General features: G+C 71.2%; 212 protein-coding genes, 4 pseudogenes and 1 riboswitch (1 of these 217 cut by a window edge). Of the genes and pseudogenes, 121 read left to right on the top strand and 95 right to left on the bottom strand.

The window, feature by feature from the left end; all coding sequences use genetic code 11:
* Positions 1-75 carry the 5' end (the start) of a pseudouridine-5'-phosphate glycosidase gene (locus tag ACFY9S_RS13980; protein ID WP_391127158.1) on the bottom strand. The gene continues 834 nt to the left of window position 1, outside the view, so the window shows 75 of its 909 coding nt (coding positions 1-75); its start codon is at positions 73-75; the stop codon falls past the left edge of the window.
* A gap of 109 nt (positions 76-184) precedes the next feature.
* On the opposite strand from ACFY9S_RS13980, the gene ACFY9S_RS13975 reads away from it, so the two are divergent.
* The gene (locus ACFY9S_RS13975) at positions 185-613 is read left to right on the top strand and encodes a VOC family protein (RefSeq protein ID WP_391127155.1); all 429 of its coding nucleotides are present in this window, start codon (positions 185-187) and stop codon (positions 611-613) included.
* A 90-nt stretch (positions 614-703) separates the two neighbouring features.
* Here the strand turns inward: ACFY9S_RS13975 and ACFY9S_RS13970 are convergent, their stop codons facing one another.
* A complete protein-coding gene (locus ACFY9S_RS13970; RefSeq protein ID WP_391127152.1) occupies positions 704-1,258 on the bottom strand; it encodes a methylated-DNA--[protein]-cysteine S-methyltransferase in 555 nt (184 codons plus the stop codon).
* A 53-nt stretch (positions 1,259-1,311) separates the two neighbouring features.
* Positions 1,312-2,184: a glycerophosphodiester phosphodiesterase family protein gene (locus tag ACFY9S_RS13965; protein WP_391127149.1), complete on the bottom strand. Its 873-nt coding sequence runs from the start codon at positions 2,182-2,184 to the stop codon at positions 1,312-1,314.
* Between the two features lie 289 nt (positions 2,185-2,473).
* Here ACFY9S_RS13965 and ACFY9S_RS13960 point away from each other — a divergent pair, with 289 nt between their 5' ends.
* The 7 genes from ACFY9S_RS13960 (at position 2,474) to ACFY9S_RS13930 (ending at position 11,256) form a co-directional block, all read left to right on the top strand.
* Positions 2,474-3,340 (top strand): MHYT domain-containing protein, encoded by an 867-nt coding sequence (locus ACFY9S_RS13960; RefSeq protein ID WP_391127146.1) that lies wholly within the window; start codon positions 2,474-2,476, stop codon positions 3,338-3,340.
* 40 nt (positions 3,341-3,380) lie between these two features.
* On the top strand, positions 3,381-5,516 hold the full coding sequence (gene uvrB / locus ACFY9S_RS13955) for an excinuclease ABC subunit UvrB (RefSeq protein ID WP_391127144.1): 2,136 nt from the start codon (positions 3,381-3,383) through the stop codon (positions 5,514-5,516).
* Positions 5,517-5,655: 139 nt separating this feature from the next.
* The gene (locus ACFY9S_RS13950; protein ID WP_102913714.1) at positions 5,656-6,234 is read left to right on the top strand and encodes a TerD family protein; all 579 of its coding nucleotides are present in this window, start codon (positions 5,656-5,658) and stop codon (positions 6,232-6,234) included.
* A 167-nt stretch (positions 6,235-6,401) separates the two neighbouring features.
* Complete coding sequence (locus ACFY9S_RS13945; protein WP_391127140.1) at positions 6,402-8,417, top strand: TerD family protein; 2,016 nt, start codon at positions 6,402-6,404, stop codon at positions 8,415-8,417.
* Positions 8,418-8,640: 223 nt separating this feature from the next.
* The gene (locus ACFY9S_RS13940; RefSeq protein ID WP_391127137.1) at positions 8,641-9,642 is read left to right on the top strand and encodes a TerC/Alx family metal homeostasis membrane protein; all 1,002 of its coding nucleotides are present in this window, start codon (positions 8,641-8,643) and stop codon (positions 9,640-9,642) included.
* Positions 9,643-9,780: 138 nt separating this feature from the next.
* The gene (locus tag ACFY9S_RS13935; RefSeq protein WP_391127134.1) at positions 9,781-10,083 is read left to right on the top strand and encodes a hypothetical protein; all 303 of its coding nucleotides are present in this window, start codon (positions 9,781-9,783) and stop codon (positions 10,081-10,083) included.
* A gap of 72 nt (positions 10,084-10,155) precedes the next feature.
* On the top strand, positions 10,156-11,256 hold the full coding sequence (locus tag ACFY9S_RS13930; protein WP_102907454.1) for a calcium:proton antiporter: 1,101 nt from the start codon (positions 10,156-10,158) through the stop codon (positions 11,254-11,256).
* A gap of 138 nt (positions 11,257-11,394) precedes the next feature.
* On the opposite strand, the pseudogene ACFY9S_RS13925 reads toward ACFY9S_RS13930, so the two are convergent.
* Positions 11,395-11,836, bottom strand: a pseudogene (locus tag ACFY9S_RS13925) (LD-carboxypeptidase); the annotation flags it as partial.
* A 171-nt stretch (positions 11,837-12,007) separates the two neighbouring features.
* Here ACFY9S_RS13925 and aroQ point away from each other — a divergent pair.
* Positions 12,008-12,481 carry a type II 3-dehydroquinate dehydratase gene (gene aroQ, locus ACFY9S_RS13920; protein WP_391127131.1) on the top strand — a complete coding sequence of 158 codons (474 nt, stop codon included), beginning with the start codon at positions 12,008-12,010 and terminating at the stop codon, positions 12,479-12,481.
* A 420-nt stretch (positions 12,482-12,901) separates the two neighbouring features.
* Here aroQ and ACFY9S_RS13915 read toward each other — a convergent pair.
* Positions 12,902-13,105, bottom strand: a pseudogene (locus tag ACFY9S_RS13915) (MBL fold metallo-hydrolase); the annotation flags it as partial.
* 363 nt (positions 13,106-13,468) lie between these two features.
* On the opposite strand from ACFY9S_RS13915, the gene ACFY9S_RS13910 reads away from it, so the two are divergent.
* From ACFY9S_RS13910 to ACFY9S_RS13895, 4 genes are all read left to right on the top strand, one after another.
* Positions 13,469-14,062 carry a sigma-70 family RNA polymerase sigma factor gene (locus ACFY9S_RS13910; RefSeq protein ID WP_391127128.1) on the top strand — a complete coding sequence of 198 codons (594 nt, stop codon included), beginning with the start codon at positions 13,469-13,471 and terminating at the stop codon, positions 14,060-14,062.
* A gap of 1 nt (position 14,063) precedes the next feature.
* Positions 14,064-15,011, top strand: a complete 948-nt coding sequence (locus ACFY9S_RS13905) for a CU044_5270 family protein (RefSeq protein WP_391127125.1) — start codon at positions 14,064-14,066, stop codon at positions 15,009-15,011.
* A gap of 536 nt (positions 15,012-15,547) precedes the next feature.
* A complete protein-coding gene (locus ACFY9S_RS13900; RefSeq protein ID WP_391127665.1) occupies positions 15,548-16,090 on the top strand; it encodes an EamA family transporter in 543 nt (180 codons plus the stop codon).
* A gap of 188 nt (positions 16,091-16,278) precedes the next feature.
* Entirely contained in the window at positions 16,279-16,524 is a 246-nt protein-coding gene (locus ACFY9S_RS13895) for a hypothetical protein (RefSeq protein WP_030967227.1), read from the top strand.
* A gap of 196 nt (positions 16,525-16,720) precedes the next feature.
* On the opposite strand, the gene ACFY9S_RS13890 is transcribed toward ACFY9S_RS13895, so the two are convergent.
* Both ACFY9S_RS13890 and ACFY9S_RS13885 read right to left on the bottom strand, forming a co-directional pair.
* Entirely contained in the window at positions 16,721-17,374 is a 654-nt protein-coding gene (locus tag ACFY9S_RS13890; RefSeq protein ID WP_391127122.1) for an MBL fold metallo-hydrolase, read from the bottom strand.
* Positions 17,375-17,384: 10 nt separating this feature from the next.
* Positions 17,385-18,077 carry a maleylpyruvate isomerase family mycothiol-dependent enzyme gene (locus tag ACFY9S_RS13885; RefSeq protein WP_391127119.1) on the bottom strand — a complete coding sequence of 231 codons (693 nt, stop codon included), beginning with the start codon at positions 18,075-18,077 and terminating at the stop codon, positions 17,385-17,387.
* 222 nt (positions 18,078-18,299) lie between these two features.
* On the opposite strand from ACFY9S_RS13885, the gene uvrA reads away from it, so the two are divergent.
* Positions 18,300-21,326: an excinuclease ABC subunit UvrA gene (gene uvrA / locus ACFY9S_RS13880; protein WP_391127116.1), complete on the top strand. Its 3,027-nt coding sequence runs from the start codon at positions 18,300-18,302 to the stop codon at positions 21,324-21,326.
* 66 nt (positions 21,327-21,392) lie between these two features.
* Here uvrA and ACFY9S_RS13875 read toward each other — a convergent pair whose 3' ends face one another.
* On the bottom strand, positions 21,393-21,944 hold the full coding sequence (locus tag ACFY9S_RS13875) for a YceI family protein (RefSeq protein WP_391127113.1): 552 nt from the start codon (positions 21,942-21,944) through the stop codon (positions 21,393-21,395).
* A 101-nt stretch (positions 21,945-22,045) separates the two neighbouring features.
* Here ACFY9S_RS13875 and ACFY9S_RS13870 point away from each other — a divergent pair, with 101 nt between their 5' ends.
* The gene (locus tag ACFY9S_RS13870) at positions 22,046-22,915 is read left to right on the top strand and encodes a helix-turn-helix domain-containing protein (protein ID WP_391127110.1); all 870 of its coding nucleotides are present in this window, start codon (positions 22,046-22,048) and stop codon (positions 22,913-22,915) included.
* A gap of 46 nt (positions 22,916-22,961) precedes the next feature.
* On the opposite strand, the gene ACFY9S_RS13865 is transcribed toward ACFY9S_RS13870, so the two are convergent.
* The 4 genes from ACFY9S_RS13865 to ACFY9S_RS13850 all read right to left on the bottom strand — a co-directional run bounded on the left by ACFY9S_RS13865 (position 22,962) and on the right by ACFY9S_RS13850 (position 26,407).
* A complete protein-coding gene (locus ACFY9S_RS13865) occupies positions 22,962-23,864 on the bottom strand; it encodes a PfkB family carbohydrate kinase (RefSeq protein WP_391127107.1) in 903 nt (300 codons plus the stop codon).
* A complete protein-coding gene (locus ACFY9S_RS13860) occupies positions 23,861-24,904 on the bottom strand; it encodes a substrate-binding domain-containing protein (protein WP_391127104.1) in 1,044 nt (347 codons plus the stop codon). The genes ACFY9S_RS13865 and ACFY9S_RS13860 overlap by 4 nt, the downstream gene beginning before the upstream one ends.
* A gap of 133 nt (positions 24,905-25,037) precedes the next feature.
* Entirely contained in the window at positions 25,038-25,985 is a 948-nt protein-coding gene (locus tag ACFY9S_RS13855; protein WP_391127101.1) for a hypothetical protein, read from the bottom strand.
* A 260-nt stretch (positions 25,986-26,245) separates the two neighbouring features.
* A complete protein-coding gene (locus tag ACFY9S_RS13850) occupies positions 26,246-26,407 on the bottom strand; it encodes a hypothetical protein (RefSeq protein ID WP_391127099.1) in 162 nt (53 codons plus the stop codon).
* Between the two features lie 252 nt (positions 26,408-26,659).
* Here ACFY9S_RS13850 and uvrC point away from each other — a divergent pair, with 252 nt between their 5' ends.
* The 13 genes from uvrC (at position 26,660) to ACFY9S_RS13785 (ending at position 43,421) form a co-directional block, all read left to right on the top strand.
* Positions 26,660-28,729 carry an excinuclease ABC subunit UvrC gene (uvrC, locus tag ACFY9S_RS13845; protein WP_391127096.1) on the top strand — a complete coding sequence of 690 codons (2,070 nt, stop codon included), beginning with the start codon at positions 26,660-26,662 and terminating at the stop codon, positions 28,727-28,729.
* On the top strand, positions 28,726-29,685 hold the full coding sequence (rapZ, locus tag ACFY9S_RS13840) for an RNase adapter RapZ (RefSeq protein WP_391127093.1): 960 nt from the start codon (positions 28,726-28,728) through the stop codon (positions 29,683-29,685). The genes uvrC and rapZ overlap by 4 nt, the downstream gene beginning before the upstream one ends.
* On the top strand, positions 29,682-30,758 hold the full coding sequence (gene yvcK / locus ACFY9S_RS13835; RefSeq protein ID WP_391127090.1) for a uridine diphosphate-N-acetylglucosamine-binding protein YvcK: 1,077 nt from the start codon (positions 29,682-29,684) through the stop codon (positions 30,756-30,758). Before rapZ ends, yvcK begins: the two co-directional genes overlap by 4 nt.
* Positions 30,749-31,738 (top strand): DNA-binding protein WhiA, encoded by a 990-nt coding sequence (gene whiA, locus ACFY9S_RS13830; protein WP_031143855.1) that lies wholly within the window; start codon positions 30,749-30,751, stop codon positions 31,736-31,738. The genes yvcK and whiA overlap by 10 nt, the downstream gene beginning before the upstream one ends.
* Positions 31,739-31,889: 151 nt before the next feature.
* Entirely contained in the window at positions 31,890-34,844 is a 2,955-nt protein-coding gene (locus ACFY9S_RS13825; RefSeq protein ID WP_391127086.1) for a M14 family zinc carboxypeptidase, read from the top strand.
* 227 nt (positions 34,845-35,071) lie between these two features.
* Positions 35,072-36,079 carry a type I glyceraldehyde-3-phosphate dehydrogenase gene (gene gap, locus ACFY9S_RS13820; RefSeq protein WP_102907466.1) on the top strand — a complete coding sequence of 336 codons (1,008 nt, stop codon included), beginning with the start codon at positions 35,072-35,074 and terminating at the stop codon, positions 36,077-36,079.
* A 142-nt stretch (positions 36,080-36,221) separates the two neighbouring features.
* Positions 36,222-37,433: a phosphoglycerate kinase gene (locus ACFY9S_RS13815; protein WP_391127081.1), complete on the top strand. Its 1,212-nt coding sequence runs from the start codon at positions 36,222-36,224 to the stop codon at positions 37,431-37,433.
* A 6-nt stretch (positions 37,434-37,439) separates the two neighbouring features.
* Complete coding sequence (gene tpiA / locus ACFY9S_RS13810) at positions 37,440-38,216, top strand: triose-phosphate isomerase (RefSeq protein WP_102907468.1); 777 nt, start codon at positions 37,440-37,442, stop codon at positions 38,214-38,216.
* A 217-nt stretch (positions 38,217-38,433) separates the two neighbouring features.
* On the top strand, positions 38,434-38,664 hold the full coding sequence (gene secG / locus ACFY9S_RS13805; protein ID WP_102907469.1) for a preprotein translocase subunit SecG: 231 nt from the start codon (positions 38,434-38,436) through the stop codon (positions 38,662-38,664).
* Between the two features lie 208 nt (positions 38,665-38,872).
* A complete protein-coding gene (locus ACFY9S_RS13800) occupies positions 38,873-39,208 on the top strand; it encodes an RNA polymerase-binding protein RbpA (RefSeq protein WP_003957010.1) in 336 nt (111 codons plus the stop codon).
* Between the two features lie 172 nt (positions 39,209-39,380).
* Positions 39,381-40,649, top strand: coding sequence for an MFS transporter (locus tag ACFY9S_RS13795; RefSeq protein WP_391127077.1), 1,269 nt, complete (start codon positions 39,381-39,383; stop codon positions 40,647-40,649).
* A 69-nt stretch (positions 40,650-40,718) separates the two neighbouring features.
* Positions 40,719-42,371 (top strand): glucose-6-phosphate isomerase, encoded by a 1,653-nt coding sequence (gene pgi, locus ACFY9S_RS13790; RefSeq protein ID WP_391127073.1) that lies wholly within the window; start codon positions 40,719-40,721, stop codon positions 42,369-42,371.
* A gap of 93 nt (positions 42,372-42,464) precedes the next feature.
* Entirely contained in the window at positions 42,465-43,421 is a 957-nt protein-coding gene (locus tag ACFY9S_RS13785; RefSeq protein ID WP_391127070.1) for a DUF3824 domain-containing protein, read from the top strand.
* 12 nt (positions 43,422-43,433) lie between these two features.
* On the opposite strand, the gene ACFY9S_RS13780 is transcribed toward ACFY9S_RS13785, so the two are convergent.
* The 3 genes from ACFY9S_RS13780 to ACFY9S_RS13770 form a co-directional block, all read right to left on the bottom strand.
* Positions 43,434-45,716 (bottom strand): FtsX-like permease family protein, encoded by a 2,283-nt coding sequence (locus ACFY9S_RS13780; protein WP_391127067.1) that lies wholly within the window; start codon positions 45,714-45,716, stop codon positions 43,434-43,436.
* A 78-nt stretch (positions 45,717-45,794) separates the two neighbouring features.
* Positions 45,795-46,553, bottom strand: a complete 759-nt coding sequence (locus ACFY9S_RS13775; protein WP_391127065.1) for an ATP-binding cassette domain-containing protein — start codon at positions 46,551-46,553, stop codon at positions 45,795-45,797.
* Positions 46,550-47,065 carry a PadR family transcriptional regulator gene (locus ACFY9S_RS13770; protein WP_102907475.1) on the bottom strand — a complete coding sequence of 172 codons (516 nt, stop codon included), beginning with the start codon at positions 47,063-47,065 and terminating at the stop codon, positions 46,550-46,552. Before ACFY9S_RS13770 ends, ACFY9S_RS13775 begins: the two co-directional genes overlap by 4 nt.
* A 122-nt stretch (positions 47,066-47,187) precedes the next feature.
* Between ACFY9S_RS13770 and ACFY9S_RS13765 the strand changes: the two genes are divergently transcribed.
* The 5 genes from ACFY9S_RS13765 (at position 47,188) to ACFY9S_RS13745 (ending at position 53,838) form a co-directional block, all read left to right on the top strand.
* Positions 47,188-48,459 (top strand): extracellular solute-binding protein, encoded by a 1,272-nt coding sequence (locus ACFY9S_RS13765; protein WP_391127061.1) that lies wholly within the window; start codon positions 47,188-47,190, stop codon positions 48,457-48,459.
* 153 nt (positions 48,460-48,612) lie between these two features.
* Positions 48,613-50,271, top strand: coding sequence for an alpha-amylase family glycosyl hydrolase (locus ACFY9S_RS13760; RefSeq protein WP_391127059.1), 1,659 nt, complete (start codon positions 48,613-48,615; stop codon positions 50,269-50,271).
* A gap of 37 nt (positions 50,272-50,308) precedes the next feature.
* Entirely contained in the window at positions 50,309-51,634 is a 1,326-nt protein-coding gene (locus tag ACFY9S_RS13755) for an extracellular solute-binding protein (RefSeq protein WP_391127056.1), read from the top strand.
* 6 nt (positions 51,635-51,640) lie between these two features.
* Positions 51,641-53,002, top strand: a complete 1,362-nt coding sequence (locus ACFY9S_RS13750) for an ABC transporter permease subunit (RefSeq protein WP_391127053.1) — start codon at positions 51,641-51,643, stop codon at positions 53,000-53,002.
* Positions 52,999-53,838, top strand: a complete 840-nt coding sequence (locus tag ACFY9S_RS13745) for an ABC transporter permease subunit (protein ID WP_391127050.1) — start codon at positions 52,999-53,001, stop codon at positions 53,836-53,838. Before ACFY9S_RS13750 ends, ACFY9S_RS13745 begins: the two co-directional genes overlap by 4 nt.
* A 51-nt stretch (positions 53,839-53,889) precedes the next feature.
* On the opposite strand, the gene pgl is transcribed toward ACFY9S_RS13745, so the two are convergent.
* The 5 genes from pgl to tkt are packed head-to-tail and all read right to left on the bottom strand — an operon-like array spanning position 53,890 to position 60,572.
* The gene (gene pgl, locus ACFY9S_RS13740; RefSeq protein ID WP_391127048.1) at positions 53,890-54,675 is read right to left on the bottom strand and encodes a 6-phosphogluconolactonase; all 786 of its coding nucleotides are present in this window, start codon (positions 54,673-54,675) and stop codon (positions 53,890-53,892) included.
* A gap of 13 nt (positions 54,676-54,688) precedes the next feature.
* Positions 54,689-55,807 carry a glucose-6-phosphate dehydrogenase assembly protein OpcA gene (gene opcA / locus ACFY9S_RS13735; RefSeq protein WP_391127045.1) on the bottom strand — a complete coding sequence of 373 codons (1,119 nt, stop codon included), beginning with the start codon at positions 55,805-55,807 and terminating at the stop codon, positions 54,689-54,691.
* Positions 55,804-57,327, bottom strand: coding sequence for a glucose-6-phosphate dehydrogenase (gene zwf / locus ACFY9S_RS13730; RefSeq protein WP_391127043.1), 1,524 nt, complete (start codon positions 57,325-57,327; stop codon positions 55,804-55,806). Before zwf ends, opcA begins: the two co-directional genes overlap by 4 nt.
* Before the next feature lie 4 nt (positions 57,328-57,331).
* The gene (tal, locus tag ACFY9S_RS13725; protein ID WP_391127040.1) at positions 57,332-58,450 is read right to left on the bottom strand and encodes a transaldolase; all 1,119 of its coding nucleotides are present in this window, start codon (positions 58,448-58,450) and stop codon (positions 57,332-57,334) included.
* Positions 58,451-58,484: 34 nt separating this feature from the next.
* The gene (gene tkt / locus ACFY9S_RS13720) at positions 58,485-60,572 is read right to left on the bottom strand and encodes a transketolase (protein WP_391127037.1); all 2,088 of its coding nucleotides are present in this window, start codon (positions 60,570-60,572) and stop codon (positions 58,485-58,487) included.
* Positions 60,573-60,955: 383 nt separating this feature from the next.
* On the opposite strand from tkt, the gene ACFY9S_RS13715 reads away from it, so the two are divergent.
* The 3 genes from ACFY9S_RS13715 (at position 60,956) to ACFY9S_RS13705 (ending at position 63,502) form a co-directional block, all read left to right on the top strand.
* A complete protein-coding gene (locus tag ACFY9S_RS13715; RefSeq protein WP_180989379.1) occupies positions 60,956-61,873 on the top strand; it encodes a heme o synthase in 918 nt (305 codons plus the stop codon).
* 58 nt (positions 61,874-61,931) lie between these two features.
* Positions 61,932-62,264: a hypothetical protein gene (locus tag ACFY9S_RS13710; RefSeq protein WP_102907488.1), complete on the top strand. Its 333-nt coding sequence runs from the start codon at positions 61,932-61,934 to the stop codon at positions 62,262-62,264.
* Positions 62,265-62,395: 131 nt separating this feature from the next.
* Positions 62,396-63,502, top strand: coding sequence for an amidohydrolase family protein (locus ACFY9S_RS13705; RefSeq protein ID WP_391127034.1), 1,107 nt, complete (start codon positions 62,396-62,398; stop codon positions 63,500-63,502).
* On the opposite strand, the gene ACFY9S_RS13700 is transcribed toward ACFY9S_RS13705, so the two are convergent.
* The 4 genes from ACFY9S_RS13700 to ACFY9S_RS13685 are packed head-to-tail and all read right to left on the bottom strand — an operon-like array spanning position 63,499 to position 67,101.
* Positions 63,499-64,506: a COX15/CtaA family protein gene (locus tag ACFY9S_RS13700; RefSeq protein WP_391127031.1), complete on the bottom strand. Its 1,008-nt coding sequence runs from the start codon at positions 64,504-64,506 to the stop codon at positions 63,499-63,501. The genes ACFY9S_RS13705 and ACFY9S_RS13700 overlap by 4 nt on opposite strands.
* 54 nt (positions 64,507-64,560) lie before the next feature.
* Positions 64,561-65,337, bottom strand: coding sequence for an ABC transporter permease (locus ACFY9S_RS13695; RefSeq protein ID WP_391127028.1), 777 nt, complete (start codon positions 65,335-65,337; stop codon positions 64,561-64,563).
* Entirely contained in the window at positions 65,334-66,257 is a 924-nt protein-coding gene (locus tag ACFY9S_RS13690) for an ABC transporter ATP-binding protein (RefSeq protein ID WP_102911757.1), read from the bottom strand. The genes ACFY9S_RS13695 and ACFY9S_RS13690 overlap by 4 nt, the downstream gene beginning before the upstream one ends.
* A 49-nt stretch (positions 66,258-66,306) precedes the next feature.
* Positions 66,307-67,101 carry an AAC(3) family N-acetyltransferase gene (locus tag ACFY9S_RS13685; RefSeq protein WP_391127024.1) on the bottom strand — a complete coding sequence of 265 codons (795 nt, stop codon included), beginning with the start codon at positions 67,099-67,101 and terminating at the stop codon, positions 66,307-66,309.
* A 160-nt stretch (positions 67,102-67,261) separates the two neighbouring features.
* Here ACFY9S_RS13685 and ACFY9S_RS13680 point away from each other — a divergent pair, with 160 nt between their 5' ends.
* From ACFY9S_RS13680 to ACFY9S_RS13645, 8 genes are read left to right on the top strand one after another with little or no spacing between them, the layout of a single operon-like run.
* Positions 67,262-67,984: a metalloregulator ArsR/SmtB family transcription factor gene (locus tag ACFY9S_RS13680; protein WP_102911755.1), complete on the top strand. Its 723-nt coding sequence runs from the start codon at positions 67,262-67,264 to the stop codon at positions 67,982-67,984.
* Positions 67,981-69,402 carry a Fe-S cluster assembly protein SufB gene (sufB, locus tag ACFY9S_RS13675; RefSeq protein ID WP_062926168.1) on the top strand — a complete coding sequence of 474 codons (1,422 nt, stop codon included), beginning with the start codon at positions 67,981-67,983 and terminating at the stop codon, positions 69,400-69,402. Before ACFY9S_RS13680 ends, sufB begins: the two co-directional genes overlap by 4 nt.
* Positions 69,403-69,455: 53 nt before the next feature.
* Positions 69,456-70,676 carry a Fe-S cluster assembly protein SufD gene (gene sufD, locus ACFY9S_RS13670; protein WP_391127020.1) on the top strand — a complete coding sequence of 407 codons (1,221 nt, stop codon included), beginning with the start codon at positions 69,456-69,458 and terminating at the stop codon, positions 70,674-70,676.
* On the top strand, positions 70,673-70,990 hold the full coding sequence (locus tag ACFY9S_RS13665) for a non-heme iron oxygenase ferredoxin subunit (protein WP_033310791.1): 318 nt from the start codon (positions 70,673-70,675) through the stop codon (positions 70,988-70,990). Before sufD ends, ACFY9S_RS13665 begins: the two co-directional genes overlap by 4 nt.
* 7 nt (positions 70,991-70,997) lie before the next feature.
* Positions 70,998-71,783, top strand: a complete 786-nt coding sequence (sufC, locus tag ACFY9S_RS13660) for a Fe-S cluster assembly ATPase SufC (protein ID WP_391127018.1) — start codon at positions 70,998-71,000, stop codon at positions 71,781-71,783.
* Complete coding sequence (locus ACFY9S_RS13655) at positions 71,780-73,036, top strand: SufS family cysteine desulfurase (protein WP_391127015.1); 1,257 nt, start codon at positions 71,780-71,782, stop codon at positions 73,034-73,036. The genes sufC and ACFY9S_RS13655 overlap by 4 nt, the downstream gene beginning before the upstream one ends.
* Before the next feature lie 15 nt (positions 73,037-73,051).
* Positions 73,052-73,522 carry a Fe-S cluster assembly sulfur transfer protein SufU gene (gene sufU, locus ACFY9S_RS13650; RefSeq protein WP_030852662.1) on the top strand — a complete coding sequence of 157 codons (471 nt, stop codon included), beginning with the start codon at positions 73,052-73,054 and terminating at the stop codon, positions 73,520-73,522.
* Positions 73,519-73,851 carry a metal-sulfur cluster assembly factor gene (locus ACFY9S_RS13645; RefSeq protein WP_102911749.1) on the top strand — a complete coding sequence of 111 codons (333 nt, stop codon included), beginning with the start codon at positions 73,519-73,521 and terminating at the stop codon, positions 73,849-73,851. The genes sufU and ACFY9S_RS13645 overlap by 4 nt, the downstream gene beginning before the upstream one ends.
* Before the next feature lie 57 nt (positions 73,852-73,908).
* Here the strand turns inward: ACFY9S_RS13645 and ACFY9S_RS13640 are convergent, their stop codons facing one another.
* Positions 73,909-74,742 (bottom strand): AbfB domain-containing protein, encoded by an 834-nt coding sequence (locus ACFY9S_RS13640; RefSeq protein ID WP_391127011.1) that lies wholly within the window; start codon positions 74,740-74,742, stop codon positions 73,909-73,911.
* A gap of 181 nt (positions 74,743-74,923) precedes the next feature.
* On the opposite strand from ACFY9S_RS13640, the gene ACFY9S_RS13635 reads away from it, so the two are divergent.
* From ACFY9S_RS13635 to ACFY9S_RS13610, 6 genes are all read left to right on the top strand, one after another.
* Positions 74,924-75,244: a multidrug efflux SMR transporter gene (locus ACFY9S_RS13635; protein WP_102913486.1), complete on the top strand. Its 321-nt coding sequence runs from the start codon at positions 74,924-74,926 to the stop codon at positions 75,242-75,244.
* Positions 75,244-75,792: a TetR family transcriptional regulator gene (locus ACFY9S_RS13630; RefSeq protein ID WP_391127008.1), complete on the top strand. Its 549-nt coding sequence runs from the start codon at positions 75,244-75,246 to the stop codon at positions 75,790-75,792. The genes ACFY9S_RS13635 and ACFY9S_RS13630 overlap by 1 nt, the downstream gene beginning before the upstream one ends.
* Before the next feature lie 262 nt (positions 75,793-76,054).
* A complete protein-coding gene (gene dapD / locus ACFY9S_RS13625) occupies positions 76,055-77,044 on the top strand; it encodes a 2,3,4,5-tetrahydropyridine-2,6-dicarboxylate N-succinyltransferase (RefSeq protein WP_391127005.1) in 990 nt (329 codons plus the stop codon).
* 117 nt (positions 77,045-77,161) lie between these two features.
* A complete protein-coding gene (locus tag ACFY9S_RS13620) occupies positions 77,162-77,392 on the top strand; it encodes a hypothetical protein (protein ID WP_391127004.1) in 231 nt (76 codons plus the stop codon).
* Between the two features lie 159 nt (positions 77,393-77,551).
* Entirely contained in the window at positions 77,552-78,109 is a 558-nt protein-coding gene (locus tag ACFY9S_RS13615) for a SigE family RNA polymerase sigma factor (protein WP_391127002.1), read from the top strand.
* Entirely contained in the window at positions 78,106-79,317 is a 1,212-nt protein-coding gene (locus tag ACFY9S_RS13610; protein ID WP_391127000.1) for a WD40 repeat domain-containing protein, read from the top strand. The genes ACFY9S_RS13615 and ACFY9S_RS13610 overlap by 4 nt, the downstream gene beginning before the upstream one ends.
* Here ACFY9S_RS13610 and dapA read toward each other — a convergent pair whose 3' ends face one another.
* On the bottom strand, positions 79,318-80,202 hold the full coding sequence (dapA, locus tag ACFY9S_RS13605) for a 4-hydroxy-tetrahydrodipicolinate synthase (RefSeq protein ID WP_391126998.1): 885 nt from the start codon (positions 80,200-80,202) through the stop codon (positions 79,318-79,320).
* Between the two features lie 329 nt (positions 80,203-80,531).
* Between dapA and ACFY9S_RS13600 the strand changes: the two genes are divergently transcribed.
* From ACFY9S_RS13600 to ACFY9S_RS13590, 3 genes are all read left to right on the top strand, one after another.
* On the top strand, positions 80,532-80,939 hold the full coding sequence (locus tag ACFY9S_RS13600; RefSeq protein WP_391127660.1) for a phage holin family protein: 408 nt from the start codon (positions 80,532-80,534) through the stop codon (positions 80,937-80,939).
* Positions 80,936-81,301: a DUF3618 domain-containing protein gene (locus ACFY9S_RS13595; RefSeq protein ID WP_391126996.1), complete on the top strand. Its 366-nt coding sequence runs from the start codon at positions 80,936-80,938 to the stop codon at positions 81,299-81,301. Before ACFY9S_RS13600 ends, ACFY9S_RS13595 begins: the two co-directional genes overlap by 4 nt.
* 145 nt (positions 81,302-81,446) lie before the next feature.
* Positions 81,447-82,151 carry an antibiotic biosynthesis monooxygenase gene (locus ACFY9S_RS13590; RefSeq protein WP_391126993.1) on the top strand — a complete coding sequence of 235 codons (705 nt, stop codon included), beginning with the start codon at positions 81,447-81,449 and terminating at the stop codon, positions 82,149-82,151.
* 60 nt (positions 82,152-82,211) lie between these two features.
* Here ACFY9S_RS13590 and ACFY9S_RS13585 read toward each other — a convergent pair whose 3' ends face one another.
* On the bottom strand, positions 82,212-84,041 hold the full coding sequence (locus tag ACFY9S_RS13585) for an endonuclease/exonuclease/phosphatase family protein (protein ID WP_391126990.1): 1,830 nt from the start codon (positions 84,039-84,041) through the stop codon (positions 82,212-82,214).
* 534 nt (positions 84,042-84,575) lie between these two features.
* On the opposite strand from ACFY9S_RS13585, the gene ACFY9S_RS13580 reads away from it, so the two are divergent.
* The 11 genes and pseudogenes from ACFY9S_RS13580 (at position 84,576) to ACFY9S_RS13530 (ending at position 96,174) form a co-directional block, all read left to right on the top strand.
* Positions 84,576-85,991 carry a hypothetical protein gene (locus tag ACFY9S_RS13580; RefSeq protein WP_391126988.1) on the top strand — a complete coding sequence of 472 codons (1,416 nt, stop codon included), beginning with the start codon at positions 84,576-84,578 and terminating at the stop codon, positions 85,989-85,991.
* A 66-nt stretch (positions 85,992-86,057) separates the two neighbouring features.
* Positions 86,058-86,302 (top strand): annotated as a pseudogene (locus tag ACFY9S_RS13575) (alkaline phosphatase PhoX); the annotation flags it as partial.
* Between the two features lie 344 nt (positions 86,303-86,646).
* Positions 86,647-88,230, top strand: coding sequence for a TROVE domain-containing protein (locus ACFY9S_RS13570; RefSeq protein WP_391126985.1), 1,584 nt, complete (start codon positions 86,647-86,649; stop codon positions 88,228-88,230).
* A gap of 122 nt (positions 88,231-88,352) precedes the next feature.
* Positions 88,353-88,994 carry an FCD domain-containing protein gene (locus ACFY9S_RS13565; RefSeq protein WP_391126982.1) on the top strand — a complete coding sequence of 214 codons (642 nt, stop codon included), beginning with the start codon at positions 88,353-88,355 and terminating at the stop codon, positions 88,992-88,994.
* A 49-nt stretch (positions 88,995-89,043) separates the two neighbouring features.
* Positions 89,044-90,060, top strand: a complete 1,017-nt coding sequence (locus tag ACFY9S_RS13560) for a 1-aminocyclopropane-1-carboxylate deaminase (RefSeq protein WP_391126979.1) — start codon at positions 89,044-89,046, stop codon at positions 90,058-90,060.
* An 80-nt stretch (positions 90,061-90,140) separates the two neighbouring features.
* Positions 90,141-90,545 carry a VOC family protein gene (locus ACFY9S_RS13555; RefSeq protein ID WP_391126976.1) on the top strand — a complete coding sequence of 135 codons (405 nt, stop codon included), beginning with the start codon at positions 90,141-90,143 and terminating at the stop codon, positions 90,543-90,545.
* A 408-nt stretch (positions 90,546-90,953) separates the two neighbouring features.
* Positions 90,954-91,991 carry a substrate-binding domain-containing protein gene (locus ACFY9S_RS13550; RefSeq protein WP_391126973.1) on the top strand — a complete coding sequence of 346 codons (1,038 nt, stop codon included), beginning with the start codon at positions 90,954-90,956 and terminating at the stop codon, positions 91,989-91,991.
* A gap of 322 nt (positions 91,992-92,313) precedes the next feature.
* The gene (locus ACFY9S_RS13545; RefSeq protein WP_391126969.1) at positions 92,314-93,618 is read left to right on the top strand and encodes an extracellular solute-binding protein; all 1,305 of its coding nucleotides are present in this window, start codon (positions 92,314-92,316) and stop codon (positions 93,616-93,618) included.
* 1 nt (position 93,619) lies between these two features.
* A complete protein-coding gene (locus tag ACFY9S_RS13540) occupies positions 93,620-94,642 on the top strand; it encodes an ABC transporter permease subunit (protein WP_391126966.1) in 1,023 nt (340 codons plus the stop codon).
* The gene (locus tag ACFY9S_RS13535; protein WP_391126963.1) at positions 94,632-95,504 is read left to right on the top strand and encodes an ABC transporter permease subunit; all 873 of its coding nucleotides are present in this window, start codon (positions 94,632-94,634) and stop codon (positions 95,502-95,504) included. The genes ACFY9S_RS13540 and ACFY9S_RS13535 overlap by 11 nt, the downstream gene beginning before the upstream one ends.
* Positions 95,505-95,571: 67 nt before the next feature.
* The gene (locus ACFY9S_RS13530) at positions 95,572-96,174 is read left to right on the top strand and encodes a TetR family transcriptional regulator (RefSeq protein WP_391126960.1); all 603 of its coding nucleotides are present in this window, start codon (positions 95,572-95,574) and stop codon (positions 96,172-96,174) included.
* Positions 96,175-96,204: 30 nt separating this feature from the next.
* Here the strand turns inward: ACFY9S_RS13530 and ACFY9S_RS13525 are convergent, their stop codons facing one another.
* From ACFY9S_RS13525 to ACFY9S_RS13490, 8 genes are all read right to left on the bottom strand, one after another.
* On the bottom strand, positions 96,205-97,407 hold the full coding sequence (locus ACFY9S_RS13525; protein WP_391127657.1) for a TerD family protein: 1,203 nt from the start codon (positions 97,405-97,407) through the stop codon (positions 96,205-96,207).
* An 87-nt stretch (positions 97,408-97,494) separates the two neighbouring features.
* Entirely contained in the window at positions 97,495-97,716 is a 222-nt protein-coding gene (locus tag ACFY9S_RS13520; protein WP_391126957.1) for a hypothetical protein, read from the bottom strand.
* Between the two features lie 74 nt (positions 97,717-97,790).
* On the bottom strand, positions 97,791-98,780 hold the full coding sequence (locus ACFY9S_RS13515; protein WP_391126954.1) for an alcohol dehydrogenase catalytic domain-containing protein: 990 nt from the start codon (positions 98,778-98,780) through the stop codon (positions 97,791-97,793).
* Positions 98,777-99,628: a carbohydrate ABC transporter permease gene (locus tag ACFY9S_RS13510; RefSeq protein WP_102908479.1), complete on the bottom strand. Its 852-nt coding sequence runs from the start codon at positions 99,626-99,628 to the stop codon at positions 98,777-98,779. Before ACFY9S_RS13510 ends, ACFY9S_RS13515 begins: the two co-directional genes overlap by 4 nt.
* Positions 99,625-100,566 (bottom strand): ABC transporter permease subunit, encoded by a 942-nt coding sequence (locus ACFY9S_RS13505; RefSeq protein ID WP_391126950.1) that lies wholly within the window; start codon positions 100,564-100,566, stop codon positions 99,625-99,627. The genes ACFY9S_RS13510 and ACFY9S_RS13505 overlap by 4 nt, the downstream gene beginning before the upstream one ends.
* A complete protein-coding gene (locus ACFY9S_RS13500) occupies positions 100,563-101,936 on the bottom strand; it encodes an extracellular solute-binding protein (protein ID WP_391126947.1) in 1,374 nt (457 codons plus the stop codon). Before ACFY9S_RS13500 ends, ACFY9S_RS13505 begins: the two co-directional genes overlap by 4 nt.
* A gap of 132 nt (positions 101,937-102,068) precedes the next feature.
* Positions 102,069-102,836 carry a DeoR/GlpR family DNA-binding transcription regulator gene (locus ACFY9S_RS13495; protein WP_102908476.1) on the bottom strand — a complete coding sequence of 256 codons (768 nt, stop codon included), beginning with the start codon at positions 102,834-102,836 and terminating at the stop codon, positions 102,069-102,071.
* A 311-nt stretch (positions 102,837-103,147) separates the two neighbouring features.
* Positions 103,148-103,957 (bottom strand): NAD-dependent epimerase/dehydratase family protein, encoded by an 810-nt coding sequence (locus tag ACFY9S_RS13490; protein ID WP_391126944.1) that lies wholly within the window; start codon positions 103,955-103,957, stop codon positions 103,148-103,150.
* Between the two features lie 222 nt (positions 103,958-104,179).
* On the opposite strand from ACFY9S_RS13490, the gene ACFY9S_RS13485 reads away from it, so the two are divergent.
* A complete protein-coding gene (locus ACFY9S_RS13485) occupies positions 104,180-105,121 on the top strand; it encodes a 5-dehydro-4-deoxyglucarate dehydratase (protein WP_391126941.1) in 942 nt (313 codons plus the stop codon).
* On the top strand, positions 105,118-106,281 hold the full coding sequence (locus ACFY9S_RS13480; protein WP_391126938.1) for a hypothetical protein: 1,164 nt from the start codon (positions 105,118-105,120) through the stop codon (positions 106,279-106,281). The genes ACFY9S_RS13485 and ACFY9S_RS13480 overlap by 4 nt, the downstream gene beginning before the upstream one ends.
* A 26-nt stretch (positions 106,282-106,307) precedes the next feature.
* Here ACFY9S_RS13480 and ACFY9S_RS13475 read toward each other — a convergent pair whose 3' ends face one another.
* The gene (locus ACFY9S_RS13475) at positions 106,308-107,513 is read right to left on the bottom strand and encodes an MFS transporter (protein WP_391126935.1); all 1,206 of its coding nucleotides are present in this window, start codon (positions 107,511-107,513) and stop codon (positions 106,308-106,310) included.
* A gap of 90 nt (positions 107,514-107,603) precedes the next feature.
* A complete protein-coding gene (locus ACFY9S_RS13470) occupies positions 107,604-107,921 on the bottom strand; it encodes a hypothetical protein (RefSeq protein WP_391126932.1) in 318 nt (105 codons plus the stop codon).
* Between the two features lie 2 nt (positions 107,922-107,923).
* Between ACFY9S_RS13470 and ACFY9S_RS13465 the strand changes: the two genes are divergently transcribed.
* The 18 genes from ACFY9S_RS13465 (at position 107,924) to ACFY9S_RS13380 (ending at position 127,946) form a co-directional block, all read left to right on the top strand.
* Positions 107,924-108,268 carry a hypothetical protein gene (locus ACFY9S_RS13465; protein ID WP_391126929.1) on the top strand — a complete coding sequence of 115 codons (345 nt, stop codon included), beginning with the start codon at positions 107,924-107,926 and terminating at the stop codon, positions 108,266-108,268.
* A gap of 262 nt (positions 108,269-108,530) precedes the next feature.
* A complete protein-coding gene (locus tag ACFY9S_RS13460; RefSeq protein ID WP_391126926.1) occupies positions 108,531-109,136 on the top strand; it encodes a TIGR03086 family metal-binding protein in 606 nt (201 codons plus the stop codon).
* A gap of 149 nt (positions 109,137-109,285) precedes the next feature.
* Positions 109,286-109,945, top strand: a complete 660-nt coding sequence (locus ACFY9S_RS13455; protein WP_102908468.1) for a GntR family transcriptional regulator — start codon at positions 109,286-109,288, stop codon at positions 109,943-109,945.
* On the top strand, positions 109,942-110,853 hold the full coding sequence (locus ACFY9S_RS13450; RefSeq protein WP_391126923.1) for a dihydrodipicolinate synthase family protein: 912 nt from the start codon (positions 109,942-109,944) through the stop codon (positions 110,851-110,853). Before ACFY9S_RS13455 ends, ACFY9S_RS13450 begins: the two co-directional genes overlap by 4 nt.
* Entirely contained in the window at positions 110,850-112,580 is a 1,731-nt protein-coding gene (gene araD / locus ACFY9S_RS13445) for an L-arabinonate dehydratase (RefSeq protein WP_391126920.1), read from the top strand. The genes ACFY9S_RS13450 and araD overlap by 4 nt, the downstream gene beginning before the upstream one ends.
* 157 nt (positions 112,581-112,737) lie before the next feature.
* Positions 112,738-113,673, top strand: a complete 936-nt coding sequence (locus ACFY9S_RS13440) for an ABC transporter permease subunit (RefSeq protein ID WP_391126917.1) — start codon at positions 112,738-112,740, stop codon at positions 113,671-113,673.
* On the top strand, positions 113,670-114,569 hold the full coding sequence (locus ACFY9S_RS13435) for an ABC transporter permease subunit (RefSeq protein WP_391126914.1): 900 nt from the start codon (positions 113,670-113,672) through the stop codon (positions 114,567-114,569). Before ACFY9S_RS13440 ends, ACFY9S_RS13435 begins: the two co-directional genes overlap by 4 nt.
* The gene (locus tag ACFY9S_RS13430) at positions 114,566-115,864 is read left to right on the top strand and encodes a polysaccharide lyase family 1 protein (RefSeq protein WP_391126911.1); all 1,299 of its coding nucleotides are present in this window, start codon (positions 114,566-114,568) and stop codon (positions 115,862-115,864) included. Before ACFY9S_RS13435 ends, ACFY9S_RS13430 begins: the two co-directional genes overlap by 4 nt.
* Positions 115,861-117,015, top strand: a complete 1,155-nt coding sequence (locus ACFY9S_RS13425; RefSeq protein ID WP_391126908.1) for a Gfo/Idh/MocA family oxidoreductase — start codon at positions 115,861-115,863, stop codon at positions 117,013-117,015. The genes ACFY9S_RS13430 and ACFY9S_RS13425 overlap by 4 nt, the downstream gene beginning before the upstream one ends.
* Positions 117,015-117,860, top strand: coding sequence for a DUF6807 family protein (locus ACFY9S_RS13420; RefSeq protein ID WP_391126905.1), 846 nt, complete (start codon positions 117,015-117,017; stop codon positions 117,858-117,860). Before ACFY9S_RS13425 ends, ACFY9S_RS13420 begins: the two co-directional genes overlap by 1 nt.
* Complete coding sequence (locus ACFY9S_RS13415) at positions 117,857-119,365, top strand: family 43 glycosylhydrolase (RefSeq protein WP_391126902.1); 1,509 nt, start codon at positions 117,857-117,859, stop codon at positions 119,363-119,365. Before ACFY9S_RS13420 ends, ACFY9S_RS13415 begins: the two co-directional genes overlap by 4 nt.
* A 78-nt stretch (positions 119,366-119,443) precedes the next feature.
* The gene (locus ACFY9S_RS13410; protein ID WP_391126899.1) at positions 119,444-121,399 is read left to right on the top strand and encodes a pectinesterase family protein; all 1,956 of its coding nucleotides are present in this window, start codon (positions 119,444-119,446) and stop codon (positions 121,397-121,399) included.
* A gap of 67 nt (positions 121,400-121,466) precedes the next feature.
* The gene (locus tag ACFY9S_RS13405; protein ID WP_391126896.1) at positions 121,467-122,822 is read left to right on the top strand and encodes an extracellular solute-binding protein; all 1,356 of its coding nucleotides are present in this window, start codon (positions 121,467-121,469) and stop codon (positions 122,820-122,822) included.
* Positions 122,823-123,007: 185 nt separating this feature from the next.
* Positions 123,008-123,823: a GDSL-type esterase/lipase family protein gene (locus ACFY9S_RS13400; RefSeq protein ID WP_391126893.1), complete on the top strand. Its 816-nt coding sequence runs from the start codon at positions 123,008-123,010 to the stop codon at positions 123,821-123,823.
* A 34-nt stretch (positions 123,824-123,857) separates the two neighbouring features.
* Entirely contained in the window at positions 123,858-125,168 is a 1,311-nt protein-coding gene (locus ACFY9S_RS13395) for a polysaccharide lyase family 1 protein (protein WP_391126890.1), read from the top strand.
* A 124-nt stretch (positions 125,169-125,292) separates the two neighbouring features.
* Positions 125,293-126,426, top strand: coding sequence for a pectinesterase family protein (locus tag ACFY9S_RS13390; RefSeq protein ID WP_391126887.1), 1,134 nt, complete (start codon positions 125,293-125,295; stop codon positions 126,424-126,426).
* A gap of 1 nt (position 126,427) precedes the next feature.
* Positions 126,428-126,802, top strand: a complete 375-nt coding sequence (locus ACFY9S_RS13385; RefSeq protein WP_391126884.1) for a hypothetical protein — start codon at positions 126,428-126,430, stop codon at positions 126,800-126,802.
* Positions 126,789-127,946 carry a dienelactone hydrolase family protein gene (locus tag ACFY9S_RS13380; protein WP_391126881.1) on the top strand — a complete coding sequence of 386 codons (1,158 nt, stop codon included), beginning with the start codon at positions 126,789-126,791 and terminating at the stop codon, positions 127,944-127,946. The genes ACFY9S_RS13385 and ACFY9S_RS13380 overlap by 14 nt, the downstream gene beginning before the upstream one ends.
* A gap of 3 nt (positions 127,947-127,949) precedes the next feature.
* On the opposite strand, the gene ACFY9S_RS13375 is transcribed toward ACFY9S_RS13380, so the two are convergent.
* Positions 127,950-130,166: a family 43 glycosylhydrolase gene (locus ACFY9S_RS13375; protein WP_391126878.1), complete on the bottom strand. Its 2,217-nt coding sequence runs from the start codon at positions 130,164-130,166 to the stop codon at positions 127,950-127,952.
* A gap of 246 nt (positions 130,167-130,412) precedes the next feature.
* Between ACFY9S_RS13375 and ACFY9S_RS13370 the strand changes: the two genes are divergently transcribed.
* Positions 130,413-131,567 carry a right-handed parallel beta-helix repeat-containing protein gene (locus ACFY9S_RS13370; protein WP_391126875.1) on the top strand — a complete coding sequence of 385 codons (1,155 nt, stop codon included), beginning with the start codon at positions 130,413-130,415 and terminating at the stop codon, positions 131,565-131,567.
* Between the two features lie 210 nt (positions 131,568-131,777).
* Here the strand turns inward: ACFY9S_RS13370 and ACFY9S_RS13365 are convergent, their stop codons facing one another.
* The 3 genes from ACFY9S_RS13365 to ACFY9S_RS13355 form a co-directional block, all read right to left on the bottom strand.
* The gene (locus ACFY9S_RS13365) at positions 131,778-132,611 is read right to left on the bottom strand and encodes a pectate lyase (protein ID WP_391126872.1); all 834 of its coding nucleotides are present in this window, start codon (positions 132,609-132,611) and stop codon (positions 131,778-131,780) included.
* An 84-nt stretch (positions 132,612-132,695) separates the two neighbouring features.
* Positions 132,696-133,541 (bottom strand): hypothetical protein, encoded by an 846-nt coding sequence (locus tag ACFY9S_RS13360; RefSeq protein WP_391126869.1) that lies wholly within the window; start codon positions 133,539-133,541, stop codon positions 132,696-132,698.
* Entirely contained in the window at positions 133,538-134,137 is a 600-nt protein-coding gene (locus ACFY9S_RS13355) for a SigE family RNA polymerase sigma factor (RefSeq protein ID WP_391126866.1), read from the bottom strand. Before ACFY9S_RS13355 ends, ACFY9S_RS13360 begins: the two co-directional genes overlap by 4 nt.
* Positions 134,138-134,406: 269 nt before the next feature.
* Here ACFY9S_RS13355 and ACFY9S_RS13350 point away from each other — a divergent pair, with 269 nt between their 5' ends.
* Complete coding sequence (locus tag ACFY9S_RS13350; RefSeq protein ID WP_391126863.1) at positions 134,407-135,864, top strand: solute carrier family 23 protein; 1,458 nt, start codon at positions 134,407-134,409, stop codon at positions 135,862-135,864.
* A 93-nt stretch (positions 135,865-135,957) separates the two neighbouring features.
* On the opposite strand, the gene ACFY9S_RS13345 is transcribed toward ACFY9S_RS13350, so the two are convergent.
* The 6 genes from ACFY9S_RS13345 to ACFY9S_RS13320 form a co-directional block, all read right to left on the bottom strand.
* A complete protein-coding gene (locus ACFY9S_RS13345) occupies positions 135,958-137,415 on the bottom strand; it encodes a penicillin-binding transpeptidase domain-containing protein (protein ID WP_391126860.1) in 1,458 nt (485 codons plus the stop codon).
* Between the two features lie 76 nt (positions 137,416-137,491).
* Positions 137,492-138,154 carry a response regulator gene (locus ACFY9S_RS13340; protein WP_391126857.1) on the bottom strand — a complete coding sequence of 221 codons (663 nt, stop codon included), beginning with the start codon at positions 138,152-138,154 and terminating at the stop codon, positions 137,492-137,494.
* A gap of 23 nt (positions 138,155-138,177) precedes the next feature.
* Entirely contained in the window at positions 138,178-139,431 is a 1,254-nt protein-coding gene (locus ACFY9S_RS13335; RefSeq protein WP_391126854.1) for a histidine kinase, read from the bottom strand.
* Positions 139,428-140,429 (bottom strand): hypothetical protein, encoded by a 1,002-nt coding sequence (locus ACFY9S_RS13330; protein WP_391126851.1) that lies wholly within the window; start codon positions 140,427-140,429, stop codon positions 139,428-139,430. The genes ACFY9S_RS13335 and ACFY9S_RS13330 overlap by 4 nt, the downstream gene beginning before the upstream one ends.
* Before the next feature lie 88 nt (positions 140,430-140,517).
* Complete coding sequence (locus ACFY9S_RS13325) at positions 140,518-140,991, bottom strand: GNAT family N-acetyltransferase (RefSeq protein ID WP_391126848.1); 474 nt, start codon at positions 140,989-140,991, stop codon at positions 140,518-140,520.
* A 3-nt stretch (positions 140,992-140,994) separates the two neighbouring features.
* On the bottom strand, positions 140,995-141,768 hold the full coding sequence (locus tag ACFY9S_RS13320; RefSeq protein ID WP_031109054.1) for an IclR family transcriptional regulator: 774 nt from the start codon (positions 141,766-141,768) through the stop codon (positions 140,995-140,997).
* Between the two features lie 132 nt (positions 141,769-141,900).
* Between ACFY9S_RS13320 and ACFY9S_RS13315 the strand changes: the two genes are divergently transcribed.
* From ACFY9S_RS13315 to ACFY9S_RS13300, 4 genes are all read left to right on the top strand, one after another.
* On the top strand, positions 141,901-143,430 hold the full coding sequence (locus ACFY9S_RS13315; RefSeq protein WP_391126846.1) for an aldehyde dehydrogenase family protein: 1,530 nt from the start codon (positions 141,901-141,903) through the stop codon (positions 143,428-143,430).
* 99 nt (positions 143,431-143,529) lie between these two features.
* Positions 143,530-144,138, top strand: a complete 609-nt coding sequence (locus ACFY9S_RS13310; RefSeq protein WP_391126843.1) for a DUF1349 domain-containing protein — start codon at positions 143,530-143,532, stop codon at positions 144,136-144,138.
* Positions 144,139-144,264: 126 nt separating this feature from the next.
* Entirely contained in the window at positions 144,265-144,981 is a 717-nt protein-coding gene (locus ACFY9S_RS13305) for a DsbA family protein (protein WP_391126840.1), read from the top strand.
* A gap of 96 nt (positions 144,982-145,077) precedes the next feature.
* Positions 145,078-146,130, top strand: coding sequence for an aminotransferase class V-fold PLP-dependent enzyme (locus ACFY9S_RS13300; RefSeq protein ID WP_391126837.1), 1,053 nt, complete (start codon positions 145,078-145,080; stop codon positions 146,128-146,130).
* An 85-nt stretch (positions 146,131-146,215) separates the two neighbouring features.
* Here ACFY9S_RS13300 and thpD read toward each other — a convergent pair whose 3' ends face one another.
* The 6 genes from thpD to ACFY9S_RS13270 all read right to left on the bottom strand — a co-directional run bounded on the left by thpD (position 146,216) and on the right by ACFY9S_RS13270 (position 151,497).
* On the bottom strand, positions 146,216-147,124 hold the full coding sequence (gene thpD / locus ACFY9S_RS13295) for an ectoine hydroxylase (RefSeq protein WP_391126834.1): 909 nt from the start codon (positions 147,122-147,124) through the stop codon (positions 146,216-146,218).
* A gap of 7 nt (positions 147,125-147,131) precedes the next feature.
* Positions 147,132-147,530, bottom strand: a complete 399-nt coding sequence (locus ACFY9S_RS13290) for an ectoine synthase (protein ID WP_033310882.1) — start codon at positions 147,528-147,530, stop codon at positions 147,132-147,134.
* 44 nt (positions 147,531-147,574) lie between these two features.
* On the bottom strand, positions 147,575-148,846 hold the full coding sequence (ectB, locus tag ACFY9S_RS13285) for a diaminobutyrate--2-oxoglutarate transaminase (protein ID WP_391126831.1): 1,272 nt from the start codon (positions 148,844-148,846) through the stop codon (positions 147,575-147,577).
* Between the two features lie 59 nt (positions 148,847-148,905).
* Positions 148,906-149,412 carry a diaminobutyrate acetyltransferase gene (gene ectA / locus ACFY9S_RS13280; protein WP_391126827.1) on the bottom strand — a complete coding sequence of 169 codons (507 nt, stop codon included), beginning with the start codon at positions 149,410-149,412 and terminating at the stop codon, positions 148,906-148,908.
* Between the two features lie 339 nt (positions 149,413-149,751).
* Positions 149,752-150,288, bottom strand: a complete 537-nt coding sequence (locus tag ACFY9S_RS13275; protein WP_391126824.1) for a DUF664 domain-containing protein — start codon at positions 150,286-150,288, stop codon at positions 149,752-149,754.
* An 87-nt stretch (positions 150,289-150,375) separates the two neighbouring features.
* On the bottom strand, positions 150,376-151,497 hold the full coding sequence (locus ACFY9S_RS13270) for an aminotransferase class V-fold PLP-dependent enzyme (protein WP_391126821.1): 1,122 nt from the start codon (positions 151,495-151,497) through the stop codon (positions 150,376-150,378).
* Positions 151,498-151,607: 110 nt separating this feature from the next.
* Here ACFY9S_RS13270 and ACFY9S_RS13265 point away from each other — a divergent pair, with 110 nt between their 5' ends.
* A complete protein-coding gene (locus tag ACFY9S_RS13265; RefSeq protein WP_391126818.1) occupies positions 151,608-152,699 on the top strand; it encodes an amidohydrolase family protein in 1,092 nt (363 codons plus the stop codon).
* Positions 152,700-152,855: 156 nt separating this feature from the next.
* On the opposite strand, the gene cobC is transcribed toward ACFY9S_RS13265, so the two are convergent.
* The 15 genes from cobC to ACFY9S_RS13190 form a co-directional block, all read right to left on the bottom strand.
* The gene (gene cobC, locus ACFY9S_RS13260) at positions 152,856-153,911 is read right to left on the bottom strand and encodes an Rv2231c family pyridoxal phosphate-dependent protein CobC (protein ID WP_391126815.1); all 1,056 of its coding nucleotides are present in this window, start codon (positions 153,909-153,911) and stop codon (positions 152,856-152,858) included.
* Positions 153,901-154,833, bottom strand: coding sequence for a CbiX/SirB N-terminal domain-containing protein (locus ACFY9S_RS13255; protein WP_391126812.1), 933 nt, complete (start codon positions 154,831-154,833; stop codon positions 153,901-153,903). The genes cobC and ACFY9S_RS13255 overlap by 11 nt, the downstream gene beginning before the upstream one ends.
* Entirely contained in the window at positions 154,830-155,417 is a 588-nt protein-coding gene (locus tag ACFY9S_RS13250) for a precorrin-8X methylmutase (protein ID WP_391126809.1), read from the bottom strand. The genes ACFY9S_RS13255 and ACFY9S_RS13250 overlap by 4 nt, the downstream gene beginning before the upstream one ends.
* Positions 155,414-157,105 carry a precorrin-3B C(17)-methyltransferase gene (gene cobJ, locus ACFY9S_RS13245; RefSeq protein ID WP_391126806.1) on the bottom strand — a complete coding sequence of 564 codons (1,692 nt, stop codon included), beginning with the start codon at positions 157,103-157,105 and terminating at the stop codon, positions 155,414-155,416. Before cobJ ends, ACFY9S_RS13250 begins: the two co-directional genes overlap by 4 nt.
* Positions 157,102-158,340 carry a precorrin-6y C5,15-methyltransferase (decarboxylating) subunit CbiE gene (cbiE, locus tag ACFY9S_RS13240; protein ID WP_391126803.1) on the bottom strand — a complete coding sequence of 413 codons (1,239 nt, stop codon included), beginning with the start codon at positions 158,338-158,340 and terminating at the stop codon, positions 157,102-157,104. Before cbiE ends, cobJ begins: the two co-directional genes overlap by 4 nt.
* Positions 158,337-159,155 carry a precorrin-4 C(11)-methyltransferase gene (cobM, locus tag ACFY9S_RS13235; protein WP_391126800.1) on the bottom strand — a complete coding sequence of 273 codons (819 nt, stop codon included), beginning with the start codon at positions 159,153-159,155 and terminating at the stop codon, positions 158,337-158,339. Before cobM ends, cbiE begins: the two co-directional genes overlap by 4 nt.
* A gap of 56 nt (positions 159,156-159,211) precedes the next feature.
* Entirely contained in the window at positions 159,212-159,943 is a 732-nt protein-coding gene (gene cobI, locus ACFY9S_RS13230; RefSeq protein ID WP_391126797.1) for a precorrin-2 C(20)-methyltransferase, read from the bottom strand.
* Entirely contained in the window at positions 159,940-161,337 is a 1,398-nt protein-coding gene (locus ACFY9S_RS13225) for a cobyrinate a,c-diamide synthase (protein ID WP_391126794.1), read from the bottom strand. The genes cobI and ACFY9S_RS13225 overlap by 4 nt, the downstream gene beginning before the upstream one ends.
* The gene (gene cobO / locus ACFY9S_RS13220; RefSeq protein WP_391126791.1) at positions 161,334-161,933 is read right to left on the bottom strand and encodes a cob(I)yrinic acid a,c-diamide adenosyltransferase; all 600 of its coding nucleotides are present in this window, start codon (positions 161,931-161,933) and stop codon (positions 161,334-161,336) included. The genes ACFY9S_RS13225 and cobO overlap by 4 nt, the downstream gene beginning before the upstream one ends.
* Positions 161,933-163,954 (bottom strand): putative cobaltochelatase, encoded by a 2,022-nt coding sequence (locus tag ACFY9S_RS13215; protein ID WP_391126788.1) that lies wholly within the window; start codon positions 163,952-163,954, stop codon positions 161,933-161,935. The genes cobO and ACFY9S_RS13215 overlap by 1 nt, the downstream gene beginning before the upstream one ends.
* Positions 163,951-167,607 (bottom strand): cobaltochelatase subunit CobN, encoded by a 3,657-nt coding sequence (cobN, locus tag ACFY9S_RS13210; protein WP_391126785.1) that lies wholly within the window; start codon positions 167,605-167,607, stop codon positions 163,951-163,953. Before cobN ends, ACFY9S_RS13215 begins: the two co-directional genes overlap by 4 nt.
* Positions 167,604-169,136 carry a cobyric acid synthase gene (locus ACFY9S_RS13205; RefSeq protein WP_391126782.1) on the bottom strand — a complete coding sequence of 511 codons (1,533 nt, stop codon included), beginning with the start codon at positions 169,134-169,136 and terminating at the stop codon, positions 167,604-167,606. The genes cobN and ACFY9S_RS13205 overlap by 4 nt, the downstream gene beginning before the upstream one ends.
* Before the next feature lies 1 nt (position 169,137).
* Positions 169,138-170,109, bottom strand: coding sequence for a cobalamin biosynthesis protein (locus ACFY9S_RS13200; protein ID WP_391126779.1), 972 nt, complete (start codon positions 170,107-170,109; stop codon positions 169,138-169,140).
* 122 nt (positions 170,110-170,231) lie between these two features.
* Positions 170,232-170,305, bottom strand: a riboswitch (cobalamin riboswitch).
* Between the two features lie 177 nt (positions 170,306-170,482).
* The gene (locus ACFY9S_RS13195) at positions 170,483-170,704 is read right to left on the bottom strand and encodes a hypothetical protein (RefSeq protein ID WP_102913495.1); all 222 of its coding nucleotides are present in this window, start codon (positions 170,702-170,704) and stop codon (positions 170,483-170,485) included.
* A 34-nt stretch (positions 170,705-170,738) separates the two neighbouring features.
* Positions 170,739-171,983: an inorganic phosphate transporter gene (locus tag ACFY9S_RS13190; protein ID WP_391126776.1), complete on the bottom strand. Its 1,245-nt coding sequence runs from the start codon at positions 171,981-171,983 to the stop codon at positions 170,739-170,741.
* A 271-nt stretch (positions 171,984-172,254) separates the two neighbouring features.
* Between ACFY9S_RS13190 and ACFY9S_RS13185 the strand changes: the two genes are divergently transcribed.
* The gene (locus tag ACFY9S_RS13185; RefSeq protein ID WP_391126773.1) at positions 172,255-172,986 is read left to right on the top strand and encodes a class II aldolase/adducin family protein; all 732 of its coding nucleotides are present in this window, start codon (positions 172,255-172,257) and stop codon (positions 172,984-172,986) included.
* 80 nt (positions 172,987-173,066) lie between these two features.
* The gene (locus tag ACFY9S_RS13180) at positions 173,067-174,194 is read left to right on the top strand and encodes an alpha/beta fold hydrolase (RefSeq protein WP_391126770.1); all 1,128 of its coding nucleotides are present in this window, start codon (positions 173,067-173,069) and stop codon (positions 174,192-174,194) included.
* Between the two features lie 57 nt (positions 174,195-174,251).
* On the opposite strand, the pseudogene ACFY9S_RS13175 reads toward ACFY9S_RS13180, so the two are convergent.
* Positions 174,252-174,941: pseudogene (locus ACFY9S_RS13175) on the bottom strand (hypothetical protein); the annotation flags it as partial.
* Positions 174,942-175,448: 507 nt separating this feature from the next.
* Here ACFY9S_RS13175 and ACFY9S_RS13170 point away from each other — a divergent pair.
* Positions 175,449-176,699 (top strand): hypothetical protein, encoded by a 1,251-nt coding sequence (locus tag ACFY9S_RS13170; protein WP_391126767.1) that lies wholly within the window; start codon positions 175,449-175,451, stop codon positions 176,697-176,699.
* A 193-nt stretch (positions 176,700-176,892) separates the two neighbouring features.
* Here the strand turns inward: ACFY9S_RS13170 and ACFY9S_RS13165 are convergent, their stop codons facing one another.
* Positions 176,893-177,306, bottom strand: coding sequence for a VOC family protein (locus ACFY9S_RS13165; RefSeq protein WP_102908167.1), 414 nt, complete (start codon positions 177,304-177,306; stop codon positions 176,893-176,895).
* Between the two features lie 264 nt (positions 177,307-177,570).
* On the opposite strand from ACFY9S_RS13165, the gene ACFY9S_RS13160 reads away from it, so the two are divergent.
* The 3 genes from ACFY9S_RS13160 to ACFY9S_RS13150 all read left to right on the top strand — a co-directional run bounded on the left by ACFY9S_RS13160 (position 177,571) and on the right by ACFY9S_RS13150 (position 180,694).
* A complete protein-coding gene (locus ACFY9S_RS13160) occupies positions 177,571-179,169 on the top strand; it encodes an ATP-binding cassette domain-containing protein (RefSeq protein ID WP_391126764.1) in 1,599 nt (532 codons plus the stop codon).
* A 352-nt stretch (positions 179,170-179,521) separates the two neighbouring features.
* Complete coding sequence (locus ACFY9S_RS13155; RefSeq protein WP_010037790.1) at positions 179,522-179,740, top strand: helix-turn-helix domain-containing protein; 219 nt, start codon at positions 179,522-179,524, stop codon at positions 179,738-179,740.
* 150 nt (positions 179,741-179,890) lie between these two features.
* On the top strand, positions 179,891-180,694 hold the full coding sequence (locus ACFY9S_RS13150) for an enoyl-CoA hydratase-related protein (protein ID WP_391126761.1): 804 nt from the start codon (positions 179,891-179,893) through the stop codon (positions 180,692-180,694).
* 27 nt (positions 180,695-180,721) lie between these two features.
* Here ACFY9S_RS13150 and ACFY9S_RS13145 read toward each other — a convergent pair whose 3' ends face one another.
* Positions 180,722-181,444 carry a nucleopolyhedrovirus P10 family protein gene (locus tag ACFY9S_RS13145; RefSeq protein ID WP_391126758.1) on the bottom strand — a complete coding sequence of 241 codons (723 nt, stop codon included), beginning with the start codon at positions 181,442-181,444 and terminating at the stop codon, positions 180,722-180,724.
* A gap of 87 nt (positions 181,445-181,531) precedes the next feature.
* Between ACFY9S_RS13145 and ACFY9S_RS13140 the strand changes: the two genes are divergently transcribed.
* The 5 genes from ACFY9S_RS13140 to amaP are packed head-to-tail and all read left to right on the top strand — an operon-like array spanning position 181,532 to position 183,938.
* Positions 181,532-182,005: an Asp23/Gls24 family envelope stress response protein gene (locus ACFY9S_RS13140; protein WP_391126755.1), complete on the top strand. Its 474-nt coding sequence runs from the start codon at positions 181,532-181,534 to the stop codon at positions 182,003-182,005.
* A gap of 46 nt (positions 182,006-182,051) precedes the next feature.
* Complete coding sequence (locus ACFY9S_RS13135; RefSeq protein ID WP_031142734.1) at positions 182,052-182,240, top strand: hypothetical protein; 189 nt, start codon at positions 182,052-182,054, stop codon at positions 182,238-182,240.
* The gene (locus ACFY9S_RS13130) at positions 182,237-182,620 is read left to right on the top strand and encodes a hypothetical protein (protein ID WP_391126752.1); all 384 of its coding nucleotides are present in this window, start codon (positions 182,237-182,239) and stop codon (positions 182,618-182,620) included. Before ACFY9S_RS13135 ends, ACFY9S_RS13130 begins: the two co-directional genes overlap by 4 nt.
* The gene (locus ACFY9S_RS13125) at positions 182,617-183,354 is read left to right on the top strand and encodes a DUF6286 domain-containing protein (RefSeq protein WP_391126749.1); all 738 of its coding nucleotides are present in this window, start codon (positions 182,617-182,619) and stop codon (positions 183,352-183,354) included. Before ACFY9S_RS13130 ends, ACFY9S_RS13125 begins: the two co-directional genes overlap by 4 nt.
* A complete protein-coding gene (gene amaP, locus ACFY9S_RS13120) occupies positions 183,351-183,938 on the top strand; it encodes an alkaline shock response membrane anchor protein AmaP (RefSeq protein ID WP_391126746.1) in 588 nt (195 codons plus the stop codon). Before ACFY9S_RS13125 ends, amaP begins: the two co-directional genes overlap by 4 nt.
* 36 nt (positions 183,939-183,974) lie before the next feature.
* Here amaP and ACFY9S_RS13115 read toward each other — a convergent pair whose 3' ends face one another.
* From ACFY9S_RS13115 to ACFY9S_RS13075, 9 genes are all read right to left on the bottom strand, one after another.
* Complete coding sequence (locus ACFY9S_RS13115; protein ID WP_391126743.1) at positions 183,975-184,730, bottom strand: SDR family oxidoreductase; 756 nt, start codon at positions 184,728-184,730, stop codon at positions 183,975-183,977.
* A 5-nt stretch (positions 184,731-184,735) separates the two neighbouring features.
* The gene (locus ACFY9S_RS13110) at positions 184,736-186,520 is read right to left on the bottom strand and encodes a glycoside hydrolase family 15 protein (RefSeq protein WP_391126740.1); all 1,785 of its coding nucleotides are present in this window, start codon (positions 186,518-186,520) and stop codon (positions 184,736-184,738) included.
* A 183-nt stretch (positions 186,521-186,703) separates the two neighbouring features.
* Positions 186,704-187,501, bottom strand: a complete 798-nt coding sequence (locus ACFY9S_RS13105; protein ID WP_391126737.1) for an SURF1 family cytochrome oxidase biogenesis protein — start codon at positions 187,499-187,501, stop codon at positions 186,704-186,706.
* Between the two features lie 49 nt (positions 187,502-187,550).
* Entirely contained in the window at positions 187,551-187,784 is a 234-nt protein-coding gene (locus tag ACFY9S_RS13100; protein ID WP_078615365.1) for a hypothetical protein, read from the bottom strand.
* A gap of 136 nt (positions 187,785-187,920) precedes the next feature.
* Entirely contained in the window at positions 187,921-188,922 is a 1,002-nt protein-coding gene (locus tag ACFY9S_RS13095) for a DEDDh family exonuclease (RefSeq protein WP_391126734.1), read from the bottom strand.
* Between the two features lie 190 nt (positions 188,923-189,112).
* Positions 189,113-190,096, bottom strand: a complete 984-nt coding sequence (locus ACFY9S_RS13090; RefSeq protein ID WP_391126731.1) for a CopD family protein — start codon at positions 190,094-190,096, stop codon at positions 189,113-189,115.
* 74 nt (positions 190,097-190,170) lie between these two features.
* Positions 190,171-190,701, bottom strand: coding sequence for a hypothetical protein (locus ACFY9S_RS13085; RefSeq protein ID WP_391126727.1), 531 nt, complete (start codon positions 190,699-190,701; stop codon positions 190,171-190,173).
* Between the two features lie 77 nt (positions 190,702-190,778).
* Positions 190,779-192,305 (bottom strand): S8 family serine peptidase, encoded by a 1,527-nt coding sequence (locus tag ACFY9S_RS13080; protein ID WP_391126724.1) that lies wholly within the window; start codon positions 192,303-192,305, stop codon positions 190,779-190,781.
* Positions 192,306-192,367: 62 nt separating this feature from the next.
* Positions 192,368-193,897, bottom strand: a complete 1,530-nt coding sequence (locus tag ACFY9S_RS13075; protein ID WP_391126720.1) for a S8 family serine peptidase — start codon at positions 193,895-193,897, stop codon at positions 192,368-192,370.
* Between the two features lie 254 nt (positions 193,898-194,151).
* Here ACFY9S_RS13075 and ACFY9S_RS13070 point away from each other — a divergent pair, with 254 nt between their 5' ends.
* From ACFY9S_RS13070 to moaA, 3 genes are all read left to right on the top strand, one after another.
* Positions 194,152-194,508, top strand: coding sequence for a DUF485 domain-containing protein (locus ACFY9S_RS13070; RefSeq protein ID WP_391126717.1), 357 nt, complete (start codon positions 194,152-194,154; stop codon positions 194,506-194,508).
* A complete protein-coding gene (locus ACFY9S_RS13065) occupies positions 194,505-196,130 on the top strand; it encodes a cation acetate symporter (RefSeq protein ID WP_391126714.1) in 1,626 nt (541 codons plus the stop codon). Before ACFY9S_RS13070 ends, ACFY9S_RS13065 begins: the two co-directional genes overlap by 4 nt.
* A gap of 171 nt (positions 196,131-196,301) precedes the next feature.
* On the top strand, positions 196,302-197,291 hold the full coding sequence (moaA, locus tag ACFY9S_RS13060) for a GTP 3',8-cyclase MoaA (RefSeq protein ID WP_219728326.1): 990 nt from the start codon (positions 196,302-196,304) through the stop codon (positions 197,289-197,291).
* Between the two features lie 4 nt (positions 197,292-197,295).
* Here the strand turns inward: moaA and ACFY9S_RS13055 are convergent, their stop codons facing one another.
* Positions 197,296-197,508, bottom strand: a complete 213-nt coding sequence (locus tag ACFY9S_RS13055) for a hypothetical protein (protein ID WP_391126711.1) — start codon at positions 197,506-197,508, stop codon at positions 197,296-197,298.
* Positions 197,509-197,724: 216 nt separating this feature from the next.
* Entirely contained in the window at positions 197,725-198,120 is a 396-nt protein-coding gene (locus tag ACFY9S_RS13050) for a DUF3099 domain-containing protein (protein WP_391126708.1), read from the bottom strand.
* A gap of 244 nt (positions 198,121-198,364) precedes the next feature.
* Between ACFY9S_RS13050 and ACFY9S_RS13045 the strand changes: the two genes are divergently transcribed.
* Complete coding sequence (locus tag ACFY9S_RS13045; RefSeq protein ID WP_391126705.1) at positions 198,365-198,640, top strand: GlsB/YeaQ/YmgE family stress response membrane protein; 276 nt, start codon at positions 198,365-198,367, stop codon at positions 198,638-198,640.
* Between the two features lie 78 nt (positions 198,641-198,718).
* Here ACFY9S_RS13045 and tyrS read toward each other — a convergent pair whose 3' ends face one another.
* From tyrS to ACFY9S_RS13030, 3 genes are read right to left on the bottom strand one after another with little or no spacing between them, the layout of a single operon-like run.
* Complete coding sequence (tyrS, locus tag ACFY9S_RS13040; protein WP_391126702.1) at positions 198,719-199,987, bottom strand: tyrosine--tRNA ligase; 1,269 nt, start codon at positions 199,985-199,987, stop codon at positions 198,719-198,721.
* 43 nt (positions 199,988-200,030) lie between these two features.
* Positions 200,031-201,425 (bottom strand): metallopeptidase TldD-related protein, encoded by a 1,395-nt coding sequence (locus tag ACFY9S_RS13035; RefSeq protein WP_391126699.1) that lies wholly within the window; start codon positions 201,423-201,425, stop codon positions 200,031-200,033.
* On the bottom strand, positions 201,422-202,945 hold the full coding sequence (locus ACFY9S_RS13030; protein WP_391126697.1) for a metallopeptidase TldD-related protein: 1,524 nt from the start codon (positions 202,943-202,945) through the stop codon (positions 201,422-201,424). The genes ACFY9S_RS13035 and ACFY9S_RS13030 overlap by 4 nt, the downstream gene beginning before the upstream one ends.
* A gap of 271 nt (positions 202,946-203,216) precedes the next feature.
* Here ACFY9S_RS13030 and fabG point away from each other — a divergent pair, with 271 nt between their 5' ends.
* From fabG to ACFY9S_RS13015, 3 genes are all read left to right on the top strand, one after another.
* Positions 203,217-203,936, top strand: coding sequence for a 3-oxoacyl-[acyl-carrier-protein] reductase (gene fabG, locus ACFY9S_RS13025; RefSeq protein ID WP_391126694.1), 720 nt, complete (start codon positions 203,217-203,219; stop codon positions 203,934-203,936).
* A gap of 5 nt (positions 203,937-203,941) precedes the next feature.
* Entirely contained in the window at positions 203,942-204,709 is a 768-nt protein-coding gene (gene fabI, locus ACFY9S_RS13020; RefSeq protein ID WP_102908143.1) for an enoyl-ACP reductase FabI, read from the top strand.
* Positions 204,710-204,870: 161 nt separating this feature from the next.
* The gene (locus ACFY9S_RS13015; RefSeq protein WP_391126691.1) at positions 204,871-205,239 is read left to right on the top strand and encodes a hypothetical protein; all 369 of its coding nucleotides are present in this window, start codon (positions 204,871-204,873) and stop codon (positions 205,237-205,239) included.
* Here ACFY9S_RS13015 and ACFY9S_RS13010 read toward each other — a convergent pair.
* Entirely contained in the window at positions 205,217-205,909 is a 693-nt protein-coding gene (locus ACFY9S_RS13010) for a FadR/GntR family transcriptional regulator (RefSeq protein ID WP_102908141.1), read from the bottom strand. The genes ACFY9S_RS13015 and ACFY9S_RS13010 overlap by 23 nt on opposite strands.
* A gap of 70 nt (positions 205,910-205,979) precedes the next feature.
* Here ACFY9S_RS13010 and ACFY9S_RS13005 point away from each other — a divergent pair, with 70 nt between their 5' ends.
* From ACFY9S_RS13005 to ACFY9S_RS12990, 4 genes are all read left to right on the top strand, one after another.
* On the top strand, positions 205,980-207,323 hold the full coding sequence (locus ACFY9S_RS13005; protein WP_391126689.1) for a CynX/NimT family MFS transporter: 1,344 nt from the start codon (positions 205,980-205,982) through the stop codon (positions 207,321-207,323).
* 67 nt (positions 207,324-207,390) lie between these two features.
* Positions 207,391-207,507, top strand: coding sequence for an SGM_5486 family transporter-associated protein (locus tag ACFY9S_RS13000; RefSeq protein ID WP_097215821.1), 117 nt, complete (start codon positions 207,391-207,393; stop codon positions 207,505-207,507).
* A gap of 164 nt (positions 207,508-207,671) precedes the next feature.
* Complete coding sequence (locus ACFY9S_RS12995) at positions 207,672-207,878, top strand: hypothetical protein (RefSeq protein WP_102908139.1); 207 nt, start codon at positions 207,672-207,674, stop codon at positions 207,876-207,878.
* A gap of 65 nt (positions 207,879-207,943) precedes the next feature.
* Positions 207,944-208,462 (top strand): histidine phosphatase family protein, encoded by a 519-nt coding sequence (locus ACFY9S_RS12990; RefSeq protein ID WP_391126686.1) that lies wholly within the window; start codon positions 207,944-207,946, stop codon positions 208,460-208,462.
* 228 nt (positions 208,463-208,690) lie between these two features.
* Here the strand turns inward: ACFY9S_RS12990 and serB are convergent, their stop codons facing one another.
* Both serB and ACFY9S_RS12980 read right to left on the bottom strand, forming a co-directional pair.
* Complete coding sequence (gene serB / locus ACFY9S_RS12985) at positions 208,691-209,917, bottom strand: phosphoserine phosphatase SerB (RefSeq protein ID WP_391126683.1); 1,227 nt, start codon at positions 209,915-209,917, stop codon at positions 208,691-208,693.
* Positions 209,918-210,075: 158 nt separating this feature from the next.
* A complete protein-coding gene (locus ACFY9S_RS12980) occupies positions 210,076-212,511 on the bottom strand; it encodes a streptophobe family protein (protein ID WP_391126681.1) in 2,436 nt (811 codons plus the stop codon).
* Between the two features lie 241 nt (positions 212,512-212,752).
* On the opposite strand from ACFY9S_RS12980, the gene ACFY9S_RS12975 reads away from it, so the two are divergent.
* Positions 212,753-215,278 carry an FHA domain-containing protein gene (locus ACFY9S_RS12975; protein ID WP_391126679.1) on the top strand — a complete coding sequence of 842 codons (2,526 nt, stop codon included), beginning with the start codon at positions 212,753-212,755 and terminating at the stop codon, positions 215,276-215,278.
* Positions 215,279-215,368: 90 nt separating this feature from the next.
* Here the strand turns inward: ACFY9S_RS12975 and ACFY9S_RS12970 are convergent, their stop codons facing one another.
* The 3 genes from ACFY9S_RS12970 to ACFY9S_RS12960 all read right to left on the bottom strand — a co-directional run bounded on the left by ACFY9S_RS12970 (position 215,369) and on the right by ACFY9S_RS12960 (position 218,178).
* The gene (locus ACFY9S_RS12970) at positions 215,369-216,097 is read right to left on the bottom strand and encodes a transglycosylase SLT domain-containing protein (protein ID WP_391126676.1); all 729 of its coding nucleotides are present in this window, start codon (positions 216,095-216,097) and stop codon (positions 215,369-215,371) included.
* A 342-nt stretch (positions 216,098-216,439) separates the two neighbouring features.
* Positions 216,440-217,483 (bottom strand): S-adenosylmethionine:tRNA ribosyltransferase-isomerase, encoded by a 1,044-nt coding sequence (locus ACFY9S_RS12965; protein ID WP_391126673.1) that lies wholly within the window; start codon positions 217,481-217,483, stop codon positions 216,440-216,442.
* Positions 217,480-218,178, bottom strand: a complete 699-nt coding sequence (locus tag ACFY9S_RS12960; RefSeq protein ID WP_391126670.1) for an SDR family NAD(P)-dependent oxidoreductase — start codon at positions 218,176-218,178, stop codon at positions 217,480-217,482. The genes ACFY9S_RS12965 and ACFY9S_RS12960 overlap by 4 nt, the downstream gene beginning before the upstream one ends.
* Before the next feature lie 234 nt (positions 218,179-218,412).
* Here ACFY9S_RS12960 and ACFY9S_RS12955 point away from each other — a divergent pair, with 234 nt between their 5' ends.
* The 3 genes from ACFY9S_RS12955 (at position 218,413) to ACFY9S_RS12945 (ending at position 220,615) form a co-directional block, all read left to right on the top strand.
* On the top strand, positions 218,413-219,582 hold the full coding sequence (locus ACFY9S_RS12955; RefSeq protein ID WP_391126667.1) for a GAF domain-containing protein: 1,170 nt from the start codon (positions 218,413-218,415) through the stop codon (positions 219,580-219,582).
* Positions 219,575-220,216, top strand: a complete 642-nt coding sequence (locus tag ACFY9S_RS12950; RefSeq protein ID WP_391126664.1) for a response regulator — start codon at positions 219,575-219,577, stop codon at positions 220,214-220,216. Before ACFY9S_RS12955 ends, ACFY9S_RS12950 begins: the two co-directional genes overlap by 8 nt.
* A gap of 156 nt (positions 220,217-220,372) precedes the next feature.
* Entirely contained in the window at positions 220,373-220,615 is a 243-nt protein-coding gene (locus ACFY9S_RS12945; protein ID WP_030852293.1) for a chaplin, read from the top strand.
* A 205-nt stretch (positions 220,616-220,820) separates the two neighbouring features.
* Here ACFY9S_RS12945 and ACFY9S_RS12940 read toward each other — a convergent pair whose 3' ends face one another.
* On the bottom strand, positions 220,821-221,606 hold the full coding sequence (locus ACFY9S_RS12940; RefSeq protein ID WP_391126661.1) for a hypothetical protein: 786 nt from the start codon (positions 221,604-221,606) through the stop codon (positions 220,821-220,823).
* 161 nt (positions 221,607-221,767) lie between these two features.
* Here ACFY9S_RS12940 and ACFY9S_RS12935 point away from each other — a divergent pair, with 161 nt between their 5' ends.
* From ACFY9S_RS12935 to ACFY9S_RS12925, 3 genes are all read left to right on the top strand, one after another.
* Entirely contained in the window at positions 221,768-222,565 is a 798-nt protein-coding gene (locus ACFY9S_RS12935; RefSeq protein ID WP_391126658.1) for an ATP-binding cassette domain-containing protein, read from the top strand.
* Between the two features lie 94 nt (positions 222,566-222,659).
* Positions 222,660-223,091, top strand: coding sequence for an NfeD family protein (locus tag ACFY9S_RS12930; RefSeq protein WP_391126655.1), 432 nt, complete (start codon positions 222,660-222,662; stop codon positions 223,089-223,091).
* A 132-nt stretch (positions 223,092-223,223) separates the two neighbouring features.
* Positions 223,224-224,183, top strand: a complete 960-nt coding sequence (locus tag ACFY9S_RS12925; RefSeq protein ID WP_391126652.1) for an SPFH domain-containing protein — start codon at positions 223,224-223,226, stop codon at positions 224,181-224,183.
* Positions 224,184-224,241: 58 nt separating this feature from the next.
* Here the strand turns inward: ACFY9S_RS12925 and ACFY9S_RS12920 are convergent, their stop codons facing one another.
* The 3 genes from ACFY9S_RS12920 to ACFY9S_RS12910 form a co-directional block, all read right to left on the bottom strand.
* Positions 224,242-224,748 (bottom strand): HNH endonuclease, encoded by a 507-nt coding sequence (locus ACFY9S_RS12920; protein ID WP_391126649.1) that lies wholly within the window; start codon positions 224,746-224,748, stop codon positions 224,242-224,244.
* Between the two features lie 209 nt (positions 224,749-224,957).
* A complete protein-coding gene (locus ACFY9S_RS12915) occupies positions 224,958-225,497 on the bottom strand; it encodes a YbhB/YbcL family Raf kinase inhibitor-like protein (RefSeq protein WP_391126646.1) in 540 nt (179 codons plus the stop codon).
* Between the two features lie 51 nt (positions 225,498-225,548).
* Positions 225,549-226,331 carry a sporulation protein gene (locus tag ACFY9S_RS12910; RefSeq protein ID WP_102913142.1) on the bottom strand — a complete coding sequence of 261 codons (783 nt, stop codon included), beginning with the start codon at positions 226,329-226,331 and terminating at the stop codon, positions 225,549-225,551.
* A 145-nt stretch (positions 226,332-226,476) separates the two neighbouring features.
* Between ACFY9S_RS12910 and ACFY9S_RS12905 the strand changes: the two genes are divergently transcribed.
* Entirely contained in the window at positions 226,477-227,118 is a 642-nt protein-coding gene (locus tag ACFY9S_RS12905; protein ID WP_391126642.1) for a DNA-3-methyladenine glycosylase, read from the top strand.
* Positions 227,119-227,476 lie beyond the last annotated feature (358 nt).

The raw sequence follows: 227,476 nt of genomic DNA, 5'->3' as shown, positions 1-227,476 counted from the left end.
CGTGGACTCCAGAGCCACGACCGGGCGGCGCGCGTCGATCGCCTCCCGCACTTCCTCGGACACCACCAGCACCACGCGCCTGCCTCCTGTCGGTCGGTCAGTCGTTCCCCTCCCTCATCTCTGGCGGGCGGCGCGCCGGGCCAAACCCTTGCGGGCCGACGGCGCCGTAACGAGCCTGGAGTGCATGACGGACCACATAGCACGTCTCGACCACGTCGTCCTCTGGGTGCGCGACCCGCTCGCCGCCGCCGACTTCTACGAGAAGGCCGTCGGCATGGAGGCCGTCAGGCTCGCTGAATTCGCGGCTGGTGAGGTGCCGTTCCCGTCCGTGCGGGTCAACGACGAGACCATCCTCGATCTCATGCCGCTGAGCTTCGCGGAGCGCATGACGATGCTGCCCGGCTCCGCCGACAGTGCGGGGCACCCGGTCAACCACGTCTGTCTGTCGCTGCCGTGCGGCGACTTCGACGCCCTCCTGAGCCGGCTGGCGCACCACTCCGTACCGATGTCCGACCTCGCGCACGGCTCCTTCGGAGCCCGGGGCAAAGCCACACGCAGCTTCTACTTCCGCGATCCGGACGGCAACGTCTTCGAGGCCAGGCACTACGACTGACCAGGCCCGGCACTACGGCTGACCCGGACAGGCAGCATGACGACCCCGGGCGGCCCGGCCCGGCGACTGGCGGGGCTGCGGGGCGCCGTATCAGAAGAGCGGCTCGGGAAGCACCCCTTCGAGGGCGAGCAGCCTCCGCTTGGTCTCCAGGCCGCCGCCGAAGCCACCGATGCCGCCGCCGCTCTCGACGACCCGGTGACAGGGCACCACCACCGGCAGTGGATTGGCGCCCATCGCCATACCCACGGCCTGGGCGGCGCCCGGCCTGCCGACCCGCCCGGCCAGGTCGCCGTACCCGACGACCGTGCCGAACGGCACGCCCGAGGCCAGTTCACGCAGGACCTTCCGGTTGAAGCCGGAGATCAGCGACCAGTCGAGCGGCAGGTCGAAGTCGCGTCGCTCACCCGCGAAGTAGGCCTCGACCTGACGTATCGCCTCGGCCAGCAGCGGGGAACCGGGCGCCTCGACGGGCTCGGTGCCGAGCCGCGACGCCAGCCGTTCGACCGCCCGGTCCCGCACCGGGTCCGTGGCGTGGAACACGACGTTGACGAGGCCGCCCGGGCTCGCGGCCAGCAGCAACGGCCCGATCCCGCTCTCGACGACCGCCCACACGATCCGCGGCTCGACCTGCCCTCGGCTGTCCATGCGCCCCACAGTAGGACCCGCCACTGACAACGCCGCCCGCCCGGCTTCCGGGATCAGCCGCCCACGGCCTTCCGCACCACATCCGGCCTGTTCGTGATGATCCCGTCGACCCCGTACCCGGCGATTCGTCGGGCCGTCCTGGCGTCGTCGACCGTCCAGGCGAAGACCTCCAGCCGGCTGCCGTGCGGTCCGTCGAACGCCTGCACCGAGGACACGTACGCCGGGGAGAGCGAACTGTACGAGGGGTTGATCTGGTCGGCGAACTCGGCGACGTCGAGCAGGTCCGACACCGGCGGAGTCCCCAGGAGGCCCGTCTTCACGCCGGGTTTCAGCTCGTGCACGGTCCGCACGCTGTCCGCGCTGAAGCTCTGCACGATCAGCCGGCCCTTCAGATGCGACCGGTCGAGCCATCCCTCGTTGCTGAGGACCTTCAGCGTCTGCCGCTCGATGCCCGGATACAGCTCCGGATTCTTGATCTCCAGGAGAAGCTTCTGGTGATGCCGCTCCAAACGGTGCACGAACTGCTCCAGCGTCGGCACGCGCGCGCCCGCGTACGCGGGTCCGAACCAGCTGCCCGCGTCCAGCCGGGCGATCTCCGCGGCGGTGAAGTCCTTCACCTTCCACGGAGACCGGCCAGGGAAGACCTCCTCGGCGTCGGTGGTACGCCGCAGGTTGTCGTCGTGAAGAACGACCAGCTCGCCGTCCCTGGTCCGCTGCACGTCGTTCTCCACCCAGCGGACGCCCATTTCCGCTGCTCTGTCCACGGCGGCCAGGGTGTTCTCGGGCGCGTACGCGGAGGCCCCCCGGTGTGCGATGACCAGCGGCGACGTGCTGAATTCCGCAGCCTGTGCGGGGGCGGCGGGGAACAACAGTGCGGCGGTCCCCAGGAGCGCGGTGGTAGAGGCGGCAACAGCGCGCGCGTGCATGCGTACTCCTCGCGACGAGCGATCGGCGACATCACAGACAGCACAACTGTGACAGCAGAGGGTCAACGCGAGATGGGTACAGGATGGCCACACGTTGAACGGAGATGACCCAACTCCGCTCACTGGTACCGCACAACTGCGGCAGGGGCGTGTTTCTTTGCCGGAAAGTCGTTCGACCATTCCGGTGGGGGTCATACTCTCTGCGTCAACCCTGACCGCTCGTGCGGTCCTGGGAGGGGGCGCACATCAGGAATTGCGGGACGTACACGGGCGGGAAGGGCAGCCGCGCATGCAGGGCACGATCGACGGATTCAGCTATGGCCTGGTCACACCCTTCGTGGCCTACTTGATGGCCTGCCTCGGTGGTGCCCTGGGGCTGCGCTGCACCACGCGGTCGATGCTCGTCACCCACTCATGGCGCCCAGGCTGGCTCGCCCTCGGCTCCGCAGCCATCGGCTCCGGCATATGGACCATGCACTTCGTCGCGATGATCGGCTTCACGGTCCGCGGGACCCCGATCCACTACGACAAGGCGATGACCTTCGCGAGCCTGGCCGTCGCGATCGTCATGGTGGGTGTCGGGATCTTCATCGTCGGCTACAAGGGAGCCCGCGGCGCGGCCCTGTTCACCGGCGGCACCATCACGGGCCTCGGCATCGCGTCGATGCACTACCTCGGCATGGCCAGCATGAGCCTGGACGGAAAACTGGAGTACGACATCGTCACCGTCGGCATCTCCGTCGCCATCGCCATGGGCGCGGCAACCGCCGCCCTGTGGGCCGCCGGCCAGGTCAGAGGCTTCCTGTGGAGCGTGGGCGCCGGCCTCGTCATGGGCCTCGCCGTCAGCGGCATGCACTACACCGGCATGGCCGCCCTCAGCGTCCATCTGCACGGCACGGCCGAACCCACTTCGGGAGAGTCGCCCGCGGCCCTGCTGGCGCCCATGCTGATCGGCCCGCTCGCCTTCCTGCTCCTCGCGGGCGTCGTCGTGATGTTCGACCCGCTGATGGTCATGGGAAAACCCACCGTCGCCCCCGTCGAGCACAAGCCCGGCATCCCCGCCCACACCCACGTCCACCACGCCGCCCACCGCCTGCGGTTCCGCCCCCGCCGCACCGTGGAGCACCGGGGGCCCCGCACCCCCCAGAACCGCTGATCAGAGCCCGTTGTCAGTGCGGGGTCGTACGGTGGATCCCATGCGGCCCGTTTCAAAGATCGAACGCACGGTGGCGCCCTTCGAGGTCGTCAGCCCCTACCAGCCCAACGGCGACCAGCCGACGGCCATCGCCGACCTCGCCCGGCGTATCGAGGCGGGGGAGAAGGACGTCGTGCTGCTCGGCGCGACCGGCACCGGCAAGTCCGCCACCACCGCGTGGATGATCGAGAAGCTCCAGCGCCCCACGCTCGTGATGGCGCCGAACAAGACGCTGGCCGCCCAGCTGGCGAACGAGTTCCGCGAGCTGCTCCCGAACAACGCCGTCGAGTACTTCGTCTCGTACTACGACTACTACCAGCCCGAGGCGTACGTCCCGCAGTCGGACACCTACATCGAGAAGGACTCCTCGATCAACGAGGAGGTGGAGCGCCTGCGCCACTCCGCGACCAACTCGCTGCTCACCCGCCGTGACGTCGTCGTGGTCGCCTCGGTCTCCTGCATCTACGGCCTCGGCACCCCGCAGGAGTATGTGGACCGCATGGTCTCCCTCCGCGTCGGCGAGGAGATCGACCGCGACGAGCTGCTGCGCCGCTTCGTGGACATCCAGTACACGCGTAACGACATGGCCTTCACCCGCGGCACCTTCCGCGTCCGCGGCGACACCATCGAGATCTTCCCGGTCTACGAGGAGCTGGCCGTCCGCATCGAGATGTTCGGCGACGAGATCGAGGCGCTGTCCACCCTGCACCCGCTCACCGGCGAGATCATCAGTGACGACGAGCACCTCTACGTCTTCCCCGCCTCCCACTACGTCGCGGGCCCCGAGCGCCTGGAGCGGGCGGTCAACGACATCGAGAAGGAGCTGGCCGAGCGCCTCGCGGAGCTGGAGAAGCAGGGCAAGCTGCTGGAGGCCCAGCGCCTGCGCATGCGGACCACGTACGACATCGAGATGCTCCGCCAGATCGGCAGCTGCTCCGGCGTCGAGAACTACTCGATGCACTTCGACGGCCGCCTGCCCGGCTCCCCGCCCAACACCCTGCTGGACTACTTCCCGGACGACTTCCTCCTCGTCATCGACGAGTCCCATGTCACCGTCCCGCAGATCGGCGCCATGTACGAGGGCGACGCCTCCCGCAAGCGCACCCTCGTCGACCACGGCTTCCGGCTGCCCTCCGCCCTGGACAACCGCCCTCTGAAGTGGGAGGAGTTCCAGGAGCGCATCGGCCAGACGGTCTACCTGTCGGCCACCCCGGGCAAATACGAGATGTCCCGCTCGGACGGCTACGTCGAGCAGATCATCCGCCCCACCGGCCTCGTCGACCCGGAAGTCGTCGTCAAGCCCACCGAGGGCCAGATCGACGACCTGGTGCACGAGATCCGGCAGCGCACCGAGAAGGACGAGCGCGTCCTGGTCACCACGCTCACCAAGAAGATGGCCGAGGACCTCACGGACTACTTCCTGGAGCTGGGCATCCAGGTGCGCTACCTGCACAGTGACGTCGACACACTGCGCCGGGTCGAGCTGCTGCGCGAACTGCGCGCCGGTGAGTACGACGTGCTGGTCGGCATCAACCTCCTGCGCGAGGGCCTCGACCTGCCCGAGGTGTCCCTGGTGGCGATCCTGGACGCCGACAAGGAGGGCTTCCTGCGCTCCGGCACGTCCCTGATCCAGACCATCGGCCGCGCCGCGCGCAATGTGTCCGGCCAGGTCCACATGTACGCCGACAAGATCACTCCGGCGATGGAGAAGGCGATCGACGAGACCAACCGGCGCCGCGAGAAGCAGGTCGCGTACAACACGGAACGGGGCATCGACCCCCAGCCGCTCCGCAAGAAGATCAACGACATCGTCTCCCAGATCGCCCGCGAGGACCTCGACACCGAGCAGCTGCTCGGCTCGGGCTACCGCAAGGCGAAGAAGGACGGCGGGGGGACCAAGGCGCCCGTGCCCACCCTCGGCAAGGCCGGGACGGCCAAGTCCGCGAAGGGCAAGGCCAAGGAGACGGTGCCGACCGACCGCCCCGCGGCCGAACTGGCCGGGCAGATCGAGGAGCTCACCGCGCGGATGCGGGCGGCCGCCGCGGAGCTCCAGTTCGAGATCGCGGCCCGGCTGCGCGACGAGGTCTCCGAGATGAAGAAGGAGCTGCGCCAGATGAAGGAGGCAGGCCTGGCCTGACAGCGCGCCGCGTACGCGCAGTGTTGCAAGACCGACACAAAGTGCGGAGCGGGGTACGTCGCTGTCAGTGCCCCTGCGTAGGGTTCTGGTCAACCGCGACGACGCGGCAACAGGGGACGTTCGAGAGGGGAATCAGCGCGTGACCGTCAACATGACCAAAGGTCAGGCCATCAGTCTGCAGAAGAACGACGGTGGCAGTCTGACCGCGGTTCGCATGGGTCTCGGCTGGCAGGCGGCTCCCCGGCGCGGCCTGTTCGGCTCGCGCACGCGGGAAATCGACCTCGACGCCTCCGCCGTCCTGTTCGCGGACAAGCAGCCGGTCGACGTCGTCTTCTTCCGCCACCTGGTGAGCGACGACGGCTCGGTGCGCCACACCGGGGACAACCTCGTCGGCGGTGTCGGCCAGGGCGGCGACGACGAGGCGATCCTCGTCGACCTCGGGCGGGTCCCGGTCCACATCGACCAGATCGTCTTCACCGTGAACTCCTTCACGGGCCAGACCTTCCAGGAGGTGCAGAACGCCTTCTGCCGCCTGGTCGACGAGACCAACGGCCAGGAGCTCGCCCGCTACACGCTCGCCGGGGGTGGCCAGTACACGGCCCAGATCATGGCCAAGGTCCACCGCACGGGTCCGGGCTGGACGATGACGGCCCTGGGCAACCCGGCCAACGGCCGTACCTTCCAGGACCTGATGCCGACGATCCTGCCGGTGCTCTGAGCGCACCCGGGCCGCCGCACCCGGACCGCTGCAGCCGGACCGCTGCAGCCGGACCGGGGGCCTGGACCGCCGAACCCGGACCGGCGGGCCCGGAGCGCCGAACCCGGACCGGCGGGCCCGGCGAGCAGTACCCGACTCCACACAACGACACATGGGGGACGAAGGCGATGACGGCCGAGCTGGTGCGGGGGCAGAACCACCCGCTCTCCCAGGCCCGTCTCGAGATCCGGATCTCGGCCGGTACGCCGATCGTGGCCGTGGCCGCGCTCGGCGACGAGAACGGCCGGATCCACGGCGCGGAGTGGGTGGCCCACCCGGGCGCACCCACCCAGCCGGGTCTCGAGGTTCCCCGGCAGGCCGCCGCCGACCATCGTCTCGCGGTGGACCTGGACGCCGTGCCGGAGGCCGTCCACCGGGTGAGCGTGCTGCTCGCCCTGCCCGCCGGGGGGACGGGGCCGGTCCGTTTCGGCGCGGTGGCGGCCCCCTTCGTCGCCGTCACCGGCCTCGACGGCGGCGAGATCGCCAGCTACACCATCACCGATCTGGAGGCCGAGTCGGCCGTCGTCGCCCTGGAGCTCTACCGCCGGCAGGGCGCCTGGAAGGTGCGCGCCGTCGGCCAGGGCTACGCGGGAGGCCTCGCCGAACTCCTCACCGACCAGGAGCTGCCGCAGGCCCACCAGCTCGCCCGCAGCATCAACGACGCGGTGTCCCAGGGGCTGGCCCGCTCGGTGCAGGCGCCCCCGCCGCGCACGGCGGACGGCGACCGCTCCCGGCAGGCGGCGGCTCCCGCCCTCGGCCCGGACCAGGCCGGTACCGCCCCTCAGCCGGCTCCCGTGCCGCCGATGCCGCCGTACGGCGGTCGGACACCCGGCGGTCCCGGGCAGCCCGCCCCGCAACAGCCGTCGTATCCCGGCTCCGCGCCGGATCATGACGCCGTCACCCAGCCGTCCGCGCCCACGTCCGGCGGCCCCATCGACTACAGCCACCCGCGCCGCCAGAACGCCGCGCCGCCCCCGCCGCCGACCGTGCCCCCGGCCGAACCCGGGCAGCCCGCACGGCCCGTCGCGGGCGACGCGACCGGCTGGTCGATGGAGGAGCGGCTTTACAACCAGGTGTGGGGCATGTTCGAGGACCTGGCCCGCACCACCGCCGCCTACCGCAGCGCTGCCGACTTCGCCGAGTCACGCATGGACACGGAGCTGGAGCAGGTCCTCTCCGACCCGCGCAGCCGGATCGGTGGGCAGGGCGACGCCGCCCGCGAGGCGGCCCGGGCCCGGTACGCCCAGCTCGTCGCCCAGGCCCAGGAGGCCCTCGACCGGGACCTCGCGCAGCTCGCTGCCGAGGCCGACGTCGTCGAACCGGCACTGCCACCCGCGTACGCCCGCTGGGACAGCCCGGCGTGGCACGCCTATCGGGTGCCGATGGAGATCCCCATGGCCCTGCGCCTGGGCGACCTCCACCTCCCCGAGGCCGACCGGATCCGCATCCCGATGCTGGTCCGGCTGCCGCTGGAGCGCGGCCTGTGGATCGACAGCGGATCTGCCGGATCGTCCGACGGTTCGTTCACCGACTCCCACGCCATGAGCCGTCTCGCCCTGGAGACGGCGGTCGCGCACGCGGCTCGGCTGCTCGCCGTGTACCCGGCGGGCGAGTTCACCGTCCACGTCATCGACCCGGCCGGCTCGGGGGCACAGCCGCTGGCGCCCCTCGTGCGGACCGGTGTGCTCGCGGCACCGCCCGCGCTCGGCGCCGCCGGGGTGGCGGACGTGCTGGGCCGGCTCACCCAGCGGGTCGACCTGGTGCAGATGGCGGTCCGGGGCGGCGCCGCCGACTCCCTGCCGCCCGGGTTCGACACCTCCCAGCAGCTTGTGATCGTCAACGACTTCCCGCACGGTTTCGACGACCGGGCCGTCAATCAGCTGCGCTACCTCGCCGACGAGGGCCCCGCCTTCGGCGTCCACCTGATGATGGTGGCCGACCGTGAGCAGTCCTCCGGATACGGGCCTTTGCTCGCCCCGCTGTGGCGTTCGCTGTTGCGACTGACGCCGGTGGCCGACGACCACCTCGCCGACCCGTGGGTCGGTCACGCCTGGACGTACGAGCCGTCGCTCGTGCCGCCCGGCAGCCTGATCCTCCAACAGGTGCTCTCCCAGGTGGCCACCGCCCGCACCAAGTTCTCGTAAAGCGCCCTGAGCAGGGGTTTTGGCCTTTCTTTTGCCAAGCGCTTTACCTGTTCTTGGTGTTTAGGCTACTGTTGACGGCACGGAGGGGAGTACTCCCTGTCTGCTGCGGCGTACCCGTCAATACGGATCAGGCCAGATCCCGGGGCGTCGGCCCGTCTCTGGGTGGAAGAGACCTCCGGCAGCGACGACGCTGACATTTGCCGTTACGACTGCCGGAGGCGCAGTGGATGTTTCCATGACCCTATGGGTCCTGACGATCGTGGGCCTCGCGGCCCTTATCGCGGTCGACTTCTTCATCGGCCGCAAGCCGCACGACGTTTCGATCAAGGAAGCCGGGATCTGGACGGTCGTCTGGATCGTCCTGGCCGCGCTCTTCGGCTTCGGCCTGCTCCTGTTCGCCGGTGGCCAGCCCGCCGGTGAGTTCTTCGCCGGCTTCATCACCGAGAAGTCGCTCAGCGTCGACAACCTCTTCGTCTTCGTCCTGATCATGGCGAAGTTCGCGGTGCCGTCGCAGTACCAGCAGCGTGTGCTGCTGATCGGTGTCCTCATCGCCCTGGTCCTGCGAGCGATCTTCATCGCGGCCGGTGCGGCGATCCTCGCCAGCTTCGCCTGGGTGTTCTACATCTTCGGCGCGTTCCTCATCTACACCGCCTGGAAGCTCATCCAGGAGGCCCGGGCGGACGAGGACGACGAGGACTGGGAGGAGAACAAGCTGCTCAAGGCCGCCGAGCGCCGCTTCGGTGTGGCCGACCGGTACCACGGCACCAAGCTGTGGATCCAGGAGAACGGCAAGCGGGTCATGACCCCGATGCTGGTCGTGATGCTGGCCATCGGCACCACCGACGTGCTCTTCGCCCTCGACTCCATCCCCGCGATCTTCGGCCTGACGCAGGACCCGTACATCGTCTTCACGGCCAACGCGTTCGCCCTGATGGGTCTGCGCCAGCTGTACTTCCTCATCGGCGGCCTGCTCAGGAAGCTGGTCCACCTCAGCTACGGACTGTCGATCATCCTGGGCTTCATCGGCGTCAAGCTGGTGCTGCACGCGCTGCACGAGTCCGGGGTGCACGTCCCGGAGATCAGCATTCCGGTCTCGCTCGGCGTGATCTGCGCAGTCCTGATCGTCACCACGATCACCAGCCTGCGAGCTTCCAAGAAGCAGGCGGCGGCCGAGGCGGCGCAGGGGAAGAGCGACGGCGTCACCAAGGACAGCATCGACGTCTGACCTCGTCCGGCCATATCGGATCCAGGTGAAGCATGCTCAGGAGCGGTGCTCGGCGAATTGCCGACCACCGCTCCTGGTGCTTGCTTGTTCCTGGGTGCGTTCCCTCCACCGGGGACGCCGAGTCCGGCTGGAGGCACCATGAAATTCGTGCAGATCATCGACTTCGAGACCGATCGCCTGGAGGAGATGCGGCAGATGATCGAGGAGGCCGGGCAACGCTCCGCCGGCCGGCCGGGCGGCCCCACCCACAGCATGCTCCTGAAGGACCGGGACCGCCCCAACCGCTATCTCGCGCTCATCGAGTTCGCATCGTTCGAGGAGGCCATGCGTAACAGTGACGATCCCGGAACCAGCCGGATGGCGGAGCGACTGGACGCCCTCTCCCTCAACGAGCGGGTGTTCACCAACTGCGACCTCGTGGACGCCCGTGACCTCGAGTAGCACCGCGGCACAGGCCCAGGGGCATCACGCGACCGCACTGCGGGGCCTCTTCGCGTCTGCGACGATCACGGCATGACCGCTCGGCGCAGGCCGCTCACGGCGCAGTGGACGACTCTGGTTCCCCTGCTCGCGGCCGTTCTGTTGGTCTTCACCTGGGGGCGTGATCTGCCGGCGGGAATCGTCGTGCTGGTGACGCTGGTCCTAGCGGGCGCCGTCCTGGCCGCAGTGCATCACGCCGAAGTGGTGGCCCACCGGGTCGGCGAACCGTTCGGGTCCCTCGTGCTCGCCGTCGCCGTCACGATCATCGAGGTCGCCCTCATCGTGACCCTGATGATCGACGGCGGGGACAAGAGCGCGACACTGGCCCGGGACACAGTCTTCGCGGCCGTGATGATCACATGCAACGGCATCGTCGGCGTGTGCCTACTGGTCGCCTCACTGCGGCACGGCACAGCCGTGTTCAACCCCGAAGGCACCGGCGCCGCACTCGCGACCGTCGCAACCCTCGCCACTCTCAGCCTGGTCCTGCCGACCTTCACCACCAGCAAGCCGGGGCCGGAGTTCTCCACCGTCCAGCTGACCTTCGCGGCGCTCTCCTCACTCGTCCTGTACGGCCTGTTCGTCACGACCCAGACCCGGCGCCACCGGGACTACTTCCTGCCGATCACCCGGCACGGCGAGGTGATCACCGACGAGGAGCACGCCGAGGCGCCGACCGCCCGTACCGCCCTGACCAGTCTGGGACTGCTGGGCCTCGCCCTGGTCGGCGTGGTCGGTCTGGCCAAGGGCGTTTCGCCGACCATCGAGTCGGGGGTGCAGGCAGCCGGACTGCCCCAGGCCGTGGTCGGCGTGATCATCGCGCTGCTGGTGCTGCTCCCGGAGACCATCGCCGCGCTGCGCTCCGCCCGCCGCGACCGGGTGCAGACCAGCCTCAACCTCGCCCTCGGCTCGGCCATGGCCAGCATCGGTCTGACCATCCCCGCCGTCGCCCTCGCCTCGGTATGGCTCTCCGGTCCTCTGGTGCTCGGCCTGGGCGCCACCCACATGGTGCTGCTCGCCCTGACCGTGGTGGTCGCCTCGCTGACCGTGGTGCCGGGCCGGGCCACACCGCTCCAGGGCGGGGTCCATCTGGTGCTGTTCGCGGCGTACCTGGAGCTGGCGATCAACCCGTAGGCCCGCGCAAACGCTCACGCACGTGTGTGCGCGCAGCCGGCGTGGCACGAGCACACCCGGCCGGTGTGGCAGGAGCACACATGGCCGCCCCGACACCGGCATGCCCAGCCGCCGCGACACGCGGGAGGCTCGGGGCGCTCAGTACGTGACCGTGATGCGCAGGGCGGGTCCGTCCACGCGCACGGTGCCGCCGTACGGGCACCAGCTGCGGATCGGTGTGCCCGAGGTCCACGTCGAAGACGATCGTGGTGTCGGGGGCATAGGTCCGCATGGCGCGCAGGACGGCCTCCCGCTGGTCGGCCGCGAAACGAGCGGCATCCTCATGGGTGTTGGGCCGCTCGAAGGACCATGTCTTCGGCCGGCCCATCAGCAGGGCCGGGAAGCGCCCCAGCAGCCCGCGTTCGCCCATGCTCCGCAGAGTGGAGAAGACCTCCGTGGCACTCGGCATGCCCTCCGAGGTCTCCAGGAGCAGCACGCCGCCGTCGTACTCCGACAGATCGTGTGCGATCTCCCGGTCGGCCATCAGTAGCCGGCCGACGATCTCCAGGCAGCCGCCCCAGGTGCGGCCCTCGATGACACGTCGGTCCGCGCACCGTGATGAACCGGCCTGCGGCACCAGGGCGAGGTCGGTCCGCGCACTGTGATGACCGGCCTGCGGCATCAGGGCGAGGTCGTTGCGCGCACCGTGATAAACCGGCTGTGAGCGGCGGTCCGCCACGGGCCGCGCGACCCTGAACGGACCGGAGGAACCGTGCCCCGCACCCTGGCCCACGCCCCGATCATGATCCTCAATGGGCCCAACCTGAACCTCCTCGGCCAGCGTCAGCCGGAGATCTACGGCTCCGACACCCTCGCCGACGTCGAGGCCCTGTGCGCCAAGGCGGCGGCCGCGCACGGCGGATCCGTCGACTTCCGCCAGTCCAACCACGAGGGCGAGTTGGTCGACTGGATCCAGGAGGCGCGGTTGAACCACTGCGGCATCGTGATCAACCCCGGTGCCTACTCGCACACCTCCGTCGCCATCCTGGACGCCCTCAACACCTGTGACGGCCTGCCGGTGCTGGAGGTCCACATCTCCAACATCCACCAGCGCGAGGCGTTCCGGCACCACTCGTACGTCTCGCTGCGTGCCGACGGGGTCATCGCGGGCTGCGGCGTGCAGGGGTACGTGTTCGGTGTGGAGCGTGTCGCGGCGCTGGCTGGGGCGGGCAAGGCGGACGCGTGAGCCGTCGCCGGTAAGGCCCGCCTGCCTGGGCGGGTGCCCCTTACAGCCCTGCTCTTGCGGTGCCGCGATCCAGCGTCAGGCCGCCCTCCAGGCCCTGGTGCCGGGGCCGCCGGCCGAGGGCGGGGAACGACAGGCCGGCGGCCCATCCGCCCAGGAGCCGTCATCCTGCGCGGGGCTGGTATCAGTTGACTGCGCAACTAGGTTCGCGGGGAGCGCGTGTGCGACACCGGCGTGTGTGAACGATTCACACGGGGTGCGTGCGCGGCTCGCCCCTCAGCGCGACGGCGCCCCGCGCGCAACGCCAAGGCGCCCCGCAGGTGCAACGCGACGACGCCTCGCGAGCCCTTCACCACCCGCGCAGCCACCCACCGCGCCGTGCCCGTACCTCACGCCCGTGCCTCACAGCCCCCGGCGCGCGCCTCACCATCCGCGCGCGTGCCACTCCGGCAGGTGCGGGCGCTCCGCGCCCAGGCTCGTGTCGTTGCCGTGCCCCGGGTAGACCCAGGTCTCGTCCGGGAGGGCGCCGAAGATCTTGGTCTCGACGTCGTGGAGGAGACTGGCGAAAGCCATCGGGTCTTTGTTTCGGTTGCCCACACCGCCGGGGAACCCGATGTCGCCGGAGAAGGTCGCGCTGTCGAACCAGCGCCCTGGAAGGCCACGGAACCGACCTCGGGCGTCGCCCTGGAAGGTTGCCGAATCGAACCTGAACAGCTGTCGTGTCTCCGACCAGAGTGCCCGACTCTCCCGGTAGGGCCTGGTGTTGGCGCCTGGGTGAGCGCTCCTGAGCATGACCATGTCTCAAGCCTCCGGAGTGGAGTGCTGCTGTCACGGATTCTGGTGACGACAGCTCGTGGGCTGTCCGGGCACACGAGCTGCCGCATCTCCGTGCAAACGGTTTCAACACCTGTGCGTGAACCCTCCTGGCCGCTTCGGACAACAGGGGGTGGAATGCAATCCACTCCTACTGCACGAAGAAGCGAGGGCCTCGTGGGGGAGCCACCCACCGACGACGCGCTGGTCATCCAGGAATCCCTGGAGCGGCCGGAGATATTCGCCAGGCTTTACGACAGACACGCCGCCGAGATCCACTGGTATGTGATGCGCCGGCTGGGCGACAGCCACGCCGACGACATCACGGCGCAGACCTTCCTCATCGCATTCCGCAACCGCGCCCGCTACGACGTCGCGCGCGCCAGTGCCCGGCCATGGCTCTACGGCATCGCGGGCAACCTCATCGGCAGCCACCGCCGCTCCGAGGTGCGGGCGCTGCGGGCGCTGGCCCGTACCGGCGTCGACCCGGTGGCCGAGTCCTGGTCGGAACGGGCCGACGAGCGGGTGACGGCCGAGGCCTCGCAGCAGGCGCTGGCCGGGGCGATCGCGGCCTTGCCCGGGAAGGACCGGCATGTGCTGCTGCTGGTCGCCTGGGCGGACCTCACCTACCAGGAGTGTGCCGACGCCCTCGGGGTGCCGGTCGGCACGGTCCGCTCCCGGTTGAACCGGGCGCGGCGCAAGATGCGGAAGGCGCTCGGCGCCGACCCCACCCTCGTAAGCGACCACAACGAGGCGGTAACCCATGGATGACATGACCAAGCTGCACGAGTGGCGCGCCGATGCGCCGACGCCGGACCGGGCGCGGTTGGTTCCCGGCCGCCAGAAGCTGCTGGGAGCAGCGCAGCAGGGCTCTGCCCGCAGGATGCGGCTGGATTGGCGCGTGACGGCTGCGGGAGGTGCCGCGACGGTGATCACCATCGCGGTGATGGTGGCCATGCTCGTCGGTGGCGGTGGACCCGAGCGCGGCGTGCAGCCTGCCGGCCCCGACCTGACGTCCGCGACGGCACTCCTGGGGCAGGCGGCGGAAGTGGTGTCGCAGCAGCCGGATCTGCATCCGCGCGACGGCCAGTGGGTCTACCTGAAGACCGCGCAGTGCCGATCCGGAGCGTCGGACGCGGCGCCCGATGCCAAGCCCGAGGTGAGCGAGGAGTGGGTCCAGTACGACAGCCCCGTGAGGGAGGACGACAAGGACGGCGACACCGAGCCCTCGCAGCGGCGGCTGTATCGTCTGCTCGCCTCGCTGCCGGACGATCCCGCCGAGATCCGGAAGCAGGCGGCGGACATGTTCCCCATGGGCAAGGACACCGGCTTGACGCGTGAGCAGGTCGAGACCTTCGCGCTCCTGGCGACCCTCGACGAGGCCTATCCCGTGCATCCGCAGGGGATGGCCAAGCTGTACCGGGCCCTCGCCGCGGACCCCCGAATCGAGGTGGTGCCGCACCTGGTGAAGGACCCCATGGGGCATGACGCCATCGCCATATACCCGGACCTGGGCAGCAAGGCCGTTCAGCGCCGGGAGTACCTCCTCGACCCCGACACCTTCCAGTACCAGGGAACCCAGTCGGTCGCGGTGCGCGACTACGAGGAGAAGTATGAGGACGGCTCGTCGGCCGGGCGCTCGTACAAGAAGGGCGAGGTCACATTCTGCGAGATGAAGATGACCCAGTCCCTCGTCGACCGTGACGGTGAGAAGCCCTGAACCGACCGGGCGGCAGTGGCCCAGTGCTCGTGAGCCTTGCGCGGGCCGACCCGGCGGCGCCGAGCGGCACAGCCGCTGCGCAGAGGCGGAGGGGCCGCCTGGCCCGGCCCGCTCCGCCATCGCGAGCTCGCTGACCGGGCTGAAACCCTGGCGGCAGTCAGACACCTGCTCGTTGTTCTGGTCTTTGTCCAACGCGCCGTCATGGAGCGGCGGCCCATGGTCACCAGCGCGTGCGGCCCGCCGTGGACGGGCCGCTGTGTTGGTGGGTGTATGGGGGGCGTTCCCCTGCGTTCATGGGCGGCGGGCCACGGCGCTGGGATCCGCTCCAGGTCTCGGTTGGTGCTGAATGAGACGGGAGCGTCCCCGACGGCCACTTCGCCTCCGTGCAGCAGGCCGGGCTGACCGTGGCCACAGCGGTGACCCTGGGCTCGGGTCCGGTACTGGTCACCATCGGAGCCCGGCTCACACTGGGCGAGCGCAGCGGCGCCGCCGGAACCGTCGCGGTGGCGAGCGGCGTCGCCGGTCTGGTGCTGCTGATGGGGGGGTGCGGACGGGAGCATCGGCCCCGCTCCCCTCCTGGGTATCGGATACGCGCTGCTCTCCGCCGCCGGCTACGCGGGCGTGACGTTGCTGGGCCGCTTCGCCGGCCGAGAGAACGCGGTGGCGCGTTCGAGTCCACGGTGACCGGCTTCGCGGTGGGCACGGTGTGCCTTCTGCCGACGGCTCTGCTGGACGGCCTCCTGCCCGACATGGAGCGTCCGGCATGGACCGCGGGCCTGATCCTCTACCTGGGGGCCGTGCCGACGGCGCTGGCGTACCCGTTGTTCGGCCTCTGCGTCTTACGGGTGACCACGGCCTCCGTCGTCGCCTCGGTGGAACCGCTCACCGCGGCGGTCGTCGGCAGCCTGGTCTTCGGCGACCGGCTCACCGCGATCGTTCTCACCGGCAGGGTTATTCTGCCGCTCGCCGTGCTGTTCCGCGCCGCCGACGAGCGGGTCGGCCGAGAGGCTTCCCGAAGGGCGCCGAGTGCTGACCACGGCCAGCGCACGTGGCCTCCGGCCATACGGGTCGGGGACTGACGTCGAAGTGCCATGCACAGGGCGAGCGATGGGCCAGCGGCTTCTCGTGATCGCGCAAACCGGTGCGGATGCGCTCTGCCTCTGCCGGGGTGAGGCTGGCGGCATGGCTTCCGCCCGTGTTCGTACCCGCCCGACGAGGACGGCGGGCGGCGGGCCGGAAGAGCGGGGCTACCACCAGGGAGACAACCATGACTATCCGTACCTACGTCTCGACGACTGTGCGGAACGACCGTGTCGACGACGTTCTCCACGCGCTGGAGGATGTGGATCCGGATGCGATCGTAGCCTCTGTCAACCGATCGGACGCTCCTGACGTCCCCGCCGGCGTATCGGTCTCGCTGACCGGCGATGTCCGTGAGGCGGTGAAGAAACAGCTCGATGTCATTCCCGATCTGGAGTGCGAGATTGACGTGCGGGACACCGCGGATCTGTGAGCCGGACATGCGGATGGCCCCCCGCCCGGTCTTGGTGACCAAGTGGGGGCCATCCATCTGTCCGCCCGCCGGCAGACCCGGAGCCGGAGCTCTGGACGCAACCGTCCGTGGAGCATGGCGCTCATCGAGCGCCGACGGGCCTGAACGCGCGTCGCCCCCTCTTCGGTTCGAAACGGGGGCGGTCGTCGTTGGACGGTTACCAGCCTCTTGCGCGCCACTCCGCGAGGTGGGGCCGCTCCGTGCCGATGGTGGTGTCGTTGCCGTGGCCGGGGTAGACCCACGTCTCGTCGGGAAGGACGTCGAAGACCTTGGTCTCCAGGCCATCCATGAGGGAGTTGAACTCTTCCGGACGTGTTGTCCTGCCGGGACCGCCGGGGAACAGGCAGTCCCCGGTGAACACGTGGGGATGCCCGTGCGGGTCGTCGTAGACGAGGGCGATCGAACCGGGCGTGTGCCCGACCAGGTGGCGTGCGGTGAGTTCCACGTGCCCCACCCGGATGGTGTCGCCGTCGTCGACCGGCACGTCGGTCCGTACGGGGATGCCCTCGGCGTCCTCCCGGCCCGCGTACGTGCGGGCACCGGTGGCCGCCACCACCTCGGCGAGCGCCTGCCAGTGGTCGCCGTGCCGGTGGGTGGTGACGACGGACGCGATGCCGTCGCCACCGATCATGCCGAGCAGTGTGTCCGCCGCGTTCGCGGCGTCGATCAGCAACTGCTCGTCCGTGGCCCGGCAGCGCAGCAGATAGGCGTTGTTGTTCATCGGACCCACCGCGATCTTGGTGATCATCAGGTCCTTGAGCTCGTGCACATCGGCCGGTCCGCCGACCGTCACCTCTCCGCTGTACGTCATGTCCGCCAGCCTATAGCGGCGGCAACGCCGGAAGCGGGCCGCCGGCCGAGGCGAGCGCGGATCCGTCGCGGCGGCCGGCGAGCCAGCCCAGGAGGTCGGCCGGAGGGCCGGTGACCGTCGCCTCGGGCCCCTGCCCGCCCGGCTGCCGTCCGGTGCTCCACGCGCGCGTACCGTCCGTGACCCGGGTGGCCGGTACGTCGGGGTGTCCGGCGAACCGGTCGGCGAGGAAGTCGATCTCCCGCTCGGTGAACTCCGCCGGCAGGTCCTCCAGCTCGTATCCGATTCCCAGGTCCACGTGGTGCAGTTCCACCTCCACCCACCGCCGGAACGGCACCCTGGACGCGGAGTCCGTGACGCCGTTGCGCAGCTCCACCGTGCGCGACCAGTCCGCGGGAGCGTCCCCGGTCTCCTGGAAGCGGGCCGAGCTCTCGCGCAGGTCGGCGAGCTGGACGTCGAGGGCGCGGGGGGCGTCCCGCTCGATGTCGGTGTCCCGGGCCTCGCCGGAGACGTACATGGGGCGCCCTTCGAGCACGTTCACGAGGGCGTCCGCGTTGCGCGCCAGGTGGGCCAGGACATGGCCACGGCTCCAGCCGGGCAGCCGTGACGGCTGCGTCACAGACGCGTTGTCCAGCTTGCCGACTGCGCTCAGCAGCCGCTCCGTCGCGTCCCGTACAGACGCCAGGTCATGAGCGTGATCAATCATGGTGCTGACCCTAGCTCCGCCACTCCTTCGGGTGAAGGTGGTGAAGCAGTGCCGTAATTCGAAAGCACGTGCTATATGGTCGGACGTGGCGTCGGGCATGCTGGAGAGCCGGGGTTTGTTGGCAACCCGTGAATCCGACCGGCGTTGTCAGTGGCTCCCCCTAGTCTGAGAAAGACGGGGGCCCCGCCCCTGTCACTTCTCTCAAGAAAGGTGCGGACCGGCGTGGCCGACCGTCTCATCGTTCGTGGAGCGCGCGAGCACAATCTCAAGAACGTCTCGCTCGACCTCCCGCGCGACTCGCTCATCGTCTTCACGGGCCTGTCGGGGTCGGGCAAGTCCTCGCTGGCCTTCGACACCATCTTCGCGGAGGGGCAGCGGCGCTACGTGGAGTCCCTCTCCTCGTACGCCCGGCAGTTCCTCGGCCAGATGGACAAGCCGGACGTCGACTTCATCGAGGGCCTCTCCCCGGCCGTCTCCATCGACCAGAAGTCGACCTCGCGCAACCCGCGCTCCACGGTCGGCACCATCACCGAGGTCTACGACTACCTGCGCCTGCTCTTCGCGCGCATCGGCAAGCCGCACTGCCCCGAGTGCAGCCGCCCGATCTCGCGCCAGTCCCCGCAGGCCATCGTCGACAGGGTCCTGGAGCTGCCGGAGGGCAGCCGTTTCCAGGTGCTGTCGCCGCTGGTGCGCGAGCGCAAGGGCGAGTTCGTCGATCTCTTCTCCGACCTCCAGACCAAGGGCTACTCCCGCGCGCGCGTGGACGGCGAGACGGTCCAGCTGTCGAACCCGCCCACGCTGAAGAAGCAGGAGAAGCACACCATCGAGGTGGTCGTCGACCGCCTCACGGTCAAGGACGGCGCCAAGCGCCGTCTCACCGACTCCGTGGAGACCGCCCTCGGCCTGTCCGGCGGCATGGTCGTGCTCGACTTCGTCGACCTCCCCGAGGACGACCCCGAGCGCGAGCGCATGTACTCGGAGCACCTGTACTGCCCGTACGACGACCTGTCCTTCGAGGAGCTGGAGCCCCGCTCCTTCTCCTTCAACTCGCCCTTCGGCGCCTGCCCGGACTGCACCGGCATCGGCACGCGCATGGAGGTCGACCCGGAGCTGATCGTCCCGGACCCGGACAAGAGCCTCGACGAGGGCGCCATCCACCCCTGGTCACACGGCCACACCAAGGACTACTTCGGCCGTCTGATCGGCGCCCTCGCCGACGCGCTGGGCTTCCGCACGGACATCCCCTTCGGCGGCCTGCCGCAGCGCGCCAGGAAGGCCCTGCTCCACGGCCACAAGACCCAGGTCGAGGTCCGCTACCGCAACCGCTACGGGCGCGAGCGCCGCTACACCACGGCCTTCGAGGGCGCCGTCCCCTTCGTCAAGCGCCGGCACAGCGAGGCCGAGAGCGACTCCAGCCGCGAGCGCTTCGAGGGCTACATGCGCGAGGTGCCCTGCCCGACCTGCCAGGGCACGCGCCTGAAGCCGGTCGTCCTCGCGGTCACGGTCATGGGCAAGTCCATCGCCGAGGTCTCCGCGATGTCGATCAGCGACTGTGCGGACTTCCTGGGCGAGCTGAAGCTCACCGCCCGCGACAAGAAGATCGCCGAGCGCGTGCTCAAGGAGGTCAACGAGCGGCTGCGGTTCCTGGTCGACGTCGGCCTGGACTACCTCTCGCTGAACCGCGCGGCCGGCACCCTGTCCGGCGGCGAGGCTCAGCGCATCCGCCTGGCCACCCAGATCGGCTCCGGCCTCGTCGGCGTCCTGTACGTGCTCGACGAGCCGTCGATCGGTCTGCACCAGCGTGACAACCACCGGCTGATCGAAACCCTGGTCCGGCTGCGCGACATGGGCAACACGCTCATCGTCGTCGAGCACGACGAGGACACGATCAAGATGGCCGACTGGGTCGTCGACATCGGCCCCGGCGCCGGTGAGCACGGCGGCAAGGTGGTGCACAGCGGCTCCCTGAAGGAGCTCCTGGCCAACGCCGAGTCGCAGACGGGTCAGTACCTGTCCGGCAAGAAGGCCATCCCGCTCCCCGGGATCCGCCGCCCGCTGGACCCGTCCCGGCAGCTCACGGTGCACGGCGCCCGGGAGAACAACCTCCAGGACATCGACGTCTCGTTCCCCCTGGGCGTGTTCACCGCCGTCACCGGCGTGTCCGGTTCCGGCAAGTCGACGCTGGTCAACGACATCCTGTACACGCATCTGGCCCGTGAGCTGAACGGCGCGCGAAGCGTGCCGGGGCGGCACACGCGCGTGGACGGCGACGACCTCGTCGACAAGGTCGTGCACGTGGACCAGTCGCCCATCGGCCGCACCCCCCGCTCCAACCCGGCCACGTACACCGGCGTCTTCGACCACATCCGCAAGCTGTTCGCCGAGACCACCGAGGCAAAGGTCCGCGGCTACATGCCCGGCCGCTTCTCCTTCAACGTCAAGGGCGGCCGCTGCGAGAACTGCGCGGGCGACGGCACCATCAAGATCGAGATGAACTTCCTCCCGGACGTCTACGTCCCGTGCGAGGTCTGCCACGGCGCCCGGTACAACAGGGAGACCCTGGAGGTCCACTACAAGGGCAAGTCCATCGCCGAGGTCCTCAACATGCCGATCGAGGAGGCCACGGAGTTCTTCGAGGCGGTCCCCGCGATCGCCCGCCACCTCAACACGCTGAAGGACGTCGGTCTCGGCTACGTCCGCCTCGGCCAGGCCGCGACGACCCTGTCCGGCGGCGAGGCGCAGCGTGTGAAGCTCGCCAGCGAGCTGCAGAAGCGCTCCACCGGCCGTACGGTCTACGTCCTGGACGAGCCGACCACCGGTCTGCACTTCGAGGACATCAGCAAGCTGCTGACGGTCCTGTCCGGACTGGTGGACAAGGGCAACACGGTCATCGTCATCGAGCACAACCTCGACGTGATCAAGACCGCCGACTGGATCGTCGACATGGGCCCCGAAGGCGGCGCCGGCGGCGGTCTGGTCGTCGCCGAGGGCACGCCCGAGCAGGTGGCCGGGGTCCCGGCCAGCCACACGGGCAAGTTCCTGCGTGAGGTCCTCGGTGCCGACCGCGTCAGCGATGCGTCCTCGGTGAAGGCGCCGCGCAAGACGACCGCCCGCAAGACGGTCGCGGCCAGGACGGCAGCGACCCGCACAACCGCCACCAAGACGGTCAACAACACGGCCGCCAAGAAGACGGCGGCCAAGACCACCAAGGCCGCTGCGAAGAAGACGACCCGGGCCGGCAAGGACTGAGGTATCCCACTGAACGCGCCGTGCCACACAGGACGTTGCCTGTGGGGCACGGCGCGTTCAGGGGTGTCAGGCGCTCTTCGGCTCCACGAACTGCATGTCGAGCTGGATCTTGACCACTTCGCCGAGCAGGCCAGGGGCGAAGTCCAGCCCGAAGTCACCGCGCCGGATCTCGCCCGTCGCCTCGAACCCGGCGTGCCGGCTGCCGTCCATGGGCACCTCGACCAGCCCGCCGAACTCCACGGCGAACGACACCGGGCGGGTCACGTCGCCGATCGTCAGCTCGCCCTCCATGGTCCAGTCCTCACCTTCGCCCGACACCCTCGTCGAGCGGTACGTCATCGTCGGGCGCTTCTCCACGTGCAGCAGGTCGGCGGCCCGGACATGCGCGTCCCGGTCCGCGTTGCCGGTGTTGACCGAGGCCAGGTCGACGGTCGCGGAGACACGTACGTCCTCGATCCGCTCACCGACGAACAGTTCGGCCTCCAGCCGCTCGAAGCGCCCCCGCACCTTGGCGATGCCGAGGTGCCGGATCGTGAAGTTCACGGAGGAGTGGAACGGGTCGAGGGCCCACTGACCGGAGGCCAGCGGCAGGGCGGTGGTGGCGGTGTCATTCGTCATGCCCTCCACCCTGGTGGCCGCGCGGCCCCGAAGGGAGACCGGCCGGAGCCTGGTAGTGACGGGGCCACCCTCCGCACCCCGGGGCGCTGTACGTTCGGCGGGTGAGCGACAACGAGTTGGGCACGTTCCTGCGCACCTGGCGCGAAGCCGTCACCCCGGCCGAGGCGGGCCTGCCCACCGGCCCCCGGCGCCGTACTCCGGGCCTACGGCGAGCCGAACTGGCCACACTCGCCGGCGTCAGCGTCGAGTACCTCACCCGGCTGGAACAGGGCCGCGACCGCAACCCCTCCGCCCAGGTGCTCGGCGCTCTCGCCGATGCCCTGAACCTCTCCCTCAACGACCGGATGCTGATGCGCCGCCTGACCAAGGAGGCGAGCGGCGACGACACGCTGATCTGTGCGGCGGCGCCGACGCTCAGCCGCGCGGCGCGCCCCACCGTACGGGCCGTGCTGGACCGCCTGGAGCCGGCTCCCGCACTGGTGATCAACTGGATCGGTGACGTCCTCGCCCACACGGCCGGGTACGAGCGGCTGGCCGGTCCCCTCGGCATGCTGGACGACGAGCGGCCCAACCTGCTCCGGTACCTGTTCACCGACGAGCGGGCGCGCAGCGCCTACCGTGACTGGGACCGGGTGGCCGACGACCTCGTCGCCCGGCTCCGGCACGGCGTCCCCCTGAGGGACCCGTACCTCGCCGAGCTGGCGGACGAGCTGACCGTGACGGCGGGCGCGGACTTCACCGACCGGTTCGCCGATCTGACCATGGCACCGCGGCGGACGGGTTCCCAGCACATCGAGCACCCGGAGGCCGGTTCCCTGCAGCTGCTGCAGGAGACGCTCGCGCTTCCCGACGAGGGGCAGCGGCTCGTCATCCACCTGCCCGCGGACGACGCCACGGCCGCCGCCCTGGACCGGCTCAACGGCCGCCGCCCCGGCGCCCTGCGGGCGGTGGCGATGGGGCAGACCGGCTGAAGGCACCCAGTCCCGCCCCAGCCGCCGGAGGGGCCGCCTGCCCGGATCAGCTCACCAGCTCGTGCGCGTACGGCGGCTCCGCCCCGGCTCGCGAGCAGGTGATCGCCGCCGCGCGGGCCGCGAAGCCCAGCAGTTCCGTCCAACCGCCGGGGCCCAGCTCGGCCAGCGCCCGGGCGCTGAGGGCATCGCGTACGGCGAGCCCGTGCAAGAGCGCCGCGTTGACCGTGTCGCCCGCGCCGATCGTGTCCACGACCTCCACGCGTTCGCCCGGCACCGCGTACTCGCCGCCGTCGGCGGTGAACGCGGTCAGTCCGTCGCCGCCCCGGGTGATCACCACCGCCTCCGGGCCGGCCGTCAGCCACTCCCGGGGCGTGCCCCCGAGCCACTCGGCGTCCTCCGCCGACAGCTTCAGCAGCGACACGGACGGCAGCCAGCTCTTGAACCGCGCCCGGTAGGCGTCCGCGTCCGGGATCAGCCCGGCCCTGATGTTCGGGTCCAGCGCGGTGAACACGCCCTGCGCGTTCGCCCGGCGCATCAGCTCCTCGTACGCGCTCGCCCCCGGCTCCAGCACCAGCGAACAGGTGCCGAAGGACACCGCGCGGGTGCCGGAGGGCAGCGCGGAGGGTGCTTCGAACAGCCGGTCCGCCGTCCCGTCGACGTAGAAGGAGTACGCCGCCGAGCCGTCCGAGCCGACCGTGGCGACCGCGAGGGTCGTCGGCTCGGCGCCCCGCTGCACCGAGGACACGCCGACCCCGGTCGCGCGCAGCCGGTCCAGCAGGGCCTCTCCGAAGGCGTCGGACGACACCCGGGAGCAGAAGGCGGCGGGGGAGCCGAGTCGGCCCAGCGCCACGGCCGTGTTGTACGGGCCGCCGCCGAGCTGCAGCGCCGCCAGGGCACCCGTGCCCTGCGGTACCAGGTCGATCAGAGCCTCACCGGCGACGACGATCACGACAGGGTTCCTTCCTCGGACGGGCTGGGGCAGCCGCACGACGTGCGGTGGACGAAGGCGCAGGGCAGGCGCACGGTCCGGGCGGGCCGGTCCGGCTCGGCGAGACGCTCCAGGAGCACGCGGACGGCCCGGGCGCCGATGTCCCTGCCGGGCTGCGCGATCGCGGTGAGGCGGGGCGAGAACAGGTCCGCCCACGCGAAGTCGTCGAAGCAGCACAAGGCGATGCCCTCCGGCACGGACAGGCCGTGCGCGCCCAGGGCTCGCAGCACGCCGATGGTCATGGCGTTGTTGCCGGTGACCAGCGCGGTGGGCGGCACGCCGAGCGACAGCAGGGCCTCGGTGGCCTGCCCGGCACCGGCGGACTCCGAATCGCCGTGCACCAGCAGCCGCCCGTCGTAGGGCAGCCCCGCGAGCGCGAGACCGCTGCGGTAGCCGGTGATCCGCTCGCTGGTGGTGCTGAGCCCCGGCCGCCCCGCCACCAGCCCGATCCTCCGGTGACCTAGCCCGGCGAGGTGGGTTACCAGCCGGGACGTCGGTTCGGCGTTGTCGGCACACACCTGGTCGAAGCGCGGACCGCCGTCGGTCCCGGGCCCGTCCACCAGCCGGTCCAGGAACACGGCCGGTACGCCGTGCCGCCCCAGGTAGGCGAGCAGCCCGCGCGGATCGGCCGAGGGCGCGACGATCACGCCGTCCACCCGGCGCTCGTGCAGCAGCTGGACGACCTTGCGCTCGTGCTCCGGGTCGTCGTGCGGATCGGCGATCAGCAGGCTGTAGCCGGCCTCCAGCGCGGCGGCCTCGACGCCCTGGAGGATCTCCGTGAAGTACGGGTTGCTGATCGCCGAGACCGCCAGCCCGATGGACCGGGTGCGGGCCGTCACCAGGGAACGGGCCAGTGTGTTCGTGGTGTAGCCGAGCTCCTCCACGGCGTCCAGGACCGCCTGGCGGGTGTGGGGAAGCACGGGCCGGGTGTCGTTCAGCACGTGCGAGACCGTCGCCACGGAGACACCGGCGCTCCGCGCGACGTCGGCCATGGTCGCCATGGACGTTCCCTCCTCCGCTGACGGCGCTTTCGCCGGGGAAGATATCGCATGAAGCGCCGGACGTAAACGTTTGCGCAATCGTTTACGTCCGACGCCGGGTCGCAGGGCTTGAGGGCGTTTCCGGCCCCGTCCGCTACTCCCAGTCCCAGCCGATTCCGAGGTACCCCGTCCGCACCCGTGGTTCGACCAGATGGACGGACCGGTGCCGGCCGCTCAGTGCCAGGTCCTGGCATCCGCTGCGGGGCGCCGCCGCCGAGTGCTGGGCGAAGCGGTGACAGCGCACCGGCAGGGCCGCCGCGTCGAAGCACACCTGGAGGGCGTACTGGCCGCCGGGGGAGTCGAAGCCGCGGACGTACTCGCGTGACGCATCCGCTGTGCCGTCCTCGACGCCGTAGCGGAACAGGAAGGTCTCCCCGGCCCGCAGCCGGGTGTCGAAGAGCAGCTCGGCCGCGAGCACTCCCGTGTCGTGGTGCCAACGGACGCGGCCGGTACGGCAGTTCTCCAGCGCGTGCACCCGCATGCGCTCGGGCACGGCTCCCCGGTCGCCGTGGTGGACGGCCACGAAGCGGTCGATGCCGTCCCGGTGGGCGCGCACGATGTGATGCGACTCGCGCTCCGCCAGTTCGCGCCGCGCCCCGATCCGGAGCCGTTCGTGGTGGCCGAGGGTGTGCAGGCCCCCGTCCGGTGGACAGTCCAGCTCGGCCAGCAACTGGTCCAGCACACCGGAGGCCTCGACGAGGGAGCGGTAGGAGCGGGCGGCGGGCCGCAGCCCGGACGGGCCGTCCCCGGACTCGACGAGCAGCCGGATCAGCGACTCCTCGGGAAGCTCCAGGATCTCCTCCAGCGCGCGTACGGCCCGCAGCGACTCGGGGCGCTGCGGACGCCTGGCCCCCTGCTGCCAGTAACTCAAACTCGTGACGCCGACCTTCACCCCGTGGCGGGACAGATGGTGCTGCACGCGTTGCAGCGGCAGCCCGCGGGCGGCGATCGCGGCCCGCAGGGCGACGTGGAAGGGGCCGCCTCGCAGGGCCGAGTCCAGTTCCGCGGTGGCGACGTCCGCGTGCTGTGGGGCGTGCGGCATGCAGGGGCCTCTCTGTGAGTCGGCGACGGCTGGTCAGACCGTTCGCGCGGGCCGCCCGGGTGCAGTCCCTCCGGCGCGGGGCAGGTCTTCACATGCGTACGCCGTCGTTCAGGGCCCCGAGTTCCCCCGCATTGAAGCGTGTTGACCTGGTCCCGACAACACCTGATGCCGGACGGTGACGTACGTGCACCCGCCGGTGCCGTCCGGACATGCGAACGCCCGGGGCGTGCGCCCCGGGCGTTCGCTGTGGATGTGTGCTTCTAGGAGTGGTCGCTTCCGCCCTGTTCCCGGAGGGCCAGGCGCTTGGCGCGCGCGATGTCGGGATCGCGCGGGTCCAGGGCGTCGCGCAGCGCCAACGGCTCGTCCGTGTAGTGGCGGGTACGGGCCGCCCGCCGGGTTTTCTCGATCCGCATCTGCTTCATGTGCGCAGCCCTCCGACCCGTGGCCCGCCTGCTCCGCACCGGGAACGACGGTCCGCACCGACAACCTGTGCCTGCACCGGGACGGACTCCGTCCGCCGGACGTCGTCGTGTCCCGTGGGTGAGCCCCATTCCCGCTCCCGGGGGGCCGTAACCCCGGGGCGGGACATGCCGTTGGAAACTGCCCCTCGCCGGGGCGGTGATCGTGGCCCGGGCCGCGTCGGACTGTCGGTGCTCGCCAGTAGGGTGTGAGACATGGCCGACCCCTCCAGCTACCGCCCCAAACCGGGTGAGATCCCCGACTCGCCGGGGGTCTACAGGTTCCGTGACGAGCACCGCCGGGTGATCTACGTAGGAAAGGCGAAAAGCCTGCGCCAGCGCCTGGCGAACTACTTCCAGGACCTGGCGGGCCTGCACCCGCGCACCCGCTCCATGGTGACCACTGCCGCGTCCGTGGAGTGGACGGTGGTGTCCACGGAGGTCGAGGCGCTCCAGCTGGAGTACTCGTGGATCAAGGAGTACGACCCCCGGTTCAACGTCAAGTACCGCGACGACAAGAGCTACCCGTACCTCGCGGTGACGATGAACGAGGAGTACCCGCGCGTGCAGGTGATGCGCGGTCACAAGAAGAAGGGGGTCCGCTACTTCGGGCCGTACGCGCACGCGTGGGCGATCCGTGACACGGTCGACCTGCTGCTGCGCGTCTTCCCCGTGCGCACGTGCTCGGCCGGCGTGTTCAAGAACGCCGCCCGGACCGGCCGTCCCTGCCTCCTCGGTTACATCGGCAAGTGCTCGGCGCCCTGCGTCGACCGCGTCTCCGCCGAGGAGCACCGCGAACTGGCCGACGAGTTCTGCGACTTCATGACCGGTCGGACCAACACGTACATCCGCCGCCTGGAGAAGCAGATGGCCGAGGCGGCCGAGGAGATGGAGTACGAGCGGGCGGCCCGACTGCGCGACGACGTCGAGGCCCTGAAGAAGGCCATGGAGAAGAACGCGGTCGTGCTCGCCGACGCGACCGACGCCGACCTGATCGCGGTCGCCGAGGACGAGCTGGAGGCGGCCGTCCAGATCTTCCACGTGCGCGGCGGACGCGTGCGCGGCCAACGCGGCTGGGTCACCGACAAGGTGGAGGAGATCACCACCGGCGCCCTCGTCGAGCACGCCCTCCAGCAGCTGTACGGGGAGGAGACGGGCGACGCCGTCCCCAAGGAGGTCCTCGTCCCGGCCCTGCCCGACCCCGTGGAGCCCGTCCAGGAGTGGCTGGCCGGCCGGCGCGGCTCGGGCGTCTCCCTGCGCATCCCGCAGCGCGGCGACAAGAGGGCGCTCATGGAGACCGTGCAGCGCAACGCCCAGCAGGCGCTCGTGCTGCACAAGACCAAGCGGGCCTCCGACCTGACCACGCGCTCGCGTGCCCTGGAGGAGATCGCCGACGCGCTCGACCTGGACAGCGCCCCGCTCAGGATCGAGTGCTACGACATCTCCCATCTCCAGGGCGACGACGTCGTGGCCTCCATGGTCGTCTTCGAGGACGGGCTCGCCCGCAAGAGCGAGTACCGGCGTTTCCAGATCAAGGGTTTCGCCGGACAGGACGACGTCCGCTCGATGCACGAGGTGATCACCCGCCGCTTCCGGCGCTATCTCGCCGAGAAGGAGAAGACGGGCGAGTGGACCGACGGCGAGGCCCCCGAGAGCACCGAGGACGGCGAGCTCACCATGGCCGGCACCCTCACCGAGGACGACGGCCGCCCCAAGAAGTTCGCCTACCCGCCCCAGCTCGTCGTCGTCGACGGCGGCGCCCCGCAGGTCGCGGCGGCCCGGCGCGCCCTTGACGAACTCGGCATCGACGACATCGCCGTGTGCGGCCTGGCCAAGCGCCTGGAGGAGGTCTGGCTGCCCGGCGACGACGACCCGGTGGTCCTGCCCCGCACCAGCGAGGGCCTGTACCTGCTCCAGCGCGTCCGTGACGAGGCCCACAGGTTCGCGATCAGCTATCAGCGCGCCAAGCGGTCCAAGCGCTTCCGCTCCAGCCCCCTGGATGACGTCCCCGGCCTGGGGGACACCCGCAAGCAGGCACTTCTGAAGCACTTCGGTTCGTTGAAGAGACTGCGAGCCGCCACCATCGACCAGATCTGCGAGGTCCCCGGCATAGGCCGCAAGACGGCCGAGACGATCGCCGTGGCCCTCGCCGGCTCGGCCCCGGCCGCACCCGCCGTCAACACGGCGACGGGAGAGATCATGGAGGAGGAACCCGGCACCATGGGTTCCAGCGGGGAACCCGTGACGATGGGAGCCCCGGACGAACGACGGGGGCAGGAGACATGAATGTGAACGAGCACGACGGCCGCACAGAGCAAGCCACAGACGGAGCACAGGTGAGTACGGGCACACCCAACGAGAAGGCCCCGGCCCCGGACGCGGCCATCCCCGAGCTGGTGATCATCTCCGGCATGTCCGGAGCCGGGCGCTCCACGGCGGCGAAGTGCCTGGAGGACCTCGGCTGGTTCGTCGTCGACAACCTGCCGCCCGCGCTGATCCCCACCATGGTGGAGCTCGGCGCCCGCTCCCAGGGCAACGTGGCGCGGATCGCCGTCGTCGTCGACGTCCGCGGCCGCCGCTTCTTCGACAACCTCCGCGAGTCCCTCGCCGACCTGGAGGCGAAGAACGTCACGCGGCGGATCGTCTTCCTGGAGTCCTCCGACGATGCCCTGGTCCGCCGCTTCGAGTCGGTGCGCCGCCCGCACCCCCTGCAGGGCGACGGGCGCATCGTCGACGGCATCGACGCCGAGCGTGAGCTGCTGCGCGAGCTGCGCGGGGACGCCGACCTGGTGATCGACACCTCCAGCCTGAACGTGCACGAGCTGCGCGCCAAGATGGACGCCCAGTTCGCCGGCGAGGAGGAGCCGGAGCTGCGGGCCACGGTCATGTCGTTCGGCTACAAGTACGGCCTGCCGGTCGACGCCGACCTCGTCGTCGACTGCCGGTTCCTGCCGAACCCGCACTGGGTCCCGGAGCTGCGCCCGTACACCGGCCTGAACGACGAGGTCGCGGGCTACGTCTTCAACCAGCCCGGCGCCAAGGAGTTCCTCGACCGGTACACCGAGCTCCTCCAGCTCGTCGCCACCGGCTACCGCCGGGAGGGCAAGCGCTATGTGACGATCGCCGTGGGCTGCACGGGCGGCAAGCACCGCTCGGTCGCCATGTCGGAGAAGCTCGCCGCCCGGCTCGCCGCCGAGGGCGTGGAGACGGTGGTCGTACACCGGGACATGGGACGCGAATGACACGACGTACACCGCGGCTGAGCCGGCTGCGCCGGGTGGTGCCCGAGGGCAACGGCGGAAAGGCCGCCCGGCCCGCCGAGGCCCGGGGCGGCAGAGCGCGCCGCCGGGGCACCCAGCCCAAGGTCGTCGCCCTCGGCGGCGGCATGGGCCTGTCCGCCTCGCTCGCCGCGCTGCGCCGGATCACCGGCGACCTCACCGCCGTCGTCACCGTGGCCGACGACGGCGGCTCCAGCGGACGCCTGCGCGACGAGCTCGGCGTGCTGCCGCCCGGAGACCTGCGCAAGGCTCTGGCCGCGCTGTGCGGTGACGACGACTGGGGCCAGACCTGGGCCCGGGTCATCCAGCACCGCTTCCAGTCTCAGGGCGACCTGCACGAACACGCGGTCGGCAACCTGCTGATCGTCGCCCTGTGGGAGCAGCTCGGCGACCATGTGCAGGCCCTCGACCTGGTCGGACGGCTTTTGGGCGCCCAGGGGCGCGTGCTGCCGATGTCCGCCGTCCCGCTGGAGCTCCAGGCCCTGGTCAAGGGTCACGACCCGGCGCGTCCGGAGGAGGTCGACACGGTCCGCGGCCAGGCGACCGTCGCCCTCACCCCGGGTGAGGTGCAGTCCGTGCACCTCGTGCCGAACGACCCGCCGGCGGTGCCCGAGGCGGTCGAGGCCGTCCTGGACGCGGACTGGGTGGTGCTCGGCCCCGGCTCCTGGTTCTCCTCGGTCATTCCGCACCTCCTCGTCCCCGAGCTGCTGGACGCGCTCAGCCGGACGAAGGCCCGCCGGGTGCTCTCCCTGAACCTCGCGCCGCAACCCGGAGAAACCGACGGCTTCTCCCCGCAGCGTCATTTGGAGGTTTTGGGACGACACGCCCCTAAACTCGCCCTGGACGTGGTGCTGGCCGACGAGGCCGCCGTGCCCGACCGCGACTCCCTGACCGATGCCGCCAAACGGTTCGGGGCCGCGGTCGAGCTGGCGCCGGTGGCCGGACCCGACGGAACCCCGAGGCACGACCCGGAGCTGTTGGCCGCCGCGTACGACCGTATTTTTCGGATGCATGGAAGGATCGGCCCATGGCGATGACGGCAGCGGTGAAGGACGAGATCTCCCGGCTCCCCGTCACCCGGACCTGCTGCAGAAAGGCGGAGGTCTCCGCCATCCTGCGGTTCGCCGGCGGCCTTCACCTGGTGAGCGGTCGGATTGTGATCGAGGCGGAGCTGGATACGGCGATGGCGGCCCGCCGTCTCAAGCGGGACATCCTGGAGATCTTCGGCCACAGCTCCGAACTGATCGTGATGGCTCCGGGCGGCCTGCGCCGCGGCTCGCGCTACGTCGTGCGGGTGGTGGCGGGCGGCGACCAGCTGGCGCGCCAGACCGGCTTGGTCGACGGGCGGGGCCGCCCGATCCGCGGCCTGCCGCCGCAGGTGGTCTCGGGGGCCACCTGCGACGCCGAGGCCGCCTGGCGTGGCGCGTTCCTGGCGCACGGCTCGCTCACCGAGCCCGGCCGCTCCTCCTCCCTGGAGGTGACCTGCCCGGGCCCCGAGGCCGCGCTCGCCCTGGTCGGCGCCGCCCGCAGGCTGTCGATCGCCGCCAAGGCCCGTGAGGTGCGCGGTGTGGACCGGGTCGTCGTCCGGGACGGTGACGCGATCGGCGCCCTGCTGACCCGCCTCGGCGCGCACGAGTCGGTGCTGGCCTGGGAGGAGCGCCGGATGCGCCGCGAGGTGCGCGCCACGGCGAACCGGCTCGCCAACTTCGACGACGCCAACCTGCGCCGCTCGGCCCGCGCGGCCGTCGCCGCGGGTGCCCGGGTACAGCGTGCCCTGGAAATCCTCGCCGACGACGTGCCCGAGCACCTGGCCGCCGCAGGCCGGCTGCGCATGGAGCACAAGCAGGCCTCCCTGGAGGAACTGGGCGCGCTCGCCGACCCGCCGCTGACCAAGGACGCGGTCGCCGGCCGGATCCGCCGCCTGCTGGCCATGGCCGACAAGCGCGCCTCCGACCTCGGCATCCCGGGCACGGAGGCCAACCTCAGCGACGAGCTGGCCGACAACCTGGTGGGCTGATCCCACGCGACGTCAAGAAGCCGGTGCCGACGCCCACTTGGGTGACCGGCACCGGCTTTCGCGTGTCGCTGAGGCGCCCTTGACTCGATCATGGACTGTCATGAGCCTGGCATCTGTTCGCTGCTGTGGCGGACCCACGCTAGGGGGGTTCATGAGACGAAGAGCGAGATCGATCCTCGCCGTCGGCGCGCTCCTGATCGGCGGAGCGAGCTTCGCACCCATCGCCCAGGCACAACCGGGAAGTCCGAACCCGTCCGACCCGGACGAGGTCAAGGTGTTCCGCGCCGAGGTCACCCAGAAGCAGGTACCCCTGCTGCTGGCCGCCGGCCAGGACGGACACGAGCTGAGTGAGCGAGTGCCCGAGAAGGGCACCGCGACCGTCGAGGTCTACCTGACGGACCAGCAGGCGAAGAAGCTGGAGAAGCAGGGCGTCGGCCTCACCGAGCACGAGATCTCCGCCCGGGCCGAGGCCCGTGTCGAGGACGCCGCCGAGGGCGTGTTCCGCCCGTACAGCGGCAAGGGCGGCCTGCGGGAGGAACTCCTGCGGACCGCGCAGGAGAACCCGGGTCTCACCAAGGTCGTCTCCATCGGCAAGACGATCAAGGGCCAGGACATCCTCGCGCTGAAGCTCACCAAGGGCGCGAAGAAGACGAAGGACGGCTCCAAGCCCTCCGTCCTCTACATGTCCAACCAGCACGCGCGCGAGTGGATCACGCCGGAGATGACCCGGCGCCTGATGCACCACTACCTGGACAACTACAAGAAGGACCGGCGCGTCAAGAAGATCGTCGACTCCACCGAACTGTGGTTCCTGCTGTCGGCCAACCCCGACGGCTACGACTACACCTTCGCCGACCCCGCCAACCGGCAGTGGCGCAAGAACCTGCGGGACGTCAACGGCGACGGCACCATCACCACCGGCGACGGCGTCGACCTCAACCGCAACTTCGCCTACAAGTGGGGCTACGACGACGAGGGCTCGTCCCCCAATCCCACCAGCCAGACCTACCGCGGCGCGGGTCCGAACTCCGAGCCGGAGACCAAGGCCCTGGACGCCTTCCAGAAGCGGATCGGCTTCACGTACGGCATCAACTACCACTCCGCCGCCGAACTCCTCCTCTACGGCGTCGGCTGGCAGGTGGCCACGCACACCCCGGACGACGTCCTGTACGAGGCCCTCGCCGGCACCCCGGACAACTCCGCGATCCCCGGCTACCACCCGCAGCTCTCCTCCGAGCTGTACACCACCAACGGCGAGGCGGACGGCCACGCGGCGAACGTCAACGGCCTGGCGATGTTCACCCCCGAGATGTCGACCTGCCAGACCGTCTCGGACCTCTACCCCGACGACGAGTGGAAGGCGGCCGACTGCCAGTCGGTCTTCACCTTCCCGGACGACGAGAAGCTGATCCAGCAGGAGTACGCCAAGAACGTCCCGTTCGCGCTCTCCGTCGCCGAGTCCGCCGCCCGTCCGGACCGGCCGTCGTCGTCGGTCGGCCTGAACGCCGCCGACTTCACCCCGGCCGCGTTCGGCACGTCGTACTCCCGCGGCGCCGACCAGGAGGTCTCCGTCGTCGTACGGAAGTCCGTGCGCGACAAGGAGCTCAAGTACCGCGTGAACGGCGGCCGCACCGAGGACATGGCGCTCAAGCCGTGGAAGGGGGGCGAGACCTACGGCGGTGAGGACAACCTCTACTTCGACGAGTACCGGGCGAAGGTCAAGGACGGCGAGCCGGGCGACAAGGTCGAGGTGTGGTTCACCGGCGAGGCGAGGAACGGCAAGAAGGTCTCCAGCGAGCGCTTCACCTACACCGTCGCCGAGCGGCCCCGGGCGAACACCCTCGTGGTAGCCGAGGAGGGCGCCGCGGCCACGCAGGCGCAGACGTACGTGGACGCGCTCAAGGCGAGCGGCCGCAAGGCGGTCGTGTGGGACGTGGCCGAGCAGGGCGTACCGGACGCGCTGGGCGTGCTGAGCCACTTCGACACGGTCGTCCACTACACGGGCGCGAGCGTCCCGGGCGTCGCCACCCAGCTCCAGCTGCGGGCCTTCCTCAACGAGGGCGGCCGGCTGATCGAGGCCGGTGAGCAGGCCGGCGGCAACGTGGACCTCGGCGGCGGTGTGCTGTCGGACGACTTCAGCCAGTACTACCTGGGCGCCTACACCCGCACCGCCACGCCCGGGGCCACCGGCTTCACCGGCTCCGGCGAGTTGGGCGGCGTCACCGGCCCGCTGGGCGCCGCCCCCGGCAACCCGCTGGACCGGGCCGGCACCTACAGCGTCACCTCCGACGAACTGGGTACCGACGCGTTCCCGCAATTCGCGAGCAAGGGCGCCGGGCAGTTCGCCGGCACGGTCAACCCGTACGGCCCGTACGCGGGATCGTCGATGGCCGCCGCCGTCCACACCGACGACTCCTACAAGCGCCTCACCCGCACCGTGGACCTCACCGGCACCCCCGCGGCCGAGAAGCCGACCCTGCGCACCCAGCTCCTCTGGGACACCGAGTCCGGCTACGACCACGCCATCGTCGAGGCCCGCACCACGGGCGCCGACGACTGGACGACCCTTCCCGAGGCGGGCGGCGCCACCGGAACGGCCGTTCCCGCGGAGTGCCAGGCCGGGTTCTACGTCAACGAGCACCCCTGGCTGAAGCACTACCTCACCGTGGCGGACGGCGGCTGCACCGCGACCGGCACCACCGGCACCTGGAACAGCCTCACCGGAGCCTCCGACGGCTGGCAGCAGGTGAACTTCGATCTGAGTGCCTACGCCGGCAGGACGGTCGAGGTCTCGATCAGCTACGTCACCGACCCGGGCAGCGGCGGGCACGGCGTCCTCGCCGACGACGCCTCGCTCGTCGTCGGCGGCACGGCGAAGGAGACCGAGGGATTCGAGACCTCGCTCGGTGCCTGGAAGGTCGCCGGACCGCCCGAGGGCAGCCCGGCCGTCCTCAAGGACTGGGCACGCACCGGCGCCCTGTTCCAGACGTACGGCGCGGTCACCACGGACGACACCGTGCTGCTGGGCTTCGGCCTGGAGCACGTCACCGCGGCGGCCGACCGGACGGCACTGATGAGGAAGGCCCTCGCCTCCCTGGACGGGTGACATCCCTGGTCAACGGGGAACTCGTGCGCTAGCGAAATCGAGTGGTTCCGCTTTCGGCCGTGGGCGGTCCGTACCCCTACTGGCGGGTACGGACCGCCCTGCCGTGTATGAGGCATCTGAATGTCACTACCAGTGCTTCAGAGAGGTAGGGTCGTAGGCGGTCGGGGACATCCCAAACAGAGCTCGCCGGCACCTCGTGGCCGGCGTACCAACGAGGAGATCGGTTCGTGACGATCCGCGTAGGCATCAACGGCTTCGGTCGTATCGGTCGCAACTACTTCCGCGCGCTGCTGGAGCAGGGTGCAGACATCGAGATCGTGGCTGTCAACGACCTGGGTGACACCGCGACCACCGCCCACCTGCTGAAGTACGACACCATCCTGGGCCGCCTCAAGCAGGAGGTCACGCACACCGCCGACACGATCACGGTCGACGGCAAGACCATCAAGGTCCTGGCCGAGCGCAACCCCGCCGACATCCCGTGGGGCGAGCTGGGCGTCGACATCGTCATCGAGTCGACGGGCATCTTCACCAAGAAGGCCGACGCCGAGAAGCACATCACCGGTGGCGCGAAGAAGGTCCTCATCTCGGCCCCGGCCAAGGACGAGGACGTCACCATCGTGATGGGCGTCAACCAGGACCAGTACGACCCGGCGAACCACCACGTCATCTCCAACGCCTCCTGCACCACCAACTGTGTGGCGCCGATGGCGAAGGTCCTCGACGAGAACTTCGGCATCGTCAAGGGCCTGATGACGACGGTGCACGCGTACACCAACGACCAGCGCATCCTGGACTTCCCGCACAAGGACCTGCGTCGCGCGCGTGCCGCCGCCGAGAACATCATTCCGACCACGACGGGTGCCGCCAAGGCCACCGCGCTGGTACTGCCGCAGCTCAAGGGCAAGCTGGACGGCATGGCCATGCGCGTCCCGGTCCCGACCGGCTCGGTCACCGACCTGGTGCTGGAGCTCGGCCGCGAGGTCACCAAGGAAGAGGTCAACGCCGCCTTCCAGAAGGCGGCCGAGGGCGAGCTGAAGGGCATCCTCGAGTACACCGAGGACCCGATCGTCTCCTCCGACATCGTGAACGCCCCGGCGTCCTGCACCTTCGACTCCTCCCTGACCATGGTCCAGGAGGGCAAGAGTGTGAAGGTCATCGGCTGGTACGACAACGAGTGGGGCTACTCCAACCGCCTCGTGGACCTTACGGTCTTCGTCGGCAACCAGCTCTGATCAACCGAGCAGGCACGTCCATGTGAGAGCAGGGCTCGGGCGGCGCGAGGACGCGCCGCCCGAGCCCTGACTCACGTACAGATCAGAGCTGTTCGATCACGAGCACTTTCGAGCGCTTACGAGCTCTTTCAGGAGTCCCCTCATGAAGACGATCGACGAACTCCTCACCGAAGGGGTAGCGGGCAAGCGGGTCTTCGTCCGCGCCGACCTGAACGTGCCGCTGGACGGCACACGCATCACCGACGACGGCCGCATCCGCGCCGTGCTGCCCACGGTCAAGGCCCTCGCCGACGCCGGCGCCCGGGTCGTCGTCGCCTCCCACCTGGGCCGCCCCAAGGGCACCCCGGACCCGGCCTTCTCCCTCGCCCCGGCCGCCGCGCGCCTCGGGGAACTCCTCGGGGCGGAAGTCGCCTTCGCGGCCGACACGGTCGACGAGTCCGCCCGGACCACCGTCGCCGGCCTGGCCGACGGCCGGGTCGCGGTCGTCGAGAACCTGCGCTTCAACGCCGGTGAGACCAGCAAGGACGACGCCGAGCGCGGCGCCTTCGCCGACCGGCTCGCCGCCCTCGCGGACGTCTACGTCGGAGACGGCTTCGGTGCGGTGCACCGCAAGCACGCGTCCGTGTACGACCTCCCGGCCCGGCTGCCGCACTACGCCGGCCACCTCATCGCCACCGAGGTCGGCGTCCTGAAGAAGCTCACCGACGACGTCAAGCGGCCCTACGCCGTCGTCCTGGGCGGCGCCAAGGTGTCCGACAAGCTCGCGGTCATCGACCAGCTGCTCGGCAAGGCCGACCGCCTGCTCATCGGTGGCGGCATGGTCTTCACCTTCCTCAAGGCCAAGGGCCACGAGATCGGCTCCTCCCTGGTCCAGGAGGACCAGCTCCCGGTCGTCCGGGAGTACGTCGAGCGCGCCGAGAAGAACGGCGTCGAGCTGGTCCTGCCCGTGGACGTCGTGGTCGCGCCGGAGTTCCCGGATCTCAAGACCAAGGCGCCGGCCCAGCCCACCACGGTCGCCGCCGACGCCATGCCGGCCGGCCAGATGGGCCTGGACATCGGCCCCGAGTCCCGCAAGCTGTACGCCTCGAAGATCGTCGACGCCGCCACCGTCTTCTGGAACGGCCCCATGGGCGTCTTCGAGCACCCCGATTTCGCCGAGGGCACCAAGGCGGTCGCCCAGGCTCTCCTCGACTCCCAGGCCTTCACGGTGGTCGGTGGCGGCGACTCAGCCGCCGCCGTCCGCATCCTGGGCTTCGACGAGAACGCATTCGGCCACATCTCGACCGGTGGTGGCGCCTCCCTCGAATACCTCGAGGGCAAGACGCTCCCCGGCCTCGCCGCACTGGAGGACTGACCCCATATGAGCACGCGTACGCCGCTGATGGCGGGCAACTGGAAGATGAACCTCAACCACCTCGAGGCCATCGCCCACGTCCAGAAGCTCGCCTTCGCCCTGGCCGACAAGGACTACGAGGCCGTCGAGGTCGCCGTCCTGCCGCCCTTCACCGATCTGCGCTCCGTGCAGACCCTGGTCGACGGCGACAAGCTCAAGATCAAGTACGGCGCCCAGGACATCTCGGCGCACGACAGCGGTGCCTTCACCGGCGAGATCTCCGGCCCCATGCTGGCCAAGCTGAAGTGCACGTTCGTCGCCATCGGCCACAGCGAGCGCCGCCAGTACCACGCCGAGACCGACGAGCTGGTGAACGCCAAGGTCAAGGCCGCCTACAAGCACGGTCTGACCCCGATCCTGTGCGTGGGCGAGGAGCTGGAGGTCCGCGAGGCGGGCAACCACGTCTCCCACACCCTCGCCCAGGTCGAGGGCGGTCTGAAGGACCTCCCCGCCGAGCAGGCCGAGACCGTCGTGATCGCCTACGAGCCCGTCTGGGCCATCGGCACCGGCAAGGTCTGCGGTGCCGAGGACGCCCAGGAGGTCTGCGCGGCGATCCGCGGCAAGATCGCCGAACTGTACTCGCAGGACCTGGCCGACAAGATCCGCATCCAGTACGGCGGCTCGGTCAAGGCGGGCAACGTCGCGGAGATCATGGCCCAGGCCGACATCGACGGTGCCCTGGTCGGCGGCGCCTCGCTGGACGCGGACGAGTTCGTCAAGATCGTGCGCTTCCGCGACCAGTGAGCCGAAGGGGCGCGGCCGGTGTCGAGAGGACGAGCGCGCGGAGGCCCGATGGGCTGAGCACGGTCGGCCTCTCGACACCGGCTCGGAGCGCCCCGCAGGCGACCCGGTAAACAGCGAGTATGCGGTAGCGACGATCCGTCGTACCCTTGCGGGGTCCAGCGCTGTGCTGGGCCCCGCGTCGTCATCCGAATCCGAGGAAGTTGGTCCAGCCGTGGTTTTGGGGTTCTCGATCGCCCTGATCGTCTTCAGCCTGCTGCTGATGCTGCTGGTGCTGATGCACAAGGGGAAGGGCGGCGGCCTCTCCGACATGTTCGGCGGTGGCATGCAGTCCTCCGTCGGCGGCTCCTCGGTCGCCGAGCGGAACCTCGACCGGATCACCGTCGTGATCGGTCTGCTGTGGTTCGCGTGCATCATCGTGCTCGGCATCCTGATGAAGGTGAACAACTGACCGAGCCGCAATCCGCACGGAACCCGTACGTAAGGCCCCATGTTCGGTACGCGCAGCTGAGCGCGGCCTATCATGGGGCTTGCGTCTAGGTGTGAGGGTTGTAACTCCAATCACTGGACGCGCGTTGGGCCTTACGTAGACTGAGGCGCTCGCAGCGAAGCGGAACGCCGACTCGCTTCGCGGCACCATCACGCAGGGAGTTACGACCGTGGCAAGTGGCAACGCGATCCGGGGAAGCCGGGTCGGGGCGGGGCCGATGGGCGAGGCCGAGCGCGGCGAGTCCGCGCCGCGGCTGCGCATCTCCTTCTGGTGCTCCAACGGACACGAGACCCAGCCGAGCTTCGCCAGCGACGCGCAGGTGCCCGATACCTGGGACTGTCCCCGCTGCGGCTTTCCGGCAGGCCAGGACCGGGACAACCCCCCGGACCCGCCGCGCACCGAGCCCTACAAGACGCACCTGGCGTATGTGCGTGAGCGGCGCAGCGACGCTGACGGCGAGGCCATCCTCGCCGAGGCGCTCGCCAAACTGCGGGGCGAGATCTAGAAGTCGAGACCGGCCGGCACCAGCAGGTGCCCGGCCGGAGCTGCTTCCCCGCCGTCACCGCCGGCCGGTTGTCAGTCAGTGGCAGACCCACGACCACCGGAACCCGCTACGAGTACCAATGTCAGTGGTGCCCTCTACGGTTTGTGCATCGGACGAACCATGAGGGGGAGCGGTGGCGACGGTCGAGGTGGGGAGCAGCGCTCCGCCCGCGTGGCGCGGGGGCTTCGGACGGCTGTGGAGTGCCGCTGTGCTGTCCAGCTTCGGCGATGCGCTGCGGACAGCCGCACTGCCCCTGCTGGCCGTCACCCTGACCGACGATCCGCTGCTCATCGCCTCCGTCACGGCCTGCGGCTATCTGCCCTGGATCGTCTTCGGCCTGCTCGGCGGGGCCGTCGCCGACCGGGTGGACCAGCGGCGGGCCATGTGGATGGCAGACGCGTTACGGGGGCTGCTGGTCGCCGCCTTCGCGGTCGCCGTCGCGCTCGGACACGCCTCGATCGGTCTGCTCATCGTGCTGGCCGTCGCCCTCACCACCCTTCAGACCCTCTTCGACAACGCTGCCACGGCGCTGCTGCCCACCTTGGTCGACCGAGGCGCGCTCGGCAGCGCCAACGCCCGGCTGATGACCGGCCAGCGCATCGCCGGCGGTCTGCTCGGCGGGCCCGTCGTGCCGCTGCTGCTGGCATCCGGAGCGGCCGTGCCGTTCGCGGCCGACGCCGTGACCTACCTCCTGGCCGCCGCGTTGATCGCCTCCCTGCCGGCCGCCGAGTCCGGCCGGAAGCCCAGACCGGCGGGCAGCACACTGCGCCGGGAGATCGCGGAGGGCCTGCGTACCCTCTGGCGCGACCGCGCCCTGCGCGCCCTGTGCGCCGCCACGGCCCTGTGCAACATCGGCATGGGCACCCTGATCGCCCTGCTGGTCGTCCTCGTCACCGACTGGCTCCGGGCGGGCCCCGCGGGCTATGCGGCGGCCGGCACCGCCTTCACGCTGGGCAGCCTGGCCGGGGGAGTGGTGAACGGCCGGCTGGTGGCGTGGCTCGGCCGGCTCCGGTCGGTGCTGCTCGCCGGCTCGGTGCAGACCGCGCTGCTCGTCGTCATGGGCACCGTACGCAGCCTGGCCGTGCTGGTGGGCGCGCTGGCCGTCTTCGGGCTCCTGGGCATGGTGTGGAACGTCAACACCGCGACCCTCATGCAGGAGCGCAGCCCCGCCGGGCTCCTGGGCCGGGTCAGCTCGGCCTTCCGGACGCTGGCCTTCGCCGGAGTGCCCCTCGGCGCCCTGCTGGGCGGTGCCGTCGCCGCCGCCCGGGGGCCGCACACCCCACCCCTGCTCACGGCCGCCTTCTTCGCCCTCGCCGTCGTCGCACTGATACCGGTGCGCCAGGTGAACGTATCTGGTGCCGAGCCGGCGGACGGCGCCACGACAGCCGATGTCACGCGCTGATCAACTAGGTTGGGACCGGCAGCGGGGCAGGCTACGCAGGCAGGACAGGAAAGAAGGCTGAACTCCGAGATGAACGCAGACGGCCGTACCAGGCTCAACCAGTCGCCCGAGTGGACGGCACTGGCCAAGCACCGTGAGGAGCTGGGCGACATCCGGCTGCGCGAGCTGTTCGCCGCCGACTCCGGCCGCGGCACCGCGTACACCCTCCGGGTCGGAGACCTGTACGTCGACTACTCCAAGCACCTCGTCACCGACGACACCCTGCGGCTGCTGCGTGAACTGGCCGCCGCCACCGATGTCTTCGGGCTGCGGGACGCCATGTTCCGCGGCGAGAAGATCAACACCACCGAGGACCGGGCCGTGCTGCACACCGCGCTGCGCGCCCCGCGCGACGCCGTGATCGAGGTCGACGGCGAGAACGTCGTACCCGGCGTGCACGCGGTGCTCGACAAGATGGCCGCCTTCGCGGACCGGGTGCGTTCGGGCGAGTGGACCGGGCACACCGGCAAGCGGATCCGGAACGTCGTCAACGTCGGTATCGGCGGCTCCGACCTCGGCCCGGCGATGGCCTACGAGGCGCTGCGGGCCTTCACCGACCGGGCGCTGACGGTGCGTTTCGTGTCGAACGTGGACGGCGCCGACCTGCACGAGGCGGTACGGGACCTGGACCCGGCGGAGACGCTGTTCGTCATCGCCTCCAAGACCTTCACCACCATCGAGACGGTCACCAACGCGATGTCGGCGCGCTCCTGGCTGCTGGCCGCGCTGGGTGACGACGACGCCGTCGCCAGGCACTTCGTCGCACTGTCGACGAACGCCGAGAAGGTCGCCGAGTTCGGCATCGACACAGCGAACATGTTCGAGTTCTGGGACTGGGTCGGCGGCCGCTACTCCTACGATTCCGCGATCGGCCTGGCCTTGATGATCGCCATCGGCCCGGACCGCTTCCGGGAGATGCTCGACGGCTTCCGGATCGTCGACGAGCACTTCCGGACCGCGCCCGCCGAGTCCAACGTGCCGCTGCTGCTGGGCCTGCTGGGCATCTGGTACGGCAACTTCCACGACGCCCAGTCGCACGCGGTGCTGCCCTACAGCCACTACCTGTCCAAGTTCACCGCCTACCTCCAGCAGCTCGACATGGAGTCCAACGGCAAGTCGGTGGACCGCGACGGGAACCCGGTGGACTGGCAGACCGGGCCGGTGGTGTGGGGCACGCCGGGCACCAACGGGCAGCACGCCTACTACCAGCTCATCCACCAGGGCACCAAGCTCATCCCGGCGGACTTCATCGGCTTCGCCCGGCCGGTCGCCGAGCTCGGTGACGAACTGAAGGCGCAGCACGACCTGCTGATGGCCAACTTCTTCGCCCAGACGCAGGCGCTGGCCTTCGGCAAGACGCCCGAGGAGGTACGGGCCGAGGGCGTGCCGCAGGAACTGGTGCCGCACAAGACGTTCCAGGGCAACCACCCGACGACCACGATCCTCGCGCCCGAGCTGACCCCGTCGGTCCTCGGCCAGCTGGTCGCCCTCTACGAGCACAAGGTGTTCGTGCAGGGCGCGGTGTGGAACATCGACTCCTTCGACCAGTGGGGCGTCGAGCTCGGCAAGGTGCTCGCCAAGCGCGTCGAGCCCGCGCTGACCGAGGGCGCCGAGGTCGAGGGCCTGGACGCGTCCACCACGGCGCTGGTCGCCACCTACCGGGAACTGCGCGGCCGGCAGTGACGAGAGCCGGACGGGAAGGCGGGCGGCAGCGCGCCGTCCGCTTCCCGTAGACTCCCGGACGATCATCACGGCGAGTGCTCGGGGGAGCGCGAAGTGGCACGCACACGCGGAAGTTGGACCGGTGGCGCCCTGACGGCCCGGTCCCTGCTCAAACCCCAGGACGTGGCGCGGGCGGTGTTCCACCCCGCGTGGATACCGCAGCCGCTCGATCCGTCGGTGGAGCGGCTCAAGAGGTTCCGCGTCATCGCCGGGGCGGTGGCGTCCCTCGGGGTCTTCACCTTCATCGAGGGCGGCTTCGACTTCAGGGAGCTGCTGGAGAACGCGATGACGGCCTCCGTCGTCCTGCTCTTCCTCACCCCGCTGACGGTCGGCGCGATGCTCTGGGTCTGGCGGCGCGGCGGCACCGTACGGCAACTGCGCGTGCCCCTGGTCAACTCCCTCCTGTTGCTCCTGCTGTTCGTCGGATGCGTTGCCGCCGTGCTGGTGCTGGTGCAGACGGTGAACGGGACGGCGAACCCCGCCGTGATCATCGGGGTCGGCCTGACGATGATGTGGCTGCTCATCTTCACGGCCTACGGAGCGGTGCGGGTCTCCGGCAACTTCTTCGGCACGGCGGCAGTGCACCGCTGTCTGCCACCGCTGCTCGCCGTGGTGACCAGCTGGCTGATGGCCGTCCCGGACCTCGTCACCGGTGATCTGCACGGGCTCAGCCTCACCCTGGGGATCATCTTCATCCTGGGGGCGCCGGTGACGGTCACCGCCATCGCACTGCTGGAGATGGGGCGGCTGAAGCGACGGTACGGGATCCGGCTGAAGGCCCATCCGGCGACGCAGGCACCGGCGCCCGGGCCGGTCCCGCCGATTCCCGCGGGCATGCCCCCGGCGGGAGCGCCGTACCTGCCGCCGCAGGCGAACCCGCACGGCCGGCCCCACATGCCGGGCGGGCAGCATCCGTACGCCCCGCACCCGCAGCCGCCGTACAACCCGCAGCATCCGTACGCCCCGCACCCGCAGCCGCCGTACAACCCGCAGCCCCCTTACAGCGGCTGACCGGAGTCGAGGTCAGGCCACCGCGCTCAGCGTGTCCGCGAGGCGCCGGCGGGCCGCCCGGGCCGCGGGGACGGCTGCCAGCGCGGCGGCGCAGAGGACCGCTGCCGCCCCGAGCGGCACCACGAGGATCGCGGAGGGGCCCTGGGCGAGGCCCGCGCCGATGCCGCTGGAGCGGCCCTGGGCATCGATCAGCCAGTGGGCGAGGGGCAGGCCCAGGGCGGTGGCGGCGAGGACGGCCGCAAGGGCCGTGAGGCCGGTGGCCGTGACGGTGATCGCCGTGATCTGCCGGGGGGACAGACCGATGGCCTTCAGGGCCAGCAGGTCCCGTTCGCTCTCGCGGACGGTCCCGCCGATCGCGGTCAGCAACTCGATGAGCCCGATGAGGGCGAGCACGGCGATCAGCCCGGCCACGACCGCGCGCAGGGGGGACAGCCCGTCCGCCGGGTTGGCCACCGTATGCACGTCCAGGTGGCCGCCTCCGGCCGTGGTGAGCCGGTCGGCGACCTCCCGCGGGTCCGCGCCGGGGTGAAGGCGGAGTTCGTAGAGGGTCGGGCGGAGCCCCGGGTTGTTCTCACGGAGGGTGTCGAGGGACGTGGAGATGACCCGGCCGGCGTTCTCCGGCTCGATGCTGCGGCCCACGATGTGCAGGATCAGCGGCTGGTCGCCGACGGTCATCCGGACCCAGTCGCCGACCCGCGCGTCCAGCAGGTCGAGCAGCCCCTGTCCGGCCACGGCCTCGTCGGAGCCCCGGGCGGGGCGGCCCTCGGCGAGGGTGTGCGGGTAGGGGTCCCGGTGGGTGCCGAGGCCGCGCAGCGCGATGGTCGCCGTCTGGCTCGGCCCCAGGGCGGCCGTCTCGACGCCCGGGTAGGCGGCGGCCACCCCCGGGTCGCGCTCCAGCAGGGTGCGGATCTGCTGCTCGCTGCGCCCGGCGTCGGCGCGGACGCTGAGCGCGGCGGGCAGGCCGACCTGCTCGGGCTCGCTGTGGAATCGGTCGATGGTGGTCCAGGCGCTCATCGCGACGACGATGAGCAGCAGCGGCAGCGTGAGACGGGCGACCGTGGCCAGGGAGCGGGGGCGGCGGGTGAACGCCGTGTGCCAGCCCAGCACCAGCGCGGGCGGAATCCGCATGCCCAGGGCCCGGCGCGCCACACCGGAAAGCCGTCCGCCCGAGGTCGTGGCGGGGCGAGGCACCGGTACCGGAGGCACGCGTCCGGCCCGCCAGGCGGCGAGGCCGGTGGTCGCGCCGATGAACAGCACCGCGCCGACCGGCACCACGATCAGCGCCACGGTGTGGCCGGGCAGCCCCTGCCACACGCCGACCGCGTCCCCGAGCCGCCCGGGGATCCGGCTGCCCAGGGCCTCGGCGAGCCCGGCGGCGGCCAGGGCGCCGAGCAGGGCGTAGGCGAGGTGCTGGAGCAGGAAGACCCGGACGACCTGGCCGGGAGTGAAGCCGATGGCCTTCAGCACGGAGAGGTCGCGCAGGTGTCCGCGGATACGCGTGCCGATCGCCCCGTGCACCGCGAACCCGGCCGCGACCAGCGCTCCCAGCCCGAACAGCCCCAGCACCTGGCCGAGCAGCCGGTTGTCGCCCTGCGCCTCGGCACGCGCCTGCTGCCAGGTCGAGACCTCGCCGATCGCCCCGGAGCCCAGCACCGTCACGGCGCGCTGGACGATGTAGGAGGTGTCGCCCGGGTCCGTCAGCCGTAGCCCGATCACCTGGCCGCCGGGGTCGGGAACGGCCGATGGCAGTGCCCAGACCAGGCCTGGCTGCTCACCGGGCCGGTAGCGCGGCTCGGCGCTGTCGGCGACGCCCACGACGGTCAGCTCGCGGGCGGTGCCGGGCACGGTGAGGGTGTCGCCGGGCTCGGCCAGCAGGGCCCGCGCGAGACGGCTCTCCAGCACCACGCCGTTCGGGGCCGAGGGGTCCAGCCAGTGGCCTGAGACGATCGGCGGGTGGCCGACCGAGGGCCGCTCCGGTGTCCCGCGCAGTTCCACGGAGGCGCGGCTGCCGCGCGCGGAGACGGTGACGGCGGCGGTGGGATAGGGGCCGGCGACGGTGTCCACGCCGTCCAGCCCGGTCAGCTTCCCGGTGTCGGCCGCCTTGTCGGTGTGCAGCCACACATGAGCGCCGTGCGACTGCGTGAAGACGCGCTGCCAGGGGTTGGTCGCGTAGCCGAACAGGGCCGTGGCCAGCAGCAGGGAGGCGACGATGCCCGTCGTGGCGAGGACGAGGAACAGCGCCTCGCCGCGGTGCGTGCGCAAATCGGAGTGGGCCCAGCGCAGGGTGGCTCGCACGGGCCTCAGCCCCTCGGCCCGCGGGCCGCGCGGTCGTGGACGCGCAGGGCCGCACAGTCGTCGTGGACGTCGCGCATGTCAGTCCTTGAGCTCCAGCACTCCGGAAATCCCGGCGCGGCGCGGCGGGGTCGCGCCGCCGTCGAGTTCCGCGTCGTCGGCGATCCGGCCGTCGAAGAAGCTGATCACCCGGTCCGCGGCACTCGCCAGCCGGGCGTCATGGGTGACCAGCACGATCGTCTGGCCGCGCTGGTGGAAGCGGGACAGCAGCCGCATCACCTCGCGGGTGCCCTTGCTGTCGAGGCTGCCCGCCGGCTCGTCGGCCAGCAGCAGCGGCGGATGGTTGACCAGGGCCCGGGCCAGGGCGACGCGCTGCTGCTCACCACCGGACAGCTCGCCCGGCATGCTGCGCTCCTTGCCCGTCAGGCCCAGCTCGGCCAGGAGCGCCTCACGCTCGGCGCGCGCCCGCTTCGGCGAGGTGCCCGCGAGCAGGGCGGGCAGTTCCACGTTGTCGGCGACGGACAGGTTCGAGACGAGGTTGAAGAACTGGAAGACGATCCCGATCCGCTTGCGGCGCTCCACCGCCCAGCGGGCCTCGCCGTAGGTGTCGGTGGGCTCGCCGTCGAGCCAGATGCTGCCCGCGTCCGGCCGCTGGAGCCCGCCGAGCAGATGCAGCAGCGTCGACTTGCCGGCGCCGGACGGGCCGGTGATCGCCACGAACTCGCCCTGCCGCACGCACAGGTCGACCCCGCGCACGGCATGCGCTGGGGCGCCCTCGCCGTGGTGGGTCTTGACCAGGCCCTCGGCGCGCAGCACAGGAGCCGGACGGTCGTCGCTCACTCCAGCTCCTCCAGCTCTTCCTGGCACCGTTCCAGCCAGTCGAGGTCGGCCTGCAGGTGCAGCATCGCGCCCTCGATCAGCAGCTGGGCGATGCGGTTGTCGCGGTCTTCTGCGGCGGCCAGCTTCGACAGCTGCCGCATGGTGTTCAGGTACTGGCGCCGCTGCTGGTTGATCAGGGTGATCTGCTCGGCGAGACCGGTCTGCGGAGCGAGCGCCAGCTTCATGAAGAACTCGTCCCGCACCCGCGGCTCGTCCTCGGGCTCCTCGAACCAGGCGCGCAGCGCCTCCCGCCCGGCGTCGGTGAGGTGGTAGACCTTTTTGTTGGGCCGGCTGGACTGCGCCACGTCCTCGCCCTCGATCAGTCCCGACTTCTCGAGGCGGCCGAGGGTCACATAGATCTGGCCGACATTCGGCTGAGGGTACGCGGAGCCCAGCAGTTGCTCAAGGTCCTGCTTGAGCTCGTAGCCGTGGGCGGGCCCGCGGGCGAGGAGGGCCAGGAGGGGCAGGCGCACGCGTGCAGTCCTCCTGTCCGGTCCAATGTGCTCCAGGCCCTAGTATCGCCCATACCTAACAGGTATACATGGCCTCTGATTCCGGGCAAGGGTGCCCAGCGCCGGTGTACAGGGAGGAACCTATGCGGTGGATCCATGCCGCGGGTAGGGGCCTTCTCGTTCTGGTCGTGGTCCTGACAGGCTACGTTGCCGCCGGAGCGCAGGCGGGCGAGCCCCCTGAGAGCGGTCGCGGCCCCCTCACCCTGGCCACCGCCGGGGACCTCACCGGCTACCTCGGCCCCCTGCTGGAGGGCTGGAATCGCACCCACCCCGGCGAGAAGGTCACCCTCGTCGAGCTGCCGGACTCGGCCGACGAGACCCAGGCCCAGATGGTCACCGACCTGCGCGACGGCGACCGCAGCCGGTTCGACGTGCTCAACATCGACGTCAACTGGACCCCGGAGTTCGCCGCGGCGGGCTGGATCAGGCCCCTGCCCCGGGACCGCTTCCCGCTGAAGACCTTCCTCCAGCCGGTCGTGGACACGGCGACCTACGACGGGCAGCTCTACGCCGTCCCGTACGTCACCAACGCCGGCCTGCTCCTGTACCGCAAGGACGTCCTAGCGAAGGAGGGCGTCGAGCCACCGCGCACCTGGGCGGAGCTGGAGCGGTACGCGAAGACCATCGCCCCGAAGCACGGCCTCGACGGCTACGCCGGACAGTTCCTGCCGTACGAGGGCCTCACCGTCAACGCGGCCGAGGCCGTCTACTCGGCGGGCGGGTCGATCCTCGGCGACGAGGGCGAGCGCGTCACCGTCGACTCGGCGGCGGCCCGCGAGGGCATCGGGTTCCTGGCACGTGGGGTGCGCGAGGGGTGGATCCCCCGGGAAGCGCTGACGTACAAGGAAGAGGAGTCCAAACAGGCCTTCCAGGACGGCCGGCTGCTCTTCCTGCGGAACTGGCCCTACGCCTACGTCGGTGCCTCCGCCCCCGGTTCGAAGGTCGCCGGGAAGATCGGCGCCGTGCCCCTGCCCGGACCCGACGGGCCGGGAACCAGCGTCCTGGGCGGCTCCAACCTGGCCGTCAGCGCCCACGCGCGGCACCCCGACTCGGCGGCCCGCCTGATCGCGTACCTCACCAGTGAGCGCGTCCAGCGCCAGGTCCTCACCCGTGGCGCGCTGCCGCCCGTACGGGCGGATCTCTACCAGGATCCGGCTCTCATCCGCAGGTTCCCGTACCTGCCGACTCTGCGGACGAGTGTGCTCGCGGCCGAGCCGCGCCCCAAGAGCCCGCGGTACGACCAGGTCAGTCTCGTCGTGCAGGCGGTCGTGCACGACGCGATGGCCGGGCACCGGACGCCCGCGGCGGCGGTGCGGCGGCTGGCGCGAGAGCTCGCGGTCATCTCGCACCGCTAGCTCCACTCTCGGGGACCCCTCTAGTTACTTGTTAGGTAACGCGGGGATCTCATCTTGCCTCATGGTGCCCGATAAGTCCTGGTTCCGCGCCTCAATCAGTCAGTTGCTTCTGCCTTTTCATTGACACCCTCTCGACACGGCTACTTAACATGCATGCATAACCGCTGCCCTTCTCAGAGACAGGTCGATGGGTTGAACAGGCACCACTGGTGGCGTGACGCAGTGATCTATCAGGTCTACGTCCGCAGCTTCCTCGACAGCACCGGCGACGGCATCGGCGACCTCGCCGGCGTCCGGGCCGGACTGCCGTACCTCAAGAAGCTCGGCGTCGACGGGATCTGGCTGAGCCCCTTCTATCCCTCGCCGCAGCACGACCACGGCTACGACGTGGCCGACTACTGCGACGTCGACCCGCTCTTCGGCGACCTCGGCGAGTTCGACCAGCTGGTGGGGGCAGCGCGGCGGCTCGGCGTCAAGGTGCTGCTCGACATCGTCCCGAACCACTGCTCCAGCGAGCACCCCTGGTTCCGCGAGGCGCTCGCCGCCGGACCCGGCAGCCCGGCCCGGGCCCGCTTCCACTTCGCCGACGGCCGGGGTCCCGACGGGTCCGAGCCGCCCAACAACTGGCACTCCATGTTCGGCGGCCCCGCCTGGAGCCGGGTGACCGAGCCGGACGGGACGCCCGGCCAGTGGTACCTGCACATGTTCGCGCCCGAGCAGCCCGACTGGAACTGGCGCAACCCCGAGATCGGCGCCGAGTTCGACCGGGTCCTGCGCTTCTGGCTGGACCGGGGCATCGACGGCTTCCGCATCGACGTCGCCGCCGGCCTCTACAAGCACCCGGAGCTGCCCGACTCGGACGACCCCGAGGCCGACGCCCGTACCCGCGACTCGGTCAACCCGCTCGCCTGGAACCAGCCCGAGGTGCACGACGTGTGGCGGCGCTGGCGCTCCATATGCGAGGAGTACACCGAGCGCGACGGCTGCGAACGCCTCCTCGTCGGCGAGGTGTCCGTCCCCACCGCCCGCGAGCACGCGCAGTACGTCCGCCCCGACGAGCTGCACCAGGCCTTCTTCTTCGACCTGCTCAGCGCCTCCTGGGACGCCGACGCCTTCCAGAAGGTCATCTCGGAGGCCATGGACGACATCGCCGGCACCGGCTCGACCGTCACCTGGGTCCTCAACAACCACGACCAGGTCCGCACGGTCACCCGCTACGGCGAACCCGCCACCGAGGGCAGCGGCCTCGGCGCCGCCCGCGCCCGTGCCGCCGCGCTCCTGATGCTGGCCCTGCCCGGCGCCGCGTACATCTACCAGGGCGAGGAGCTCGGCCTGCCCGAGGTCGTGGACCTGCCCGACGACGTGCTCACCGACCCGATCTTCCGCCGCACCGGCAGCCGGGCCCGCATCCGCGACGGCTGCCGGGTCCCCCTGCCCTGGTCGGGCCAGGCCTCGCCGTTCGGCTTCACCCCGGGCGTCGAGAGCGCCAAGCCGTGGCTCCCGCAACCGGAGTACTTCGCCGAATACGCCACCGACCGGGCCCTCGCCGACACCCGCTCCTTCTGGCACCTGTACCGCGACGGCCTCCAACTACGCGCCGCCCTCCCGCAGTTGGGTGAGGGCACGCTGCGCTGGCTGGACGCCCCGCCCGGCGTCCTGGCCTTCGAACGCGGCGACGACCTCGTCTGCGCCGTCAACTTCGGTACCGCCCCCGCCCCCGCGCCGGTCCCCGGCTCCCCTCTGCTCGCCAGCGGCCCCTGCCCGCCCGGAGTGCTCTCCGGCTCGACGGCCGCCTGGTGGATCCGTTCCTGAACTCCCCGCAAGTCAACTCCCCGAAGGGACATCAACGATGATGCGACGACGTACCACCCTGCTCACCGGCTGCACCACCCTCGTCCTGGCGCTCGGCGCGACCGCCTGCGGCGGCGGCCCCGTCGCGGCCGGAGGCGGCGACAAGGCGCTCGACGGCCAGACCATCACCGTGGCCGGTGTCTGGTCCGGCACCGAGCAGAAGAACTTCCAGAAGGTGCTGGACGCCTTCACCGAGAAGACCGGCGCCAAGACGCAGTTCACGTCCACCGGCGACAACGTCTCCACCGTCGTCGGCAGCAAGATCGAGGGCGGCAACGCCCCCGACGTCGTGATGGTCCCGCAGGTCGGCGTACTCAAGCAGTTCGCGCAGAAGGGCTGGCTCAAGCCGCTGTCGGAGAAGACCGAGCAGTCCGTCGACGCGGGCTACGCACCCGTGTGGAAGGAGTACGGCAGCGTCGACGGCACCCTCTACGGCCTGTACTTCAAGGCCGCCCACAAGTCGACCGTCTGGTACAGCCCCGACGCCCTCGCCCAGGCCGGCGTCAAGACCCCGAAGACCTACGACGAGATGCTGAAGGCCGGGCAGACCGTGTCCGACTCCGGCCTCGCCGCCTTCTCCGTCGCCGGACAGGACGGCTGGACGCTCACCGACTGGTTCGAGAACGTCTACCTCTCCCAGGCCGGACCCGAGAAGTACGACGCCCTCGCCGCACACAAGCTGAAGTGGACCGACGCGTCCGTCGTCGACGCCCTCACCACCCTCGGCAAGCTCTTCAAGGACAAGCAGCTCATCGCCGGCGGCCAGAAGGGCGCCCTGAACACCGACTTCCCCGGTTCGGTCGAGAAGGTCTTCGGGCCGGAACCCGAGGCCGGCATGGTCTACGAGGGCGACTTCGTGGCCGGTGTCGCCAAGGACCAGTTCGGCAAGAAGGTCGGCGAGGACGCGAACTTCTTCCCGTTCCCGGCCGTCGGCGGCGGCGAGGCACCGGTCGTCAGCGGCGGAGACGCCGCCGTCGTCCTCAAGGACGGCAAGAACCAGAAGGCCGCCCAGGCACTCCTGGAGTACCTCGCGACCCCCGAGGCCTCCGCCGTCTGGGCCGAGGCGGGCGGTTTCCTCTCCCCGAACAAGAAGCTCGACCTCGCCTCCTACGGCGACGACGTCACCCGCGCCACCGCCAAGTCCCTCGTCGACGCCGGGGATTCGGTCCGCTTCGACATGTCCGACCAGGCCCCGGCCGCGTTCGGTGGCACGAAGGGCACCGGCGAGTGGAAGCTGCTCCAGGACTTCCTGCGCGACCCGTCGGACCCGAAGGGCACCGCGGCGAAGCTGGAGGCGGCGGCGGCCAAGGCCTACCAGGACTGATACGCCATGACAGCGACCCTCGTCCAAGAGACGAGCTCCCCACCGCCCGGCCCGGTCGCCGACCGCACCCGGCGACTGCGCCGGCGCGGGAAGATCATCGCCCTGCTGTTCGTGCTGCCCGCGCTGCTGCTGCTCGGCGCGCTCGTCGTCTACCCCGTGCTGTTCAGCATCGGCCGCAGCTTCTTCGACGCCTCCGGGACGAGCTTCGTCGGCGGCGGCAACTACGCCGAGATGTTCCGCGACCCGGCGACCCTCAAGGCCGTCCGCAACACGGCCATCTGGGTCGTCATCGCCCCGGCCCTGCTCACCGGACTCGGGCTGATCCTCGCCGTGCTGGTGGAGAAGGTCCGCTGGGCGACCGCCTTCAAGCTGCTGCTCTTCATGCCGATGGCGGTCTCCTTCCTCGCCGCCGGCATCATCTTCCGGCTCGCCTACGACGAGGACCCCGACAAGGGCGTGCTCAACGCCGCGGTGGTCTCCGTCCACGACGCCTTCGAGGAGCAGTCCTCGTACCCGACGGCCCGCGGGCGTGACGGGCAGGGCCTGACGAAGGACAAGGACGGCTCGTACCGCACGAGTGCCCGCGTGTCCCCCGGGGACGCGGTGGCGCTGGGCCTGGTCGGCGTGCAGCCCGGCGACCTGCCGGGCGGGGCCGAGCCGGCGTACACGGCGGCGGGGCGGAAGGCCGCCGCCGACGAACTGCGCGGGGTCGTCTACCTGGACTTCACGCCCGGCGGGGGAGGGGAGCAGGGCAAGGTCGACCGGCGGGAGAGCGGACTGCCCGACATGAAGGTCGAGGCGGTCCGCGACGGCGAGCAGGTCGCCTCGGCGACCACCGCCGCCGACGGCTCCTTCCGCTTCGAGGGGCTCGAACCCGGCTCCTACGAGGTGAAACTCCCGTCCTCCAACTTCGCCCCGCCCTACGAGGGTGTCTCCTGGCTCGGTCCGGCGCTGGTCACCCCGGCGATCATCGGCGCCTACCTGTGGATCTGGACCGGCTTCGCCATGGTGCTGATCGGCGCGGGACTGTCGACGCTGCCCAGGGACGCCCTGGAGGCGGCGCGGATGGACGGCGCCAACGAGTGGCAGATCTTCCGCCGGATCACGGTGCCCCTGCTGGCACCCGTCCTGTCGGTCGTCTTCATCACCCTCGTCATCAACGTGATGAAGGTCTTCGACCTCGTCTACATCATCGCGCCCGGGCCCGTGCAGGAGGACGCGACCGTACTCGCGACGCAGATGTGGCTGGTGTCGTTCGGCGGCGGCAACAACCAGGGGCTCGGCAGTGCGCTCGGCGTGCTGCTCCTGCTGCTGGTCGTCCCGGCCATGGTGTTCAACGTCCGCCGTTTCCGAAGGAGTCAACGATGAACGCGGTTCGGCGCGGGTTGGGCAACGGCGTCGTCCAGGCCTTCCTCGTGGTGGTCGGCCTGGTGTGGATGACGCCGCTGGCCGGGCTGTTCCTGTCCTCGCTGCGGTCCGCCGAGGACACGGCGAAGGGCGGCTGGTGGACGGTGTTCTCCAGCCCCGGGCAGCTGTCCTTCGACAACTACTCGTCGCTGCTCGGGAACGCCGGGATCACGCAGGCGTTCTGGAACACGGTGCTGATATCGGTGCCGACGACGGTGCTGGTCGTGGTGCTCGCGGCGCTCGCGGGCTATGCCTTCGCGTGGCTGGACTTCCCCGGGCGGGAGGCGGTCTTCCTGGTCGTGGTCGCGCTGCTGGTGGTGCCGGTGCAGATCGGTCTGCTGCCGGTCGCCAAACTCTTCGGGCAGCTGGGCCTGTTCGGCACCATCCCCGGTGTCGTGCTCTTCCACGTGGCGTACGGCCTTCCCTTCGCGGTGTTCCTGCTGCGGAACTACTTCGCGGAAATGCCGAAGGAGATGCTGGAGGCGGCCCGCATGGACGGGGGCAGCGAGTGGCGCATCTTCACGCGGCTCGTCCTGCCCGTGGGACGGCCCGCGATCGCCTCCCTGGCCATCTTCCAGTTCCTGTGGGTGTGGAACGACATGCTGGTGGCGCTGCTGTTCGCGGACAGCTCCTCACAGCCGTTGACCGTGCAACTCCAGTCGCAGATAAGGCAGTTCGGCAGCAACATCGACGTCCTGGCGCCCGGGGCGTTCGTGTCCCTGGTCGTCCCCGTCGTCGTGTTCTTCGCGTTCCAGAGGCACTTCGTGCAGGGCGTGATGGCGGGATCGGTGAAGTAGCGCATGCAAGTCGGGCCCCCACTTCGCTACGAAGTGGGGGCCCGAAGGCGTTCAGGGAGACGCCGGCGGGTACAAGGAGCGGGGCAGCTGCGAAGCCGCCGGCCCGTCCAGCAGCCACAGCGTCCTGCTGCGGCCGTACGCCCCGGCCGCCGGGGCCTGGATCTCGCCCGCCCCCGAGAGGGCGATCGCCGCGGCCTGCGCCTTGTCCTCCCCGGCCGCCAGCAGCCACACCTCACGCGCCGCTCGGATCGCAGGCAACGTCAGCGTCACCCGGGTCGGCGGCGGCTTCGGCGCACCGTGGACGCCGACCACCGTGCGGTCGGTCTCCCTGACCGCCGGCAACTCGGGGAACAGTGACGCGACATGCGTGTCCGGCCCGACGCCCAGCATCAGCACGTCGAACGTGGGCACGGGGCCGTGGTTCTCCGGGCCGGCCGCCCGCGCCAGTTCCTCCGCGTACACGGCAGCCGCCGCGTCCACGTCGGTGCCGTGCGGCCCGTCCGACGCGGGCATCGCGTGCACCCGCTTCGGATCGACCGGCACCGAGTCGAGCAGAGCCTCCCTCGCCTGGGTGACATTGCGCTCCGGGTCGCCCTCGGGCAGGAACCGCTCGTCGCCCCACCAGAGGTCCAGTCGGCTCCAGTCGATCGCGTCCCGGGCGGGCGCCGCGGCGAGGGCGGCCAGCAGGCCGTTGCCGTTGCGGCCGCCCGTCAGGACCACGGACGCCGAGCCCCGGGAGGCCTGCGCGTCCACGATCTTGGTGATCAGCCGGGCCGCCGCGGCCTGCGCCATCAGCTCCTTGTCGTGGTGCACGACCAGCTGTGGTGCCGTACTCACTTCGTCGTCGCCCTCACTTCGTGGTCGCCTTCCGTACCGGCTCCAGCTTGGGCGGTTCCGCCTTCACCGGTGCCTGCGCCGTCGCTTCCGCAGCGGGTGCTTTCGCAGCCGCTTCAACGGGAGCGGGGAGGGCGAGTCCTGCTCGCCCTTCACTTTTGGGCACCGACGGTACCGACGGGGCAGACGGGATCGACTGCCCCGACGACGAGGACTTCAGCCGGTCCACCCCGTACCGCAGCGCCGACGCGTACGTGTCGTCCGGGTCCAGCCGCCGCAGCTCCTCCGCCATCAGCTCGGCGGTTTCCCGGCGCTTGAGCGCCACGGCCCGGTCCGGTTGGCCCTCGATGGAGAGCGTCGCCAGGGAGCCGTCGGCACGGTCCAGCTTGATCGGGCCGCAGTTGGTGTCCATCCGCACCGCCGTCAGACCGGGGCCGCCGGACAGCGAGCGCTTGACGGGGACGTCCAGCCGGTCGGCGAGCCACATCGCCAGCAGCTCGCAGCTCGGGTTGAACTCCTCGCCCTCCACCTCGACGGCCCGCACCTCGCAGGTGACCTGGTCGAGGGCCGCCGCCAGCATGGAACGCCAAGGGGTGATGCGCGTCCAGGACAGGTCCGTGTCACCGGGCGTGTAGGCCCGGGACCGGGTGGCCAGGTCCCGTACCGGCTGCTCGGAGGCGTACGTGTCGGTGACGCGGCGCTGCGCGAGGGCACCCAGGGGGTCCTTCGCCGGGTCGAGCGGCGCGTTCACCGGCCACCACACCACCACCGGGGCGTCCGGCAGGAGCAGCGGCAGCACCACCGACTGGGCGTGGTCGGCGACCTCGCCGTACAGCCGGAGCACGACCGTCTCGCCGGAGCCGGCGTCCGCGCCGACCCGGACCTCCGCGTCGAGACGGGACTGCGTGCGGTCGCGGGGCGAGCGGGAGACGCGCCTGATGACCACGAGCGTGCGTGAGGGATGCTCGTGCGCGGCGTCGCTCGCGGCCTTCAGCGCGTCGTAGGCGTTCTCCTCGTCCGTCACGATGACCAGCGTGAGCACCATGCCGACCGCCGGGGTGCCGATCGCCCGGCGGCCCTGTACCAGCGCCTTGTTGACCTTGCTGGCGGTGGTGTCCGTGAGGTCTATCTTCATGGCCGGCGCCAGCTCCGTCCGTCTCGCTCGAGCATTTCGTCCGCCTCGACGGGCCCCCACGTACCGGCCTGGTACTGGGCGGGCTTGCCGTTCTTGTCCCAGTACTCCTCGATCGGGTCGAGGATCTTCCAGGACAGCTCGACCTCCTCGGTACGCGGGAAGAGGTTCGAGTCACCGAGCAGAACGTCCAGGATCAGACGCTCGTACGCCTCCGGGCTCGACTCCGTGAAGGACTCGCCGTACGCGAAGTCCATCGACACGTCCCGGATCTCCATCGATGTGCCCGGCACCTTGGAGCCGAAGCGGACCGTGACGCCCTCGTCCGGCTGGACGCGGATGACGATCGCGTTGGAACCGAGCTCCTCGGTGGCCGTCGAGTCGAAGGGGGAGTGCGGGGCCCGCTGGAAGACGACGGCGATCTCCGTCACCCGGCGGCCCAGCCGCTTGCCGGTGCGCAGGTAGAAGGGGACGCCCGCCCAGCGGCGGTTGTCGATCTGCAGCTTGATCGCGGCGTAGGTGTCGGTCTTCGACGAGTCGTTGATGCCGTCCTCGTCGAGATAGCCGATCACCTTCGCGCCGCCCTGCCAGCCCGCGGAGTACTGACCGCGCACGGTCTCCCGGCCCATGTCCTTCGGCAGCTTCACGGCACCGAGGACCTTGGTCTTCTCGGCGGCCAGCGCGTCCGCGTCGAAGGAGGCCGGCTCCTCCATGGCCGTCAGGGCCATGAGCTGGAGCAGGTGGTTCTGGATGACGTCACGGGCGGCGCCGATGCCGTCGTAGTAGCCGGCCCGGCCGCCGATGCCGATGTCCTCGGCCATGGTGATCTGCACGTGGTCCACGAAGGACCGGTTCCAGATCGGTTCGAACATCGTGTTGGCGAAGCGCAGCGCCAGGATGTTCTGGACGGTCTCCTTGCCCAGGTAGTGGTCGATGCGGAAGACCTGGTCCGGGGCGAAGACCTCGTGGACGACCTTGTTGAGCTCCTCGGCCGAGGCGAGGTTGTGGCCGAACGGCTTCTCGATCACAGCGCGCCGCCAGGAGCCGCCCGTCTGGTCGGCCAGCTGGTGCTTCTTCAGCTGCTGGATGACCACCGGGAAGGACGAGGGCGGCACGGACAGGTAGAAGGCGAAGTTGCCGCCCGTGCCCTGCGCCTTGTCCAGCTCCTCGATCGTGGAACGCAGCCGCTCGAACGCGTCGTCGTCGTCGAAGGTGCCCTGCACGAAGCGCATGCCCTGGATGAGCTGCTGCCAGACCTCCTCGCGGAAGGGCGTGCGGGCGTGCTCCTTGACCGCGTCGTGGACCTCCTGTGCGAAGTCCTCGTGCGCCCACTCGCGGCGGGCGAAGCCCACCAGCGAGAAGCCCGGCGGCAGCAGACCGCGGTTGGCGAGGTCGTACACGGCGGGCATGAGCTTCTTACGGGACAGGTCGCCCGTGACGCCGAAGATGACCAGGCCCGACGGCCCCGCGATACGCGGGAGCCGTCGGTCCGCGGGGTCACGCAGCGGGTTGCTGCTCGACACCTGTTCAGCCCTCCGAGGGGGCGAGGCGCTTGAGCTCGGCCTCGGTCGACTTCAGCAGGTCGGTCCAGGACGCCTCGAACTTCTCGACGCCCTCCTCCTCCAGCAGCCGGACCACGTCGTCGTACTTGATCCCGAGCTTCTCGACCGCGTCGAGGTCGGCGCGGGCCTGCTCGTACGTGCCGGAGACGGCGTTGCCGCGGATCTCGCCCTGCTCCTCCGTGGCGAACAGGGTCGCCTCGGGCATGGTGTTCACCGTGTTGGGAGCCACCAGTTCGTCGACGTACAGGGTGGGCTTGTACGCCTTGTCCTTGACGCCGGTGGACGCCCACAGCGGACGCTGCTTGTTGGCGCCCGCCTTCTCCAGGGCGCTCCAGCGGTCCGAGGAGAAGACCTCCTCGTACGCCTGGTAGGCCAGACGGGCGTTGGCGACACCGGCCTTGCCGCGCGCGGCCTTGGCCTCGTCGGTGCCCAGCGCGTCGATCCGCTTGTCGATCTCGGTGTCCACGCGGGAGACGAAGAACGACGCCACGGAGTGGATCTGCGACAGGTCCAGGCCGCGCTCCTTGGCCTTCTCCAGGCCCTCCAGGAACGCGTCCATGACCAGGCGGTAGCGCTCCAGCGAGAAGATCAGCGTGACGTTGACGCTGATGCCCAGGCCGATGGTCTCGGCGATGGCCGGGATGCCCGCCTCGGTCGCCGGGATCTTGATGAGCGTGTTGGGCCGGTCCACCAGCCAGGCGAGCTGCTTGGCCTCGGCGACCGTCGCCCGCGTGTTGTGCGCCAGGCGCGGGTCGACCTCGATCGAGACCCGGCCGTCCTTGCCGCCGGTGGCGTCGAAGACCGGGCGCAGGATGTCGGCGGCGTCACGGACGTCCGCCGTCGTGATCATGCGGATGGCTTCTTCGACGGTGACCCGCCGGGCGGCGAGGTCGGTCAGCTGCGTGTCGTAGCCGTCGCCCTGTGAGATCGCCTTCTGGAAGATCGACGGGTTGGTGGTGACGCCCACGACGTGCTGCTGGTCGATCAGCTCGGCGAGGTTGCCGGACGTGATCCGCTTGCGCGACAGGTCGTCCAGCCAGATCGCCACGCCTTCCTCGGAGAGGCGCTTGAGTGCGTCTGTCATGGAAATTCCATCTCCTACGTGTCGTATATGAGCGTCAGCGCTGAGCTGCGGCGATCGATTCCCGCGCGGCGGCGGCCACGTTCTCGGGAGTGAAGCCGAACTCGCGGAAGAGGACCTTGCCGTCGGCCGAAGCACCGAAGTGCTCCAGGGAAACGATGCGGCCGGCGTCCCCCACGTACTTGTGCCACGTGAGGCCGATACCGGCCTCCACCGCGACACGAGCCCGGACGGACGGCGGCAGGACGCTGTCCCGGTACCCCTGGTCCTGCTGCTCGAACCACTCCACCGACGGCATGGACACCACACGGGTGGGCACGCCGGCGCCCTGGAGCTGCTCACGCGCCTCGACGGCGACGTGCACCTCCGAGCCGGTGGCGATCAGGATGACCTCGGCGTCGCCGCCCTCGGCGTCGAACAGGACGTAACCGCCCTTGGCGGCGTCCTCGTTGGGCTCGTACGTCGGCACGCCCTGACGGGTCAGCGCCAGACCGTGCGGCTGGCCCTTGCCGAACTCCTTCGTCCAGCGCCCCAGGATCTCGCGCCAGGCGATGGCCGTCTCGTTCGCGTCCGCCGGGCGCACGACGTTCAGGCCCGGGATGGCACGCAGCGACGCCAGGTGCTCGACGGGCTGGTGGGTCGGGCCGTCCTCGCCGAGGCCGATGGAGTCGTGCGTCCACACGTACGTCACCGGCAGGTGCATCAGCGCCGACAGCCGCACCGCGTTGCGCATGTAGTCGGAGAAGACCAGGAAGGTGCCGGCGTAGATCCGGGTGTTGCCGTGCAGCGCGATGCCGTTCATCTCGGCGGCCATCGCGTGCTCGCGGATACCGAAGTGGATCGTGCGGCCGTACGGGTCCGCCTCCGGCAGCGGGTTGTCCGCCGGGAGGAAGGAGCTGGTCTTGTCGATCGTGGTGTTGTTCGAGCCCGCCAGGTCGGCCGAGCCGCCCCACAGCTCGGGGATGACCCCGCCGAGCGCCTGGAGGATCTTGCCGGAGGCGGCACGCGTGGCCACGCCCTTGCCGGCTTCGAAGACCGGGATCTTCTCCTCCCAGCCGGTGGGCAGCTCACCCTTGGCGACGCGGTCGTACTCGGCCGCTCGCTCGGGGTTGTTGTCCCGCCACTGCTGGTACGCCTTCTCCCACACCGCGCGGGCCGCCTGGCCCCGCTCCAGCGCCTTGCGGGTGTGCGTGATGACCTCGTCGGAGACCTCGAAGGACTGCTCCGGGTCGAAGCCCAGCACCCGCTTGGTCGCCGCGACCTCGTCGTCGCCCAGCGCCGAGCCGTGCGCGGCCTCGGTGTTCTGCGCGTTCGGGGCCGGCCAGGCGATGATCGAGCGCATCGCGATGAACGACGGCCGGTCCGTGACGGCCTTGGCCTTCTGGACCGCCTCGAAGATCGCGGCCGGGTCCAGGTCGCCGTTCTCCTGCGGCTCCACCCGCTGCACGTGCCAGCCGTAGGCCTCGTAGCGCTTGGCGGTGTCCTCGGAGACGGCCGTCTCGGTGTCGCCCTCGATCGAGATGTGGTTGTCGTCCCACAGCAGGATCAGGTTGCCCAGCTTCTGGTGGCCGGCCAGCGAGGACGCCTCGGCGGAGATGCCCTCCTGCAGGCAGCCGTCACCGGCGATGCAGTAGACGAAGTGGTCGAACGGCGACTCGCCCTCGGCGGCCTCCGGGTCGAACAGGCCGCGCTCGTAGCGGGCGGCCATCGCCATGCCCACCGCGTTGGCGACACCCTGCCCGAGCGGGCCGGTCGTCGTCTCCACACCGGTCGTGTGCCCGTACTCCGGGTGCCCGGGGGTCTTCGAACCCCAGGTGCGGAAGGACTTCAGATCGTCCAGCTCCAGGCCGAAGCCGGCCAGGTACAGCTGGGTGTAGAGGGTCAGGGACGAGTGGCCGGCGGACAGCACGAAGCGGTCCCGCCCGACCCAGTCGGCGTCCGCCGGGTCGTGCCGCATCACCTTCTGGAAGAGGGTGTAGGCGGCAGGCGCCAGGCTCATCGCCGTACCCGGATGGCCGTTACCGACCTTCTGTACGGCATCGGCGGCCAGGACACGCGCGGTGTCGACGGACCGCTGGTCCAACTCGGTCCACTCGAGGTCTGTGGTGGTCGGCTTGGTGCTCACCCTGGGTCAGGGCTCCTCTCCACATGTCGGATGCCGGTGTATCGGGGCGCCCACCGGCCGCAGTCGAGCCTACCCCCGTGGGACGTGCGTTTTTTCGAGTCACTCCAGAGTGCCGGGGCTGATCCCGGTCCGCCTCCTGACTGGGCCGTACCGCATTCGACAGGTGAATACGGAGCCGCTCATCCGGGTGCTCAATCGAGCTTCGGCGCGCCCTTCGGAAGCCCCCCTCCAACACGAGCCGACCCCCGCGAATGTCCGAGTCTGGGCAACGTCTAAAGTGGCGTGGTACGCGCGAGCCTTTACCGGGACTTCACAGGGACGAGGCTTGCTGGGATGTCTCTGTAGGGGTGTGCGTGACGGCCGTTGAATCCCGTCCAGCGGGGATGCTAGGGGCGGACCAGAGCCCGGCCCACCGGCCGTTCGGGGCCCGTGTCAAGGCGTTCGTGGCTCTCACCAAGCCGCGGATCATCGAGCTGCTGCTGATCACCACGGTGCCGGTGATGTTCCTGGCGCAGCAGGGCGTGCCCGACCTGACGCTGGTGCTGCTGACGTGTCTCGGCGGCTACATGTCCGCGGGCGGCGCCAACGCGCTCAACATGTACATCGACCGCGACATCGACGCGCTGATGGACCGCACCTCACAGCGGCCACTGGTCACCGGCATGGTCAGCCCGCGCGAGTGTCTCGCCTTCGGCATCACCCTGGCGATCACCTCCACCCTGCTCTTCGGCCTGACCGTGAACTGGCTGAGCGCCTGGCTCTCCCTCGGCGCGCTCCTCTTCTACGTGGTCGTCTACACGATGATCCTCAAGCGCCGGACCTCGCAGAACATCGTGTGGGGCGGCATCGCCGGCTGCCTGCCGGTGCTGATCGGCTGGTCCTCGGTCACGAACTCCATGTCGTGGGCGCCGGTCATCCTGTTCCTCGTCATGTTCTTCTGGACGCCGCCGCACTACTGGCCGCTGTCCATGAAGGTCAGGGAGGACTACGCGCGCGTGGGCGTGCCGATGCTGCCGGTGGTCGCCTCCAACAAGGTCGTCGCCAAGCAGATCGTGATCTACAGCTGGGTCATGGTCGCCGTCTCGCTGCTGCTGACCCCGCTCGGCTACACGGGCTGGTTCTACACATCGGTGGCACTGGTCGCGGGCGGCTTCTGGCTCTGGGAGGCGCACGGCCTGCAGAACCGCGCGAAGGCGGAGGTGACGGGCGCGAAGCTGAAGGAGATGCGCCTGTTCCACTGGTCGATCACCTACGTCTCGCTGCTGTTCGTGGCGGTCGCGGTCGACCCGTTCCTGCGCTGACGTACGTCACACCGCCCTGCCCTCGCGGGATGACCTACCCGTGAGTAGCATCCTGGCCATGGCAGACACGCAGCAGGTTGACCCGAAGGCCGAGCGCAAGGTGGCCCGGCTGGCCCAGCAGATCTCCTCCTTCTCCGCGGCCCACGGCGGCGCCGAGGGCCAGGTCGCCTACCTCGGCCAGCGCGGCGCCCGCATCGTCCTGGTCGGCGAGGACGGAAACTGGGGCGACCTGGTCGCCCCCTCCTACGAGATCGCCGAGAAGGCCGTGGAGAAGTCGGGCATCACGACCCACGAGTCCTTCGACGGCGAATTCGCGGCCAAGGTCAAGACGGGGCCCTACGAGTGGTCGCGGATGGCGGGCATCCAGGTGGGCGGCCCGAAGAACGGCTGAGCAACCGGCTTCTGGTTCCTGGGGGCGCGGGGAACTGCGCGAGCAACCACACAAGGCCCGGACCGCGACCTCGAACCCGGTGCACCCGTTAGGACCCTTGAGAACCACAGGGTCCACACCGGGAGGCCCGGATGATCGAAACGCCGTCACTGGTGGACCAGTACTGCCACGGAGTACTCCGCAAGGAGCTGGGCCTCGGCACCTTCGAGGCCCAGCTCAGCCACACCGAGGGCCCACCCGCCCCCGGCACCACCCTCTTCGACACCCAGACCGGCTTCGCCGTGCGGCGCTGGTGCCCGCCCCTGCTGGGCCTCGAACCGCACTGCACGCCCGCCCGCTACCTGGCCCGCCGCCGGGAGCTGGGCGTCCTGGAGTCCGGCCGCCGGCTCCTGCGCGGCAGCGGCATCACCATGTACCTGGTCGACACCGGCCTTCCCGGCGATCTGACGGATCCCGGCGAGCTGGCCTGTGCCGGAGCCGCCGAGGCCCGCGAGATCGTGCGCCTGGAACTCCTCGCCGAGCAGGTCGCCGACACCTCCGGAACCGTCGAGTCCTTCCTCGCCAACCTCGCCGAGTCGGTGCACGCGGCCGCCGCGAACGCCGTCGCCTTCACCTCGGTCGCGGGCGTACGGCACGGCCTCGCGCTCGTGCCGGAACCGCCCGGGCCGGGGGAGGTGCGCGGGGCGGCCGGCCGCTGGCTCGCCGGGCGCGGGGTCGGCGGGGAGCTGAGCGACCCGGTGCTGCTGCGGCATCTGCTGTGGAGCGCGGTCGCCTCGGGTCTGCCGCTCCAGCTGCACGCGGGGCTGGGCGCGCCGGGGCTGCGGACCGACCGTACGGACCCGGTGCTGCTGACGGACTTCGCGCGGGCCACGGCCGGGCTCGGCACGGACCTGGTCCTGCTGCACGGCTACCCGTACCACCGGAACGCGGCCCATCTCGCCGCCGTCTTCCCGCACGTCCACGTCGACTGCGGCGCCGCCCTGGTCCGCACGGGCGCCCGGGCCGCGACCGTCCTCGCCGAGGTCCTGGAGCTGGCGCCCTTCGGCAAGCTCCTCTTCTCCACCGGCGCGCAGGGCCTGCCCGAGCTGCACCTCGTGGGCGCCCGCCTGTTCCGCGAGGCCCTGGGACGCGTGCTCGGCACCTGGGTCGCCGACGGGGCGTGGTCCCTGGCCGACGCCCAGCGGGTGGCGGGCATGCTGGCGTCGGGAAACGCCCACAGGGTGTACGGGCTCGGTTAGGCCTTGGTCAGGGCGGCCTCGGTGGCGGGCCCGGGCAGATCCGCGCCGGCCTCGGACCGCTCGCGCAGCGACAGCACCACCCGCAGCACCCAGATCCACATCACGGCCGAGCCCAGCATGTGCAGGCCGACCAGGACCTCGGGCAGGTCCGTGAAGTACTGGACGTAACCGATGACGCCCTGCGCGAGCAGGATCAGGAACAGCTCACGGGTCCGGGCCAGCGGGTTCTTCGGCGCGTCGACCGCCTTGAGGACGAACCACAGGGCGAACGTCAGCGTCACTACGATCCACGCCAGCACGGCGTGCAGCTTGCTGACCGTCTCCCAGTCGACCGGCATCCGCTCGACCTCACTGGAGTCGCCCGCGTGCGGGCCCGCGCCCGTGACGACGGTTCCGACCAGGATGAGCGCAGCGGCCGCCGCGGTCAGGAACCACACCAGCTGCCGCACGGCCTTGCCGACCAGCGGACGCGGCGCCGCGTCACCCTCACGGGTGCGCTGCCACATCACCGTGGCCACCGCGATGAGCGCGGACGTCGCCACGAAGTGGGCAGCGACCGTGTACGGGTTGAGACCGACCAGCACCACGATGCCACCCAGCACCGCGTTGCTCATCACGATCCAGAACTGCACCCAGCCCAGCAGGACCAGGCCGCGGCGGTACGGCTTCTGCGAGCGCGCGGCGATGATCGCCCACCCGACGGCGGCGCACAGCACGTACGTCAGCATGCGGTTGCCGAACTCGATGGCGCCGTGGAAGCCCATCGCGCTGGTGGTGGTGAGCGAGTCGTCGGTGCACTTGGGCCAGGTCGGGCAGCCCAGGCCCGAGCCGGTCAGCCGTACGGCGCCTCCGGTGACGACGATGAGCACCGCCATCAGGAGCGCGGAGAGGGCCGCACGCCGGACCGTCCGGGGTTCCGGGGTCCAGCGCGCGGCGATGAAGGCGAGCGGGTTGCGCAGGGCGGCCTGAGCGTCGGCGCGGGTCACGTTTGGCACGCGAACCATCGTAGGCCGCCGCTTGTGCACGCTTTCACGAGGGTCCCTCACAGGGCACCTCCTCTACTCCCAGCGGAAGAACTTCCCGGCCGCCGCCAGCCCCGCGACCGCCCAGACGGCCAGGATCCCCAGATCGCCCCAGGGCATCCCGGCGCCGTGCTGGAGCACGTCCCGCAGTCCGTCGGACAGGGCCGAGATCGGCAGCAGACCGAGCACGTCCTGGGCGCCGGAGGGGAACTTGTCGAGCGGCACGATGACCCCGCCGCCGACGAGCAGCAGCAGGAACACCAGGTTGGCCGCGGCCAGTGTGGCCTCGGCCTTCAGCGTCCCGGCCATCAGCAGCCCGAGGCCCGAGAAGGCCGCCGTGCCGAGGACCAGGAGCAGCAGCACGGCGGCCGGGTCGCCCTGCGGTGACCAGCCGAGCGCGAAGGCGATCACGGTGAGCAGGATCACCTGGAGCACCTCGGTGACCAGGACCGAGAGCGTCTTCGCCGTCATCAGGCCCCAGCGGGGCAGGGGCGAGGAGGCCAGCCGCTTCAGCACGCCGTAGCGGCGCTCGAAGCCGGTCGCGATGGCCTGGCCGGTGAACGCCGTCGACATCACCGCGAGCGCGAGGACGCCCGGGGTGAGGAAGTCGACGGTCTCGCCGGCGCCCGTGTCGATGATGTCCACGGTGCTGAACAGCACCAGGAGCAGGGCCGGGATGACGACGGTCAGCAGCAGCTGCTCGCCGTTGCGCAGCAGCATCTTCGTTTCGAGCAGGGCCTGGGCCGCGATCATGCGGGGGAGGGGCGCCGCGCCGGGCTGCGGCGTGTACGTCCCGGTGCCGGTGGCGGTCATGAGCGCAGCTCCTTGCCGGTGAGCTCCAGGAAGACGTCCTCCAGGGTGTGCCGCTCGACCGAGATCTTCTCCGGCATCACGCCGTGCTGGGCGCACCAGGAGGTGACCGTCGCGAGCAGCTGTGGGTCGACCTTGCCGACGACCCGGTAGGAACCCGGCGTCAGCTCGGCGGCCGAGCAGTCGGCGGGCAGGGCCTTCAGCAGCGAGCCCACGTCCAGGCCCGGCCGCCCCGAGAAGCGGAGCGTGTTCTCAGCACCGCCCCGGCACAGCTCCTCCGGGGAGCCCTGGGCGATGACCCGGCCCGCGTCGATGATCGCCACGTCGTCGGCGAGCTGCTCGGCCTCGTCCATGTAGTGCGTGGTGAGGATCACGGAGACGCCGTCGGCGCGCAGGTCCCGGACGAGGTCCCAGGTGGCGCGGCGGGCCTGCGGGTCGAGCCCGGCGGTCGGCTCGTCGAGGAAGACCAGCTCCGGGCGTCCCACCACGGCCATGGCCAGCGCGAGCCGCTGCTGCTGCCCGCCCGACAGCCGCCGGTACGTCGTACGGCCGCAGGAGCCGAGGCCCAGGCGCTCGGTCAGCGCGTCCACGTCCAGGGGGTGCGCGTGCAGCATGGCCACGTGGCGGAGCATCTCGTCGGCCCGGGAGCCGGAGTAGACGCCGCCGGACTGGAGCATCACGCCGATGCGGGGCCGCAGGTCCGCGGACTGTCTCACCGGGTCGAGGCCCAGGACGCGCACCGTGCCGGAGTCCGGCTTCCGGTACCCCTCGCAGGTCTCGACCGTGGTCGTCTTGCCCGCCCCGTTGGGGCCGAGCACGGCGGTCACACCCGTCCGGGCCACCAGGTCGAGCCCGTCCACCGCGGTCTTCGTGCCGTACCGCTTCACCAGGGCCTGGACCTGGACCACGGGCTCACTTCGCATGGGTCCAGAGTCTAGGGACGCGCGCGGGGGCCCGGACCGGCGGGTGCGGCTACCCCTCCTCGCGCGGCCGGTGCACCGCGAGCCACCGTTCGGCGTAGTCCACCGCGTCCTTCACCGGGAACAGCCGCGCCTCGGCGGCCCCGACCTTGCCGCGCACCACGGGACGGTCCCGCTCGAAGTCGTAGCCCAGCTCGTCGAAACGGTCCGAGCTGATGGACACCTCGGTGACGGTCTCCCAGCCCTGCGGACCGGGCCGGCCCACGGCGACGCGCGGGGACGGGATCCGGTACTCGGCGAGGTGGAAACTCGTGCAGGAGGCGTAGCCGGCGCCGAGCAGCAGCACCCGGGCGCCCATCGCCTCCAGTTTCGCCAGCGGGCTCCGCTCGCCGAGCCGGCAGGCGGGTGCGTGCCCGTCGAGCACGTCCGCCGCACGCGGGCCGAGCGCGGCGAACGAGGTCTGCGGATGCGCGCTGCGCAGTGCGCCGGGCCAGTTCCGCACGGTCTCCGGGACGACGCCGACCCCACGGGCGGGCGTGATCCGGGGGTCGTAGGCGGGCATGGTGGCCCGGATGGCCGCCCACCATTGCGGGGGTACGGGCGGGTTGCTCCACAGGGCCGGATCGGACAGGTCGCCGGTCTGGGTGGGGACCACTAGCGTGCCCTGTGGGCCGAGGGCGTCGAGCAGTCCCCGCACCACCGTGACGGCACCGCCGTTCACCCAGCCGAGGGCGCTGAGCGAGGAGTGCACGAGGAGGGTCTCACCGGGCTGTACACCGAGCTCGGTGAGCTGTGTCCGGAGCGTCTCGCGGGTGACAAGAGGGCCGGTCGGAGGGGGTGTGGGCATGGTTCCGGAGTGTCCCCGAAGCGGCTGCCGCATGCTACCTCTTTGATCGATCAGAGATCGTTTCCGCAGGTCAGATTAGGTTTGCCTAAGTGATGCAGGGCACCCCGGGTCCGGCGCACGCGGCTTGCCGGGTCCGGAGGAATTACGCAACAATGGCGTTGTGAAAAACGTCGGCGAGGCACCTCACGAGGAGCTGGCGACCGGGGAGCGGTCCACCCGCAACCGGGTCGCGCGGTCCATCCTGGACCACGGCCCCTCGACCGTCGCCGTACTCGCCGAGCGGCTGGGCCTCACCCAGGCGGCCGTGCGCCGGCACCTCGACGCCCTGACGGGCGACGGTGTCGTGGAGGCGCGCGAGCAGCGGGTGTACGGCGCGCGGACCCGCGGCCGGCCGGCCAAGGTGTTCGCCCTGACGGACTGCGGCCGGGACGCCTTCGACCAGTCCTACGACACGCTCGCGGCGGACGCCCTGCGCTGGATCGCCGACCGCGAGGGCGGCAACGAGGCGATCGCCGCGTTCGCCCGCGCCAGGATCGCCGCACAGGCGGGCGCCTACCGCCGGGCGGTCGAGGCCGCCCCGCCGGAGAAGCGGACCGAAGCACTGGCCAAGGCCCTGAGTACCGACGGGTACGCTGCTACGGCGCGCAGCGCGCCCCACCCTCAGCAGGGTGAGCAGCTCTGCCAGCACCACTGCCCGGTCGCCCACGTCGCCGAGCAGTTCCCGCAACTGTGCGAGGCGGAGACGGAATTTTTCGCCGAGCTGCTCGGTACGCACGTACAGCGGCTCGCCACCATCGCGCACGGCGACGGCGTCTGCACGACGTTCATCCCCAAGATTTCCCACAACGCATCTGCAAGCACGGCCGGGAGGAACCCCGCATGACTCTCCCCACGGAGACTGCCCACCCCGAGCTCGAGGGCCTGGGCAAGTACGAGTACGGCTGGGCCGACTCCGACACGGCCGGCGCCTCTGCCAAGCGCGGCATCAACGAGGACGTCGTCCGGGACATCTCCTCCAAGAAGAACGAGCCGGAGTGGATGACCAAGCTCCGCCTCAAGGGCCTGCGCCTGTTCGAGAAGAAGCCCATGCCCAACTGGGGCTCGGACCTCTCGGGCATCGACTTCGACAACATCAAGTACTTCGTGCGCTCCACGGAGAAGCAGGCGGAGTCCTGGGAGGACCTGCCCGAGGACATCAAGAACACGTACGACAAGCTCGGCATCCCCGAGGCGGAGAAGCAGCGCCTCGTCGCCGGTGTCGCCGCACAGTACGAGTCGGAGGTCGTCTACCACCAGATCCGCGAGGACCTGGAGGAGCAGGGCGTCATCTTCCTCGACACCGACACCGCGCTGAAGGAGCACCCGGAGCTCTTCAAGGAGTACTTCGGGACGGTCATCCCCGTCGGCGACAACAAGTTCGCGTCGCTGAACTCCGCCGTGTGGTCGGGGGGCTCCTTCATCTACGTGCCGCCGGGCGTGCACGTGGAGATCCCGCTCCAGGCCTACTTCCGCATCAACACGGAGAACATGGGCCAGTTCGAGCGGACCCTGATCATCGTCGACGAGGGTGCCTACGTGCACTACGTCGAGGGCTGCACCGCCCCGATCTACAAGTCGGACTCGCTGCACTCCGCGGTCGTCGAGATCATCGTCAAGAAGAACGCCCGCTGCCGTTACACGACCATCCAGAACTGGTCGAACAACGTCTACAACCTGGTCACCAAGCGCGCCGTCGCCTACGAGGGCGCGACCATGGAGTGGATCGACGGCAACATCGGCTCCAAGGTGACGATGAAGTACCCGGCCGTCTACCTGATGGGCGAGCACGCCAAGGGCGAGACCCTCTCCATCGCCTTCGCGGGCGAGGGGCAGCACCAGGACGCCGGCTCCAAGATGGTCCACATGGCACCGAACACCTCCTCCAACATCGTCTCCAAGTCGGTGGCGCGCGGTGGCGGCCGTACCTCGTACCGTGGCCTGGTCGAGATCGGTGAAGGCGCCCACGGCTCCAAGTCGAACGTGCTGTGCGACGCGCTGCTCGTCGACACCATCTCCCGCTCAGACACCTACCCCTACGTGGACGTCCGCGAGGACGACGTGTCCATGGGCCACGAGGCGACCGTCTCCAAGGTCTCCGAGGACCAGCTCTTCTACCTGATGAGCCGCGGCCTGAGCGAGTTCGAGGCCATGGCGATGATCGTGCGCGGCTTCGTCGAGCCCATCGCCAAGGAGCTCCCCATGGAGTACGCGCTGGAGCTCAACCGGCTGATCGAGCTGCAGATGGAAGGCGCGGTCGGCTGACCGCCCCCTCGACAGCAGAAGTCCCACTCCCGAAAGAGAGCACTACGACAGCCATGGCTGAGGCCCAGAACTCCCCCACTCTCGGCTCCGCTCGAGCGGGGGGACCCCCACCCGTGGGATCCACGACCGCGGGCTCGATCGCGGTCGCCGCGGAGTCGACCGTCGCCACGCGCATGAGCGCGCCGCCGTCCTTCGACGTGGCGGACTTCCCCGTCCCGCACGGCCGCGAGGAGGAGTGGCGGTTCACCCCGCTGGAGCGCCTGCGCGGCCTGCACGACGGCACCGCCGTCGCCACCGGCAACGGCGTGAAGATCGACGTGCAGGCACCCGAGGGCGTCACCGTCGAGGCCGTCGGCCGCGACGACGCGCGGCTCGGCAAGGCCGGCACCCCGGCGGACCGCGTCGCCGCCCAGGCCTACTCGGCGTTCGAGAAGGCCGGGGTCGTGACCGTCCCCAAGGAGACCGTCCTCACCGAGCCCATCCGCATCGCGGTGCACGGCGAGGGCGGCACCGCCTTCGGCCACCAGGTGATCGAGCTGGGCGCCTTCGCCGAGGCCGTCGTGGTCATCGACCACACCGGTGACGCGGTGCTCGCCGCCAACGTCGACTACCTCCTGGGCGACGGCGCCAAGCTCACCGTCGTCTCCGTCCAGGACTGGGACGACAAGGCCGTCCACGTCGCCCAGCACAACGCGCTCGTCGGCCGCGACGCCTCCTTCAAGTCGGTCGTCGTCACCTTCGGCGGCGACCTCGTCCGACTGCACCCGCGCGTGCAGTACGCCGGCCCGGGCGGCGAGGCCGAGCTGTTCGGCCTGTACCTGACCGACCAGGGCCAGCACCAGGAGCACCGCCTCCTGGTCGACCACAACGTCCCGCACTGCAAGTCGAACGTCGTCTACAAGGGCGCGCTCCAGGGCGACGACGCGCACGCGGTGTGGATCGGCGACGTGCTCATCGAGGCCAAGGCCGAGGGCACGGACACGTACGAGATGAACCGCAACCTGGTCCTCACGGACGGGGCGCGGGTGGACTCCGTACCGAACCTCGAGATCGAGACCGGCGAGATCGTCGGCGCCGGCCACGCCTCGGCGACCGGCCGCTTCGACGACGAGCAGCTCTTCTACCTCATGGCCCGCGGCATCCCGGAGCAGGAGGCCCGCCGACTGGTGGTCCGCGGCTTCTTCGCCGAGCTGGTCCAGCAGATCGGGCTCCCCGACATCGAGGAGCGACTGATCGCCAAGATCGAGGAGGAGCTGGAGGCGGCGGACGCATGACCTTCGTACGCGCCTGCGGGCTCGGTGAGCTGGAGGAGGACACCCCGAAGCGGGTGGAACTCGACGGCACGCCCGTGTCCATCGTGCAGACCGAGGGCGAGGTGTTCGCGATCCACGACATCTGCTCGCACGCGAACGTCTCCCTGTCGGAGGGCGAGGTCGACGACTGCCACATCGAGTGCTGGCTGCACGGCTCGCGCTTCGACCTCCGTTCCGGCAAGCCCGACGCCCTCCCGGCGACGCGCCCCGTCCCCGTTTACCCCGTACAGATCGATGGGGACGACGTGCTCGTCTCCCTCACCCAGGAGTCCTGAGGCATCCATGGCAACGCTTGAAATCCGAGACCTGCACGTCACCGTCGAGGCCGACAACGCCACGAAGGAGATCCTCAAGGGCGTCGACCTCACCGTGAAGCAGGGCGAGACGCACGCCATCATGGGCCCCAACGGCTCCGGCAAGTCGACCCTCGCCTACTCCCTCGCGGGTCACCCGAAGTACACGATCACCGGCGGCACCGTCACCCTCGACGGCGAGGACGTCCTGGAGATGTCCGTCGACGAGCGCGCCCGCGCCGGACTGTTCCTCGCGATGCAGTACCCGGTCGAGGTGCCGGGTGTCTCCGTGTCGAACTTCCTGCGCACCTCCGCCACCGCCGTCCGCGGCGAGGCCCCCAAGCTGCGCACCTGGGTGAAGGAGGTCAAGGAGGCCATGCAGCGCCTCAACATCGACCCCTCCTTCGCCGAGCGCAACGTCAACGAGGGCTTCTCCGGCGGTGAGAAGAAGCGCCACGAGATCCTCCAGCTGGAGCTGCTCAAGCCGAAGGTCGCGGTCCTCGACGAGACCGACTCCGGGCTGGACGTCGACGCCCTGCGCGTCGTGTCGGAGGGCGTGAACCGCGTCCGCGAGACGGGCGAGGTCGGCACCCTGCTGATCACGCACTACACGCGTATCCTCCGCTACATCAAGCCCGACTACGTGCACGTCTTCTCCGGCGGCCGGATCGTCGAGTCCGGCGGCGCCGAGCTCGCCGACAAGCTGGAGAACGAGGGCTACGAGGCGTACGCGAAGCACGACGGAGTCGACACGAAGGGCGGCGCATCCGCGTGACATTGCTGCCGGGCCTCCTCGACACCGAGGCGATCCGCAAGGACTTCCCGATCCTGGACCGCCAGGTCCACGACGGCCGGAAGCTCGTGTACCTGGACAACGCGGCGACGAGCCAGAAGCCGCGCCAGGTGCTGGACGCCCTGAGCGAGTACTACGAGCGCTACAACGCCAACGTCCACCGCGGTGTGCATGTGCTCGCCGAGGAGGCCACGGCGCTGTACGAAGGCGCGCGCGACAAGGTCGCCGCGTTCGTCAACGCGCCGAGCCGCGACGAGGTGATCTTCACCAAGAACGCCTCCGAGTCGCTCAACCTCGTCGCGAACATGCTGGGCTGGGCCGACGAGCCCTACCGCGTGGACGCCGAGACCGAGATCGTCATCACCGAGATGGAGCACCACTCCAACATCGTGCCGTGGCAGCTGCTCGCGCAGCGCACCGGAGCGAAGCTGAAGTGGTTCGGCCTGACCGACGACGGCCGTCTCGACCTGTCGAACATCGACGAGGTCATCACGGAGAAGACGAAGATCGTCTCCTTCGTGCTGGTCTCCAACATCCTCGGCACCCAGAACCCCGTCGAGGCGATCGTGCGCCGCGCCCAGGAGGTCGGTGCGCTGGTGTGCATCGACGCCTCCCAGGCCGCGCCGCACATGCCGCTGGACGTGCAGGCCCTGCAGGCCGACTTCGTGGCCTTCACCGGTCACAAGATGTGCGGCCCGACCGGCATCGGCGTCCTCTGGGGCCGCCAGGAGCTGCTGGAGGACCTGCCACCGTTCCTCGGCGGCGGCGAGATGATCGAGACGGTGTCGATGCACTCCTCGACGTACGCCCCGGCGCCCCACAAGTTCGAGGCGGGCACGCCCCCGATCGCCCAGGCGGTCGGCCTCGGCGCGGCGATCGACTACCTCGACTCGATCGGCATGGACAAGATCCTCGCCCACGAGCACGCGCTCACCGAGTACGCGGTCAAGCGGCTGCTGGACGTCCCCGACCTGCGGATCATCGGCCCGACCACGGCCGAGGAGCGCGGCGCGGCGATCAGCTTCACCCTCGGGGACATCCACCCGCACGACGTGGGCCAGGTCCTCGACGAGCAGGGCATCGCGGTCCGGGTCGGACACCACTGCGCGCGGCCGGTCTGCCTGCGGTACGGAATTCCTGCGACCACGCGAGCGTCGTTCTATCTGTACTCCACGCCGGCCGAGATCGACGCACTGGTCGACGGCCTGGAGCACGTACGGAACTTCTTCGGCTGAGGGGCGTGCTAGACGGTGAAACTGGACTCCATGTACCAGGAAGTCATCCTGGACCACTACAAGAACCCGCACGGGCGGGGCTTGCGGGATGGCGACGCCGAGGTGCACCACGTCAACCCGACGTGCGGTGACGAGATCACACTGCGCGTGAAGTACGACGGCACCACGATCGAGGACGTCTCGTACGAGGGCCAGGGCTGTTCGATCAGCCAGGCGAGCGCGTCCGTACTGAACGACCTCCTCGTCGGCAAGGACCTCTCCGACGCGCGGAAGATCCAGGAGACCTTCCTGGAGCTGATGCAGTCCAAGGGGAAGCTCGAACCCGACGACGCGATGGAGGAGATCCTGGAGGACGCGGTCGCGTTCGCCGGGGTGTCCAAGTACCCGGCCCGGGTGAAGTGCGCCCTGCTGAGCTGGATGGCCTGGAAGGACGCGACGGCCCAGGTGCTGGGCGGAGCCGACGCCGAGAAGGAGACGACGGCATGAGCGAGACCGTTGAGATGAAGCCGGCCTCGGAGGAAGAGGTCCGTGAGGCGCTGTACGACGTGGTCGACCCCGAGCTGGGCATCGATGTCGTCAACCTCGGCCTGATCTACGGCATCCACATCGACGACGCGAACATCGCGACGCTCGACATGACCCTGACCTCGGCGGCCTGTCCGCTGACGGACGTCATCGAGGACCAGGCGAAGTCCGCCACGGACGGCCTCGTGAACGAGCTGCGCATCAACTGGGTCTGGATGCCGCCGTGGGGTCCCGACAAGATCACGGACGACGGGCGTGAGCAGCTGCGTGCTCTCGGGTTCAACGTCTGAGGGTCCACTGACATGCGTGAGGGCGGCACCCTTTCCGGGTGCCGCCCTCACGCATGTTCAGTCCAGGCCGGACACGATCTCGAACGACGCGTCCGCGTAGTACTGGTGACTGTTCTCGAAGGGGTCCAGGCGGAGCTGGAAGTTGCGGTGGCGCAGGAAACGGCCCGGGTAGTTGACCGACTCCAGCGTGAGCGTTCCCGAGCGGGACCAGACGCGCGGGCAGAACGTGGCGTCCTGGCGGAAGAGGGACGAGCCGTCGTTCCTGTTGGCGACCAGGACGAAGCTGCGGTGGCGGAGGTAGCGGCCGTCCGCGGTGGTGAAGGAGTAGCAGGAGGAGTCGGAGAGGCCGGCCACGCGCTGGAAGGTGGCGTCCTCGCGCTGTTCGGAGCCTGATCCGACCTGGTCGAGGCGCACATAACCGTCGCGCACCCGCCAGTAGCGGTCGGACCAGTTGACCGCGCGTATGGATATGCCGGAGGAGGACGGGGGCTTCGGGCTCTTCGAGGGAGCCGGGGACGCCGTCGGCGGCTTCGGGGTCTTCTTCCGGGGCGTCGGACTCGGAGCGGCGGTGGGAGCGCTGCCGGTCGGGGTGGGGGTCGGGTGGGCGCGGTCCGCGCCGGCCTTCTCGGCGCCGCCCTCGGACGGGGTCGCGAAGGAGATCAGGCCGCCCGGGGCCGAACTGCCGAGGGTGGTCGGCTCGGCCGCCCGGTTCTCCTGCTCGCCGGCCTCCCGGTCCATCACGGTGATGGCCGTGACGCACGCGGTGATCGTGGCCAGGGCCAGCGTGCCCGCCAGCCAGAGCCGTCGGGTGCCCGGTGCCCGGGTGGTGTCCGGGGCCCAGCCGCTCTCCCAGGGGCGGTCCTGCGGCGGCCGGGACTTCTGTTCTGACATGCGCTGTTCCTCCGGCGGGGCACCCTTGACGGCGGCGCAGTTGTGGGGGCCCGGTGTGTGATCGGTGGACACCGTAGTTGACTGGTGGGGCGCCTGTGGCGCATTTGGTGAGAGCGGTTTCTCACCGATACCCGGACCGCCGTTGCGTACGGTCGTACAGATGCTGTGTACGCTCGTACACATGGGTTATCTGCTGCTGGCCGGGGCCATAGCCGCCGAAGTGGGCGCTACCACCGCCATGAAGTACAGCGACGGGTTCAGCAGGCTCGGCCCCTCGCTGCTCACCCTCGCCGGTTACGTCCTCTCCTTCGGGCTGCTCGCGCAGACCCTGAAGACCGTGTCGGTCGGCACGGCCTACGCGATCTGGGCCGGGGCCGGCACCGCCGCCATCGCCACGATCGGGATCCTCTTCCTGGGCGAGGGCATGACCGTCGCCAAGGCCGCCGGGATCGCCCTGATCATCGTCGGGGTCGTGGTGCTGAACCTGGGAGGTGCGCACTGATGCCCCGGCGCCATGACCCCGAGCGGCGGCAGCGGATCATCGACGCGGCGATCCGGGTCGTCGGCTCCAAGGGCATCGCCGGACTGAGCCACCGCAGCGTCGCCGCCGAGGCGGACGTGCCGCTCGGCTCCACGACGTACCACTTCCGGACCCTCGACGAGCTGCTGGTCGCCGCGCTGCGGCAGACCAACGAGGGCTTCGCCAAGGTGATCGCATCGAGCGGCGGCCTGGAGGATCCCCGCGCCGATCTGGCCACCGAACTCGCCGGGTGGATCGGCGAGTGGCTCTCCGGCGACCGCACGGGTGTGGAGCTGGAGTGCGAGCTGTACCTGGCCGCCCTGCGCCGGCCCGCCCTGCGGCCCGTCGCCGCCGAGTGGGCCGAGGGGGTCGCCGAGCTGCTGTCCCTGCGAACGGACCCCGTCACCGCGCGCGCACTGGTGGCGGTCGTCGACGGCCTCTGCCTGCAGGTGCTGCTGACGGGGGTGCCGTACGACGAGGAGTACGCACGGGAACTGCTGGGGCGGGTGCTCGCCGGGGCGGCCGGATGAGGCCGGTGGTTTCAGCGGGTCGGCCGCGCGGTTGGACAGGTGGGGAGTGTTGGGAGGAGTGGTCGTCGCGGCCGGGCGGGGGAGCGGGTCGGCCGGGCAGTTGAGCAGGTGCGGCGTGTTGGGAGGAGCGGTTGTCAGAGAGTCGTCCGTGCCCGGTGTCCGTGCTGCTGAGGGGCGTCTTCGGGGGGCGGATACCGCCCGTCCCGTGAGATGGCCCCGTACGGGTTCGCATCCATCGGCGTCCGCCGGTTAGGTTGCCCTCATGACCGACACGACTGCTCCTCGCACGACCGGCGCCGTGGCCGCCGGCCTCGCCACGATCGCCGCCGACGGCACCGTTCTCGACACCTGGTTCCCCGCGCCCGAGCTGGCCGAGCAGCCCGGCCCGTCCGGCACCGAGCGGCTGTCCGCCGAGCGCGCCGCGGAGCTGCTCGGCGGTGGCGCGACCGCGGCGATCGGCCCGGACGCCCGCCGGGGCGTCGAGGTGGTCGCGGTCCGCACGGTCATCGCCTCGCTCGACGAGAAGCCGATCGACGCGCACGACACCTATCTGCGTCTGCACCTGCTCTCCCACCGCCTGGTCAAGCCGCACGGCCAGAGCCTGGACGGCATCTTCGGCTTCCTCGCCAACGTCGCCTGGACCTCGCTCGGCCCTGTCGCCGTCGACGACCTCGAGAAGGTGCGGCTCAACGCCCGCGCCGAGGGCCTGCACCTCCAGGTCACCTCCGTCGACAAGTTCCCGCGCATGACGGACTACGTGGCCCCCAAGGGCGTCCGGATCGCCGACGCCGACCGGGTCCGCCTCGGCGCCCACCTCGCCGAGGGCACCACCGTCATGCACGAGGGCTTCGTCAACTTCAACGCCGGCACGCTCGGCACCTCGATGGTCGAGGGCCGCATCTCCGCCGGTGTCGTGATCGGCGACGGCTCGGACATCGGCGGCGGCGCCTCCACGATGGGCACCCTCTCCGGCGGCGGCAATGTCATCATCGCCGTCGGCGAGCGCTGCCTGATCGGCGCCGAGGCGGGCGTCGGCATCGCCCTGGGCGACGAGTGCGTCGTCGAGGCCGGTCTCTACGTCACCGCGGGCACCCGTGTCACCATGCCCGACGGGCAGATCATCAAGGCCCGCGAACTGTCCGGCGCCTCCAACATCCTCTTCCGCCGCAACTCGGTCACCGGCACGGTCGAGGCCCGGCCGAACAACGCGGTCTGGGGCGGTCTGAACGAGATCCTCCACAGCCACAACTGACGGTCCCGCGCCGATCCCGTACGGATGACCCGGCGTGACCTCGCGGTGCTTTTGGCAGATGAACGGGTGGACGCAGTGTCCGATCAGACGCCGAACCGACGAAACGAGGACCGGGGCATGAGGAACGAGCGGGGGCGGGCCGTGGGGCGCAGGCTGGCCGGGGTGGCCGCGGTGCTGGCGGTGTGCTGGCTGCCGGCGGGCGCCGCGCACGCCGACGAGACCAACACGGACTCCCACAACGGCCACCGGGTCGGTCTGATCAACGTCAACGTCGGTCAGATCGACGATCCGGCGGAGGACGTGCTGGAGCACACGCTGCTGTTCGGTGACGGGTACGCCTGGAACTGAGCCGGCAGAGGACATGGGACGGCCCGCACCGCAGTCACCTGCGGTGCGGGCCGTCCCGTCATTGTTCCCGGCCGGTGGCATAGCGGGGCGCCCCCGCACGCGTCACAGGGAGTACGGGGGTGGACACAGGGTTCGCCCCGGGGGAGAGCGAAGGTGACGATGGATGCCGAAGCGCAGGAGAGTTTCCGGGAGTTCGTGGCGAACCGGTCGTCCGCGCTGCTGAAGACCGCGGTCCTGCTCAGCGGCGGCGACCGGCACGCGGGCGAGGACCTGCTCCAGAACGCGCTGATCAAGGCTGCGGGCCGCTGGCACCGCATCGACGAACCCGAGGCCTACGTCCGGCAGATCCTCTACCGACAGCAGGTCAGCCGCTGGCGGCTGAAGTGGCCGAGGCGTGAACTGAGCGTCGCCGAACCGCCGGAGACCGGCGCCCAGCCGGACGCCTCCGGCGCAGCCGAGCTGCGTCTGGTGATGCGCGGCGCACTGGCCCGGCTGACCGCGCGGCAGCGCACCGTGCTCGTGCTCCGCTACTTCGAGGATCTGCCCGAGAGCGAGGTGGCCCGCATCCTGGGCTGCTCCGTCGGCACCGTGCGGTCCGCCACCCATCGTTCCCTCGCCCGGCTGCGCGTCCTCGCGCCCGAGCTGGCCGCTCTCGGCCCGGCCGCCGCCGAGCAGCGGCCCTCCCCCGACTACTCGCCTGTGGAGGTGCGTCAGTGAACGTCGACGAACTCGTGCGTGACGCACTGCGCGACCAGGCCGAGGGGCAGCAGCCCACCGGCCCCGGCTTCGCCGACCGGGTGCTGTCGGTACGCCGTCGCCGCCGCAGCCGACGGCTCGCGAGTGTCGCCGCGGCGGCCGCAGCCGTGATCGCCGTCGTCGTGGCGGTGCCCGTCCTGGACTCCGGCAAGCAGGACGTGCGCCCCTCGGGCAGGGCTGAGCAGACCGACATCACCCCCCACCCGGACCAGTCGCCGCCGCGCGACATGATCGCGGCCGGGCGGGTCGCGCTGGCCGCGTACTTCACCACGAAGAACGTCGAGCAGTCCGCCGACCGGGCCGTAGAGCAGCGCACGTACTGGCTGCTGAACCCGAAGACGAAGAAGTACGCGAAGGACGACCGGTGGTCGTACGTCGCGGTCGCTCCCGGGATGACGACCGCCGCCGTCCTGGAGCGGAACCTGCCCGTGCCGCGCATCGGGCTGCTCGATCTGGCGAGCGGTCAGGTCAAGCGGTGGATCCCGGTCGACCATCCGGTGGCGGGAGTGGAGTTCTCCACCGACGGCAGGAAGCTCGTCGCGACGACGTACAGCGAGAATCCCGACCAGCGGGAGAAGGTCGACGGGGCGGAGGGCTGGGAGCCCCCGTTCACGCAGTCGGACCGGACCGGGTTCCATGTCATCGACGTGGCGTCCGGGAGCAGCTCATGGGCGGGAGTGGAGATCGGCGGCGGTGCGCACAACCCCGAGGCCTTCATCAACCCCCGCCAGGACTTCGCGTTCACCCGCGACGGCCGTCTCGTCTGGTCGGGGATGCCCACCGAGCCCGGTGAGAAGTTCTACGATTTCACCGGCGGGGAGGTTCCCCCGCCGGCGCTGGAGCAGTACCGCGACTGGAGCGTCGAGGCGGGGGCGTCTCCGGACGGGCAGCTCGTCGCCGGTCCGTTCGCGGGGCGGAAGTGGAAGACGTCGTCCTTCGTCCTCGACGCCCGCACCGGCAAGCAGCGCGAGGTGCGCGGGCAGCAGCTGCTCGCCTGGGCGGACGGGAACTCGCTCGTCGCCTGGGACATCGGGCGGGACGGGAACGAGTTCCGTCAGCGGCTGGTGCTGGTGACCGTCGGCGACGAGAAGACGATCCCGCTCAGCGACTTCCGGTCTCCCAAAAACGACACCAAGGGGCGGTGGGAGCCGGTGTTCGCGGAGCGGTGATCAGGGCCCGGCCAGGTCCGCGTGGAGCGACAGCAGGGTGTCGGTCGTGGCCGGGGGCGCGGGCCGGAGCGGGGCGCGGACCGGTCCTGCGGGGAGGGCCAGGGCGTTCAGGAGCGCCTTGGCCGTGACGGTGCCCGGCAGACCCGCCGACATGATCGCCTCGACGAGCGGGATGGCCCGCTGCTGGAGGCGGGCCGCCCGGGCGGTGTCGCCCGCGTCGAACGCGTCCAGGACCGCTCGCAGATGGTCCGGGATCACGTTCGCGACCGTACTGACGTAGCCCGTACCGCCCACGGCGTACAGCGCGAGGTTGTGTTCGTCGCATCCCGCGTAGTACGCCAGGCCCGTGCGGGCCAGCACCTTCTGGGCGCCCAGGAAGTCGGAGGAGCAGTCCTTGACCGCGACGATCCTGGGGTGTTCGGCGAGGCGGAGGATCGTCTCGGGTTCGACGCGGGAGCCGGTGCGGGCCGGGATGTCGTAGACCATGAGGGGGAGTCCGGTGGCGTCCGCGATCTCACGGAAGTGGGCCTCGATCGCGTCCTGCGGGGGGCGGCTGTAGTACGGCGACACGACCAGCAGGCCGTCCGCGCCCGCCTTCTCCGCCTCACGGGCCAGTTCGGTGGTGTGGCGGGTGTCGGGGGTGCCGATGCCGGTGAGGACCTTCGCCCGGTCGCCCACCGCCTCCCGGACGGCAGCGACGAGGGCGGACTTCTCGGCGTCCGTGGTGGTCGGGGACTCGCCCGTCGTGCCGGAGAGGACGAGGCCGTCGCAGCCGTTGCCGACCAGGTGGGCGGCGAGGAGCTGGGCGCCGTCGAGGTCGAGGGTTCCGGAGGCGGTGAACGGGGTGATCATCGCGCAGAGGGCGCGGCCGAAGGGTGTGGTCATGGGGGTAGTGTCGGCCTGCCGACCATGTAGCTCCACTTAATTCTGCTACCGGGTGTTGTTAAGGTCCGCTACGAGATAGGTCTGCTGCGGGAGCTGGCGGAGCAGCCGATCGGTGGGTCGCGCGGGCGGGTGCGGTGCGGGCGCCGGGTGCCTGGGCCGACGGTGACCGAACCGGTCGTCCGGGCCGCGCTGTCCCGGGCTCGGCACGACCGGTCCCCGGCGCGGCCCGGGCGCGGCGGCGTGTGGCCGGAGCGCACGGGTAGCCGGTGGGCGGGCGGGTACTCGGGGGTTCCTACTTCGAGAGGAGGCGGAACACCGTGACCGAAACCATGGATCATCGGGTCGTGCACGACGACCACCACTCCGTGGGTGAGCTCGTCAATCAGGCCGCCGAGCAGGCCTCCCGGCTCGTGCGGCAGGAAGTGGCGCTCGCGAAGGAAGAGCTGACCGAGAAGGGGCGGCGCGCGGGGCGTGGCGGCGGGCTGCTCGGTGCGGCGGGTGCCGTCGCGTACGCCGGGTTCCTCGCGCTGGCCGGTACGGGCGCCGCCGCACTCTCGCTGGTGCTGCCCGTGTGGGCCGCCGCGCTGATCGTGACGGGCGTGCTGTTCGTGATCGCGGCCGTGCTGGCGGCCGTCGGGCGGGGGCAGTTGCGGCGGGCCGCGCCCCCCACGCCTGAGGAGACGATCGGCAGCGTCAAGGCGGACGTGGAGGAGATCAAGGGAAGGGCGCATCGATGACGAAGCCGGCGGGTGGGGCCAAGGGGCCCGATGAACTGCGGCGGCAGATCGAGCAGACACGGAGCGAACTCGGGAACACCGTGGAGGAGTTGGCCGGGAAGGTCGATGTGAAGGGGCGTGCGCTGGCCCGGGCCGCCGATCTGCGGGACAAGGCCGGGGCGGTGACGGTGCAGTTGCGCAGCAGCGCGTCGCAGGCGGGGCATGCGGTCCAGGGCCGGGCGACGCATGCGGGCCCCCGTCCGGTGCGGACGGTCGTGCGTGCAGGGATGCGGCATCCACGGCCGGTGCTCGTGGCCGGGGCGGCCGCGGGCGTGGTGGCCGTCGGGGTGCTGCGGTGGAGGTACGTGCACGGGCACCACTGAGCGGCGGCCTCTGCGGCCATCCGGACGCGGACATTCGGACGCGGACATCCAGGGGCGCGGCCTGCCGAACACCGCTTGACCTCAAGTTTGGTCGAGGTTGAACAGTGGGGTGTGCAGGCAGTCGCGCACACAACTGGAGCGTTCCATGAGCCGTCGGACCGAACAGCACCCCGACCCCACCGACCCTCGTATCGGTGCCCCCCTCTTCAGCACCTGGCGTCTGGGAACCCCCGAGCGGCAGCGGCAGGCCGTCGAGGCGATCGCGCGGACGTGGGAGCGGCGGCCCTGGCCGACCGCCGACCTGCTCGGGTACCACGTGTACGCCGGGCATGACGGGGACACCCTGCTGCACTACTCGCAGTGGAGGAGCGAGCAGGCCTTCGAGGCGTTCGTGAAAACCCACCGGCAGGACCGCGTCGACGAGATCGACACCGCCGTGCCGGGGATCGAGCGGGTGGAGCTGGGGCGGTACCGGCACTATCGCAGTGTCGGGCAGGAAGGCGCGGCGGCGCCCGCCCCGGGATGCGTCGTCATCGTCGACGTCCGCTTCGAGGGGCCCGACACGGACCGGCAACGCGCCTGGGTCGACGCGGTGTTCGAGGCCCTGGAGAGCGAACCGGAAGCGCACCCCGGCGGCATCTCCGCCCATTTCCACCTCAGCACCGACGGCACGCGGGTGCTCAACTACGCCGAGTGGGAGAGCGCCCAGGCCCATATCGATGCCATGGCGGCGCCGGGGGAGGGGGTCGGCTCGGCGACCGAGCAGTGGAAGCGCGTGCAGAACTGGCCGGGCCTCCGGCCCGGCGGCTCCGTCAGCCGCTACGACCACGTCCTCGGGCTGGTGCCCTGATCGGGCCGGTGCCCTGAGAGCGGGCCGGCCGAACAGCGCGTTCGGCCGGCCCCGGGCTCCTCAGGGGCGGAACCGCAGGATCTGCGGGTCGTGGTCGCTGATCTGGTCGTGGAACTCCGCGTTGACGTGCACGCTGTCGTACTCGAAGTCACAGTCGCGGCGGATCGACGGGCTGATCAGGATCTGGTCGAGGACCTGGCTGTTGCCCTGGTAGACGTAGGAGTAACGCTCGCTCCTGGGCAGCGACTTGATCGCCGACCACAGTTCGCCGCGGCCCTCCAGGAGCTTCGCGGTCCGCGAGAACTCGAAGTCGTTGATGTCGCCCAGCGTGATGACGTCCGCGTTCTTCTGGGTGTCGAGGATGTCCTTGACGAAGGCGTTCACCACGGTGGCCTGACGGTGGCGCTGTGTCTCGGAGCTGCGCGACGGCGGCTGGTACCGGGCGGTCAGACCCTGGTCGCCGCCCTTGGAGTTGAAGTGGTTGGCGATCACGAAGACCGAGCGGCCGCGGAAGACGAACTCGCCGGCCAGCGGCTTGCGGCTGTTCTTCCATGCCTCGTCGGCGGGGGCGACGCGGCCCGGGCTGAGCGTCAGGTGCGCCTTGCCCCGGATCTTCGTCACGCCGGTGGCCGTCGTGGCGTCACCGCCCGCGCGGTCCGCGAAGGAGACCCGCTCCGGGTTGAACAGGAACGCCTGCCGGATGTTGCCGCCCGGCTCGCCGCCGTCGGTGCCGTCGGCCGGGTCGACCGAGCGCCAGTCGTAGGTCGGGCCGCCGGCCGCGACGATCGCGTCGATCAGCTTGGTGAGGGTCTGGTCGGCGGCGACCGTGCCGTCGTTCTGCGCGCCGTTGTTGTCCTGGATCTCCTCCAGGGACACGATGTCGGGCGACTTCAGGTTGTTCACGATCGCGGAGGCGTGGGCGGCGAACGTGTCGTCGGCCGGGTCGAGATTCTCCACGTTGTAGGTGGCGACGGCGAGTTCCGAGGAGCGCTGCTTGCGGGTCGTCTCGCGCTCCAGGCCAGCGCTCTTCAGCGTGCCCAGTTCGCTCGCGACCAGGGTGTAGCCGCCGAACTGGTTGTAGTCCAGGGGGCCGGCGGTGCTGCCCCTGAGGGTGTCGCCCACGTTCGCCTTCGGGAAGTCCGCCGTCGGGCCGAGGGACTGGATCTGGAGGCGGCCGGTGTTCTGGGCGGCGTAGGAGCCGTAGACCGTGCCGCCGTGGCGGTTGCGGTTCTCGTGCGGCTTCACCGTCACCCAGAGCTCGGTGTACGGGTCGGTGGCGCCGACGACGCGGGTGTCGGTGACCCGGACGGACATGCCCTCCAGCGCCTCGTAGTGGTCCAGGGCGTACTTCGAGGGCTTCAGGGGGAGCGCGTCGACCGAGCCGCCCGCGGCCGGGTCTCCGGCGGGGGCGTAGGCGGCGGGAACCGAGCGCGAGGTGATCGCCGTGGCCGCGGGCAGCGCGTTGCCGCTGGAGACGACCGCGGTGGTCGGCTTGGTGATCTCCGTCAGCGACTGGTTGCCGGAGGTGGCGCCACCGGGGACGAACTCCGCCACCGTGCCGCTGACCGTGACGGCGTCACCGACGGCCACGCCCTTCGGGGCGGAGCCGGTGAAGACGAAGACGCCCTCGCTGGTCGCCCGGTCGGCGTCCGGGTTCGGGTCCTGGATCCAGAAGCCGCGGGACGAGCCGTAGGTCCGGATGCCGGTGACGATTCCGGCCACGTCCGTGACCTGCTTGCCCGCGTACGGGGATATCCGGGTGCTGCCCTGGATGTCGTGGATGCGCACCGACTCCGCGTGCGCGGGGCTGGTGAGGACGATCGTGGATGCCGCGGAGCACGCGGCGGCGACGGTGAGCGCGGCGAGACGCGCGGACGACTTGCTCGGCAACGGGGTTCCCTCCGGGGACGTGACAGGGCGCCGGGACGAGGGCGGAGAAGGACGGGATGGCTGACTGCCGCTCCCTGTGGGGCGGATGCGGTGACGCGCGTAGAGAACGGTGGACGGGTGGACCTGGTGGGGCCGGCCCCGGTGAACAAGTGTCCGCCGACTTCTACGCGCGTCAATCTCCAGCCTGCTCATGTCACTTGTCAAGGTTTCGGCCATGTACGGCGGCTGACGGGGACATGAAGTGGGCGGCATGGGTGGAAATCCGTCTAGGCTGAGCGGTTGAGTCACCTGAGGCGCGCCAGGGCCTGTCGTTCGGATCAGGCCGCAGCGAACCGACGGTGCTGCTCGATGCCGGTGAGCGGGGTCCGGTGCGTGCAGCTGCAAGGCGAAGGAGGGCGTCGACGCGATGGGGTCCCTCCCGCGCGAGCGCAGCCGAGCGTGGGGAGTCGGCAACCGACACAACGCGGCAGCATGCGTGCCAGACCCCGCGTCTGCGGCGTGATCCAAACGACAGGCCCATAGGAGAAACAGCCGATGTCAGACAGCTCCCCCCTGCCACCGGTGCGGCTGCACCCCGAAGCGGAGCTGGCGCGCGACGCGCTGTCCACGCCGTTGCTGTCCCGGGCCGCCCGGCTCGCCCGCTGGGCCGGGCCGGACACCCGCGTCGACGCCGGGGGAGGGCTCGTCGACGAGCAGCTGCCCGCGGCCGTCGAGGCGCTCGGGCTGAGCGGGGACGACGCCGCCGCCGACGCGAGCGAGGCCTGGCGGGTCGCCGTGGACGCCGGGCTCGTCGAGGTCGTCGACGAGGACGAGGGCACCGTGACCGCCGGTGAGGATCTGGCCCTGCTCACCGGTGGCTCGCCGCAGGACGTGCTCACCGTGTGGCTCTCCGCCCTGGAGACTGTCCTCGCCGACGCGAGCGTGCCCGACCTGGACGGGCTCGTGGACGAGGAGGGCGAGATCGACCTCTCCGCCCTCGGCTGGGACCCCGAGGGCGAGGCCGCGTTCCTCGACGGCGTGCTCGGCAACCTCTATCTGCTGACCGCCGGTGAGGACACGCCCGGCACCCCGGTGCCGCTGCCGGCCCTGGCCGCCTCGGTGATCGTGCCCGGTGACATGGACGAGCCCACCAACGACGTCCTGGAGCAGGTCTCCGACGCGATGATGCGGCTCGACGACCAGTTCCGGATGCTGGAACCGGTCGGGTTCGTCGCGTACCAGCCCGTCGACGAGGCGCTCATGGCCGACGCCGACGAGGAGCCCGCGGCACCCGTCGACGACACCGACGTCTCCCGCTACGGCTTGGTCCGGCTCACCCCGCTCGGGCTGTACGGCATGCGCGCCCGGCTGCTGGAGGCCGGGTTCGACGCACCGGCCGTCGGCGACCTCGCGGACAAGGGGGCCGACGCGCTGCTCGACGGCACGGCGGACTTCCCGCCGGGTGCTGCGCAGGCCGAGACCGAGCAATGGCTTCGGCGCCGGGAAGCGCTCGCCGCGGCACGGGAGTTGCTGGCGGCGGCACGGGGCGCGGACACCGGGGCGCCGTTGCGGCGGTTGCGGTGTCAGCAGGCGTTGTCCCTGGTGGGTGCTTCGGCCGAGCCCGCGCTGCGGGAGGTGCTCGACGATGCCGAGCTGGGCGGTCTCGCCCGTGTCTGGCTCACGGAGCACGGTGCGGTGGATGTGCCCGCGCCGTCGGAAGCGATGGTGTATTGGCTGACCATCGACACGGTGGCCGCGCAGCTGGCAGCGGAGGGGAACTCCGAGGAGCTGCGGGCGCTGGTGGAGGGGCTCGCTCAGCAGCACGGTGGGTTCTTCGAGGCCGTCTGGCGGGTCGAGCATCCCGCTACGGCTGATGTGCTGGAGGCGATGGGGCGGTTGCATCCCGACAAGAAGGTCGCGAAGGAGGCTCGGAAGGCGGCCTTCAAGGCGCGGTCGCAACAGGGTGGTTGATGCCGTTTCGCGGGCGCGGCGCCGTCGTGGCTCGTCGCGCCCACGCGGCGGAGCCGCACAGGAACGTACGGCGGCATCGTGCCGGCCGAGGACGGCGAGGGAGTCTCGCACCCGTTCGGCACCACCGAGAGCGGCCGCACATACCCGATCGCCCGGAACGACCTGAACGTCGGCGCCGAAGAGGAGCCGGCGTGCAACGAGTTCGCGGGGGTCACCTGCACGCCCGACGGCACAACCCTCTACGCCGGCATTCAGGCCCCGGGCTCCTGCTCGGGATCACCGGTCCCTGGAAGCGCCGGAAGCGGTCATAAATTCGCTCGCAGTTTCCAATGCGCGCCTCCTACAGTGAGATCACAACGTCACGCACCTCCCGGTGCGATGGCAGCGGCTACTTCTCTTCCAAAGAATCCGACGCCGCCGCCGACTTGATCTCGGGAGGCGCGGCATGTGGTGGGTGCCCGGTGCGAAGGCAACGGTTACTTCCTGGGATCAGAGGGTTGCGGGTTCGAGTCCCGTCAGCGACTTCGGGTCGCTGTAGCTCAAGTGGGTAGAGCATCTGAATTAGTCCGTCGCCGACTTCTGTCCTCGGGCACCCACCTCTTTTTCCGCATGCAGCGTCCCTCGCGAAACACGAACGAATTCGGGGGAATTCACCATGGCACGATTCAATAGCAAGGCAGCCCGCGCGCGTCCCGTCTCGCGCGTGACGTCCACCGGGCGGGTGCTGCGGACGTACGAGGGCGGCCGGGGCCGTGAGCGGGACGCCCGCTCCGAGCTCTTCCTGCTCGCCGTGTCCCACTTCGTCTCACAGCAGACCTTCTACGAGACCGGTGCCGACCGCGACGATCGGTTCCAGCGGCTCGTGCGTGAACTCGCCGTCACCGATCCGGAGTGGACGGCCGGCCTGCTCGGCTGGCTGCGCGGCGCGGGCAACCTGCGCACGGCCTCCTTGGTCGGCGCCGCCGAGTACGTCAAGGCCCGCCTGGACGCGGGTGCGACCGACGGCCCGGCCAACCGGCAGGTCGTCGCGTCCGTTCTCCAGCGGCCCGACGAGCCCGGCGAACTGCTCGCGTACTGGACGACGATGTACGGCCGGAACGTGCCGAAGCCGGTCAAGCGCGGTATCGCCGACGCCGTACGCCGGCTCTACCACGGCAAGGCACTGCTGAAGTACGACACCGCCTCCAAGGGCTACCGCTTCGGCGACATCCTCAACCTCGTACACGCGACCCCGGACCCGGACAAGCCGTGGCAGGGCGAGCTGTTCCGGTACGCCCTCGACCGTCGCCACCACCCGGACACCGCCGTGCCGCCCGCGTCGGACCGCGTCCTCACCGCGCACCGCGAGCTGATGGCGCTGCCCGTCGAGGAGCGGCGTGCGGTCGTGACCGCCGAGGGCGGTGCCGAGCGGCTGGCCGCGGCCGGTATGACGTGGGAGGCGCTGGCGGGCTGGCTGCAGGGGCCGATGGACAAGGCGGCCTGGGAGGCCGTGATCCCTTCCATGGGCGCCACGGCGCTCGTGCGCAACCTGCGGAACTTCGACGAGGCCGGTGTTTCGGACGAGGTGGCCGAGCGGGTCGCCGCGCGGATCAGCGACCCGGCCGAGGTGGCCCGCTCGCGGCAGTTCCCCTTCCGGTACCTCGCCGCCTACCAGCACGCGCCGTCGCTGCGCTGGTCGTACGCCCTGGAGCGGGCGCTCGGCCACTCACTGGCCAACGTGCCCGCGCTGCCCGGCCGGACGCTGGTGCTCGTGGACCGCTCGGGCTCGATGTTCTGGTCGCGGCTGTCCGACCGGTCGGAGCTCACCCGGGCCGACGCGGCGGCGATCTTCGGTACGGCGCTTGCGCTGCGGGCCGACCGGGCGGACCTGGTCGAGTTCGGCTCGACGAGCGACCGGGTGAAATTCCGCGCGGGCGAGTCGGTGCTGAAGATCCTCGGCCGCTTCGGCGACCTGGGCGGCACCGACACCACGGAGGCGGTGCGCCGGCACTACAAGAAGCACGACCGGGTGCTGATCGTCACCGACGAGCAGTACACGCACCACCACCGGGGCGACCCGACCGAGCAGGTCCCGGCCGGCGTGCCGGTCTACACCTGGAACCTCGCCGGATACCGGGCGGGCCACGGCCCGTCGGGGAAGGGCGACCGGCACACGTTCGGAGGGCTCTCGGACGCGGCCTTCCGGATGGTTCCGCTGATCGAGGCATCCCGCGACGCCGACTGGCCCTGGGCGGCCTGAGGCCGTGGCCCGCACCGCGTGGGGAGTGCGGGCCACGGCCTCGCCCGCGACGGGCCGGGAGTCGGCGGGAGTGCCGGACAGGCCCCTTGTCGGCATCGATACTGACATCTAACATTTCAGTCATGGACACTATCCGGCCCGTACCCCGCACCCTGCTCAGGGACCGGGCCTACGAGGTGATCCGGGACGCCATCGTCGCCGGGGAGATCGAGCCCGGCGCGCCGGTGCGGGACGCCGACCTCGCGGAGCGGCTCGGACTGTCGCGGGCGCCGGTGCGCGAGGCGTTCTCCCGGCTGGTGGACGAGGGACTGCTGGAGAGCAAGCCGCAGAGCTACACCCGGGTCACCCCGCTGGTGGCCGCCGACGTCCGGGACGCCGCCGCCGTGGTCGGTGCCCTGCACGAACTCGTGACGAGGGTCGCCGTGCCCCGGCTGGCCGCCGCGCACATCACCGAGATGCACGCGGCCAACGAGCGGTTCGCCTCCGCCGTGCGCACGGGAGACGTGGACGCGGCGCTGCGGGCCGACGACGAACTGCACGACGTCCTCGTCCGGGTGAGCGGCAACCGGGCGGCGGCCGCGACCGTCGCCCGCTACACCCCGCTCATCCGCCGCCTGGAGCGGCGGCGCTTCGCAGAGGGCGGCAGCTGCCGTTCGGCCGGATTGCACGAGCGGCTGATCGAGGCCTGCGCGGCCGGTGACACGACCGAGGCGGTCCTCGTCACGGCGGAGATCTGGCGGGGGCTGGAGGAACTCGCCGACTGAGACGGGCCCGACGCGGCCGAGATCGACCGAGACCGACCCGGGAGGACTCATGCCCCTTTCCTCGTACGACCGTTACCCCCTGCTCTTCGGCCCCTCGCCCGTCCACCCCCTGGAGCGGCTCACCGCGCACCTCGGCGGTGCGTCCCTCTGGGCCAAGCGCGAGGACTGCAACTCCGGTGTCGCGTACGGCGGCAACAAGACGCGCAAGCTGGAGTACCTGGTCGCCGACGCGCTCGCCCAGGGCTGTGACACGCTCGTGTCGATCGGGGGCGTGCAGTCCAACCACACCCGTCAGGTCGCGGCCGTCGCAGCCCGGGCCGGACTCAAGTGCGTGCTCGTCCAGGAGAGTTGGGTGGACTGGCCCGACGCCGTGTACGACAAGGTCGGCAACATCCTGATCAGCCGGCTCGCCGGGGCCGACGTGCGGCTGGTGCGGGCCGGCTTCGGCATCGGCTTCAAGGAGAGCTGGGAGCAGGCGCTCAGGGAGGTCGAGGAGCGCGGCGGGAAGCCGTACGCCATCCCCGCCGGTGCCTCCGACCATCCGCTCGGCGGACTGGGCTTCGCCGGGTGGGCCTACGAGGTCGCCGAGCAGGAACGGGAGCTGGGCGTCTTCTTCGACACCGTCGTGGTGTGCTCGGTGACCGGGTCCACCCAGGCCGGCATGGTCGCCGGGTTCGCCGCGCTGGAGGAGGCGGGCGGCAGGCCCCGGCGCGTGCTCGGCGTCGACGCCTCGGCGAAACCGGCCGCGACCCGCGCCCAGATCGCCCGGATCGCGCAGGCCACCGGCCGGCTCATCGGTCTGAAGCGCGAGCTGACCGAGTCCGACGTCGAGCTGGACGAGCGGTACCACGCGGGCGTCTACGGCGTTCCCGACGACACGACGCTCGCGGCGATGCGGCTGGCGGCCCGGACCGAGGGGATGGTCACCGACCCCGTCTACGAGGGCAAGTCCATGGCGGGGATGACCGACCTGGTGGCGCGGGGCGAGATCGGCCGCGACTCCACGGTGCTCTACGCCCACCTCGGCGGGCAGCCGGCGCTGAACGCCTACAGCGCGCTGTTCTGACCGCCGGTCCGGCCGCCTACGGGAATCGTCCGGCGGGCAGCCGGGTTGTCGCGGTTACCCGACGTACCGGAGGAGCCCCCATGCCCGACGAGCCCGCCGTCCGCGAACTCCGCCTGGTCGTGACCGCCGACGACTACGACGCAGCGCTGCACTTCTACCGGGACGTGCTCGGCCTGACCGAGCAGGCCGCGTTCGCCTCGCAGGACGGGCGGGTCACGATCCTCGACGCCGGGCGGGCCACCCTGGAGCTGACCGACCCGAACCACGCCGCGTTCATCGACGAGGTCGAGGTGGGGCGGCGCGTTGCGGGGCACATCCGGGTCGCCTTCCAGGTGAACGACTCCGTGGCCACCACGGCGAAGCTGGCCGCCGCCGGAGCCGAGGTCGTCGCCGAGCCGACCCGCACTCCCTGGAACTCCCTGAACTCCCGGCTCGAAGCCCCCGGAGCCCTTCAGCTGACGCTGTTCACCGAGCTCGGCGACTGACCGGGGGGCGCCCGGCCGGGGTGACCGGCCGGCTGCGGCCCCCTTCCCGGGCGCCGTCGCCGCGGTGCCGGGCTGGGGCCGCGCCGCTGGGTGCCCGTCCTCTGGAACGGCGTGATCGGGTCGGACGCCGACCGACTGTTCGTCGACGCGCCAACCGCTGCGGGCGGGCACTTCCCGGCACGGTCCTCTCACCGTATGCGGGCGGGCACTTCCCGGCACGGTCCTCTCACCGTATGCGGGCGGGCACTTCCCGGCACGGTCCTCTCGCCGTATGCGGGCGGGCACTCCCCGACACGGCCCCTCCTCGCCGTACGCGGGCGACCCGGTGGGCGTCGGTGCCGGCAGCCGGAGGGTGCCCTTCCGGCTGCCCCTGCCGGGCCGGCTCCGGCGCCGGATACAGTGCTGGACGTGTGGACGGACAATCAGCGTGCGGAGCCGAGTGCCGAGCAGCCCGACGGTGCGCGGCGCCGGGCCACGATCCACGACGTCGCCCGCCTGGCCGGGGTGTCCCGCCAGACGGTCTCCCGGGCGGTCAACGACAAGGGTGAGATCGACCCCGGCACCAAGGAACGGGTCCTGGAGGCGGCGCGGCTCCTGGACTACCGGCCGAGCCGGTTCGCGCGCGGACTCGTCCAGAAGGGGGCCGTCACCGCGGGCCTGGTCATCCCCGACCTGCGCAATCCGTTCTTCCCGGAGGTGGCCGCCGGGGTGCTGGAGGCGGCTGAGCAGCGCGGCTGGCAGGTCGTCGTGTGGGACTCCCGGATCGACGAGGCCAGGGAGCGGGAGGCGCTCGACGTGCTCTCCCATCAGGCGGACGCCGTCGTGGGCTACTTCAAGGACCCGGACGACGTGCTCACCCGGCACCTCGGAGGCGTGCCGCTGGTGCTGCTGGAACGCGGCCCGCAGCAGACCCGGTTCGCGGCCGTGGGCATCGACGCCGCCACCGGGGTCGAGCACGGCATGAACCACCTGTTCCGCGCGGGGCACCGCAGGATCGGCATGCTGGACGGTGTGCACGGCCCCGGCCCCCGAAGACAGGCCTTCCTGGACCAGGCACGCCGGCTCGGCCTGCCGGCCGACGAGAGCTGGGTCGTGGTGTGCCCCGAGCACAGCGTGGCGGGCGGCGAAGCCGGCATGGAGCGGCTGCTGGCCGCACGGCCCGAGACCACCGCGGTCTTCGGCTTCAACGACCTCATCGCGGTCGGGGCGATGCGCACCGCCCGCCGCCGGGGCCGGAGCGTCCCGGACGACGTGGCCGTGCTCGGCTTCGACGGCCTCTCCCTGGGCGAACTGGTCGAGCCCGCCCTGACCACCCTGCACATCGACAAGCGGCAGCTGGGACGGCTGGCCGTGGAGCAGGTGGCCCGGCTGCACGCGGGTGAGGAGCCGCTGCGGGGCGCCGACGCGTGGGTGACGCCGGAACTCGTGGTGCGCGACTCCGCCTGACCCCCGTCGGGCTGGTGGCCGGGAGACGCGTGACATCGCACCGGCCGGCCGCCGGCCCCCGGCACATCGGCCCCGCCGTTGTCTTGACATCGGTTTTCGAGCACGCCGATACTCGACGGCAACGCTCACGTGAACGTTCACGAGCGCTCAGAAACCCCCACCGCGACCCCCACCGCGACATCGTCGGCCACACCATCCCGCTCGCCGACATCGTTGTCTTCCCTTCCTCATCCCCGGAAGCCCTCCCCCCATCCCCGCGAGAACGGGCCCGCGGCAGCACTGTGCCCCGGCTGCGGCACGCCCGGAAAGCGAGCGCGCGCCCATGGAACACCGAACGACGTCCCGCAGACGCTTCCTGGGGGCCTCCCTGGGCGGCGCGGGCGGCCTGCTGACGCTCTCGGGATGCGGGACCGCCGAGGGATCGGCCTCCGCCGGCTCCGGCCACCTGAGCCTCTGGTACTGGAAGGGCTCGCTCAGCGACAAACTCCTCGCCACCGCCGCCCGCGGCGTCCCCGGCGTCCCGGGGCTGAAAGTGAAAGGCTCCCAGGTCCCGGACGGCGACATCGACTCCAAGGTGCGCACCAGTCTCGCCGCCCGCGCCTACGTGCCGGACCTGACGGTCGTCAACAACGCCAACCTCGCCACCTTCTTCCCCGACGAGAACGAGTTCCTCGACCTGCGCACACTCGGCGCCGCATCCGTCCGCGACCGGTACCTCGACTGGAAGTGGAAGGCCTGCTTCACACCCACGGGCCGGATGATCGGCTTCCCCCTCGACGCCGGCCCCACCGCGCTCTACTACCGCCGCGACCTCTTCCGCGAGGCCGGCCTGCCCCACGAGCCGGCGGACGTCGCCGAACAGATCCCCACCTGGGAGAAGTTCATCGCCGCCGGACGGACCCTGCGACGCAGGGCACCGGGCAAGCCCCACCTCGTGAGCAACATCGGCAACGTCTTCCAGCAGGTGCTGTTGCAGAGCCCGAAGCAGTTCGTGGACGCCGACGACCGCTTCATCGGCGACCAGGAGCACATCCGGCGCGCCTGGGACCTGTCCGTGGACCTCCTCCGCCAGGGCCTCAGCGCCGGGATCACCGACGGCACACCCGACTTCAACGCGGCCATGAGCGGCGGCCGCGTCGCCACCATGACCACGGCGGTGTGGGCCATCAACGGGTTGAAGGACTCCGCGCCGAAGACCTCAGGTTCCTGGCGGCTGACCACTCTGCCGGACGGCCCCTGCAACTACGGCGGCTCCTACGTGACGCTGACCCGCTACTGCCGGGAACCGGAAGCGGCCTTCGCCTTCCTGACGTGGCTGCTCAGCCCGGAGAACCAGCTCAAGAGCTACCAGGAGATGGCCCTGTTCCCCACCACTCAGGCCTCCTACGCCGACCCGGCGATGCACAAGCCCGACCCCTTCTTCGGCGGCCAGCAGCCCATCGACGTCTTCGGCCCGGCCGCCCAGAAGGCCCCGGTCGTCTACTTCAGCCCCTACGAGAAGACCGCCAACACCCCGTTCTTCCAGGAGCTGACCAATGTCGAGACGCTCGGCAAGAACCCTGACCGGGCCTGGCGGGACGCCGTGAACACAGCCGGAACCGCGCTGACGCGGCTGGGGGTGAGCTGACATGGCCACGGTCCTCGACCCGGCCGGTGCGCCGGCGGCCGACGAACGGCACCCCGCCCGCCGTGACACGTCCGCCCCGCTCGGGGGACGCCGGCGGCATCTCCCGCCGCTGCTCGCCATCTCCCCGTTCTACGTGCTCTTCGCCGTCTTCGGCGCCTTCCCGGTGGTCTTCTCCATGTACCTGTCCTTCCAGGACTGGGACGGCATCGGGGAGATGCGCTTCGTCGGGCTCCGGCAGTACGGCTGGCTGCTCCAGGACTCGGTGTTCTGGCACGCGGTGCTCAACACCTTCGAGATCTGGTTCCTGTCGACCGTTCCGATGCTGTTCCTGGCGCTCGTGCTGGCGTTCCTGCTGCATTCGCAGGTGCGCTTCGCCGGTGCCTACCGGGTGGCGTACTTCATCCCCAACGTCACCTCGATGGTCGCCATGACCATCGTCTTCGGCTCGGTCTTCGCCCAGGCGGGCCTGGCCAACGCGGTGCTCAGGGCCGTCGGTCTGGACGGGATCGGCTGGCTGTCCTCCGAGTGGGGCATCAAGTCGTCCGTGTCCATCATGATCATCTGGCGGTGGGTCGGCTACAACGCCCTGATCTTCCTGGCGGGCCTCCAGGCCATCCCCACCGAGCACTTCGAGGCCGCGCGCGTCGACGGTGCGAGCAGTTGGCAGACCCTGTTCCGGGTCGTGGTGCCGCAGCTTCGTCCGGTGGTCCTCTTCGCCGCCGTCACCTCCACCATCAACGGCCTGCAGGTCTTCACCGAGTCCCAGGTGCTCTTCCAGTCGACCGACGTCGGCACCACGGGCGGCCCCGGTCAGGAAGGGATGACCATCGTGCTCTATCTCTGGCAGAAGGCCTTCCAGGAGCACCAGTTCGGCTACGGCGCCGCGATGGGCTGGCTGCTCTTCGCCATCATCGCGGTGTTCACGATCATCAACTGGCGGCTGGTCTCCGGCTCCGACCGCGACGACCGCCGGCCCGGCCTCGCCGGACGGCTGCGCCGCAAGGGGGCTCGTGATGGCCGCTGACCACAGGACGACCGGCAGCGCCGGACTGGCGATCGGCTCCGGCAGCAGACTCTCCCGGATCTGTGTCCGGGCGGTGCTGCTGCTCGGCGTGCTGATCTCACTGTTCCCCTTCTACTGGCTGGTGGTGATGGCCTCCGGCACCACCCAGGACATCTACAGCTACCCGCCCAAGCTGGTGCCCGGCCCGCATCTGCTGGACAACATGGGCCGGGTTCTCGACGCGGTCGACTTCTTCGGCTCGCTGTTCAACACGGTCGTGGTGGCGGTGGCGGGCACCGCGCTCGTGTTGTTCTTCGACTCCCTGGCGGCGTTCGCCTTCGCCAAGTACGAGTTCCCGGCGAAGAAGTTCCTCTTCGGCATGCTGCTGGTCACATACATGATCCCGGCCCAGCTGTCCCTGGTGCCGCAGTTCGTCACCATCGCCGAGTTCGGCTGGGCCGGTTCGCTGAAGGCGCTGATCGTCCCCGGCGCGGCCAACGCCTTCGGCATCTTCTGGATGCGCCAGTACGCCCAGAACTCCCTGCCCGACGAACTGCTGGACGCCGGGCGCATCGACGGCGCCGGCTTCTTCCGCCTCTACGGGCAGGTCGCCCTGCCCCTCTTCCGCCCGGCCCTGGCCTTCCTCGGCATCTTCACCTTCATCGGCCTCTGGAACGACTACATCTGGCCCCTGGTCGTGATGATCGACCCGGAGAGGGTCACGCTCCAGGTGGCACTGGCGAACCTCAACGTCCTCTACAACGCGGACTACGCCCTGGTGATGGCCGGTGCGCTGATGAGCGTCATCCCGCTGATCGCGGTGTTCCTGTTCGGGGCGCGGCACTTCCTGCGGGACCTCGCGGCCGGGGCCACGAAGATGTGAGGGCGGGCCCCGGACCCGTCTCTCGGTAGGGTGCGGAGTAGGTCCCGGTCGGTGAGGAGATGGTCGCGTGGTGCAGGTCAGGCCCATGCGGGCGGACGCCCGGCGCAACTACGAGCGGTTGCTGACGGTCGCCGTGGAGGCCTTCGCGCAGCACGGGGAGGGAGCGTCGCTCGACGACATCGCCAAGCGGGCCGGGGTCGGCTCCGGCACGCTGTACCGGCACTTCCCGACCCGGCGGGCGCTGCTGGAGGCCGCGTACCTGGACCGCGTCGAGGCGATCGCGGCCCGGGCCGATGTGCTCGCGGCCGCATGGCCGCCGGGCGAGGCGCTGGGGGAGTGGCTGTACGAACTCGGCACCGGGATGATCCGGATACGGGGGCTGAAGGCGCTGCTGGGACCGGCCGTCACGGACTCCGGCTCCCTCGTGAACACGGCCTGCGGCGACTCGGTCAAGGCCGCGGCGGGGCGGCTGGTCCGGGCGGCGCAGGAGGAGGGCACGCTACGGCGGGACGTCGAGCCGATCGACGTGCTGCGGCTGGCGCACGGCGTGGCCACGGCGTCGGAACTGGCGGACGGGGAGGGTCGGCACATCCGGCGGTATCTGACGTTGCTGATGGAGGGGCTGGCGGCCGGGGCGCCGCTGACCGGTGAGCCGGACGCCCCCCGGTGAGGGGGCGTCCATGAAGGCCGGTCCGGTGGCTTACAGGGCCTGCGCCGCCGGCTTCACCATTCCCCTCACCGTGCGGGACTTCACGAAGTCGCCCATGGCCGTCATGTCCCACTCGCCGGAGAACTGGCGGATCAGCTTGGCCATCATCACGCCGGTCTGCGCCTCGGCGCTGGTGAGGTCGAAGCGGACCAGTTCCTCCCCGGTCGCGCCGTCCAGAAGGCGGCAGTACGCCTTGGCGACCTCCGTGAACTTCTGGCCGGAGAATGAGTTGACCGTGAAGACCAGGCCGGTGACCTCCTGGGGGAGACGGCCGAGGTCGACGGTGATGACCTCGTCGTCCCCGCCGCCCTCGCCCGTGAGGTTGTCGCCGGAGTGGCGGATCGCGCCGCCCACGATCTGGAGCTTGCCGAAGTAGCAGCTGTCGATGTGGTTGCGCTGCGGCCCGTAGGCGATGACCGAGGCGTCCAGGTCGATGTCCTTGCCCCGGTACGCCGGCTCCCAGCCGAGGCCCATCTTGACCGAGGAGAGCAGGGGGCGGCCGCCCTTGATCAGGGAGACCGTCTGGTTCTTCTGGAGACTGACGCGGCCCTTGTCCAGGTTGATCTTCCCGGCGCCGGGCGCGGGCGGAGGGGGCGTGGCAGGGGCGGCCGGGGGCGCGGTGGGGGCGGAGACGGGCGGGGCCGGGGGCTGCATCGGGGCCGGCGGCGGGGTCACCGGCTGGGGCGGGGCGGCCGCGGCCGGCTCCTCCACGGTGACACCGAAGTCCGTGGCGATGCCCGCGAGGCCGTTGGAGTATCCCTGGCCGACGGCGCGGGCCTTCCACTGGCCGCCTCGCTGGTAGACCTCCACGATGACCAGGGCCGTCTCGCCGCCGAGCTGCGGTGGCGTGAACGTGGCCAGGACGGAGCCGTCGTCCGCGCTGCGGATGGTGGCCGTCGGCTCGATGCCCTGGAAGGTCTGGCCCGCGGCGTCCGGGCTCGCCGTGACGACGATCTTCTCGATGCCCGGGGGAACGGCCGCCGTGTCGACCACGATCGCGTCGGGCGCACTGCCGCCGCCCGAGCGGTACGTCACGCCGGGGCCCGACGGCTGGTTGTAGAAGATGAAGTCGTCGTCGGAGCGCACCTTGCCGTCGGCGGTGAGCAGCAGGCCCGATACGTCGAGCCGCACCGGGGCGGTGACGTCCACCGTCACGCGGGCGGCGGACAGGGGGATGTTCGAGCCGGGGGTCATAGCTGTCATGCCGGGTGAACGAGCGAAGCGGTTTTGCCGTTCCCTTACCTTGCGGCCAATCGGGTCAACGGCGCTCGCCAGGGGGCTTCAGCGGCGATTGCGGGGGTGGTCGCGGGCGGTGCGTTCGCTGCCCCGCTTGTAGTTGCCGGTCCAGCGGGCCATCACCAGCTGCGGGTCGGAGGTCTCGACCTCGGCGAGGAACTGCTCGGCCCGCGGGCCGTTCAAGGTGGTGGCGGGGCGGCCGTGGTGGCTGATGCGGACCGTCCCGCCGGTGTGCTGCTCGTAGGCGAATCCGTGGGGTCGTGGCATGCCGAGAGCGTACGGCGGCGGGGGCGGGCGTCCCACCGGATTTCGCCCGTCCCCGCATGGCACGGTCCGTTGTCCTACGGCACGACCACGATCTTGCGGCCGACACCCGCCGCGAACTGCTCCAGCGCCTGCGGGTACCGCTCCAGCGGGACGCGGTCGCTGATGAAGATCCCGGGGTCGAGGACGCCGTTCGCGAAGAGTTCCGCGGCCCGCTCGAAGCTGTGCAGGACCGCCATCGAACCCGTGATGGTGATCTCCTGGTTGTAGATGCGGTACGGGTCGATCGTCACCCGCGTCGCGTAGTCGGCCACGCCGAACTGCAGGAACGTGCCCGCTTTCGCCACCCGGTCCAGGCCGTCCTGGATCGCCGCCGCGTTGCCCGTGGCGTCCACGACCAGGTCCCAGCCCTGGGGGCGGTCCAGTTCGTCGGGGTTCGCCGCCGACGCCGAGACGCCGAGGCGGCGGGCCGTCTCCAGACGGGCCGGGTTCACGTCGACGACGTCCACGCTCGCCGCGCCCGTGCGCTTGGCCAGCTCCAGCATCATCAGGCCCATGGTGCCGGAGCCGTAGATCAGCACGTGCGCCCCGAGGCGGGACTGGAGCACGTCGTAGCCCCGCACCGCGCAGGAGAGGGGCTCGACGAGCGCCGCGTCCTCGGTGCGGACGTGGTCGGGGAGCTTCACGCAGTTCGCCACCGGGGCGAGGGCGTACCGGGCCGCGCCCCCGGCCGTGGTCACGCCGATCGCCGCCCAGCGTTCGCAGAGGTTGTTGTGGCCGGTACGGCAGTAGCGGCACTCGTAGCAGTACAGGGAGGGGTCGACGGCGACCCGGTCGCCCACCGACACCTCCGTGACCCGGGTGCCGACCCCGACGACCTCGCCGGCGAACTCGTGCCCGGGCACGATCGGGAGCTCCGGGGCGAACTCGCCCTGGAGGATGTGCAGGTCCGTGCCGCACAGCCCGCAGGCCGCGACCTCGACGACGACCTCGCGCGGCCCTGGCGTCGGGTCCGGGACCTCGGCGACGACGGCCTTGCCCACGGACTCGATGACGGCGGCCTTCATTTCACGGCTCCCAACGACAGGCCCTGGACCAGTTTGTCCTGGGCGGCGAACCCCGCGGCGAGCACCGGCAGGGAGATGACGAGCGACGCGGCGCACACCTTCGCCAGGAACAGGCCCTGGCTGGTGATGAAGCCGGTCAGGAAGACGGGGGCGGTCTCGGCGACCACGCCCGTGAGCACCCGGGCGAACAGCAGCTCGTTCCAGCTGAAGATGAAGCAGATCAGCGCCGTGGCGGCGATACCGGGGAGGGAGATCGGGGCGACCACGCGCGCGAGGACCGTCGGCAGCCGCGCTCCGTCCACCCGTGCTGCCTCGATCACCGCGACCGGGATCTCGGCGAGGAACGACTGCATCATCCACACCGCGATCGGCAGGTTCATGGAGGTGTAGAGGATGACCAGCAGCCAGATGTTGTCGAGCATCCCGGCGTTCTTGGCGAACAGGTAGATCGGCAGCAGGCCGGCCACGACGGGCAGCATCTTCGTGGAGAGGAAGAAGAACAGCACGTCCGTCCACTTGCGGACCCGGTTGACGGACAGCGCGTAGGCCGCCGGGAAGGCCAGCAGCAGGACCAGCAGGGTCGAGGCCACGGAGGCGACCGTGGAGTTGATCAGGGCGGGCCAGGGGCTCGCCCCGCCGCCCGCTCCGAAGAACTCGCGGTAGCCGTCCAGGGTGAGCGAGGCCGCGAAGGACGGCGGGTTGGTCGCCGCGTCGGTCTCCGAGTGGAAGGACGTCAGCGCCATCCACGCGATGGGCAGGAAGAACGCGATGCCGAGCAGCCAGGCCAGCAGGCCCAGGCCCGCCCCCTTGCCACGGGCCCGGCGGGCGTGTGGTGCGGTCGTGCTCATGCGCGGGACACCTCCTCGCGGAACAGGGACGACACCACGCGCAGGGCGAAGGTCGCGATGACGATCGAGCCGATGACCACCAGGACGCCCGCGGCCGAGGCGAGGCCGTTCTCGTGGGCCTGGTAGAAGCTCTGGTAGACGGTGTAGGGGAGGTTGGCGGTGCCGAGTCCGCCGGAGGTGATCGTGAAGACCGCGTCGAAGTTCTGGACGATGTAGATCGAGCCCAGCAGGGCGCCCAGTTCGAGGTAGCGGCGCAGATGCGGGAGCGTCAGGTGGACGAAGATCTGCCAGTCGCTCGCCCCGTCGACGCGGGCCGCCTCGATCTGCTCGTGGTCGCGGCTCTGCAGGCCGGCGAGCAGGATGAGCATCATGAACGGCGTCCACTGCCAGACGAGGGATGCCTCGACCGCGAGCAGCGGGGCGGTGGAGATCCAGTCGGGCTGGGGCCCGCCCACATAGTGCAACAGCCCATTGAGCAGGCCGTATTCAGGGTTGTAGAGCACATGCTTCCAGAGCAGGGCCGCCGCGACCGGCACCACCAGGAACGGTGCGATCAGCAGCGTCCGCACGATGCCCCGGCCGCGGAACCTCCGGTCCAGCAGCAGGGCGAGGGCGAGCCCCAGCACCAGGCTGGCCAGTACCACCGCCACCGTCAGCAGCACGGTCGTCCACACCGAGTGGCGCAGGTCCGCGTCGGTGAGGACCTCCTGGTAGTTGTCGAGGCCGGTGAAGTGGCGGGCGTCCGGGTAGAGGCTGTTCCAGTCGAAGAAGGAGATCACCAGCGTGGCCACGAAGGGCAGCTGGGTGACGACGATCATGAAGATCAGGGCGGGCAGCAGCGGGGCCCGGGTGGCCCAGGCGCGCAGGCGGGCGGAGGGCCGGCGGACCGGGGTGCGTGTCCCGGGAGCGGCCACGGGGGCCGTGGTCGTGGCGGTCATCGTCCCTCGTACTCCTCGGAGATCTTCTCGGCGAGCGCCTGGGCCTTCCTCAGGGCCGACTCGACGGACTGGCGTCCGGCGATGGCCGCGCTGATCTCCTGGGAGACCTTGGTGCCGAGGTCGGTGAACTCGGGGATGCCGACGAACTGGATGCCGGGCGCGGGCCGCGGCTGGACGCCGGGGTCGTTCGGCCGAGCCTTCTCGATGGCGTCCTTGGTCATCTCCTGGAAGGCGGCGGCCTCTTTGCGGTAGTCGGCGTTGGCGTACGTGGAGGCCCGCTTGCCGGCCGGGACGTTCGACCAGCCGACCTCGTCGCCGACCAGTTCCTCGTAGTTCTTGCCGGACGCCCAGGAGACGAACTTCCAGGCGTTGTCAGGGTTGCGGGAGGCCTTCTGGATGCCCCAGGCCCAGGTGTAGAGCCAGCCGGAGGACTCGGTCTTCTCGACGGGGGCGGGGGCGTAGCCGACCTTGCCCTTGACCGGGGAGCCGGCGGCCTCCAGGGAACCGGCCGCGGAGGTGGCGTCGTACCACATGGCGACCTTGCCCTGGGTCATGTTGTTCAGGCACTCGGCGAATCCGGCCTGGGCGGCGCCGGACTCGCCGTGCTCGCGCACCAGGTCGACATAGAACTTCGTCGCCTTCTCGAAGGCGGGGGAGTCGAGCCGCGCCTTCCAGTTCTTGTCGAACCAGGTGCCGCCGAAGGTGTTCACGACCGTCGTCAGCGGTGCCATCACCTCGCCCCAGCCGGGCAGGCCGCGCAGGCAGATGCCCTTCATGCCGGGCTCGGCCCCGTCCGCCTTCGCGGCGAGGTCCGCCACCTGCCGCCAGGTGGGGCGCGCGGGCATCGTCAGGCCCTTCTTCTCGAACACGTCCTTGCGGTACATGAGGAAGGACGACTCGCCGTAGAAGGGCTGGCCGTAGAGCTTGCCGTCGTCCGCGGTGAGGGACTGACGCATCGGCTTCAGGACGTCCCGCTCGTCGTAGGCGGGGTCCTTCGCGACGTAGCCGTTCATCTCGCGCAGCCAGCCGTTGCGGGCGTAGATCGGTATCTCGTAGTTGGACAGGGTGGCGACGTCGTACTGGCCGGCCTGGTTGGCGAAGTCCTGGCTGATCTTGTCGCGGACGTCGTTCTCGGGCAGGACGGTGAAGTTGACCTTGATGCCCGTCTCCTTCGTGAAGTGGGCGCGGGTCAGCTTCTGCAACTCGACCATCTGCGGGTTGTTGACCATCAGGACGTTGATGGCGTCGCCGCCGGATCCGGCCCCGCCCGCGCCGACCCAGCAGCCGGAGAGCAGCGGGGCGAGCAGCGTCCCTGCGGCGGCCAGGGCGAGCGGGGCTCGCGGTGGCCGTCGTCGGCTCTGGGTTCGCATGGATCGCTCCTGGATGTATGGGGAGATAAGGGGCATCGCAGGGCGTGTGGGCGCCCTGGGGAAGATGGACCGCCGACGCGGGCCACCGGTCGGCCGCCCGTGAGGACGCGGGCTTGGCCGGCAGGGTGCCGGTCAGACGCGGATGACCTGCGGTCCGAGCAGCGAGTAGCGGTGGGCTTCGGCGACCGGCAGGAGGGTGCTCGTCACGATCGTCTCCAGCGCGCCGACCTCGGCGAACCGGCAGAAGCTGACCGCTCCGAACTTGGTGTGCACGCCCGCGAAGACCACGCGGCGGGCGGCCCGGATCGCCTGGGTCTTGACCTCGCTGACGGCCGGGTCGGGGGTGGTGAGGCCGTGTTCGCGGGAGATGCCGTTGGCGCCGATGAACGCCAGGTCGACGACGAAGCCGGACAGCATCTTCGTCGTCCAGTGGTCGACGGTGGCGAGGGTGCCGCGCCGCACCCGGCCGCCCAGCAGCAGGACACAGACGTGCTCGGCCTCGGCGAGGGCGCCCGCGACCGGCAGGGACGCGGTGACCACGGTCAGCGGCCGGTCCCGGGGGAGTGCCTCGGCGATGAGCTGCGGGGTGTAGCCCTCGTCGACGAACACGGTCTCGGCGTCGCCGAGCAGTTCGGCCGCGGCGGCCGCGACCCGGCGCTTCTCGGGGACGTGGCTCGTGGCCCGGAAGGCGAGCGTCGTCTCGAAACCGGCGCTCTCCACGGGGTAGGCGCCGCCATGGGTGCGGCGGAGCAGACCGTGGTCCTCCAGGACGCGCAGATCCCGCCGTACCGTCTCCTTGGCCACGCCCAGTCCGGCGGCGAGGGCGGTGACGTCGACGGCGCCGTCCCGACGTGCGGTCAGCACGATCTCGCGCTGGCGTTCTTCCGCGGTTCTGTTCATGGGCCGTCACCCGCCTCCCTGCTGTGCTGCCCGTTCGGGCCCTCGGTCGGGCCATGGGGGAAGTTCTACAGGGGGTGTTCCGTGGTGGCCAGGTCTGTTGCGGGCGGGATCCTGCCCGGGTGTGCCCGTTCGGTCGTGCGGGTGTGCGGAGTGGCGGGGAGGGGCCGTGGGTGTCTGTTGGTGCGTTGTGGCTGGTAGCGCACTTCTCCGGGCCCCTGAGGGTGCTTCCCCGCCGTCTCGGGGTCGTGCCCGAATGCCCGAGCGGGCGGGCCCGTTCTCTGCCCGCCCGCTCCGGTGACGACCGTTTCCGGTCAGTACGGCCAGATCGGCGGGTCCGTCACGAACTGGCCGCCCAGGCAGGCGTGCGCCTCGTTGCCGTCCTGCAGCTCGCCCTGCTCGGCGATGAGCTTCTCGGCGTACGGCTCGGAGTCGTCCTGCGGCTCGTAGCCGAGCGCCCGGGCGGTGCCGAGGTCCCACCACAGCCGGGTGTTGGCGGAGGAGCCGTGCACGACGGTGTGGCCGACGTGCTCGGCGGTCAGGGCCGCGTGGAAGAGGCGGGCGCCGTCGGCGGGGCTCATCCACACCGAGAGCATGCGCACGCTGGTCGGCTCCGGGAAGCAGGAGCCGATGCGCACCGAGACCGTCTCCAGGCCGTGCTTGTCCCAGTAGAGCTGCGCGAGGTCCTCGCCGAAGCACTTGGACAGGCCGTAGAAGGTGTCCGGGCGGCGCGGGGTGTCGATCGGGATGAGTGGGTCGTCGCCCCGGGGGCGGGGGGTGTAGCCGACGGCGTGGTTGGAGGAGGCGAAGACGATCCGGCCGACGCCTTCCTCGCGGGCGGCCTCGTAGAGGTGGTAGGTGCCCTCGATGTTGGCCTTGAGGATCTTCTCGAAGGGCGCTTCCAGGGAGATGCCCGCGAGGTGGAGGATCGCGTCGACGCCCCGGACGGCCTCGCGCACGGCGTCCCGGTCGGCAAGGTCGGCGGTGATCGCGCCGGGCTCGCCCTCGACCGGGCGCAGGTCCAGCAGGCGCAGGTCGTAGCCGTAGGCCGGGAGCAGGTCCCGCATCAGGGTGCCGAGGCCGCCGGCGGCGCCGGTGAGCAGGACGGTGCGGGGAGCGGGCATCCTCGGGTCTCCTTGATCGCCAACCGTGCACATGAGCGCACGGCATTCATATGCGTGGACACGCTAAGGAGCCGGGGTGGAGCCCGTCAAGTATGCCGCGGAGGGGGCGAATCCGCAGGTGCGTCGCGGGTGTGCGCGCTTGACCGGCGCCGCGCGGGCACCTTAGCGTGGAGTTGTTCAGAAATATAGACGCCAATCATGAATATGGAACCGGGAGAGCTTGTGACGCCAGCCCCTCTCGCCACTCGACTCGACATCCCCAGCGGGCCGCTGTTCTTCCCGGTCACCGCTTACGGACCCGACGGTTCCGTGGATCTCGACACCTACCGCACGCACGTCCGGCGCGGGGTGGAGGCCGGAGCCGCCGCCGTGTTCGCCTGCTGCGGCACCGGCGAGTTCCACGCGCTGACGCCCGAGGAGTTCGAGGCCTGCGTACGGGCCGCGGTCGAGGCCGCCGACGGGCGCGTGCCGGTCGTCGCGGGCACCGGGTACGGCACCGCGCTCGCCGTGCGCTACGCCCGCCTCGCCGACGCCGCCGGCGCGGACGGGCTGCTCGCCATGCCGCCCTACCTCGTCGTCGCCGGGCAGGAGGGGCTGCTGCGGCACTACCGGGAGGTGGCCTCCGCGACCGCCCTGCCGGTCATCGTCTACCAGCGCGACAACGCCGTGTTCACCCCGCAGACGGTCGTCGCCCTGGCCCGCACGGACGGGATCATCGGCCTGAAGGACGGGCTCGGCGACCTCGACCTCATGCAGCGCGTCGTCAGCGCCGTCCGCTCCGAGGTCCCGGGCGGCTTCCTCTACTTCAACGGCCTGCCCACCGCCGAGCAGACCCAGCTCGCCTACCGCGCCCTCGGTGTCACGCTCTACTCGTCCGCCGTGTTCTGCTTCGCACCGGAGATCGCCCTCGCCTTCCACCAGGCCCTCAGGACCGGCGACGACGCCACCGTGGGGAAACTGCTGGACGGCTTCTACCGGCCGTTCGTCGAACTGCGCGACCGGGGCCGCGGCTACGCGGTCGCCCTGGTCAAGGCCGGTGTACGGCTGCGCGGCCTCGACGTCGGGGAGGTGCGGCCCCCGCTGCACGAGCCGGCCGAGGATCATGTCAAGCAGCTCGCCGAAGTGATCGAACGCGGCTACGCGCTGCTGGAGGAGGCCAAGTGAAGGCGTCGGCATTCGTCTACCCCTGGGACGTCAACGGGGACCCGCAGGCACCCGCGCGGATCGCCGCGCTCGGCGTGGAGCAGGTGACCCTGGCCGCCGCCTACCACTCCACGCGCGCCCTCACGCCCCGCCACCCGCGCCACCGCATCGTCACGGCCGAGCACGCCGCCGTGCTGTACCCGGCCGACGATCGCTGGGCCGGGCGCGAACTGCGCCCCTACGCGGCCGGCGCCTGGGCCCCCGGAGACGCCTTCGGCGAGGCCGCCGACGCGCTCACCGACGCCGGGCTCGACGTACACACCTGGGTCGTCCTCGCCCACAACTCCCGCATGGGCGCCGAGCACCCGCACACCTCGGTCGTCAACGCCTACGGCGACCGCTACCCCTGGGCGCCGTGCATCGCACAGCCCGCCACGCGCGCGTACCTGACCGACCTCGCCGCCGAGGCCGCCGTCCGGCCCGGGGCGCGCGGCACCGAGCTGGAGTCCCTCGGCTGGTACGGCCTCCAGCATCTGCACGCCCACGACAAGACCGGCGGCGTCGGCCTCGGGGATGCCGGGCAGTACCTGATGGCGCTGTGCTTCTGCCTGTCCTGCCGGGAGGGCTACGGCCGGCACGGCCTGGACGCCGACCGGCTGGCGGCCGCCGTACGGACCGCGCTGGAGCCGGTGTGGCAGGGAGCGCCCTCCGACGGAGCCTGGGCGGGCGTCGAAAAACTCCTCGGCGAGACGCTCGCGAACACCACGCGCGCGTACCGCGACGAAACCGCCCGCACACTCCAGGAACAGGCCGTCGCGGCGGTCCGGGCCGCCGCTCCCGACGGCTTCCGGGTGCTGCTGCACGCGGACCCCGTGTCGTACCACGTCGGCGCCAACCCCGGCGTCGACCCGGCGCACATCCTGTCCGTCGCGGACGGTGTGGTCGTCCCCTGCGCGGGCGGCACCGGCACCCTCACGCCGTTCGCGCGGCAGGGACGCGAGGGTGCCGTCATCGCCGCCAACTTCACCGTCGTCTCGGGGATGGGCGGCAGCCCCGGCACCCTCGCGGCCGACGTCGCCGAGGCACGGCGGCTGGGCGCCACCGAACTGCGGCTGTATCACGCCGGGCTGGCGTCCGACGACGATCTGGAGACGGTCCGCTCCGCCCTCGCCGGGCTCTGACGGCGGGGGCACCGGTGGGTGACGGCTCAGGCTCCGGCCGGGGATGGGAACAGTGGCGCCGCGGTCATCAGCAGGGCCATGCCCAGGGCCACCAGCACCGGCCGGTGGCCCACCGGTTCCACCAGGGCCGCCCCGGCGGCCAGCCCGATCACGTTCGGTGTGTACACCAGGGTGTGGGCGGTGGCCGTGACCCGGCCCAGCAGCACACCCGGCGTCTCGCGCTGCACGGACGTCAGCGTGGCGATCAGCACCGCGGGCAGCCCCGCGCCGATCGCCGCGCTGCACACCAGCGCCACCGGGTCGGACGGCACCGCCCGCAGGGCCACCGCGAGCGCCAGCAGGGCGATGCCCGAGGCCGCGAAACGCCGCGCCCCGAGGTGGCGCAGAGCGGGGCCGGAGAGCAGGCCGACCGCGACCGAACCCGCGCCCTGCACGGCGTACAGCACACCGGCGTACGCCGGGAGGTGCCCGAGGCCGTCCACGACGGCGTACACCATCGCCCCGTTCAGGCCGGCGCACAACATCGTGGCGCCGCCCGCCAGGACCAGGGGGCGCAGCACCGGGTGCGCCCACAGGTGGCGGCCACCCTCGACGGTCCGCCGCCGGTGTCCGTCCTGGGGCCGGGCGGGCCTGTCCTCCCGCCCGCGCAGCGCCGCGTACAGGCCTGTGGCCAGTACGAACGTCGCCGCGTCCAGCAGGGCGACACTCGCGCCGCCGTACGCCGCGTAGAGACCCGCGCCCGCCAGCGGGGCCAGGAGTTTCATGCCCTCGGTGGCCGTCATCCGCAGGCCGTTGAAGTCGCCGAGCAGGGACCGGTCGACGGCGGTCGCCACGAGCGCCGACTCGGCCGCGTCGGCGACGACGCCCGCCGCGCCGTACACGAACAGCACCGCGTACAGCAGCCAGAGGTCGCCCGGGGCGTCGACGCTCACGAGGGTGAGCACGAGGGCGCCCAGCAGCAGGTTCACGCCGGTCAGCAGCGGCTTGCGACGGACCCGGTCGGCGAGCGTGCCCAGCAGCGGCCCGGCCAGGGCCGGCAGCCACATGGCGAGCATGCACAACGCGGCCAGGCCGTCCGAGCCGGTCAGGTCCTTGACCCACACGCCGGACACCAGCCACAGCGCCGAGGTACCGAAGCCGGACACCACCACGCCCGCGAGACAGAGCCCTGCGTCCCGGTCGCGCAGGACGCGCACGAGCGGCCGGGTCGGATTGTTCGTCTTGCTCGTCATACCTGGTCATCGTGGGGCTAAGGACCGGGGGGCGGGATCGGGCAGGTGCCTTAGTGAAGCGCCAGGAGCCGTTTGTCCGACCGCTGTCGCCTACGGCTCGTACAGGGGCAGGAAGTGAATGACTGCCTCCTCGTAGGGATGGGCGTCGCGAACGGCCTGCTGGATAGAACGGGCCTGGACCGCATCACAGACCGATTCGATCCGACACTCTTCGCTGTGTTGTACGACGCCCACTTCACCGTCGTACGGCTGTGAGCCGGGCAGGGCCTGCCAGTTGCCAGTCACCTTCCAGATGCTGGAGCACCGCGCATACCCGCCCACCCGTCCCGCGCCCGCCGCGTGGAGAGCCTCGATCACGCTCTCCACGTGACTCTCGGGGACTGATATCTCGATCTTCAGACGCGTCATGCGTGGACCTTAGCAACCCGTTTGACCAGCACTTTCACGACGGGAGGCCGGCTCCCGCCCGCGCCGCGTGGTTCGAGCCGACGCTCGCCGAGCTCGGCCCCGTGCTGTCCGTGTCCGAGCACCAGGACCGGGCGGCTGCGGTCGAGGCGGCTTCCGCACTGCCGGTCGCAGCGCGTGCCCCGATCTGGGCTCGCCGGACGGACGGCCGGGGCCGCGAGGCCGTCGGCCAGTGGGTGAACGCGCTCCGTCTGGAGGAGGGCGTCGTCCTGGTCGACGGTTCGTCGGGCGAGCCGGCCGTCCTGGACCCGACGGGAGTCCACCGCTTGCACGTCGTCCGGTACCGCTGAGGGACGACAGGACAGGCGAGCCGGTGGGCACCCGACCCTGAAGGCGCGACGCCGGTGGGCACCCGACCCTGAAAACGCGACGCCGGTGAGCACCCCACCCCAAGGGGGGCGCAGCCTCCCGGGCAGTGCCTCGGGCGCGGCGTCCTGCCCGCTGGGCCGCCCCACCACGCCCCTCACACCGGCGAGGAGCGGAGAAGTGCGGGCGATGAGTTCCGCGGCCGGTGTCGGTCTACCTCCCAGGACCACACCCTGAGGAGCTCGCATGACCGACATCACCGGGACCGGCACGACCCTCGACCTCGGCCCCCAGACGGAGGAGCTGGCGCGGCTCGTCGCCGGTGTCACCGACGAGCAGCTGGCGGGGCCCACGCCCTGCGCCGAGTACGAGGTGCGTCACCTGCTCGGCCACCTGGCGGGGCTGGCCGTCGCCTTCCGCGACGCCGGCCGCAAGGACCTGGGTGTCACCACCGACACCGACCCGCAGTCCGCCCTCCCGGACCTCGCACCCGGATGGCGCGAGGAGCTGCCCAAGGTCCTCGCCGAACTGGCCGAGGCCTGGCGCGACCCGGCCGCCTGGACCGGCATGACCCGGGCGGGGGGAGTGGACCTGCCCGGCGAGATCGCCGCTCTCGTCGCCACCGACGAGCTGGTGGTCCACGGCTGGGACCTGGCCCGCGCCACCGGTCAGCGGTACGACCCCGACCCGGCCGCGCTCCGGGTCTGCCACAACTTCCTCGCGGCGTCCGTCGACGACCCCGACCGCGGTGCCATCTTCGGGCCCGTCGTCACGGTCGAGCCGGGGGCATCTTTGCTGGCCCGGGCGGTGGGGCTCAGCGGGCGGGACCCCGAATGGGCGCCCAGACCGTAGAAAGCGGTTGCAGTTTCTTTGCCGGAAGCATTGACGAAACAAACGCGCCCTCCTACCGTCATCGCGTCGTACTTCGTACGTCATATATGAGACGCGATACGCGAGATCCGATACGCGATCCACCGAGACGCGAGATCCGAGAGGCGCGCATGACCTCTGTGCCCACGCCGATCCCCTCCCGCACGCAGTACGTGCTGGAGGGGATCAAACACCGCATCCTCACGGGGCAGTTGACGCCCGGGCAGGCGCTGGTCGAGACTGAGCTCGCCGCACAGTTCGGGGTGTCGAAGACCCCGGTGCGCGAGGCGCTCAAGACCCTCGCCGGGACCGGGCTGGTCGTGATGAGCCAGTACAAGGGCGTCACCGTGCGCATGGTGGACGCGGACATGGCGCGCGAGGTCTACGACGTACGGCTGCTGCTGGAGCCGGAGGCGCTGCGGCGCGCCGTGCGGCGAGGCGCCTCCCTGGACGTCGCCCGCGAGGCGCTGACCCGGGCCGACGACGCCACCGACACCGCCGAACGCTCCCTCGCCAACCGGGAGTTCCACCGCGCCCTGTACCTGCCGTGCGGCAACCCGCTGCTCGGCCGGATGCTCGACGAGGTCCGCGACCAGGCCGCCCTGGTCTCCGCCGTCGCCTGGGCCGCCTCCCCCTCCTGGGAGCGGGAGGCCGGCGAGCACCGGGAAATCCTGCGGCTCGCGCTCGACGGTGACGCCGACGGCGCGGCACGCGCCCTGCACGCCCACATCGCGTCCTTCGTAGAGCGCGCTTTCCCCCAGGCGGGACCGGAACAGGAAGGTCAGGAATGAGCAAGGTGGCGTTCGAGACCCAGCGGGCGGCCCTGGCCGACGTGGTGGCGATCCCGGTGACCCCGTTCGCCGAGGACGGCTCCGTCGCGCAGGACACCCACCGGGCCCTGCTGCGCCGTCTGCTCGACGGCGGTATCACGACCCTCACCCCGAACGGCAACACCGGTGAGTTCTACGCCCTGACCCCCGAAGAGCGCCGGCTCGTCACGGAGCTGACGATCGACGAGGCGGGGGAGCGGGCCGTCGTCCTGGTCGGCGTCGGACACGACATCCCGACCGCCGTCGCCTCCGCCCGGCACGCCCGGGAGCTCGGCGCCCAGATGGTGATGGTCCACCAGCCCGTCCACCCGTACGTCTCACAGGCCGGCTGGGTCGACTACCACCGTGCCATCGCCGAGGCCGTGCCCGAGCTGGGCGTCGTGCCGTACATCCGCAACGCGCAGCTCACCGGTGCCCGGCTCGCCGAACTCGCCGACACCTGCCCGAACGTCATCGGCGTGAAGTACGCCGTCCCCGACGCGGCCAGATTCGCCGCATTCGCCCGGGACGCGGGGCTTGAGCGGTTCGTGTGGGTGGCGGGGCTCGCCGAGCCGTACGCCCCCTCCTACTTCTCCGCCGGTGCCACCGGCTTCACCTCGGGGCTGGTGAACGTCGCCCCGGCCGTCTCGCTGAACATGATCGAGGCGCTGCGCTCCGGCGACTACCGGGCCGCGATGAAGGTCTGGGAGCAGATCCGCCGCTTCGAGGAGCTGCGCGCCGACAGCGGCTCCGCCAACAACGTCACGGTCGTCAAGGAGGCCCTCGCCTCCCTCGGCCTGTGCCGCCGCGAGGTCCGGCCGCCGAGCAGGGCGCTACCGGAGAGTGAACGCGCCGAGGTCGCCGCGATCGCCGCGGGGTGGTCGATATGACCGGCAGGCTGCGTCCCGAGGAGCTCAGGAGCCACCAGTGGTACGGCGCCGAGGGCCAGTTGCGCACCTGGTCGCACAACGCCCGTATGCGCCAGCTCGGTTACGAGGCGGAGGAGTACCTCGGCCGCCCCGTGATCGCCGTCCTGAACACCTGGTCCGACATCAACCCCTGCCACGTCCATCTGCGCGAGCGGGCCGAGGCGGTCAAGCGGGGGGTGTGGCAGGCCGGCGGTTTCCCGCTGGAGTTCCCGGTCGCCACGCTGTCCGAGACGTACCAGAAGCCGACCCCGATGCTCTACCGCAACCTGCTCGCCATGGAGACGGAGGAGCTGCTGCGGTCGTACCCGATCGACGCGGCGGTGCTGCTCGGCGGCTGTGACAAGTCGACGCCCGCGCTGCTCATGGGCGCGGCCTCGGCCGACGTGCCGGCGCTCTTCGTGCCCGCGGGGCCGATGCTGCCGGGTCACTGGCGCGGTGAGACCCTCGGGTCCGGCACCGACATGTGGAAGTACTGGGACGAACACCGCGCCGGCAACCTGACCGACTGCGAACTGCGGGAGCTGCAGGGCGGGTTGGCGCGTTCGCCGGGTCACTGCATGACCATGGGTACCGCGTCGACCATGACCGCGGCGGCGGAAGCCCTCGGTATGACCCTGCCGGGCGCCTCCTCGATCCCGGCCGTCGACTCCGGGCACGAGCGGATGGCCGCCGCCTCGGGGCGCCGGGCCGTGGAACTCGCCTGGACCGCGCTCAAGCCGTCCGGGATCCTCACCCGCGAGGCCTTCGAGGACGCCGTCACCACGGTGCTCGGGCTCGGCGGCTCCACCAACGCCGTCATCCACCTGATCGCGATGGCCGGACGCTGCCAGGTCGAGCTCACCCTCGACGACTTCGACCGCATCGCCCGCACGGTGCCGGTGCTCGCCAACGTCCGTCCAGGCGGACAGACGTACCTCATGGAGGACTTCTACTTCGCCGGTGGCCTGCCCGCCTTCCTCTCGCGGATCACCGACCTGCTGCACCTGGACCGGCCCACCGTCAACGGAACCCTGGGAGGGCAGATCGAGGGCGCCGTCGTCCACGACGACGACGTCATCCGCACCCGCGACAACCCGGTCGCCGCCGAGGGCGGAGTCGCCGTACTGCGCGGCAACCTCTGCCCGGACGGCGCCGTCATCAAGCACATCTCCGCCGAGCAGCACCTGCTCAAGCACACCGGTCCCGCGGTCGTCTTCGACGACTACAAGACCATGCAGCGCACGATCAACGACCCGGCGCTGAACATCACCGCCGACAGCGTGCTGGTACTGCGCAACGCCGGCCCCAAGGGCGGCCCGGGCATGCCCGAGTACGGCATGCTGCCGCTGCCCGACCACCTGCTCAAGCAGGGCGTCCGCGACATGGTCCGCATCTCCGACGCACGGATGAGCGGCACCAGTTACGGCGCGTGCGTGCTGCACGTCGCCCCCGAGTCGTACGTCGGCGGACCGCTCGCCCTCGTCCGCACCGGGGACTCGATCACCCTCGACGTCGAGGCCCGCGCCCTCCAACTCCACGTGGACGACGAGGAGATGGAACGACGCAGGACCCAGTGGTCACCGCCGCCCGCCCGCTACGAGCGTGGCTACGGCGCGCTCTACAACGAGCAGATCACGCAGGCCGACACCGGCTGCGACTTCGAGTTCCTGGCCCGACCGGGCACGGTGCAGGACCCGTACGCGGGCTGAACGGTCACGAGCCACGCACCACCGCACGAGGGCACCACCCCAGCTCCTCAGCACGACCCGGCACGACCCTGCCCGGAGAGAAAGCGCTTCCCGCCCCTTCCTCCGGGACCGCACCGACGCACGAAGTACCACGACGTACTGAGAACGGAGAACAGTCATGGCCCAAGCCGCAGCCGTGGCGAAACCGCCCGCGCCACCCCGGCGGCGCCGGGCCTCCGCCACGCCGCGCAGGCTCCCGTACCTGCTGATCGCGCCGGCCGCCCTGCTGATGCTGGGCTTCATCGCCTACCCGGTCATCAGCGTCTTCTACTACAGCCTGCAGAACTACAACCCCACCAAGCCGTGGCGCAACGGCTACGCGGGCTTCGACAACTTCGTCCGCATCTTCACCGACGACCCGCTGTTCTGGGACAGTCTCGCCTTCAGCGCCAAGTGGGTCTTCGTCGAAGTGGGCCTGCAACTGCTGTTCGGCCTCGCACTGGCCCTCATCGTCAACCAGACCTTCGTCGGCCGGGGCCTGGGACGCGCCATGGTCTTCTCCCCGTGGGCCGTCTCCGGCGTGCTGACCTCCGCGATCTGGGTGCTGCTCTACAACTCCCAGACGGGCATCACCCGTTACCTCGCCGACCTGGGCATCGGCTCCTACGGCACCAGCTGGCTGTCGGACACCTCGACCGTGTTCCCGGCGGCGATCGTCGCCGACCTGTGGCGCGGCGTGCCCTTCTTCGCGATCCTCATCCTCGCCGACCTCCAGTCCGTCTCGAAGGACCTCTACGAGGCCGCCGAGGTCGACGGCGCCAGCCGGATCAAGCAGTTCTGGCACATCACCCTGCCGCACCTGAAGGACGCCATCATCCTGTCCACCTTGCTGCGAGCGGTGTGGGAGTTCAACAACGTCGACCTCCTCTACACGCTGACCGGCGGCGGACCCGCGGGAGTCACCACGACGCTGCCGCTCTACGTCGCCAGCACCAGCGTCGAGTCCCACAACTTCGGCTACGCGTCGGCCCTGACCACGGTCGCGTTCGTGATCCTGCTCTTCTGCTCGATCGTCTATCTGCGGATGAGCAAGTTCGGAGGCGAGAACAAGTGAGCACCAAGGTGGCCACCAAGGCCGAGACCGCCCCCGCACCCGCCGCCCCCGAACCGCCGCGGCCGACGGGCAAGTCCGGCCGCGCCTGGGACGAGGCGCCCCGCTGGCAGATCTACCTGCCCCTGGGCATCTACCTCGTCTTCACGCTGATCCCGTTCTACTGGATCCTGCTGTTCTCGCTGCGCCCCGCCGGCTCCACCTCCCTGGTGCCCTGGCCGATGACCTTCGACCACTTCGAGAAGGTGTGGACCGAGCGAAGCTTCGGCGTCTACTTCCAGAACAGCCTGCTCGTCGGCATCGCCACGCTGGTGATGACGACCCTGGTCGCGCTGGCCGGGGGCTACGCCCTCGCCCGGTTCAACTTCAAGGTCAAGCAGGTCTTCATGCTGGCCCTGCTGTGCTCCCAGTTCGTGCCCGGTGCGCTGCTGCTGGTCCCGCTGTTCGAGATCTTCGCCGAGCTGCAGATGATCAACTCGCTGGGCAGTGTCGTCCTCGCCGAGACGGTCTTCCAGCTTCCGCTGTCGATAATCCTGATCAGCAACTTCATCAAGAACGTGCCGTACTCGCTGGAGGAGGCGGCCTGGGTCGACGGATGCAACCGGTTCAAGGCCTTCCGGATCGTCGTCCTGCCCCTGCTGCGGCCCGGCCTGATCGCCGTCGGTTCCTTCGCCTTCGTGCACTCCTGGAACCACTTCCTGTTCGCCCTGATGTTCCTCAACAACCAGCAGAAGCAGACCATCCCGGTCGGCCTCAACACCCTGATGGGCGCGGACAGCGTCGACCTCGGCGCCCTCGCCGCCGGCGGCATCATCGCGGCCGTGCCCGTGGTGATCGTGTTCGCCTTCATCCAGAAGTGGCTGATCACCGGGTTCAGCGCAGGGGCGGTGAAGGGATGAGAGCACGTCACCTCGCCGTGGCCGTCTGCCTGCTGGGACTGCTGTGCGTCCCCGCGCACGCCGAGACCCGGGACATCAGCCGCGACACCCTGCCCGCGAACGACGGCTGGGCGGCAGCCGCGGGCGGCACCACCGGCGGCGCCACGGCCGACGACGCCCATGTCCACACCGTGACCGACCGCGCCGGGCTCGTCCGCGCTCTCGACGGCGGCAGCGACACCCCGAAGATCATCAAGATCGCCGGGACCATCGACGCCAACACCGACGACGACGGCAACCGCCTGGACTGCGCCGACTACGCCACCGACGGCTACAGCCTGAAGAAGTACCTCGCCGCCTACGACCCCCGCACCTGGGGCTCCGCCAAGCCCAGCGGCCCGCAGGAGGAGGCCCGCCAGGCGTCGGCGGCCCGGCAGGCCGATCGTGTCGAGCTGGCCGTCGGCTCCAACACGACGATCGTCGGGCTCGGCGGCCCCGGGAACGCAGCGGTCCTCAAGGGCGCAAGCCTCCAGCTGAAGGACGCGGACAACGTCATCGTCCGCAACCTCGACCTGCGCGACGCCTACGACTGCTTCCCCGTCTGGCAGCCCAACACCGGCGGCCTCGGCGACTGGAAGACGGCCTACGACAACATCTGGCTGCGCGGCGCGACGCACATCTGGATCGACCACGTCACTCTCTCCGACAAGGGGCACCCTGACGACAGGGAACCCACCTACTTCGGCCGCAACTACCTGCGCCACGACGGTCTGCTGGACATCACCAACGCCTCCGACCTGGTCACCGTCTCCTGGAGCCGGTTCGCGGGCCACGACAAGGCGATGCTCATCGGCAACAGCGACTCGGCGACGAGCGACCGGGGCAAGCTCCGGGTCACCCTGCACCACAACGAGTTCACGTCGGTCGTGCAACGCGCGCCGCGGGTCCGCTTCGGCCAGGTGCACCTCTACAACAACCGGTACGCCGTCCCCGACGGCACGCCCTTCCGCTACTCCCTCGGAGTGGGCACCGAGTCCGCCCTCTACGCCGAGAACAACGCCTTCACCACACCCGGCCACGTCGAGGCCGCCGACCTGGTCAAGAGCTGGAACGGCACCGCCCTGCACCAGAGCGGCACCCTCTTCAACGGCTATCCGGTGGACCTGCTCGCCATTCACAACGCCTACAACAGCGCCGGCGAGCGTGACCTCACGGCCGACGTGGGCTGGAGACCTACCCTGCACACAAAGATCGACAGTGCCGTCAGGGCCGACCGAGAGGTGGCACGCGGCGCGGGCGCAGGGAGGATCCCATGACCGTACCCATCGTCCTGGCGGGCGCGCGCGGCCACGGCCGCTGGCACCTGGACAACATCCGTCGGCTTCAGGACAAGGGCATCGTCCGCCTGGCCGGGATCTGCGAACTCACCCCGCTGACCGCGGACGAGATCCCCGAGGGCCTCGGCACCCCCGAGCAGTCCGCCGACTTCGCCGGCCTCCTGGACACCACCGGCGCCCGGATCGCCGTGATCTGCACGCCGATCCCGACCCACACCGACCTGGCGCTGACCGCGGCGGCCAGGGGGGTGCACCTGCTGCTGGAGAAGCCGCCCGCCCCGTCCTTCGCCGAGTACCGCCGGATGGCCGACGGGGTCGCCGCGGCCCAGGTCGCCTGCCAGATCGGCTTCCAGTCGCTCGGCTCGCACGCCCTGCCCAGGATCCGCGAGCTGGTCGCCGAGGGCACGATCGGAGAGGTGCAGGGCGTCGGCGGCGCCGGCGCCTGGGCCCGCGCCGAGGCGTACTACCGGCGTGCCCCCTGGGCGGGCAAACGCAGGCTGAACGGCGTCGACGTGATCGACGGGGCGCTGACCAACCCGCTCGCCCACGCCGTCGCCACCGCCCTCGCCCTGGCCGGCGCCCCGCGCGCCGAGGACGTCACCGGGATCGAGACCGAACTGCTGCGCGCCAACGACATCGAGTCCGACGACACCTCCTGCGTCCGCGTCGCCGCCGCCGAGGGGCTGCAGGTCACCGTCGCGGCGACCCTGTGCGCCGAGCACCCGGACGAGCCGTACGTCGTCGTGCACGGCAGCCGGGGCCGGATCACCTTCTGGTACAAGCAGGACCGCGTCCTCCTCCAGCGGGCCGGCCACGGCCCGGAGGAGATGGAGTTCGGCCGCACCGACCTGCTGGAGAACCTCGTCGAGCACCTCACCGACGGCACCGGCCTGCTCGTCCCCCCGGACGTGACCGGCGCCTTCATGAAGGTCGTCGAGGCGATCCGGCAGGCCCCCGACCCGGCTCAGCTGCCCGCGGACGCCTGGCGACTGCTCCCCGACGAGCGGCGCCGGGTCGTGCCCGGCATCGAAGGACTCGTCGCGGCCGCAGCCGACACCCTCGCCCTGTACTCCGAGCTGGGCGCCCCCTGGGCGGCCCCGAACGGACCCCGAAAAGAGGTGAGCACCTGATGACGCCCCACGACACGGCGGTGCTGCGCGTCGCGGGCCGCCCGGTCGGCCGGTACGTCACCCGGCCCGAGCTGCCCGCCCGGCTCTCCCCGCGCCCTTATCTGCACCCCGTCACCACCCTGGCCGGCACGGCGGTCACCGAGTTCAGCCCCGCCGACCACGCCCACCACCTCGGCGTCGGTGTCGCCGTTCCCGACGTCGAGGGGCACAACTTCTGGGGCGGACGCACCTTCGTCCGCGACCAGGGCCCGACCGAGCTGGACAACCACGGCTTCCAGCGGCACGTCGCCTTCCAGCTGCGCGACCCCGACGGATTCGTGCAGGAGCTGCGCTGGGTGGCGTCGGGTGCCGAACTGCTGCGTGAGCGCCGCACGGTCGCGGCCACCGAACTCACCGACAGTGCCTGGGCGCTGGACCTGACCTTCTCCCTCACCAACGTCACCCCGGACCCGCTGTCGATCGGCAGTCCGGCGACGAACGGGCGCCCGGGCGCGGCGTACGGCGGGTTCTTCTGGCGCGCCCGGAAGGAGCCGCAGGCCCCGGACGTCTTCACCGCCGCCACCGAGGGGGAGGCGGAGGTGCACGGGCGGCGCGCCGACTGGCTCGCGCTGGCCGGCGCCACCTGGACGCTGGTCTTCGCCGGGGCCACTGAGCGGACCCGCCGGGACCCGTGGTTCGTCCGCACCGCCGAATACCCGGGCGTCGGCTCGTCGCTCGCGTACGACGAACGGATACCGGTCCCACCCGGCGAGACCGTCGTCCGCCGCTTCGTCACCGTCGTCGCCGACGGCCGCCTCGACCGGGACGCCGCCGCGGCCCTCGTCCGGAAGGCGGTGAGCGTGTGACCGCCGAGACCTATCGCAACCCGGTCCTCGACGCCGACTGGTCCGACCCGGACGTCGTCCGCGTCGGCGACGACTTCTACCTGACTGCCTCCAGCTTCGGCCGCGCCCCCGGCCTGCCGTTGCTGCACTCCCGCGACCTCGTCCACTGGACCCTGGTCGGGCACGCCCTGCAACGCCTCGAACCGGCGGAGGAATTCGCGAAACCCCGCCACGACTGCGGCGTCTGGGCACCCTCCCTGCGGTATCACTACGACCGCTTCTGGATCTTCTGGGGCGACCCCGACCAGGGCATCTTCCAGGTCAACGCCCCTGAGGTCCGGGGACCCTGGACCCGCCCGCACCTCGTCAAGGAGGGCAAGGGCCTGATCGACCCCTGCCCCCTGTGGGACGACGAGACCGGCGAGGCCTACCTGGTCCACGCCTGGGCCAAGTCGCGCTCCGGCGTCAAGAACCGCCTCACCGGCCACCGTATGCATCCCGACGGAACCGAACTCCTCGACGGGGGCAAGGTGATCGTCGACGGCGACCGTATACCCGGCTGGTTCACCCTCGAAGGGCCCAAGCTCTACCGGCACGACGGCTGGTTCTGGATCCTGGCGCCCGCCGGGGGAGTGGAGACCGGCTGGCAGGGTGCCTTCCGCTCGCGCGGCTTCTTCGGGCCGTACGAGGAACGCATCGTCCTGGAGCAGAAGGACACCGACGTCAACGGGCCGCACCAGGGCGGCTGGGTGCGCACCCCGTCCGGCGAGGACTGGTTTCTGCACTTCCAGCAGCGCGGCGCCTACGGCCGGGTCGTGCACCTCCAGCCCATGCGCTGGGGCCAGGACGGCTGGCCGGTGCTCGGGGACGACGGAGCCCCCGTCGCCGAACACCGCCGCCCCGCGCTGCCGCCGCAGCCGCCCTCCGCGCCCGCCACCGACGACGACTTCCCCGGCGGACGGTTCGGCCGCCAGTGGCAGTGGACGGCCAACCCGGGAGAGGGCTGGGCCACCCAGCACTCCGGGGACGGACTGCGACTGACCTGCGTCCGGACAGTCGATGCGCACGACCTGCGCACCCTGCCGAACGTGCTCACCCAGCGGTTGCCGGGCAAGCCCTGCACCGTCGAGGTGGAACTGCTGCTGCACAGCGACGAGCCGGGCGCCCGGGCCGGGCTCGCGGTGCTCGGGGACGCGTTCGGCTGGATCGGGCTCCAGCGGGGTGCGGACGGAACAGCGCATCTGGTGCACCGGTTCGCCGAAGGCGTCGCGGACCGGGAACGGGACGCCGCGCACCCCCGGGAGGCGCCCGAGGGCCGGGCCCGGTTGCGCATCGAGATCGACGCCGGGGCGCGCTGCCGCTTCTCCTGCGACGTCGGGGACGGCTTCCGCCCCTCCGGTCCGGTTTTCGCCGCCACCTCCTGGCGCTGGGTCGGCGCTCTGCTCGGTTTGTTCGCCCTCGCGCCCGCCGGTCCCGGACACGCCGGCGCGGCCACCTTCACGCAGTTCCGGATCAGCCCCCTGTAACCCATCACCCCCCCCCGCCTGTTGGGAGCCGCAATGACGCACCTCCGTAGCAAGCGCTTGCCAGGATCCGGCAGAACCATGGCCGCGGTACTCGGCCTGGTCGCTGCCCTGAGTCTGGGGGCGGTGGGGGAGGCGAAGGCCACCGCCCCCACCGCTGACGCGCCGGCCGCGCCGACCACCACGACCGCCGACCGCTTCACCGACCGGCCACACGGTTTCGCGTCCCTGGCCGGCGGCACCACCGGAGGGCAGGGCGGCAAGGTCGTCACGGTCACCGACCAGGCCTCGCTGGCCCGTTACGCGGCGGCCGAGGAGCCGTACGTCATCCGCGTCAAGGGCTCGATCGCCGTCGAACCCTTCGGCTCGAACATCGTGGTGGCGTCCGACAAGACCATCATCGGTGTGGGGGACACCGGCGAGATCGTCCACGGCGAACTGCACCTCAAGCCCGGCACGCACAACGTCATCATCCGCAACCTGACGATCCGCGACAGCTACGTCGAGGGCGACTGGGACGGCAAGACCACCGACTTCGACGCCATCCAGATGGACTCCGTCCACCACGTCTGGATCGACCACAACCGCTTCACGCACATGGGCGACGGGCTGCTCGACGTGCGCAAGGACAGCGAGTACATCACCGTCTCCTACAACCGGTTCGCCGACCACAACAAGGCCTTCGGTATCGGCTGGACGGAGAACGCCAAGACGCAGATCACCATCGACCACAACTGGTTCACGGGGACGAAACAGCGCAACCCGTCCGCCGACAACTGTGCCTACGCGCACCTGTACAACAACTACTTCTCCCGCCAGGTGGCCGACGGCGACCCGCAGTGGACGTACGGCAGCTGGGCGCGCGGCAGGACCGAGATGGTCATCGAGAACAGCTACTACGACGGTGTCCAGCACCCCTATCAGGCCGACGACACGGCCGAGTTGGTGCAGCGTGGCTCGATCCTGAGGAAGACCACCGGGCGGCACGACACCCGGGGTGACGCCTTCGACCCACGGGCGTTCTACGGTTACCGCCTCGACCCGGCCGCGGCCGTCCCCGCGCTGGTCAAGCGCTTCTCCGGCCCGCAGGAGCGGATCGGTGAGGCGGTGACGCTGCACGTCCCCGCGGCCTACCCGACCGTGCAGGCGGCCGTGGACGCCGTGCCGGCCGGCAACGACGTACCCGTGACCATCGCGGTCGCGCCCGGCACCTACCGCGAGAAGGTGCTCATTCCCGCGGACAAGCCGAGAATCCTGCTGCAGGGGACTGGACGGGACCGCTCCGACACCGTCATCGTCTACGACACACCCGCTGAGTACGGCGGCTCCACCGGGAGCGCGACCGTACGGATCGCCGCGAACGACGTCACCGCGCGACACCTCACCTTCAGCAACGACTTCGACGAGGCCGCCCACGAACTGAAGGGCGAGCAGGCGCTGGCGGTGAAGACGACCGGCGACCGGATCGTCTTCGAGGACACCGCCTTCCTGGGCAACCAGGACACCCTGATGACCGACAGCCCCAAGCTGACCACCGTCAGCCGGGTCTACGTCCGTGACTCGTACATCGAGGGCGACGTCGACTTCATCTACGGGCGGGCCAGCACCGTCGTCGAGCGGTCGGTGATCCGGGCGCTGACCCGGGGATCGACGACGAACAACGGCTACATCACCGCCGCCTCGACCTGGAAGGACAACCCGAACGGGTTCCTGATCACCCGGTCGGAGATCGTCAGCGACGCACCCGCCGGATCGTTCCACCTCGGGCGGCCCTGGCACCCGGGCGGCGAGCCGGACGCCATCGCGCAGGTGCTGATCCGGGACACGAAGCTGCCCGCCGCGATCAAGGCCTCGCCGTGGACCGACATGAGCGGCTTCTCCTGGCGTGACGCACGGTTCGCCGAGTACGGCAACTACGGGCCCGGTGCGGCCGTGACGGCGGACCGGCCGCAGCTGAGTGACGCCGAGGCACGGTCGTACACCCCCGCCCGCTACCTGAACGGGTCGGACGGATGGGCGCCGTACCACCGGCACTGACAGCCCCACACCCCCACACCCGCACACCCGCACATCTCCGTTGGATCCAGAAGAAGAGAGCCGACCGATGAAGATCAGCTATCGCAGCACCAGTACAGGAAGGCGCCGGACGTCGACTGCCGTCGCACTGGGGGCCGTGCTCGCTCTGACCGCCACAGCCTGCGGCGACGACGGCAGCGGCGGGGGCGACGGAGCCGAGGGCAGCGGCACCGGAAAGATCGTCTTCTGGGACAACAACGGCGGTGTGCGCACCGACATATGGAAGGAGATCATCGCCGATTTCGAGAAGGCGAACCCGGACATCAAGGTCGAGTACGTCGGGATCCCCTCCACCGACGTTCAGTCCAAGTACGACACCGCCATCCAGGGCGGCGGTCTGCCGGACGTCGGCGGCGTCGGCGCGGCCATGCTCGCGGGCATCGCGGCGCAGAACGCGCTGGAGCCGCTGGAGAGCCGCCTGGCCAAGTCCTCCCTCGACGGCAAGCTCAACGAGGGCATGGTCGAGTCGGTCAAGGTGGCCGGCGGCTCCGACGACAACATGTTCACGATCCCGACCTCCGCGAACAACGGCACCCTCTACTACCGCACCGATCTGTTCGACAAGGCGGGTCTGGACGCGCCCACCACCTGGGACGCGTTCTACGAGGCCGCCGCGAAGCTCACCGCCGTCAAGAAGAACGAGTTCGGTTACACCATCCGCGGCGGCGCGGGCTCCATCGCGCAGGCGCTGGACGCCATGTACGGGCAGTCCGGCATCACGTCCTTCTGGGACGCCGGCGGGGAGAAGACCACCCTCAACGACCCGAAGAACGTCGAAGCGCTGGAGAAGTACGCCGGCCTGTACAAGAAGTACACGCCGGCCGCCGACCTCAACAACGACTTCACCAAGATGGTCTCCCAGTGGGACTCCGGCACGATCGGGATGCTCAACCACAACCTGGGCTCCTACCAGGACCACGTGAAGGCACTCGGCACCGACAAGTTCGCGGGCATTCCACAGCCCACCGGCCCCGGTGGCAAGCGCGTTCAGGTCTCCAACCCCGTCGACGGTCTCGGCCTGTTCAAGAGCTCCAAGAACAAGGAGGCCGCCTGGAAGTTCATCGAGTTCGCCGCCTCGCACGAGTCCAACTCCAAGTGGAACGAGTCGGCCGGCGCCATCCCGTCCCACACGGAGGCCGCCAAGGACGCCTGGATCTCCAAGGCCGAGCCGACCAAGCTCGCCGCCGAGGCCCTCAACGACGGCTCCACCACCATCGTCCAGTTGCCGTATTACCTGCCGGACTGGAACACCATCTCCAAGGCCGACAACGAGGCCGGCTTCCAGAAGGTCCTGCTCGGCGACATGAGCGCCAAGGACTTCCTGGACAAGATGGCCGAGCAGCTCAACGAGGCCCAGAAGGAATGGGACGAGCAGAAGGCCTGACCCCGGCCCGCTGATCCTCACCCCCACCGAAGAGGGCCGGCGGCGGACACCAGTCGCGTCCCGCCGCCGGCCTCCACCCCCGTCTCGCGCTCCCCGCACCTGCAGTTCCCGGAGTGCCTGGAGTACCCGAAACAAGAGGCACTGCCGAAAGAACCCCCGAACCCCGCCCCGAAAGGCACCCCCCCATGTCTCTCACCCGCAGACAGGTTGCCGCCGCCGCGGCGCTCATCGCCGCCGTCCCCGTCGCCGCCGCTTCCCCCGCGCACGCCACGGGCTCCTCCTCCAGCGGTGCCCGTCGCACCGGCACCCTCTACATCGCCGGCGACTCCACCGCCGCCCAGAAGTACGCCGACGCCGCGCCCGAGACCGGGTGGGGCATGGCACTGCCGTTCTTCCTGCAAGCGCCCCTGAAGGTTTCCAACCACGCGGTGAACGGCCGCAGTTCGAAGAGCTTCATCGACGAGGGCCGCCTCGACGCCATTCTCAGGGCCATCCGGCCCGGCGACCTCCTGCTGATCCAGTTCGGCCACAACGACGCCAAGTCCGAGGACCCCACTCGCTACACCGAGCCGTGGACGACGTACCAGGCCCACCTGCGGCGGTACATCTCCGGGGCCCGGTCACGCGGCGCACGCGCGGTGCTGGCCACCTCCGTGGAACGCCGCAAGTTCGACGCGAAGGGCACCGCCGTGACGACCCACGGCGAGTACCCCGCGGCGATGCGGGCGCTCGCCGAGGCGGAGGGCGTGCCCCTGCTCGACGTCCAGGCCCTCTCGATCGCGCTGTGGCAGGAGCTCGGGGTCGAGGAGACGAAGAAGTACTTCAACTGGACCGCGACCGAGCAGGACAACACGCACTTCAACCCGCCCGGCGCGATCGCCGTGGCGCGGCTGGCGGTGCGGGAACTGCTGCGCACCCGGGTACTGGCGGCGCGGGACGTGCGCCGACTGGACGACGACATCCCCGAGTCCTGGATCACCTGGCCCCGAGCCACTGCCTGACCCGCCCCCGTTCCCGTACAAGGAGAGCCGCACCATGAACGCACAGTGGTGGCATGGGCATGCCACAGTAAGGGCCGCCGCGGTCGTCGGATGCACCGCCCTGGTGCTGTCCCTGACCGCCGGTACCACCGCCCAGGCGGGTGGCCGGGATCTCGGCCGCGAGGTACTCCCCGCGAAGGACGGCTGGGCCTCACAGGGCACGGGCACGACGGGTGGCTCGGCAGCCGACGCCGCACACGTCTACACCGTGACCACCTGGGAGCAGTTCAAGGCCGCCCTCAAGGCCGGCGGTGACGCCCCGAAGATCATCAAGGTCAAGGGGATGATCGACGCCGTGGCCCAGGGCTGCGAGGCCTTCGAGGCCGAGGGCTACGACTTCCAGCAGTACCTCGCCGACTACGACCCCGCCGTCTGGGGCCTCGACACCCCGGTCAGCGGGGAGCAGGAGGACCTGCGGGACGCGTCCGCGGACAACCAGGGCGAGGCCATCAAGGTGAGCGTCCCCGCCAACACCACCATCGTCGGCGTCGGGAAGAACTCCGGGATCCTCGGCGGCAGCCTGCAGATCAAGGGCGTGGACAACGTCATCCTGCGCAACCTCACCATCGAGGCCCCGATCGACTGCTTCCCGCAGTGGGACCCGACCGACGGCCCCACCGGAGCCTGGAACTCCGAGTACGACGGCCTCGTCGTCTACGGCTCCACCCATGTGTGGATCGACCACAACACGCTCACCGACGGCCGCTACCCCGACAGCTCCCTACCGGAGTACTTCGGCGAGATCTACCAGCAGCACGACGGGCTGGCCGACATCGTGCGCGGCTCCAACTACGTGACCGTGTCCTGGAACTCGTTCGAGAACCACGACAAGACCATGCTGATCGGCAACAGCGACAGCGCCGCCGCGGACGACGCCGGCAAGCTCAAGGTCACCCTGCACCACAACCGCTTCAAGGGCATCGTGGAGCGGGCCCCGCGCGTGCGGTTCGGGCAGGTCGACTCGTACAACAACCACTTCGTGGTGACCAAGGACCAGCCGTACGTCTACAGCTTCGGCATCGGCATCGAGTCGCGGCTCTACGCCACGCACAACGCCTTCACGCTCCCGAAGGGCGTCAGCGCGGCCCTGACGCTGAAGAAGTGGAAGGAGGCGCCGCTGACCGCCGAGAACAACTATGTCAACGGCAGGCGCACCGACCTGATCGCCGTGCACAACGCGGAGATCCCCGAGGAGACCCTGCAGTCAGGAGCCGGCTGGAAGCCGACCCTGCGCACCCAGGTCAACCCGCCGCAGGCGATCCCGCGACTCGTCGACCGCGGCGCGGGCGCCGGCCGCCTGCGCTGACCCGAGCGCCCCCGGCGCCGCTTGCCCCGGGCCGGGGCGCATCCGCCGCCCCGGCCCCGCCACCCCCCACGGCGAGGAAGAACCCGACACCCGCAACCCACTCGCACGGCGAAGGAACGCCCACATGGCCTCACCCCGCAGCCTTCCACTTCCCCCGTCCAGAAGGAACTTCCTGCTGTCGGCCGCCGGTGCCGGCGCCGCACTCGGCCTCGCGCAGGCCCCCGCGCGAGCCGCCGCGGCGCCCCGCCCGTTCGCCCGCTACGGCTCCCCGTCCGCACGCCTGAACGCCAGGACCCTCTACGTCGACCCGTTCGGCCGGGGTGACTTCACCTCCGTCCAGGCCGCGGTGACCGCCGTCGGCGGCAGCGGCTGGACCCTCGTCATCGCGCCGGGCACCTACCGGGAGACGGTCTCCGTGGAGCGCTCCCGCACGGAGATGACCTGGCTCGGCGCCGGGCGCGGCCCGCGCGACGTCGTCATCGTCTACGACAACGCGGCCGGTACCCCGAAGCCGGACGGCTCGGGCACCTACGGAACGACCGGCTCGGCCACCACCACCGTCCGGGGCGACGGCTTCACCGCCCACCGGATCACCTTCGCCAACGACTTCCTGCGCACCGACCACCCCGAGATCACCGGCACCCAGGCCGTCGCCATCAAGGTGCAGGGCGACCGCTCGGCCTTTCACCACTGCCGTTTCCTCGGCTGGCAGGACACCCTGTACGCCGACTCCAACGCGGCGAGCCTCGTCGCCCGCCAGTTCTTCTCGCACTGCTATGCCGAGGGCGACGTCGACTTCGTCTTCGGCCGGGCCGCTGCCGTCTTCGAGCACTGCCACTTCCGCACCCTGAACCGCACCGACGCGTCGGGTGCCCCGTACGGCTTCGTCTTCGCGCCCTCCACGGAGAGCGCCAACCCGCACGGCTACCTCGTGACGCGCAGCCACATCAGCAGCGAGGCCCCGGACGGCTACTACAAGCTGGCCCGCCCCTGGGTGCCCACCTCCAGCACCACCGTCCGCCCGATGCTCACGGTGCGCAACACCTGGCTGGGCCCGGGCATCGACGCGGTCGCGCCCTACGCCAACATGCGGGACGCCCACCCCTGGCAGGACCAGCGCTTCGCCGAGTACGACAACACCGGCCCGGGCGCCGTCGTCACCGTCCCGGAGAACCGGCCCCAGCTCACCGACGAGCAGGCCGAGTCGGCGACCCCTGCCACCTGGCTCGGCGACTGGCGGCCACCGGGGGCGTGCTGACATGCGCCGACACGCTCCATTGCGCGCCGGTGCCGCCGCCATCCTCCTCGTCGAGGTGGGTCCGCTCCGGCCGACGGCTCCACCGGTCGCCGCGGTCGGCCGCTTCCCCGTCGGCCGGGCCTCGACCGGCTCCGGCGCCACCGGCGGGGCGGGCGGCCGGACCTGGACCGTGGACACTCGCGCCGAACGCAAGGGGTCCTGGTACAATGGCCGGCCCGCCCGGCTGAACGCCGTGACGGACCGACTCGGCCTCGGGAACGATGTCGGCTGGGACCTCGCCGACGTGTACGACCCCCGCGTCCTGACCTCCGCGGCGGCCATCGAGCGGTGCGTACTGCGGCACGCCGGATCCGGGAGGCCGCATGGACGCCCGTGACGCGCTGGGGCGACGGACGTTCGTGGTCGGGGCGGGGACCGCGCTGCTGGGCGGGGGAGCGGTGAGCGGGGTGGAGGCGGCGGTCGTGGACGGCCCGCTGCCCGACTTCCACCCGGCGCTGAAGGACGCCCTGACCTTCCCGCTGGCCTGGGGCCGGTCCCCGGCCCGGGACTTCCGTGCCTGGCGGCGCGCCGCCCGGGCCACGGTCGAGGAGCACCTGCTCGTCGAGCGGCAGGACGGGACGCCGTACGCACCGGAGTTCACCGGCCGTTCCCGGACGCGGGATTACACCCGCGAGCTGGTGACCGTCTCCCTCACCCGCTACGAACGGGTCCGCGGCGCCCTGCTCACCCCGCACGGCCACGGGCCCTTCCCCGCCGTGCTGCTCCTGCACGACCACGGCGCCCGGTTCGACATCGGCAAGGAGAAATTCGTCCGGCCCTGGTACGACGACACGCGTCTCGCCTCCGCACAGGCGTGGGCCGGCAAGCACTTCAGCGGCCGGTTCGTCGGCGACGAACTCGCCCGGCGCGGCTATGTCGTGCTGTGCCTGGACGCGCTCGGCTGGGGCGACCGCGGCCCGCTCACCTACGAGCAGCAGCAGGCCCTCGCCGCCAACTTCTACAACCTCGGCTCCTCGCTCGCCGGGCTCATGGCCCGGGAGGACCAGCGGGCCGCCGCCTTCCTGGCCACACTCGACCGGGTGGACGCCCGGCGGGTCGCGGCCGTCGGCTTCTCCATGGGCGCCTACCGCGCCTGGCAGACCGCCGCCCTCAGCGACCACATCGCGGCCGCCGCGAGCGTGTGCTGGATGACCGGTCTGAAGGAGATGATGGTGCCCGGCAACAACACGCTGCGCGGGCAGTCGGCGTACTACATGCTCCACCCGGGTCTCGCCCGGCACCTCGACATCCCCGACGTCGCGAGCATCGCCGCGCCCCGGCCGATGCTGTTCCTCAACGGCGGGCTCGACACGCTGTTCCCGGCCGAGGGCGTACGGGTCGCGTACGACAAGCTGCGTGCCGTCTGGCGGTCACGGCACGCCGAGGAGCGGATACGGACGAAGACGTGGCCGGAGCTCGGCCACGTCTTCACCCGCGAGATGCAGGACGAGGTCTTCAGCTGGCTCGACGACGTCCTGTGAGGCTCATCGCCGTACCGGCTTGATGCCCTCCAGGGTCGGCACCACCGGCTTGATGCCGCCGTCGGCCGCGAACTCCATGCGGTCGATGGTGGTCTCCCGGTGCGTGCCGTCGCCGCCGGGCCTGCCGGGGCCGTTGAGGGCGAAGCGGTGGTAGACCATGTACCAGTCGTCGGTGCCCGGGGTGTTCACCACCGAGTGGTGACCGGTGCCGAGGATGCCGTACTCGGGCCGCTTCTCGAGGATGGTCCCGCGCTTGGTCCACGGGCCGAGCGGGGACGGGCCCGTCGCGTACGCCACGTGGTAGTTCTCGCTGCGGGTGTCGTCCTCCGACCACATGAAGTAGTACGTGCCCTTCCGCTTGATCACGAAGGCGCCCTCGCGGAAGTTGTCCGGGGTGATGTCCTTCACCTTCGACGCGTCGAACGACACCATGTCGTCGTTCAGCGGGACGACGTACCCGTGCCCGTTGCCCCAGTACAGGTACGACTGACCGTCGTCGTCCGTGAAGACCGACGGGTCGATCATCTGGCCCTTGAACGCTCCGCCCTTGGCGACCAGCGGCTTGCCGAGCGCGTCCTTGAAGGGGCCGGCGGGGGAGTCCGCCACCGCCACGCCGACCTGCTGCTCGGCGCAGAAGTAGAAGTAGTACTTGCCGTCGCGCTCGGCGATCGCGGGCGCCCAGGCGTTCTTGTCGGCCCAGGTCACATCCGGCCCGAGGTCGAGGATGACGCCGTGGTCCTTCCAGTTGACCAGGTCCTTCGACGAGTACGCCTTGAACTTGGTGCCGCTCCAGCCCGGGAAGCCGTCCGTCGTCGGGTAGATCCAGTATCTGCCGTTCATGTACCGCACGTCCGGGTCGGCGTTGAGGCCGGGCAGGAGCGGGCTGCGGGTACGGACCGCCTCGACCGTCCAGGTGCGCTTGGTGCCGTCGGCCGCCGTGACCGTGTACTTCTGCGGCTTGCGGAAGTCGCGCCGGGTGCCGGACTTCGGGCTGAGCGCGGCGCCCTCACCGACCCACAGCTTCGGGGCGAGGCCGCGCAGATCGGCGTTCGGTTCCATCGGCAGCACGACCTTCGAGGCGCTGTCCGTGACGATGGAGTAGCCCTTCTGGTGCTTCGCCGTCGCGTCCACCACCGAGGCGGGCGTGGCCGGGTACGCGGTCAGCAGGCGGTCGTACTCCTTCTGTGTCACCGGCAGGACCGTGCCGTGCCGGGGGCTCGCCGGGAGCTGGTAGTCGGCGGACGGGGTCCACTTGCCCGAGGCGAGGTCGGTGGTCTCGAACGGGATGTAGCCGCGGCCGCCGTACTCGTCGCTGAACAGGTACCACTTCTTCTCGGTGTTCGACTTGAACACCGTCGGGCCCTCACCGCGGTCCATCGCGCCCTTGCCGATGCAGTCGGCCACGAACTCGTACTTCGTCGAGGTCAGGGACGTCGACTTCTCACCGGTGATGAACTTCGAGCAGGGGCTGGACGAGCTGGGGTCCCGCTCGTCCTTGGTGTAGCGGTAGTACTCGTCCTTGTACTTCACGACCGTGGAGTCGATCACCGAGTAACCGGGGTCGTTCCAGATCTTCGGCTCGCTGAAGGTCCGGAAGTCCTTGGTCGTCGCGTACATCATCTTGTTGTACGTGCTGCCCTTGTGCTCCGGGTCGTCGTCGGCGTACAGCTTCGACGCCCAGAAGACGACGTACTCACCGAGCTCGTCGTCCCAGTAGGCCTCCGGGGCCCAGGTGTTGCCCGCGTTGTCCGGGGAGACCTTCACCAGGCGCTGGTCGGTCCAGTTGACCAGGTCGGTGGACTCCCAGACCATGATCGACTTGCTGCCGTGCCGCTGCACCTGGTCCCAGCTGCCGCTGGAGTTCTGGTACATCCGCAGGTCGGTGGCGATCAGGAAGAACTTGTCGCCCTTGGGGGAGCGGATCACGAACGGGTCGCGCAGGCCCTTCTCGCCGATCGTCGACGTCAGGACCGGCTTGCCGGCGTTCAGTTCTCGCCAGTGCAGCGCGTCGTTGCCCCGGCTGAGGGCGTAACGGATCTGCTCGCCGTCGGCGGTGCCCTCGCCCGTGAAGTAGGCGAAGAGATAGCCGGCGTACTTGCTGTTCTTCACGGGTGGGGCTCCGGGGTCTGCGGTGCTGGGCGGTGCCGTGAGGAGGGTCAGGAGGAGGCCGGTCAGGGCCAGGAACGGAAGCAGGAGCGTGCGGGCGATGCGGGGGCGCATGACACTTCCTGTCGGAGTGTGGGGGATTCTGTTGGATAGCGGCCCTCGGAGTTTCACCGGAGGGACGCAGGGCGTCAACGGGTGAGCGTGCGGCCGTCGGCTCCGAAACTTTCGAAACGGCGGGGGCTGCGGGCACATGACGCGGCAACCCTTTCCGGCGCGGCGGCGACTGGTGGACGGGAAACGGGCCGGAGCGGGCCCCGGTGACCCGTTTCCGTCCCCGGTCCCCCAGGAAAGGAACGCTCCGTGCCGCCGAGCGCCGGACGCCATCGCAGCACCCGTACGCTCTCCATCGCCGCGGCCGTGGCCTGTGCCGCCGGGGCCGGCGGCGTCTACCTCGGGCTGACGACCGGCGGCGCACGGGCCGCCTCGACGACGGTCACCGTCTCCACCGCGGCCCAGCTCGAAGAGGCCGTGCGGAACGCCACCGCAGGCACCGTGATCCAGGTCCGCGGCGGCACCTACCACCCGTCCGCCACCCTGGAGTCCAGCGCGAACGGCACCCCTTCCGCGCGCATCACCCTGCGGGCGTACGGCGGGGAGAAGGTGCGGATCGACGGGTCCGCACTGCCCGCAGGCTCCTGGCTGGCCGGGATCGCCGGTGACCACTGGACCGTCCAGGACCTGGCCTTCGTCAACTCCCCGGCCCAGGGATTCGTCGCGACGTCCTCGGCCGGCGGAATCTTCAGAAACCTGGTCACCGCGGACAACGGCGACTCCGGCTTCACCCTGCGCGGCGACGGCACCACCGGCAACCTCGTGCAGAACCTGGACAGCCACGGCAACTACGACCCGGCCGGCCACGGCCGGAACGCCGACGGCATCGCGGTCAAGTTCGGTTCCGGGACCGGGAACAGGATCACCGGGGCACGGCTCTACCACAACTCCGACGACGGCATCGGTCTGTGGCAGTTCTCCTCGAAGGTGACCATCGAGCACTCCTGGGCCTTCGGCAACGGCGAGAACCGCTGGAAGGACACGGACTTCAAGGGCAACGGCAACGGCTTCGAGCTGGGCGGCGGGGGCGCGTCCGCCGCCCACTCCGTCACCGGCAACGCGGCCTGGGCCAACACGCGGCACGGCTTCACCGCGAACTCCAGCACCGGCGCCGTCGCCCTGAACCGCAACACCGCGTACGCCAACGCCGGGAACGGCTTCTCCTTCGCCTCCGGCACGGCCCGCCTCGGCGGGAACCTCGCCGTCGGCGACAAGGGCGGAGCGGCGAAACTCGGCCCCTCGGCGGTCTCCGTCGGCAACACCTGGGACAGCGGCACCGCCACCCCGTCCTTCCGTTCGACGGACGCGGCCGGCGCGTACGGAGCCCGCCGGGCGGACGGATCCCTGCCCAGGACGGCGTTCCTGACGACCGGCTCCGCGACCGTCGGCTCGGCGATGGACTGAGAGCCCGCAAGGCGACGCCCCCGTCGGTGCGAAGCGACGGGGGCGTCCTGCCGACCGGCCGAGGGGGGCTCGGCCGGTGCCGTCCGGCCGTCCGGAGGGGGGCTCCGGAGGGCCGAGGTGCCGGGACGTCCGGCTGGGGGGCCGGACACCCGGCGTTCCGGCCGGCCCAAGGGGGGACGAGGGCCGGCCGGAGTCACAGGGGGGCAGCGCCTACTGGTAGCTGATGTCGGAGGCCTTGAACTTGCAGCTCTTGCCGTCCGGGCCCGGCGGCTTCAGCTCCTTGGGCTCCTTGCCCGTGTTGTTGCCCTCGAAGCGCACACACGTCTTGATCTTCTTCTTGCTGTCGCCGTGGATGCGGATCTTCGACAGCGTCGCCGTGTCGCCGTAGTTGGCGTTCACGCCGACGATCGAGTTCATGGGCGCCGTCACGTCGATGTCGTTGAGCACGATCGTGCGCTTGTGCTGGGTCTTGCAGTTGCCGCAGGAGCGCACCAGCTTCCCGGCGTTCTGCACCTGGAAGCCCGACACGTTCAGCGTGCCGGCGCCGTTGAACTGGAGCACCTTGTCGTCGGCGTTCTTCGCGCCGCCGCCGATCACCTTGTACACGGCCGACGACGACTTGCCCTTGAAGCTGGCCGCGTCCTCGCCGACGTCCGTCCACCACACGTTCTGGAGCGTGCAGCTGCCCTTGCAGTGCACGCCGTCGGCGGCCGGGGTGCCGATAATGACGTTCTTGAGAACCGCGCCGTCGGCCAGCTCGAAGATGGGGTCCTGGCCCTCGTCCTGGCTGTCGCCGCCGAGCGCGCCGGTGCCGTAGAACATCTTCATCCCGCCGTCGCGGACACCGGAGACCGGGATGGTCTTCGACACGGGCGTCTTGCCCTTGTCCGTGGGCCAGGAGGACGCGGCGCCCGCCGTCGACAGCATCGACGTGGTGACGATCGCCGCTCCCGTGATGCCGAACGCCGATAATGCGGCGATCATGGCCCGCCGCCCGGTGACCCGGCGGCGATGGCGGACGCGCTGTTCTGCTGGTGCAGTCATGTACCGATTCCTCAATGGGTGGTGACTCTTGCGCCTGGTGGTCGCCACCGGTGAGGGAAGGGTTGCCGTGCCTTCAAGAATTTTTCACGAGTCGTCGTCGGTGTCGTCCACGGCCGCGAAACCGCCGCCCACGGACAGCCGCTCCGCACCGGCGGCGGCCGTCACCGTGTACCGGTCGGCGCCGGCGTCACGGCCGCCGCGCTCGTGGTCGAACTGGCCCGCGAACACCCACTCGCCCGCCGGGACCGTGCGGCCCTCCTTCAGCGTCCAGGTGTAGAGAAGGAAGCCGTCCCGCTCGCCGACCGTGAGCGTGAAGTCCTGCTCGGGCAGCGACCGCCAGGCGCCCGCGTCGGAGACCCCGCCGGTCTGGGCGACGCTCAACCGCACGGTCAGCGCGGTCAGTTCCTCGCGCGTCTTGATCGTGATGTTGCTCTGCGCCCAGAAGTCGTTGCTGTGCGGGTCGACCGAGCCGTCCGACCACAGCGGCCCGTCCTCCGTGGCGGCGGGCGGCCGCCCGGTGACGGAGGTGCTCGGTGTCCGCGAGGGCGGCGGAGTGGACTCGCGGCGCTCCGGCGGGGCGGACGGCGTGGGATCCACCGGCGGCGCGGGGGCCCGGCTCGTCGCCTCCGGCGAGGGCGTGGGCCTGGGTGACGTCGCCACGTCCTGCGGCGGCGGGGCGGTCTCCTCCCTCACCGCGGACGCGACGGCGTAACCGCCCACCGCCAGCACACCCGCCACCGCGGCCGTGGCACCGGCCACCCGCATCCACCCGAACACCGGCGGACGCGTCGCCCGGTGGCCGGAAACGGCCGGACCGACCATGCCGCGCTCGACCCGGGCCAGCATGCGCTCCCGGTCGGGCTCGTGTGCCCCGGCCTCCTCGTGCAGCCGGGCGCGCACCTCCTCGTGCACGTCACGCCGCATGCTCATCGGTCCCTCCCTCCGCCCTCGCCGGTGCGCACGCCTTCCACGGCGGGCGAGCAGCGCGGAGCGCCCAGCGCCGCGTGCATCCGCTGCGGCACACCCCGCGTCCCCAGCAACCGCTGGAGTTCGGCCATCCCCTTCGAGGTCTGGCTCTTCACCGTACCCACCGACACCCCGAGCGCCAGCGCGGTGTCCTTCTCCGACAGGTCGAACGCGTGCCGCAGCACCACACAGGCCCGCTTGCGGAACGGCAGCCTGCGCAACGCCTCCTGTACGTCGACCACGCCCGCGATGTCCGGGTTCTCGGTGTTCTCCTCGCGCTGCGACCAGAACAGGGCGATGCGCCGCCGCTCGCGCACCGCACTGCGGATGCGGGTACGGGCCAGGTTGGCGACCACGCCGCGCGCGTACGCCGCCGGATGGTCGGCCGCGCGCACCCGGTCCCAGCGGTGCCACAGCGCCAGCAACGCGTCCGCCGCCAGGTCGTCGGCGGTGTCCGTCTCACCCGTCAGCAGGTAGGCGAGACGCGACAGTTCGGCGTAGTGGCGCTCGAAGAAGGCGTGGAACTCCACGGAGGCGGCGTCGTCGACGACTGTGCCCACGGGCGACCTCTCCTCGCAGCGGCTTCGGGCACTCCGGGCCGGGGTGCCCATATGTGTCATGTAGATGACATGTGATCATCCGGGGGAGGTCCGGACGAGATCGGGAAGCGTAGCAGCGTTCTCAGGATGGTTCGTACGGAGCTTCGAACGGCGTATGGCAGGCCGGACTCTGATTCCGTAACACGAAGAAAACCTGAATGTGGTTCAACGCGGGGACAATCCAGCCAGCATCCGCACACCGATCACCCAGGCACCGAGGAGCACCCGTCATGTCCGAATCGCAGAAGGTGGCCGACCGGCCCGACGCCGCACCACCAGCGGTGAACAGCGTCGACCGGTTCTTCAAGATCTCCGAGCGGGGCTCCACCTTCGGCCGGGAGATCCGCGGCGGCTTCGCCACGTTCTTCACGATGGCCTACATCCTTGTCCTGAATCCCATCATCCTGGGCAGCGCGAAGGACAAGTTCGGGCACCAGTTGGACGCCGTCCAACTCACCACCGCCACCGCCCTGGTGGCCGCCGTCATGACGATCATCATGGGTGTGGGCGGCAACCTGCCCCTCGCGCTGGCCGCCGGACTCGGCCTGAACGCCGTGGTCGCCTTCCAGATCGCCCCGCTGATGAGCTGGGACGACGCGATGGGCCTGATCGTCCTCGAAGGCCTGCTGATCTGCGTGCTGGTGGTGACCGGGCTGCGCGAGGCCGTCATGCACGCGATACCCCAGCCGCTCAAGCAGGCGATCAGCGTCGGCATCGGCCTGTTCATCGCCTTCATCGGATTCGTCGACGCCGGGTTCGTCAGCCGCATCCCGGACGCCGCGAACACCACCGTGCCCGTCCAGCTCGGCGGCACCGGCACCCTCGCCGGCTGGCCGATGCTCGTCTTCTGCCTCGGCGTCCTGCTGACGATCGGACTCCTCGCCCGCAAGGTCAAGGGCGCCATCCTGATCAGCATCGTCACCATGACCGCGCTGGCGATCGTGATCAACTCCCTGGCCGACATCAAGTCCTGGGGTCTGACCACACCCTCGTGGCCGGACCGGCTCGTCGACGCCCCCGACTTCGGACTCCTCGGCGACTTCGACCTGTTCGGCGCGTTCAGCGCCCCCGGCGTCGGCGTCATCACCGTCGTCCTGCTGATCTTCACTCTGATCCTGTCCGACTTCTTCGACACCATGGGCACGGTCGTCGGCATCAGCGCCGAGGCCGGGCTGCTCGACGAGGACGGCAAGGTCCCGAACCTCGGCCGGGTGCTGCTCATCGACGGTGCCGCCGCGGTCGCCGGCGGTGCGGCCTCCGCCTCCTCGGCGACCTCCTACATCGAGTCCGCCGCCGGTGTCGGCGAGGGCTCGCGCACCGGCTTCTCCAACCTCGTCACCGGCGGCCTGTTCGGCCTCGCGCTGTTCCTGACCCCGTTGCTCACCATCGTCCCGCTCCAGGCGGCCGCCCCCGCCCTGGTCGCCGTCGGCTTCCTGATGATGACCCAGGTCAGGCACATCGACTGGGACCGCTACGACATCGCCATCCCCGCGTTCCTGACCATCGCCGTGATGCCCTTCACCTACTCCATCACCAACGGCATCGGGGCCGGCTTCCTCGCCTACGTCGTCATCAAGACCGTCCTGGGCAAGGCCAAGGAGGTCCACTGGCTGCTCTGGGGGACCTCGGCGCTGTTCCTCGTGTACTTCGCGATCGACCCGATCGAGCAGCTCCTCGGAGCGAAGTGACGCCGGGCGCGCGCTGACACGAGGACGGGCCGCCCCCGGGGGGAGGGGGGCGGCCCGTCTCGTCTCTACAGACGGCTTATCGGCAGCGGAGGTTCAGTCCTTGAGCGCCGCTTGCATCATGGCCCTGGCGACCGGCGCCGCCAGGCCGTTGCCGCTGACCTCCGAACGGGCCGCGTCCGACTGCTCGACCATGACCGCCACGGCGACCTCCTTGCCCGACGAGTCGGACTTGCCGTACGAGGTGAACCAGGCGTACGGCACCTGGCTGTTGTTCTCGCCGTGCTGGGCCGTACCCGTCTTGCCGCCCACGGTCGCGCCCGGCACCTGGGCGTTCGTGCCCGTGCCCTTGCTCACGACCGTCTCCATCGCCGACTGCAGCTGCTCGGCGGTCGAGGAGCTGACGATCTCCTTGGTGCCCGCCTCGTCGTCGTAGTCCCGCAGCACGTCACCGCCGCTGCCGGTGATCTGCGAGACCATGTGCGGCGACACGAGCTTGCCGCCGTTGGCTATGGCCGCCGACACCATGGCCATCTGCAGCGGTGTGGCGGTGACGTCGAACTGGCCGATGCCCGTCAGGGCCGTCTGCGACGGGTACATGTCCGACGGGTACACGCTCGTGTAGGCCCGGACCGGCACATCCAGCTCGTCGTCGTTGAAGCCGAACCTCTCGGCCATCGCCTTCACCTTGTCCTGGCCGAGCTTCACGGCCATCTTCGCGAAGACGTTGTTGCACGAGTACTCCAGCGCCGTGCGGATCGTGGCGTTCGTGCAGGGGGCGTTCGGGTTCTCGTTCGTCAGCTGCCGTGTGGTGCCCGGCAGCGTGTACGGGTCGGGGCTGTCCGTCCGCTCGTCCACAGACGAGTACAGCCCGTCCTCCAGCGCGGCCGCCGCCACGACCAGCTTGAACGTTGAACCGGGCGGCAGCGGCTGCCGCAGCGCACGGTTGACCAGCGGCTTCTCCGGGTCCGTCGTGAGCTTCTGCCAGGCCGCCCCCGCCGTGTTGGCATCGGTCAGCGACGAAGGGTCGTACGACGGCGTCGACACCACCGCGAGGATCTTCCCGGTCTTCGGATCGATGGCGACGGCACCGCCCTTCTTGTCGCCGAGCGCCTCGTAGGCCGCCTTCTGCACGTCCGGGTCGATGGTCGTGACCACGTTGCCCGGCTCTGCCCGCTGGTTGGTGAGCGTGTCCAGCACGGACTTCAGCCGGCTGTCCGTGCCGTTGAGCAGATCGGTGTAGATGCCCTCCAGCTGAGTCGGGGCGTACGCCTGCGACGCGTAACCCGTCACCGCCGCGTACAGCGGGCCGTCCGTGTACGTCCGCTTGTACTTCAGGTCGCCCGTCTTCGTGGGCGCCGAGCCGGTGACCGACCGGCCGCCCACGATGATGTTCCCGAGCGGCGCCGAGTACGTCAGAATCGCGTTCCGCCGGTTGTCCTTGTCGTCTGCCAGCGCCTGGCCCTCGTAGAACTGCACCCAGGTCGCCCTGACCAGCAGAGCGAACACCAGGAGCAGCGCGAAGACCGAAGCGCGCCTGATCGTCTTGTTCATTCCGAACAGGAGGACGAGCCACACCGGGCGGAACGTTCCCGTCCGTCCCGGTTTCTCATGTGGCGGGCCGGTTTTCTCATCCGCCGTTCAGAAAGCCGGCCTCGTACGCCGCGATCACCGCCTGCGTGCGGTCCCGGGTGCCGGTCTTGGCCAGCACCGCCGCGACGTGCGACTTCACCGTGGCCGCGCCGACCTCCATCCGGCGGGCGATCTCCGCGTTGGTCAGCCCCTGCGCCATGTGCCGCAACACCTCCCGCTCACGGCCGGTGAGCTTCCCCACCCACGCGGGCGGCGCCGGGTTCGCGCGGGCGTGCTCGGTCGCGAGCGTGCGGACCGCCGCCGGGAACAGCAGGCTGTCGCTGCGCGCCACCAGCCGGACCGCCTGCACCAGCGCGTCCGCGTCCGCCCGCTTCAGCAGGAACCCGGCCGCTCCGGCGCGCAGCGCGTCGTACACGTAGGAGTCGTTCTCGAACGTCGTCACGACGACGATCCGCGGCGGCTCGTCCAGCGTGGCGAGGATCTGCTCGGTGGCGCGGATCCCGTCGGTCTCCGGCATCCGGACGTCCATGAGGACGACGTCGGGCCGCACCTCCCGTACCACCGACACCGCCTCGGCACCCGTGGCCGCCTCGCCCACCACCTCCAGGTCCGGCTCGGCGGACAGGATGGCGCGCAGCGCGGTGCGCACCATGCGCTCGTCGTCGGCGAGGACGACACGGATCGGGGCCGGGCGGGTCATGCGGGTCCTCTCATGGGGTCCTGTCACAGGGGTCCTGTCATCGGCAGCGTCACGTGCAGCCGCCAGGTCCGCGTGGCGGTCGGTCCGGCCGTCGCGGTCCCGCCCAGCAGCCTGGCCCGGTCCGCGATGCCGCGCAGGCCGTGGCCGCCGCCGGCGCGGGAGGGCGCGGGGCCGTCCACCGGATTCTCCAGGGTGATCTCCAGATCGCCGCCCGTCACCGCGATCCGCAGCTCCACGGCGGCCCGCTCCCCGGCGTGCTTGAGGGCGTTGCTCAGTCCCTCCTGCACGATGCGGTAGGCCTCGCGGGACAGCAGCGGGGGCAGCGCCTCCGCGTCGGCGTCCACGGTGGCGCTCACCCGCTGACCGCCCGCCCGGGTCCGCCGCAGCAGGCCGTCGAGGTCGGCGGCGAGGGTCGGCGCCGGGGCCGTGCCGGGGGCGTCGCCCTCGCGCAACACGCCCAGTACGGCGTCGAGTTCGCCCACGGTGCGCCGGGTGGTGTCCTCGATCGCGGCGAGGGCCTCACGGACGAACTCCGGGTCGGAGTCGAGGACCCGGCGGGCGGCGCTCGCCTGGAGGGTGACCGCGCTCAGGGCGTGGCCGACGGAGTCGTGCAACTCACGCGCCAGCCGGTTGCGTACGGCCAGGTCGGCGGCGCGGGCCTCGGCGGCGGCGAGCCGCTCCCGGGGCGTGGGACCGAGCAGCGGGGGCGCCCAGCGGGCCAGCACCGCACCGCAGCCGGCCGCGCACCCTGCCAGGGCGACGAGTGACGCCGCGCCCGCGACCGGGGCGAGTGCCAGGACCCAGGTGTGGTCGAGGACCTCGGGCAGCCCGAGCCGGTCGCCGCGCAGCTCCGCGAGGACCGGCAGCACGATCAGCATGGCGGCGAACGGCGGCAGCGCCAGCGACATCCCCGCGATGATCCCGCCGAACCCGAGATGCAGCGTGAACCAGGCTGCCGTACGGCCCTTCTCGCCCCGCGTCCGCGCCGGTGTGAGGGCGAGCCGGTCCGCCTCCACACCGCACAGCCAGCGCACGGCGGCCGACTCCAGCGGCCGGGTCAGCGGGAACAGCGAGGTGACGGCCGCGAGCGGCAGGCCCACGCCGAACGAGGCGAGCTGGAGGGGCAAGGACCCGAAGACGTCCGTGGATCCGGTGGCCGGGCCGATGACCACCGAGCCGACCAGGACGTACGGCATGGCCAGCGCACCGCCGAGGATCAGATGGATCCACCGCAGGCGCGCCCGCCGGCCGAACAGCAGCCGGGCGAACGCGCTCACGCCGCCCGTCGCGCGGCCTCGGCCGAGCGCTCCGCGAAGTGGTAGGCGCCGATGGCGGCGACGAGGAGGCCCACGAGCATCTGGCCAGCGTAGGCGAGATGCATCAGCGGCGTAGGGCGGTCGGCGATGGCAGCCACGCCGCCGAGCGAGGCCAGCGACAGCCATCCGCCCCAGCAGGCCACGGCACCCGAGCTGACCCAGGCGAGAGTGAGCGGCACCGACACGGGCAGGGCCCGGCCGCGCCGGAAGGCCAGCAGCACGGCGCCGGCGACCGCCGCGAGGAGGAACACGACGTACAGGGCCTCCAGGACGTAGAACTCCCCGCCCCGCTCCGCGGCCTGCCCCTGGCGGAGTCCGGCGGAGACGCCGCAGGCCCACAGGGCGTGGAGCGTGAGCGGCGGCAGGGCGAGCACGGCGGCGGCCACGGCGAGGGCCCGGTGGGCCGGACCGACGGCACCGGCGGGCAGCTCCCGCACCCGCCCGCGCCACAGGTGCCCCCAGCGGTCCCGGGCATAGAGCGCGAAGAGGCCGCCGAGAGCCAGCCCCTGCGTGATGAACCCCGTGTACACGACGGCGAACACCCACTCGTCCAGGAACGCCTCCCGGCCGGCGGACGGGGCACCGCCGCCGAACGCCTTCACCACCAGCTGCGCCGGGAACCCGGCCATGATCGGCGCGAGCAGCCCGGTCGCGACCCACACGGGGAACGCGAGCAGCCACGCGGGCACCCGCAGCCCCCACGGCCGGGTCAGCACCAGCGCCAGCACGATCACCCCGCTGTCCAGGAGGACCGAGGCACCGTTGATCACGGCCATGGCGAGGCGGTCGTCGAGCAGCGAGCTGTCGGCGGGTATCCCGACGCGACTCCCGGCGATCCAGGCCGCTTTGAGGGCGAGGTACGGCACACAGGAGACGACGGCGACGGCACGCAGGATGCGCCGGGTGCGGCCGGGGCCGGCGGGGCGTGGAGCGGCGAGGGGAGCGATCGACTGCGTCATACGACCAGGCTCCCGCGGCTGGGGCCGCGGGCACCTCCTGCCCGGCGACGATCCGCCTCCGCCGGGCGGGGGAGGGGCTGGGGCCCGCTCAGGCCTCCAGGAGGAGCACCGTCTCGTCGATCTCGGCACCCCGGGCCGGGGCGTACCCCCGGGCAGCCGCCACCACACGGAACCCGCACTTCTCCAGCACGCGCAGCGACCCCGCGTTGTCCGACGCCGCCCGCGCGTACAGCGGGCGCTCGGGCACCTCGGCGAGCAGTGCCCGCAGGGCCCGGGTGGCGATGCCCTTCCCCCAGTACGCGCGGTCGATCCAGTACGTCACCTCGCGCTCGCCCGGCACCCCGTACACCGCCGCGCTGCCGACGACGTCTCCGTCGGCCAGGACGGTACGGGCGACGACGTCGGGCGAGACGCGGAGCTTGGACCAGTGGGTGTCGAAGGCCGCCCGGTCGGTTGGGTCCTGCGGGGTGAAGGCCGCCATGCTCAGGGACTCGGGGTCGTTCATCTGCCGGAAGAAGACCGGCAGATCGCTGTCGTGGATCTGGCGCAGCTCGACGTTCATGCCTCAGAGCCTACGGGTGGCCAGTGTCAGCCGGTCCCGGGCGTCGAAGAGCGCGTCCTTCACCAGTTGCTCGTGCGCCGGGGTCAGCCGGGCCACCGGAACCGAGCAGCTGATCGCGTCCCGCGCCGGCGTGCGGTAGGGGATCGCCACGCCGAAGCAGCGCAGCCCGAGCGTGTTCTCCTCGCGGTCCACGGCGAAGCCCTGCTCCCGCACCTGGCGCAGCTCCTCGATGAGCTTCTCCCGGTCGGTGATGGTGTGTTCGGTCAGCGCGGGCAGCGTCTCCGGGAGCATCTTGCGCACCTGCTCGTCCGAGTACGTGCTCAGCAGCGCCTTGCCGAGGGACGTGGAGTGCGCGGGCAGCCGGCGGCCGACCCGGGTGAAGGGGCGCAGGTAGTGCTGCGACTGGCGGGTGGCCAGGTAGACGACGTTCGTGCCGTCGAGGCGGGCGAGGTGGATCGTCTCGGTGGTGTCGTCCGAGAGCCGGTCCAGCGTCGGGCGGGCCGCCGCGACGACCTCGTCACCGTCGATGTACGAGGTGCCGACCAGCAGGGCCCGCACCCCGATGCCGTACCGCGTGCCCGTCGCGTCCGTCTCCACCCACCCCAGCTCGACCAGGGTGCGCAGCAGCATGTAGAGGCTGGACTTGGGATATCCGACGGCCTCCTGGACCGCCGCGAGGGAGTGCATGCCGGGGCGTCCGGCGAAGTATTCGAGCAGTTCAACCGTTCTCACCGCGGACTTGACCTGCGCCCCGCCGCCCGTCTCGCCAGCCGACATCGCCCTTGACCCCTTCGTTGGACGGGAAATAGTCTCCACAGCATATTCATCATCGGAGACAGCGTTCAGTATATCGAACGTCTCTGGTGAGTGACCCAGTACTGCGGCAATACATGTGTGGAGGGACCCGCGGTGGCAGCAGCACCAGTCTGGAGTGTCGACCCCCGAACCGGGAAGCAGCGTGAACAGGTTGCGGTGGAGGCCACAGCCCAGGAGGTGGACGCCGCCGTCCGAGCCACGCACGAGGCGCGCGGCGCACTCGCGGACCGCGCGGTCCGCGCGGCCTTCCTGCGCAGCGCCGCCGAGGAGCTTCAGGCGGCCAAGGACGGCCTCGTCGAGACCGCCGACGCCGAGACCGCCCTCGGCCCGGTCCGGCTGACCGGTGAGCTCGCCCGCACCTGCTACCAGCTGCGGGCCTTCGCGGACATCGTCGACGAGGGCGCCTTCCTCGACGTCGTCATCGACCACCCCGACGACACCGCGACCCCGCCGATCCCGGACCTGCGCCGCTACAAGGTGGCGCTGGGCGTCGTCGCCGTCTACTCGGCGTCGAACTTCCCCTTCGCCTTCTCCGTCGCGGGCGGCGACACCGCGAGCGCCCTCGCCGCCGGCTGCCCGGTCGTCGTCAAGTCCCACCCCGACCACCCGGCCCTGTCCGAGTACGTCGCCAAGGTGCTGCGCCGCGCCGCCGCCCGGCACGACATCCCCGAGGGCGTCGTGGGCCTGGTCCACGGCTTCGAGGCGGGCGTCGAGCTGATCAAGCACCCGCTCGTCGCGGCGGCCGGCTTCACCGGTTCCGTGCGCGGCGGCCGGGCGCTCTTCGACGCGGCGGCCGCACGCCCGGTCCCGATCCCCTTCCACGGCGAGCTGGGCTCCCTGAACCCGGTCGTCGTCACCGAGGCCGCCGCCGCCGAGCGGGCCGAGGCGATCGGCGCCGGTCTCGCCGGTTCCATGACGCTGGGCGTCGGCCAGTTCTGTGTGAAGCCGGGCCTCGTCCTCGCGCCGGCCGGCGCCGCCGGTGACGCCCTGCTGAAGTCCCTGACCGACGCCGTCAGCGACACCGACGCCGGGGTCCTGCTCGACCACCGCATGCGCGACAACTTCGTCGCCGGCGTCGCCGAGCGGGCCGGGCTGCCCGACGTCGACTCCCCGGTCACCCCGGGCGCGGGCGGCGAGCACACCGTCAGCGCGGGCTTCCTCACCGTGCCGGCGAGCAGGCTGGCCGCGGAGGGCGAGCACGACCTGCTCCTGGAGGAGTGCTTCGGGCCGGTCACCGTGGTGGCCCGCTACGAGGACGAGGCCGAGGTGAAGTCGGTGCTGTCGCGGCTGCCCGGCAACCTCACGGCGACGGTGCAGCTGTCCGAGGAGGAGGCGGCGGGCGAGGGTCGCGGCGCCGAGATCCTCGCGGAGCTGACGCCGCTGGCCGGGCGGGTGCTGGTGAACGGCTGGCCGACGGGTGTCGCCGTCGCCCCCGCCCAGCACCACGGCGGGCCGTACCCGGCCACCACGTCGACGTCCACGTCGGTGGGCGGGACGGCGATCGAGCGGTGGATGCGGCCTGTGGCCTACCAGAACGCCCCCGAGGCGCTGCTGCCGGCCGAGTTGCGGGACGAGAACCCGCTCGGGCTGCCGCGGCGGTTCAACGGGCGTTTGGAGCGTTGACGCCGTAGGGGTGCGGGTGGGTTGCGGGCTGCACGCTCGTCGTGGCTGATCGCGCAGTTCCCCGCGCCCCTGAGGGTGGGACCTGAAACACTTGGTCGAATGGATCTGGAACTTCCTGAACTTCCCTTCGGCTTGCGTACATATGGGCCCGACGGTCATTGGTCGTACGAAGACGGCGTGCTCACCGGATGGGCCGGGCCGCGGCAGGACCGGTTCGTGCCGCCCACCGGGGAGGGGCTGGACCCCGCTTCCGACGCGCCCCGGCTGCTCGGGGCGCCCGAAGGGGACTTCCAGCTGATCGCCAAGGTCACCGTCGGGTTCGGCGCGGCCTTCGATGCCGGGGTGCTCTACGTCCACGTGGGGGAGCGGGCCTGGGCCAAGCTCTGCCTGGAGTACTCCCCGGACGTCCCCACCGTCTGCACGGTAGTGACCCGGGGTCACTCCGACGACGCCAACTCCTTCACGGTGGACGGCAGTTCCGTCTGGCTGCGGGTGAGCCGCACCGGCCGCGCCTTCGCCTTCCACGCCTCCCGCGACGGCGAACGCTGGACCTTCGTCCGCCTGTTCACCCTCGGCGACGAGAAGGAGACCGGCGCGGCCCTGGTGGGCTTCATGACCCAGTCCCCGATGGGGGAGGGCTGTGTGGTGACGTACGACCACATCGAGTTCAGGCCGGCCTGGCCGGACGATCTGCGCGACGGCGGCTGAGGCCCGGCCGGGAACCGCCTCCCGGGGCGTCTCGCGCGGGACCGGGGAATGAAGCGCACTGTTTGAACGTTCATGTACCTGGCGGAGGGAGTCTCCGTACCCGTACGACCTGGAGAGAGCCGAGACATGCGCGTCGAGATCTGGAGCGACATCGCCTGCCCCTGGTGCTACGTGGGCAAGGCCCGCTTCGAGCAGGCGCTGCGGGACTTCCCGTACCGCGACGAGGTCGAGGTGGTGCACCGCTCCTTCGAGCTGGATCCGGGCCGCGCCAAGGGCGACGTCCAGCCCGTGATCACGATGCTCACCAAGAAGTACGGGATGAGTGCCGCGCAGGCCGAGGCCGGGGAGGACAACCTGGGCGCCCAGGCCGCCGCCGAGGGCCTCGACTACCGCACCCGGGGCCGCGACCACGGCAGCACCTTCGACATGCACCGTCTGCTGCACTTCGCCAAGGAGCAGAACCGCCAGGAGCAGCTCCTCGACCTGCTGTACCGGGCCAACTTCGCCGAGGAGCGCTCCCTCTTCGACGGCGACGAGCGGCTCGTGGAACTCGCCGTCGCCGCCGAGCTGGAGGCGGCGGCCGTGCGTGCGGTTCTCGCCGACGCGGAGGCGTACGCCGACGACGTACGTGCCGACGAGCGGGAGGCCGCGCAGCTCGGCGCGAGCGGTGTGCCGTTCTTCGTGCTCGACCGCACGTACGGCGTCTCCGGGGCCCAGCCCGCCGAGGTCTTCGCCCAGGCCCTGACCCAGGCGTACGGCGAGCGCCCGTCCCTGGAGATCGTGGACGGCGGCGACGGCGCGGACGCCTGCGGCCCGGACGGCTGCGCCGTGCCCCAGCACTGAAACGCCCAGGTCGGACCGCATTCATAAGCGGTACTTAGGGGCATCTCGCAGAAATCGGCGATGGACGGGGACATCCCGGGGACGCAGAGTGGTCCCATGGAGACCTTCGAGAACCTCGTCCGTGCCGAGTTCACCCCGAAGCACACCTACCTCAACACCGCGAGCAACGGGCTGCTGCCCGCCCGTACCGTCAGCGCCGTGCAGCAGGCGGTGCGGATGCGGGCCGAGGGCACGCCCCTGGGCCCCCTCTACGAGGACGTGGAGGCCGCCCGCACGTCCTTCGCCCGGCTGGCCGGTGTCCCGGCCGAGCGCGTCGCGACCGGGGCCTCGGTCGCCGAGTACGGCGCGCTGATCGCGGCCTCACTGCCCGCCGGTGCCGAAGTCCTCACGGCGGAGGGCGACTTCGCCTCGCTGGTGAACCCGTTCCATGTGCGCGGCGACCTCAAGGTGCGGGCCGTGCCCCTGGAGCGGCTCGCCGAGTCGGTCCGCCCCGGTACCGCGCTCGTCGCGGTCAGCGCCGCCCAGTCCGCCGACGGCCGACTCGCCGACCTGCCCGCGCTGCGCGAGGCGGCCCGGGCGCACGGCGCCCGCACCTACGTCGACGCCTCCCAGTCGGCCGGCTGGCTGCCGATGGACGCCGACGCCGACGACTTCCTCGCCGCCGTCGGATTCAAGTGGCTCATGGGCCCGCACGGTGCCTCGTTCTTCGTCGCCCCGCAGGACTTCGGAGGGCTCACGCCGCTGCTCGCCGGCTGGGTCGCCGGTGAGGTCCCCTGGGACAGCTGCTACGGCCCCGTGGCGGAACTCGCCCATTCCGCGCGGCGGTTCGACGTCAGCCCCGCCCTCTTCACCTACGCCGGTCTGCGCGCCTCACTGGAGCTGCTGGAGGAGATCGGCATCGACGTCGTGCACGCCCACGACGTCGGCCTCGCGGACCGCTTCCGCACCGGGCTCGCCGAGCTGGGCCAGGAGCCCGTGCCCGCACCGGGTTCGGCGATCGTGTCGGTGCCGGGGCTCGGTCACCGGCAGGGAGACCTGAGCCGGGTGGGCATCGAGGTCTCGAACCGGGCCGGGAACCTGCGGGCCGCGTTCCACCTCTACAACACGCCCGCGGACGTGGACCGGCTGCTGGAGGTCCTGGCGGCATGACAGAACCGGATGGGGCCTCCCGTCCCACACGAGGAGGCCCCATCCGGCAGCTCTGTCACACGGTCGTCTCACCGCTGACCGGCGGTCACCGCACCGGCGTGAAGTCCCGCGCGCCAATGAACTCCGGCCGCCGGACCGGCGCCGCGAACGGTTCCACCGCCGTGTTCTCCACGCTGTTGAACACGATGAACACGTTGCTGCGCGGGAACGGCGTGATGTTGTCGCCGGAACCGTGCATGGCGTTGCAGTCGAACCACGTCGCCGAACCGGCCTTGCCCGTGAACAACTTGATGCCGTGCTGCGCGGCCAGCAGAGTCAGCGCCTCGTCGGACGGCGTGCCCGCGTCCTGCATCTGCAGCGACTTCTTGTAGTTGTCCTTCGGGGTTTCCCCCGCGCACCCGAGGAACGTCTTGTGCGACCCCGGCATGATCATGAGCCCGCCGTTGGTGTCGTAGTTCTCGGTGAGCGCGATCGAGACCGACACCGTGCGCATGCGCGGCAGGCCGTCCTCGGCGTGCCACGTCTCGAAGTCCGAGTGCCAGTAGAAACCACTGGCCCCGAACCCCGGCTTGACGTTGATCCGCGACTGGTGGACGTACACGTCCGAGCCGAGGATCTGCCGCGCCCGTCCGACGACCCGCTCGTCGCGTACCAGCCGGGCGAACACCTCACTGATCTTGTGCACCTCGAAGACCGTGCGGATCTCCTTGGACTGCGGCTCGACGATCGACCGCTCGTCGGCACGGATGTCCGGGTCGTTCACCAGCCGGTTCAGTTCGTTCCGGTAGACGGTGACCTCGTCCTCGGTGATGAGCTCGTCGATGGCCAGGAAGCCGTCGCGCTCGAAGGACAGCAGGTCGGCCGGGTCGACCGGGCCCGGGGCGTCGGGTGCGCCCCAGACGACCGGGTCCTGGCGCGGGGTCAGTGCCTCGGCGGCACCGCGACTGGGATAGAGGTCCGGGATACCGGTGGTGGTGTCGGTAGTGGCGGTCATGGAAACGTCACACCTCCTCGGTGAGCAGCGGGTAGACGCCGTTCTCGTCGTGGTCCTCCCGTCCGGTCACGGGCGGGTTGAACACGCAGAGGCAGCGGAAGTCCTGCTTGACCCGCAGCGTGTGCCTCTCGTGCCCGTCCAGGAGGTACATGGTGCCGGGCGTGATGGTGTGCTTCTGCCCGGTCTCGTGGTCGGTCAGCTCGGCCTCGCCCTCCACGCAGACGACGGCCTCGATGTGGTTCGCGTACCACATCGACGTCTCCGTACCCGCGTACAGGATCGTCTCGTGCAGGGAGAAACCGACTTTCTCCTTGGCGAGGACGATGCGCTTGCTCTCCCACGTACCGGACGCGGCCTTCACGTGCCGGTCGGTACCTTCGATCTCCTTGAACGAACGGACAATCACGGTGCTGCGATGCCTCCTAGATGGGTGGTGCTCTCGGTGCTGTGTCAGGCGGTCTCTCGGACGGCGCGGGCCAGCATGCTGAGGCCCTCGTCCAGCTCCTCGGGCGTGATGGTGAGGGCGGGGAGCATCTTCACGACCTCGCTCTCCGGGCCGGACGTCTCGATGAGCAGTCCGAGCTCGAAGGCGCGCTTGGCGACCTTGTTGGCGCGCTCCTTGTCGTGGAACTCCAGGCCCCACACCAGGCCGCGGCCCCGGTACTCCTTGACGTCGGCCAGGTTCTCCTCGGTGATGGAGATCATGGCCTGTTCGACCTGCTCGCCGCGCTTGCGGGTCTGCTTCTCCATGGCGGAACCGTCCGCCCAGTACGTCTCCAGGGTGGCGGTGGCCGTGACGAACGCGGGGTTGTTGCCGCGGAAGGTGCCGTTGTGCTCGCCGGGCTCCCAGACGTCGAGCTCGGGCTTGAACAGGCACAGCGACATGGGCATGCCGTAGCCGCTGATCGACTTGGAGACGGTGACGATGTCCGGCGTGATGCCCGCCTCCTCGAAGGAGAAGAACGCGCCGGTACGGCCGCAGCCCATCTGGATGTCGTCGACGATCAGCAGCATGTCCTGCCGCTCGCACAGCTCCGACAGGGCGCGCAGCCACTCGGGCCGGGCCACGTTGATGCCGCCCTCGCCCTGCACGGTCTCGACGATCACGGCGGCCGGCTTGTTGAGGCCGGAGCCCTGGTCCTCCAGGAGCCGCTCGAACCACAGGAAGTCCTCGACGGTGCCGTCGAAGTAGTTGTCGAACGGCATCGGGGTGCCGTGCACCAGCGGGATACCGGCGCCCGCCCGCTTGAAGGCGTTGCCGGTCACGGCCAGCGAGCCCAGCGACATGCCGTGGAAGGCGTTGGTGAAGGACACGATCGACTCGCGCCCCTTGACCTTCCGCGCCAGCTTCAGCGCGGCCTCCACGGCGTTGGTGCCGGTCGGGCCGGGGAACATGACCTTGTACGGCAGGTCGCGCGGGCGCAGCAGCAGGTTCTGGAAGGCCTCCAGGAACGTGCGCTTGGCGGTGGTCGACATGTCGAGCCCGTGCGTGACGCCGTCACGCTCCAGGTAGTCGATCAGCGCGCGTTTCAGGACCGGGTTGTTGTGCCCGTAGTTCAGTGACCCGGCTCCGGCGAAGAAGTCGAGGTACTCATGGCCGTCCTCGTCGTACATGCGGCTGCCCACCGCACGGTCGAAGACGGTGGGCCAGCCGCGGCAGTAGCTGCGCACCTCGGACTCGACGGTCTCGAAGACGCTCAGGTCGGGCTGGGTGATGGTCACGACGAATCGCTCCTCGGTACGTGGGGGAAGTCTGCGGGAGTGGGGTGGGGCGGGAAGTCTCAGTGGGGCAGCGGGCCGATGCGGTACAGCACCTCTGCGTCGTGCGGGCCGTCGGGGAAGAGGCCCGTGTCGAACAGCACCTCGCGCTCCAGCCGGGCGCCGTGGCGCTCGGCGAACGACGTGAACAGGCGCTCCGAGGCGGTGTTGCCCGGGGTGATGGTGGTCTCCACCGTCGTCACCCCGCGCTCGGCCACGGTCCGCGCGACGAGGCCGTCGAGCAGCGCGGCGGCAAGTCCGCGCCCGCGGTGGGCCTCGTCCACCGCCACCTGCCAGACCAGCAGCGTGCGCGGGCTGTCCGGCCGCACGTACCCGGTGATGAAACCCATCGGCTCGCCCTGCTCGTCGCGGGCGACGGCCGAGGTGGCGGCGAAGTCCCGGCACCACAGCAGATAGCTGTAGGACGAGTTCAGGTCCAGAACCTTCGAGTCCTTCGCCATCCGCCAGAGTGCGGCTCCGTCAGCCACCGTGGGGCGGTCGATTTGCGGATCTGCTTGTACGGCAGTCATGCGAATTGAACTTACCCAGCGAAATTCAAAATTGCATCGCCGATCGGGGTTACATATGAGCCCCGTCTGTGTTATCGCGCGAGCGCGAGAGTTCCTGCGCAGAGGCGGCAGAATGCCCGATATTGCCCGGTAATTACCGGACAAAATGGTCACAGTGTGTAACGCGTCACAGCTGTGCGGGCTTCACGGGGGGCGTCAGAATTTCCCCTCCGGGTGTCCTCGAATCTGCGCGTTTAGGATCTGGAAAAGCGGGCAGAAGAAAACGGGAAGCTGTTCTTGGAAGAATTCGCCAATTGTGTGCCAGCTTACATGTGAGATATCGCGGAAAGCACGTGGAATTCAGGCCCCGGTCACTCCGTCGATGCGTTCCCGCAGGAGATCGGCGTGACCGTTGTGCCGCGCGTACTCCTCGATCATGTGGATGAGCACCCACCGCAGGCTGACCTCCATCCCGGGCACCGGCCCCTCGGCGACCCGCCCGATGTGGTCCAGCGGCAGCCCTGCGCACAGCTCCCGCCCCCGCGCGATCTCCCGCCGCCAGATTCCGAGCGCCTCGTCGAGCCCGCGCGCCGGATCGAGCGAGTAGCCGGTCGCGTCCTCGAAAACGGGCGGCGCGGCCACCCCGCCGGCCACCCGCTGGAACCAGTTCCGCTCGACCTCCGCGAGGTGCTGCACCAGCCCGAGCAGGGTCAGCGACGACGGCTCGGCCGCCGCGATCCGCACCTGCGCGTCGTCCAGACCGGAGCATTTCAGCTGCAGCGTGGCCCGGTGGAAGTCCAGCCAGCCTTCGAGCATGGCGCGCTCGTCGCCGGTGAGGTGCGGGACGGGGCGGCCGTCGGGGAGGGCCGGGGCTTCAGCGGGTGTGTCGGCAGTCATACGGCGAGCATGACACGGGGCACTGACAGCGATAGGAGCATCAGCGACAGGAGCGTCAACGGTGCCGCGGAGCCTCTCGGCCGGGGACTACCGCCACGCCTCCTCGGCGGCGCGCAGCGCGCCCTCCACGTCGACCGGCAGACCCGCCTCGGACAGTGCCGCCCCCAGCGCCGCCAGACTCGCGCGCACGGCCCCCGGCGTCGCCTCCGCGCCGTAGTGGTTGACCCGGATCATCTCCTTGGCCAGCGCGCCTCCGCCCGCGGCCAGCGGCACGGCCGGGTCCGCCGCCAGCGCCCGCCGGACCAGCTCCGACGCCACCAGCCCGGACGGCGCCCGCAGGGTCGTGGCGACGGGCGCCGCGTCCCGGGCGTCGTACACGTACGGCTCCAGACCGCCACCGAGCGCGACCGCACCGGCCCGGGTCGCCGCCGCGGCGGACGCGTGCCGGGCCATCACGGCCTCCAGCCCAACCGTCTCGATCCGCTCCACGCACGCCTGAAGCGCCAGCATCTCCAGCTGTGCGGGCGCGTGCAGCAGCGCCCTGCGGCCGCCGTCGATCCACCGCTCCTTCCAGTCGAGCAGCGACAGGTACGACCGGCGCGGAGCCTTCGGATTGGCGGCCATCCGGGCCCAGGCCCGTTCGCTCACCGACACCGCCGAAACCCCGGCAGGACCGCCCATCGCCTTCTGCGCGCCGATCACGCACAGGTCCACGCCCCACGCGTCCGGCAGCACCGGCTCGGCCCCGATCGACGCCACGGCGTCCAGGTAGAACAGGGCCCCGTGGGCCCGCACGACCTCACCGATCTCCGCGACCGGGTTGGTGTTGCCGGTCGCCGCCTCCGCGTGCACCAGCGACACGAAGTCGATCTGCGGGTGCTCGTCGAAGGCCTGCCGGATCTCCCCGGCCGTGACCGCGGTGTGGAAGGGTACCGCCAGGTCGATCACCGTGGCACCGCAGTCCCGCAGCCAGTCGCCGAAGGTCTGCCCGTACGGCCCCGTGATGACGTTCAGCGCCGTCGTGCCCGGACCGGCCGCGGCGCGGATCGCGCCCTCCAGCGGCAGCAGCGCCTCGCCCTGCATGATCACGACGTCCTGCTCGGTGCTCAGCAGCCGCGCCACACGGTCCTCGATCGCGGCGAAGCGGTCCGCGCCGAGCGGGGCCAGGTCCAGAAACGGATGCGTCACGGCAGTGCTCTCTTCACTCACAGGTTCGATCGCATCGAGGGTAACCGGCGGCCCTCGCGCCCCCGCGCTGCGCGTCCCCCGGGCACCGGCCCCCTTCGAGGCCGGGCGGGCGGCTCACTAAGGTGCGGTGCATGAGCGATCGCACGGTGCTGCACGTGAAGGGGCGGGTGCTCGTCGGGCCCGAGGACGTCCGGGACGAGCTGTGGATGGTCGACGGCCGCATCTCCTACGACCGCCCCGCCGGCGCCCGCGATGTCCGCACGGTCGTCGGCTGGGCCCTGCCCGGCCTCGTCGACGCGCACTGCCACGTCGGACTCGACCGGCACGGACCGGTCCCCGAGGACGTCGCGGAGAAGCAGGCCCTGACCGACCGGGACGCGGGCACCCTCCTCATCCGCGACGCCGGCTCGCCCTCCGACACCCGCTGGATCGACGACCGCGAGGACCTGCCGAAGATCATCCGCGCGGGGCGGCACATCGCCCGCACCCGCCGCTACATCCGCAACTACGCCTGGGAGATCGAGCCGGAGGACCTGGTCGCCTACGTCGCCCAGGAGGCCCGGCGCGGCGACGGCTGGGTCAAGCTGGTCGGCGACTGGATCGACCGTGACCTCGGCGACCTGTCGGCCTGCTGGCCCCGGGAGGCCGTCGAGGCGGCGATCGCCGAGGCCCACCGCCTGGGCGCGCGGGTGACGGCGCACTGCTTCGCGGAGGACTCCCTGAAGGACCTCGTCGAGGCGGGCATCGACTGCATCGAACACGCGACGGGCCTGACCGGGGACCTCATCCCGCTGTTCGCCGAACGCGGCGTGGCCATCGTCCCGACCCTGGTCAACATCGCGACGTTCCCGCAGCTCGCGGACGGCGGCGAGAGCAAGTTCCCCCGCTGGTCGGCCCATATGCGCAGGCTCCACGAACGCCGCTACGACACCGTGCGGGACGCCTACGACGCCGGGATCCCCGTCTTCGTCGGCACCGACGCCGGCGGCAGTCTCGCGCACGGCCTGGCCGCGGCCGAGGTCGGCGAACTCGTCACCGCCGGCATCCCGCCCGTCGAGGCCCTCGCAGCGGGCACCTGGACGGCCCGCTCCTGGCTCGGCCGCCCAGGCCTGGACGAGGGCGCCCCGGCGGACCTCGTCGTCTACGACGAGGACCCGCGGGCGGACGTACGGGTGCTGGCGTCGCCGCGGCGGGTGGTACTGAACGGGCGCGTGGTCGGGTAGCCGTGGGGTGAGGGCTGGGAACGCCTGCGCCGGGGGGATTCGCCGTGGGGCGACGGCGGGGAACGCCTGCGCCAGGGGGGGATTCGAATGGATCCCCGGTCCCGCCAGGCCGCCTGCGCCAGGGGGGATTCGAATGTTCCCCGGTCCCGCCAGGGCTCAGCGCTGCAACGCCCGCTCCAGCGCCCGCAGGAAACCGTCGGTCGTGCCGCGGTCCCGCACCGCCAGCCGTAGCCACTCCTCGTCCAGACCGGGGAACGTGTCGCCGCGCCGCACGGCGTAGCCGAGGTCGCGCAGGAGCCGGCGGACCGCCGAGGCCCGCTCCATGCGGACCAGGACGAACGGGCCCCGCGCGGGCCCGGCCACCCGCAGCCCGGCCGGGGCGAAGCGGGCGAGGCCCGCCAGCAGGTGCGCGCGGTCCGCCGCGACGCGGTGCGCCGCGTGGGCCGCCTCCGCCAGCGCCCGCGGCCCCACGCACGCCTCGGCGGCGGCCAGCGCCGGGGTCGACACCGGCCACAGCGGCTGCGCCCGCTGAAGGTCCTCGACGGTCTCGGGCGCCGCCAGCACGTACCCGATCCGCAGCCCGGCCAGCCCCCACGTCTTGGTCAGACTGCGCAGCACCACCAGGCCGGGCACGTCGACGCGGCCGGCCAGGGCCTCGCACTCGCCCGGCACCGCGTCCATGAACGCCTCGTCCACCACCAGCACCCGCCCGGGCCGGGCGAGTCCGGCGATCGCGTCCGCCGGGTGCAGCACCGACGTCGGGTTCGTCGGGTTGCCGATCACCACCAGGTCCGCGTCCTCGGGGACGGCCGCCGGGTCCAGCCGGAAACCGTCCTCCTCCCGCAGCAGCACCCGGCCGACCGGGTGCCCGGCGTCCCGCAGCGCCGCCTCCGGCTCCGTGAACTGAGGGTGGACGACGACCGGCCGCCGCACCTTCAGCGCCCGCGCCAGCAGCACGAACGCCTCCGCCGCACCGGCCGTGAGCAGCACCCGCTCCACCGGCAGTGCGTGCCGAGCGGCCACCGCCGCCCGCGCGGCACGCCCGTCGGGGTAGGCCGCGAGCCCTCCGAGCGACGCGGCGATGTGCTCCCGCAGCCAGGCGGGCGGCGTGTCCGCGCGGACGTTCACGGCGAGGTCGACGAGCGAGCCGCCGTCGTCCCGCACTTCAGCGTCCCCGTGGTGGCGCAGATCGTGCCCGTGTTCAGTGCGCATGCGAGTGAGCGCCGTGGTGGTGCCCGTGACCGTGCCCGTGGTGGTGGTCGTCGTCGTCCGGGTGGAAGTGCGGCTGCTGCGGCATGCCCACCTTGTCCTCGAAACCGGGCAGCGCGATGCGGTACACGCACGAGTCGCAGTTCATCCGCAGATCACCCTTGACGGCCTCCTCGTACCGCTCCCACACCAGGTCGAGCAACTCCGGTTCCGGCCCGATGACATCGGCCGAGAGCACCTCGACCTCGGGGTGCGCCGCCGCCCAGCCCTCCGTCTGGTGCCGCACCCGGTCCGGCAGGATGCCCGTGAACAGGAAGTAGGGCAGGACCACGACCCGGCGGGCGCCCAGCCGCACGCAGCGGTCCAGCCCGCTCGGCACGTCCGGCGCCGCCAGCGACACGAACGCCGTCTCGACACCCGCGTACCCGCGCCCCTCCCACAGCAGCCGCGCCGCCTTGTGCACCTCGGCGTTGGCGTCCGGGTCCGTGGAGCCGCGCCCCACCAGCAGCACCGTCACGTCGGAACGGTCCCCGGGCGTACGGCCGCCCGTGGACCCCAGGGCCTCGTCCAGCCGCCGCTCCAGCACGTTCAGCAGCGCCGGATGCGGGCCGAGCGGACGCCCGTAGGTGTAGGAGATGCCCGGGTGCCGCTCCTTCTCGCGGGCCAGGGCCGCCGGGATGTCACCCTTGGCGTGCCCGGCGGACACCAGCATCAGCGGGACGGCGGCGAACCGCCGTACGCCCTGCTCCACCAGCTCGGTGACGGCCTCGCCCAGCGGCGGCGGGGACAGCTCGATGAAGCCGCCCGCGACGGGCAGTTCGGGGTGCCGGGACCCAAGCTGCCGTACGAAGTCGCGGAAGGCCTCGGCTCCGGCGTCGTCCCGGGTGCCGTGGCCGGCGATGAGCAGGGCGGGCGGGGTGGTCACAGTTTCTCCTCGGCGGAAGTGGGGTGATACAGCAGGGCGTTGAGCGCGGCGGCGGCGACCGCCGACCCGCCCTTCTCGGACACGTTGCTCACGGCGGGCAGTCCGCTCTCGCGCAGCGCGGCCTTCGATTCGACGGCTCCGACGAAACCGACGGGCAGTCCGATGACGAGCGCCGGGTCGGCGTCGAGGGTCAGCAGCTCCTCCAGCGCGGTCGGCGCGTTGCCGATCACCCACAGGGCACCCGGGCCGACCTGCTCGTGGGCGAGCCGGATCGCGTGCGCGGAGCGGGTCAGCCCCGGACCGGACTCGGCGTCCCCGAGGCGGCAGACGGTCTCACGCCGCGTGATGCCGGCGCCGACCATCGCCACGTCGACGACCACGGGCGCCCCGGCGTGCAGCGCCGCGTGCGCCTTCTCCAGGTCGGCCTCGGCCAGGACGAGGTCGGTGGCGTAGTCGAGGTCGGCGGCTGAGTGGATGACCCGCTCGACGACCGCCCGGGTCAGCGGCGGGAAGTGCGAGGTGTCCAGCCGGGCGCGCAGCCGCCGGTAGGACTCCTCCTCGATCGGATGAACGACACGGTTCACTCGGAGCCCTCCCGCGCCGACTGCCAGCGGTAGCCGCGCGGGGTCACCATGCGCCCCGCGATGTCCCGGGTCGCCGTGTTGCCCACGGTCACGACCGTCATCATGTCGACCGTCGCCGGGTCGAGCGCGCCCAGCGTCGTGAGCCGGCTGGACTCGTCCGGCCGCGAGGCGTTGCGTACGACACCGACCGGCGTGGCCGGTGTCCGGTGCTCGGCGAGGATGCCCAGCGCCTTGGGGAGCTGCCAGTCGCGGCCGCGCGAACGGGGGTTGTAGAAGGTGACCACGATGTCCGCCTCGGCCGCCGCCCGCACCCGCCGCTCGATGATCTCCCACGGCGTGTGCAGGTCGGACAGGCTGATCGACACGTGGTCGTGGCCCAGCGGTGCGCCCAGGATCGCGCCGGCCGCGAGCGCCGCCGTCACGCCGGGCACACCGACCACGTCGATGTCGTCGGAGGCCTCGGCCAGCGCCGGGGAGGCCATGGCGTAGACGCCCGCGTCCCCGCTGCCGATCAGTGCGACGGCCTGCCCCTTGCGGGCCTCCTCGACGGCCGTGCGCGCCCGCTCCTCCTCGGCCCCGAGCCCCGACTCCAGGATCCGGGTGCCGGGCCGCAGCAGATCGCGGATCTGGTCGACGTACTGGTCGAGCCCGACGAGCACGGAGGCCCGCCGCAGTTCGGCCTGCGCACGCGGCGTCAGCAGGTCCCGCGCGCCGGGTCCGAGCCCGACCACCGCGAGCCGCCCGCGCCCGGGCCGCCGTACGACGGCACAGGTCGCCATCGCCGGGCTCGCGGCCGACTTCCGCTTGGGGACGAGCAGTTCGCCGCCGCCGACGAGCGCGGCGGCCTCCGCCACGGACGGGGTCCCGACGGCCGCGAGCGGCGCGTCGGACGGATGGGGCACGTCGACCCCGGCCAGTTCCCCGGCGGAGTACGTCACCAGGGGCACCCCGAGCCGCTCCGCGGCCTCGACGATGCCGGGCTCCCCGGCCTTGGCGTCGACGGTGGCCAGTTCGGCGACGGACGCCGCGGACAGCCCGGCCTCCCGCAGGGCGTCCTCCACCAGCCCGAGAACCTCCTCGACCGGTGCGCCCTTCGACGCCCCGACCCCGACGACCAGCGTCGGCGGGCGCAGCACCACCTCGCGCCCGGCCGCCTCCACGAGCCGGTCGGTGACCCGGATCGTGTACGCCCCCTCGTCCGTCACCGGCAGCGGCGGCAGCGGCCAGGCGACCTCGGCCCGCAGCGCCACCGCCTCGCCGTCCAGCAGGGCCCGCGACACCCCGGCGACATCGCCCTGAACGGGCAGGCCGAGGGTGTCCAGGCCCGGCAGGTCCACGGCGTCCGTGGCCGTCGTCACGACCGGCTCGGCGCCCAGCAACCCGCCCACCTCGCGGGCCAGTTCATTGGCCCCGCCCGCGTGCCCGCCCAGCAGGGACACGGCGAACCGTCCGCCCTCGTCGACGCACACCACGCCCGGGTCCTCGGTTTTGCCCGAGAGCAGCGGCGCCACCAGCCGCACCACCGCCCCCGTCGCCAGGAAGCACACGAGCTGCTCGCACTGCGCGAACGCGGTCCGTACGGCGTCCCCGACGGGACCCTCGTACACCCGGGTGCGGTCCGGCCACGCGGCGGCCAGCCGGTCCCGGGCAGCCGCTCCCGCCGCGGTGGCGGAAATGAGGCCGATCACTGAGCGACTCCTTCTTCGACAGCTGCCGGGGGCCGGACGCCCCACAGCAGGAAAACGGGGTTGGTCGCCGCGAGCCGGGTCACGTCCCCGGGCAGCGGCGCGAGCCGCGACGATTGCAGGAGCACGCCGTCGCAGGTCAGACCGGCGCTCGTCAGGGCCTCGCGCGCGGCCGGCACCCGGTCCAGCGCCGCCATCGCGACGACCACCGAGCGCCGGGCACGTCGCGCGCACGCGGCGACGATCGCGGGCAGTTCGTGCCCGCCGCCCCCCACGAACACGGCGTCCGGGGTCTCGGCGAGCTCCGCCAGCGCCTCCGGTGCCGCGCCCCGCACCACCAGCACGTCCACACCGTGCGCGACGGCGTTGGCGCGGACCCGTTCGACCCCGTCCGCGGTCTTCTCCACGGCGGTCACCGCCGCACCGAGCCGCGCGCACTCCACGGCCACGGACCCCGAGCCCGCGCCCACGTCCCACACCAGGTCGCCCGGGCGCGGCCCCAGCCGCGCGAGGGCCAGCGCCCGCACCTCGAACTTGGTGATCATCGAGTCCCGGTGGGTGAACTCCGCCTCCTCCAGGGCCCAGCCGGCGGGCCGCTCACCCGGCCCCGCGACCGTCCGTACGGCGCCGAGCGCCCGCGCCTCGTCCAGGCACAGCACGACGTTCACCGCCGTACCCCAGTCGCGGGCGGCGGCCTCGGCGGGCGTCACCCGCTCCACGCGCTCCGCCCGCGAGCCGATCCCGGAGGCGACGACCAGCACCCGCGGCGCGTCCCGCAGCGCGGCGCCCAGCTCCGCCGGACCCGCGCCCGGCCCGGTCAGCACGGCCGTCTTCGCCTGCGCCCGGCACACGTTGACGGCCGTCCGCAGCTCCCGGCCATGGGCACTCACCACCACGGCGTCGTCCCACGGCAGCCCGACCCGCGCGAACGCGGCGGCGACGGACGACACCCCGGGCCGCACGTCCAGCCGCTGCGGCCCGAACCGCTCGGCCAGCGCCCGCACGATCCCGAAGAACCCGGGGTCGCCGGAGGCCAGCACCAGAACGGGGCGGTCCTTCGCGACGTACGCGCCGATGGTGTCCAGGGCCGGCGCGAGAGGCCCCAGCACGACCCGCTCCGCCGTCTCGGGCAGCCGTACGGCATCGAGATGCCGCCGCCCGCCGACCACCAGCCCGGCACCGGCGAGGAGGTCGTCGCAAGGCGCCGCCCCCGTCCCCGTGCCGACCACCGTGATCACGTACTCGCCCCCCGCTCGCGCAGGGCCCGCCGGGCCTTCGGGTCGGCCTTGCGGTAGCCGTGGAAGTGACCCGGGTGGTACAGGTGCGAGCGCGTGCCGTGCGCGTCGAGCGCCGGACCGACCAGGAACAGGGTGTGCTTCCAGAGCTTGTGTTCCTTGACCGTCTCCTCCAGCGTGCCGATCGTGCACTTCACGACCAGCTCCTCCGGCCAGGTCGCCTGGTACGCGACCACGACCGGGGTCGTCGTCGGGTAGCCGCCCTCCAGCAGCTCCCGCACGAGCTGCCCGCTGCGGGCGGCGGAGAGGAACACCGCCATGGTGGTCCCGTGCTTGGCGAACTCCCGGACCTCTTCCCCGGGCGGCATCGGCGTCTTGCCGCCCCCGAGCCGGGTCAGCACGACCGACTGCGCGACCTCCGGGATGGTCAACTCGCGCTGGGCGAGCGCCGCGACGGCCGAGAAGGAGGACACCCCGGGCACGATCTCGGTCGCGATGCCCACCTCGGCACACCGGTCGACCTGCTCCTGCGTGCCGCCCCACAGGGCCGGGTCACCGGAATGGATACGGGCGACCTTGAGCCCCTCGCCGTGGGCGCGCTCGTACACGGCGACGACGTCCTCCAGGGACATGGTCGCCGAGTCGAGGATCTCCGCGTCCTCACGGGCGTGCTCCAGGACCTCCTCCTGGACCAGGCTGGCCGCCCAGATCACGACATCGGCCTCGGCGATGGCGCGTGCGGCGCGGAACGTCAGCAGGTCGGCGGCGCCGGGACCGGCGCCGACGAAGGTCACTTTGCCGGCGGGGGCGTCGGCCATGGGATGGGTCCTCTCGTACAGGGGGTGGGACGGGGGAGGGGTGCGGAGCGGGCGCGTCAGAGCTTTCCGCCCCGACCGCCCTCGCGCCGGGCGGGTGCGATGAGCGTGGACAGGTAGGGCAGGGGCGTGTCGTCGAGCTCGGCGGCCGGACGTACGGACTCCTCCGGCAGTCCCAGCGCCGACCCCCACACGGCGTCGGCGAGCCGCCCGGTCTCCCGCAGCGCCTCGGCGACCTCGTGCGCCTGCCGCCCGAACTTGTAGGCGACCACGGTCCCGGGCCCGGCCAGGGCGTCCTTCAGCACGGCCGCCCCGGCGGTGACGGGGACGAGCGTGAGCGGCTCGGTGCCCTCGGTCAGCACGGCCCCCGACCGGGCGGCGAGGTCCTGCATGGCGGTGATCCCGGGCACGGTCTCGACGACGGTCCCCGGCACCAGCTCGGCGATGGTCTGCGCGAGGTACGTGAACGTCGAGTACACGTTGGGATCCCCGATGGTGGCGAAGGCCACGGCGGCATGACGGCCCAGCAGCTCGGCGACCCGGCCCCCGGCCGCGTCCCAGGCGGCCTCGCGCCGCTCCCGGTCGCTGCGCTCGTTCAGCGCGAACACGACCCGGACGACCTTCTCCCCGGGCACGTAGTGCAACACGGTCGCCTCGGCCCGGCCGCGTTCCCCGCTGTCCATCACGGGGACCACCACGACATCGGCCTCCCGCAGGGCGTTGACACCCTTGACGGTCACCAGCTCCGGATCCCCGGGCCCCACCCCGACTCCGACCAGCCTGCTGCTCATGACGTCCGGCACCTCTCGACGAACCGACGGGCGACACCGGGCTCGGACGCCCAGTGCGTGTGCAGATAGCTCGCGTGCACACCGCGCTGTACGAAACCTTCGACCCGCGGCCGGGGGCCGCGGACCCCCCAGGCGGGCTCCGCTCCCGAGCCGGGCTCCACGGCCGTCCGGTGGAACTCGTGCCCCCGCATCCGGGTCCCGGCCGCCGCGAGCACACTGTCGCCCACGGCCACGGCGTCCCGGTAGCCCAGAGTGAGCCGCTCGGTCATCCGCGCCCCGGCGTCCAGCACCCCGCACATCGGCAGCCCGTCCAGCTCCCGGGACAGATACAGCAGCCCGGCACACTCGGCGGCCACGGGAGCGCCGCTGTCCGCCAGGGCGGCGACGGCCTTGCGCAGGGGTTCGTTGGCGGACAGCTCGGCGGCGTACACCTCGGGGAACCCGCCCCCGATGACCAACCCCCGCGTCCCTTCGGGCAGTTCCTCGTCCCGCAGGGGGTCGAAGGTGACGACCTCGGCCCCGGCGGCGGCGAGCAGCTCGCCGTGCTCGGCGTAGGAAAAGGTGAACGCGGACCCACCAGCGACGGCTACGACGGGTGTGCGCTGCTCGTCCGCCCGCGTGGGCCTCTCGTCCGACCGTGTCGGGTGGTGGGCGGGGGAGGCGGGGGTCCAGGGGGCGGAGCCCCCTGGTACGGCACCGGCAGTACGTGCCAGTGCCTCCAGCGCCTCCAGGTCACACCCGTCGGCCACCTGCGCGGCCATCGCCGTGACAGCCTCGACCGCCGCACCCTGCCGTTCGGCAACAGGAACCAGCCCGAGATGCCGTGACGGCGTGGAAACCTGCGCGGCCCGCCGCAACACCCCCAGCACCGGCACCCCCGCCTGCTCCAGCGCCTCCCGCAACAGCTCCTCGTGCCGGTCCGACGCGACCTTGTTGAGGATCACGCCCCCGACCCGCACCTCCGGGTCCCACGACGCAAACCCGTGCACCAGCGCCGCCACCGACCGCGACTGCGACGAGGCGTCCACGACCAGCACGACCGGCGCCCGGAGCAGCTTCGCGACATGAGCCGTCGACGCCAGCTCACCCTCGCCCGCGGCCCCGTCGTACAGCCCCATCACGCCCTCGACGACGGCGATGTCGCACCCCTGTGCCCCGTGCAGGAACAGCGGCCCGACCAGCTCGGCCCCGCACAGGTACGCGTCGAGGTTCCGCCCCACCCGCCCGGTCGCGAGCGCGTGGTACCCGGGGTCGATGTAGTCCGGCCCGACCTTGTGCGGGGACACGGCGAGCCCCCGCGCGGCGAACGCGGCCATCAGCCCCGTGGCGACGGTGGTCTTGCCGCTGCCCGAGGAGGGCGCGGCGATGACCAGCCGAGGGACGGAAGCACTCACCACTCGATGCCCCTCTGGCCCTTCTGGCCCACGTCCATGGGGTGCTTGACCTTGGACATGTCGGTCACGAGGTCGGCGAAGTCCACGAGACTGTCCGGCGCGTTCCGCCCGGTGATGACGACGTGCTGCGTCCCGGGCCGCTCCCGCAGCACGGAGATCACCTCGTCCGTGTCCACCCACCCCCAGTGCATCGGGTAGGCGAACTCGTCCAGCACGTACAGCTTGTACGTCTCGGCCGCCAGGTCCCGCTTGACCTGCTCCCAGCCCTCGCGGGCCTTCTCCTCGTTGTCCATCTGCTGATCACGCTGCACCCAGGACCAGCCCTCGCCCATCTTGTGCCAGTCGACGGATCCGCCCTCCCCGGACGCCCCCAGCACCCGCAGCGCGTTCTCCTCGCCGACCTTCCACTTCGCCGACTTGACGAACTGGAACACCCCGATCGGCCACCCCTGGTTCCAGGCGCGCAGCGCGAGCCCGAAGGCGGCGGTGGACTTGCCCTTGCCGACGCCCGTGTGCACGACGACCAGCGGCCGGTTCCGGCGCTGCCGGGTGGTCAGCCCGTCGTCCGGCACCACACTCGGCTGTCCCTGCGGCATTACGCGGCCCTCCTCTGCACGTCCTTCACGAGCCCGGCGATGCTGTCCGCGCGCAGCTCGTCCAATGTCACGGCCGTGCCGCCCAGTTCACCGGCGAGCTGCCCGGCGAGCCCGAGCCGTACCGGCCCCGACTCGCAGTCCACGACGACCGAGGCGACACCGTCGGCGGCGAACAGCCGGGCCGCGCGCCCGGCCAGGGCGACCGGCTCGGGGCCGCCGGTGGCCCGCCCGTCCGTCACCAGCACGACCAGCGGCCGCCGCGCCGGGTCGCGCAGCCGCTCCACGCGCAGCACGTCGTGCGCCCGCAGCAGCCCCGCGGCGAGGGGTGTCCGCCCGCCGGTCGGCAGCGTCTCCAGCCGGGCCGCCGCCGCGTCCACCGACGAGGTCGGCGGCAGTGCGACATCCGCGTCCGTGCCGCGGAACGTCACCAGGCCCACCTTGTCGCGCCGCTGGTAGGCGTCCAGCAGCAGCGACAGCACGGCGCCCTTCACGGCGCTCATCCGCTGCCGTGCCGCCATCGACCCGGAGGCGTCCACGACGAACAGCACGAGATTGCCCTCGCGCCCCTCGCGGGTGGCCTGCCGCAGATCGTCCCGGCGTACGACCAGACCCGGCCCGGACCGCCCACGCGCCCGCTGGTGGGGTGCCGCGGCCTGCACGGTCGCCGCCAGGTGCAGTTTCGTGAGCGCGCCCCGGGGCCGCCGGGCCCCGGTCGTGCGCCCGTGCTCGGTCCTGGCCCGCGAACGCCGCCCGGCGGCACCCTCGCCGATCCCGGGCACGCTCAGCACCTTCGTCCGGAACGGCTCGGAGGCGCGTGCGGCGGACTGCTCGCCGGCCCCCGAGGGCTGCGGCTGCCCGCCCTCCCCGGCCTCGGGCCGGGCCGCGGCGTCGCCGTCGCCCTGCGGCGCGTCGTCGGGTTCCGGCTGTCCGCCGCCCCCGCCGGGTCCGTCCGGGCCGGGATCCGGGTCGGAATCCGGGTCGGGATCCTGATCGGGATCTTCGTCGTCCGAGCCGCCGAACTCCTCCAGCGTCTCGTCGAGCTTGTCCTCGTCGAGCCCCGGCGCGTCGAAGGGGTTGCGCCGCCGCCGGTGCGGCAGCGCGAGCAGCGCCGCCTGCCGGACGTCCTCCGCGAGCACGTCCGTACGCCCGGCCCAGGCGGCCAGCGCGGTGGCGGTCCGCGCCATCACGATGTCGGCGCGCATCCCGTCGACCTCGAAGGCCGCACAGGTCGCCGCGATCTGCCGCAGCGCCCCGTCGCCCAGCCGCACGGACGGCAGCAGCTCCCGCGCGGCCACGATCCGCGCCCGTACGGCGGCCTCCTCCTCGGCCCAGCGCGCGGCGAAGGCGGCCGGGTCGTCGTCGTAGGCCAGCCGCCGCCGCACGACCTCCACCCGCTGGTCCGGCTCCCGGGAGGCCGCGACCTCCACGGTCAGCCCGAACCGGTCGAGCAACTGCGGCCGCAGCTCGCCCTCCTCGGGGTTCATGGTGCCGACGAGCAGGAACCGCGCGGCGTGCCGCACGGAGACGCCCTCGCGCTCCACGTACGAGGCGCCCATCGCGGCGGCGTCCAGCAGCAGGTCGACCAGGTGGTCGTGGAGGAGGTTGACCTCGTCGACGTAGAGGATCCCGCGGTGCGCGTCGGCGAGCAGGCCCGGCTCGAACGCCTTGACGCCCTCCGAGAGGGCCCGCTCGATGTCCAGCGCGCCCACGAGACGGTCCTCGGAGGCGCCGACGGGCAGTTCGACCATGCGCGCGGCCCGGGTCTCGAACACCCCCGGCTCGTGCGGCCCGTCCGGGCAGCCGGGGTCGGGGGAGCCGGGGTCGCAGGAGAAGCGGCAGCCGGAGACGACGTCCAGCGTGGGCATGAGCGCCGAAAGCGCCCGCACCGCCGTCGACTTGGCGGTGCCCTTCTCGCCGCGCACCAGCACACCGCCGACCGCCGGTGACACCGCGTTCAGCAGCAGCGCGAGCCGCAGGTCGTCCTGGCCCACGACGGCCGTGAACGGAAAGGGGGTGGTCACTTCTCGTCGCCCTCCAAGTCGCCTTCGAGTTCCAGATAGGTGGCGCGCAGCCGCTCCAGCGTCTGAGCGTCGGGCTCGGCCCACAGTCCGCGCTCTGCGGCCTCCAGCAGCCGCTCGGTGATACCGCGCAGCGCCCAGGGATTGGACTTCTTCATGAAGTCCCGGTTCTCCGGGTCGAAGACGTACTCGGCGCTGAGCTTCTCGTACATCCAGTCGTCCACGACTCCGGCCGTGGCGTCGTACCCGAACAGGTAGTCCACCGTCGCCGCCATCTCGAAGGCGCCCTTGTAGCCGTGCCGCCGCATGGCGGCCATCCAGCGCGGGTTGACCACCCGGGCGCGGAAGACACGGTGCGTCTCCTCGCCGAGCGTGCGGGTCTTCACCTGGTCCGGGGTGGCCGAGTCACCGACGTACGCCTCGGGGCTCGTGCCCGTCAGGTGGCGCACCATGGCGACCATGCCGCCGTGGTACTGGAAGTAGTCGTCGGCGTCGACGAGGTCGTGCTCGCGGGTGTCGACGTTCTTCGCGGCGACGGCGATCCGCTTGAACGCCGTCTCCATGTCGCCGCGCGCGGCCCGCCCGTCGAGGCCGCGGCCGTAGGCGTAACCGCCCCACACCGCGTACACCTCGGCGAGGTCCGCGTCGGAGCGCCAGTTGCGGGCGTCGATCAGCGGCAGCAGACCGGCCCCGTACGCCCCCGGCTTGGAGCCGAAGATGCGGGCCGTGGCCCGGCGGCGGTCCCCGTGCTCGGCGGTGTCCTGGTCGGCATGGGCCCGGACGTAGTTGGACTCCGGCGGCTCGTCCAGCTCGGCGACCGTGCGGACGGCGTCGTCGATCAGACCCACCACGTGCGGGAACGCGTCCCGGAAGAAGCCCGAGATGCGGACCGTCACGTCGATGCGCGGCCGGCCGAGCTCCGCCAGGGGCACCACCTCGAACCCGGTCACCCGGCGCGAGGCGTCGTCCCACACCGGCCGGCAGCCCAGCAGCGCCAGGATCTCGGCGATGTCGTCGCCCTGGGTGCGCATGGCCGAGGTGCCCCACACCGTCAGTCCGACGGACGTGGGGTACGCGCCGGTGTCCTGCAGATACCGCTGCACCAGCGAGTCCGCGAGCGACTGCCCGACCTCCCAGCTCAGCCGGGACGGAATGGCCTTGGGGTCGACGGAGTAGAAGTTCCGGCCCGTCGGCAGGACGTTGACGAGCCCGCGGGTCGGCGAACCGGACGGTCCGGCCGGGACGTAGCCGCCGTTCAGCGCCCGCAGGATGTGCCCGATCTCGTCGGTGGTCCTCTCCAGCCGGGGCACGACCTCGGTGCAGGCGAACTCCACCACCGCGACCGCCTCGGGCAGGTCGGTGCCGAGAACCTCCCGGACCAGCGGCGCGCTCTCGGTGACCGCCCAGCCGCGTTCCTCCATGCCCTCCGCGATCCGCCGGCACAGCTGCTCCAGCAGGTCGATCACGTCGGCGGCGCTGCGGGCCGGGCCGTCCACCAGGTCCGTCAGCTCCACGGGCGCCTTCACCGGGGCGCCCGGCTCGGCCAGCAGCTCCTTCTCCGCCAGCCCGAAGTGCCGCGCCAGCGACGCCCTCAGTCCAGGCAGCGCGTTGGCCTGCCCGCCCCACACCTGCGAGGCGCGCAGCACGGCCAGCACGAGGTTGACGCGGGGTTCGCCGACCGGCCCGCCGCCCAGGATGTGCAGTCCGTCGCGGATCTGCACGTCCTTGATCTCGCACAGATAGCCGTCGATGTGCATGACGAACTCGTCGAACGCCTCGTCGTCCGGCTGGTCGTCGACGTGCAGGTCGTGATGGAGCTCGGCCGCCTTGACCAGCGTCCAGATCTGGGCGCGCACGGTCGGGGCCTTCGCCGGGTCCAGGTCGGAGACGAGCGCGTACTCGTCGAGGAGCTGCTCCAGCTTGGCCAGGTCGCCGTAGGTGTCGGCGCGGGCCATCGGCGGTACGAGGTGGTCGACGACCGTGGCGTGCCCGCGGCGCTTGGCCTGGGTGCCCTCGCCGGGGTCGTTGACGATGAAGGGGTAGACCAGCGGCAGGTCACCGAGGACGGCGTCCGGGGCGCAGCCCCCGCTGAGCCCGAGCCCCTTGCCGGGCAGCCACTCCATGGTGCCGTGCTTGCCCATGTGCACGATGGCGTCGGCGCCGAAACTGTTCTCCAGCCAGCGGTAGGCCGCCATGTAGTGGTGGGACGGCGGCATGTCCGGGTCGTGGTAGATCGCGATCGGGTTCTCGCCGAAGCCGCGCGGCGGCTGGATCATCACGACGACGTTCCCGAACTGGAGCGACGCCAGCACGATGTCGTCGCCGTCGACGTAGAGGCTGCCCGGCGGCTCGCCCCACGCCTCGGTCATGGCGTCCTTCAGCTCCGGGTCGAGCGTCTCGAACCACGCCCGGTAGTCCGCCAGCGGCACCCGCGCGGGCGCGGCGGCCAGCTGCTCCTCCGTCAGCCACTCCACGTCGTGCCCGCCGGCGTTGATGAGCCGGTGGATCAGCTCGTCACCCTCCGCCGGGTGCCCCTCGACGACGTACCCGGCGTCCCGCAGCGCGTCCAGCACCCGCACCGCCGAGGCCGGGGTGTCGAGCCCGACCGCGTTGCCGACGCGGGAGTGCTTGGTCGGGTACGCGGTGAAGACCAGCGCCAGCTTCTTCCCGGCGTTCTCCTTGTGCTTCAGCCGCGCGTGCCGTACGGCGATTCCGGCGACGCGCGCGGCCCGCTCCGGGTCGGCGACGTACACGGGCACGTCGTCCGGGCCCTGCTCCTTGAAGGAGAACGGAACGGTGATCAGCCGCCCGTCGAACTCCGGGATCGCCACCTGCATCGCGGCGTCCATGGGGGACAGGGCGGCGTCCGAGTCCGCCCAGGCCTGCCGGGACGACGTCAGGCACAGGCCCTGCAGCACGGGAATGTCCAGCTCGGCGAGGGCGCCGATGTCCCAGGCCTCCTCGTCACCGCCCGCCGAGGCCTGCGAGGCATGAGTGCCGCCGGCGGCGAGGACGGTGGCGACCAGGGCGTCCGCCCGGCCCAGGATCTCGTACAGCCCCTCGTCGGCCCCGCGCAGCGAACCGCAGTACACGGGCAGGGCGTTGGCGCCGTGTGCCTCGATCGCGTCGCACAGGGTGTCCACGAAGCCGCTGTTGCCGCTCAGTTCGTGGGCCCGGTAGAAGAGCACACCGACGGTCGGACGGCCCTCCACCCGGGCGCGCTCGCCGTGGACGCCGTACTCCGGCATCTTCCGCGGCTCGACGAACCCCTCGCCCGTCAGCAGCACGGTGTCGGACAGGAACCGGGCGAGTTCGGTGAGGTTCTCCGGCCCGCCCTCCACGAGGTACTTCAACGCCTCGGCCACGACACCGGCCGGGACGGACGACTCGGCCATCAGCTCCGCGTCCGGCACGGCCTCGCCGCCGAGCAGCACGGTGGGGACGCCGGAGGCCTTCAGGGCGGCGAGCCCGTCCTCCCAGGCCCGCTTGCCGCCGAGCAGCCGGACCACGGCGACGGACGCCCCGTCCAGCAGGGCGGGCAGCTCCTCTTGGACGTCCACGCGGGTCGGGTTGCCGATCCGGTAGTCCGCACCCGAGGCGGCCCGGGCCGCCAGCAGGTCCGTGTCGGCGGTCGACAACAACAACACAGTGCTCATGCGGGCGCTCCCGGTGGAATGAAGGGCAGTCCTTGCGGCGCGCCGGACTCGATGAGCCGCCACAGCGCGTCGGTGTCCGCGTGCTGTTCGATCAGGTCGCCGAGCCGGTCGAGCTGCTCCTCGCGCAGCGCGGCGAACGAGGTGTCCGGCGCGGGCACGAAGCGGCGGCCCGCGGCGGCCGCCACCTCGCGCAGAAAGGCCCGCCGGAAGCCGTCCGACTCCAGTGAGCCGTGCCAGTGCGTGCCCCAGGTCTGGCCGACCCGGCAGCCGTCCAGGCTGTGTCCCTTGTCATCAGAGATGAACGCGTCCCCTCCGGTGACGTCGGCGACCCCGTGGTGGATCTCGTAGCCCTCGACGCGTTCCCCGAGGGCCTCGCCCCGCGGCCGCGTGAGGGTCTTCTCGCGGGCGAACCGCACCCGCACGGGCAGGATCCCCAGCCCGTCGACGTGCCCCCGGCGGCTCTCGACGTCGTCCTCGATGTGCTCGCCGAGGATCTGGAAGCCGCCGCAGACGCCGAGGACGGGCCGCCGCTCGGCGGCCCTGCGGACCAGTGCCTCGGCGAGGCCCCGCTCCCGCAGCCACTCCAGCGCGCGGACCGTCCCACGGGTGCCGGGCACGATGACGAGGTCGGCGTCGGACAGTTCCTCCGGCCGGTCCACGAACCGCACCACGACACCCGGTTCGGCGGCCAGGGCGTCCACGTCGGTGAAGTTGGACATGAGGGGGACCGCGCACACGGCGACGCGCAGCACGTCCTCACCGACGGGCGGGGCGACCACGGACTCCCGTACGGCTCCCCGCAGGGACACCCGCAGTCCGTCCTCCTCGTCGATCCCGAGCCCGTGCCGGAACGGCAGCACACCGTACGTGTGCCGCCCGGTGAGCCCGTGCAGCATGTCGAGCCCCGGCTCCAGCAGGGAGACGTCCCCGCGGAACTTGTTGACGAGGAACCCGGCCACACACGCCTGGTCCTCGGGGGACAGCAGCGCCACCGTCCCGAAGAACGAGGCGAACACACCGCCCCGGTCGATGTCGCCGACCACGAGCACGGGCAGCCCGGCGTTCCGGGCGATCCCCATGTTCACGATGTCCGTCCGCCGCAGATTGATCTCGGCGGGAGAACCGGCCCCCTCACAGATCACCGCGTCATACGTGCCCCGCAACTGCTCCAGGCAGTCCAGCACCGTCCCGAGCAACTGCTGCTGCCGGCCGCCGTGGTAGCCGCGCGCGCTCAGCTCCCCGACCGGCTTGCCCAGCAGCACGACCTGGCTGCTCTGCTCGCCACCGGGCTTGAGCAGCACCGGATTCATCAGCGCGGTCGGCTCGACGCGGCAGGCCTGCGCCTGCATGGCCTGCGCCCGCCCGATCTCGGCACCCTCCGCCGTCACGAAGGAGTTCAGGGACATGTTCTGCGCTTTGAAGGGTGCGACCTTCACGCCCTGGCGCACCAGCCACCGGCAGATCCCGGCGGTCACGACGCTCTTACCGGCGTCGGAGGTCGTACCGGCGACAAGAAGCCCACCGCTCATGTCATTTCCCCCTCTTCGGCGACCGCGCGCCCTTGCGCGACGGCGCACTCCTGAGCAACCGCGCACCGGCGCACACCCCGAGCGCCAGCCAGGTGACGCGCCGCGAGAGCCGCACGGCCCGTTCGACGTCGTGCGAACCGACGGCACGCCCTGGCGTGTTCAGCACGGGCCGGTGCTCCACCCGCCCGCCGTACGACAGCGTCCCGCCGAGACGCACCCCGAGCGCCCCGGCGAAGGAGGCCTCCACGGGCCCGGCGTTGGGGCTCGGATGCTGCACCGCGTCGGCCCGCCAGGCCCGCACGGCCCCCCGCGGATCCGGCCCGGCCAGCACGGCGAGTACGGCGGTCAGCCGCGCTCCCGGCCACCCCGCGAGGTCGTCCAGTCGTGCGGAAGCCCAGCCGTAGCGCCGGTACCGGGCCGACTTGTGCCCGACCATGGCGTCCAGGGTGTTGACGGCCCGGAACCCGAGCAGCCCCGGCACCCCGCCGACGGCCCCCCACACCAGTGCCCCCACCACCGCGTCGGAGGTGTTCTCGGCGACGGACTCGACCACGGCCCGGGCCATGCCGTCGGCGTCGAGGGCCTGCGGATCCCGCCCGCACAGATGCGGCAGCCGGGCCCGGGCCGCCTCGACGTCCCCGGTCTGAAGGGCACGCCCGATGGTCCGCGCCTCCCGGGCGAGCGAAGTCCCCCCGACGACGGCCCAGGTGGCGGCTCCGGTGAGCACGACCGAGGCGACGGGGGACGTCCGCACGGCACGTGCGGCGACGGACCCGAGGGCCACGGCCCCTCCGGCACACACGGCGGTGTGCAGGGCGCCCCACCCGCGGTGGTCCCGCCACAACACCCGTTCCACGGCACCCGCGGCCCGTCCGAACGCGGCGACCGGATGCCCCCGGCGAGGATCACCGAGCAGCAGGTCACCGATCAGACCGGCGGCGGCGCCGTACGCGAAGACGCGACCGGCACCCATGGGCTCAGCCGGCCAGAAGGGCAGGCGGGGGTGGGGTGTTGAACCTCGGTCGGCAGCCGCGCATGGCGATATGTGTCCTCACTCAGGGTGTCCACGCCCTGGTTCGACGAGACCGGCGGTGAGAGTTCCTGGCTCCCGGGGATCGCTACCCCGGTGACAGTGGCGGGACCGCGCCGGACTTTCACCGGCTTCCTCTCCTGCCGCCGTACTGGCCCCGGCAGTCCACCACGGCCGCGAACCGCCGTCAACTTGCCGTTGACCTGCGAGGGGGCAGTGTGGAGAACCCCACATCGCCTGCTGCGCACACACGAGGACCGGGCGGCACAGGACGTGAGGTCCCGTGCCGCCCGGCGGACGATGTGCGATCGGGCCGTCAGGCCACGATCAGGTAGATGCCGTACCCGACAGCCGCCGCGCACGCGGCGAAGCACGCGTACGCGCCGGTGACCGCCAGGCCCGCGGAACCGCCCTGGGCCACCGCCCGCTCGCGGTGGGACAGGCCGGTGATGCCGAGGGTGAACAGGCCCACGAGAGCCACGGTGACCACGAGGCTGACGCCGAACACGGAGCCGAGGGCCGCCCAGTCGATCTTCATATCGGAGACTCTTCCTTCTTGCCGGTGGGCGGGGTCAGACCGGGGTGGTCGTGGAGTGCGTCCGCTCGGCGGTGGCCTGGGCCGGGAACGACGGCACCGGCTCCTCCGTCGGCGTGCCGGCCGGCGGAGGCGTCACCGCGGCCATCGCCGTGGTGACCACGCCCGCGGGCTCCGCGTCGTCCGTGTCGTTGACGTTGGTGTGGTCGACGATCTCACGCCGCGACAACTTCCAGATGGCCGCGCTGGAGGCGACGAGGAAGACGGCCACCACCGCGGTGCCCCAGGCGCCGAAACCGGTGACGTACTCGGCGAGAGCGCCCACCAGGGCCGCCGCCGGCAGCGTCAGACCCCAGGCGACGAACATCCGCGTCGCGGTCGACCAGCGGACGACACCACCCTTGCGGCCGAGCCCCGCGCCCATCACGGCGCCGGAGACGGAGTGCGTCGTGGAGAGGGAGAAACCGAGGTGCGAGGAGGCCAGGATGACCGTGGCCGCGGAGGTCTGGGCGGCGAAGCCCTGCTGCGGCTGGAGGTCGGTCAGGCCCTTGCCCATGGTGCGGATGATGCGCCAGCCGCCCAGGTACGTGCCGAGCGCGATCGCGATACCCGCGGAGAGGATGACCCACATGGGCGGGTCGGAGTCGGGCGCGACGGCGCCGCCGGCCACGAGGGCGAGGGTGATGATGCCCATCGTCTTCTGGGCGTCGTTGGTGCCGTGCGCCAGGGAGACCAGGCCCGCCGAGGCGATCTGGCCGGCCCGGTAGCCCTTCCGGGACGCCTCGCCGTCGGCCTTCTTGCCGAGGGAGTACGTCAGCCGCGTGGCCAGCAGCGCCGCGAGGCCCGCGACCAGCGGGGCGGCGATCGCCGGGATCAGCACCTTGGTGACCAGCACGTCACCGTGCACCGCGCCGACGCCCGCCGAGGCGATCGTGGCGCCGATCAGACCGCCCATGAGAGCGTGCGAGGAACTGGACGGCAGACCGACCAGCCACGTCAGCAGGTTCCAGAGGATCGCGCCGACCAGGGCGGCGAAGATGACCTCGGGCCGGATGCCGGCCTCGTCGACGAGGCCCTTGGAGATCGTGTTGGCGACTTCGACGGACAGAAAGGCGCCGACCAGGTTGAGGACCGCGGACATGGCCACCGCAACCTTGGGCTTCATGGCGCCCGTGGAAATGGTCGTGGCCATCGCGTTCGCGGTGTCGTGGAAACCGTTCGTGAAATCGAACGCGAGTGCGGTTACCACCACAATCGCGAGGATCAGCGAGAAGCTTTCCATTTACCCAGGCAATCGTTCGAGGTCGTTGGCCGTACGAACGTAGGCAACCTGAGTGAACGGAAGATGAACTGGGAGGGGCGCGAGGGTGACCGCGTAGGAGGGTCGGGGCGACGCCCCGGGAGGGCGGCCGGTGAGCCGCTCGGTCTCGTCGCCGAACGCCTTGATCCGGCTGATCATTCCCGCCCTGGTCAGGCCGTAGCGCCTGCGCTTCCCGTCGTACGGGTTTTCCCTGCCCGGCGTGGATTGAGCCTCTGCCTGGCAGGATCGCGGCATGGCTGAGCAGCGAGGCGACGAGCGGGGCACGGGGGACGCGCGAGAGGGCGAACGGAACGCGGGGGAGCCGCGGCGCAGGAGCGCGCGCCCCGAGGAGGCACACGCCTGGGAGGACCTGGTCGCGGCGGCCCGCCGCACGGTCTCGGACGGACTCGTCGTCGGCACGTCCGGCAACGTCTCCGTGCGCGTCGCGGACACCGTCCTGGTCACGCCGTCGGGCGTGCCCTACGACCGGCTGACCCCGGACGACGTGACCGGCGTCGGCCTCGACGGCCGGCAGGTCCTCGGCACCCTCGTCCCCACCAGCGAGCTGCCCATGCACCTCGCGGTCTACCGCACGACCGGCGCCCGGGCCGTCGTCCACACCCACGCCGTCCACGCGACGGCCGTCTCGACGCTCGTGAGCGAGCTCCCGCTGATCCACTACATGGCCGCGGCGCTCGGAGGCCCCGTCCGGGTCGCCCCGTATGCCACGTACGGCACCGACGAGTTGGCCGAGAACATGCTCCGCGCCCTCGCCGGCCGCTCCGGCTGCCTCCTCCAGAACCACGGCACCGTCACCCACGGCACCACCCTCGCCCAGGCCTACGACCGCACCGCCCAGCTGGAGTGGATGTGCCGCCTGTGGCTGACCGCCGCCTCGGTGCCCGGCCAGGCCCCGAGCCTGCTGTCCCGGGAGCAGCTGATCGCGGTGGAGGAACGCCTGCGCGGCTACGGCCAGCGAGGCTGAGCCCTCCCCGGCCGCCGCGGACGTCACCCCGCCGCTCCGCCCCACTGGTCGCCCACGGAATCCGCCAGGACACTGAAGCCGTGCGCACTGCCAGAGCAACGGCCGCCGCCGTCACCGCCGTCCTCGGTGCCGGTGTCGCCGCTGTGGCCGCCGGCCGGTTCGCCAGCGACGCCGCGCTCAAGGCGCCGCCCGGCAGGCCCCTGCCCACCGAACCCCGGCTCACCGTGCACGGCACCGCCGCCGGGCAGATCAGCCTCACCCGGGATCTCGCCGCCCTGCGCCCCGGCCGCTACGGCCTGTCCGGCAACGGCTCGCACGCGGTCGTCGGCCCCGTCCTGACCGGCGCCCCGCACCCCGCAGACACCGTCGTGCGCCGCCTGGAGAGCGTCACCCACGGCACGCTGAAGCCCGGCGACAAGGTCTGGCTCACACCGAACGTGTACGTCGGCAACCCGGGCGCCGCCCTCGGACTCGAACACGCCGACGTCGACGTCCCCGGCGAACTCGGCGCCCTGCCCGCGTGGTTCGTGCCGGGCAAGCGGGACACCTGGGTGATCGCCGTGCACGGCCTGGGAACCACCCGCGAACTCGCCATGAACGTCATGCCGTTCCTGCACCGCAGCAACTTCCCGGTGCTCGCCCTGGCCTACCGCGGCGACCTGGGCGCCCCCCGCCCGCCCGACGGCCTGAACCACCTCGGCGAGACCGAGTGGCGCGACCTCGACGCCGCCATCCGCTACGCCGTGCGCTACGGAGCCCGCCAGATCGTCCTGCACGGCTGGTCCACCGGCGCCACCATGGCCCTGCGCGCCGCCGCCCACTCGGGGCTGCGCGACCGTGTCTCCGGGCTCGTCCTGGACTCCCCGGTGCTCGCCTGGGAGACCACCCTGCGCGCCCTGGCCTCGGCGCGTCGCACCCCGGCCGCGCTGCTGCCCCTCGCGGTCCGGGCCGCCCAGGGCCGCACCGGCCTGTCCGTCGGCCGGGTCGCGGGCACGGCCCCGCCCGGCGGGCTGCGCGTCCCGACGCTCGTCATCCACGGCCCGGACGACACCGTCGCCCCCTGGCAACTCTCCCGCAGGCTCGCCGAAGCCCGCCCCGACATGGTCGCCCTGCGCACCGTGGGCAACGCATCCCACGGAGCCATGTGGAACGCCGACCCGGAGGCCTACGAGGAGGCGCTCCGGCGCTTCCTGACGCCCCTCATGTGACGCCGTTCCCGTCAACCGCCGACGCACCCGCCCGGTCCGGCTCCTCAAGCACCGTTCCTAAAGACTGAGCGGGAGTGAGTCCTGTTGCCGGAACCCGTGCTCAGCCGGACGCCCCGAACGGTGTTGGGCATCCTGGTCCCCCGCGTTCGCTCCGCGTCCGGCGCGCACGGATCGTGTCCGTGGTCCGGGAATGCGGGGGCGGGTTGCCTCGCGCCCCCGGGCGCCCGGTCCGGCCTGGGCGGTCCGATGCCCGCACCCATCGCTCTGGTGGGTGCGGGGCGGTGCCGTCCGTCGCCGGATCGGGTGGCCGAGGGCGCGCCTTCCGATCGCCACCGCGGCGGCGTCATGCCGGGTGGTGGCGCGTTTGTCGCCGGTGAGGGGTTTCTGCCAGTGCTGGGCGCCCCATTTGGAGGTGTAGGCCGGGTCGACGGCCACGATGGTGATGCCGAGTCCGGCTGCCATCGACACCAGCCGGGAGCGCAGCCTGGATACCGGCATGCCGGAGATCAGCTTGCGGAACCGCTTCCGTCTGCCGTGCTTCTCCCGGGTCTTGTCCGCGGCGGAGTCCAGGTCCTCGATCGCGATGCTCAGGCCGTGCCGCTTGACCCAGTGCAGCAGGCGCACCAGCGCGTGCCGTACCTGGGCATCCCGGTAGGCAGCGGGTCCGTCGAGGTCGAAGAAGAACCGGCGCGGGGCGCCGACCGGGTTGCCGTGCTCGTCCAGGGGCCATGCCGCGAGGTGGCGCGCCTGTCACCCACCCAGCGACCACACCCGCGAAAAGGTCACGCATCCGATCCAGGAACTCCCGTTCCCTTCCCGTGAACGGCGCACGCCGCAGCCCGCACACTCACTTACACACGCCAGAACGCGCTGATGCGCACTCAACCAGCAACAGCTCACAACCCCCGTACACGCCCCTTCGCCCCGTCGCAACCGCGTTCCGTCGCCTCTCCGACGACCGGTGGCGACGATTCCGTTTAGTGTCGTACCACTGGCCGGTTCTGAGCCCTCGACCACTCTTGGGAACCGGTGCCTTGGCCTTCCCCGTCGCCCGCCGTGACATTCCGTTTGGGTTTTCGGACCGTCAACCGGAAGACTGCACCCGTGACGTCCCGTATCCCGCGCGACTCCAGGCTCCGACTCGTCCGCCCGCGACCCCTGGCCGCCGCCCCACCAGCGATGAACCAGCGGCGCTCGCGCCGCCCCGCACCACGCCCCCCGGAGGGCACCCCGGCACCGGCGGAGCTGGCCAGAATGGCACGCTCAGGTCTCGCCGCCGCGGCCCGCGTCGCCCGCTGGGCCGACGCCGCGCTCGGCCCCGGCCGGGGCAGCGCCACCGACGACGGCAAGGCCACCCTCTCCGAGGCGACCGCCGAACGGGCGGCCCTCGATCTGGGCCTGACCGCGGCTCAGGTCAGAGCCGACTGGGACACCGCGCGCCTCGCCGGTCTCATCGAGGTGCACGGCGACAGCGCCCGCCCCGGCTGGCGGCTGCGCGCCTGGAACCGGGACGACAGCGCCGTGCTGCGCGGCTGGGTCGCGCTCTTCGATGCCTGGTCGCTCGCCCACCCGGAGCCCGAGGAGCACGAGCCCGCCGCCGTCGCCGAGGTCGTCTCCGCCATGCCGCAGGCGCTGTCCTTCCTCCAGCTGTCCGCCGGGCCCGTCCCCGTGGAGCAGCTCCTCGACCTCCTGGAGCAGCGCGTCACCGAGCTGCGCACCGCCCGCTGCGAGATCCCCTACGGCCCCCAGCCGGAGCCGCCGGCCGAACCGGAGCCCACCGACGCCCCGCTCGCCCCCCTGCTCGACTGGGCCCTGCGCGCCCTCGCCTCCGTCGGCGCCCTCACCTACGGCGACGGCCAGGCCACGCTCACCCCGCTCGGCAACTGGGCCGTCTGGGTCAAGCTGGAGCAGATCTGCGTCGCCGCGCAGAGCCCCGCCGGGAACATCGAGCAGGCCGCCGACGGCATGCTCCGCGGCTGCGCCCAGCTGCGCCCGAACGCGGCCCGCGCCGAGTACCGGGCCTGGCTCGCCGCCCGCCCCGTCGGCAGCGCCGTCACCGAGCTCCTCGGCGCCGCCCGCGGCGAGGACGCCCTGCTGCGCGGCCTCGCCTTCGAGGCCCTGCGCGTGGTCGGCGCCCCCGCCGAGCCGGACGTCCGCGGCGTGCTGGACGAGCCCACGCTCAGGCCGTACGCGCTGCTGTGGCTGGCCGAGCACGACGGGGCCGACCCCGAGGACGCCCACGAGGTCCTCACCCGCGAGGAGGCGACCTGGCTGTGGGTGGACACCGCGGCGGCCGTCGCCGACCACGGGGAGGCGCCGCTGCTGGTGCGCCACCTGGAGTCCGCGGTGCAGCCGACCGTCCCGATGCTCCTGGACGAGGTACGCGCCGTGGGCCACCCACGCACCGTGCAGGTCCTGGTCGCCCTGGCCGCCGCGCACCCCGACCCGGCCCTGGCCAAGGCCGTCCGCCGGGCCGCCTTCCAGGTGCACACCGGCGGCAGCTAGTGCTGTGACGGGGAAGGTTTGCCGGAAAGCTTGCGGCGTCCGGTGCGGTGCATCGCAAGGCGGAGCATCGCCCGCGTACTGGATGTACTCGGGTGATGCGACAACGCGGCGAGGTGCCGTGCCGGGCGTCGCAAGCCGGTGAACCTTTCCGGTCGCAGCACTGGGGACGGCGCCCGGGCCCTGGGGGGGGGTGTCAGCCCGCTATCTCGGGCGCGTACGTCCCGAAGCTCCACACGTTGCCCTCCAGGTCCCGGGCCATGTAGTCCCGCGAGCCGTAGTCCTGGTCCGTCGGGGGCATCAGCACCTCCACGCCGTGGTCCACCGCGCGGCGGTGGTGCCCGTCCACGTCGTCCACCACCACGTACACCCCTGTGGTGCCCGCGTCCTTCATGGCCGTGTCGAACAGGCCGCCCCGGCCCTTGCTGCCGACCATCACCGCACCGTTGCCCTGTGCCAGCTCGGCGTGCAGCACCGAGCCGTCCTCGCCCTCGTACACCGACAGCTCCGTGAAGCCGAAGGCCTCCGTGAGCTGCCGGATCGCCGCCTTCGCATCGGCGTACAGCAGCGTCGGGTAGATGCTCGGACGCCCGCCGGACATGGCTGCCATGGCGATCACTTCCTCGTGTCTCGCTGCGTGCTGCCCCCGGCGTTCCCCTCGCCGGGGGAGCCGGATTCCGGCCCGCTGTTCAGTCTTCCACCGGCCACTGACAACGGCCCTCCGTCCGGCCGCCGGTGATCGAACACCCGCACACAGAAAAAGTGGTTGCACGCCCCCGTTAGACTGTCCCCATGGCCATTCTCCTCGCGCATTAGACGGCGGGAACGTCCTCAGCCGTCCATCCCGCCCCCGTATCCGCCCTGGAGTCTGTCCGTGATCTCCGCCTCCGGTATCGAGCTGCGCGCCGGTGCCCGCGTCCTCATCGAAAACGCCTCGTTCCGCATCGCCAAGGGCGACCGCATCGGCCTGGTCGGCCGCAACGGCGCGGGGAAGACCACCCTCACCAAATGCCTGGCCGGCGAGGGCATGCCCGCCGGCGGCGCCATCACCCGCTCCGGCGAGGTCGGCTACCTCCCGCAGAACCCCCGCACCGGCGACCTCGACATGCTCGCCCGCGACCGCATCCTGTCCGCGCGCGGCCTGGACGTACTGATCCGCAAGATGCGCGACAACGAACAGCGCATCGCGAGCGGCCAGGGCGCCACCCGCGAGAAGGCGCTCAAGCAGTACGAGCGGCAGGAGACGGAGTTCCTCACCAAGGGCGGGTACGCCGCCGAGGCCGAGGCCGCCACCATCGCCGCCGCGCTCAACCTGCCCGACCGGGTCCTCGGACAGCCGCTGCACACCCTCTCCGGCGGTCAGCGCCGCCGTATCGAGCTGGCCCGCATCCTGTTCTCCGACGCGGACACCCTGCTGCTCGACGAGCCCACGAACCACCTCGACGCCGACTCGATCGTCTGGCTGCGCGACTACCTGAAGACCTACCGCGGCGGCTTCATCGTGATCTCCCACGACGTCGACCTGGTCGAGACGGTCGTCAACAAGGTGTTCTACCTGGACGCCAACCGCGCCCAGATCGACATCTACAACATGGGCTGGAAGCTCTACCAGCAGCAGCGCGAGGCCGACGAGAAGCGCCGCAAGCGCGAGCGGCAGAACGCCGAGAAGAAGGCCTCCGCGCTGCATTCGCAGGCCGACAAGATGCGGGCGAAGGCCACCAAGACGGTCGCCGCGCAGAACATGGCCCGCCGGGCGGACAAGCTGCTGGCCGGCCTGGAGGCCGAGCGGAAGTCCGACAAGGTCGCCAAGCTGCGCTTCCCCGAGCCCTCCCCGTGCGGCAAGACCCCCCTCATGGCCGAGGGCCTGTCGAAGTCCTACGGATCGCTGGAGATCTTCACCGACGTCGACCTGGCCATCGACAAGGGCTCACGCGTCGTCATCCTAGGCCTCAACGGCGCGGGCAAGACGACCCTGCTGCGCCTGCTCGGCGGGGCGGAGGAGCCCGACACCGGCAAGGTCATCGAGGGCCACGGCCTCAAGCTCGGCTACTACGCGCAGGAGCACGAGACCCTCGACCCGGAGCGCACGGTTCTGGAGAACATGCGCTCCGCCGCCCCCGACCTGGACCTGGTCGAGGTCCGCAAGACGCTCGGCTCGTTCCTGTTCTCCGGCGACGACGTCGACAAGCCGGCCGGCGTCCTCTCCGGCGGCGAGAAGACCCGCCTCGCCCTCGCCACGCTCGTGGTGTCCTCGGCGAACGTGCTGCTCCTCGACGAGCCGACCAACAACCTCGACCCCGCCAGCCGCCAGGAGATCCTCGGCGCGCTGCGCACCTACAAGGGCGCGGTCGTCCTCGTCACGCACGACGAGGGCGCGGTCGAGGCGCTCCAGCCGGAGCGGATCATCCTGCTGCCGGACGGCGTCGAGGACCTGTGGGGCGCCGACTACGCGGATCTCGTCGCCCTGGCCTGAGTGTCAGTGCCGCTTGATCGAATGTGTGATCAACGGCGTATGGATCATTCGGCCTAGCGGTGATCCATCATCTGTGTGAGATCTCCTCGTACCGAGGTGTGTCCTACATCGATTTCGCGGCCGAGCCCCCGATTCCTCCGGGCTCGGCCGCGCCGCCTTTCTGACCTGGCCTTTTCCGGGATAATCCGTTAGGCCGCAGCGGCACCACTCTTCGGAATTGCGTATTCCGCATGTGGGGGTGTGCTCCCGTCGTCACAACCTTGTCTCACCGACCTTGCCGAATGGGTGGCCATGAAGGCCCGGAGGGGTGATCATGAGGAGACCAGAGCGCACTTCCCATGAGGAGGCACGGGTGGCCGAGACTCTGAAGAAGGGCAGCCGGGTGACCGGCGCCGCGCGCGACAAGCTCGCGGCAGACCTGAAGAAGAAGTACGACGCCGGTGCGAGCATCCGGGCGTTGGCCGAGGAGACCGGCCGCTCGTATGGCTTTGTGCACCGCATGCTCAGTGAGTCGGGCGTCACGCTGCGAGGGCGTGGCGGGGCGACCCGGGGCAAGAAGGCCACGGCCTGACCCCGGGTGGCCCCTCGGCTTCGATGGTGGCCACCCGGTCGGCCGACTGACCGACCGGGTGGTTACTGTGCAGTCACTTAAGTGTGGCCTGCCACGGCGATACAGCCGTCGTGGGGCACACAAGACGACCGCACACATCGGAGGCGTCCCATGGCTTCGCCCGACAAGGACCTCGTTCCCGTACTCGACAAGGACGGCGTACGGCTCACCGTCGACGGCGCGATCGCCACGGTGACGCTGACCAACCCGGCCAAGCGCAACGCGCAGAGCCCCGCTCTGTGGCGGGCGCTGGCCGAGGCCGGGCGGCAGCTGCCGGGCTCCGTCCGCGTCGTGGTGCTGCGGGCCGAGGGCAAGTCCTTCTCGGCCGGGCTCGACCGGCAGGCGTTCACGCCCGAGGGCTTCGACGGCGAACCGTCGTTCGTCGACCTCGCGCGCGGCGCCGACGCCGAGCTGGACGCGACCATCGCCGAATACCAGGAGGCGTTCACCTGGTGGCGGCGCAGCGACATCGTCTCCGTCGCCGCTGTCCAGGGGCACGCCGTCGGGGCGGGCTTCCAGCTCGCCCTCGCCTGCGACCTGCGCGTCGTCACCGACGACGTGCAGTTCGCCATGCGCGAGACCAGCCTCGGACTCGTGCCCGACCTGGCGGGCACGCATCCGCTGGTGGGGCTCGTCGGATACGCCCGAGCGCTGGAGATCTGCGTGACGGGGCGCTTCGTCGCGGCCGAGGAGGCCGTGAACACCGGCCTGGCCAACGTCGCCGTGCCCGCCGGCCAGCTCGACGACACCGTGCGCGACCTGGCCTCGGCCGTGCTCGCCGCCCCCCGCGACGCGGTCATCGAGACCAAGGCCCTGTTGCGCGGCTCCCAGGACCGCACGTTCGAGGAGCAGCGCGTGGCGGAGCGCCAGGCCCAGGGCCGCAGGCTGCGGGACCTCGCGGGCGTCGGGGACTGAGGAACACCGGGCCGCCGGTGAGCGCGATCAGCCGATCGCGCTCACCACGACCGCCACCGTCGGGTGATCCGGCAGCGCCCTCCTGACCACCGTCCGGACCTGCCGGGCCACGTCCCGGGCCCGCTGGTCCGCGCCCACGGCCAGCTCCAGCCGGACATGACGGTGCGGCAGCGCGGCGTCCTCGCCGGGGAGTTCCCCGATGTGCACGGGGTGGCCCAGCGTGCCGGTCAGACGGAGCACACCCGGTACCCCCAGCGCGGCGTCGGCCACGCGGGCCTCGTCGCCGCCCTCGGCCCGCGCCGCAGGCGGAGGCTCGGGCAGATCCTCCCCGGGGCCGGCTGTCGCGGGCGCCTCCTCGTCCAGCAGCCCCGTCACCCGCAGGTCCACCTCCGTCACCATCAGGCCGAGCCGCTCGGTAGCGGCGGTCGCCAGCGTCGCCCGCAGCAGGGACGCCGTCGTCGGCAGGGGCTGCGAAGCCGTCGCGGCGAACTCCGCCGTCACCCGAAGCGGCCCGGGCGGCAGCGCACTCGGCGGAGCCGGTACGGCCGGCTCGGCGGTGTCCGTCGTGTCGGCGACCGCGACACGGAGCGCGTCGAGGCGCACGCCAGGCGCGTCCCGGGCCGCGCTCCGCAGCACCGCCTCGGCTGCCCGTTCCGCGATCCACGCGCCGTCGCGCGCGTCACCCAACGGCAGAAGCCTGCCGATTCCCAGCTGATGTCTCACTGCCTGCGTCCATCGGTCGGCCGTCATTCCTCCAGCCTGCCGTATCAGGGGCGCGCTCCCACGCAACCATGCTTACGGTGGTCCAAGGACGACGACCGAAAAGGACGTGCGGCGATGACTGACATGACCGAGAACCGGGGCGGGGAGTCCGAGACGCCGGCGGCGCGCAGGAGCCCGCTGGTCAAGCGCGGCGGAGGAGACCCCGGCTCCCGGGGCCGGACGACCATCGCGGACGGCGTCGTGGAGAAGATCGCCGGGCTCGCCGCCCGCGACGTCGACGGCGTGCACGCCATGGGCAGCGGGCTGTCCCGCACCTTCGGCGCCGTGCGCGACCGGGTGCCCGGCGGCGCGAAGTCGGTGTCCCGCGGGGTCAAGGCCGAGGTCGGTGAGGTGCAGGCGGCTCTCGACCTGGAGATCGTGGTCGAGTACGGCGTGTCGATCGCCGATGTGGCCCGCGACGTACGGGAGAACGTCATCACCGCCGTGGAGCGGATGACCGGCCTCGAAGTCGTCGAGGTCAACATCGCGGTGAGCGACGTGAAGCTGCCCGACGAGGAGGAAGAGGAACCGGAGCGCCGGATCCAGTGAGGCACGGGCCATCGGACAACACAGCGGCTGAGGAGCTGAGGAGCGCATGAGCATGGCCGTGGTCGGCATGATCGCCGGCATGGCGCTGGCCTTCGCCGGGTATTTCGGCGGATTCGGTGCCTTCCTGCTGGTGGCGGCCCTGGGTGCCGTCGGCTTCGTCGTCGGCCGGTTCCTGGACGGGGACCTGGAGTTCGGCGACTTCTTCCGTCCTCGTGAACGCGAACGGCGGCGGTGACGCCCGTGAGTACGGGGGCCGGTGAACTCGACAGACCCCTTTCCGTCGTCCCGCCGGGCGAGCGCGGCGCGACCCGGATCGCCGACCGGGTCGTCGTGAAGATCGCCTCGCAGGCGGCCCGCGAGGCGGTCGGCACACTGCCGCCCGACGCCGGCCGGCCCTCCGCGTCCGTCGTCGTCCACCACGAGGTCGCCCACGTTCGGGTCCACATCGAACTCGACTATCCCTGCGACATCGGCGCCCGCTGCCGCGAGGTGCGTCAGCACGTCGCCGAACGGGTGGGAGCCCTGGTGGGAATGCAGGTGCCGGAGGTCGTCGTCCAAGTGGAGCGGCTGCACCTGGTCGCCGCTCCCGGCGCGGTACAGGGGAGGACCCGATGAGTGAACCCGAGGGCACCCGGCCCTCCGAGGGCACCCGGCCCTCCGAGGGCACCCAGCCCCCAGAGGCCACCCAGCCCCCCGAGGGCACCACGCAGCGCCTGCCCGTCGTCGACCGGCGGGAGCCGGAGAACGGCGACGGGACCGACCGGTCCGAGTCGTCGGGCGCCCCCGGACCCGGGAGCGAGGGCGGCCGCGCGGGCCGCTTCTGGTCGGCGCGCCGCGTCCCCGCGGGCATCGTCGCCCTGCTGCTCCTGGGCCTCGCCGGACTGTTCCTCTACGACATCGTCTCCGTGCGCGCCGGCCGGCCCGGCATGTACTGGCGGCGGGAACTGGCCGGGCAGCTCGCCGAGCGGCCCCTCGACGACACCTGGGTGCTGGTCGGCGCCGGGATCGCCGCCGTCCTCGGCCTGTGGCTGCTGATCCTGGCCGTCACGCCCGGCCTGCGGGACGTGCTCCCGATGCGGCGCACGCACACCGGCGTACGCGCCGGACTGCAACGGGACGCCGCCGCCACCGCGCTGCGCGACCGGGCCATGGAGGTGGCCGGTGTGCAGTCGGCACGGGTACGGGTGCGCCGGAGGCGGGCGGACGTCCGCGCCGTGTCGCACTTCCGGGAAGTGGACGACGTACGAACCGATCTGGACGCCGTGGTCGCCGACGCCATCGGCAAACTGGGGCTGGCCCGGGCGCCCTCGCAGTCGGTGCGGGTCCGGCGGCCCGGCCGGAAGGGGTGAGAGCGGTGCTCAGGACCGTCAACCGCGTGTTCCTCGGCCTCGTGGGCCTGATCCTGCTCGTGCTGGGGGGCTCCGTCCTGGCCGTCGGCCTCGGCGCCCCCGTGCCGTCGTGGTGGATCCACGACAGCGAGCACGACGTGCTGCTGAGCGACGCCGAGCGCACCCGCTGGCGCGACGCCGGCTGGTGGTGGCCGGTCGTCATCGCCGCCCTCGCGGTCCTGCTGCTGCTCGCCCTGTGGTGGCTTGTCGCCGTTCTGCGCCGGCGCCGCCTCGCCGAGGTGCTCGTCGACACCGGCGACGGCGAGGGTGCGCTCGTGCGCGGCCGGGCCCTGGAGGACGCCCTCACCCAGGAGGCGGTCCGTATCGACGGCGTGGACGGAGCCCACGCCCGTCTGAAGGGCCGCCAGACCACCCCCGAGGCGCATGTACGCCTCGCCCTGGAGCCGCACGTGGACCCCGGAACGGCCCTGAACGACTTCACGACCGGTGCCCTCACCCACGCCAGGACATCGGCGGGCCTCGCCTCACTTCCGGCGGAGGTGAGGCTGAAGGGCGTCAAGCACGGTGCGGAACGGGTGAGTTGAGCACAGACCTACGGAGGGCGCGTCGAACGCGGCCCGTCAGAATCCGTGCCGTGCCCCACCGTCGACCGGCACCATGACTCCGGTCAGGTAGGAGGCCGCCGGCGACATCAGGAAAGCCGCCACCCGCCCGAACTCCTCCGGAGCCCCGTACCGCCGCAGCGGGATCCGGGACTCCGAAGCCGCCCGGGTCGCCTCGGGATCCGCCGACAGCGCGTCCAGCTGCCGCACCCGGTCGGTGTCGATCCGCCCGGGCAGGACACCGACCACTCTGATGCCCCGCGGCCCCAGCTCGTCGGAGAGCGACTTGGCGAACCCCGCCAGCCCGGGCCGCAGCCCGTTCGAGATGGTCAGCCCCGGAATCGGCTCGTACACCGACCCGGACAGCACGAACCCGATGACACCCCCGGCCTCCATCTCGGCGGCCGCGGCGCGAGCCAGCCGGACCGCACCGAGGAACACCGACTCGAACGCCGTCTGCCACTGCTCGTCCGTGTTGTCCGCGACGAACCCGGCCGGCGGCCCGCCCACGCTGACGAGGACGCCGTTGAAACGGCCGAAGTGCTCCCGCGCGGCGCCGATCAGCCGGGCCGCCGCCTCCGGGTCCGCGTTGTCGACGGCCACCCCGACCGCGTTCGGCCCCAGCTCGGCCGCCGCTTCGGCGACGCTCTTCTCGTCCCGCCCCGAGACGACCACCTTCGCCCCGTCCGCGACGAGCTGACGCGCGGTGGCGTTGCCGAGGCCGCGCGTGGCTCCGGTGACGACGTACACCCGGTCCTTCAGTCCAAGATCCATGGTCCCTATCCTGCCCCGTCCGCACCGAACAGGGCGAGGGCGGTGTTCACCAGCCCGATGTGGCTGAAGGCCTGCGGGAAGTTGCCGAGGTGCCGGCCGGTCACCGGGTCGTACTCCTCGGACAGCAGCCCGACGTCGTTGGCGAGCCCCGCCAGCCGCTCGAACATCTCGCGGGCCTCTTTCGCGCGCCCCGTCATGTACAGCGCGTCCGCGAGCCAGAACGAGCACACCAGGAACACGCCCTCGCCGCCGGGCAGCCCGTCGACGTCCACGTCGGCCGTGCTGTAGCGGTGCAGGAAGCCGCTGTGGGTCAGTTCCTCGCGGACCGCGTCGATCGTGCCGATCACCCGCGGATCGTCCGGCGGCAGGAAGCCGACGCGCGGGATGAGCAGCAGGGCCGCGTCCAGTTCGCGTGAGCCGTAGGACTGCGTGAAGGTGTTGCGCTCCGGGTCGTAGCCCTTCTCGCACACCTCCTGGTGCACCTCGTCGCGCAGCGCGCGCCAGCCGTCCAGGTCGCCGTCCAGCTCCGGGTGGCGCTCCAGGGTGCGTACGGCACGGTCGGCGGCCACCCACACCATCACCTTCGAGTGCACGAACTGGCGCCGCCCGCCGCGCACCTCCCACAGCCCCTCGTCCGGCTGCCGCCAGCTGGTCCGCAGGAAGTCCATCAGGGCCGTCTGCACCGCCCACACGTCGGGCTGGGCGGACAGGCCCGACTCGCGGGCGAGGGACAGGGAGTCCATGACCTCGCCGTAGACGTCCAGCTGGAGCTGGTTCACGGCGTCGTTGCCGATGCGTACGGGGGCGGACCCGAGGAAGCCGGAGAGCCAGGGCAGCTCGAACTCGGGCAGCCGCCGCTCGCCCGCCAGGCCGTACATGATCTGCAGGTCCGCCGGGTCGCCCGCGACCGCGCGCAGCAGCCAGTTCCGCCAGGCTTCGGCTTCCTCCTGGTAGCCCGCCGCGAGCAGCGCGTTCAGGGTGAGGGTGGAGTCGCGCAGCCAGCAGTAGCGGTAGTCCCAGTTGCGCACCCCGCCCGGTTCCTCGGGCAGTGAGGTGGTGGGGGCGGCGACGATGCCGCCCGTCGGGGCGTAGGTGAGCGCCTTGAGGGTGATCAGGGAGCGGACGACGGCGTCCCGGTACGGGCCGTCGTAGCGGCAGCGCGACACCCAGGCCCGCCAGTCCTCCACGCTGTGGCGCAGTGCGTCGTACGGGTCGACGAGCGGTGGGCGCGGCTCGTGGGAGGGGTGCCAGGTCAGGACGAACGCGACCTTTTCCCCCTTCTTGACGGTGAACTCCGCGTGTGTGCCGAAGTCCTCGCCCCAGCTGGTCACCTCCGGCTCGCTGCGCAGCCACGTCGAGTCCGGGCCGGCGACGGCGACGCGGTGGCCGTCGGACCGGCGCACCCAGGGGACGACCGAGCCGTAGTCGAAGCGCAGCTTCAGGACGCTGTGGAGGGTCACCTCGCCGTCGAGTCCCTCGACGACGCGTACGAGGTCGGGGGCGCGGTCGCGTTGGGGCATCAGGTCGGTGACCCTGACCGCCCCCTGCCCGGTCTCCCATTCGGTGTCCAGGACGAGGGTGTCGCGGCGGTAGGCACGCCGGGTGCAGCGGTCCGCCCCCACGGGGGCGATGCGCCAGTATCCGTTGTCCTCGTCACCGAGCAGTCTGGCGAAGCAGGCGGCCGAGTCGAAGCGGGGCAGACACAACCAGTCGACGGATCCGTCCATACCGACCAGGGCCGCGGTCTGCTCGTCGCCGATGAGCGCGTAGTCCTCGATGCTGGGGTGCACGGAGTGCGGGTTCCCGGCAACTCGGCGCGGCAATCAGGGCGGGGGCCGGGGGAGTGATGTGCCCCGGGCGCTTGGGATGGGGCTGCGACGCGCCCCGAGCGCGGGCCGCGCCCCCCGGCAGCGCCCGGCCCGCACCTCATACCCCGGCTCGGTCCGGGCCCCGTCGGCATGCGCGGGCGGCGTCTACACCGCTGCCGGCTCGGACTTCGCCGTGTCGGATCTCCCGGCCGCCTCCTGGGCCCGCTCCCGGGCCTCGCGGCGGGCCAGGACCACCCAGCCGAACGGGACGGCCGCGGAGAACAGCCACCACTGGATGGCGTACGCGTAGTTCAGCGCGGCGTCCTCCTTGCCGGGGTCGCCCAGCAGCTCGGGTGTGTCGCCCTCGGGCTCCGGAGCCGTCTGGGAGATGTAGCCGCCGAGAACCGTGGCGTCCAGGCGACGGGCCTGCTGCTCGCTGTTGATCAGCATGATCTGCCGGTCCGGCAGGCCCTGGAGGTTCTTGATTCCGCTCGCCGCGGTCGTCTCGTCGGGCATCAACCGCCCCTCGACGGTGACCTCGCCGCTCGGCGGTGCGGGGACCTTCGGGAACGCGGTCTGGCTCGGGCCGTCGGAGGGAATCCACCCCCGGTTGACCAGCAGCATCTTGCCGTCGTCCAGGACGAACGGGGTCAGTACGTGGTAGCCGACCTCGTCGTCGGAGTTGGTGCGGCGCCGGACGACGACCTCGTCCTCCGTGTCGAAGCGGCCCTTGGCCGTCACGGTCCGGTACCGCTCGGTGCTGGTCACGGTGTGCCCGGGCGCCGTCAGCTTCTCCACGGGCACCGGCTCGGCCGCCAGCGCGTCGGTGACCAGCTGGTTCCGGGCGGTGCGCTCGTCATAGCGGTGCATCTGCCAGATGCCCAGCCTGATCATCGTGGGGATGAGAAGCAGGGCGATCAACGTGAGGATCACCCACTGCCGGCACATCAGGAAGCGGTACACCCCACGACCGTACAACTCGGTCGTGGGGTGCATTCAGGCGGGTACCGGGTCACACCTTGTCGACGATTCCCGCCTTTCCCTCCGCGCGGGCGCAGTGGGCGCCGCAGTACCAGTGGCCCTCGACCTCGACGCCCTGGCCGATGATCTGCACCCGGCAGTGCTCGCAGATGGGGGCCATGCGGTGGATCGCGCAGGAGAAGCAGTCGAAGACGTGTACCGCGCCCTGCGCGTGCACCTCGAAGGTCATTCCGTACTGATTGCCACATACCTCACAGGTCGCCATGCGCCACAGGGTGGGCCGTCCCTTCCGCGTGGGCGAGCGGCCGCCGGGCGAGTCGCCCGGCAATCACCCGTCCGTACGGTCCCTCCGGCGGTGCACGGTCCCCGCCGCGACGTACGGTCACCCTCCCGACGTACGGTCACCCCTCCGACGCCGGCTCCACGTCCGCGAGGAGTTGCCCGAAAGCCGCCTCGTCCACGACGGGCGTACCGAACTGCCGGGCCTTGACGACCTTGGACGTGCCCGAGTCCGGGTCGTTCGTGACGAGCAGACTGGTCAGCCGGGACAGGCTCGTGGCCACATGCAGCCCGGCCTCGGTCGCGCGGTCCTCCAGCAGGTCCCGCTCGGTGGAGGTGTCACCGGAGAAGGCGACCCGCATGCCCTGCTTGAGCCGCCCGCCCGCCTCGTACCGCCCGGGGTTGGGGTAGGGGCAGGCGGGGCGCTTGCGGGACGGGCGCCAACTGCCCGGCCGGTACCCGCCGTAACCCCCGGGGCCCGCCTGCTGCCCGATGCGGGGTGCGGCGGGGCGGTCCGTCCATTCGGTCAGCGGCCGGCACTCGTGCAGCGGCAGCCGTACGTCGTTCGCCGCCGCCGCCCGCAGGCTCGGCCGGAACGCCTCCGCCAGCACGCGCGCGTCGTCCAGCGCGTGGTGCGCCCGCTGCTGGACGACGCCGAAGTGCGCGGCGAGGGACTCCAGCTTGTGGTTGGGCAGCGGCAGCCCGAGCTCCTTGGACAGCGCGATGGTGCACAGCCGCTGCCGCACCGGTGCCTCGCGCTCGGCGCGCGCGTACTCCCGGGCGATCATCTGCCAGTCGAAGACGGCGTTGTGCGCCACCAGCACACGCCCCGCCAGCCGGGCGGTGAACTCCTCGGCGATGTCCGGGAAGAGGGGCGCCCCTTCGAGTGCCTCGCTCGTCAGCCCGTGGATCCACACGGGGCCCGGGTCGCGCTCGGGGTTGACCGTCGTGTACCAGTGGTCCTCGACCTCGCCGCGCTCGTCCAGCCGGTAGACCGCCGCGGAGATGATGCGGTCGTCCCGGGCCAGGCCCGTGGTCTCCACGTCAACGACCGCGTACCCCTTGGGATACGCGGCCGGCCACGGCGTGGCAGAGAACACTGCGGTCGTCAGGTCTTCCAGCATGGTCCCTGAGGATACGGGCCGCGACTGACACCGCCGTCCGTCAGGTGTCCGCGCCAGACCCTCCGATGCTCCCTCAGGCGTCTTGTCCGGTCTGTCCGTTCGCGGGGCGTACGTCTGATCGGTACTCAGTCGATCGCCGTCGATCCGAAGGCCGCGCGAGGGCCTGCGCGCTGCCCGGGACCCGCCGCTGTCACCAGCGGATGGGCACCGGAAGCGCGGTCAGCAGTCCGGACGCCGCGACCGCCAGGCCCAGGAAGGCCACCTCGGCCCGGGCCGGAGCACACGCGGTCAGCGGGTCGGCAGCCCGGCGCAGCCGCCGCCGGGCCCACAGGGCGAGGGCGGCGACGACCGCCACGAGCAGCACCTTGGCGAGCAGTGCGCGCCCGTACGCCGTTCCCGTCAACTGCTCCAGGATCGTCTCCGGCGGCATCCGGCGCAGTGAACTGCACACGCCCGTCGCGGTGATGGCGGCGAGCAGCACGACCGCCACGCGCGCGTAGAGACCCAGCAGGGCCGCACCGGCCGTGCGGGGCCACAGCCGGAGGGTGCGCAGCGCGTGCAGCAGGCCTCCCGCCCACAGCGCCGCACAGGTCAGATGGACGAGCGTCAGCGCGGAACCGGTCAGCGGGCTGTGCTCGGTGGTGGGGTGGGCGCGCAGGGCCTCGGCCACGACCACGGCGGCCAGCGGCCACACCTGCGTGACCGGCCGGCGCGACAGGGCGCACAGTCCCGCCACGAGGAACGCGTTGACCTCCAGCAGGGCGAGCTTGCCGTCCCGGGACGCGTAGAGCCCGCCGGCGTCGATGTCCGCCAGGTGGTCCGGCACGAGATTGCCGGTGGCCACGACCGAGGCGAGCCCCAGGGCGGTGGTGAAACCGGCGGCGGCCGCGAAGGGGGACCAGCTGCGAGGCGCCACCGGGTCTGCCTCCGTACCGGGCAGCGAACGCGCCAGCCGGTTCACGAACAGCTCACCGACGGGTATGCACAGCGCCGCGAAGAGCACCGTACGCAGCAGGGCTATGCCACCGGCGCCGGGCGCCTCGGCCTCCCCGGTGCCGTGCAGCGCGGCGGGCGGGCCGAGCAGCGGGATCAGCGCGGCCAGCGCCACCAGCACCAGAACGGCGACGGTCCGGCCCGCACCGGTGGGCCGCAGTGGGCCGCGCGAATCGGTCACCCCGGGTAGGGGTCTTGGCGAAGTCACCCCAGGATCTTCACCAACCTCCACACGGCCGGGCAAGTCGGCGGAACTCAGTCAACCCGGGATGCGGCCGACCACCACAGCCGCACCTCCCTGCACCCGTCCGCCGGCCGCAGTTCCCACCCCTGCGCGAGCGCGACCTCGGCGACGTACCAGCCGCCGACCCCGCGGTAGTCCCGCAGGGGTATCGCCACCTCCGCGGGCGGCTTCGGCTTCCTCGGCTCGTCCGGCGCCGATGCCAGGGCCGTCCGCTTGGCCACCGCTCTGTCCACGCGCGCCTTGTAGTACTCGACGTCGCTCTCATGGCGCAGCTCGGGCCAGGTCACGCACCAGGAGGCCAGACGCGCCACTCTCCCCAGAGTCCTGCCTGTGGCGTTCAGGAAACGGCCTTCGAAGGTGTCACTGAAGGGGGTGATGGCGTCGGCGAACAGGCCGAGGACGAAGAAGACGGCAGCCACCGCCGCCCACAGCACACACACCACCGGGAACCACACCACACTCCCGGCGAACCGCAGCGCCAACTGCCACCGCGGCCGCGGGGGTCGGGCTGTCCAGGTCGCCGGATCTTCGTACACATCCATGACGAAGGATCCTGCCGCAGACACGGAACGGGCCGGACAGGTGTCCCCGTCCGGCCCGTTGCGCCTTCACACGAGCTCTACTTGGTCACCGCGTCCAGCGCGTCCGCGATACCCCAGCCGTAGAAGCCGTTGCGGTTCTTGGAGCCCTCGCACACCGCATCGATCTTGCCGTCGGCGTTGATGTCGTACGGGTCGGTGCACGGCGTGGCGTCCGCCTCCGCGTACAACAGGGCCTTCACCAGGGCCGGGGAGGCGTACGGGTGCGTCGACTTGATGAGGGCGGCGACACCCGCGACGTGCGGGGTCGCCATCGACGTACCGGCCATGTAGCCCCACTTGCCGCCCGGCAGCGTGCCCAGGATGAGGCCGCTCGTGGCCGGCGCGTCCGGCTTCTGGTAGGCGGTCGAGTCACCGCCCGGGGCGGCTATGTCCGCGACGCCCAGACCGTAGTTGGAGAACGACGACTTGATGCCCTTCGCGCCCGTCGAGGCGACCGTGACGACACCCGGCAGCTGCGTCGGGATGTCGAGGCACTCCGAGGGGTCGACGACCCGGTCGCCCGGCGTGGTGTCGTTCGGCGACGACGGGTCGGTGATCTCGTCGGAGGCCAGGTCGTAGTTCTCGTTGCCGGCCGCGGCGACGTTGACCGCGCCCTTCCTCTCCGCGTACTTCGCGGCCCGCGTGACGGCGTCCACGAGCGCCTTCTGGTCCGGGTCGGTCTTGCAGTTGAAGTACCAGGGGTCGGTGTAATAGCTGTTGTTCGTCACGTCGACCCCGTGCTCGGCCGCCCACACGAAGCCGCACACCACGGCCTCCGTGTAGAAGAAGCCGTCCGGGTCGGACACCTTGATGCCGGAGACCTTCACCCCGGGAGCGACACCTGTCATGCCGACGCCGTTCTTCGCGGCGGCGATCTCACCGGCGACGTGCGTGCCGTGCGGGCTCTCCGCGGCGCTCGGCCGCCAGGCCCCGTCGGCCGTGTCCGGCTTGCCCGACACACAGTTGACCGACGCCTTGCGGTCGAAGTTGGGCGCGATGTCGGGGTGGGTGTCGTCGACACCGGTGTCGATCACGGCGACCGTGACCTTCTTGCTGCCCAGCGACTTCTCGTGCGCCTTGTCCGCCTTGATGGCGGGCAGGTCCCACTGCTGCGGCTGCAGCGGGTCCTGTCCGGCGGGCGCTTCGGCCTGTGCGACCTCGGCCGCGCTCAGCACCTTCGGCGCGCCCAGGTCGCCCGTCGACGCCGAGGGCAGCGGCGCGGTGCGGGTGGCGCCCGCCGACTGCACGCCGCGCACCTTGCGGATGGTCTTGGCGAAGCCGGCGTCCGAGGAGTGGACGACGATGACGCCGATCTGGTCGTACGACGTCACGACCGTGCCGCCGGCCTTGGCGACGGCCTTCTTCACGTGCGCCGAAGTGCGGTGCCCCGGCTTGACGTTGACGACGTAGCTGAGCTGGGTCGCGTCGGCCCGGGCCGACGCGGGAGCCGGGGCGTCCTCGGCGGCCGTGGCCATGGTGTTCGGCAGGAACGCGAGGGCCGTGGCCATCGCCATCCCGGCCGGGATCGCGACGGCGCGACGATAGCGCGCGTACGGCGCAGTCATGGTGTCTCCAGTTCGTTCACGGTACGTGCTGATCTTGCGGAGGGCCTCGGTGGCGAGCCGGGTCACTTGACCGCGCGCAGCGCGTTGACGATGCCGTGGCCGTAGAAGCCGTTGACACGCCCGCCGCCCTCGCAGACCGCGTCCTGCGTGCCGTCGCCGTCCTGGTCGTAGGAGGCCGGGCAGGCGGTCTTGTCGGCCTGCGCCTTCAGCAGCGCCTGGAGCTGGGCCGGAGACGCCCAGGGGTGCTTGGACTTCAGCAGCGCGGCGACGCCGGAGGCGTGCGGCGAGGCCATCGAGGTGCCCTGCAGGAAGCCCCACGCGCCGTTCGGCATGGTGGACAGGATGCGGCCGTTCTTCGAGGGCGTGTCGGGTATCTGGTAGCGCCCGTCACCACCCGGCGCGGCGACGTCGACGACGCCCTTGCCGTACGTCGAGAAGTACGACTTCACGTTGTCGACGCCCGTGGAGCTCACCGTGACGACACCCGGCAGCTGCGTCGGGATGTCGAGGCACTCGTGCGGGTCGATGGTGCGCTCGGCGGGCGTGGTGTCGTTCGGGCTGGAGTCGTCGACGATCGCGTCCGCGTCCAGGTCGTGGTTGGAGTTGCCCGCCGCGGCGACGTTCAGCGTGCCCTTCTTCTGGGCGTACAGCTGGGCCCTGTTGACCGCGTCGACGACGGCCCGCTGGTCGGGGTCGTCCATGCAGTTGTACAGCCACGGGTCGACGTAGTAGCTGTTGTTCGTGATCTCCACGCCGTGGTCGGCGGCGAACACGAACGCGCAGACGACGCTCTCCGGGTAGAAGAGGCCGTTCGCCCGGTCGGTCACGTTGATGCTGGACACCTTCACACCGGGAGCGACGCCCGCGACGCCGATGCCGTTGCGGGCGGCGGCTATCTCACCGGCGACATGCGTGCCGTGGTAGTCCTCGGGCGTGTACGGCCGCCAGGCACCCTCGCTGGTGTCGGGCTTGCCGCCGGCACAGTTGGCGGACTGCGACGCGGAGAAGTTCGGGGCGATGTCGGGGTGGGTGTCGTCCACGCCCGTGTCGATCACGGCGACGGTCACCTTGCGGCTGCCCGGGTTGATCGACGCGGCCTTGTCGGCGCCGATCGCGCGCAGGTCCCACTGGTCCGCCTCGAGGGGCTCGCTCTCGGGCGTCTTCGCCGAGGCGGCCTCGGTGCGCTCGGCCTGGGCGGCCGTCAGGTACTCGACCGCCCCCTCCTCCTTCGTCCCCGCGGCCGTCAGCGGCGCCGTCCGCGTCGCCCCCGCGGACCGGACCCCGCGGGCCTTGCGGATCGTCTTGGCGAAGTCGGGGTTCGAGGAGTGGACGACGATGACGCCGATCCGCTGGTACGTGACCACGACCGAACCGCCGGCCTTCCCGATCGCCTTCTTCACCGAGGCGATCGTGTGGCGGTCCACCTTGGTGTTGACGACGTACGCCAGGTTCGGCGCGTCCGCCGCCCGGGTGGCCGGCGCCGCCTGCGGGGCCGCCGACGCGACGGCCGGCAGGAAGCCCAGAGAGGCCGTCAGGGACAGTGCGACGGGCACGGCGAGCGCGAGCCGACGTCTGGAACGCAAGTGAGACATGGGGTCTCCACATCCTCCGGAAACGAAACCGGCCCGAGGCACAGGTGGTGCTCGGGCAGGTACATGACGTGGTGGTGCAGGGCGAAGCTATCCCGGCCTCTCGCTGGCCAGCAACGCTTTGCCGAAACGACTTCGGAAAGAACGCCGGTCGTTTGAACCGGTTCCCGCGTGCCGCCGTGACGTTGAACAAGGAGCGCGAGGACTCTCGCCTCCGCCCCCGTTCCCGACCGCTTCCGTCATTGCGAGGAGACTCCGTGGCCACCGACGCACCGCCCCCCTCGAAAGAGCAACACAAACTCCCCTCACCCGAGGAGTTCGCGGAGGTGCAGGCGAGCGCGGAGTTCGGTGAACTGCGCCGCTCCCACCGCTCCTTCGCCTTCCCGCTGACCGTCGGCTTCATCGCCTGGTACCTGCTGTACGTCCTGCTCTCGAACTACGCGGGCGGCTTCATGGGCACCAAGCTGTTCGGCAACATCAACGTCGCCTTCGTCCTCGGCGTCGCCCAGTTCGTCACCACGTTCCTCATCGCCTGGTGGTACTCGCGGCACGCCGCCGCGAAGCTCGACCCCAAGGCCGAGGCCATCAAGACCCGGATGGAGAGCGGCGCATGAGCCCCGTACAGCAGACCTTCCTCGCCGCGAACGAGGCCAGCGAGCACCGCCCGCTGATCATCACCCTGTTCGCGCTGTTCGTCCTGGCCACGCTCGGCATCACCGTCTGGGCAGGCCGCCAGACCAAGGACGCCGCCGACTTCTACGCGGGCGGCCGCCAGTTCAGCGCCTTCCAGAACGGACTCGCGGTCTCCGGCGACTACATGTCGGCCGCGTCGTTCCTCGGCATCGCGGGCGCCATCGCCCTCTTCGGCTACGACGGCTTCCTGTACTCCATCGGCTTCCTGGTCGCATGGCTGGTCGCCCTGCTCCTGGTGGCCGAGCCGCTGCGCAACTCCGGCCGCTACACCATGGGCGACGTCCTCGCGTACCGCATGCGCCAGCGCCCGGTGCGCACCGCCGCCGGTACGTCCACGATCGTCGTGTCGATCTTCTACCTGCTGGCCCAGATGGCCGGAGCGGGCGTCCTCGTCTCGCTGCTGCTCGGCATCACCTCCGACGCCGGCAAGATCCTCATCGTCGCCCTCGTCGGCCTCCTGATGGTCGTGTACGTCTCCATCGGCGGTATGAAGGGCACCACCTGGGTCCAGATGGTCAAGGCCGTGCTGCTCATCGGCGGCACCATCCTGATCACCTTCCTGGTGCTGCTGAAGTTCAACTTCAACATCTCCGACCTGCTCGGCACGGCCGCCGAGAACAGCGGCAAGGGCGCCGCCTTCCTGGAGCCCGGTCTCCAGTACGGCGCGACCGGCACCTCCAAGCTGGACTTCATCTCCCTCGGCATCGCCCTGGTGCTCGGCACCGCAGGCCTGCCGCACATCCTGATCCGCTTCTACACCGTGCCCGACGCCAAGGCCGCCCGTAAGTCCGTGAACTGGGCGATCGGCATCATCGGCGGCTTCTACCTGATGACCATCGCGCTGGGCTTCGGCGCCGCGGCGCTCATCTCGCAGGATGAGATCATCGCGTCCAACCCGTCCGGCAACACGGCGGCACCCCTGCTGGCCCTGCACCTGGGCGGCGTCGACTCGACCTGGGGCGCGATCCTGCTCGCCACGATCTCGGCGGTGGCCTTCGCTACCATCCTCGCCGTCGTGGCCGGCCTCACCCTCGCCTCGTCGTCCTCCTTCGCGCACGACATCTACGCCAACGTCATCCGCAAGGGGCAGGCCTCCGGCGCCGAGGAAGTGCGTGCGGCCCGCTGGGCGACCGTCTTCATCGGTGTCGTCTCCATCGGCCTCGGAGCCCTCGCCCGCGACCTGAACGTGGCCGGCCTGGTCGCGCTCGCCTTCGCGGTCGCGGCCTCCGCCAACCTGCCGACGATCCTCTACAGCCTGTTCTGGAAGCGCTTCACCACCCAGGGCGCCCTGTGGTCGATCTACGGCGGTCTGATCGTCGCCGTCGGCCTGGTGCTGTTCTCGCCCGTCGTCTCCGGCGACCCCAAGGCGATGTTCCCCGAGGTCGACTTCGCCTGGTTCCCGCTGAAGAACCCGGGCATCATCTCCATCCCGTTCGGCTTCCTGATGGGCTGGCTCGGCACGGTCCTGTCCAAGGAGGAGCCCGACGTCAAGAAGTACGCGGAGCTGGAGGTACGGTCCCTGACCGGCACCGGAGCTCACTGAACCCGGCCCCTCCCGCGTGGCCGTGTCGTAGGAACCTCCAGGTCCCTGCGGCACGGCCGCGTCCCGCGTCGTGGGATCGGGCCTGTGGCGTCGCCGGTACGGTCGCGTAGGCTCGCGGGTGTCGGAGAAACCGTGCCGCACGCAGGATCCGCGACGAGGGAGGGGGCCCACGTGCTCATCGACACATACGGCCGGGTGGCCACCGACCTGAGGGTCTCGCTGACCGACCGGTGCAATCTGCGCTGCACGTACTGCATGCCCGAGGAGGGCCTGCAGTGGCTGGCCAAGCCGGACCTGCTCACGGACGACGAGATCGTCCGCCTGATCGACATCGCGGTCACCTCCCTCGGCATCGAGGAAGTGCGCTTCACCGGCGGCGAGCCGTTGCTGCGCCCGGGCCTGGCCGGCATCGTCGAGCGCGTCGCGGCCCTGGAGCCGCGCCCCCAGATGTCGCTGACCACCAACGGCATCGGCCTCAAGCGCACGGCGGCGGCCCTGAAGGCGGCGGGCCTGGACCGGGTCAACGTCTCCCTGGACACCCTGCGCCCGGAGGTCTTCAAGACCCTCACCCGCCGCGACCGCCACAAGGACGTCATAGAGGGCCTGTACGCCGCCCGAGACGCGGGCCTGACCCCCGTCAAGGTCAACTCGGTCCTGATGCCGGGCCTCAACGACGACGAGGCCCCCGAGCTTCTGGCCTGGGCCGTGGAGCACGACTACGAACTGCGTTTCATCGAGCAGATGCCGCTGGACGCCCAGCACGGCTGGAAGCGCGACGGCATGATCACCGCCGGGGACATCCTGACCTCGCTGCGCACGCGCTTCGAGCTGACCGCCGAGGGCGAGGAGAAGCGCGGTTCGGCCCCGGCGGAGCGCTGGCTGGTGGACGGCGGGCCGCACGTGGTCGGCGTCATCGCCTCCGTCACCCGCCCGTTCTGCGCGGCCTGCGACCGCACCCGCCTCACCGCCGACGGCCAGGTCCGCACCTGCCTGTTCGCCCAGGAGGAGACCGACCTGCGCGCCGCCCTGCGATCCGGCGCCCCTGACGAGGAGATCGCCCGCATCTGGCGCCTCGCGATGTGGGGCAAGAAGGCGGGAGCGGGCCTGGACGACCCGACGTTCGTACAGCCCGACCGGCCGATGTCGGCCATCGGAGGATGACGGACTAGCGGGTCTCTTCCCACTCCTCGAGCAGGACCACGTCCTTCAGGAACCCCCGCACGCCGAGGAACTGCGACAGGTGCTCGCGGTGCTCCTCACAGGCCAGCCACGTCTTGCGCCGCTCCGGCGTGTGGATCTTCGGGTTGTTCCACGCCAGGACCCACACGGCCTCGGCCCGGCAGCCCTTCGCGGAACAGATGGGCGTCTCGTCACTCACAGCTTCGTCTCACAGAAAAGGCGACGCCGAGCAGCCACGGGGGGAGCTGCCCGGCGTCGGTCCGTCGCTCCGACGGGGGATGCGGAGCGCGTACGAAGTATGTCACGCAACACCCCGGGCCCGGCACTGGAACAACATGATTGATCTGAGCTTTTCTTGAGCTTGGCGGGAAGATGACTTCCCTCCCCGATCACCGGTGATCTTCGTCCGGCGACCCTACCGCTCGGTCGTCTCGTCCCCCGTACCCGGGACCGGCTCGGACACGGCATCTTCCGCGTCGGCCGCCGCCGGCCCGTCGTCCGGAGCCGACGGTGAGATCATCGGCCGCACCGGCGGCGCCACGAACGTCGACGGCAGAGACGGCGCGTTCTCGCGCCCGGCGTTCGCGATCACCACGGCGATGTACGGCAGCACCAGCCCGAGGACCAACGCCACGATGGCGACGTGCCGTTCGACGTTCCACAACGTGGCCGCGAGGATCACCGAGATCGTGCGGACCGTCATCGAGATCACGTACCGGCGCTGCCGCCTGCGTACGTCCTCCTGGAGTCCCGTCCGGGCGCCGGTGATCCGGAAAACCTGGACGTTGCCGCCACCATCCTGCTTCCGCATCGCATCCACCATCCGCCCGTATCGGACTCTCCCCGCCCCGTAGCCGCCCTCGGCCGGCCGGGGGACCTGACCGGGACAGCTCCCACGTTACGCCGCGGCTGCGCCGGTCACGAGACCGGGTGGCGCACCGCCGGGGCGAACGGCCTGCGCCGCGGCACGTACGGCCCGCGTCGGCATGCGGCGTACGGCACCTCGGCCGACACTGGCCGTAGTGCTCACGTCGAGCCGTACTGAGGAGGCAGCGATGGGCTGGTTGTGGGCGATCATCGTAGGACTGGTACTCGGTCTGCTCGCCAAAGCGATCATTCCGGGCAAGCAGCACATCCCCCTGTGGCTGACCGTCATCCTGGGCATGATCGGCGGCATCGCCGGCAACGCCATCGCCCGGGCGGCCGGTGTCGACGCCACGTCGGGCATCGACTGGTGGCGGCACATCTTCCAACTGGTGGCCGCGCTCATCCTCGTCGGTCTCGGCGACCGGGCCTGGACGGCGGCCAGGGGAGACAAACGCAGGGCATGACGGGGCGCACGGCGAAGGGGGTGGTCTCCGGCAACCGGAGACCACCCCCTTCCTGCGCTCACCGTACGAACGCTGCCCTTAGACGCCCGTGACCTCGACCGCCGCCAGGTTCTTCTTGCCCCGGCGCAGCACCAGCCAGCGGCCGTGCAGCAGGTCCTCCTTGGCGGGGACCGCGTCCTCGCCGGCGACCTTGACGTTGTTCACGTAGGCGCCGCCCTCCTTGACCGTGCGGCGCGCGGCCGACTTGCTGGCCACCAGGCCGACCTCGGCGAACAGGTCCACAGCCGGACCGAGCTCGGCGACCCGGATGTGCGGCACCTCCGACAGGGCCGCCGCCAGGGTCCGCTCGTCGAGCTCCGCCAGCTCGCCCTGCCCGAAGAGTGCCTTGGACGCGGCGATCACGGCGGCCGTCTGGTCCGCGCCGTGCACCAGCGTCGTCAGCTCCTCGGCCAGGGCCCGCTGCGCGGCCCGGGCCTGCGGACGCTCCGCGGTCTGCTTCTCCAGCTCCTCCAGCTCCGCACGGGAGCGGAAGGACAGGATGCGCATGTACTTCGAGATGTCCCGGTCGTCCACGTTCAGCCAGAACTGGTAGAACGCGTACGGCGTCGTCATCTCCGGGTCCAGCCAGACGGCGCCGCCCTCGGTCTTGCCGAACTTGGTGCCGTCCGCCTTGGTCATCAGCGGCGTCGCCAGCGCGTGCGCGCTCGCGTCGGGCTCCAGGCGGTGGATCAGGTCCAGGCCCGCCGTGAGGTTGCCCCACTGGTCGCTGCCGCCCTGCTGCAGCGTGCAGCCGTAGCGCCGGTACAGCTGGAGGAAGTCCATGCCCTGCAGCAGCTGGTAGCTGAACTCCGTGTAGCTGATGCCCTCGGAGGACTCCAGGCGCCGGGCCACGGAGTCCTTCGTCAGCATCTTGTTGACCCGGAAGTGCTTGCCGATGTCGCGGAGGAACTCGATCGCGGAGAGGTTCTCCGTCCAGTCGAGGTTGTTGACCATGACGGCCGCGTTCTCGCCCTCGAAGTCCAGGAACGGCTCGATCTGGGCGCGCAGCCTGCCGACCCAGCCGGTGACCGTCTCCGGGTCGTTCAGCGTGCGCTCGGCGGTCGGGCGCGGGTCGCCGATCAGGCCCGTGGCACCGCCGACCAGCGCCAGCGGCCGGTGGCCGGCCTGCTGGAGCCGGCGCACGGTGAGCACCTGCACCAGGTGCCCCACGTGCAGCGACGGCGCCGTCGGGTCGAAGCCGCAATAAAACGTGACGGGACCGTCCGCGAGCGCCTTGCGCAAAGCGTCCTCGTCAGTGGACAGGGCGAACAGCCCGCGCCACTTCAGCTCGTCGACGATGTCCGTCACGGTTCTCGTATCTCCTCGGGTGGGCTCGTAATCAGGTACGAGGTTATACGCCCTGGCTGACAGAGCTCATATTGAAATCCGGCACCCGCAGGGCCGGCATCGCGGCCCGGGTGAACCAGTCGCTCCACTCCCTGGGCAACGTCTTCTCGGTCCGCCCCGCCTCGGTGGCGCGGCCGAGCACTCCGACCGGCGACTCGTTGAACCGGAAGTTGTTCACCTCGCCCGTCACCTCGCCGTTCTCCACGAGGTAGACGCCGTCCCGGGTCAGGCCGGTGAGCAGCAGGGAGGCCGGGTCGACCTCCCGGATGTACCACAGGCAGGTCAGCAGCAGCCCGCGCCCGGTGTTCGCCACCATCTCGTCCAGGGACCGGTCCTCGCCCCCGTCCAGGACGATGTTGTCGATGACCGGCGCCACGGGCAGCCCGGTCAGGCCGGCGCTGTGGCGGCTGGTCGTCAGGTGCCGCAGCTCGCCCTCGCGCATCCACTCGGTGGCCGCGAGCGGCAGCCCGTTGTCGAACACCGACTGGTCTCCCCCGGAGGAGTGCGCGATCACGAAGGGCGCCGACTCCAGGCCGGGCTCGTCCGGGTCGCTGCGCAGGGTCAGCGGCAGGCCGGTCAGCTTTTCGCCGACCCGGGTGCCGCCGCCCGGCTTGGAGAACACCGTGCGGCCCTCGACCGCGTCCCGGCCCGACGCCGACCACATCTGGTAGATCAGCAGGTCCGCCACGGCCGTCGGCGGCAGCAGCGTCTCGTAGCGCCCGGCGGGCAGCTCCACGCGCCGCTCGGCCCACCCCAGGCGCACCGCCAGCTCCGCGTCCAGGGCCGCCGGGTCGACGTCCTTGAAGTCCCGCGTGGAGTGCCCGGCCCACGCGGACCTGGTCCGGTCGGGGGACTTGGCGTTCAGCTCCAGCGTCCCGTTGGGCTGGTCGTGGCGCAGCCGCAGCCCGGTGGACGTACCGACGTACGACGACACCATCTCGTGGTTGGCGAAGCCGTACAGCTCCCGGCCGCCCGCACGCGCGCGTGCGAAGGCCTCGCCGAGCGCGGGGGCGAAGTCGGCGAACACGGCGGACGAGGTCTCGGCGGGCGCCTCGGTGTACTCCGGCGACCGCTCCCCGCCCGAGACCAGCGGCTGCGCGTCCTCGGCGGGCCCGGCGCCGCGCGCGGCGGCCTCGGCGGCCCGCACCAGGGGCTCCAGCTCGTCGGGGGTCACGGCGGACCGTGACACGACCCCGGAGGCCGTGCCCTCCCTGCCGTCGACCGTGGCGACCACGGTGAGCGTGCGCCCGCGCGTGACACCGTTCGTGGTCAGCGCGTTGCCCGCCCAGCGCAGGTTGGCGGTGGACTGCTCGTCGGCGATGACGACACAGCCGTCCGCCCGGGACAGTTCGAGGGCGCGCTCGACGACCTCGTGCGGCTTGCTGGAACGCGCGCTCATCGACCGGCCTCCTGGGTCGTGTTGAGGATGTTGACGCCCTTGAAAAGGGCCGACGGGCAGCCGTGCGACACCGAGGCGACCTGACCCGGCTGGGCCTTGCCGCAGTTGAAGGCGCCGCCCAGGACGTAGGTCTGCGGACCGCCGACGGCGGCCATGGAGCCCCAGAAGTCGGTGGTCGTCGCCTGGTAGGCGACATCGCGCAGCTGCCCGGCGAGCCGCCCGTTCTCGATCCGGTAGAAGCGCTGGCCCGTGAACTGGAAGTTGTAACGCTGCATGTCGATCGACCAGGACCGGTCGCCGACGACGTAGATGCCGCGCTCCACGCCCCCGATCAGATCCTCGGTCGACATCCCGGCCGGGTCCGGCCGCAGCGACACGTTCGCCATGCGCTGCACCGGCACGTGCCCGGGGGAGTCGGCGTAGGCGCAGCCGTTGGACCGCTCGAAGCCGGTCAGCCTCGCGATCCGCCGGTCCAGCTGGTAGCCGACGAGCGTGCCGTCCTTGACCAGGTCCCAGGACTGGCCCTCGACGCCCTCGTCGTCGTAGCCGATGGTGGCCAGGCCGTGCTCGGCGGTGCGGTCGCCGGTGACGTTCATCAACTCCGAGCCGTAGCGCAGCTTGCCCAGCTGGTCGAAGGTGGCGAAGGAGGTGCCGGCGTAGGCGGCCTCGTAGCCGAGCGCGCGGTCCAGTTCGGTGGCGTGCCCGATGGACTCGTGGATGGTCAGCCACAGGTTGGACGGGTCGACGACCAGGTCGTACAGGCCCGCCTCGACGCTGGGGGCGCGCATCTTCTCGGCGAGCAGCTCCGGGATCCGTTCCAGCTCGCCCTCCCAGTCCCAGCCGGTGCCCCGCAGGTACTCCCAGCCGCGTCCCACGGGCGGAGCGAGCGTGCGCATGGAGTCGAACTCGCCGCTCGACTCGTCCACCGACACCGCGTTGAACACCGGGTGCAGCCGCACACGCTGCTGTGTGGTCACGGTCCCGGCGGTGTCGGCGTAGAACTTGTTCTCGTGGACGGTGAGCAGGGAGGCGTCGACGTGGTCGACCCCGTCGGCCGCCAGCAGTCGCGCGCTCCACTCCGCGATCAGCCCGGCCTTCTCCTCGTCGGGCACGGAGAAGGGGTCGATCTCGTACGACGAGATCCACGTCTTCTCGGCGTGCACCGGCTCGCCGGCCAGCTCCACGCGCTCGTCCGACCCCGCCGCCCTGATCACCTGGGCGGACAGCTTCGCCATCGCCACCGCCTGCCCGGCGACCCTGGCGGCGGCGTCCAGGGTGAGGTCGACACCGGACGCGAAACCCCAGCTGCCGCCGTGCACCACGCGCACCGCGTACCCGAGGTCGGTGGTGTCCGAGGACCCGGCGGGCTTGGCGTCCCGGAACCGCCAGGAGGCGTCCCGCACCCGCTCGAACCGGAAGTCCGCGTGCTCGGCGCCGAGCGCACGCGCGCGTGCCAAGGCCGCGTCGGCGAGGGGGCGTAGGGGGAGGGCCGTGAAGGCCTCGTCGATGGTATGAGGCACCGCCGTCTCTTTCTGTCGAGGTGACCGTGGTTGCCGTGCGTCGTGACTGCTCCGATCATGTCGCCCATCCCGCGCGCGGGCCATGAGTTTCCGGAGCCGGACCCGCGGCTTTCTGTAGAAACCCGACAGCGAGTCCCGTACGCCACTGTGGGTGCCCGATTGTCCGCGGGCCTGCCCGGACCGATAGGTTTTCGAGGGAAGCCGCCTGTCATCACCGCCTGTCGTCCAGGCGCCGGGGCGGGTATCAGACCGCTATCGAAAGGGTGATCCGTTGAGCCGCTCGGTTCTCGTCACCGGAGGCAACCGGGGCATCGGCCTCGCCATCGCCCGCGCTTTCGCCGATGCCGGCGACAAGGTCGCCATCACATACCGCTCGGGTGAGCCGCCGGCCGCCCTGACGGAACTGGGCTGCCTGGCCGTCAAGTGCGACATCACCGACACCGAGCAGGTGGAGCAGGCCTACAAGGAGATCGAGGAGACCCACGGCCCGGTCGAAATCCTCGTCGCCAACGCCGGCATCACCAAGGACCAGCTCCTGATGCGCATGTCCGAGGAGGACTTCACCTCGGTCATCGACACCAACCTCACCGGCACCTTCCGCGTCGTCAAGCGCGCCAACCGCGGCATGCTGCGCGCCAAGAAGGGCCGCGTGGTGCTGATCTCGTCGGTCGTCGGTCTGTACGGCGGTCCCGGCCAGGCGAACTACGCCGCCTCCAAGGCTGCGCTGGTCGGCTTCGCGCGTTCCCTCGCCCGTGAGCTGGGCTCGCGCAACCTCACCTTCAACGTCGTCGCACCCGGCTTCGTCGACACCGACATGACCAAGGCACTCACCGACGAGCAGCGCGAGAACATCGTGAAGCAGGTCCCGCTCGGCCGGTACGCCCAGCCGGAGGAGATCGCCGCGACGGTGCGGTTCCTCGCCTCGGACGACGCCTCGTACATCACTGGAGCCGTCATTCCCGTTGACGGCGGACTGGGAATGGGTCACTGATCACCATGAGCGGAATTCTCGAGGGCAAGCGCGTCCTGATCACCGGTGTGCTGACGGAGTCCTCCATCGCCTTCCACACCGCCAAGCTGGCCCAGGAGCAGGGCGCGGAGATCATCCTCACGGCGTTCCCGCGGCCCACGCTGACCGAGCGCATCGCCAAGAAGCTCCCCAAGCCCGTCAAGGTCATCGAGCTGGATGTCACCAACGACGAGCACCTCGGGCGCCTGGCCGACATCGTCGGGGAGGAGCTCGGCGGCCTCGACGGTGTCGTGCACTCCATCGGTTTCGCCCCGCAGGACGCCCTCGGTGGCAACTTCCTGAACACGCCGTTCGAGTCGGTCGCCACGGCCATGCACGTCTCGGCGTACTCCCTGAAGTCGCTCACCATGGCCTGCCTGCCGCTGATGCAGAACGGCGGCTCCGTCGTCGGTCTGACCTTCGACGCGCAGTTCGCCTGGCCGCAGTACGACTGGATGGGCCCGGCCAAGGCCGCCCTGGAGGCGACCAGCCGCTACATGGCCCGCGACCTGGGCAAGCAGAACATCCGCTGCAACCTGGTCTCGGCCGGTCCGCTGGGCTCCATGGCCGCCAAGTCCATCCCGGGCTTCGGTGAGCTCGCCTCCGTGTGGGACTCCCGCTCCCCGCTGGAGTGGGACCTGAAGGACCCCGAGCCGGCCGGCCGCGGCGTCGTGGCCCTGCTGAGCGACTGGTTCCCCAAGACCACGGGCGAGATCATCCACGTGGACGGCGGTCTGCACGCCATCGGAGCCTGATCTCCCGTACGTCGTCGACGCCCCGTTTCCCGCACCGCGCGGGGAACGGGGCGTCACCCGTTCGGCTCAGCCGATCGGGCGGGGGAGGCCCGCAACTGGGCACTCTGGAGTACGCGTTCACCACGCGAGCCCCTCCCCAGCACGGCCGAGGAGGTCCCCTTGTGCGCTTGTCCCTCCGAACGGCCTCAGTGTCCCTCGCCGTCGCGCTCGTGCTGACCCTGGCGTACGAGGCGGTGCCCCACGCGCGCGTGACCGCCGATGAGCGCGTACCCGCCGATGAGCGGGATTCCGCCGATCCCTTCGGCGCCGCGTGCCGGATTCGCGTGACCGGCTCCAAGGTGACCGCGCACTGCCACAACCCCTACCCGGAGACCGACCGTGTGAGCCTGCACGTCGAGTGCGCCCGCTGGTGGGACATCGACACCGACAGCTCACCGGTCGAGGTCGGGCCCGCGCAGACCGTGCGGCTGACGGGGCGGTGCTGGAAAGAGGTCGGTGACGTGTGGATCAGTCACCGGCGGGAGAGCTGATCCCGCCCAGACGGCACAGGAACGGGTAGCGGGCGGCCTCCGCCGCGGCCTCGTCCGCCTCGCCCGCGCGGATCGCATCGAGCAGCCGCCCGTGGTCCATGTGCGTCTCCGGGGTCAGCTTCTCGCCGACGTCCTCGCGCAGCCAGTCCCGCAGCACCTCGCCCAGGTCCGCGTACATGGCCGTCATCACGTCGTTGTGGGAGGCGGACACGACGGCCAGGTGGAAGGTCGCGTCCGCTGCCACGAACGCCTCCTTGTCACCCGACGCCCAGGCCTCCTCACGCCGCAGCAGCAGCGCGTCGAGCTGCTTGAGGTCCTTCTCCGTGCGCCGCTCGGCGGCCAGCCGGGCGGCTGCCGACTCCAGCGTGGAGCGCAACTCGGCGATGTGCCGCGGATCGGCCTCGGCGAACCGCCGCTGCATCACGCCGGCCAGCTCGCTCGTCGCCACGACGTACGTGCCGGAGCCCTGGCGGATGTCCAGCAGGCCGTTGTGCGACAGGGCGCGGACGGCCTCACGGACCGTGTTGCGGGCGACGCCCAGCTGCTCGACCAGTTCCGGCTCGGTCGGGATGCGGGAGCCGACCGGCCACTCGCCCGAGGTGATCTGGGCCCGCAGGGCGGCGATGACCTGCTCGGAGAGCGCCGAACGGCGGGGATGGCTCAGGGGCATGGCTCACCTTCGCACGACCGGGGTGCCGCAGGGCAGCGGACGAGTGGACAGTCAATCATCCCATGATTCTATGATGGGCCCCATGGTCAGTGAGGAAACCCGGACGATGACGCCCCCGACCGTACGCAGCGCGACCGCGCACGATGCCGGGAAACCGGGCGGCTCGTCCACGCGCGCGTGGACGATGCGGCTGCTCGTCCTCGGCATCGTGCTGTCCGCGCTCAACCTCCGCCCCGCCATCACCAGCCTCGGCGCCCTCCTGGAGGAGGTCCGCGTCGGGCTCGGCATGAGCGGCAGCGTCGCCGGGCTGCTCACCTCCGTGCCGCCGCTGTGCTTCGCGGTCTTCGGCGTCATGGCACCGCGGCTCGCCCGCCGCTTCGGGGCGGGCGCCGTGGTGTGCGCCGGCATGGCCGCGATCGCCACCGGCCTGCTCGTCCGCCCCTACGCCGGCGGCACGGCGGGCTTCCTGGCCGGCAGCGCCCTGGCCCTCATGGGCATCGCGGTCAGCAACGTCCTGATGCCGGTCATCGTCAAGCACTGGTTCCCCGACCGTGTGGGTTCCATGACGGGCCTGTACTCGATGGCCCTCGCCCTCGGCACGGCCCTCGCGGCCGCTGTGACGGTCCCTCTGACCGAGACCCTCGGCGGCAGCTGGCAGACGGGTCTGGCCCTGTGGGCGGGGCTCGCCGTGGCCGCCGTCCTGCCGTGGCTGCCCTTCGCCCGGGGACGCGCCACACCGCCCGGGGCGGGGGAGGAGACCGCCGAGGCGACGCAGGCGCGGGGACCGGCGTCTCCTCCGGCGGAGCACGCGCGCGTGGAGACGCCCCCGCTGCGGATGGCCCGGAGCCGCACCGCCTGGGCACTCGCCGTCTTCTTCGGGCTTCAGGCCACCGCCGCCTACATCACCATGGGCTGGATGGCGCAGATCTTCCGGGACGCCGGTGTGCCCGCCGGCACCGCGGGGCTGCTCCTGGCGGTCACCATGGTGATGGGCGTGCCCCTGGCCTTCGTCATACCCCGCCTGGCCACCCGGCTGCCCCACCAGGGCCCGATCGCGCTCGCCCTGGGCGCATGCGGCCTCGCCGGCTACGCCGGGCTGTACCTCGCGCCCGCCGCCGGAGCCTGGGCCTGGGCCCTGCTGCTGGGCGTCGCCAACTGCGCCTTCCCGCTCGCCCTGACCATGGTCGGCATGCGGGCCAGGACCGGCCCGGGTGTGGTCCGGCTGTCGGCGTTCGCACAGAGCACCGGCTACCTGATTTCCATCCCCGGACCGCTCCTCGTGGGCGTCCTCTACCAGCACAGTGGCGGCTGGGGCCTTCCGATCGCGCTGATGAGCGCCCTGATGATCCCGCAGATGGCCGTCGGCTTCCTGGCCGGGCGCGACCGCACGGTGGAGGACGAGGCGGCCCGCTGAGCAACACCCCGGGGCCGGGAGTCACCCCGGGGCGCCGGGCTGCCGTGACGGGTGGGAGAATCGCCCCATGCCAGTGCTCGACCCGAATCCCCAGCACGGTCAGAAGAAGATGCTGCTCGTGTTCGGAGCCTTCTTCGCGATCTTCATCGTCATCGCCGTCATCGCGACCATCGCCTCGCCATGACCGGCGCTCACGCGGCCCATGGTGGGGCTAGCCCCCCTGTCCCCTAGGGGGTGAGGGTCAGGGTCAAGTGGGTGGATCACCGGATGGGACGGCAGCCGCGGATTCCGTAACTTCGAGTGTGTGACCGCGAGACGGTCACCGACCACTCGAGGAGCGGAGGCACCATGTCGGCCCCTACGCACACGCGGCCCCACCCGGCGACCCGGGCCGGTGCCGCCGGCCGGCTGCCCTGGTGGGCCCTCGCCCTGCCCGTGCTCGCCTTCACCGCGCTGCTCGCCCTGATCCTGAACCCCTCCGACGCCCACGCGGCCGGCGGCGACCCGGCGATCACCCACCTCCTCGAGCGTGTGCAGCAGCTGTTCGCCCGCTGATCACGGCCAAAACCGGTGGTCAACTCCCTGCGCCCCGTGGCGTGTTTCATGCGAAGCTGGATCTCATGAGCGTCGCAGAACCCCGCAGGATTGTCCTCTTCCGCCATGCGAAAGCCGACTGGCCACAGGTCACGGATCACGAGCGTCCGCTCGCCGACCGGGGCCGCATGGAAGCGGCGGAGGCCGGGCGTAGGCTGACCGACACCGGTATCGCCTTCGACCTGGCCCTGTGCTCCACCGCGGTCCGGACCCGGGAGACATGGAAGCTCGCCGTCCAGGAGTTCCCGCATCGGCCGAAAACCGTCTACGAGGAGCGGATCTACGAGGCCTCGCCGGGCGAGCTGATCGCCCTGCTCAACGAGACCCCCGACGACGCGCAGAACGTCCTCGTGATCGGGCACAACCCCGGCATCCAGGGCCTCGCCGACGTTCTGGCGGGCTCCGGCGAGGACGATGCCCGGGAACGGATGACCCGCCGCGGCTTCCCGGCCGCCGCCTTCGCCGTGCTGTCGTTCGGCGGCACGTGGAAGAGCCTGGAGCCGGGCGTGGCCACGCTGCGGGACTACTGGGCGCCGGCCGAGTGACGATCCCCGCGTGACAGGGGCCCGGCGCCGGTGTGGCGCCGGGCCCCTCGTGGTCGGTCAAGCCGGTATGCCGGTCAGGCCGGTGTGCCGCTTCAGCGGATGTGCTGGTCAGGCTGGTGTGCTGGTTCAGCGGATGTGCTGGTCAGGCTGGTGTGCTGGTTCAGCGGATGTGCTGGTCAGGCCGGTGTGCCGCTTCAGCCGATGTGTGGGTTCAGCCGATGTGTGGGTTCAGTCGATGTCGAGGGTGTCCGCCGCCTCGACCTCTTCACGCGTGACGCCCAGCAGATACAGGACCGTGTCCAGGAAGGGGAAGTTCACCGCGGCGTGCGCGGCCTCGCGCACCACCGGCTTGGCGTTGAAGGCGACACCGAGACCGGCCGCGTTCAGCATGTCCAGATCGTTGGCTCCGTCACCGATCGCCACCGTCTGCGACAGCGGCACCCCCGCCTCCGCGGCGAACCGGCGCAGCAGCCGGGCCTTGCCCGCGCGGTCGACGATCTCGCCGGTGACCTTGCCCGTCAGCCTGCCGTCGACGATCTCCAAGGTGTTGGCGTGGGCGAAGTCCAGCCCGAGCCGCTCCTTCAGATCGTCGGTGACCTGCGTGAAGCCCCCCGAGACGACGCCGACTTGATAGCCCAGCCGCTTCAGCGTACGGATCAGGGTGCGGGCGCCCGGCGTCAGCCGCACCTCGCTGCGCACCTTGTCCACGACCGAGGCGTCCAGGCCCTCCAGCAGCGCCACGCGCGCGTGCAGGGACTGCTCGAAGTCCAGCTCCCCGCGCATGGCGGCCGCCGTCACCTCGGCGACCTTGTCCTCGCAGCCGGCGTGGGCGGCGAACAGCTCGATGACCTCGTCCTGGATCAGCGTCGAGTCGACGTCCATGACGACGAGGCGCTGCGCGCGCCGGTACAGACCGGCGGCGACGACCGCCACATCGATACCGAGCCTCGCCGCGTCCGTCACCAGGGCGGTGCGCAGCGGTTCGGTCTCCACTCCGGAGACGGCGAACTCGACAGCGGTCACGGGGTACTTGGCGAGCCGGAAGATACGGTCGATGTTGCCGCCGGTCTCCGTGATCCGCGCGGCGATCGCGGCCGTCGCCTCGGCGGTGAGCGGATGCCCGAGCACGGTCACCAGGGAGCGGCCCAGCCCGCGCGGGCGGTTGTCACCCAGGCCGGAGATGATCTCCGCCTGCATCTTCATCGACTCGGCCCAGCTGTGGACGGTCGACCGCAGGTCGCCCTCCAGTCCCGGGGGCGGCTCGGTCACGAGCGCGCAGAGCACCATCCGGCCGCGGGTCACGACCTGCTCGATGTCGACGACGTCGACGGAGTAGGCGGCGAGGGTGTCGAAGAGACCGGCGGTGATGCCCGGCCTGTCCTTGCCGAAGATCTTCACAAGGAGGGTGGGGACGTCGGCAGGGACGTCGGAAGACGAGGTTTGCGAAGCGCTCATGGTGGTTCCACCGTATCCGGCGGGGGAGGCGTACCGCCCCTGAGGTCCGTCTGGCGGACAGCGACCACTGCGCGTCGTGTCGGCGGCGTGAACCTTACGTACGGCTACGGCTACGGCTACGGGGACGGCGACGAGTGCGGTGTCCGGCGCTCTCGCCGTCACCTCCGGCCGCGCGGTGGCCGCGGCGGCGGGGGAGGAGGGGGCGGCCCGTTCCCGTTCCTCGGCCCGGCCGACTGCCGGGGGCCGCGCGGGGGCGGCCCGACCGGCCGTACGACGGTGGGGGCGCCGTAGATGTCGCCGGGGGTGGGGGGTTCGTCGTTCGCCGGTGTGTGGTCGCCGGGGGTGGGGGGTTCGTCGTTCGCCGGTGTGTGGTCGCCGGGGGTGGGGGGTTCGTCGTTCGCCGGTGTGTGGTCGCCGGGGATGGGCGTTTCGTCGTCCGCCGGTGTGTCGTCCCCGGGGCCGGGCGCCGCACCGCAGTGCGGTTCCGCCCCGGGAGGCCGCGCGTCCTGCGGCTCCAGCAGTTCGTCCGGCACCCGGAGGTACGGATTGGTGCCCGGGTTCGGCGGCCGGTACGGCGTACCCGGGGCGTAGGGCCCGGCTTCCTCGCCGCGCTCCCCACTCAGGCTCCCGGGCTGCCCGCCACCGGCATCGTCCCCAGGCCGCCCTGCGCCGGAGCCCGGCCAGGCCTGCCCGGTGCTGTTGCCTTGCCGGGCCGGGTCAGAGCCGGCGTCGGTCTGCCCCGGTCCGGCCCAGGTCTCGGCTTGCCCGGCATCGGCGTCATCATCCCCGGGCCGCCTTGTGCCGTTGCCCGGCCAGGCCTGTGCGGCGCTCTCGTCGTACCGCGCCGGGCGCTGTCCGCCACCGGCGTCGTCCCCGGGCCGAACCGCACCGGCCCCCGACCGGTGTCCCCCCGTACCGGCCCCCGGCCGGCCCCGCCCGGCGTCCCCGTCGTACCCCGTCGGCCCCCGACCACTCCAGGGCAGCGCCTGCCCGGCACCGGTCCCGTATCCGGCAGCTCGACCCTCCGCTCCGGGCACCGCCTGCCCGGCACCGGTCCCGTAGCCCGCTTGCCGACCCCCCGCTCCGGGGTCCTCGCCCTGCTCGGGCCACCCGGTGCCCGGGGCGCCCTGCTCGGGCCACCCGGTGCCCGGGGCGCCCTGCTCGGGCCACCCGGTGCGCGGCCGGGCCCCTGCCTCACCGGCCAGGGCCAAGCCCTCCCCCCGAGCCAACGCCGTCGCCCGTCGCCCCGCCGCGCCGCACCCCCACGCGAGCAACGCCCCCACGGCCCCGGCCCCCGCGCCCCACACCGCGCCCAGCAGCAGGGCCAGGCCCAGGTGGCCGTGAAGTTCGATGCCCCCGCCGAAGGCGTCGAAGCCGAGCACGGACAGGGAGGCGGTCACGGAGACGTCCGTCAGCCAGGCGAGCAACGGCAGGGCGAGCGCCGTCGCGAGCCCCAGACGCAGAGCGCACCGCCCCGCGAAACGCAGCGCACCGGGCTCTTCGCCGACCGGCGTCCGTGCTCCCGTCAGCACACCGGCCAGCAGCATCGTCAACCCGGCCGCCACCGCCAGCAGCCACACACGGTCGTCCAGCTCGGCCAGCCGGCTCAGCGTCACCGGCCGTTCGGTCCCGGCACCGAGCAGGTCGTCCAGCGGGTCCGGCAGGAATCGGATCAGTTCGCCCGTAGCGCGTCCGTCCCACGGCACGAGCAGGCCGAGCGGGATGCCCAGCCACACGCCGTTCGGCGCCCCGAGCAGTGCCGCGCCGGCGATGCGCTCGGGACGGTCGTCGCCGATCGCCGCGTACGCCGCCGCGGCGAACCCCGCCCCCACCGCCACCAGCAGCACGGTCACCACCGCCGACACGGCCGGCCGTACCACCCGGTGCACGGCCTCCCAGCCCCTCGGCAGCGGAGTACGGCGCGAGGCCAGCAGCGCGATGAGGAGGATCCCGGCCGACCAGCCCAGCCCGCCGAGCAGTGTCGGGGCGGTGTCGACGGAGAAGCCGACCGCGGCCTGCGCGTCGACCAGGTCGCCGAGCCGGTCCGGCAGCAGCCCCCCGACGTCCCCAAGCCCCGGAATCTCGATGCCCCCGCTCCCGCCGGTCACGTCGTCCAGGCCCAGCGACCCCCCGTCGATCGTGATGACGTCGTGACCCGCCCACGCGAGGCCGCCCAGCATCGCCACGAACAGCGCCACCACCGCGCCCGCCCGCGCGAACAGTTCGGCCCGTGAGATCACAACTCCCGCCGCCCGCAAGGACCGCAGGAAGAACCACGACAGCAGCACCGCCCCGACCAGGCTCACTCCCAGTGGCGTGATCTCGATGGCCGTGTCCGCCTCCGCGCCCGTGAGACCGAACGCCGACACCTCACCGGACGGCGTGACCGAACCACCCGCCCCGAGGGCCACCACCGCCGCGGTCATCGGTCCCAAGGACCCCGCCGCGTCCGCCTCCAGCAGCCGCAGACCCAGCGCCGCCGTCCCCGCCATCCCGATCAACGCCCAGCTCACGGCGGCCACGGCGGACATCAGCACGTCCCCCCACGGCACGCGCGCGGCGTCCCTCGCCGTCCCGGCCCCTGCTGCACTCATGGCAGACCCCCCGATCCGCTGCGCGACGGGAACACCACGCATGTCCCCCTCGCGTCGAAATACCACTCTCCGGCCCGGTTTCAACCCCGTCAACGGAATCAGCCGATGCGTCCGAGCGCGGTCTTCACAAGGCCCGACTTTCGGTCAGAGGGCAGCTCCTGAAATAGTTCCCCCCGATGTTCGACATCCCTAGACTCCCCATGTCGGGGGTAAATCGGGGGACAACTCAGTGGGGCATGGAGTGCCGGAACTCGTACTGGAATCAAACGGACGTACCTGGACGCTCGATCCGTCCAGGGCCTACACCCTCGGACGTGATCCGCAGGGGGACGTCGTCTTCGACGACGCCAGGGTCTCCTGGCGTCACGCCACGGTCAGCTTCAACGGCCGCAGTTGGGTCATCGAGGACCACGGCAGCACCAACGGCACGTTCGTGCAGGGGCAGCGCATCCATCAGATGGAGCTCGGCCCCGGCTCGGCGGTCAACCTGGGCAACGCGACCGACGGTCCGCGCCTGAGCCTGTCCGGCGCTGCGGCCTCCGTCGCCACGCCGCAGGCCCAGCCCCAGCAGCAGCCGTACGCCGCGCAGGGCGCGAACCCCGCGTGGGGGCAGCAGGCCCCGGCCCAGCAGCCGCCACAGCAGCAGGCTCCCCAGGCGGGCTGGCAGCAGCCGCAGCAGGCCGCGGCGCACATCCCGCAACAGCAGGGTCCCGGTGGTGTCGCGGGGGCACCGCCGGTCTACGGCGACCGCAGCCCGACCACGTTCCACCAGTTCTCCCTCGGTCGCGTGATGCGCATCGGCCGTGCCCTGGAGAACGAACTGGTCGTCTCCGACCTGCAGGTCTCCCGGCACCACGCCGAGTTCCACTCGACGCCCGACGGCCGTATGGAGATCCGGGACCTCGGCTCCCACAACGGCACGTACGTCAACGGCCAGCCGATCGCCAAGGGCGGCACACAGCTGCTCGGCCCGACCGACGTCGTCGGCGTCGGCCACTCGACGTTCCGCATCGTCGGCGACCGGCTGGAGGAGTTCGTCGACACCGGCGAGGTGTCCTTCTCCGCCCGCCACCTGACCGTCACGGTCGACGGCGGCAAGCAGATCCTGAAGGACGTCTCCTTCGGCGTCCCGGAGAAGTCGCTGATCGCGGTCATCGGCCCGTCCGGTTCCGGCAAGTCGACCCTGCTCAAGGCGCTCACCGGCTACCGCCCCGCCAACCAGGGCGAGGTGCTGTACGACAACCGGAACCTGTACAAGCAGTTCGCCGAGCTGCGCCAGCGCATCGGTCTGGTCCCGCAGGACGACATCCTGCACAAGGAGCTGACCGTCAAGAAGGCCCTCAAGTACGCGGCCAAGCTGCGCTTCCCGGCCGACACCACGGCCGCCGAGCGCGAGGCCCGGATCGACGAGGTGCTGCGCGAGCTCAAGCTCGACATCCACAAGGACAAGAAGGTCACGTCCCTCTCCGGCGGCCAGCGCAAGCGGGTCTCGGTCGCCCTGGAGCTGCTGACCAAGCCGTCGCTGATCTTCCTGGACGAGCCGACCTCCGGCCTCGACCCGGGCATGGACCGCGACGTCATGCAGCTGCTGCGGGGCCTCGCCGACGATGGCCGTACGGTCCTCGTCGTCACCCACTCGGTGGCCGAGCTGGCGATCTGCGACAAGCTGCTGGTGATGGCGCCGGGTGGCTCGGTCGCCTACTTCGGCCCGCCCGAGGAGGCACTGAACTTCTTCGGCTACGACACCTGGGCCGATGTCTTCTCCGCCTTCGAGAACTACCGCGACTACGACTGGGCGGGCCGCTGGAAGGGCTCGCAGCACTACCAGATGTACGCCGCGGACATCGACGCCGTTGCGCCGCAGTCCGTACAGGTTCCGCAGATGCAGGCGATGAAGCCGCCGAAGCCGCAGGGCTGGATGTCCCAGTTCGTCACGCTGGTGCGGCGCTACGTCTCGGTGATCGTGTCCGACAAGGGCTTCCTCGCCCTGATGGTGATCCTGCCGGCCGTGCTCGGCGCGGTCAGCCTGCTCATCGACGCCGACAAGGGCCTGCTGCCCAACCCGGCCAACGCGCAGACCGGCCGGATCATCCCGAACGGCACGGCCACCACGGTCCTGCTGATCCTCGCGGTCGGCGCCTGTTTCGCGGGCGCGGCGAACTCCGTCCGAGAGCTGATCAAGGAACGCGTCATCTACGAGCGGGAGCGCGCCACCGGCCTCTCGCGCTCGGCGTACCTGATGTCCAAGGTGTTCGTGCTCGGCATGATCACCGTGCTCCAGGGCCTGCTGGTCGGCGTCATCGGCTTCTCCAGCCGCGAGATCCCCGAGGAGGGCCTGGTCCTCGGCGGCGCGACCCTCGTCGAGCTCTCCATCCCGATCATGGCGCTGGGCTTCACGTCGATGATGTTCGGCCTGATCATCTCCTCGCTGGTGAAGACCGCCGAGAAGACCATGCCGCTGCTGGTGATGTTCGCCATCATCCAGGTCGTCTTCACCGGCTGCCTGTTCGCCCTGCACGGCTCGATCGGCGTCAACCAGTTCTCGTTCCTGATGCCGTCGCGCTGGGCGGTCGCCGCCGCCGGTGCCACGCTGGACTTCAACAAGATCAGCCCGCCCGAGACGGCCGGCGACAACGACCCGCTGTGGGAGCACACGGTCGGGGCCTGGGCCATGGACATGGGCGCGCTCCTCGTCCTCGGCGTGATCTGCGGCTTCTTCGTGGCCCGCTTCCTGCGCCGCCACGAGCCCGAGGTCATGCGCAAGTAACCGCGGCCGTACGACGCCCGAAGGGCGGCACCCCGTCAGGAGGGTGCCGCCCTTCGGCGTTCGTACAGCGAGCAGAGTCCCGCGCCGGTCTCAGTACGCGCTGTCGACGTTGTCCATCGAGCCGTACTTGTCGGCCGCGTAGTTGCAGGCGGCGGTGATGTTGGCTACCGGGTCGTAGATGTCCCAGGAGGTGCCGGGGACGTGCCAGTGCTTGAAGGTCGGCGGGATGACCTGCAGCAGGCCCTTCGACGGGATGCCGTTGATGGCGTTGATGTCCCAGTTGTTGATCGCCTTCGGGTCACCCGAGGACTCCCGGATGATGTTGCGCTTGATGCCGTCGTAGGAGCCCGGGATCCCGTGCTTCTTCATGACGTCGAGCGACTCGCGGATCCAGCCGTCGAGGTTGTTCGGGTAGCTCTTGGCGGCGGCCTTCTTCGCCTGGGCGCGCTTGGCGTCGCGGCTCGCGGCCTCCTTGGCCTGGCGCGCGGCCTCGGCCTTCTTCTTCGCCGCCTCGACGGCGGCCTTCTTCTTGGCGGCGGCCGCGGCGTCGGCCTTCTTCTTCGCCGCGATCTGCTCGGCCTTCAGGCTGGCGCCGGCCATCTGGTCCGTGACGCTCGCCTTGACGTCCTTGATCTGCTGGTTGCTGTACGCCACCGCAGCCGGCTGAGCGGCCTCGGTCGTGGTCTTGGTCGAGGCACCGCTCGGCACAGCGGAGAACCCGATGGCGGCGGCACCGAGGGTGGCGACACCCGCCATGGCGATCTTGTGGTGACGGGTCAGGCTACGACTCTGAGCACGGCTGAAGATGTTCTTGGGCATGCTGCTGTGGACCTCTTCGAATAGCGCGGGAGTCGCTCGGCGTCCGGCGTTGGACTCGGTGTGTTTCCGACACAAACGCCGCGGAGGTGAACCCACGGCGCTGAGCGACGAGAGCAATTCTTAGCGGCCGCAAAATGGCGTGGCAAAGGTGTGACGTACGAAAGAAGATAGTGGATCAGGCAGGGGTAAATCCGAACAACCTGGACGTACTGGCCGCTCAAAAGGTGGGGCTTTGTCTCCTATGCACTTTCGTACGTGACGTGGGTCCTATGTGAGGGCTCACATCGCCCCTAGATCAGTCTCACGGCCAGTTGCACAAGCGATGCTCTGTGTGAGGCCCTTTCAGGGCAGTACGAGGTGCACGTCCCCGAACTCGTGCCACAGATAGCGGCCTTGCAGCGCGGCCTCGTATCCCCGCTGAACCGCCGCCCGCCCCGCGACCGCCTCCAGCATCAGCAGATGCGAGGCCTCAGGCTCGTGCAGCCCGGTCAGCAGCCCGTCCACCACGCGTACCCCGCGCTCCGGTGTGACGACGAGATCAGTCCATCCCGCGCGTGCGCGTACGGTCCCGTCGGCGTCCACCGCCGACTCCACGGCCCGCACCGCTGTCGTCCCGACCGCCACGACCCGGCCCCCACCGGCCCTCGCGGCGTCGATCAGCCGCGCCGACGCCTCTGGCACCGTGAAACGCTCGGGGGAGGGCGGCTCGTGCGCCTCCGCCGAGGCCACCCCCGCGTGCAGCGTGACCGGTGCGAACAGCACCCCCCGGCTCACCAGCTCCGCCACCAGCCGGGCCGTGAAGGGCCGCGCCGCGCTCGGCATCTCCGCACTGCCCGTCCCGTCCGCCGACGGCAGCGCGAACACCGTCTGGTGGGCGGACAGCGGCTGGTCCCGCCGCGTGTAGGCGTAGCGAATCGGCCGTCCGTGCTCCCGCAGCAGCCCCGTCACCTCCGGCCCGGACACCCGCGCCCACCACAGCCGCTCGCTCCCCGCGCCCAGCGGCTCCTCCAGAACCAGCCGTACGCCTCCGGGCAGGCACACCTCCCTCCCCGCGGGCCCACCCGCACGCGCGCGTGTGGTGCCCCGGCCGTCGGGCTCCCGCAGCTCCACCGCCCAGCGGCCGTCGTCCCCGCGCGTGGAGAAATGCACCACCACACGCGCGTGCCCGGTCCATCCGTCCACGGCCGCCGCCAGCGTGACCGAGGTGTTGACCACGAGCAGGTCCCCGGCCCGCAGCAGAAGCGGCAGCTCCCGGAACGTGTGATGCGCCACCTCGATACCCCGCGACACCAGCATCCTCACGGCGTCCCGCTGCCGCCCCGGCCGCCGCTGCTCGACGGGGACCGAGGCCGACAACTCCTCCGGTACCCGCACGGCCGGGGTCATCGGGCTCCGTCCAGCAGTGCCGCGGCCCCGTACCGCCCGCTCGCCGGACGCTCGTCCAGCAGCCGCAGGAACCCCGGCACCGCAGCCGCCGGCTCCGGCCGAGGTTCCCGGTCCTCCGGTACGGCCGCCGCGTACAGGTCCGTGGCCATGTCCCCGGGATCCACCGCCCAGACCCGCAGCCCCGGCTCCTCCACGGCGAGCACGGCCATCAGGTGGTCCAGCGCGGCCTTGGACGCCCCGTAGCCGCCCCAGGTCTCGTACGCCTCGGCCGCCGCGTCCGAGCTGACCGCGACGACGGTGCCCGACTGTGAGGCCCGCAGCAGCGGCAGCGCCTCCTGGACCAGGCCCAGCCCCGCCACCGTGTTCACCTCCAGCGCCCGGCGCAGTCCCTCCAGGGGCAGCTCCTCCAGGCTGACCAGCGGCTCGGCGCCCAGCGCGCTCGCGTTGTGCACCAGCAGATCGACACCGCCCAGCCGCCAGGCCGCAGCCACCAGCCCGGCCCGGTGCGCGGCGTCCGTGACGTCCCCGGGCAGCGCGGACACGCGCGTGCCCCGCGCGGACACGGCCTCGGCCGTCTCCGCCAGCGCGTCCGCCCCCCTGGCGTCTAGCACCAGGTCCCACCCCCGTCCGGCCAGGGCCTCGGCCAGCGCCCGCCCCAGCCCCTTCGACGCCCCGGTGATGATCGCAACCGGCATGATCTGCTCCCTCGTCGTGATCGCGTGCCCTCAACGTAGGAACCGGGCCGCCCGGACCGCCTCCGACGCAGGCCTCGAACCGCAGGGTCCCTTCGCCCTACGGCCAACGGCCCCGCCCCCGGCCGTAGGCCCCGCCGCCCGGACGCCTCGGCCTCGCGACCTAGGCCCACCGACCGGGCGCCCGCCGCCACCGGTCCGATCCGCGCTGTCACAGCCCGCCGGTACCGTGAGGACATGAGTCACGGTCCCCGGTCCGGCCTCGCCGCGGTGAGCTCCGCGCTGCTGGCCATGAGCAGGCATCTGGAGGTGCGCGACGTCCTCAAGACGATCGTGTCCTCGGCCCGCGAGCTGCTCGACGCGCAGTACGCCGCGCTCGGCGTCCCGGACGACCACGGCGGCTTCGCCCAGTTCGTCGTCGACGGCGTCAGCGAGGAGCAGTGGAAGGCCATCGGCCCCCTCCCGCGCCAGCACGGCATCCTCGCCGCGATGCTGCACGAGGCCAGGGCCGAACGCCTCGCGGACGTCCGCAAGGACCCGCGCTTCGAGGGCTGGCCGAAGGCCCACCCGGACCTGGTCGACTTCCTGGGCCTGCCGATCCGTGACGGCGACGAGGTCCTCGGCGCCCTGTTCCTCGCCAACAAGCTGCGCCCCGAGGAGGGACACGCCCCGTGCCCCGAGCCGGAAGGCGGTTGCGGCTTCACGCAGGACGACGAGGAACTGCTCGGCATCCTCGCCCAGCACGCCGCGATCGCCCTCACCAACGCCCGCCTCTACGAGCGCAGCCGTGAACTGACCATCGCCGAGGAGCGCTCCCGCCTCGCCCACGAACTGCACGACGCGGTCAGCCAGAAGCTGTTCTCCTTGCGCCTGACCGCCCAGGCCGCGGCCCGCCTGGTGGACCGCGACCCCTCCCGCGCCAAGGGCGAACTCCAGCAGGTCGCCGCCCTGGCCGCCGAGGCCGCCGACGAACTGCGTGCCGCGGTCGTCGAGTTGCGTCCCGCCGCCCTCGACGAGGACGGCCTCGTGGCGACCCTGCGGACACAGATCCAGGTCCTCGACCGGGCCCACAGCGCCCGCGTCACCTTCGCCGGCCACGGCGTGAAGGCCCTGCCCGCCTCCCAGGAGGAAGCCCTCCTGCGCGTCGCCCAGGAAGCTCTGCACAACGCCCTGCGGCACTCCGGCGCCGACCGGGTCGACGTGACCCTGGACCGCCGCGGCGGCGGAGCCGTCCTGCGGATCACGGACGACGGCAGCGGCTTCGACCCGCAGGCGGTGCGCCGCGCGGGACGCCATCTCGGCCTGGTCTCCATGCGGGACCGGGCGAGCGGCGCCGGCGGCACGCTGACCGTGGAATCGGTGCCCGGCAAGGGCACCGTCATCGAGATGGAGGTCCCCGGTGGCTGACGTGATCAAGGTGCTGCTCGTCGACGACCACCAGGTCGTCCGCCGGGGCCTGCGCACCTTCCTCGAAGTGCAGGACGACATCGAGGTCGTCGGCGAGGCGGCGGACGGCGCCGAAGGGGTCGACCGCGCCGAGGAACTGAAACCCGACGTCATCCTCATGGACGTCAAGATGCCGGGCCTGGACGGCGTCGACGCCCTGCGCCGACTCCGCGAGCTGGCCAACCCCGCGCGCGTGCTGGTCGTCACCAGCTTCACCGAGCAGCGCACGGTCGTCCCGGCCCTGCGCGCCGGCGCCGCCGGATACGTCTACAAGGACGTCGACCCCGACGCCCTCGCCGGGGCCATCCGCTCGGTGCACGCCGGGCACATCCTCCTCCAGCCGGAGGTCGCCGGCGCCCTGCTGGCGCAGGAGGAGAGCAACGCGGGGACGGGGAGGGCCGGTTCGCTCACCGAGCGGGAACGCGAGGTACTCGGGCTGATAGCGGACGGCCGCTCCAACCGGGAGATCGCCCGCGCGCTCGTCCTCTCCGAGAAGACCGTCAAGACCCATGTCTCGAACATCCTGATGAAACTCGACCTGGCCGACCGAACACAGGCCGCCCTGTGGGCCGTTCGCCATGGCGTGACCGGCTGACGGGCTTCCCCCACGGCAACACGGAAGGTTGCGTTCCGGACCGAGATTCATACTGTCGTGGGAACGTCCCTCACATGGCGCAACCTCGAAGGATCTCCGCCGTTCTCCAGTGCGTGCTGCGGCGCCTGCCGCGGCAATCGCAAGGAGGGCTCAGAAGTGAAGAACCTGAAGAAGGCCGCGGCCGTGACGATGGTGACGGGTGGCCTGCTGGCCGCCGGCGCGGGCATGGCCTCCGCCACCAGCGCGCACGCCGACGGCCAGGCCGTGGGCTCCCCGGGCGTCGGCTCGGGCAACGTCGTCCAGGCCCCGGTGCACGTCCCGGTCAACGTGTCCGGCAACAGCGTGAACGTCGTGGGCATCCTGAACCCGGCCTTCGGCAACCTCGCCGTCAACCACTGACGCACCACCTCCGTCTCCGAGCCGGAGGTGACACCGGCCTCCCGGTCCTGCCCGGGAGGCCGGTCCGGTTGGCGTGCGTGCATGCGTGCCGCTGGGGGCGGCACGGGTGGGCGCAGGCAGCACCCCGCCGCGCCGGGCTGCGCAGTGCCCCGCGTTCAGCCCCGACGCCGGGCACCCGACAACTCCGGGCACCCCGAGAAGCCGGTCACCGCACCCCCCTCTCCCGCTCCTCCACAACGGAGTTGTACGCCGCGACCTGCGCCCGCCGAGCCGTCCGCTCCACCGGCCGCAACGCCTCCCGCCGCGCGGAGATCTCCGACGAACTCACCGCGCCCCCGTGCCCGCGCTCCGTCGCCACGGCGATCAGCGTCCCCACCCGCTGCGCCAGCTCCAGCACCCGCACCGCCCGCGGCGGATACCCCGGCGCCAGCACCTCCCGCCCCCGCTCGGCCCGCGCCCGGTACGCATCGATCGCCGCCTCCGCCACCGGGCCCGACCCGGCAACGTCCAGCCGCGTCAGCGCCTCCGTGGCCTCCCGCAGGGCCTCCGCCAGCTCCCGTTCCGCCTCGCTCAGCGACGGCACATCCGCGGGCGGCGCCTCCCGCACGGGCAGCACATGCCACACCACCTCGACCTGCACTCCCTCGGGCCCGGCCTCGTACACGTCAGGCACCAGCCCGTAACCGGCTCCGTGACAGACCACCGCCTCCTCGGCCTCCAGGGCACGCGCGTTGAACTCCGGCGGCCCGCTCAGCCCCAGCGGATGCCCCGGCGCGGGCAGCGCCACCCGCAGCCCGGTCACCCCGAGCGTCCGCAGCCGCCCGAGCGCGAGTGTCAGCCCGACCTGCCCCGACTCACCCGGCAGCCCCTCCACCCTGTGCACCGCGTCCGCGCCGACGACGGCCAGGACAGCGTCATCGGGCGAGACAAGTCCGGCCAAAAGGGCATTTCCCCAAGCTGCGAGACGTCCAGCACGTGGTTCCGAAAGCATGCCTCCAGCCTAGGACCCTCCAAGGACCGGACCGAGGGAATGCCCCGGCCGACCGGTGGCGTAGATTTCATGGAGGGCTGCGCCCACCGGCGCGGCGGACCGAGCCACAGGCTTACGCGACAGCCGAGACCGGCCACACTGCAAGGGGAGACAACGCGCTCATGAGCGATGTTCTGGAGCTTCAGGACGTATCCGTGGTCCGTGAGGGCCGGGCTCTGGTGGACCAGGTCTCCTGGTCGGTCAAGGAGGGCGAGCGCTGGGTCATCCTCGGCCCGAACGGCGCCGGCAAGACCACCCTCCTGAACCTCGCTTCCACCTACCTCTACCCCAGCGCGGGCACCACCACCATCCTCGGCGAGACCCTCGGCCGCCCCGGCACCGACGTCTTCGAGCTGCGCCCCCGCATCGGCATGGCCGGCATCGCCATGACCGAGAAGCTCCCCAAGCGCCAGACGGTCCTGGAGACGGTCCTGACCGCCGCGTACGGCATGACCGCCACCTGGCACGAGGACTACGAGGACATCGACGAGCAGCGCGCCCGGGCCTTCCTCGACCGCCTCGGCATGAGCGAGTACCTGGACCGCAGGTTCGGCACGCTCTCCGAAGGCGAGCGCAAGCGCACCCTGATCGCCCGCGCCCTGATGACCGACCCGGAGCTGCTCCTCCTCGACGAGCCCGCCGCCGGCCTCGACCTCGGCGGTCGCGAGGACCTCGTCCGCCGCCTCGGCCGTCTCGCCCTCGACCCGATCGCTCCCTCGATGCTCATGGTCACCCACCATGTCGAGGAGATCCCCCCGGGCTTCACCCACGTCCTCATGATCCGCCAGGGCAAGGTCCTCGCAGCCGGCCCACTGGAGCTCGAACTCACCTCACGCAACCTCTCCCTCTGCTTCGGCCTCCCGCTCGTCGTCGAACAGTCGGGCGAGCGCTGGACCGCGCAGGGCCTCCCGCTCTCCTGAGCCACCCCACGCCACTCAAATCCCCGAGCAAGAACGGGATTTCACACCATGGGCGCCCTGTCGGCGAGAGGGCTCGCGGACCTACCATGACCATGTGGAAATCGACGCATGGCTGTGGTGGCTGATCGGCGCGGCAGCGCTCGGCATCGCGCTCGTGGTGACCGCGATGCCCGAACTCGGCATGCTGGCGGTGGGCGCCGTCGCCGCGGCGGTGGCCACCGGCGTCTTCGGCGGCGGAGCCGTCGCCCAGGTCGTGGTCTTCGCCGTCATCTCGGCCGCGGGTATCGCCGTCGTACGGCCCATCGCGAACCGGCACCGTGCTCAACGACCCCAATTCGCCTCCGGCGTGGAGGCGTTGAAGGGCAGACGAGCCGTCGTCCTGGAACGCGTCGACGCCTCCGGAGGCCGGATCAAGCTGGCCGGAGAGGTCTGGTCGGCCCGCGCCCTCGAAACCGACCGCGCATACGAATCAGGCGAGGAAGTGGATGTCGTGGACATCGAGGGAGCGACCGCGATCGTCATGTGACCTCGCAGGACGTAACTGGGGTGAACTCCTCGCCAGCCACACGACGGTCTGTCAGACTCGACCAGCAAGATCTCCGACAACCATGAGATCTGCCGAACGCGCCGAAGCGAAGAAGGGATACGGGGAACGACGATGGAACCCGTCATCATCGTCCTGATCATTCTGGTGGTGTTGGTCTTCATCGCCCTGATCAAGACGATCCAAGTCATCCCACAGGCCAGTGCGGCCATCGTCGAGCGCTTCGGGCGCTACACGCGGACACTCAACGCGGGCCTCAACATCGTCGTCCCGTTCATCGACACCATCCGCAACCGCATCGACCTGCGCGAACAGGTCGTGCCCTTCCCGCCGCAGCCGGTGATCACCCAGGACAACCTGGTCGTCAACATCGACACCGTCATCTACTACCAGGTGACCGACGCACGGGCCGCCACGTACGAAGTCGCCAGCTATATCCAGGCGATCGAGCAGCTCACCGTCACCACGCTCCGCAACATCATCGGCGGCATGGACCTGGAGCGGACCCTCACCTCCCGCGAGGAGATCAACGCGGCCCTGCGCGGTGTCCTCGACGAGGCCACCGGCAAGTGGGGCATCCGCGTCAACCGCGTCGAGCTCAAGGCGATCGAACCGCCCACCTCCATCCAGGACTCGATGGAGAAGCAGATGCGCGCCGACCGCGACAAGCGCGCCGCGATCCTCCAGGCCGAAGGTGTCCGGCAGTCCGAGATCCTGCGCGCCGAAGGTGAGAAGCAGTCCCAGATCCTGCGCGCCGAAGGTGAGGCCAAGGCCGCCGCCCTGCGCGCCGAAGGCGAGGCCCAGGCCGTACGCACGGTCTTCGAGGCCATCCACGCGGGCGACCCGGACCAGAAGCTCCTCTCGTACCAGTACCTCCAGATGCTCCCCAAGATCGCCGAGGGCGACGCCAACAAGCTCTGGATCGTCCCCAGCGAAATCGGCGACGCCCTCAAGGGCCTCTCCGGCGCCATGGGCAACTTCGGCGGCCTCGGCGGCGGTTCCGGCGGCAACGGGGGCGCGCCCCAGGCCGGCGTCCCCGCCCAGGAGCGCCGCGAGAAGCCGTCCATCGACTGACCCGGCACAAACGGAGGGGCCCGCTTCCAAAGGAAGCGGGCCCCTCCGTACGACCGCACTAGGCCGCGGGCTGCGCCAGCCACTCCGGCAGCGCGTCGAAGTCGTCCTGCCCCAGCGCCAGCAGCATCGCGTCCGCCGGAGTCGGCTCGAACGGCTGCCGCAGCAGCGGCATCGCCGCCTGCTCCGGAGTCCGGTTCGCCTTACGGTGATTGTCCTGCGCACACGAGGCCACCGTGTTCAGCCACGTGTCCTGACCCCCCTGCGACCGCGGCACCACGTGGTCCACGGTCGTCGCCCGCCTCCCGCAGTACGCGCACCGGTGCCGGTCCCTGATCAGCACGCCCCGCCTCGACCACGGCGCTCGTCTTCGGAACGGCACCCGTACGTACTGGCAGAGCCTGATCACACGGGGCGCCGGTATGTCGACCGCGGCTCCCCGCATCCGCAGTTCGGGGTGGGCCTGCTCGACGACGGCCTTGTCCTGAAGCACCAGAACGACGGCTCGGTTCAACGTCACCGTCGACAGCGGCTCGAAGCTCGCGTTCAGCACCAGCGTGTCCCGCATACCAGCCCACCTCCCGTGTGCACCGGCCCACCCCCTGGCGGGCTGAGGTCAACTCTGGCCGGGCACGCCGAGATGGACAACGCAATATCTGCTGCTCCCACGGGGGGTGACCCCCGCGACCCCCGGCAACAAAAATGCCCGCTCCTGATCAATTCCAAGACCAGGAGCGGGCAAACGTCCCGTGAACGCCGGGATCACAGGCGGCTTCCTCAGCCCTCGGCGGGCACCTCGTACTCACCGATCAGCTGGGCCCGCCCGATCGTGTGGAACCTCAGGTTGAAGCCGACCACGGCCGGCGACGCGTCCGCGTCCGGCCCGAGCTTCTCCTCATCCACGGCGTACACCGTGAACACATACCGGTGCGGCCCGTCCCCGGGCGGTGGCGCGGCCCCGCCGAACTCCTTGCCGCCGTAGTCGTTGCGAGCGTGGACCGCACCTTCCGGCAGACCTTCGAACTTGCCACTGCCCGCACCGGCCGGCAGCTCTGTCACCGACGCCGGGATGTCGAACAGCACCCAGTGCCAGAACCCGCTGCCCGTGGGAGCGTCGGGGTCATAGCAGGTCACGGCGAAGCTCTTGGTCTCGGGCGGGAAGCCCTCCCACCGCAGCTGCGGCGAGGTGTCGCCGGCCGCCTGGACCTGAGCGTCCTTGAGCGTCGCGCCTTCCTCGATGTCCGCGCTCGTCACCGTGAACGACGCAACGGGCGGATGGAAGTCGTGGGGGAGCGGCCGCCGCTTGAGCTCGGTCACCTCGGTACCTCCTGATCGTTTCCTGCAGTCACTCCCGAGCCTAGGGCCTGCCTAGAACCAGTTGCGCTTGCTGCCGACCTCGGAGAGCCACTGGTTGAGGTAAGCGGTCCAGTCGGTCCCCTGGTAGTCGTTGAGACCCACCTGGAAGGACCGGAAGGTGTCGCTGCTCTCGCTGAACAGCCCCGGCTTCTTGTCCATCTCCAGCACCACGTCCATCGTGTGCTGGTCGGCCACGAAGCTCAGCTCGACCTGGTTCAGTCCCCGGTACTGCTGCGGCGGGTAGAACTCGATCTCCTGGTAGAACGGCAGCTTCTGCCGCGTACCCCGGATGACACCGCGCTCCATGTCCGCGTTCTTGAACCGGAAGCCCAGCTGGATGAATGCGTCGAGGATCGCCTTCTGCGCCGGCAGCGGGTGCACGTTGACCGGGTCCAGGTCACCGGAGTCCACCGCACGCGCGATCTCCAGCTCGGTCGACACCCCGATGTTCATGCCGCGCAGGGCCTGACCGTCGATCATCGTGATCGGCGTCTCCCACGGGATCTCAAGACCGAACTGCACCGCGTGCACGGCGTTCGCCTGCAGCTCGAACGCCCCGCCCAGCCGCGACTTCGTGAACTCGATGTCCTGCTTGTACTCCTGGTCGCCGCTCTCCACCTCGACCTTGGCCTGCAGCCCGACCGAGAGCCCCTCGATCTGCTGGTCGACCGACCCGCCCTGGATCCGCACCTCACCCTGGACGACACCGCCCGGGACGACGTTGACCTCGTGCAGCACGGTCTCGACCGAAGCCCCGCCGGCCCCCAGGCTCGCGAGCAGCTTCTTGAACGCCATGTCTCTCCCTCTCGCCCACTACGGGTGGATCCCTTGATCCCTACAAACGCGATCCGGCCGTGGCCGGTTCCATGCCCCACCCTGGCAAGGCCGGCGTCCGACGGCCACCCCGCGGCATCCGGCGTCTCCAGTACCCTCGGACGGCATGATCGCGACCCCCGACCGTACGCCCCTGTCCAGGGAGTTCTTCGACCGGCCCGTCCTCGATGTCGCCCCCGGACTCCTGGGCCGCATCCTGGTCCGCAGTACCCCGGACGGTCCGATCGCCCTCCGCCTCACCGAGGTCGAGGCCTACGACGGTGCCGACGACCCCGGCTCCCACGCCTATCGCGGCCGCACGGCCCGCAACGACGTGATGTTCGGTCCGCCCGGTCACGTGTACGTCTACTTCACCTACGGCATGTGGTTCTGCATGAACCTGGTCTGCGGCCCCGAGGGCAGGGCGAGTGCGGTCCTCCTCCGCGCCGGCGAGATCATCGAGGGCGCCGAACTGGCCCGCACCCGTCGACTCTCGGCCCGCAACGACAAGGAACTGGCCAAAGGACCGGCCCGCCTGGCCACGGCCCTCGACGTCGACCGCTCCCTCGACGGCACGGACGCGTGCACGTCCGAAGACACCCCGCTCCGCATGCTGACCGGCACTCCCGTCCCCTCCGACCAGGTACTGAAGGGTCCCCGCACCGGCGTGGGCGGCGACGGAGCCTTGCACCCCTGGCGCTTCTGGGTCGCCAACGACCCGACGGTGAGCCCCTACCGCGCCCATGTCCCGAGGCGCCGCCGAAGTTGACTCGCCCTGGCAGGGTGCGTAATGTAGTCCGAGCCGCTGAACCGGGTATGGCAATCGCCAGCAGCCGGAAGCGACAAAACCACTACCCAACGACTCCCCTCAGCAGGGGCGAATTCGGCGTGCCCGCATGCCTGAATTCGACGCCGACAGACTCGATTATGAGTTGGACGGGGAATCGGCTAACGTAGTGAATGTCGAAAGGCCGACAGGCGAAAGCCCGGGCCACACGGCAAATCCCGCCGACAGGGAATCGGACCGAAAAGGATCTGATAGAGTCGGAAACGCAAGACCGAAGGGAAGCGCCCGGAGGAAAGCCCGAGAGGGTGAGTACAAAGGAAGCGACCGTTCCTTGAGAACT

It is taken from the genome of Streptomyces sp. NPDC012474 (assembly GCF_042955185.1).
GTDB classification, from domain to species: Bacteria; Actinomycetota; Actinomycetes; order Streptomycetales; family Streptomycetaceae; genus Streptomyces; species Streptomyces cahuitamycinicus.
This window is presented reverse-complemented; position numbering and strand designations above follow the sequence as displayed.

Coding starts and splice junctions, on each gene's coding strand:
- ACFY9S_RS12905 (WP_391126642.1), top strand. CDS start 226,477: ATGATCGCGACCCCCGACCGTACGCCCCTGTCCAGGGAGTTCTTCGAC.
- ACFY9S_RS13565 (WP_391126982.1), top strand. CDS start 88,353: ATGGACACTATCCGGCCCGTACCCCGCACCCTGCTCAGGGACCGGGCC.
- ACFY9S_RS13535 (WP_391126963.1), top strand. CDS start 94,632: ATGGCCGCTGACCACAGGACGACCGGCAGCGCCGGACTGGCGATCGGC.
- opcA (WP_391127045.1), bottom strand. CDS start 55,807: ATGAAGATAGACCTCACGGACACCACCGCCAGCAAGGTCAACAAGGCG.
- ACFY9S_RS13555 (WP_391126976.1), top strand. CDS start 90,141: ATGCCCGACGAGCCCGCCGTCCGCGAACTCCGCCTGGTCGTGACCGCC.
- ACFY9S_RS12910 (WP_102913142.1), bottom strand. CDS start 226,331: ATGGCGTTCAAGAAGCTGCTCGCGAGCCTGGGGGCCGGCGGGGCTTCG.
- ACFY9S_RS13595 (WP_391126996.1), top strand. CDS start 80,936: ATGACGAAGCCGGCGGGTGGGGCCAAGGGGCCCGATGAACTGCGGCGG.
- ACFY9S_RS13340 (WP_391126857.1), bottom strand. CDS start 138,154: ATGACCCGCCCGGCCCCGATCCGTGTCGTCCTCGCCGACGACGAGCGC.
- ACFY9S_RS12935 (WP_391126658.1), top strand. CDS start 221,768: ATGAGCGATGTTCTGGAGCTTCAGGACGTATCCGTGGTCCGTGAGGGC.
- ACFY9S_RS13420 (WP_391126905.1), top strand. CDS start 117,015: ATGACGCCCCACGACACGGCGGTGCTGCGCGTCGCGGGCCGCCCGGTC.
- ACFY9S_RS13390 (WP_391126887.1), top strand. CDS start 125,293: ATGGCCTCACCCCGCAGCCTTCCACTTCCCCCGTCCAGAAGGAACTTC.
- sufD (WP_391127020.1), top strand. CDS start 69,456: ATGGCTGAGGCCCAGAACTCCCCCACTCTCGGCTCCGCTCGAGCGGGG.
- ACFY9S_RS13150 (WP_391126761.1), top strand. CDS start 179,891: ATGGCTTCGCCCGACAAGGACCTCGTTCCCGTACTCGACAAGGACGGC.
- ACFY9S_RS13265 (WP_391126818.1), top strand. CDS start 151,608: ATGAGCGATCGCACGGTGCTGCACGTGAAGGGGCGGGTGCTCGTCGGG.
- ACFY9S_RS13325 (WP_391126848.1), bottom strand. CDS start 140,991: ATGAACGTCGAGCTGCGCCAGATCCACGACAGCGATCTGCCGGTCTTC.
- cobO (WP_391126791.1), bottom strand. CDS start 161,933: ATGCCGCAGGGACAGCCGAGTGTGGTGCCGGACGACGGGCTGACCACC.
- ACFY9S_RS13375 (WP_391126878.1), bottom strand. CDS start 130,166: ATGCGCCCCCGCATCGCCCGCACGCTCCTGCTTCCGTTCCTGGCCCTG.
- ACFY9S_RS13165 (WP_102908167.1), bottom strand. CDS start 177,306: ATGGCAGCCATGTCCGGCGGGCGTCCGAGCATCTACCCGACGCTGCTG.
- ACFY9S_RS12970 (WP_391126676.1), bottom strand. CDS start 216,097: ATGCCCAAGAACATCTTCAGCCGTGCTCAGAGTCGTAGCCTGACCCGT.
- ACFY9S_RS13945 (WP_391127140.1), top strand. CDS start 6,402: ATGACGGCCGAGCTGGTGCGGGGGCAGAACCACCCGCTCTCCCAGGCC.
- ACFY9S_RS13190 (WP_391126776.1), bottom strand. CDS start 171,983: ATGGAAAGCTTCTCGCTGATCCTCGCGATTGTGGTGGTAACCGCACTC.
- ACFY9S_RS13500 (WP_391126947.1), bottom strand. CDS start 101,936: ATGCGAACCCAGAGCCGACGACGGCCACCGCGAGCCCCGCTCGCCCTG.
- ACFY9S_RS13075 (WP_391126720.1), bottom strand. CDS start 193,897: ATGTCTCACTTGCGTTCCAGACGTCGGCTCGCGCTCGCCGTGCCCGTC.
- ACFY9S_RS12990 (WP_391126686.1), top strand. CDS start 207,944: ATGAGCGTCGCAGAACCCCGCAGGATTGTCCTCTTCCGCCATGCGAAA.
- ACFY9S_RS12955 (WP_391126667.1), top strand. CDS start 218,413: ATGAGTCACGGTCCCCGGTCCGGCCTCGCCGCGGTGAGCTCCGCGCTG.
- ACFY9S_RS13125 (WP_391126749.1), top strand. CDS start 182,617: ATGAGTGAACCCGAGGGCACCCGGCCCTCCGAGGGCACCCGGCCCTCC.
- ACFY9S_RS13875 (WP_391127113.1), bottom strand. CDS start 21,944: ATGACGAATGACACCGCCACCACCGCCCTGCCGCTGGCCTCCGGTCAG.
- ACFY9S_RS13690 (WP_102911757.1), bottom strand. CDS start 66,257: ATGCGAAGTGAGCCCGTGGTCCAGGTCCAGGCCCTGGTGAAGCGGTAC.
- ACFY9S_RS13685 (WP_391127024.1), bottom strand. CDS start 67,101: ATGCCCACACCCCCTCCGACCGGCCCTCTTGTCACCCGCGAGACGCTC.
- ACFY9S_RS13320 (WP_031109054.1), bottom strand. CDS start 141,768: ATGTCGGCTGGCGAGACGGGCGGCGGGGCGCAGGTCAAGTCCGCGGTG.
- ACFY9S_RS13515 (WP_391126954.1), bottom strand. CDS start 98,780: ATGAAGGCCGCCGTCATCGAGTCCGTGGGCAAGGCCGTCGTCGCCGAG.
- pgi (WP_391127073.1), top strand. CDS start 40,719: ATGAACGCAGACGGCCGTACCAGGCTCAACCAGTCGCCCGAGTGGACG.
- ACFY9S_RS13815 (WP_391127081.1), top strand. CDS start 36,222: ATGAAGACGATCGACGAACTCCTCACCGAAGGGGTAGCGGGCAAGCGG.
- ACFY9S_RS13440 (WP_391126917.1), top strand. CDS start 112,738: ATGGCCCAAGCCGCAGCCGTGGCGAAACCGCCCGCGCCACCCCGGCGG.
- ACFY9S_RS13400 (WP_391126893.1), top strand. CDS start 123,008: ATGTCTCTCACCCGCAGACAGGTTGCCGCCGCCGCGGCGCTCATCGCC.
- ACFY9S_RS13970 (WP_391127152.1), bottom strand. CDS start 1,258: ATGGACAGCCGAGGGCAGGTCGAGCCGCGGATCGTGTGGGCGGTCGTC.
- ACFY9S_RS13635 (WP_102913486.1), top strand. CDS start 74,924: ATGGGTTATCTGCTGCTGGCCGGGGCCATAGCCGCCGAAGTGGGCGCT.
- ACFY9S_RS13495 (WP_102908476.1), bottom strand. CDS start 102,836: ATGAACAGAACCGCGGAAGAACGCCAGCGCGAGATCGTGCTGACCGCA.
- ACFY9S_RS13430 (WP_391126911.1), top strand. CDS start 114,566: ATGAGAGCACGTCACCTCGCCGTGGCCGTCTGCCTGCTGGGACTGCTG.
- fabI (WP_102908143.1), top strand. CDS start 203,942: ATGAGCGGAATTCTCGAGGGCAAGCGCGTCCTGATCACCGGTGTGCTG.
- rapZ (WP_391127093.1), top strand. CDS start 28,726: ATGAATGTGAACGAGCACGACGGCCGCACAGAGCAAGCCACAGACGGA.
- yvcK (WP_391127090.1), top strand. CDS start 29,682: ATGACACGACGTACACCGCGGCTGAGCCGGCTGCGCCGGGTGGTGCCC.
- ACFY9S_RS13580 (WP_391126988.1), top strand. CDS start 84,576: ATGTCAGACAGCTCCCCCCTGCCACCGGTGCGGCTGCACCCCGAAGCG.
- ACFY9S_RS13645 (WP_102911749.1), top strand. CDS start 73,519: ATGAGCGAGACCGTTGAGATGAAGCCGGCCTCGGAGGAAGAGGTCCGT.
- ACFY9S_RS13540 (WP_391126966.1), top strand. CDS start 93,620: ATGGCCACGGTCCTCGACCCGGCCGGTGCGCCGGCGGCCGACGAACGG.
- ACFY9S_RS13185 (WP_391126773.1), top strand. CDS start 172,255: ATGGCTGAGCAGCGAGGCGACGAGCGGGGCACGGGGGACGCGCGAGAG.
- ACFY9S_RS13745 (WP_391127050.1), top strand. CDS start 52,999: ATGAACGCGGTTCGGCGCGGGTTGGGCAACGGCGTCGTCCAGGCCTTC.
- ACFY9S_RS13900 (WP_391127665.1), top strand. CDS start 15,548: ATGGGGGGGTGCGGACGGGAGCATCGGCCCCGCTCCCCTCCTGGGTAT.
- ACFY9S_RS13860 (WP_391127104.1), bottom strand. CDS start 24,904: ATGGCGACCATGGCCGACGTCGCGCGGAGCGCCGGTGTCTCCGTGGCG.
- ACFY9S_RS13410 (WP_391126899.1), top strand. CDS start 119,444: ATGGCCGCGGTACTCGGCCTGGTCGCTGCCCTGAGTCTGGGGGCGGTG.
- ACFY9S_RS13935 (WP_391127134.1), top strand. CDS start 9,781: ATGAAATTCGTGCAGATCATCGACTTCGAGACCGATCGCCTGGAGGAG.
- ACFY9S_RS13045 (WP_391126705.1), top strand. CDS start 198,365: ATGGGCTGGTTGTGGGCGATCATCGTAGGACTGGTACTCGGTCTGCTC.
- cobM (WP_391126800.1), bottom strand. CDS start 159,155: ATGGCCGACGCCCCCGCCGGCAAAGTGACCTTCGTCGGCGCCGGTCCC.
- ACFY9S_RS12925 (WP_391126652.1), top strand. CDS start 223,224: ATGGAACCCGTCATCATCGTCCTGATCATTCTGGTGGTGTTGGTCTTC.
- ACFY9S_RS12940 (WP_391126661.1), bottom strand. CDS start 221,606: ATGCTTTCGGAACCACGTGCTGGACGTCTCGCAGCTTGGGGAAATGCC.
- ACFY9S_RS13560 (WP_391126979.1), top strand. CDS start 89,044: ATGCCCCTTTCCTCGTACGACCGTTACCCCCTGCTCTTCGGCCCCTCG.
- ACFY9S_RS13310 (WP_391126843.1), top strand. CDS start 143,530: ATGGATCTGGAACTTCCTGAACTTCCCTTCGGCTTGCGTACATATGGG.
- ACFY9S_RS13590 (WP_391126993.1), top strand. CDS start 81,447: ATGAGCCGTCGGACCGAACAGCACCCCGACCCCACCGACCCTCGTATC.
- dapD (WP_391127005.1), top strand. CDS start 76,055: ATGACCGACACGACTGCTCCTCGCACGACCGGCGCCGTGGCCGCCGGC.
- ACFY9S_RS13000 (WP_097215821.1), top strand. CDS start 207,391: ATGCCAGTGCTCGACCCGAATCCCCAGCACGGTCAGAAGAAGATGCTG.
- ACFY9S_RS12965 (WP_391126673.1), bottom strand. CDS start 217,483: ATGACCCCGGCCGTGCGGGTACCGGAGGAGTTGTCGGCCTCGGTCCCC.
- ACFY9S_RS12920 (WP_391126649.1), bottom strand. CDS start 224,748: ATGCGGGACACGCTGGTGCTGAACGCGAGCTTCGAGCCGCTGTCGACG.
- ACFY9S_RS13195 (WP_102913495.1), bottom strand. CDS start 170,704: ATGAAGATCGACTGGGCGGCCCTCGGCTCCGTGTTCGGCGTCAGCCTC.
- ACFY9S_RS13010 (WP_102908141.1), bottom strand. CDS start 205,909: ATGCCCCTGAGCCATCCCCGCCGTTCGGCGCTCTCCGAGCAGGTCATC.
- ACFY9S_RS13630 (WP_391127008.1), top strand. CDS start 75,244: ATGCCCCGGCGCCATGACCCCGAGCGGCGGCAGCGGATCATCGACGCG.
- ACFY9S_RS13855 (WP_391127101.1), bottom strand. CDS start 25,985: ATGCCGCACGCCCCACAGCACGCGGACGTCGCCACCGCGGAACTGGAC.
- ACFY9S_RS13885 (WP_391127119.1), bottom strand. CDS start 18,077: ATGATTGATCACGCTCATGACCTGGCGTCTGTACGGGACGCGACGGAG.
- ACFY9S_RS13975 (WP_391127155.1), top strand. CDS start 185: ATGACGGACCACATAGCACGTCTCGACCACGTCGTCCTCTGGGTGCGC.
- ACFY9S_RS13095 (WP_391126734.1), bottom strand. CDS start 188,922: ATGCTGGAAGACCTGACGACCGCAGTGTTCTCTGCCACGCCGTGGCCG.
- ACFY9S_RS12980 (WP_391126681.1), bottom strand. CDS start 212,511: ATGAGTGCAGCAGGGGCCGGGACGGCGAGGGACGCCGCGCGCGTGCCG.
- ACFY9S_RS13510 (WP_102908479.1), bottom strand. CDS start 99,628: ATGAGCACGACCGCACCACACGCCCGCCGGGCCCGTGGCAAGGGGGCG.
- serB (WP_391126683.1), bottom strand. CDS start 209,917: ATGAGCGCTTCGCAAACCTCGTCTTCCGACGTCCCTGCCGACGTCCCC.
- ACFY9S_RS13300 (WP_391126837.1), top strand. CDS start 145,078: ATGGAGACCTTCGAGAACCTCGTCCGTGCCGAGTTCACCCCGAAGCAC.
- ACFY9S_RS13275 (WP_391126824.1), bottom strand. CDS start 150,288: ATGACTGCCGACACACCCGCTGAAGCCCCGGCCCTCCCCGACGGCCGC.
- ACFY9S_RS13305 (WP_391126840.1), top strand. CDS start 144,265: ATGCGCGTCGAGATCTGGAGCGACATCGCCTGCCCCTGGTGCTACGTG.
- ACFY9S_RS13475 (WP_391126935.1), bottom strand. CDS start 107,513: ATGACGAGCAAGACGAACAATCCGACCCGGCCGCTCGTGCGCGTCCTG.
- ACFY9S_RS13905 (WP_391127125.1), top strand. CDS start 14,064: ATGACCAAGCTGCACGAGTGGCGCGCCGATGCGCCGACGCCGGACCGG.
- tal (WP_391127040.1), bottom strand. CDS start 58,450: ATGACAGACGCACTCAAGCGCCTCTCCGAGGAAGGCGTGGCGATCTGG.
- ACFY9S_RS13600 (WP_391127660.1), top strand. CDS start 80,532: ATGGATCATCGGGTCGTGCACGACGACCACCACTCCGTGGGTGAGCTC.
- ACFY9S_RS13005 (WP_391126689.1), top strand. CDS start 205,980: ATGATGGGCCCCATGGTCAGTGAGGAAACCCGGACGATGACGCCCCCG.
- ACFY9S_RS13455 (WP_102908468.1), top strand. CDS start 109,286: ATGACCTCTGTGCCCACGCCGATCCCCTCCCGCACGCAGTACGTGCTG.
- ACFY9S_RS13380 (WP_391126881.1), top strand. CDS start 126,789: ATGGACGCCCGTGACGCGCTGGGGCGACGGACGTTCGTGGTCGGGGCG.
- ACFY9S_RS13205 (WP_391126782.1), bottom strand. CDS start 169,136: ATGAGCGGTGGGCTTCTTGTCGCCGGTACGACCTCCGACGCCGGTAAG.
- ACFY9S_RS13100 (WP_078615365.1), bottom strand. CDS start 187,784: ATGGCGACCTGTGAGGTATGTGGCAATCAGTACGGAATGACCTTCGAG.
- ACFY9S_RS13170 (WP_391126767.1), top strand. CDS start 175,449: ATGGCACGCTCAGGTCTCGCCGCCGCGGCCCGCGTCGCCCGCTGGGCC.
- cobN (WP_391126785.1), bottom strand. CDS start 167,607: ATGAGCACTGTGTTGTTGTTGTCGACCGCCGACACGGACCTGCTGGCG.
- ACFY9S_RS13965 (WP_391127149.1), bottom strand. CDS start 2,184: ATGCACGCGCGCGCTGTTGCCGCCTCTACCACCGCGCTCCTGGGGACC.
- araD (WP_391126920.1), top strand. CDS start 110,850: ATGACCGGCAGGCTGCGTCCCGAGGAGCTCAGGAGCCACCAGTGGTAC.
- uvrB (WP_391127144.1), top strand. CDS start 3,381: ATGCGGCCCGTTTCAAAGATCGAACGCACGGTGGCGCCCTTCGAGGTC.
- ACFY9S_RS13350 (WP_391126863.1), top strand. CDS start 134,407: ATGTCCGAATCGCAGAAGGTGGCCGACCGGCCCGACGCCGCACCACCA.
- whiA (WP_031143855.1), top strand. CDS start 30,749: ATGGCGATGACGGCAGCGGTGAAGGACGAGATCTCCCGGCTCCCCGTC.
- ACFY9S_RS13065 (WP_391126714.1), top strand. CDS start 194,505: ATGAGCCCCGTACAGCAGACCTTCCTCGCCGCGAACGAGGCCAGCGAG.
- ACFY9S_RS13890 (WP_391127122.1), bottom strand. CDS start 17,374: ATGACGTACAGCGGAGAGGTGACGGTCGGCGGACCGGCCGATGTGCAC.
- ACFY9S_RS13425 (WP_391126908.1), top strand. CDS start 115,861: ATGACCGTACCCATCGTCCTGGCGGGCGCGCGCGGCCACGGCCGCTGG.
- ACFY9S_RS13570 (WP_391126985.1), top strand. CDS start 86,647: ATGGCACGATTCAATAGCAAGGCAGCCCGCGCGCGTCCCGTCTCGCGC.
- cobI (WP_391126797.1), bottom strand. CDS start 159,943: ATGAGCAGCAGGCTGGTCGGAGTCGGGGTGGGGCCCGGGGATCCGGAG.
- ACFY9S_RS13525 (WP_391127657.1), bottom strand. CDS start 97,407: ATGACCCCCGGCTCGAACATCCCCCTGTCCGCCGCCCGCGTGACGGTG.
- ACFY9S_RS13140 (WP_391126755.1), top strand. CDS start 181,532: ATGACTGACATGACCGAGAACCGGGGCGGGGAGTCCGAGACGCCGGCG.
- ACFY9S_RS13450 (WP_391126923.1), top strand. CDS start 109,942: ATGAGCAAGGTGGCGTTCGAGACCCAGCGGGCGGCCCTGGCCGACGTG.
- ACFY9S_RS13460 (WP_391126926.1), top strand. CDS start 108,531: ATGACCGACATCACCGGGACCGGCACGACCCTCGACCTCGGCCCCCAG.
- uvrC (WP_391127096.1), top strand. CDS start 26,660: ATGGCCGACCCCTCCAGCTACCGCCCCAAACCGGGTGAGATCCCCGAC.
- ACFY9S_RS13145 (WP_391126758.1), bottom strand. CDS start 181,444: ATGACGGCCGACCGATGGACGCAGGCAGTGAGACATCAGCTGGGAATC.
- ACFY9S_RS13850 (WP_391127099.1), bottom strand. CDS start 26,407: ATGAAGCAGATGCGGATCGAGAAAACCCGGCGGGCGGCCCGTACCCGC.
- ACFY9S_RS13715 (WP_180989379.1), top strand. CDS start 60,956: ATGCTAGGGGCGGACCAGAGCCCGGCCCACCGGCCGTTCGGGGCCCGT.
- ACFY9S_RS13360 (WP_391126869.1), bottom strand. CDS start 133,541: ATGAGCATGCGGCGTGACGTGCACGAGGAGGTGCGCGCCCGGCTGCAC.
- ACFY9S_RS13750 (WP_391127053.1), top strand. CDS start 51,641: ATGACAGCGACCCTCGTCCAAGAGACGAGCTCCCCACCGCCCGGCCCG.
- ACFY9S_RS13755 (WP_391127056.1), top strand. CDS start 50,309: ATGATGCGACGACGTACCACCCTGCTCACCGGCTGCACCACCCTCGTC.
- ACFY9S_RS13050 (WP_391126708.1), bottom strand. CDS start 198,120: ATGCGGAAGCAGGATGGTGGCGGCAACGTCCAGGTTTTCCGGATCACC.
- ACFY9S_RS13365 (WP_391126872.1), bottom strand. CDS start 132,611: ATGACTGCACCAGCAGAACAGCGCGTCCGCCATCGCCGCCGGGTCACC.
- sufB (WP_062926168.1), top strand. CDS start 67,981: ATGACTCTCCCCACGGAGACTGCCCACCCCGAGCTCGAGGGCCTGGGC.
- ACFY9S_RS13930 (WP_102907454.1), top strand. CDS start 10,156: ATGACCGCTCGGCGCAGGCCGCTCACGGCGCAGTGGACGACTCTGGTT.
- ACFY9S_RS13960 (WP_391127146.1), top strand. CDS start 2,474: ATGCAGGGCACGATCGACGGATTCAGCTATGGCCTGGTCACACCCTTC.
- ACFY9S_RS13705 (WP_391127034.1), top strand. CDS start 62,396: ATGATCGAAACGCCGTCACTGGTGGACCAGTACTGCCACGGAGTACTC.
- ACFY9S_RS13395 (WP_391126890.1), top strand. CDS start 123,858: ATGAACGCACAGTGGTGGCATGGGCATGCCACAGTAAGGGCCGCCGCG.
- ACFY9S_RS12995 (WP_102908139.1), top strand. CDS start 207,672: ATGTCGGCCCCTACGCACACGCGGCCCCACCCGGCGACCCGGGCCGGT.
- ACFY9S_RS13080 (WP_391126724.1), bottom strand. CDS start 192,305: ATGACTGCGCCGTACGCGCGCTATCGTCGCGCCGTCGCGATCCCGGCC.
- ACFY9S_RS13765 (WP_391127061.1), top strand. CDS start 47,188: ATGCGGTGGATCCATGCCGCGGGTAGGGGCCTTCTCGTTCTGGTCGTG.
- ACFY9S_RS13505 (WP_391126950.1), bottom strand. CDS start 100,566: ATGACCGCCACGACCACGGCCCCCGTGGCCGCTCCCGGGACACGCACC.
- ACFY9S_RS13470 (WP_391126932.1), bottom strand. CDS start 107,921: ATGACGCGTCTGAAGATCGAGATATCAGTCCCCGAGAGTCACGTGGAG.
- ACFY9S_RS13490 (WP_391126944.1), bottom strand. CDS start 103,957: ATGCCCGCTCCCCGCACCGTCCTGCTCACCGGCGCCGCCGGCGGCCTC.
- ACFY9S_RS13200 (WP_391126779.1), bottom strand. CDS start 170,109: ATGGGTGCCGGTCGCGTCTTCGCGTACGGCGCCGCCGCCGGTCTGATC.
- ACFY9S_RS13695 (WP_391127028.1), bottom strand. CDS start 65,337: ATGACCGCCACCGGCACCGGGACGTACACGCCGCAGCCCGGCGCGGCG.
- ACFY9S_RS13760 (WP_391127059.1), top strand. CDS start 48,613: ATGCATAACCGCTGCCCTTCTCAGAGACAGGTCGATGGGTTGAACAGG.
- ACFY9S_RS13710 (WP_102907488.1), top strand. CDS start 61,932: ATGGCAGACACGCAGCAGGTTGACCCGAAGGCCGAGCGCAAGGTGGCC.
- ACFY9S_RS13345 (WP_391126860.1), bottom strand. CDS start 137,415: ATGAACAAGACGATCAGGCGCGCTTCGGTCTTCGCGCTGCTCCTGGTG.
- ACFY9S_RS13895 (WP_030967227.1), top strand. CDS start 16,279: ATGACTATCCGTACCTACGTCTCGACGACTGTGCGGAACGACCGTGTC.
- ACFY9S_RS13330 (WP_391126851.1), bottom strand. CDS start 140,429: ATGACGCAGTCGATCGCTCCCCTCGCCGCTCCACGCCCCGCCGGCCCC.
- ACFY9S_RS13825 (WP_391127086.1), top strand. CDS start 31,890: ATGAGACGAAGAGCGAGATCGATCCTCGCCGTCGGCGCGCTCCTGATC.
- ACFY9S_RS13620 (WP_391127004.1), top strand. CDS start 77,162: ATGAGGAACGAGCGGGGGCGGGCCGTGGGGCGCAGGCTGGCCGGGGTG.
- ACFY9S_RS13035 (WP_391126699.1), bottom strand. CDS start 201,425: ATGAGCGCGCGTTCCAGCAAGCCGCACGAGGTCGTCGAGCGCGCCCTC.
- ACFY9S_RS13665 (WP_033310791.1), top strand. CDS start 70,673: ATGACCTTCGTACGCGCCTGCGGGCTCGGTGAGCTGGAGGAGGACACC.
- ACFY9S_RS13405 (WP_391126896.1), top strand. CDS start 121,467: ATGAAGATCAGCTATCGCAGCACCAGTACAGGAAGGCGCCGGACGTCG.
- ACFY9S_RS13115 (WP_391126743.1), bottom strand. CDS start 184,730: ATGGATCTTGGACTGAAGGACCGGGTGTACGTCGTCACCGGAGCCACG.
- ACFY9S_RS13520 (WP_391126957.1), bottom strand. CDS start 97,716: ATGCCACGACCCCACGGATTCGCCTACGAGCAGCACACCGGCGGGACG.
- ACFY9S_RS13640 (WP_391127011.1), bottom strand. CDS start 74,742: ATGTCAGAACAGAAGTCCCGGCCGCCGCAGGACCGCCCCTGGGAGAGC.
- ACFY9S_RS13545 (WP_391126969.1), top strand. CDS start 92,314: ATGGAACACCGAACGACGTCCCGCAGACGCTTCCTGGGGGCCTCCCTG.
- ectA (WP_391126827.1), bottom strand. CDS start 149,412: ATGACTGCCGTACAAGCAGATCCGCAAATCGACCGCCCCACGGTGGCT.
- ACFY9S_RS13700 (WP_391127031.1), bottom strand. CDS start 64,506: ATGGTTCGCGTGCCAAACGTGACCCGCGCCGACGCTCAGGCCGCCCTG.
- dapA (WP_391126998.1), bottom strand. CDS start 80,202: ATGACCACACCCTTCGGCCGCGCCCTCTGCGCGATGATCACCCCGTTC.
- ACFY9S_RS13615 (WP_391127002.1), top strand. CDS start 77,552: ATGGATGCCGAAGCGCAGGAGAGTTTCCGGGAGTTCGTGGCGAACCGG.
- ACFY9S_RS12960 (WP_391126670.1), bottom strand. CDS start 218,178: ATGCCGGTTGCGATCATCACCGGGGCGTCGAAGGGGCTGGGGCGGGCG.
- cobC (WP_391126815.1), bottom strand. CDS start 153,911: ATGCGCACTGAACACGGGCACGATCTGCGCCACCACGGGGACGCTGAA.
- ACFY9S_RS13085 (WP_391126727.1), bottom strand. CDS start 190,701: ATGGATGTGTACGAAGATCCGGCGACCTGGACAGCCCGACCCCCGCGG.
- ACFY9S_RS13385 (WP_391126884.1), top strand. CDS start 126,428: ATGCGCCGACACGCTCCATTGCGCGCCGGTGCCGCCGCCATCCTCCTC.
- tpiA (WP_102907468.1), top strand. CDS start 37,440: ATGAGCACGCGTACGCCGCTGATGGCGGGCAACTGGAAGATGAACCTC.
- thpD (WP_391126834.1), bottom strand. CDS start 147,124: ATGACCGCCACTACCGACACCACCACCGGTATCCCGGACCTCTATCCC.
- ACFY9S_RS13135 (WP_031142734.1), top strand. CDS start 182,052: ATGAGCATGGCCGTGGTCGGCATGATCGCCGGCATGGCGCTGGCCTTC.
- sufC (WP_391127018.1), top strand. CDS start 70,998: ATGGCAACGCTTGAAATCCGAGACCTGCACGTCACCGTCGAGGCCGAC.